Origin of the sequence: Gorillibacterium timonense, assembly GCF_001457415.1 — a bacterium.
Lineage (GTDB): Bacteria > Bacillota > Bacilli > Paenibacillales > NBRC-103111 > Gorillibacterium > Gorillibacterium timonense.
This window is the reverse complement of sequence record NZ_LN881724.1, coordinates 346,029-576,714: the sequence shown is the minus strand read 5'-3', so window position 1 is coordinate 576,714 and position 230,686 is coordinate 346,029. Positions and strand designations below refer to the sequence as shown.

The 230,686-nt window shown below is 51.0% G+C and carries 201 protein-coding genes and 2 pseudogenes (2 of these 203 only partly in view); 51 read left to right on the top strand and 152 right to left on the bottom strand.

All coding sequences use genetic code 11. The features are described from left to right. Together BN2684_RS15275 and BN2684_RS15270 are read right to left on the bottom strand one after the other, a co-directional pair. Positions 1–1,084 carry the 5' portion of a hypothetical protein gene (locus BN2684_RS15275; protein ID WP_058303027.1) on the bottom strand. Its footprint begins 1,337 nt before the window's first position, so 1,084 of the gene's 2,421 nt are visible here — the first part of the coding sequence; the start codon lies at positions 1,082–1,084; its stop codon lies off the left edge, out of view. 113 nt (positions 1,085–1,197) lie between these two features. Then, positions 1,198–3,264, bottom strand: coding sequence for a glycoside hydrolase family 31 protein (locus BN2684_RS15270; RefSeq protein ID WP_058303026.1), 2,067 nt, complete (start codon positions 3,262–3,264; stop codon positions 1,198–1,200). A gap of 147 nt (positions 3,265–3,411) precedes the next feature. Between BN2684_RS15270 and BN2684_RS15265 the strand changes: the two genes are divergently transcribed. From BN2684_RS15265 to BN2684_RS15255, 3 genes are all read left to right on the top strand, one after another. Further along, positions 3,412–4,293: an AraC family transcriptional regulator gene (locus tag BN2684_RS15265; RefSeq protein ID WP_058303025.1), complete on the top strand. Its 882-nt coding sequence runs from the start codon at positions 3,412–3,414 to the stop codon at positions 4,291–4,293. Between the two features lie 63 nt (positions 4,294–4,356). After that, complete coding sequence (locus BN2684_RS15260; protein WP_058303024.1) at positions 4,357–5,268, top strand: LysR family transcriptional regulator; 912 nt, start codon at positions 4,357–4,359, stop codon at positions 5,266–5,268. A 137-nt stretch (positions 5,269–5,405) separates the two neighbouring features. Then, entirely contained in the window at positions 5,406–6,563 is a 1,158-nt protein-coding gene (locus BN2684_RS15255; protein ID WP_058303023.1) for a 5-methyltetrahydropteroyltriglutamate--homocysteine S-methyltransferase, read from the top strand. Positions 6,564–6,610: 47 nt separating this feature from the next. On the opposite strand, the gene BN2684_RS15250 is transcribed toward BN2684_RS15255, so the two are convergent. Further along, entirely contained in the window at positions 6,611–7,306 is a 696-nt protein-coding gene (locus BN2684_RS15250; RefSeq protein WP_058303022.1) for an MBL fold metallo-hydrolase, read from the bottom strand. A 277-nt stretch (positions 7,307–7,583) separates the two neighbouring features. On the opposite strand from BN2684_RS15250, the gene BN2684_RS15245 reads away from it, so the two are divergent. Continuing rightward, positions 7,584–8,135, top strand: coding sequence for a GNAT family N-acetyltransferase (locus BN2684_RS15245; RefSeq protein WP_058303021.1), 552 nt, complete (start codon positions 7,584–7,586; stop codon positions 8,133–8,135). A gap of 146 nt (positions 8,136–8,281) precedes the next feature. On the opposite strand, the gene BN2684_RS15240 is transcribed toward BN2684_RS15245, so the two are convergent. Beyond that, positions 8,282–8,866, bottom strand: coding sequence for an LOG family protein (locus BN2684_RS15240; RefSeq protein ID WP_058303020.1), 585 nt, complete (start codon positions 8,864–8,866; stop codon positions 8,282–8,284). A gap of 92 nt (positions 8,867–8,958) precedes the next feature. Here BN2684_RS15240 and BN2684_RS15235 point away from each other — a divergent pair, with 92 nt between their 5' ends. Beyond that, positions 8,959–9,846 carry a LysR family transcriptional regulator gene (locus BN2684_RS15235; RefSeq protein ID WP_058303019.1) on the top strand — a complete coding sequence of 296 codons (888 nt, stop codon included), beginning with the start codon at positions 8,959–8,961 and terminating at the stop codon, positions 9,844–9,846. 5 nt (positions 9,847–9,851) lie between these two features. After that, positions 9,852–10,586, top strand: a complete 735-nt coding sequence (locus tag BN2684_RS15230) for an aminoglycoside 3'-phosphotransferase (RefSeq protein ID WP_058303018.1) — start codon at positions 9,852–9,854, stop codon at positions 10,584–10,586. A 99-nt stretch (positions 10,587–10,685) separates the two neighbouring features. On the opposite strand, the gene BN2684_RS15225 is transcribed toward BN2684_RS15230, so the two are convergent. The 17 genes from BN2684_RS15225 to BN2684_RS15145 form a co-directional block, all read right to left on the bottom strand. Beyond that, positions 10,686–11,513, bottom strand: a complete 828-nt coding sequence (locus BN2684_RS15225) for a hypothetical protein (protein WP_148449989.1) — start codon at positions 11,511–11,513, stop codon at positions 10,686–10,688. Positions 11,514–12,026: 513 nt separating this feature from the next. Then, entirely contained in the window at positions 12,027–12,536 is a 510-nt protein-coding gene (locus BN2684_RS15220; protein WP_058303016.1) for a hypothetical protein, read from the bottom strand. A gap of 233 nt (positions 12,537–12,769) precedes the next feature. Further along, complete coding sequence (locus BN2684_RS15215) at positions 12,770–13,546, bottom strand: DUF4367 domain-containing protein (RefSeq protein WP_148449987.1); 777 nt, start codon at positions 13,544–13,546, stop codon at positions 12,770–12,772. Further along, the gene (locus tag BN2684_RS15210; RefSeq protein ID WP_058303014.1) at positions 13,500–14,111 is read right to left on the bottom strand and encodes an RNA polymerase sigma factor; all 612 of its coding nucleotides are present in this window, start codon (positions 14,109–14,111) and stop codon (positions 13,500–13,502) included. The genes BN2684_RS15215 and BN2684_RS15210 overlap by 47 nt, the downstream gene beginning before the upstream one ends. 309 nt (positions 14,112–14,420) lie before the next feature. Next, a complete protein-coding gene (locus BN2684_RS15205) occupies positions 14,421–15,326 on the bottom strand; it encodes a GNAT family N-acetyltransferase (protein WP_058303013.1) in 906 nt (301 codons plus the stop codon). 168 nt (positions 15,327–15,494) lie between these two features. After that, positions 15,495–16,973: an Lsa family ABC-F type ribosomal protection protein gene (locus BN2684_RS15200; protein ID WP_058303012.1), complete on the bottom strand. Its 1,479-nt coding sequence runs from the start codon at positions 16,971–16,973 to the stop codon at positions 15,495–15,497. Positions 16,974–17,363: 390 nt separating this feature from the next. Beyond that, positions 17,364–19,874 (bottom strand): discoidin domain-containing protein, encoded by a 2,511-nt coding sequence (locus tag BN2684_RS15195; protein WP_058303011.1) that lies wholly within the window; start codon positions 19,872–19,874, stop codon positions 17,364–17,366. Positions 19,875–19,954: 80 nt separating this feature from the next. Beyond that, on the bottom strand, positions 19,955–26,137 hold the full coding sequence (locus BN2684_RS15190; RefSeq protein WP_058303010.1) for an S-layer homology domain-containing protein: 6,183 nt from the start codon (positions 26,135–26,137) through the stop codon (positions 19,955–19,957). 402 nt (positions 26,138–26,539) lie between these two features. Beyond that, complete coding sequence (locus BN2684_RS15185; RefSeq protein ID WP_058303009.1) at positions 26,540–27,496, bottom strand: DUF1861 family protein; 957 nt, start codon at positions 27,494–27,496, stop codon at positions 26,540–26,542. Next, positions 27,490–29,136, bottom strand: coding sequence for a hypothetical protein (locus BN2684_RS15180; protein WP_058303008.1), 1,647 nt, complete (start codon positions 29,134–29,136; stop codon positions 27,490–27,492). The genes BN2684_RS15185 and BN2684_RS15180 overlap by 7 nt, the downstream gene beginning before the upstream one ends. 60 nt (positions 29,137–29,196) lie before the next feature. Beyond that, positions 29,197–30,888 carry an extracellular solute-binding protein gene (locus BN2684_RS15175; RefSeq protein WP_058303007.1) on the bottom strand — a complete coding sequence of 564 codons (1,692 nt, stop codon included), beginning with the start codon at positions 30,886–30,888 and terminating at the stop codon, positions 29,197–29,199. Positions 30,889–30,957: 69 nt separating this feature from the next. Beyond that, positions 30,958–31,839 (bottom strand): carbohydrate ABC transporter permease, encoded by an 882-nt coding sequence (locus BN2684_RS15170; protein ID WP_058303006.1) that lies wholly within the window; start codon positions 31,837–31,839, stop codon positions 30,958–30,960. Between the two features lie 18 nt (positions 31,840–31,857). Beyond that, a complete protein-coding gene (locus BN2684_RS15165; RefSeq protein ID WP_058303005.1) occupies positions 31,858–32,796 on the bottom strand; it encodes an ABC transporter permease in 939 nt (312 codons plus the stop codon). Next, a complete protein-coding gene (locus BN2684_RS15160; protein WP_058303004.1) occupies positions 32,793–33,884 on the bottom strand; it encodes a glycoside hydrolase family 130 protein in 1,092 nt (363 codons plus the stop codon). The genes BN2684_RS15165 and BN2684_RS15160 overlap by 4 nt, the downstream gene beginning before the upstream one ends. A 207-nt stretch (positions 33,885–34,091) precedes the next feature. Continuing rightward, the gene (locus BN2684_RS15155) at positions 34,092–35,141 is read right to left on the bottom strand and encodes a response regulator transcription factor (protein ID WP_058303003.1); all 1,050 of its coding nucleotides are present in this window, start codon (positions 35,139–35,141) and stop codon (positions 34,092–34,094) included. Then, positions 35,116–36,897, bottom strand: coding sequence for a sensor histidine kinase (locus BN2684_RS15150; RefSeq protein ID WP_058303002.1), 1,782 nt, complete (start codon positions 36,895–36,897; stop codon positions 35,116–35,118). Before BN2684_RS15150 ends, BN2684_RS15155 begins: the two co-directional genes overlap by 26 nt. A gap of 192 nt (positions 36,898–37,089) precedes the next feature. After that, a complete protein-coding gene (locus BN2684_RS15145; protein WP_058303001.1) occupies positions 37,090–38,160 on the bottom strand; it encodes a glycoside hydrolase family 130 protein in 1,071 nt (356 codons plus the stop codon). 830 nt (positions 38,161–38,990) lie between these two features. On the opposite strand from BN2684_RS15145, the gene BN2684_RS15140 reads away from it, so the two are divergent. After that, complete coding sequence (locus tag BN2684_RS15140) at positions 38,991–39,644, top strand: hypothetical protein (RefSeq protein ID WP_058303000.1); 654 nt, start codon at positions 38,991–38,993, stop codon at positions 39,642–39,644. Here the strand turns inward: BN2684_RS15140 and BN2684_RS15135 are convergent. Further along, positions 39,622–41,652, bottom strand: coding sequence for a serine/threonine-protein kinase (locus BN2684_RS15135; RefSeq protein WP_058302999.1), 2,031 nt, complete (start codon positions 41,650–41,652; stop codon positions 39,622–39,624). The genes BN2684_RS15140 and BN2684_RS15135 overlap by 23 nt on opposite strands. Positions 41,653–41,932: 280 nt before the next feature. After that, positions 41,933–42,808, bottom strand: a complete 876-nt coding sequence (locus tag BN2684_RS15130; protein WP_058302998.1) for a LysR family transcriptional regulator — start codon at positions 42,806–42,808, stop codon at positions 41,933–41,935. 179 nt (positions 42,809–42,987) lie between these two features. Between BN2684_RS15130 and BN2684_RS15125 the strand changes: the two genes are divergently transcribed. After that, entirely contained in the window at positions 42,988–43,959 is a 972-nt protein-coding gene (locus BN2684_RS15125) for a DMT family transporter (protein WP_082651995.1), read from the top strand. Between the two features lie 75 nt (positions 43,960–44,034). Here the strand turns inward: BN2684_RS15125 and BN2684_RS15120 are convergent, their stop codons facing one another. Together BN2684_RS15120 and BN2684_RS15115 are read right to left on the bottom strand one after the other, a co-directional pair. Next, a complete protein-coding gene (locus BN2684_RS15120) occupies positions 44,035–44,622 on the bottom strand; it encodes an NAD(P)H-dependent oxidoreductase (RefSeq protein ID WP_058302997.1) in 588 nt (195 codons plus the stop codon). A gap of 28 nt (positions 44,623–44,650) precedes the next feature. Continuing rightward, positions 44,651–45,037 (bottom strand): VOC family protein, encoded by a 387-nt coding sequence (locus tag BN2684_RS15115; protein ID WP_058302996.1) that lies wholly within the window; start codon positions 45,035–45,037, stop codon positions 44,651–44,653. Positions 45,038–45,245: 208 nt separating this feature from the next. On the opposite strand from BN2684_RS15115, the gene BN2684_RS15110 reads away from it, so the two are divergent. Next, positions 45,246–46,355, top strand: a complete 1,110-nt coding sequence (locus BN2684_RS15110; RefSeq protein WP_058302995.1) for a DNA alkylation repair protein — start codon at positions 45,246–45,248, stop codon at positions 46,353–46,355. A gap of 59 nt (positions 46,356–46,414) precedes the next feature. On the opposite strand, the gene BN2684_RS15105 is transcribed toward BN2684_RS15110, so the two are convergent. From BN2684_RS15105 to BN2684_RS15090, 4 genes are all read right to left on the bottom strand, one after another. Next, positions 46,415–46,885, bottom strand: a complete 471-nt coding sequence (locus BN2684_RS15105; RefSeq protein ID WP_058302994.1) for a hypothetical protein — start codon at positions 46,883–46,885, stop codon at positions 46,415–46,417. 2 nt (positions 46,886–46,887) lie between these two features. Beyond that, positions 46,888–47,094, bottom strand: a complete 207-nt coding sequence (locus BN2684_RS15100) for a helix-turn-helix transcriptional regulator (RefSeq protein ID WP_058302993.1) — start codon at positions 47,092–47,094, stop codon at positions 46,888–46,890. A 300-nt stretch (positions 47,095–47,394) separates the two neighbouring features. After that, the gene (locus tag BN2684_RS15095) at positions 47,395–48,393 is read right to left on the bottom strand and encodes an effector binding domain-containing protein (RefSeq protein WP_058302992.1); all 999 of its coding nucleotides are present in this window, start codon (positions 48,391–48,393) and stop codon (positions 47,395–47,397) included. Between the two features lie 311 nt (positions 48,394–48,704). Continuing rightward, positions 48,705–49,235, bottom strand: coding sequence for a LemA family protein (locus BN2684_RS15090; RefSeq protein WP_058302991.1), 531 nt, complete (start codon positions 49,233–49,235; stop codon positions 48,705–48,707). A gap of 227 nt (positions 49,236–49,462) precedes the next feature. Between BN2684_RS15090 and BN2684_RS15085 the strand changes: the two genes are divergently transcribed. Together BN2684_RS15085 and BN2684_RS15080 are read left to right on the top strand one after the other, a co-directional pair. Continuing rightward, positions 49,463–50,188 (top strand): LytR/AlgR family response regulator transcription factor, encoded by a 726-nt coding sequence (locus BN2684_RS15085; protein WP_058302990.1) that lies wholly within the window; start codon positions 49,463–49,465, stop codon positions 50,186–50,188. 195 nt (positions 50,189–50,383) lie between these two features. Next, positions 50,384–51,484: a sensor histidine kinase gene (locus BN2684_RS15080; protein ID WP_199825323.1), complete on the top strand. Its 1,101-nt coding sequence runs from the start codon at positions 50,384–50,386 to the stop codon at positions 51,482–51,484. A 376-nt stretch (positions 51,485–51,860) separates the two neighbouring features. On the opposite strand, the gene BN2684_RS15075 is transcribed toward BN2684_RS15080, so the two are convergent. After that, entirely contained in the window at positions 51,861–53,123 is a 1,263-nt protein-coding gene (locus BN2684_RS15075) for a glycoside hydrolase family 27 protein (RefSeq protein ID WP_058302988.1), read from the bottom strand. 129 nt (positions 53,124–53,252) lie between these two features. After that, positions 53,253–54,137, bottom strand: a complete 885-nt coding sequence (locus BN2684_RS15070; RefSeq protein ID WP_058302987.1) for a helix-turn-helix domain-containing protein — start codon at positions 54,135–54,137, stop codon at positions 53,253–53,255. A 511-nt stretch (positions 54,138–54,648) separates the two neighbouring features. On the opposite strand from BN2684_RS15070, the gene BN2684_RS15065 reads away from it, so the two are divergent. Then, positions 54,649–54,966, top strand: a complete 318-nt coding sequence (locus tag BN2684_RS15065) for an LA_3659 family protein (RefSeq protein WP_058301425.1) — start codon at positions 54,649–54,651, stop codon at positions 54,964–54,966. Then, positions 54,963–55,841, top strand: coding sequence for an IS3 family transposase (locus BN2684_RS15060; protein WP_108722159.1), 879 nt, complete (start codon positions 54,963–54,965; stop codon positions 55,839–55,841). The genes BN2684_RS15065 and BN2684_RS15060 overlap by 4 nt, the downstream gene beginning before the upstream one ends. Positions 55,842–56,130: 289 nt before the next feature. Here the strand turns inward: BN2684_RS15060 and BN2684_RS15055 are convergent, their stop codons facing one another. Together BN2684_RS15055 and BN2684_RS15050 are read right to left on the bottom strand one after the other, a co-directional pair. Next, positions 56,131–56,673 carry a GNAT family N-acetyltransferase gene (locus BN2684_RS15055; protein WP_058302986.1) on the bottom strand — a complete coding sequence of 181 codons (543 nt, stop codon included), beginning with the start codon at positions 56,671–56,673 and terminating at the stop codon, positions 56,131–56,133. 23 nt (positions 56,674–56,696) lie between these two features. Then, positions 56,697–57,653: a Gfo/Idh/MocA family protein gene (locus BN2684_RS15050; RefSeq protein ID WP_058302985.1), complete on the bottom strand. Its 957-nt coding sequence runs from the start codon at positions 57,651–57,653 to the stop codon at positions 56,697–56,699. Between the two features lie 205 nt (positions 57,654–57,858). Between BN2684_RS15050 and BN2684_RS15045 the strand changes: the two genes are divergently transcribed. After that, entirely contained in the window at positions 57,859–59,274 is a 1,416-nt protein-coding gene (locus BN2684_RS15045; protein WP_058302984.1) for a PQQ-dependent sugar dehydrogenase, read from the top strand. A 196-nt stretch (positions 59,275–59,470) separates the two neighbouring features. On the opposite strand, the gene BN2684_RS15040 is transcribed toward BN2684_RS15045, so the two are convergent. Both BN2684_RS15040 and BN2684_RS15035 read right to left on the bottom strand, forming a co-directional pair. Then, positions 59,471–60,046, bottom strand: a complete 576-nt coding sequence (locus BN2684_RS15040; protein WP_058302983.1) for a GNAT family N-acetyltransferase — start codon at positions 60,044–60,046, stop codon at positions 59,471–59,473. A gap of 48 nt (positions 60,047–60,094) precedes the next feature. Further along, on the bottom strand, positions 60,095–61,015 hold the full coding sequence (locus BN2684_RS15035; protein WP_234340247.1) for a helix-turn-helix domain-containing protein: 921 nt from the start codon (positions 61,013–61,015) through the stop codon (positions 60,095–60,097). A 289-nt stretch (positions 61,016–61,304) separates the two neighbouring features. Here BN2684_RS15035 and BN2684_RS15030 point away from each other — a divergent pair, with 289 nt between their 5' ends. Further along, on the top strand, positions 61,305–62,897 hold the full coding sequence (locus BN2684_RS15030) for a bifunctional metallophosphatase/5'-nucleotidase (RefSeq protein ID WP_058302982.1): 1,593 nt from the start codon (positions 61,305–61,307) through the stop codon (positions 62,895–62,897). 95 nt (positions 62,898–62,992) lie between these two features. On the opposite strand, the gene BN2684_RS15025 is transcribed toward BN2684_RS15030, so the two are convergent. Next, positions 62,993–64,843, bottom strand: a complete 1,851-nt coding sequence (locus BN2684_RS15025; RefSeq protein WP_058302981.1) for a zinc-binding metallopeptidase family protein — start codon at positions 64,841–64,843, stop codon at positions 62,993–62,995. A gap of 137 nt (positions 64,844–64,980) precedes the next feature. On the opposite strand from BN2684_RS15025, the gene BN2684_RS15020 reads away from it, so the two are divergent. Then, complete coding sequence (locus BN2684_RS15020; RefSeq protein ID WP_058302980.1) at positions 64,981–65,565, top strand: TetR/AcrR family transcriptional regulator; 585 nt, start codon at positions 64,981–64,983, stop codon at positions 65,563–65,565. Between the two features lie 146 nt (positions 65,566–65,711). On the opposite strand, the gene BN2684_RS15015 is transcribed toward BN2684_RS15020, so the two are convergent. From BN2684_RS15015 to BN2684_RS15005, 3 genes are all read right to left on the bottom strand, one after another. Beyond that, complete coding sequence (locus BN2684_RS15015) at positions 65,712–66,665, bottom strand: hypothetical protein (RefSeq protein WP_058302979.1); 954 nt, start codon at positions 66,663–66,665, stop codon at positions 65,712–65,714. 89 nt (positions 66,666–66,754) lie between these two features. Continuing rightward, on the bottom strand, positions 66,755–67,582 hold the full coding sequence (locus tag BN2684_RS15010) for a helix-turn-helix domain-containing protein (protein ID WP_082651993.1): 828 nt from the start codon (positions 67,580–67,582) through the stop codon (positions 66,755–66,757). An 18-nt stretch (positions 67,583–67,600) separates the two neighbouring features. After that, positions 67,601–67,987, bottom strand: a complete 387-nt coding sequence (locus tag BN2684_RS15005) for a BlaI/MecI/CopY family transcriptional regulator (protein ID WP_058302977.1) — start codon at positions 67,985–67,987, stop codon at positions 67,601–67,603. A gap of 269 nt (positions 67,988–68,256) precedes the next feature. Between BN2684_RS15005 and BN2684_RS15000 the strand changes: the two genes are divergently transcribed. Next, the gene (locus BN2684_RS15000) at positions 68,257–70,431 is read left to right on the top strand and encodes a glycosyl hydrolase (protein ID WP_058304568.1); all 2,175 of its coding nucleotides are present in this window, start codon (positions 68,257–68,259) and stop codon (positions 70,429–70,431) included. Positions 70,432–70,528: 97 nt separating this feature from the next. On the opposite strand, the gene yaaA is transcribed toward BN2684_RS15000, so the two are convergent. The 7 genes from yaaA to BN2684_RS14970 form a co-directional block, all read right to left on the bottom strand. After that, complete coding sequence (gene yaaA / locus BN2684_RS14995) at positions 70,529–71,272, bottom strand: peroxide stress protein YaaA (protein WP_058302976.1); 744 nt, start codon at positions 71,270–71,272, stop codon at positions 70,529–70,531. A 40-nt stretch (positions 71,273–71,312) separates the two neighbouring features. Then, entirely contained in the window at positions 71,313–71,891 is a 579-nt protein-coding gene (locus BN2684_RS14990; protein WP_058302975.1) for a DUF4256 domain-containing protein, read from the bottom strand. A 104-nt stretch (positions 71,892–71,995) separates the two neighbouring features. After that, positions 71,996–72,910 (bottom strand): aminoglycoside phosphotransferase family protein, encoded by a 915-nt coding sequence (locus tag BN2684_RS14985; protein ID WP_058302974.1) that lies wholly within the window; start codon positions 72,908–72,910, stop codon positions 71,996–71,998. Between the two features lie 591 nt (positions 72,911–73,501). Further along, on the bottom strand, positions 73,502–74,581 hold the full coding sequence (locus BN2684_RS14980) for an NHL domain-containing protein (RefSeq protein ID WP_058302973.1): 1,080 nt from the start codon (positions 74,579–74,581) through the stop codon (positions 73,502–73,504). A 166-nt stretch (positions 74,582–74,747) separates the two neighbouring features. Continuing rightward, the gene (locus tag BN2684_RS14975; protein WP_058302972.1) at positions 74,748–75,560 is read right to left on the bottom strand and encodes an amidohydrolase family protein; all 813 of its coding nucleotides are present in this window, start codon (positions 75,558–75,560) and stop codon (positions 74,748–74,750) included. A 71-nt stretch (positions 75,561–75,631) separates the two neighbouring features. Beyond that, a complete protein-coding gene (locus tag BN2684_RS25395; protein WP_392389015.1) occupies positions 75,632–75,820 on the bottom strand; it encodes a homocysteine S-methyltransferase family protein in 189 nt (62 codons plus the stop codon). Between the two features lie 204 nt (positions 75,821–76,024). Then, the gene (locus BN2684_RS14970) at positions 76,025–76,900 is read right to left on the bottom strand and encodes an SDR family NAD(P)-dependent oxidoreductase (protein ID WP_058302971.1); all 876 of its coding nucleotides are present in this window, start codon (positions 76,898–76,900) and stop codon (positions 76,025–76,027) included. 156 nt (positions 76,901–77,056) lie between these two features. On the opposite strand from BN2684_RS14970, the gene BN2684_RS14965 reads away from it, so the two are divergent. Both BN2684_RS14965 and BN2684_RS14960 read left to right on the top strand, forming a co-directional pair. After that, on the top strand, positions 77,057–77,518 hold the full coding sequence (locus BN2684_RS14965; protein ID WP_058302970.1) for a MarR family winged helix-turn-helix transcriptional regulator: 462 nt from the start codon (positions 77,057–77,059) through the stop codon (positions 77,516–77,518). Positions 77,519–77,663: 145 nt separating this feature from the next. After that, positions 77,664–78,182, top strand: a complete 519-nt coding sequence (locus tag BN2684_RS14960; RefSeq protein ID WP_058302969.1) for an effector binding domain-containing protein — start codon at positions 77,664–77,666, stop codon at positions 78,180–78,182. A 27-nt stretch (positions 78,183–78,209) separates the two neighbouring features. Here BN2684_RS14960 and BN2684_RS14955 read toward each other — a convergent pair whose 3' ends face one another. Continuing rightward, complete coding sequence (locus tag BN2684_RS14955) at positions 78,210–79,112, bottom strand: aminoglycoside phosphotransferase family protein (protein ID WP_058302968.1); 903 nt, start codon at positions 79,110–79,112, stop codon at positions 78,210–78,212. A gap of 150 nt (positions 79,113–79,262) precedes the next feature. On the opposite strand from BN2684_RS14955, the gene BN2684_RS14950 reads away from it, so the two are divergent. After that, a complete protein-coding gene (locus tag BN2684_RS14950) occupies positions 79,263–80,186 on the top strand; it encodes a poly(ethylene terephthalate) hydrolase family protein (RefSeq protein WP_058302967.1) in 924 nt (307 codons plus the stop codon). 80 nt (positions 80,187–80,266) lie between these two features. Here the strand turns inward: BN2684_RS14950 and BN2684_RS14945 are convergent, their stop codons facing one another. From BN2684_RS14945 to BN2684_RS14935, 4 genes are all read right to left on the bottom strand, one after another. Then, positions 80,267–80,836, bottom strand: a complete 570-nt coding sequence (locus tag BN2684_RS14945; protein ID WP_058302966.1) for an SF0329 family protein — start codon at positions 80,834–80,836, stop codon at positions 80,267–80,269. A 56-nt stretch (positions 80,837–80,892) separates the two neighbouring features. Then, the gene (locus BN2684_RS23975; RefSeq protein ID WP_199825322.1) at positions 80,893–81,045 is read right to left on the bottom strand and encodes a hypothetical protein; all 153 of its coding nucleotides are present in this window, start codon (positions 81,043–81,045) and stop codon (positions 80,893–80,895) included. Positions 81,046–81,320: 275 nt separating this feature from the next. Continuing rightward, a complete protein-coding gene (locus tag BN2684_RS14940; RefSeq protein ID WP_058302965.1) occupies positions 81,321–81,947 on the bottom strand; it encodes a DUF6273 domain-containing protein in 627 nt (208 codons plus the stop codon). Between the two features lie 223 nt (positions 81,948–82,170). Next, positions 82,171–82,479: a GNAT family N-acetyltransferase gene (locus BN2684_RS14935; protein ID WP_058302964.1), complete on the bottom strand. Its 309-nt coding sequence runs from the start codon at positions 82,477–82,479 to the stop codon at positions 82,171–82,173. 162 nt (positions 82,480–82,641) lie between these two features. On the opposite strand from BN2684_RS14935, the gene BN2684_RS14930 reads away from it, so the two are divergent. Further along, positions 82,642–82,884: a hypothetical protein gene (locus tag BN2684_RS14930; RefSeq protein ID WP_058302963.1), complete on the top strand. Its 243-nt coding sequence runs from the start codon at positions 82,642–82,644 to the stop codon at positions 82,882–82,884. A gap of 84 nt (positions 82,885–82,968) precedes the next feature. Here the strand turns inward: BN2684_RS14930 and BN2684_RS14925 are convergent, their stop codons facing one another. Continuing rightward, positions 82,969–83,943 carry a helix-turn-helix transcriptional regulator gene (locus BN2684_RS14925; protein WP_058302962.1) on the bottom strand — a complete coding sequence of 325 codons (975 nt, stop codon included), beginning with the start codon at positions 83,941–83,943 and terminating at the stop codon, positions 82,969–82,971. A gap of 104 nt (positions 83,944–84,047) precedes the next feature. Between BN2684_RS14925 and BN2684_RS14920 the strand changes: the two genes are divergently transcribed. Further along, the gene (locus BN2684_RS14920) at positions 84,048–84,959 is read left to right on the top strand and encodes an SDR family oxidoreductase (protein ID WP_058302961.1); all 912 of its coding nucleotides are present in this window, start codon (positions 84,048–84,050) and stop codon (positions 84,957–84,959) included. A gap of 190 nt (positions 84,960–85,149) precedes the next feature. On the opposite strand, the gene BN2684_RS14915 is transcribed toward BN2684_RS14920, so the two are convergent. Continuing rightward, entirely contained in the window at positions 85,150–86,079 is a 930-nt protein-coding gene (locus tag BN2684_RS14915) for an RluA family pseudouridine synthase (protein ID WP_187385800.1), read from the bottom strand. A gap of 17 nt (positions 86,080–86,096) precedes the next feature. Then, positions 86,097–86,498, bottom strand: a pseudogene (locus BN2684_RS25025) (class I SAM-dependent RNA methyltransferase); the annotation flags it as partial. A 399-nt stretch (positions 86,499–86,897) separates the two neighbouring features. Between BN2684_RS25025 and BN2684_RS14905 the strand changes: the two are divergent. Both BN2684_RS14905 and BN2684_RS14900 read left to right on the top strand, forming a co-directional pair. Next, positions 86,898–87,536: an NAD(P)H-binding protein gene (locus BN2684_RS14905; protein WP_058304567.1), complete on the top strand. Its 639-nt coding sequence runs from the start codon at positions 86,898–86,900 to the stop codon at positions 87,534–87,536. A gap of 330 nt (positions 87,537–87,866) precedes the next feature. Next, positions 87,867–89,366 (top strand): methyl-accepting chemotaxis protein, encoded by a 1,500-nt coding sequence (locus BN2684_RS14900; RefSeq protein ID WP_058302958.1) that lies wholly within the window; start codon positions 87,867–87,869, stop codon positions 89,364–89,366. Positions 89,367–90,043: 677 nt separating this feature from the next. On the opposite strand, the gene BN2684_RS14895 is transcribed toward BN2684_RS14900, so the two are convergent. The 8 genes from BN2684_RS14895 to BN2684_RS14860 form a co-directional block, all read right to left on the bottom strand. Further along, positions 90,044–90,637, bottom strand: coding sequence for a GNAT family N-acetyltransferase (locus BN2684_RS14895; protein WP_058302957.1), 594 nt, complete (start codon positions 90,635–90,637; stop codon positions 90,044–90,046). Between the two features lie 355 nt (positions 90,638–90,992). Further along, entirely contained in the window at positions 90,993–92,666 is a 1,674-nt protein-coding gene (locus BN2684_RS14890; RefSeq protein WP_082651987.1) for a DEAD/DEAH box helicase, read from the bottom strand. Between the two features lie 277 nt (positions 92,667–92,943). After that, positions 92,944–93,390 carry a HEAT repeat domain-containing protein gene (locus BN2684_RS14885; RefSeq protein WP_058304566.1) on the bottom strand — a complete coding sequence of 149 codons (447 nt, stop codon included), beginning with the start codon at positions 93,388–93,390 and terminating at the stop codon, positions 92,944–92,946. 233 nt (positions 93,391–93,623) lie between these two features. Further along, positions 93,624–94,286, bottom strand: a complete 663-nt coding sequence (locus BN2684_RS14880; RefSeq protein WP_058302956.1) for a GntR family transcriptional regulator — start codon at positions 94,284–94,286, stop codon at positions 93,624–93,626. A 122-nt stretch (positions 94,287–94,408) separates the two neighbouring features. After that, on the bottom strand, positions 94,409–95,587 hold the full coding sequence (locus tag BN2684_RS14875) for a mannitol-1-phosphate 5-dehydrogenase (RefSeq protein ID WP_058302955.1): 1,179 nt from the start codon (positions 95,585–95,587) through the stop codon (positions 94,409–94,411). 45 nt (positions 95,588–95,632) lie between these two features. Further along, a complete protein-coding gene (locus tag BN2684_RS14870) occupies positions 95,633–96,310 on the bottom strand; it encodes an HAD family hydrolase (protein WP_058302954.1) in 678 nt (225 codons plus the stop codon). Positions 96,311–96,655: 345 nt separating this feature from the next. Beyond that, positions 96,656–98,431: a putative bifunctional diguanylate cyclase/phosphodiesterase gene (locus BN2684_RS14865; protein WP_058302953.1), complete on the bottom strand. Its 1,776-nt coding sequence runs from the start codon at positions 98,429–98,431 to the stop codon at positions 96,656–96,658. A 195-nt stretch (positions 98,432–98,626) separates the two neighbouring features. Continuing rightward, positions 98,627–99,355 carry a MerR family transcriptional regulator gene (locus BN2684_RS14860; RefSeq protein ID WP_058302952.1) on the bottom strand — a complete coding sequence of 243 codons (729 nt, stop codon included), beginning with the start codon at positions 99,353–99,355 and terminating at the stop codon, positions 98,627–98,629. Between the two features lie 332 nt (positions 99,356–99,687). Between BN2684_RS14860 and BN2684_RS14855 the strand changes: the two genes are divergently transcribed. Both BN2684_RS14855 and BN2684_RS14850 read left to right on the top strand, forming a co-directional pair. After that, positions 99,688–100,689, top strand: coding sequence for a ribokinase (locus tag BN2684_RS14855; protein WP_058302951.1), 1,002 nt, complete (start codon positions 99,688–99,690; stop codon positions 100,687–100,689). A gap of 40 nt (positions 100,690–100,729) precedes the next feature. Next, positions 100,730–101,257 carry a CDP-alcohol phosphatidyltransferase family protein gene (locus BN2684_RS14850; protein WP_058302950.1) on the top strand — a complete coding sequence of 176 codons (528 nt, stop codon included), beginning with the start codon at positions 100,730–100,732 and terminating at the stop codon, positions 101,255–101,257. 65 nt (positions 101,258–101,322) lie between these two features. Here the strand turns inward: BN2684_RS14850 and BN2684_RS14845 are convergent, their stop codons facing one another. Next, the gene (locus tag BN2684_RS14845) at positions 101,323–102,201 is read right to left on the bottom strand and encodes a metallophosphoesterase family protein (protein ID WP_058302949.1); all 879 of its coding nucleotides are present in this window, start codon (positions 102,199–102,201) and stop codon (positions 101,323–101,325) included. Between the two features lie 263 nt (positions 102,202–102,464). On the opposite strand from BN2684_RS14845, the gene BN2684_RS14840 reads away from it, so the two are divergent. The 3 genes from BN2684_RS14840 to BN2684_RS14830 all read left to right on the top strand — a co-directional run bounded on the left by BN2684_RS14840 (position 102,465) and on the right by BN2684_RS14830 (position 105,791). Further along, complete coding sequence (locus BN2684_RS14840) at positions 102,465–103,274, top strand: sugar phosphate isomerase/epimerase family protein (RefSeq protein ID WP_058302948.1); 810 nt, start codon at positions 102,465–102,467, stop codon at positions 103,272–103,274. Between the two features lie 93 nt (positions 103,275–103,367). Beyond that, on the top strand, positions 103,368–105,104 hold the full coding sequence (locus tag BN2684_RS14835) for a hypothetical protein (protein WP_058302947.1): 1,737 nt from the start codon (positions 103,368–103,370) through the stop codon (positions 105,102–105,104). A gap of 255 nt (positions 105,105–105,359) precedes the next feature. Then, positions 105,360–105,791: a DUF4395 domain-containing protein gene (locus tag BN2684_RS14830; RefSeq protein ID WP_058302946.1), complete on the top strand. Its 432-nt coding sequence runs from the start codon at positions 105,360–105,362 to the stop codon at positions 105,789–105,791. Positions 105,792–105,804: 13 nt separating this feature from the next. Here BN2684_RS14830 and BN2684_RS14825 read toward each other — a convergent pair whose 3' ends face one another. The 3 genes from BN2684_RS14825 to BN2684_RS14815 form a co-directional block, all read right to left on the bottom strand. Then, positions 105,805–106,125 (bottom strand): nucleoside triphosphate pyrophosphohydrolase, encoded by a 321-nt coding sequence (locus BN2684_RS14825; RefSeq protein WP_058302945.1) that lies wholly within the window; start codon positions 106,123–106,125, stop codon positions 105,805–105,807. Positions 106,126–106,130: 5 nt separating this feature from the next. After that, the gene (locus BN2684_RS14820; RefSeq protein ID WP_058302944.1) at positions 106,131–106,577 is read right to left on the bottom strand and encodes an NUDIX hydrolase; all 447 of its coding nucleotides are present in this window, start codon (positions 106,575–106,577) and stop codon (positions 106,131–106,133) included. Positions 106,578–106,685: 108 nt separating this feature from the next. Then, positions 106,686–107,915, bottom strand: a complete 1,230-nt coding sequence (locus BN2684_RS14815) for a GGDEF domain-containing protein (protein ID WP_082651986.1) — start codon at positions 107,913–107,915, stop codon at positions 106,686–106,688. Positions 107,916–108,057: 142 nt separating this feature from the next. Between BN2684_RS14815 and BN2684_RS14810 the strand changes: the two genes are divergently transcribed. The 4 genes from BN2684_RS14810 (at position 108,058) to BN2684_RS14795 (ending at position 111,894) form a co-directional block, all read left to right on the top strand. Continuing rightward, positions 108,058–108,795: a LytR/AlgR family response regulator transcription factor gene (locus BN2684_RS14810; RefSeq protein ID WP_058302943.1), complete on the top strand. Its 738-nt coding sequence runs from the start codon at positions 108,058–108,060 to the stop codon at positions 108,793–108,795. Then, positions 108,788–110,086: an ATP-binding protein gene (locus tag BN2684_RS14805; protein ID WP_058302942.1), complete on the top strand. Its 1,299-nt coding sequence runs from the start codon at positions 108,788–108,790 to the stop codon at positions 110,084–110,086. The genes BN2684_RS14810 and BN2684_RS14805 overlap by 8 nt, the downstream gene beginning before the upstream one ends. A 90-nt stretch (positions 110,087–110,176) precedes the next feature. Then, on the top strand, positions 110,177–111,097 hold the full coding sequence (locus tag BN2684_RS14800) for an ABC transporter ATP-binding protein (protein WP_058302941.1): 921 nt from the start codon (positions 110,177–110,179) through the stop codon (positions 111,095–111,097). After that, on the top strand, positions 111,094–111,894 hold the full coding sequence (locus tag BN2684_RS14795; protein WP_058302940.1) for a hypothetical protein: 801 nt from the start codon (positions 111,094–111,096) through the stop codon (positions 111,892–111,894). The genes BN2684_RS14800 and BN2684_RS14795 overlap by 4 nt, the downstream gene beginning before the upstream one ends. A gap of 115 nt (positions 111,895–112,009) precedes the next feature. Here the strand turns inward: BN2684_RS14795 and BN2684_RS14790 are convergent, their stop codons facing one another. The 3 genes from BN2684_RS14790 to BN2684_RS14780 all read right to left on the bottom strand — a co-directional run bounded on the left by BN2684_RS14790 (position 112,010) and on the right by BN2684_RS14780 (position 115,306). Then, positions 112,010–112,804: a hypothetical protein gene (locus BN2684_RS14790; RefSeq protein ID WP_058302939.1), complete on the bottom strand. Its 795-nt coding sequence runs from the start codon at positions 112,802–112,804 to the stop codon at positions 112,010–112,012. A 133-nt stretch (positions 112,805–112,937) separates the two neighbouring features. After that, positions 112,938–113,726, bottom strand: a complete 789-nt coding sequence (locus BN2684_RS14785) for a nucleotidyltransferase domain-containing protein (protein ID WP_058302938.1) — start codon at positions 113,724–113,726, stop codon at positions 112,938–112,940. Positions 113,727–113,806: 80 nt separating this feature from the next. Continuing rightward, positions 113,807–115,306: a TROVE domain-containing protein gene (locus BN2684_RS14780; RefSeq protein ID WP_058302937.1), complete on the bottom strand. Its 1,500-nt coding sequence runs from the start codon at positions 115,304–115,306 to the stop codon at positions 113,807–113,809. Positions 115,307–115,771: 465 nt separating this feature from the next. Here BN2684_RS14780 and BN2684_RS14775 point away from each other — a divergent pair, with 465 nt between their 5' ends. Then, complete coding sequence (locus BN2684_RS14775) at positions 115,772–117,082, top strand: helix-turn-helix transcriptional regulator (RefSeq protein ID WP_058304564.1); 1,311 nt, start codon at positions 115,772–115,774, stop codon at positions 117,080–117,082. Next, positions 117,069–117,899, top strand: a complete 831-nt coding sequence (locus BN2684_RS14770) for a WYL domain-containing protein (RefSeq protein WP_058302936.1) — start codon at positions 117,069–117,071, stop codon at positions 117,897–117,899. The genes BN2684_RS14775 and BN2684_RS14770 overlap by 14 nt, the downstream gene beginning before the upstream one ends. A 33-nt stretch (positions 117,900–117,932) precedes the next feature. Here BN2684_RS14770 and BN2684_RS14765 read toward each other — a convergent pair whose 3' ends face one another. The 5 genes from BN2684_RS14765 to BN2684_RS14745 form a co-directional block, all read right to left on the bottom strand. Further along, the gene (locus BN2684_RS14765; protein WP_058302935.1) at positions 117,933–118,835 is read right to left on the bottom strand and encodes an ADP-ribosylglycohydrolase family protein; all 903 of its coding nucleotides are present in this window, start codon (positions 118,833–118,835) and stop codon (positions 117,933–117,935) included. Positions 118,836–118,881: 46 nt separating this feature from the next. Beyond that, positions 118,882–119,676, bottom strand: a complete 795-nt coding sequence (locus BN2684_RS14760) for a TatD family hydrolase (RefSeq protein WP_058302934.1) — start codon at positions 119,674–119,676, stop codon at positions 118,882–118,884. After that, positions 119,660–120,235, bottom strand: a complete 576-nt coding sequence (locus tag BN2684_RS14755; protein ID WP_058304563.1) for an RNA 2'-phosphotransferase — start codon at positions 120,233–120,235, stop codon at positions 119,660–119,662. The genes BN2684_RS14760 and BN2684_RS14755 overlap by 17 nt, the downstream gene beginning before the upstream one ends. Positions 120,236–120,414: 179 nt before the next feature. Further along, complete coding sequence (locus BN2684_RS14750) at positions 120,415–123,000, bottom strand: metallophosphoesterase (protein WP_058302933.1); 2,586 nt, start codon at positions 122,998–123,000, stop codon at positions 120,415–120,417. 2 nt (positions 123,001–123,002) lie between these two features. Then, entirely contained in the window at positions 123,003–124,268 is a 1,266-nt protein-coding gene (locus BN2684_RS14745) for a class I SAM-dependent methyltransferase (RefSeq protein WP_058302932.1), read from the bottom strand. Positions 124,269–124,720: 452 nt separating this feature from the next. Between BN2684_RS14745 and BN2684_RS14740 the strand changes: the two genes are divergently transcribed. Further along, positions 124,721–125,098: a hypothetical protein gene (locus tag BN2684_RS14740; protein ID WP_058302931.1), complete on the top strand. Its 378-nt coding sequence runs from the start codon at positions 124,721–124,723 to the stop codon at positions 125,096–125,098. Positions 125,099–125,271: 173 nt separating this feature from the next. Here the strand turns inward: BN2684_RS14740 and BN2684_RS14735 are convergent, their stop codons facing one another. The 10 genes from BN2684_RS14735 to BN2684_RS14690 form a co-directional block, all read right to left on the bottom strand. Continuing rightward, on the bottom strand, positions 125,272–126,291 hold the full coding sequence (locus BN2684_RS14735; protein ID WP_058302930.1) for a ketoacyl-ACP synthase III: 1,020 nt from the start codon (positions 126,289–126,291) through the stop codon (positions 125,272–125,274). A 343-nt stretch (positions 126,292–126,634) separates the two neighbouring features. Next, positions 126,635–127,393: an ABC transporter ATP-binding protein gene (locus BN2684_RS14730; protein ID WP_058302929.1), complete on the bottom strand. Its 759-nt coding sequence runs from the start codon at positions 127,391–127,393 to the stop codon at positions 126,635–126,637. Between the two features lie 6 nt (positions 127,394–127,399). Beyond that, entirely contained in the window at positions 127,400–129,718 is a 2,319-nt protein-coding gene (locus BN2684_RS14725; protein WP_058302928.1) for an ABC transporter permease, read from the bottom strand. Positions 129,719–129,754: 36 nt separating this feature from the next. After that, complete coding sequence (locus BN2684_RS14720) at positions 129,755–130,402, bottom strand: TetR/AcrR family transcriptional regulator (RefSeq protein ID WP_058302927.1); 648 nt, start codon at positions 130,400–130,402, stop codon at positions 129,755–129,757. 186 nt (positions 130,403–130,588) lie between these two features. Beyond that, positions 130,589–132,946, bottom strand: a complete 2,358-nt coding sequence (locus tag BN2684_RS14715) for an ABC transporter permease (RefSeq protein WP_148449985.1) — start codon at positions 132,944–132,946, stop codon at positions 130,589–130,591. Positions 132,947–132,948: 2 nt separating this feature from the next. Then, positions 132,949–133,707, bottom strand: a complete 759-nt coding sequence (locus BN2684_RS14710) for an ABC transporter ATP-binding protein (protein ID WP_058302925.1) — start codon at positions 133,705–133,707, stop codon at positions 132,949–132,951. Between the two features lie 133 nt (positions 133,708–133,840). Further along, positions 133,841–135,106 carry a HAMP domain-containing sensor histidine kinase gene (locus BN2684_RS14705; protein WP_058302924.1) on the bottom strand — a complete coding sequence of 422 codons (1,266 nt, stop codon included), beginning with the start codon at positions 135,104–135,106 and terminating at the stop codon, positions 133,841–133,843. Positions 135,107–135,115: 9 nt separating this feature from the next. After that, complete coding sequence (locus BN2684_RS14700) at positions 135,116–135,793, bottom strand: response regulator transcription factor (RefSeq protein ID WP_058302923.1); 678 nt, start codon at positions 135,791–135,793, stop codon at positions 135,116–135,118. A 305-nt stretch (positions 135,794–136,098) separates the two neighbouring features. Beyond that, positions 136,099–136,806: a DNA alkylation repair protein gene (locus BN2684_RS14695; RefSeq protein ID WP_058302922.1), complete on the bottom strand. Its 708-nt coding sequence runs from the start codon at positions 136,804–136,806 to the stop codon at positions 136,099–136,101. A gap of 244 nt (positions 136,807–137,050) precedes the next feature. Continuing rightward, a complete protein-coding gene (locus tag BN2684_RS14690; protein ID WP_058302921.1) occupies positions 137,051–137,935 on the bottom strand; it encodes a copper amine oxidase N-terminal domain-containing protein in 885 nt (294 codons plus the stop codon). 305 nt (positions 137,936–138,240) lie between these two features. Here BN2684_RS14690 and BN2684_RS14685 point away from each other — a divergent pair, with 305 nt between their 5' ends. The 9 genes from BN2684_RS14685 (at position 138,241) to BN2684_RS14645 (ending at position 146,823) form a co-directional block, all read left to right on the top strand. After that, on the top strand, positions 138,241–139,857 hold the full coding sequence (locus BN2684_RS14685) for an ABC transporter substrate-binding protein (RefSeq protein ID WP_058302920.1): 1,617 nt from the start codon (positions 138,241–138,243) through the stop codon (positions 139,855–139,857). A 2-nt stretch (positions 139,858–139,859) separates the two neighbouring features. Continuing rightward, positions 139,860–140,858, top strand: coding sequence for an ABC transporter permease (locus BN2684_RS14680; RefSeq protein ID WP_234340246.1), 999 nt, complete (start codon positions 139,860–139,862; stop codon positions 140,856–140,858). Then, positions 140,858–141,679 (top strand): ABC transporter permease, encoded by an 822-nt coding sequence (locus tag BN2684_RS14675; protein WP_108722222.1) that lies wholly within the window; start codon positions 140,858–140,860, stop codon positions 141,677–141,679. Before BN2684_RS14680 ends, BN2684_RS14675 begins: the two co-directional genes overlap by 1 nt. Then, positions 141,679–142,437, top strand: coding sequence for an ATP-binding cassette domain-containing protein (locus tag BN2684_RS14670; protein WP_058302918.1), 759 nt, complete (start codon positions 141,679–141,681; stop codon positions 142,435–142,437). The genes BN2684_RS14675 and BN2684_RS14670 overlap by 1 nt, the downstream gene beginning before the upstream one ends. After that, the gene (locus BN2684_RS14665) at positions 142,434–143,195 is read left to right on the top strand and encodes an ABC transporter ATP-binding protein (protein WP_058302917.1); all 762 of its coding nucleotides are present in this window, start codon (positions 142,434–142,436) and stop codon (positions 143,193–143,195) included. The genes BN2684_RS14670 and BN2684_RS14665 overlap by 4 nt, the downstream gene beginning before the upstream one ends. 13 nt (positions 143,196–143,208) lie before the next feature. Continuing rightward, complete coding sequence (locus tag BN2684_RS14660; protein ID WP_058302916.1) at positions 143,209–144,267, top strand: pyridoxal-phosphate-dependent aminotransferase family protein; 1,059 nt, start codon at positions 143,209–143,211, stop codon at positions 144,265–144,267. Next, entirely contained in the window at positions 144,257–145,387 is a 1,131-nt protein-coding gene (locus BN2684_RS14655; RefSeq protein WP_058304561.1) for an amidohydrolase family protein, read from the top strand. The genes BN2684_RS14660 and BN2684_RS14655 overlap by 11 nt, the downstream gene beginning before the upstream one ends. Before the next feature lie 56 nt (positions 145,388–145,443). After that, positions 145,444–145,836, top strand: coding sequence for an iron chaperone (locus BN2684_RS14650; protein ID WP_058302915.1), 393 nt, complete (start codon positions 145,444–145,446; stop codon positions 145,834–145,836). A 393-nt stretch (positions 145,837–146,229) separates the two neighbouring features. Then, positions 146,230–146,823, top strand: coding sequence for a methyltransferase family protein (locus BN2684_RS14645; protein ID WP_058302914.1), 594 nt, complete (start codon positions 146,230–146,232; stop codon positions 146,821–146,823). Between the two features lie 95 nt (positions 146,824–146,918). Here BN2684_RS14645 and BN2684_RS14640 read toward each other — a convergent pair whose 3' ends face one another. The 25 genes from BN2684_RS14640 to BN2684_RS24745 all read right to left on the bottom strand — a co-directional run bounded on the left by BN2684_RS14640 (position 146,919) and on the right by BN2684_RS24745 (position 174,977). Then, positions 146,919–147,704 carry a formate/nitrite transporter family protein gene (locus tag BN2684_RS14640; RefSeq protein ID WP_262360940.1) on the bottom strand — a complete coding sequence of 262 codons (786 nt, stop codon included), beginning with the start codon at positions 147,702–147,704 and terminating at the stop codon, positions 146,919–146,921. 116 nt (positions 147,705–147,820) lie between these two features. Beyond that, a complete protein-coding gene (locus BN2684_RS14635; RefSeq protein ID WP_058302912.1) occupies positions 147,821–148,585 on the bottom strand; it encodes a FlxA-like family protein in 765 nt (254 codons plus the stop codon). 138 nt (positions 148,586–148,723) lie between these two features. Then, complete coding sequence (locus BN2684_RS14630) at positions 148,724–149,497, bottom strand: SDR family NAD(P)-dependent oxidoreductase (RefSeq protein WP_058302911.1); 774 nt, start codon at positions 149,495–149,497, stop codon at positions 148,724–148,726. A 14-nt stretch (positions 149,498–149,511) separates the two neighbouring features. Further along, positions 149,512–150,063, bottom strand: coding sequence for a TetR/AcrR family transcriptional regulator (locus BN2684_RS14625; RefSeq protein ID WP_199825321.1), 552 nt, complete (start codon positions 150,061–150,063; stop codon positions 149,512–149,514). 209 nt (positions 150,064–150,272) lie between these two features. After that, positions 150,273–151,607 carry an LLM class flavin-dependent oxidoreductase gene (locus BN2684_RS14620; protein WP_058302909.1) on the bottom strand — a complete coding sequence of 445 codons (1,335 nt, stop codon included), beginning with the start codon at positions 151,605–151,607 and terminating at the stop codon, positions 150,273–150,275. Between the two features lie 14 nt (positions 151,608–151,621). Then, on the bottom strand, positions 151,622–152,116 hold the full coding sequence (locus BN2684_RS14615; RefSeq protein ID WP_058302908.1) for a DinB family protein: 495 nt from the start codon (positions 152,114–152,116) through the stop codon (positions 151,622–151,624). Between the two features lie 154 nt (positions 152,117–152,270). Continuing rightward, the gene (locus BN2684_RS14610; protein ID WP_082651983.1) at positions 152,271–153,476 is read right to left on the bottom strand and encodes an amidohydrolase; all 1,206 of its coding nucleotides are present in this window, start codon (positions 153,474–153,476) and stop codon (positions 152,271–152,273) included. A gap of 72 nt (positions 153,477–153,548) precedes the next feature. After that, on the bottom strand, positions 153,549–154,559 hold the full coding sequence (locus tag BN2684_RS14605; protein WP_058302907.1) for an LLM class flavin-dependent oxidoreductase: 1,011 nt from the start codon (positions 154,557–154,559) through the stop codon (positions 153,549–153,551). Positions 154,560–154,571: 12 nt separating this feature from the next. Continuing rightward, a complete protein-coding gene (locus BN2684_RS14600; RefSeq protein WP_058302906.1) occupies positions 154,572–155,324 on the bottom strand; it encodes an amino acid ABC transporter ATP-binding protein in 753 nt (250 codons plus the stop codon). Further along, the gene (locus BN2684_RS14595; RefSeq protein ID WP_058302905.1) at positions 155,321–156,031 is read right to left on the bottom strand and encodes an amino acid ABC transporter permease; all 711 of its coding nucleotides are present in this window, start codon (positions 156,029–156,031) and stop codon (positions 155,321–155,323) included. Before BN2684_RS14595 ends, BN2684_RS14600 begins: the two co-directional genes overlap by 4 nt. Then, complete coding sequence (locus BN2684_RS14590; RefSeq protein WP_058302904.1) at positions 156,028–156,819, bottom strand: amino acid ABC transporter permease; 792 nt, start codon at positions 156,817–156,819, stop codon at positions 156,028–156,030. Before BN2684_RS14590 ends, BN2684_RS14595 begins: the two co-directional genes overlap by 4 nt. Before the next feature lie 45 nt (positions 156,820–156,864). Beyond that, positions 156,865–157,719 (bottom strand): transporter substrate-binding domain-containing protein, encoded by an 855-nt coding sequence (locus BN2684_RS14585; RefSeq protein ID WP_058302903.1) that lies wholly within the window; start codon positions 157,717–157,719, stop codon positions 156,865–156,867. Between the two features lie 2 nt (positions 157,720–157,721). Then, the gene (locus BN2684_RS14580) at positions 157,722–158,237 is read right to left on the bottom strand and encodes a GNAT family N-acetyltransferase (protein ID WP_058302902.1); all 516 of its coding nucleotides are present in this window, start codon (positions 158,235–158,237) and stop codon (positions 157,722–157,724) included. A gap of 158 nt (positions 158,238–158,395) precedes the next feature. Further along, positions 158,396–159,274, bottom strand: coding sequence for a LysR family transcriptional regulator (locus BN2684_RS14575; RefSeq protein ID WP_058302901.1), 879 nt, complete (start codon positions 159,272–159,274; stop codon positions 158,396–158,398). A gap of 404 nt (positions 159,275–159,678) precedes the next feature. After that, on the bottom strand, positions 159,679–162,609 hold the full coding sequence (locus BN2684_RS14570; RefSeq protein ID WP_058302900.1) for an insulinase family protein: 2,931 nt from the start codon (positions 162,607–162,609) through the stop codon (positions 159,679–159,681). A gap of 114 nt (positions 162,610–162,723) precedes the next feature. Continuing rightward, a complete protein-coding gene (vanS, locus tag BN2684_RS14565) occupies positions 162,724–163,881 on the bottom strand; it encodes a vancomycin resistance histidine kinase VanS (RefSeq protein ID WP_187385776.1) in 1,158 nt (385 codons plus the stop codon). Further along, positions 163,859–164,554 carry a VanR-ABDEGLN family response regulator transcription factor gene (gene vanR / locus BN2684_RS14560; RefSeq protein WP_058302899.1) on the bottom strand — a complete coding sequence of 232 codons (696 nt, stop codon included), beginning with the start codon at positions 164,552–164,554 and terminating at the stop codon, positions 163,859–163,861. The genes vanS and vanR overlap by 23 nt, the downstream gene beginning before the upstream one ends. Positions 164,555–164,933: 379 nt before the next feature. Next, positions 164,934–166,550, bottom strand: coding sequence for a response regulator transcription factor (locus tag BN2684_RS14555; protein ID WP_058302898.1), 1,617 nt, complete (start codon positions 166,548–166,550; stop codon positions 164,934–164,936). 2 nt (positions 166,551–166,552) lie between these two features. Then, positions 166,553–168,307, bottom strand: a complete 1,755-nt coding sequence (locus BN2684_RS14550) for a sensor histidine kinase (RefSeq protein ID WP_058302897.1) — start codon at positions 168,305–168,307, stop codon at positions 166,553–166,555. Between the two features lie 49 nt (positions 168,308–168,356). Continuing rightward, a complete protein-coding gene (locus tag BN2684_RS14545) occupies positions 168,357–169,235 on the bottom strand; it encodes a carbohydrate ABC transporter permease (protein ID WP_058302896.1) in 879 nt (292 codons plus the stop codon). A gap of 12 nt (positions 169,236–169,247) precedes the next feature. Continuing rightward, complete coding sequence (locus BN2684_RS14540; protein ID WP_058302895.1) at positions 169,248–170,144, bottom strand: ABC transporter permease; 897 nt, start codon at positions 170,142–170,144, stop codon at positions 169,248–169,250. 102 nt (positions 170,145–170,246) lie between these two features. Further along, positions 170,247–172,040: an extracellular solute-binding protein gene (locus tag BN2684_RS14535; RefSeq protein WP_082651982.1), complete on the bottom strand. Its 1,794-nt coding sequence runs from the start codon at positions 172,038–172,040 to the stop codon at positions 170,247–170,249. A gap of 264 nt (positions 172,041–172,304) precedes the next feature. Next, positions 172,305–173,465, bottom strand: coding sequence for an acyltransferase family protein (locus BN2684_RS14530; RefSeq protein ID WP_058302893.1), 1,161 nt, complete (start codon positions 173,463–173,465; stop codon positions 172,305–172,307). Between the two features lie 280 nt (positions 173,466–173,745). Continuing rightward, complete coding sequence (locus BN2684_RS14525) at positions 173,746–174,651, bottom strand: carbohydrate kinase family protein (RefSeq protein WP_058302892.1); 906 nt, start codon at positions 174,649–174,651, stop codon at positions 173,746–173,748. Positions 174,652–174,773: 122 nt separating this feature from the next. Further along, positions 174,774–174,977 (bottom strand): hypothetical protein, encoded by a 204-nt coding sequence (locus BN2684_RS24745; RefSeq protein ID WP_058302891.1) that lies wholly within the window; start codon positions 174,975–174,977, stop codon positions 174,774–174,776. Between the two features lie 628 nt (positions 174,978–175,605). On the opposite strand from BN2684_RS24745, the gene BN2684_RS14515 reads away from it, so the two are divergent. Then, complete coding sequence (locus BN2684_RS14515) at positions 175,606–176,853, top strand: helix-turn-helix transcriptional regulator (protein WP_058302890.1); 1,248 nt, start codon at positions 175,606–175,608, stop codon at positions 176,851–176,853. Positions 176,854–176,866: 13 nt separating this feature from the next. Here the strand turns inward: BN2684_RS14515 and BN2684_RS14510 are convergent, their stop codons facing one another. From BN2684_RS14510 to BN2684_RS14380, 25 genes are all read right to left on the bottom strand, one after another. After that, complete coding sequence (locus tag BN2684_RS14510) at positions 176,867–179,311, bottom strand: glycoside hydrolase family 3 C-terminal domain-containing protein (protein ID WP_058302889.1); 2,445 nt, start codon at positions 179,309–179,311, stop codon at positions 176,867–176,869. A gap of 25 nt (positions 179,312–179,336) precedes the next feature. Next, positions 179,337–180,707 (bottom strand): MFS transporter, encoded by a 1,371-nt coding sequence (locus BN2684_RS14505; protein ID WP_058302888.1) that lies wholly within the window; start codon positions 180,705–180,707, stop codon positions 179,337–179,339. Between the two features lie 255 nt (positions 180,708–180,962). Then, on the bottom strand, positions 180,963–181,838 hold the full coding sequence (locus BN2684_RS14500) for an SMI1/KNR4 family protein (RefSeq protein ID WP_058302887.1): 876 nt from the start codon (positions 181,836–181,838) through the stop codon (positions 180,963–180,965). A 26-nt stretch (positions 181,839–181,864) separates the two neighbouring features. Then, positions 181,865–184,288, bottom strand: a complete 2,424-nt coding sequence (locus BN2684_RS14495) for a restriction endonuclease-like protein (protein ID WP_058302886.1) — start codon at positions 184,286–184,288, stop codon at positions 181,865–181,867. Next, positions 184,260–186,449 carry an McrB family protein gene (locus BN2684_RS14490; protein ID WP_058302885.1) on the bottom strand — a complete coding sequence of 730 codons (2,190 nt, stop codon included), beginning with the start codon at positions 186,447–186,449 and terminating at the stop codon, positions 184,260–184,262. Before BN2684_RS14490 ends, BN2684_RS14495 begins: the two co-directional genes overlap by 29 nt. A 163-nt stretch (positions 186,450–186,612) precedes the next feature. Continuing rightward, positions 186,613–187,404, bottom strand: coding sequence for a hypothetical protein (locus BN2684_RS14485; RefSeq protein WP_058302884.1), 792 nt, complete (start codon positions 187,402–187,404; stop codon positions 186,613–186,615). 499 nt (positions 187,405–187,903) lie between these two features. Beyond that, complete coding sequence (locus BN2684_RS14480) at positions 187,904–188,212, bottom strand: hypothetical protein (RefSeq protein ID WP_058302883.1); 309 nt, start codon at positions 188,210–188,212, stop codon at positions 187,904–187,906. A 682-nt stretch (positions 188,213–188,894) separates the two neighbouring features. Beyond that, positions 188,895–189,806, bottom strand: a complete 912-nt coding sequence (locus BN2684_RS14475) for a hypothetical protein (protein ID WP_058302882.1) — start codon at positions 189,804–189,806, stop codon at positions 188,895–188,897. A gap of 79 nt (positions 189,807–189,885) precedes the next feature. Beyond that, a complete protein-coding gene (locus BN2684_RS14470) occupies positions 189,886–191,253 on the bottom strand; it encodes a hypothetical protein (protein ID WP_148449981.1) in 1,368 nt (455 codons plus the stop codon). 229 nt (positions 191,254–191,482) lie between these two features. Then, positions 191,483–192,844, bottom strand: a complete 1,362-nt coding sequence (locus tag BN2684_RS14465) for a nucleotide-binding domain-containing protein (protein ID WP_234340317.1) — start codon at positions 192,842–192,844, stop codon at positions 191,483–191,485. Positions 192,845–192,855: 11 nt separating this feature from the next. Next, positions 192,856–193,965 (bottom strand): SAVED domain-containing protein, encoded by a 1,110-nt coding sequence (locus tag BN2684_RS14460; protein WP_148449979.1) that lies wholly within the window; start codon positions 193,963–193,965, stop codon positions 192,856–192,858. A 1,740-nt stretch (positions 193,966–195,705) separates the two neighbouring features. Further along, positions 195,706–196,233, bottom strand: coding sequence for a helix-turn-helix domain-containing protein (locus BN2684_RS25020; protein ID WP_058302877.1), 528 nt, complete (start codon positions 196,231–196,233; stop codon positions 195,706–195,708). Positions 196,234–197,115: 882 nt separating this feature from the next. Next, positions 197,116–197,640 carry a helix-turn-helix domain-containing protein gene (locus BN2684_RS25015; protein WP_058302876.1) on the bottom strand — a complete coding sequence of 175 codons (525 nt, stop codon included), beginning with the start codon at positions 197,638–197,640 and terminating at the stop codon, positions 197,116–197,118. Positions 197,641–198,038: 398 nt separating this feature from the next. Then, entirely contained in the window at positions 198,039–198,326 is a 288-nt protein-coding gene (locus BN2684_RS14440) for a hypothetical protein (protein ID WP_058302875.1), read from the bottom strand. Then, a complete protein-coding gene (locus tag BN2684_RS14435; RefSeq protein WP_058302874.1) occupies positions 198,323–198,919 on the bottom strand; it encodes a hypothetical protein in 597 nt (198 codons plus the stop codon). The genes BN2684_RS14440 and BN2684_RS14435 overlap by 4 nt, the downstream gene beginning before the upstream one ends. 203 nt (positions 198,920–199,122) lie before the next feature. Beyond that, positions 199,123–199,731: a hypothetical protein gene (locus BN2684_RS14430; RefSeq protein WP_058302873.1), complete on the bottom strand. Its 609-nt coding sequence runs from the start codon at positions 199,729–199,731 to the stop codon at positions 199,123–199,125. Next, a complete protein-coding gene (locus tag BN2684_RS14425) occupies positions 199,731–200,567 on the bottom strand; it encodes a hypothetical protein (RefSeq protein WP_148449977.1) in 837 nt (278 codons plus the stop codon). The genes BN2684_RS14430 and BN2684_RS14425 overlap by 1 nt, the downstream gene beginning before the upstream one ends. 917 nt (positions 200,568–201,484) lie before the next feature. Next, entirely contained in the window at positions 201,485–201,760 is a 276-nt protein-coding gene (locus BN2684_RS14415) for a hypothetical protein (protein WP_058302870.1), read from the bottom strand. Between the two features lie 68 nt (positions 201,761–201,828). Then, positions 201,829–202,521 carry a DnaA ATPase domain-containing protein gene (locus BN2684_RS14410; protein WP_108722221.1) on the bottom strand — a complete coding sequence of 231 codons (693 nt, stop codon included), beginning with the start codon at positions 202,519–202,521 and terminating at the stop codon, positions 201,829–201,831. After that, positions 202,508–203,482, bottom strand: a complete 975-nt coding sequence (locus BN2684_RS14405) for a replication protein (protein WP_159065806.1) — start codon at positions 203,480–203,482, stop codon at positions 202,508–202,510. Before BN2684_RS14405 ends, BN2684_RS14410 begins: the two co-directional genes overlap by 14 nt. A gap of 24 nt (positions 203,483–203,506) precedes the next feature. Next, on the bottom strand, positions 203,507–204,145 hold the full coding sequence (locus BN2684_RS14400; RefSeq protein WP_058302867.1) for a helix-turn-helix domain-containing protein: 639 nt from the start codon (positions 204,143–204,145) through the stop codon (positions 203,507–203,509). Positions 204,146–204,338: 193 nt separating this feature from the next. After that, complete coding sequence (locus BN2684_RS14395) at positions 204,339–204,620, bottom strand: helix-turn-helix domain-containing protein (protein ID WP_058302866.1); 282 nt, start codon at positions 204,618–204,620, stop codon at positions 204,339–204,341. An 18-nt stretch (positions 204,621–204,638) separates the two neighbouring features. After that, positions 204,639–204,830, bottom strand: a complete 192-nt coding sequence (locus BN2684_RS14390) for a hypothetical protein (protein WP_058302865.1) — start codon at positions 204,828–204,830, stop codon at positions 204,639–204,641. A gap of 69 nt (positions 204,831–204,899) precedes the next feature. Beyond that, positions 204,900–205,223 carry a hypothetical protein gene (locus BN2684_RS24305; protein ID WP_108722220.1) on the bottom strand — a complete coding sequence of 108 codons (324 nt, stop codon included), beginning with the start codon at positions 205,221–205,223 and terminating at the stop codon, positions 204,900–204,902. Positions 205,224–205,300: 77 nt separating this feature from the next. Then, positions 205,301–205,510, bottom strand: a complete 210-nt coding sequence (locus tag BN2684_RS14380) for a helix-turn-helix transcriptional regulator (protein ID WP_234340245.1) — start codon at positions 205,508–205,510, stop codon at positions 205,301–205,303. 81 nt (positions 205,511–205,591) lie between these two features. On the opposite strand from BN2684_RS14380, the pseudogene BN2684_RS25390 reads away from it, so the two are divergent. The 4 genes and pseudogenes from BN2684_RS25390 to BN2684_RS14365 form a co-directional block, all read left to right on the top strand. Then, positions 205,592–205,771, top strand: a pseudogene (locus BN2684_RS25390) (helix-turn-helix domain-containing protein); the annotation flags it as partial. A gap of 12 nt (positions 205,772–205,783) precedes the next feature. Further along, entirely contained in the window at positions 205,784–206,125 is a 342-nt protein-coding gene (locus tag BN2684_RS25010) for a hypothetical protein (protein ID WP_058302864.1), read from the top strand. Then, complete coding sequence (locus tag BN2684_RS14370) at positions 206,122–206,382, top strand: group-specific protein (protein ID WP_058302863.1); 261 nt, start codon at positions 206,122–206,124, stop codon at positions 206,380–206,382. Before BN2684_RS25010 ends, BN2684_RS14370 begins: the two co-directional genes overlap by 4 nt. Positions 206,383–206,398: 16 nt before the next feature. After that, positions 206,399–207,640, top strand: a complete 1,242-nt coding sequence (locus BN2684_RS14365; protein ID WP_058302862.1) for a site-specific integrase — start codon at positions 206,399–206,401, stop codon at positions 207,638–207,640. A gap of 147 nt (positions 207,641–207,787) precedes the next feature. Here the strand turns inward: BN2684_RS14365 and rlmD are convergent, their stop codons facing one another. From rlmD to BN2684_RS14345, 4 genes are all read right to left on the bottom strand, one after another. Continuing rightward, complete coding sequence (gene rlmD / locus BN2684_RS14360; protein ID WP_058302861.1) at positions 207,788–209,293, bottom strand: 23S rRNA (uracil(1939)-C(5))-methyltransferase RlmD; 1,506 nt, start codon at positions 209,291–209,293, stop codon at positions 207,788–207,790. A 251-nt stretch (positions 209,294–209,544) separates the two neighbouring features. Beyond that, entirely contained in the window at positions 209,545–210,507 is a 963-nt protein-coding gene (locus tag BN2684_RS14355) for a diacylglycerol kinase (RefSeq protein WP_058302860.1), read from the bottom strand. A 380-nt stretch (positions 210,508–210,887) separates the two neighbouring features. Continuing rightward, complete coding sequence (locus tag BN2684_RS14350; protein ID WP_058302859.1) at positions 210,888–211,754, bottom strand: sirohydrochlorin chelatase; 867 nt, start codon at positions 211,752–211,754, stop codon at positions 210,888–210,890. Positions 211,755–211,765: 11 nt separating this feature from the next. Next, positions 211,766–212,056, bottom strand: coding sequence for a YerC/YecD family TrpR-related protein (locus BN2684_RS14345; protein WP_058302858.1), 291 nt, complete (start codon positions 212,054–212,056; stop codon positions 211,766–211,768). Positions 212,057–212,268: 212 nt separating this feature from the next. Between BN2684_RS14345 and BN2684_RS24740 the strand changes: the two genes are divergently transcribed. Beyond that, positions 212,269–213,057, top strand: coding sequence for a hypothetical protein (locus BN2684_RS24740; RefSeq protein WP_187385774.1), 789 nt, complete (start codon positions 212,269–212,271; stop codon positions 213,055–213,057). 219 nt (positions 213,058–213,276) lie between these two features. On the opposite strand, the gene BN2684_RS14335 is transcribed toward BN2684_RS24740, so the two are convergent. The 14 genes from BN2684_RS14335 to purK all read right to left on the bottom strand — a co-directional run. Next, the gene (locus BN2684_RS14335) at positions 213,277–215,241 is read right to left on the bottom strand and encodes a hypothetical protein (RefSeq protein WP_148449975.1); all 1,965 of its coding nucleotides are present in this window, start codon (positions 215,239–215,241) and stop codon (positions 213,277–213,279) included. A 299-nt stretch (positions 215,242–215,540) separates the two neighbouring features. After that, the gene (locus BN2684_RS14330; protein WP_058302855.1) at positions 215,541–216,341 is read right to left on the bottom strand and encodes a M15 family metallopeptidase; all 801 of its coding nucleotides are present in this window, start codon (positions 216,339–216,341) and stop codon (positions 215,541–215,543) included. Positions 216,342–216,451: 110 nt separating this feature from the next. Continuing rightward, on the bottom strand, positions 216,452–217,111 hold the full coding sequence (locus BN2684_RS14325) for a Bax inhibitor-1/YccA family protein (protein WP_234340244.1): 660 nt from the start codon (positions 217,109–217,111) through the stop codon (positions 216,452–216,454). A 247-nt stretch (positions 217,112–217,358) separates the two neighbouring features. Continuing rightward, the gene (purD, locus tag BN2684_RS14320; protein ID WP_058302854.1) at positions 217,359–218,645 is read right to left on the bottom strand and encodes a phosphoribosylamine--glycine ligase; all 1,287 of its coding nucleotides are present in this window, start codon (positions 218,643–218,645) and stop codon (positions 217,359–217,361) included. Between the two features lie 93 nt (positions 218,646–218,738). Next, the gene (gene purH / locus BN2684_RS14315) at positions 218,739–220,283 is read right to left on the bottom strand and encodes a bifunctional phosphoribosylaminoimidazolecarboxamide formyltransferase/IMP cyclohydrolase (RefSeq protein ID WP_058302853.1); all 1,545 of its coding nucleotides are present in this window, start codon (positions 220,281–220,283) and stop codon (positions 218,739–218,741) included. A 37-nt stretch (positions 220,284–220,320) separates the two neighbouring features. Further along, entirely contained in the window at positions 220,321–220,968 is a 648-nt protein-coding gene (gene purN, locus BN2684_RS14310; RefSeq protein ID WP_058302852.1) for a phosphoribosylglycinamide formyltransferase, read from the bottom strand. Further along, on the bottom strand, positions 220,965–222,053 hold the full coding sequence (gene purM / locus BN2684_RS14305; RefSeq protein ID WP_058302851.1) for a phosphoribosylformylglycinamidine cyclo-ligase: 1,089 nt from the start codon (positions 222,051–222,053) through the stop codon (positions 220,965–220,967). Before purM ends, purN begins: the two co-directional genes overlap by 4 nt. Positions 222,054–222,183: 130 nt before the next feature. After that, positions 222,184–223,596, bottom strand: a complete 1,413-nt coding sequence (gene purF, locus BN2684_RS14300) for an amidophosphoribosyltransferase (RefSeq protein ID WP_392389030.1) — start codon at positions 223,594–223,596, stop codon at positions 222,184–222,186. A 107-nt stretch (positions 223,597–223,703) separates the two neighbouring features. Then, positions 223,704–225,950 carry a phosphoribosylformylglycinamidine synthase subunit PurL gene (gene purL / locus BN2684_RS14295; RefSeq protein WP_058302849.1) on the bottom strand — a complete coding sequence of 749 codons (2,247 nt, stop codon included), beginning with the start codon at positions 225,948–225,950 and terminating at the stop codon, positions 223,704–223,706. Next, positions 225,928–226,620: a phosphoribosylformylglycinamidine synthase subunit PurQ gene (purQ, locus tag BN2684_RS14290; RefSeq protein WP_058302848.1), complete on the bottom strand. Its 693-nt coding sequence runs from the start codon at positions 226,618–226,620 to the stop codon at positions 225,928–225,930. Before purQ ends, purL begins: the two co-directional genes overlap by 23 nt. Before the next feature lie 50 nt (positions 226,621–226,670). Next, the gene (gene purS / locus BN2684_RS14285) at positions 226,671–226,910 is read right to left on the bottom strand and encodes a phosphoribosylformylglycinamidine synthase subunit PurS (protein ID WP_058302847.1); all 240 of its coding nucleotides are present in this window, start codon (positions 226,908–226,910) and stop codon (positions 226,671–226,673) included. Positions 226,911–227,103: 193 nt separating this feature from the next. Next, positions 227,104–228,006 (bottom strand): phosphoribosylaminoimidazolesuccinocarboxamide synthase, encoded by a 903-nt coding sequence (locus tag BN2684_RS14280; RefSeq protein ID WP_058302846.1) that lies wholly within the window; start codon positions 228,004–228,006, stop codon positions 227,104–227,106. A gap of 182 nt (positions 228,007–228,188) precedes the next feature. After that, a complete protein-coding gene (gene purB / locus BN2684_RS14275; protein ID WP_058302845.1) occupies positions 228,189–229,484 on the bottom strand; it encodes an adenylosuccinate lyase in 1,296 nt (431 codons plus the stop codon). A gap of 341 nt (positions 229,485–229,825) precedes the next feature. After that, positions 229,826–230,686 carry the 3' portion of a 5-(carboxyamino)imidazole ribonucleotide synthase gene (gene purK, locus BN2684_RS14270; protein ID WP_108722219.1) on the bottom strand. The gene runs 480 nt beyond the window's last position, so the window shows 861 of its 1,341 coding nt (coding positions 481–1,341); the start codon falls outside the window, past its right edge — the gene reads right to left on this strand; it ends in the stop codon at positions 229,826–229,828.

Sequence of the window (230,686 nt, the reverse complement as noted above, 5' to 3'; positions counted from 1 at the left end):
AGTCTGTAGAACGATAGATCGTATCCGGTGCGGCCGTGATCGTCGAGCAGATCAGCGTCCCCGGCGCCTGTAGGTCGATACCGATCCCACTGATGCCGTAGCCAAGCCGGCGGCCCGGCGCTTCAGCATCATGGAAGCCGGGATTGATGAAGTTGGGCGGCGTGATGTCCAGCGCTTCGACGACTCTCCCGCTCTCATCCAACTCGTAGCGGAACAAGGCTCCGTCATAGCACAAGCCGGTGTCGCAGCCGTACGTATGCCAGCCGGACCAGCCGATGTTGTACGCCGCATAGGAGACGAACAGATAGGAACCGACAAAGGCCGCCCGTTGCCCGACATAGCCGGGATAATCCTTCGAGCCTCCGATGATCGGGGCGGGTTCACCCTTGATGGGAGCAAAGGTCGCTCCGGCATCCTCGCTGATATACACACTCGGGCCGCGCACGTTGTCTCCCGGCGAGCCCTGTTGGCCGTTCGTCCCGACCACAATGCGCGTCGCAGGACGGCCCGGGCCGCCGCTCGCCGGATCGATCTCGACGAAGGAGATGTTCGTCTCCGACGGTTTACCGTGAGCCGCAACCGTAAGCGGAGTCCAGGTGAGGCAGCGATCCTCGGTCTTCCACAGCCCGTCCTCCATCGTGCCCATATACAGGACATTCGAATCGTACGGATCGACGACCAGACGCTCGCCGGTGGAGCGGCCGGGAGCATTGCCGTGCATCGTCGCCGTATTCCCCTGCTCATCAATGACGGGCGGATCGAAATAGACCCAGTGGTCGCCGTAATCTTCAGAGAACGCGATCTTATGGGTCGGATATAGTCCGACCATGGCATAAACGTAGCTTGGATTTTGCCGGTCCAGAGCCAAGGCAATGGGATAAGTCTCCCACATCCCCGGGTCGGTTACATGGTCAACCAGCGACACCCAACGTTCTGCTGCAAAATCATACCGGTAAGCGCCGCCGATATCGGTTCTGCAGTACAAGATGTCCGGGACCGTGGGATGAAACACGAAGCCCGTCACAAAGCCGCCGCCGGGAACCGAAATCGATTGATATTTGTATGGCTCGCTTTCCTTGTCCATTCCACAACCTCCTAATTCCGAGCTGCAGCCCTTGACCTGACCGCAGCCCGATTCGTTCCACCAACGCGCCCACTTCTTCCCTTTCCTTCTAAGGCGCGCTTCAATTCACTGTATTAATAGACGGGAATATCCTTATCCGCTCTGACGAACAGCGGAATCTCCGTCAGAGGAGCGTCGACGGTTACCGTTTGTCCCCCCGCAAGTACTTCGTTCGTCTTGGCATTCTTCCAGCTCAGGCCAGCCGGAAGGTACACTTCCCGGCTGCGCTCGCCGAGCTCGAAGATCGGCGCGACCAGGACATCCGAACCGAACATGTATTGCGAATCAGCCGTCCAGCACAACGCATCCTCCGGGAACTCGTAGAACATCGTCCGCATGACAGGCGTCCCCTTCTCATGAGCCTCCGCCATGCAAGCCCTCACGTAGGGGCGCAGTCTTTCGCGCATCAGAATGAATTCCTTCATCACTTCATAGTTCGCTTCACCGTAGCTCCAAATCTCATTGTCGCTTCCCGTGAACATCTGCGCAATCCCATCGATGACCGCCTGCTCCGGTTGAATATGGGGAACACGTTCGCCATGCAAGCGAAGAACCGGCGTAAATACCCCGAAAGCGAACCAACGCAGCAACAGCTCTTGGAAGTTCGGATCGTTTACATGCCCGCCCAGGAAGCCTCCGATGTCGGTCGTCCACCACGGAATGCCGGCGATGCCCATGTTCAGACCGATTTGCAGTTGCTCCTTCATCGCCCGGAAAGTGGAGGAGATGTCTCCCGACCAGATCAGCGCGCCATACCGTTGGCTGCCCGCCCATGCGGCCCGCACCAGGTTGCAGACGCCTTCCTGTCCTTCCGCCGTCATGCCGTCATAATAACCGCGCGCATATTCAAGCGGATAGATATTCGTACACTGCAAGGCCGGACCTTGGTAGTAGCGGTAATTGTCAAAATCATAGGGACCGTATTCCGGCTCGGCTTCATCGAGCCAGAAGATGCGAACGCCGAGATCATAATAGTTCTTTTTACAAACCTGCCAAACGTACTCTCGTGCGCCCGGGTGCGTGGCATCGAAAAAGACGGTCTCGCCCATCCAGTTCATGTTGATGTTCATGCCACGGTCGGCTGAGATCAAATAACCTTCGTTCGCCATCGGCTCATAATTTTCGGATCGGCTGTCGATGGTCGGCCATACGGAAACCATCAGCTCCGTGCCCAGTTCCTTCAGCTCTGCGATCATGGCCTTTGGATCGGGCCAATCCCTCGGTTCGAATTTGAAGTCGCCCTGCTTCGTCCAATGGAAGAAGTCCACGACGATCACGTCGAGCGGAATGCCGCGTCGCTTGTATTCCCTTGCGACCGTCAACAGCTCCTCCTGATTACGGTACCGGAGCTTGCACTGCCAGAAGCCCAAGCCGTATTCCGGCATCATCGGCGCTTTCCCAACCGCGTTGGCATACTGCTCCTCAATCTGCGCAGGCGTCTTGCCGGCGGTGATGAAATAATCCAGCTTCTTCGTGCTGGTCGCCATCCACTCCGTGCGGTTCGTGCCGAACGTGACCGTTCCGATGGCCGGGTTGTTCCAGAGCAAGCCGTATCCTCGGTTCGACAGCATGAACGGAACGCTCGTCTGGGAATTGCGATGCGCCAATTCCAGGGTAGCGCCTTTCTTGTCCAGAATGCCCTCCTGATATTGGCCGAGCCCAAAGATCTTCTCTCCCTCGAAGGCTTCGAAACGCAGGGTAAGCTGGTAATCGCTCGTACCCGTAAGCGGTTTCATTTCACGCCCTTCGATGCGCAGCGGAGCGCAATACCGGTCGATCCGGTTCCGGTCGCGCCAATATTCTTCCGTAAGCAGCTTTCCGTCACAGTTGGTAAACGAAAGCCATCCCTCCGCATTGAAGGTAGCGATGATTTCGCCGTTGCGAATGGACGCAACCTGACTCTTCTTCACATTCGCAGTTCTCTCGGCCTCCGCGATCCACGGTTCGACCAGCTCTACCTCTTCAATCGTAATATGAGTGGAAGAATCGGCAGGACGATCCTGCAAAGCCCAATCATGGGGATCCATTACCGCTTCCTTGGTCATCCGGACGCGCAGAGAATTTTTGCCCCAAGGCTCGATCCAAATCGTTTCGGAGCCCGATCTTCCGATCAAGCGATTGCCGTTTCTCGTGAACTTCATTTTATTTTGCTCCTCCTTTTTCTCTACCAGCTTCGCTATAATGATAGAGTACCTAATTGTATTATATTCGTTGTTTTCTCTCCATTCTTTAAGTAAATTGCTAATGACTAACACAATATTCCCATTCTGGAGATTGAGAGGCGTTTCATGAAAGCGAAGCATCTCTTGAAGGAAAAAGCGGTGCATGGGACCGCACTTCTGCCCGTTGCGATCCATCATTTAAGTTATCCCGCGAATGTGGAAACCTTTTTCTACCTACACTGGCATTATGAATTTGAATTTCTCGTGGTGTTGGAAGGCGCGATCGTGTATACCATTGAGGACACGGACTATCCCGTGAAGGCGGGTGAAGGGCTCTTCATCCCGTCCAATCGGCTTCATGCGGCCCGCTCGCTGGATGGAATGCCTTGTGAAGCCTGCGTTGTCGTGTTTCACCCCAATCTGTTCAGCGATCAAAAGCAAGGCTCCGCCTATTCCCGATTCGTCTATCCGGTCCTGAAGGGCGAGCTTGAATTCGTAAAAGAGTTGACGGGTGAAGAGGAGTGGCAGCGGACCGTGAACGAGCGATTGAAGGAAATAGACGCGATTGGGGCGTTTCCGCTGCCCGACATGGAGCTGCTGTTGAAGAGCAAGCTGTTTGAAATCTGGCATCACTGCTGCCGCCACGCTCTCCCCGCAGCCTCTCCGACGAGGGAAAACAACCTGTCCTACAAGCTCAAGCGGATGCAACCGGTTCTCGCCTTCATTCAAGCCAACTATCGGGATGAGATCACGCTTAAAGCCTTGGCCGACCTTCTGCCGATGAGCGAGGGGCAATTCTGCAGCGCCTTTAAAGAGGTGATGAACCTGACGCCCATTGCTTATGTCGTCCGCTATCGGATTCTGCAAAGCTGTTCGCTCTTGATGAGCACGGATTGGAAGATTGCCGACATCGCGAGAACCGTCGGGTTTAACAACATCAGCTACTATAATCGGGAGTTTGCGAAGGCGATCGGCTGTCCTCCCGGAAAATACCGCAGCGAAGCATAACCGAAACGGAGCTTTTTCAGAGCTCTTGCGGACCAAGAACCATCACGAAAGGAGTAGGGAGACATGAAGCTGCAGCAGTTGAAATATTTCATCGAGGTCGTGAACGCGGGGTCGATCAACGAAGCGGCCAAACGCCTCTTCATCACCCAGCCGAGCTTGTCGAGCGCGATCAAGGAGCTGGAAAAGGAGCTCGGCATCGAGCTATTCCTCCGCACACCGAAAGGGATCACCCTCTCCGTCGACGGAGCGGAATTTCTCGGCTACGCCCGCCAGGTCGTGGAGCAGACGGCTCTTCTGGAGCAGCGGTACCTGAACAAGAAGCCTTCCCGTCAGTTGTGCTCCATTTCGACCCAACACTACGCCTTCGCCGTGAACGCCTTCGTCAACCTCATCAAGCGAAGCGGCGCCGAAGAGTACGAATTCACCTTGAGGGAGACGCGCACCCATGAGATCATCGAGGACGTCCGCAACCTGCGCAGCGAAATTGGCGTGCTCTACCTGAACCCTTTTAACCGGAAAGTCATCGAAAAGCTGCTGAGAGAGCAGCACCTGGACTTTCATCCCCTCTTCACAGCGAAGCCTCATGTCTTCATCAGCACGAGCAATCCGCTCGCGACCAAGGAGTCCGTCACGCTGGAGGATCTGGAGGACTACCCTTACCTGTCGTTCGAGCAGGGGGAGCACAACTCGTTTTACTTTTCCGAGGAGATTCTGAGCACCGTCTTTCGTAAAAAAAGCATCCACGTGAGCGACCGAGCCACACTGTTCAACCTGCTCATCGGGCTGAACGGCTATACGATCTCCACCGGCATCGTGAGTGCGGATCTAAACGGGGATCAGATCATTCCGGTTCCGCTTACGGTAGACGATCACATTCAAGTCGGCTGGATCGCCAATCATCAGGTTCAGCTCAGCCAGCAGGCCGCGCTCTATATCGAGGAGTTGAAGGCAGTCATTCAGGAGTCTGGTTTGTAAGCTTTTATTGAAAGGTACACAGCTGCGCGAGTTATAGATGATAACTATATCTAACTATAAAAGATAAGTGTTACTCTATATGACAAATCTCACGGTATACTGATCCTACCTGAACGAGACAGAAGGAGGATCATCCCATGAGCAACCAACCGCAAGTGAGCAACACCTCGAAGAAATTCAAGAAAGCGCCTTTCCGCTACGATGTCGTCGGCAGCTATCTCCGGCCGCAGGCCTTGAGGGAAGCACGCGAAAAGTTCGCCGCCGGGCAAATCACGCAAGCCGAGCTGACGAAGGTGGAGGACGAAGAAATTCGCAAGCTCGTCGACAAGCAGAAGGAGTTGGGCCTCAAGGCCGTCACCGACGGCGAGTTTCGCCGCAGCTACTGGCACCTCGACTTCTTCTGGGGCTTTGACGGCATCGAGCATGTGCTGATGGATCGCGGCTACCTCTTCCACGGGGAAGAAACGCGAGCCGATTCGGCACGACTGACCGGCAAGATTCGAGATAACGGTCATCCGTTCCTCGCCCATTACCGGTTTCTCAAGGAAGCGGCCGGGACTGATGTGCTCGCGAAGCAGACGATCCCCGCTCCCGCGCAGCTGCTGGCGGAGCTGGTCCGCGATGTGAACGCGAAGGAGGTCGAGCGCGTCTATCCCGACCGCGAAGATCTGTACCGCGACATCGCAGCAGCTTATCGCAGCGTAATTCTCGCATTCTATGAAGCCGGGTGCCGGAATATCCAGCTCGACGACTGCACATGGGGCATGCTGTGCGACAAGTCGTTCTGGTCGACCATGGCCGGAGAGGGCTACGATCCCCAGCTCCTTCAAGACCTCTATCTTCGCCTGAACAACGATGCGATTGCCGATCTTCCCGCCGACCTGATCGTCACCACCCACGTTTGCCGAGGCAATTACCATTCCACCTGGGCCACGTCCGGCGGTTACGATCCGGTAGCCGAAACCCTTCTCGGCCAAGAGAACGTATCGGCTTACTTCCTCGAATACGATACCGATCGCGCCGGCGATTTCGCGCCTCTACAGCATGTGTCCGGCGACAAGCAGGTCGTGCTCGGCCTCATCTCCTCCAAGACCGGGGAGCTGGAGAACAAGGAGCAGATCATCGCACGGATCAAGGAAGCGCAGCAATACATTCCGGCAGAGCGGCTTTGCTTAAGCCCTCAATGCGGGTTTGCCTCCACCGAGGAAGGGAATATCTTGACGGAGGAAGAGCAATGGAAGAAAATCTCCCTCATCAAGGAAATTGCTGAAGAGGTTTGGGGTCAAGAAGCCTAATTGAAGATAAGCGGGGACTGATCGACAGCAGTCCCCGCTTTTGTATCTCATCGTTTCGAATAGACTCCACCATGGTAGCAAATATAGGCATCGGCATCATATGCGAGCAGCTTCGCAAGCGATTCCTTCGCACTCCCCAAGTCCAGGGTGTACTGCGGATTCGCCACGACGAGCTCTCCGCCTTCAATAACAGCCGCATCTCCCGTGATGAGGACGCTCTGCTCGGTCAAGTACAAGGATATATGTCCCGGCGTATGTCCGGGAGTTGCGATCACCTCGCAGCCCCCGCCCCAGGAAAGCCGCTCCCCGTTCTGAAGCGACTCATCGACCGGGACCGTCTCCATTCCTTTCAGCATCTCGATGAAGGCAAGCCCTCTCTCTTGCTCGGAAGCGGGCAGGCTTCTCTGCAGATCCATCGCTTGAACAAGGCGAGCCGAGGGCTGCTCCCCCGACACATAAGGAGCTTCTCCCTCACTCGTCGCCACCAGCAGGTGCGGGTACTTTCGTTTAAACGAGGCTGCAGCCCCCATGTGATCGTAATCGTGGTGAGTGATCACAAGCCGTGTCAGTTGGTCTCCCGTCAAGCCAATAGCAGCCAGCGCCGCTTCGATTCGCTTCAGGTCGCCAGGATAGCCGCAATCCACTAACACCAGATCTTGGTCATCCTGAATCAATACCGGGTGAATCGCGGTTACGGCATCCCCATAAGGAATTTCGATGGACAATACATGATAGGAAGGCATTTCAAATGTTCTCCTTTTTCAACCTTTTTCAATGGCGTTCAAAGGGAGGTTTCGGTTCAGCGATTCTTTCCCTTGTTTCCCCACCTCTCAAAGCTTATCATGCAGGCAGGATCATTTGGAAGATTGGACAGGATAAGATCTAGTACGCTGTCAGTTTAACCTGTGGTCTCCGCACAACTTCCCATATCGATTGGCGCCGATTCATATCCAATCGATTAGGGCTGACAGCGTACTCGCCCAAAAACTAGAAATCATTCCTTGAAGGTGGATCATTCATATGGAAACGATCGCAACAAATCGATTGATCATTCGAAATTTCAAGCCAACGGATTGGCAAGATTTGTTTGAGTATTTTTCAGACGAAGAAGTTCTGCGCTATGAGCCTTATGAAGTTTTCTCGGAAAAACAAGCGAAGGAAGAAGCGGAACGCCGCTCTCATCTCGACACGTTTTTGGCGGTTAGCCTGCAAACCAGCGGAAAGGTAATCGGGAACCTGTATCTCGCAAAAGGCGACTTTGATACGTGGGAATTGGGGTACGTGTTTAATCGCTTTTATCAGGGACAGGGGTATGCCACCGAGAGTGCGAAGGCCCTTCTCGACTATACTTTCACGCACTTAGGAGCAAGGCGAATCGCCGCGATGTGCAACCCGCTAAACGAACGGTCTTGGAGATTGCTTGAGCGCTTGAACATGAGAAGAGAGGGGCATCTGTTGCAAAACATCTATTTTAAAACGGATGCCGAAGGGACCCCTATCTGGCAGGACACCTACGAATACGCCATTTTGAGAACGGAATGGTCCACGAGAGCATGCCTTCAAACGTTATGAAAAAACACCGGAATATCCGGTGTTTTTTCCGTGCGCTTCACAAGCGGTTCAATCCCTTGTGTACGCTGTCAGCCCGAATCGTGTTGACGTAACGGCATCCATGGGTGTGAGAGTCTGAGAAGGATGCTGGAACCTCGGCTTATGAGCTAACAGCGTTCTAACTGCTTCCACTTAACGCCGAGCGCAGGCGGTTCGTACCGAGCCATCTGAGCGATCAGCCCCTCGGGATCATCCGATACGCACAGAAGATCGTGGTGTGCCTCCTTCATAAAGCCTTCTCGGATCGTGTGCCGGAGCATGGCGATCAGCGGATCGAAAAAGCCACCCGCATTCAGGAGACCCATGGGCTTTCCGTGAATGCCGAGCTGCGCCCAGCTCAGCATCTCGAACAGCTCCTCGTAAGTGCCCGCTCCGCCAGGGAGAGCGATGTAACCGTCCGACAGCTCGGCCATGAGCTTCTTGCGGGCATGCATATCTTCGACCTCATAGAATGCCTGAAGTCCGGGATGGGCCGCTTCCTTCGGGAACAAGCCCTTTGGCATGACCCCGATGACACTCCCCTCACCGCTCAGCACAGCATTGGCGACTTCCCCCATCAAGCCGAACTGCGATCCGCCGTAGACCAGCTCAATCCTTTGTCCGGCGAGCGTCCGGCCAAGCCGAAGGGCCGCTTCCTTGTATTCGTTCCGATTCCCGTGATTAGAACCGGAGTAAACCGCGATTCGATTCATGGTTTTCTCCTCCATTCGATTCCTATATGATAATGAATGGGGTGTTATAAGTAAAAGACGGATTCTGCATAGGGGGTATATCAGATTTTCATATGAACATCCATTTGGAGCTTTACCGCATCTTCTACCTGACTGCTAAAACCGGCAGCTTGTCTAAGGCCGCCAAAGAGCTTTATACGTCTCAGCCTTCCGTCAGCCACTCGATCAAGCTGCTGGAGGAGAAGCTTGGGGGCCAGCTGTTCTATCGATCGGCCCGAGGCGTATCGCTCACACCCGAGGGACAAGTGCTGTATGACTATATCGAGCAGGGCTATGGCCTCATGATGACCGGCGAGCTGCGGTTCGCCGAGCTGAAGCAGATGAACGCCGGGCAGCTGCGCATTTCCGTCTGCGGTGCGGTGTGCAAATATGACCTGCTCGACGCCATCAACCGCTATGCGGAGCTCTATCCTTGCGTCCGGCTGAACATCAGGGACGAGTCGAGCACCGAGATCGCCCGCCTTTTGTCCGTGGGCGAAAGCGACATCGGCGTGGTCCATCTGCATCAGCTCGACGAGCGCTCGTTCACTCTTTGGAAGCAGCTTCCGCTTCAGGACTGCTTCGTCGTCGGCGAGCGCTATCGCAGCAGCATCGGAGCCCCCCTTTCTCCGGAGGAGCTTGCCGAACGCTACCCACTGATCCTCCTGCAGAAGGGCGGGACCACCCGAGACTCGATTGACCGCTATTTTGCGTCGCATGAAGTCGAGGTCACCCCCCATCTGGAGGTGAGTCACCTTGACCTCATGGTAGAGCTGGCCGCTCAGGGACTTGGAGCTGCCTGCGTCGCGAAGAAATATGTTCAACGCGAGCTTCAGTGTGGACAGCTCTACGAACTTCCGCTTCAAGCGCTCATTCCCGAGCGGCACTTGGGCCTCGTCACCAAGAACGGCATGCCCTTGTCCACCGCCGCTCAGAAGTTTCTTGACTTATTGGAGAGGTGAACCCTATGAAACGAACGAAAATAACATTCTCCACCGAAACGCTCCCGTCGGAGCTTCGTCCCTTTTTGGAGGATGCCGATGTCTATGACAGCAGCTGCTCCGCTTCGGCCCGCACCCTCTTCATTGCGGGAAAAGAGAAAGCCTTCCTCAAGATTGCATGCAAAGGATCGTTAGAACGGGAGGGTGTCATGAGCGCCCATCTTCATGTTCATTCCCTCGCTCCCCGGATTCTGGCTTATTTATCCGAAGGAGACCACGACTATTTGCTGTCGGAGGCCATGGAGGGAGAGGACGGAACGGCTCCCCATCATTTGGCCGATCCGGACAAACTGGCGACCGTATTCGGGGAGAGCTTGCGCAGGCTGCATTCCCTCCCTACGGAAGGATGTCCTTATCTGAACCGAACCCAGGAAATGGCGCAGGACGACATGAAAAAAGGCGCTGACCTCACTCCCTTGCGGAAGCATGCCTACGCGCCCGTCGATTCCGTTATTCTGCACGGAGATTATTGCTTGCCCAATCTGCTCATGGATCGCTTTGAACTTCGGGGTTTCATCGATGTGGGAGACGGAGGTGTCGGAGATCGGCATTACGACCTGTGCTCGGGGCTTTGGACGCTCCGGTACAACCTGCATACCGATGCCTATCGGGATGGCTTCCTGGATGCCTACGGCCGGGAAGCCATCTCCGAGGAAGGGCTCGCATATTTCACCCACTGGGCTGAGCTTCTTCCGTCTTGAGCAGCCGAATAAGGCTCTGGATCGAACAATCAGGAGCCGAAAGGTGTTTTTTACGGGCTCAACCTTCGGGATTTAGGTATTTCAAACAACAAATATTGGCTATTCTTTTAGTTTTCCCAAGATTGCATGTAGGTGTTCGAACTCCGGGCTTTGCTCGTTTAGATGAACACGGTTTACATATTGTTCGAGCATCGCTGCTGTTATCCCAGCCTTTTCGTAATCTTGAACAATGTGGGTAGTGAGCCACTCAAGTGAATACGTAGCTCCGCTAACATTCAATACATCTGTTTTTGATAATGAAAATTGTGCTTCGCTTACCTTCTTGTGAATATTGTTGTATTCGTCTTGTAACACTTCCTTGTTCATTTTCTTTAAATAGGGGTACAAGATATCATCCGTTATGCCCTCCGTTTTGTAATCGTCGACAGAATGGGCTGAAAGCCAATCTGCTGTATAAATATTTCCATTGACCAAGAGGGCATTTTCATTAACAAAAGCCGCATTCATCCGTTTTTTATCACCCGAATATAAGGCATCCATTTGTTCCTCTGAGAATAAAAGTCCTTGGCTTGCTTTTATAAAGTCTTCTTTAGGTACCTGTAACTCCATAATGACATTAGCGATCGTAATCTCCTGACTGTCTCGGCCTTCTGGATTTTGATTACTTTTGAACTGTTTAAGCCATTCACTGACTTTGTCAGTCCCCACAATTTCATTAATAAAAGTGGGCACCCCATAAAACTCGAACTGGTATTCCGTTAACAGCTCCGCCTTTATATCACCGCCGCTAACTACCTCTGGAGTGTTGCTTTCATTTGTAGTGGGTAACGGAATGCTTGATGGATGATTTGAGGGGACACTTGATGGAACAGGGGGAATCGTATTCTCAATGGATGCTCTTTTTTCATTGCCTTGGCAACCGGTCAATAAGAGCATTCCTGACAAGGTGAATATAAACATCACCATTTTTTTCGTTAGGATTCATCCCTTCTTAATCTAGATTCCTGTTCCTATTTGAAAAAAATCATTTTTGCTTTTATACGGGCTCAAAACCGAAATCAGATCTTGACGCTTGGCTCAAGGCGCTAACGGCGGCCACAGCCTTTAATCCCCCATTTTTGACCGTTTAAAAATCTAACGGAACTGAGCGCCGCTATTTGGGGCTGGGAAGCCCTTTTTAGCAACGAAAAATGGTAATAGCGGTCGTGGGCGCCGTTAGAGCAGAAAAACCACCGATTTCCGTGAAATAACGGCTGTGGCCGCCGTTAAAAATCTCAACCACTGGTTTTCCCTTCAAAACGTGAATAAACGGATCATGCGCCATTGGAGAACGCTTTCGAGGAAACCAGCAACCCCCTACAGCGAAGGTTTCCTTCTGACATGCAATCATCAGCGTTCGCCGCATGATTCGTCAAGCACTGATTTTGAGGTTGAGCTTTTTTACGGCTTGAAAATTTTGATGCTGCCCAGAATCTCGCGGAACGTGTCCTGATTCTTCTCGAACAGCTCCGCATCCTCGAACCGAACCGTCGCTCCATAAAAGCCAGGAGCGATGGATTGGTCCAGGATCAACCACCATGTGTGGTTCGCTGCGTCCTTGTAGAGCGTCCCCTTGATCCCCTGGGTGGTCGTGAACGCTTCCTGCTCCAGCTTCTCCTCCGGAGGTGATAGCGTACCGTATTGATTGAATACATACACCTTGTTCTGTTCGCTGCCATTCAGTCTTAGCTCCACCCCTTCATCCGGGGTAGCTTCCCTATCAGCGGTAGCGGGCTTCCTTGGCTGCTCCACCACCTTCCAGCCTTCTGGAGCCTGAACCTCAAATTTGGTTTCCTTGGTGGCGAACTGCACGGCTTCTCCTTTATTCCTCGGATAAAAGACCACCACCAGGATGGCGATAAGCGCCACAACGACCGCCGTAAACAACACCCTTTTGCCGGTAAACGACATTCAAGTCCCCTCCTTGTTGTCCCCTATGTTTCATATCCGTTATTTCTTCGTTTATGTATCTGTCCGAACCACTGCCTTGGTGAACCCGTCCTCATCCTTCTTGTACTCGGACAAGTGTAATCAGGCATGGAGTCCTCTCCTGTTAACTCAACCCCAATCCTCCTTCCATTCGTTTTGAGCTTCCTTATGGATAGGACGTCGATTCGTTCCAATTACAACAGGCTTTGGAAAAATTATTCGATTTTCTTGACGCTCTCTGCTACCCGAACGAGTTCTTCCTCTGATAAGCCCGTCTCCTCGCCCATGAGCAAAAAGAGCTGATCCTGCCTCTGCCAGACGATGGTGAGCATCTCCCCTTTGCGCACGAACATGCCCTTCTCGCCCTGTACGAGGATAGCGGCGGCTTCATCCGCGTCTTCCGAATCGACGTGAATTCCACTGTTCCCGAGCTTCTGCTGAAACAGCAAGGAGCCTCCATTGTCGTTGGCATATTCGATTTCTCTCATCGTCTGATACTGGGTAAACCGAACCATACGATACCCGCTCGGTACCTCGGACGGGGCATAGGAATCCGTCCCCGTAAGCGATTGAAGAGGGGGAATCTGCGGCTCTGTCATCTGCGGCTCCAGCCGGAATTCGGTATAGTTCTCCTTCATTTGCACGAAAAAGGCATACATACGCACCCGGACGGCTTCCACGCTAACGGCGGATACAGTTAGAAGCACAAGGAGAAGAGACAGAGCCAGTGCAGCCTTTTTGGGCTTAATCCGCAGCATGCCCATCCCGTGCAGCAGATGATTACCCAGGATCCGACGTTGAAGGCGAAGGCGGAACCGCCTCTCCTCCTCCGCGGTCGGCTGAAAGAGTGGATTAACCCGCAGCTCCTCGTTCTCTTTAAGGAATGTACGGCCCTCCTGCTCCAGATAGGAGGACAAAGCCAGCTTCAGCAGAATCTCCTCATATTCATTCTTGAGAGACTCTGGGTCCATGGGATGAGCTTGCTTCCTCACGATGATCTCTCCTCTCCCCCGATAATAGAGCGCAGGCGCGGCGTTTGGCCCGAGTCAAATAGGACGGGACATGCCGAACGGGAATTTCGAGATATCGGGCGATCTCCGGGTCCTTCCATTCCAAATGGTACTTGCAGATGAGCAGCTGCCGGTCCCGATCCGACAGAAGGCGCAAAGCATGCCCGAGCTCCTCTCCGTTCTCCTTGTTCAAGAAGCTCGGTTCCGGCAGCGCCCATGCCACCGCGAGCTGATCGACTGCCGTCTCCTCTTGAACGGTCGGCAGCATTCGTCGGTCCCGAATGCGTTTGCGGATGAAGTCCACACAAGTGTTTTTCACCGTGTAGACCACATAGGCGATCCGTTTGCCATCCTCCAACGACCGCAGAAGAGGGATTTTCGGTATTAGCTTCATGCACGCGTCCTGAATCAGATCGTCCACGATCCGATAATCCTGTGTCACTTCATAAGCTTTCTTTTTCATTAACGGATAATAGTCTCGATACAAGTCGGTCATAAAACGCCGATCCTCCTCATCGCCGATGAGGGATAGGATGATCACGAGCATAGAGAACCTCCATTGTGCACCAGAGGAAGCGATGACCCTCTGTAAGCCGCAAACCGAATATGGATAATTATAGGGGAAATGGTAGTGACCTCGCTATGAAAAAGTTCAAGATTAGGAATCACTTGGGGTTCCAAGGATGAGAGGGTTTCGACTCTCGAGTTCATGCGGCTCTCATGCAAGAAACCCACAAGCTGGGGACGGCCCCTATGCTTGTGGGTTTCTTCTCTTTTTATTGCTTTTTATTCCTTTTTACCATTTCCCTGGAGTTGAGTCCCCGTTCGGCGGCGAGGCCTGTGTACGTTTACAGAGCTATTCGACTTCGTAGCCGATCGTCAGCCGGAAGCCATACAACTCGTATCCGATCTGGGTGTAGAGGCGAATCGCCTTTCGATTGGTTCCGTGAGTGCCCAAGGTGGCAATGGTTTTGCCCTCCTGCTTCAGATGCTCAAGCGCGGCGCAGATGATATTCCGTGCAATGCCCTGCTTACGCCATTCCGGGGTGACGAAGACGTTCTCCGTCGCGCTCCGCTCGTCCGTGATTTTCCAGGTCGAGGTGTTGCCGATCAGTCGACTGCCGCTGAATGCGCAGAAATTGACCACTTCCGGCCCGCCCTGCATCCAACGCAAATGGTTCAAGCTCCACGCCACGCCATCGAACGAAGCCAGCTCTGCAAGATGATACTGTTCCACCGCTTCTTCGTTATCCAGCGAATACGGGACAACGCGCACCCCTTCCGGCATCGGATAACGGGGAATGTCCCGGCTTAGGTCGTATTTGAATACGACAATCGTATCGTGTACCGTAAACCCGCGCTTCAGATAATAGCTCAACTCGGAGAGATTGTCCGTATCCACATATTGAGCCATCACGATCCGCTTGTCCGGATTCAAAGCTTTTATCTCTCTGGCTCGTGCGATGAGCGCTTCAGTCAGAGCGTCTTTGATCTCCTCGTCTTCCACCTCGTCCGCAAAGTTGATTTCATACGTCAGATAACGGATAAACCCCTTCTCCTCATCGTGTCCGACCGCATCGAAGGTATCATGAGGCATGAGATGCGCTACGGCCAGAAGCTCGTCTTCGCTGTTAACGGCGAAGAACATGCTCTCCCTTTCCAGATCGCCGTGATAGAGGTACAGCATCTTCAGGACAAACCCCAGCTTTTCGATCTTCTCTGCTTCGTCTTCCTTCGGATTCCGGATTACGAATTTCCCCATTCGTCAACATCGTCTCCTCTTTGGTGGGTCCGCTTCCCATCCCGGTACATGACTCGGCGCCTGGCAGGAAAACAGCCGATTGCAAGCCCTTCTACCTATTCAGGATAGAGAAGCAGACCCTGCTAAACAAGGGAGACTTTTCCTATAACCAACTTCGGGGAGATTCTTCTAGAGTTCAATCACCTTCGTCGCAATATGATGGCAGAACTCACTATCGTGCTCCACAAAAAGAATCGTCGGCGCGTACTCCAACAAGAGCTCTTCGATCTGCATGCGGGAGAGGACATCGATAAAGTTGAGCGGTTCATCCCAGACATAGAGATGGGCCTTCTCGCAGAGGCTTTTTGCGATCAGCACCTTTTTCTTTTGGCCGCCGCTAAACGTGGACATGTCCTTTTCAAATTGCAGTCTGGAAAAATCGAGCTTGCGCAAAATCGCTTTAAACAAGCTTTCATCGATCCCGCTCCGGGCTGCATAATCCGTCAGATTTCCTTGAAGGTGCGAGGTATCCTGGGAAACATAAGAGATCTTCATTTGGCTCCCTAAGCGGAAGGTACCCGTATAGGGAATCGCTTCACCGCAGATCAGCTTGAGGATGCTGGATTTCCCGGAGCCGTTCCGGCCGAGAAGCGCAACCCGATCCCCCTGCTCAATCGTAAAGCCCACATCCTGGCAAACCTCTTTCTCTCCGTAGGAGATCGAGACGTTTTCCAGCTCGACGAGTCGGCTTTTGTGATAGACAAGAGGAGAGAGCTTCAGGCTGTCGGAGCTTTCGATATTTTTCAGCAGCTTGGATTTGTCCTCGATCGCCGATTGCTGCCTATTCTCAAGCGACTTTGATCTCTTCATCATTTTGGCGGCTTTATGGCCCACATAGCCCTTATCGATCTTGTTACCGGAATCCGTCGTTCCGTTCTTCGTCTTCTCCACCTCATGTGACCACCCGCTCGTTCGCTTGGCGGATTCAGACAGGCGTTTGATGTCCTTCTTCAGCTTCTCATTCTCCGCAAGCTCGAAGCGGTCCTGTCTCGTCTTGTTGTCCCACCATTCCGAGAAATTCCCCTTCTGGATCTCGATATCCGTCTTGTTGATGGAGAGAATGTGATCGACGCAGTTGTCGAGGAAGAACCGGTCGTGAGACACGAGGATAAACCCGCTCTTAGAGCGGAGATAATCGCTGACCAGCTTGCGGGCCTTCATATCCAGGTGGTTGGTCGGCTCGTCGATCAGGAGAAAGCGGTTTTCCTTCAAGAACAGGGCAGCCAGCAGCACCTTCGTCTGCTCCCCGTTCGACAACGTGGCAAAGGGCCGATCTAGAACCTCCTCTGACACCTCCAGGTACGAAAGCTCACGCACCAATTCCCAATGCTGATAATCCGGATAAATATCGCCAACCACCGAAAGGGTATCCCGTTCCTTGTTCTCGACCGGGAAAGGAAAATAATCAAAGCCGACACTCGCCGAAATTTTGCCGCTGTATTCATAGCTGCCGAGCAGCAACTGGAGAAAGGTTGTTTTTCCTCTGCCGTTTCTCCCAGTGAACCCCAGCTTCCAATCGGTATCGATTTGAAAGCTGACATTTTCAAATATGGTATCGTAACTGCCGTCATAGCTGAAGGTCAGGTTGGTTACGTTGATCAATGACATCGTCATCGCCTCCCGGAAAATAAAAAATGAGCTGCAAGAAAGTATCTTCTCGCAGCTCAAACCTATAGCGAAGCCAACCCTCCGAGGGGGATGACAAGGTTATGCGGTCCGAGCGAAAAGAAAGGATAACTTTCTTGCATGAATAATAAAACAAACGGTAACGTTCGCTCCGTTGTCTTATCCAGATTCATTAGCAAGAAAGGTTATCCATCTTTTCAACTCCAATCGATTTCGTTGAAAGAACTATAGCATACGATGCCCTGAAACTCAACACCCGGTATGCTGTCCACTCACAAAAGTGGGTTCAACGCCCTGTTCTCATGCCAGGTAGCGCCGATTCTAATCCACATGATTAAGGTGGTTTGACCCCCGGATTTACAGGCAGTTCCATCAGTTTGCGTACAGCTCCAGGTCATACAAGGAATACGCGTACGTGGTTCCCCTCTGCGTGCAGGAGAGCCTCACATACCGGGCGGTTGTGGGTGTGAACGTGATATTCTCCACCCCTCCCGTTGCCGAGACGGTGCTGTAAGCGTTGGTCCAGGTTGTTCCGTCCGTCGATAACTGAATTTGATAGGTTTTGCCGTAAGCCGCTTCCCAGCGGAGAATCGTTCTACCGACGGTCTTCGAGCTGCCCAGATCGATTTGAAGCCACTGCGGGTCGCTGGCCGTCGACTCCCAGCGGGTTGCCGTCGTGCCATCGACTACAAATGTCGGAAGGTTCCCGTTCACCGTCGAGCTGGCGGATACGGGGCGATTCCGCGCGAGATCATCCGGCGCATACACCCCGAATTCATAGAGGGAATAAGCCCAGCTGGTTCCCCGCGCCGTCCCGTACATTCTCACATACCGAGCGTTCACGGGTGAAAAGGAGATCGGTTCGACCCCGCCGGTACCGGCCGTTGTACTGTACACGTTCGTCCAGTTGGTTCCGTCAAGAGAGGTTTGGATTTGATAGGTTTTGGCATACGCCGCTTCCCAGTTCAGGACGACCTTGCCGACGGTTTTGGAGCTGCCCAGATCGACTTGAATCCACTGCGGATCACTGGTCGCCGATTCCCAGCGGGTAGCCGTCGTGCCGTCGGTGACTCCCGCTGCCACGTTGCCGTTTACCGTCGAGCTGGCGGTCGCCGTCTTGCCGGATGCCAAATTCGTCACCGGGCGGTGGCCGACGAACTTGGAGTTGATCAAGATGGTTTGGCCGCTGTAAGTTTTCGTTCCGTTTGCAGGTGCCAGCACCAGCACGACAGCCGAATCGGGGGCAATCGTGAAGGATTGGACTCCGCTGACATTCGTCTTCAGATTGGTATCGCTCACCGCATCGTACAGATCCTTCGAAGCTGCGCCCACATCAATTTGGACGGATTGGCTGGTCTCATAAGGGTTGTAGTACAGGTAAGTTTGATACCCGTCCACCGGGAAGAAGTCCGCCTTGTTCAGATCCAGCTGCAGAATCTTATTTACGTTCGTCGTCGAGATCATGCCGCCGAACACGCCGGACAAGGCCCCCGAGTAGACGCCAAAATTGGTGCCAAAATTCCAGCCCACCGCGTCTCCGGTCGCGAATGGATACGTATTATAGTCGATCTGATACGGAGTGCTATATCCAACTCTCTTGTAATGGCGCAGCCCTTCATAAGGCACGACTCGGCCCTGATCTCCCGTCCAGGAAAGGCCATCCTGATGAGTGGAATCCAGGGCGTCGGCATAGAAGAACCGGGAATTGCTCGCCGCGTTCAGCATCCACTTGCCGATCGCTCGTGCATACTGCTGATCGTAACGCGCCACCGGCACAAGTCCCATGGCTCCGATAAACGTGTTCATCGAGAACGCATAGCCCTTGGTGTCCGTCGTGCTTCCGAGCAAGCCGTTTGCTTCCGCTACTCCCCAGTTGCCGGTGGTCATCCCCCACCCTTTACGCTGGCTCGGAGCGCTGTCCGTGAAAGTCCAATTGAGCATTTTAGCAATGTCGTTGTTCTGACCCTGCTCCGCGTTCAACCGCGCTCCCAGGAGCGGGGCAAAATACGCCAAGTCCTCGTAGAGCGGGTTAAACGAAAGATTTTGCAAAAACTGCATGCACCAGGTCGCAGCGTTCAGAAATTTGGCATCCCCGAATTTTTGATAGGCGTAATACATGAGCAGACCCGCGCCAGCGGCAGCGTCCGGTTGGGAATACGGTCCCGTCACCGGTGCGTTTGTCGTGAAATTGTACGTGTAATAGTTGAAATTCACATTGGCGCCGCCCATCTTGACGATGGCGTCATACCATTTGTCGGACACCGTCCGCATGATCGTATCCATATCGGTTACGCCGGGATAGAGAGAATCGAGAGCCGCAAACTGCAAAGTTGGTGTCAGCATGTACCAGAATTCCTGACCGCCCGAGAGAGAGGTCGGATTATTGGAGATGATCCCTTCCGAGTTTTTGAAGGTTTGAATCATGCGGACAAAGTTCACGTTGCTATAGCCGCTGCCCGTTTGATTGCTCTTATCGATCCCCACCAGTGAGCCGCCGAGGACGGCGGATAAAGCCGCGAGCGCTTCCTGCGCACCGTCTGCCGGCATCGTGTTGTGAGGAGCGCCGGTGATGTAAGTGGGCATTTTGAAGGTGGTGGAGTTCATGTTGTAGTGGGTGTCATCCCAAGCGGCTACAGGCAAGTTAGTGCCGGATTGGGTGAAGTTGAATACGAACGAATCAAAAGCACGCGCGGTGTTGTACCAGTCCTTCATGACATAATTAGCAGGGCTGTTCGGCACGTAGTATTCCAGATACGGGATCGAGCTTTGTGTCACCGGTTGGCTCGTTGAATCAGCTTTCACCGCAACGGGACCGGCGGTGACGATACCGCCGACCAAGCTTACAGCCGTTAAGAGGGTGAGTCCTCTGGTTAGTCGTTTCATGAATGGCCTCCTAGGTATTGCTTGCATGGAGAAAGAGAGCCGGTTGACGATTGAAAGGCCAACCGGCTGCCTGTTTCGCGTTAATCGATAGAGTCCCGACCATCCAGAAACGAGACCTGCTGCAGAAGACGGCTCACGACGGCTGCCGCCTGCGCCCGGGTCACAGCGGAGCCAGGCTCGAATGCGGAGGTCGATGCGCCGCACATGATCTTAGCTTCGGCCAGTGCGGCCACCGCGTCCCTTGCCCATGAGCTGATGGCAGAAGCATCAGCAAATCCGGCAAGCGCGGCGGTTGCATTGGGGGCAGAAGCCGATCTCTGCTGCGCGAAGCTTAAAGCCGCGGCCGTCATGACGGCCATTTGCTCCCGCGTGAGGGTGCTGTCGGGGTCGAATCGGTTCGGCCCCGTCCCTTGCACCAAACGCGCTTCGCTTGCGGCGCTAACCGCACCTGCATACCAAGCGTCCGGTCGTACATCCTGGAACCGAGATGCTGCGTCACTCGATGGTTCCAAAGCAAGAGCCCGAACGAGCATCGCGGTAAATTCCGCGCGCGTCACCTGCCGATCCGGCTCATATTGCGACGCTGTCGTGCCGTTCACGACCAGCTTGGACGCGAGCAATTCGATGTCGGCCTTCGCCCAATGTCCGTCCATATCCGTGAACGTCTTGTTTACCGAAGCCACGGTATAGCTGCTGTTGCTGGTACTCAGAATCGTCACATCGGTTCCGTCCTTCACAGCCTGGAACCGAGCGGGAACAGAGGAGACTTGGCCCGTAGAAGGATCAATCCTGACCGCGGTCGTACGGGCTGGGCTGACCGATGCCGGGACGTGAATCGTCCTTTCCACATAGGTGCCGCCATAGTTCGTGACGAGCGCTTGTCGGCCTCCTGCTTCAGCCGTGACGGTAAAGTCAAGGGCAGCGGCGAGAGGGGTTGCGCCAACCCGCGCCAGGCTTGCTCGAACCTGATCGCTGTCCTGCTCCGACACCTTGGCGATGCGGATGACAAGGGTGAGGCTGTCGAGATCGGTTCCGAGTGATTTTGCCAGGGAAGGCAGATCGACCGCGTCAAGAGGCAAGCGGTATCCGCCGGCCGAATCGGACACGGATAACAAGACGTTGGGCAGTGTCTTTTGGGCGTAAGCGGCTGCGCTGGCGGGAATGACGACCTTGATATCCCCGGTTGATGTACCCTCGAGATTCACTCGAATCACCTTCGGCACGCTTGAATCCGTCCCTACAGAGGCCAGTCGCAATTGATCGATGACCGCAATCAGGTCCTCTCCATGCAGGGTTGCAACGGTTTGGTCATGCCCCTCGACCTCTGACGTGTCAAGGGTGATCGCCGATTCAGCTAATGCCAAGCGTACCTCCGATTCGGTAACAACTGGAGTCGGTGTCGGTTTCGACGTTGATGTCGGCGTTGAAGTCGGCGTCGGATCTTCCGACGGCGTCGGTGTTGGTGTTGGCTTCGGGTCTTCCGATGGAGTCGGTGTCGGCGTTGGAGTCGGGTCTTCCGACGGTGCTGGTGTTGGTGTCGGCGTAGGTGTCGGGTCTTCCGACGGCACCGGTGTAGGTGTTGGTGTCGGATCTTCCGACGGTTCCGGTGTCGGCGTTGGCGTCGGCGCGTCTGCATAGGTGATCTCCAGACTACCCACTGTAACCGTTGCTCCGGTTCCGCCGGAAGCGCCCAGCCACAATTGAACATGCTGAACGCCGCTCATTCCCTCCGATGACAGGAGGTCGGCTACGTTCAAGTCAAATTTGCCCGTTTCCCGGTTATCTCCTTTCAGGTAATACCCGTAGGTATCCGCTGGATCGTCCGTGTGCAGCTTCAGAAACCAATTGGAGCTGACATCCTTGATGTCGATGGTAAGACGGGGAGAACGGTCCAAATCCAGATCGAAGTAGGAGGACCCTATCGCTCCCCACCCCCCGTTATTTTCGGTAACGACCGTGTTACCGGAGTTGTCCGAACGAGTTGTTGCGGGCATAATGCCGACCGGCTGCCAACGAAGAATGTCCGCTGCCGTTTGGCTGAACGCCGTTATGCGGTTCGAAACGTTGACGGTCAAGGAATCGGCTGCCACTGTTACGTCTCCCAAGGTCACGACAGCCGACAGCTCCGCCGTTCCCGCTTGACCCGCCCGGATGAGACCGCCTTCCGTCACTTCCACAACCTCCGGCTTGCTGCTGGAATAGGTGACGTGAGCTACAGACAGATCAGCTGTCGAACCATCGCTCATCGTACCAACTACTCGCAGCGAACCTGTCTCGCCGGCAGAGAAATTGGTTTTGTCGGCAGTTAAGCGAACGGAACTGAGTACGGGCGGATAAATGACCTGTACGCCGCTCACCGTGACCTCTGCCCCGCTTCCGCCCGAAGTACCCAGATAGAGCTGGAGCATGTGCTTGCCGCTCAGAACCGCATCAGGCTGATAAGCTTTAACTGCATCGAGAAGATCAAAGGAGATGACGCCGAGATCGGTATTGTCTCCGCGCACATAATAGCCATTCACATCAGCGGGATCGTCCGTGTGCACCTTCATAAACCATTTCCCTTCAACTCCATTCACCCGAAGCTGAATCTGGGGGTGCTTGTCCCAATCGATCGGAAAATAGGGTGATGCCAGCATAGCCCAACCGTCTTTTTGCTCCCGGATTACCGTCTGGCTCGCATCATTCGCCAGCTCAACGGTAACGGGGGTTTTCGGTTCCCAGCCGGCGATATCAACAGCTTCGGCCGAGAAGGCGTTCGTCAGGTACCCGACATGAAGCGGGAGTGAGTTAGAGAAGACGGTCTTATCCCCAACCGTGACGGCAACCGAAACCAGAGAATCACCGGCTTTTAATGCCACAGCCGTTCCGTTGTCCGAAACCGCTAGGACATCAGGCCTGCTGCTCGTATAAACCATACGAGCGTTGGTCAGATCGGCCACGGTGCCGTCGCTCATTTGTCCGGATACGTCCAAACGAACGGCTTCACCTTCCAACAGATTGCTTTTTCCGGCTGTCAGAACGACCTTGTTCAACTCGACTCCCCGCTGCTGATAGGTGATTTGAATGTCTTTGACAGTCACATTCGATCCCGTTCCTCCGGAAGCGCCCAGCCAGAGCTGAACCTGCTTTTGCCCCGATACATTCGCATGATTGGCGCTTAGCACTTCATTCAGGTCCAATGTGATCGTACCGGTTTCGCTGTTGTCTCCCTTCAAGTAGTACCCGTTCTGATCTGCGTTGTCCGCGGTTTGCAGCTTGAGAAACCAGTTATGGCTTACTGCAGACACATTCATCGTAAGAAGCGGAGCACGGCTGAAATCGATCGGTACGAACGGCGAGACGGCACTGCCATACCCCTCGTGATTCTCCGTGATCACCGCTGCGGAGGAGTCGTTGGACAAGCTGGCAGCGGCAGGCATGAGCGGATTGGGTTCCCATTGCGAGATCGCCTGCGCATCGGCCGCATAAGCGGTATCCGCCTTGCCATACCCGATCTCCACCTTGGAGAATCCCGTCTTCGAGCCTTCTCCGCCAGCCGCGAATAGAATCAGATGGACCTTGCGCACGCCCGACAGGTCGGCGGTTTGAGAATAAACCTTCAAAGCATCCGGCAGCTCATAGCGGAAGACTCCGGCGTTGCTGACATCTCCCTGCACATAGTACTGCTGCCCGGTCGATTCATCGACAAGCTTGGCGCCCCAGTTCTTCGTCGTATCCTGCACCTGAATCGTCAATAGAGGCTGACGGCTGAAATCCAACTCGAAGCTGCCGCCAGTCAACGTTCCCCAGGATTGGCCCGGCTTCACCGTTAGTTCTGCCGTGCTGCCGTCACTTGATACGGTGGTATTGTCGGTTTTCCATTCAGCCAAGTCATCGGCACCTGCATAATAAGCGATTCCTCCCGTATGGCTTCGAGCCGTGAGGACGATCGAGCTGGTTGCCTTGAGGCCGTTCTTGGAGGTGACCGTCGCAAGAAGATTTTGTTTGCCATTGCCGTTGAGAGACGGGTCCAGTCGCAGATCTTCGGGGACTTCGGTTCCCGTATAGACGGTTTTTCCACCGAACGAGATCGTAAGCTCCTGCAAGGAATCGCCTTCCGGCAAGCGAACATGAAGCTGAAGTGGAACGGCTTCGGTGATCTCGTCGCCATTCGCCAGATTCGAAACATAGACGGATGCGGACTGATAGCCCACGGTAACCCCGTCGATCATCACCCGATTGCTTGCTTGCGTCAGCGTACCATCCGCAGGCGCCAATACGAGCTGTACGGCGGAATCGCCCGCCATTTCGAAGCTTGCCGTTCCGGTTACACCGCGGGCAAGGAAGCGTCCTGTCGCGGCATCGTACAGATCCTTCGGTTCTGTGCCAACCGAGATATCGACCGTTTGCGCCGTCTCAAAAGGGTTATAGTACAGATAAGTAGGATACGCGTTCTCATGCAAGAAATCGGTCTTCAGCAAGTCAAACCTCAAGATGCCGTCCACATTCGTTTTCTCGGTTATCGCCGCCAGCATCCCGATCGGAGCTGTGCTGTAGATGCCGTAATAGCCGGGAAAATCGCCTGTGGCGTACGGCTGCGTTTTCCCCTTGTTGCGCACTCCCTCATAAGCGATGGAAGTGATCCCCGTCTTCTCGTACCATTCGGCGTTCGTCTGCATGGATGTCGGCAGACCGTCGGGGAAGAACAGATTGGAATTGTTGGCAACCTGGAGCAGGTACCGACCGATCTCCTTGCTGTATTCCGGAGAGTACCGGGCCACCGGCGCAAGCGCACCCGCCGAGACAAAGGTGTTCATCGCGAAGGCATACCCGCTCGTGTCGTTGGTGGAGCCAAGCAAGCCGTAGGCGTCGTAAGCTCCCCAGCGGCCGTTCGCCGTGCCCCATCCATTGCGTCTATCAGAGCTTTCGGAGAATACCCAATCGAGGAACTTGTTGACCGGGAAACCTCCATTGATGTCGGCATTCATGCGAGCGGCCAAATAAGGGCCGAAGGAACCGACGATCTCATAAAGCGGATTGTAGCCGAACGCGCTCGCCTGCGTCATACATTTGGCTGCGGCATCCAAATACTTCTGCTCACCGGTCTTCAGATAAGCCATGTATTCCAGATAAGCGACACCGATGGCAGCGTCCGGCTCCGTCCACCGTCCGGTTTCGGTGACCGCCATCGACTTGAAAGAGAATCCGGTGTGATCCCAATTGTGATCGAGAACCGCAAGCGCTTCCAGCCAGCTGTCGGCTACATCGAGCGCTTTGTCGTTGAGACTGTCGGCGTTGGGATACAAAGCGGCAATTTGCGTAAACAGCAAAGTCGGGTACAGATCGTACCAGAAGCTCTCCGTGGAATCCGACGCCGCAGGTCCGTTCGTGACAAAGCCTCTGCCGCCGGTCTTGCTGTAGTAGTTCTCGATCATCTTGACCCAATCTTTGCCGTTGTAGGTGGTCATGTCACGCCCCATCAAGGTCGCGCCCATGACGGCGGCCAGCGAGTTGACTCCTTCGCCGTAAGGCGAAGCCCATAGCAAGGACAGCTTGTCCAGCGGCTGGACAGAGCCCAGGTCAATCTGAAGCCATTCGTTGGCAGCAGAGTCTGATTTCCAACCGGCGGACAGATTGCCGTCGGTCGCATAAGCTGCCGGATTCTTCGAGCCTGCGGAAGAGGCCGACGCCGACTTGCCCAAAGCCAAATTCCCCGACCCGCCGCCATACGCTTGAAGCTCGATCACTTCAAACAGCTTGGCTCCAGCAGGCCCGCTCAAGGCGTTCACCTTGATATACCGGCCGTTTACTGGAGCAAATGTAAGGTCTTCCGCAATGCCCTTGCCGCTGCTGGTGGTGTAGACGGTCGTCCAATCCGTTCCGTCTGCGGATACCTGCACATTGTAAGTGGATGCGTAATTGCCTTTGTTCCAGGCTCCCAAATAGCTCGGCATGCTGAACGTTTCACCGGTAAAACCGCTGCTCGTTGGAGTATCCACCTGAAAGGTCTTTATGATCGGAAGACTCTCTCCGAGAGCGGCGGGATCGAACGCCAAATCGTAGAATTCATTCGCCGTTCCCTTCCAGTCTCTGATAAAAAACGGACTCGGCAGGTTCGGCCAATCGTTCAGATAGCGGATGGCATTCTGCCCGTCCCACGCGCCGGATGGTTGTCCACCTCCACCCGCACCCTCCGAGGCCGCAAATGTCGGCGACACCCCGCCTGTAAATACGGAGACCGCCATGAGCACGCTCAAGGCGGAGTGCGCAACTGCTTTTTTCATCACCTTTACCCCTCCTGTTTGTTGAATAAGCGGTTATGTAAACGCTTTAATCGTAGCGGTTCCAAGAGTTCATGCGTTACTCGTCCTCTTGTTGGGTTCCTCTTGTTTTTTTCCTCGGTTTCGAGCAGCGCAAAAAAAACAGCCATAATGAGAAAAACTTTCCACACCGAACGGAGGTGTGTACATCAACTACGACTCGTTTCACTCGGTCAGCTTGGTTAACTCGGCTAGCTTGGTCAGCTCGGCTTGCTTAATTAGCTTGGCTCCCGTCTGCAGGGCTGGTTTGCTGACACGGTTAACCCGGCTCACTCTTCGCAAAGCAACGAAAAAAAGACTGCGAGCGTTTGTCCTCGCAGCCTTGTTCGAAGCGCTGTGTTCTAACGAAACCTTAAAAAACCTGACTTACAAAGCCTCGTATTCCAGGAAGGGGTCCGGCAGCCGGATCACGCCCGCTTCCGCGTCGCTAATCCCCACATACAGGTCGGCCGTGCCGTCCTCATGGCGGATCAGCCCGCCGCTGAAGAGAATATCGGCGAGATCGGGACGTTTCGCCGGTCCTGCCGGCAGATCGGCGCGCTCCGCGATGATCTTCATCGGCGTCCGATTCCGCGTCGCGGGATCGAAGGCGAAGGTCATCGGGTAATAGTGGCGGTCGCCCGCCTCATCGAAGCTAGCCACATGGCCGAGTACGCCGATGAGCCCGTTCTTCAGCACATGGGCTTCGTTCGCTCCGCCCCATTCCTCGTCGGGGAACATACTCTCGAACAGAGGCGCAGCGGCGATTTCCTCCGCCGTAACGGCCGTGAGAGAAGACGCACGGGTGAAGCCGATCTTTCCCCGTCCGCCCTTCTCGCCCTGCGGGCGGCTCAGAACCCCGATTTCCCCGTCCGGCAGTTCGACCAGTCGAACGTCCTTCATGTGGTCGGGGCCGGTGAGGAAGGGAGTTAAGCCGGAGAGAGCCGCACCACGGCGAAAAGCGGTAACCCAAGAGGCGATCCGATGAGGATCATCCTTGTCCGGGATCAGGGAGACGCCGCCCAGAATCAACTCTCCGCCGATGCGAGTGTAGAACGGATCTTGAAGCGGCAGCGGCGCATAGCGAGCATCCGGCTCCCAGACTTCTCCGTTCAGGTGGAAGATCAGCACCTCCGAGAACTCCGTATCCCGGCCTTCAACCCGGCCGGCCAGCTTCCATTCTCCTTCGTCTTCGAAGGGAGCGGTGATGTTGTAGACATCCTTCCCGTCGACGCGGTCAAATTCGAGCTTGCGGGCGCTTGACGCCGTCGCCGCGCTGCGGCGCTCGCGGTACTCTTCCAGCATCTCAAGGCAGGTTTGAATGTGCACAGATGTGTTTAGCATGAGGTTCCTCCATTGTCTATCGCATAATCGATGATGATACCGTTGCAATACCGCTTGCCATCCCGGTCCGTTATTTCTCCGTCTTCCGGCAAAACGACCGTCAGCACAGCCCCATGAGCCGGAATGAGCAGCTGACCTTCCCGGATCGGCAGCAACCGATGGGTGACCGCGTCATAGCAGCGCATGCCGGGATGCGGCAAATTCGCGGCTACCGTACGGTCTTCTCCGTAAGGATTAAAGTAAAGATAGGTGGGATACGCCGGCTGGTGGAAGAAATCAGTGCGCAGGCAATCCAGCCGCAGGATGCCTTCTACCTCGGTCTGCTCAATGATTCCTCCGAAAATCCCGACATGGGACGAGCCGTAGAGGCCGATATCGATAGAGCCCCAGCTGTAGCGGATCGCGTCTCCTGTGGCGTAGGGGCTCTGCTCATCCCACCACTTGCGCAATCCCTCGTAGGCGATCACGTCGTCGGGGTCGGGCCGGTAAAAGGCACAGGACTGCTGCTCCGCAGGAAGCGCGCGCGGATAGAACAGCCGCGCCGCATTGGCCGCGTTCAGCATCCATTTGCCGATGTCGGCGGCAAAGCGGCTGTCGTAGCGGACGAGCGGCACGAGCGGAGCCGCCAAGGCGAACGTGTTGGCGGCGAAGGCGTAGCCGCTGCGGATCGGATCGCTCGCCGCCCAGCCTTCCTCCGGCGGACCCGCGTCCCATCGCTGCCCCCAATCGGTCAGGCTGCCGCACAAACCGTGGCAATCATAGCCGCCCCAGTTCTCGGCGATGACGCCCCAGCCGGGACGGCAAGCGCTGTCTCCTTCGAACACATCGTTCACCAACTTGCTCACGTCGTGCATATCTCCCAGCTCGGCGTTCATCCGCGCCGCGATGTAAGCGCCGAAGGGGAGCAGCACTTCATAGAACGAATTACCTTCGAAGCGTTTGAGAAATTCGAGGCAGGAACGAGCTGCCACAAGGCTGCGATCATCTCCCCACCGCGTATAAGCCATGTACTGAATCCAGGCCATGCCTGCGGCGGCATCCGGCTCCTTCCACCGCTCGTTGTCCACGGCATGACCGAGAGTGAAATCATAAGCCAGATGATTGAAATCGGGCACCCCGCTCCCCGCTGCGAGCGACTCGCAGGCCATCCGCCACTTGGTCGACGTCTCCCGCATGATGGCTTGCAGCCCTGTCGCTTCCGGATAGCAGGCGGCAAGTCCGTATATCAGAATGTGCGGATAGAGCTCGTACCAGAAGGTGCTTCCCGCCTTGAGGAAGGTTCGGTTGAGAAAGAGGCGCTCGCCGTTTTCCACGGTAAAATAGCCTTCCAGCATCTCCACCCAGTTGTGTCCGTTCTGATTGAACTTGTCCACACCGGCGAGAGTCGCTCCCAGAACAGCCGCCACCGTATTGATGGCCTCATGGCTCTCCGTCCCTCCGGAAGCCCCCAGATACGACGGCAGGCCGAAGGTGTCTCGATTCACGTTGCGACGGGAGCGGTCCCACCAGATGAGCGGGAAGAAGTTCCCTTGTGCCTCAAAGTCAAAGACGAGACGATCGTACTGGATGCTGACCTCCCGCCAATCTCGCATCTTGTACGGAGCGGGCATATTCGGCATTTGGTTAACCTTGCGGATCATTCACGTTCCCTCCTTCAAAAAGGGACGGCAGTCTCACCGCCGTCCCGAAGGCATTTTTTGTTAGTTCGTTGTCTGCTGGTCAAGGAAAGCTTGAATTTGCTTGATCGCTTCCTGCTTGATTTTCTCGATGTCGTTCTGCAGCTTCGTATTGGTTTCATGGCTTTGCTGCAGCTTCGTCAGTCCGTCAACCGGGTTCGCCACCATACCGAGCTTATAGGGCAGCTCCTCCGACGGAATCTTCGCAAAGTCGGGGTTGGCGAGCTCGTTCTTCACCGGATCCTGGTTGAAGGCGAAGCCGGCCAGTGCCGATTTCACATACGTTTTCTCGTCTGCCTCATAGCGGAAGGCGTCGACCAGATTGTCCGGCACATTCGAGGAGAGACGGATGTAGGTCGGGTTCCAGGTCAGCATGTAGCCCGGGAACACATAGTTCTGGCTGGCATCTACGCCGTCCGGAACCTTGTATTTGTCGTCACCGACTTTTTCCCAGTTCTTGCCTTCGATCCCGAGCTCGAACAGGTCATGGTTGTCTTGGCTCTCAAACATCCAATTGATGAAAGCCATCGCACGGTCGGCATTGACCGAAGTCTTCGGAATGGCGAGGAAGTTCCAGACGCGGAAATCGACAACTTGGTTCGGGTCTGGCTGCACGCGTTCACGCGCCGTTTGCGAGGTCAAGAAGTAGCCCAGTTCCGCATTCGGTACACCGGCGGTAAGCTGCGTTTTGACATTGTCCAGGTTGGACAAGCCTTCCATCATTGCCGCTGCGCGTCCAGCGTAGAACGTGCCGCCTGCATCCTTGCGGACGATCGGTTCTTTTTCGATATACCCCTTGTCGTGGAACTCGCGGATCGTGTTGAAGGTGCTGTAATCCGGTTGGTTGAACGGAGCCGGGAAGCTGGATTTGTTCGCCACTTTATCTCCCGAGATCGAAAGAGCGCTTACTTTTTTGTCCTCAATCAAGACCGTGCCTTCTACGTTCGGTCCGAGAGCGACGGTCCACAGCCCCTTCTCATACTTAGCCTGCTGCGCCTTGTTCAGGTCGATCAGAGCTTGCGCTCCATAGTTGCCATCGTTTTTGATGACGAAGGGAATCAACGTCGAATCGTTTTCCTTCACCTTGTCGAAGAAGGAGACCAGCTGATCATAGGTCGTGATGTCGTCCATGCCGTATTTCTTGGCTAGATCCTTGCGGTAGTAGACCGTGGACAGGTCGCCCATGTACTGACCGAGCGGAACCCCGTAGACATGAAGCTTGCCGTCTGCGCCGGTAAAGCGGTTGTTGCCCAGGTAGCTTTCGCCGAAAGCTTTTTTCAAGCCCGGGTATTGGTCGTTGTTGAAGTAGCTGTCCAGGTTGGTGTAGTTGTCTTGAGCGATAAAAGCGTTCATGTTCATCCAGGGTGCGTCGAAAGCGACGTCAACCTGTTCACCTGCGGACAGCTTCAGCTTCAGCTTGTTGACGTAATCCGCCTGAGGCGTAAACGTCACGTTCAGCTTGATGTTCAACGTGTCCTTCGTCCGGTTCTCGAATTCCTTCACCACATCGTCAAATTGCTTCGGCTTGTCGCCCCACAGCATGATGTTCAGGGTGACCGGGTCCGGCTTCGTTGCACCGGGCTCCGTGGATGTACCCGGAGCCGTGGATGCCGATGGAGATGCACTGTTCGAATCTTTGCTGCAGGCAGCAAGCAGCGTGAGCAGCATGCACAACGCGATCAAGAGCGACAGCGTGCGCACTTTCTTGTTGATCATGATAAACCCTCCCGTAGTCTGTACTTTACCTGAATGAGTCAATTATGCCAACCAGCCTTGCGGCCGAGTTTAGCCTTTGATGGCCCCTACCTTCAAGCCTCCGACAAAATAGCGCTGGAGGAATGGATAGAGGAAGATGATCGGTCCTACCGTCACAACCGCGGTAGCAAGCCGCACCGTGTAGGCCGGTGCCAGCGTAGCCGTGGATTGCGCTCCTTGTACGGCAATGCTTTGAGCCATATCGACGTTGCGAATGATCTGCATGATGATGTACTGCAGGGAGAACAGCTTCGTATCGTCGATATACAGCATGGCCGGCATCCAGGAGGACCAGTAGCCGAGGGCGTAGAACAGCCCGATTGTGGCAAGTGCCGGCAGAGACAGCGGCAGCACGATGGAGCGCAGGATGCGGAATTCCCCGGCCCCCTCGATCTTCACCGATTCGAACAGCTCCTTCGGAATGTCGTTGAAGAAATTGCGCATCAGGAACATGTTCCAGGGGGACAGTAGCGCCGGCAGGATGTACACCCAAATCGTATTCGACAGGTGCAGGTAGCGGGTGACCAGGATGTAGTTGGAGACCATCCCGCCGCTAAACAGCATCGTGAAGTAGAAGAACATCGCGATGCCTCCCGCATAATAGAGCCTTCTACCCGACAGTGCATAGGCGGCCATGCTCGTTACCAGCAGACTGAGCGCCGTTCCCACAACGGTGACGAAGATTGTGACCAAATAGGCGTCCGGAATGGTGCTGCTGCTAAAAATAGCCTTGTAAGCGGCGAAGGAAACGTGCTGCGGGAAGAGTCGGTACCCGTCTTTCATGAGCGCCACTTCGTCGGTCAGCGAGCTGGCTACCACCAGCAGGAAGGGATACAAGCAGGCAATCGCAAAGCAGGCGCAGAGAATATAGAACAGAACGGACAGAAATTTGTCAGTGCCCGTGTTTTTCATAGGTGTGTCTCCTTCCCGTTAGAATAACGCAGAGTCTTTGTCCAGCTTGCTGGCCAGCTTGTTGGCGGCCACAACCAGTACGAATCCAACCAAGGATTGATAGAGCGCGATCGCCTGGGTCATGCCCATCGAGCCGGTAGTACGCAGAGCGCGGAATACATAGGTGTCGATGGTGTCGGTGGTCGGGAAGAGGAACGAGTTGTCCCCGACGAGCGAGTAGATCATGTCCAGGTTGCCGCCAAAAATATTGCCGAGGCTGAGCAGGAACAGCACGACGATCGTGCTCTTCAGAAGCGGCAGGGTGATCCGGAAAATGCAGGAGAAGCGAGAGGCTCCGTCAATTCGCGCCGCCTCGTACAGCTCCTTGTCGATGCCAACGATGGCGGCCATGTAGACGATGGCGCCGAAACCGGCCGTCTTCCACAAATTCATGATCACCAGAATCCAAGGCCACACATGCGAATTCGTGTAGAAGGAAACCTGCGGCAGACCGAGCGAAGTGAAGAAGTGGGCCAATACCCCGGTGTCGGCGGTGAAGAAGGCGACCGTGAACAGCCCGATGATCGGCCAGGAAATGAAGTTCGGCAGAATCATCACCGACTGCATGACGCGCACGAACAGGTTGCGCCCGAGCTCGGTCAGCATGATGGCGAGAGTGAGCGACAGGATCGTGCCAGTGGCGATGAACGCCACATTGTAGAGAACGGTGTTGCGGGTGATGACTAACCAGTCGCTTCCGCGGAAGAAGAAGCGGAAGTTCTCGAGTCCGACCCAGGGACTGTGGAAAATCCCCTTCAGCGGATTAAAGTTCATGAACGCGATGGAGATGCCGATCATGGGCAAATAAGCGAAGATGATGCTGAAGATGACGGCCGGTATCGCGAGCGCGTACAGGTACCGATTGTAGACGAGATCGTGCAGGCCTTTGTGCTTGATGCGCTTCGCTTGCGTTTTCATTCCTCAGCCCCTCCGTCCGACGAGTTCTCCGTCTTCCCGGTTTTGCTGGAAGGGGACAGTGTCCCAAGCACATCCGCAAGCGGCACCTCGGCATAGGCCATGCAGGAATCCGCTGCGCCGTAGTACAGCCGAATCGTCTCCCCGTCGAGAAGAGCTCCGCAAGCGAAGATGACGTTGCCGAAGAATCCATCGGTTTCATATGGCTCCTCCGGCTCCATGAAGGGAAGCTCGCAGCGGGCGATCAGCTTCCAAGGCTCCTCGAGGTCGAAGAGCATCGCGCCCATACAATAGCGGTTGTGGCTATCTGCTCCGTGATAGAGCTCCAGCCAGCCCTGCTCGGTGCGGATCGGTACGGCGCTTGCACCGATGCGGGTATCGTCCCACTTGCCGGGGCGAATGCCGGCGACGTGGCGGTGATGACCCCAATGCTCCAGATCCGGCGATTCCGCGATCCACATATCCGGCTTGGCGTAATGCGAGATGGACGGACGGTGCAGCGCGTAGTATTTGCCGCCAATCTTCTCGGGAAACAGCACGACATCCTTGTTGTCGGGATGGAAGATCAGCCCGCGGCGTTCGAAGGAACGGAAGTCCTCCGTATAGACGAGCGGAACAACGATCCCAAGCTGCGATACTGCGCTGTATGTGATGATGAATCCGCCCTCAAGCGGCGTGATCCGCGGGTCCTCAATGCCGTAGGCTTCGTATTCCGAAGCGGGTTCAAGGGCAGGGATCGCTTCCACCTCAAAGCGGATTCCGTCGCGGCTCCGTGCGAGGCGGATATGGGAGATCGACGTCAAGTAATTTTGGTCAGGTGTCCGGACCACCCGCGGATCGCTGAAATCGGCGCCTTCACGGGGAATGCGGCACACTTCCAGCTCCTTTGTGTCCGGATTGTATAGAGGGGTGAGATAGAAATCCGCATCTCCTGGCACCGGGCGTTCGGCCACTCGAAGCAGCAGAATCACCTCATCCTTCAACCGGGCAACGCCGGCGTTGAAGACGCCGATGACCTCCCAGCCTTCCCGCGAAGGCGGAACATCCTGGCAGGTGAGAATTGGATTTGACTCGGATCGTATAAGCGCCATGTGAAACTCCTTCCCTAACACACTTCTGTTATTTCGCATCTTTATTGTAGCTCCCCTTGCCCGCAGCCCGTTACCTTCCCGTTTACGCGGTTGGGTGGAATGAATTCTTCTTCCTTCGCCTGAACATGCAAAAAAACCAGCCCTTCAGCGCAAATGATTCCTCCGCTGTTTGGACCGGTTCCTTTTCTTTTCCTGGGAAAACCCGTTTTATTTGCTGCGGCAAGCGAGCCGATACTCGCTCGGGGAATGCCCCGTCTTGATACGAAAGATTTTGCCGAAGTATTTCTCATCGGTGAAGCCGGATTTCTCCGCCACCTCATAGACGGGCAGGTTGGTCGTCTGGAGCAGCCGCTGAGCCTCCCGCAGATTGGCCTCTTGGACGTAATAGACGAAGGAGACGCCCACGATCTCCTTGAAGCATTTGCTGAAATAGCTCACGCTCAAGTTCACCGCTCGGCAAAGCTCCGCCTGACTCTGCTTCTCCTCGGAATCTCCGTGCATCAGATCGAGCGCGCGGAGAATGGAGCTGATGACCTGCTCCGAATACATCGTGCCGCATAGCAGCTGCATCGCTTCCTTCCGATAAGCATCGGTCCATCCGTTCAATTCGCCTATCGTATGCAGCAAGTCCAGCCTGGGCAGCAGCGCATCCGTCACCTGCTGCAGCGACGGGCAGCGGACCGGCCAATGCTTGGCCGCTTCCGCAAGCATCTCTTTGAACGCGGGGGTCGACAGCTCCCGCATCGTTTCTTCCAGCATCTCCTGCCAGACGGGCGTCTCGGCAATCCACGCGAGCGAACTCCATTGGGTCAACAGCCGCTTGGAATGAAGCGGATCGTAGCTGAGCTCGGCCTCCCGCGTCCGCTCGCGCTCCGCGCGCAAGGAGAGCTGCCGCGAAACCCGTTCCAGCAGATCGCGCACCGATTGATCGTCGAGCTGGGTCTTCACCATATAATCCACCGCTCCCAAGCGGAGAGCTTGCTGCACATAGGAGAAATCCTGGTGACAAGTAATGACGACGGACAAGATGGACGGATAGGTTTCCGTCAACGAGCGGATGAAGGTCAATCCGTCTTGACCAGGCATGGAGATGTCGGTCATCACCAGATCGACCGGTCTCTCATTCAGAATAGCCTTCGCCTCTTCTGCCGTGGACGCATCTCCCGCCCATTCCATGTCATAATCCACAAGAGGAAGCATGCTGCGAATGCCCCGGCGCACAAGCGGTTCGTCATCCACCAATAAGACCTTGAACATGAGTCTCCTCTCCCTTCACTTTATTGGGAACGATCAGGATCACGGTCGTTCCAAGCCCCATTCGGCTTTCGATTCGCATGGAGGCGAGCTCACCGTAATAGACGTCGAGCATTTTTTTGACATAGTTCAGCCCGATTCCGATCCCCGTGCTTCGCTCTCTCTTGCCGCTCAAGAGCTCCTCGATCTTCTCCGGCTCCATGCCCGCCCCGTTGTCCTCCACACGGATGCAGATCTGTCCGGCGCTGTAGCGGAAGATCTTGACGATGATGGTGCCTTCCTCACTGACGAGTCCGTGATACAATGCATTTTCCACGATCGGTTGAAGGACAAAACGCGGAATGGGAACATCCAGAATATCGGCCTCTCCTGCTACCTGGACGTTGAAGCGATGGTCGTAGCGGATATTTTGCAGCTCGATGTAATCTTGCAGCGCAGCGATCTCTTCCCGCATCTTCACGATCATGCTGGTCTTGCCCATGTTGTATTGCAGCACCCGGGTAAACACCTTGATGAGGTTGTAGATTTCTTTTTGTCCTTGCTCAAGAGCCAGCCACTGAATCGTATTCAGCGTATTGTGGAGAAAATGGGGGTTCATCTGGGAGATCAGCTTCTCGACCTCCAGCTCCCCGCGCCGCTTCTCTTTTTGCTCCACCTCTTTGATCAGCTCGCTGATCCGGTAGCTCATCTCCCGGAAGCTTCCATGAAGCATCTCGAACTCCTCCAGGCCAGGCTGAAGCCGGTCGAGATGATCGCCTTCCTGGCTGAACCGGTTCATCGCCTTGTTCATCCCCTGAAGCGGACGGTAGACCATCCGCCATACATAAGAGGAAGCGCTCACCGTGAGCGCAAGCGAGAGAAAGAGCACGAGGGCGAACTGAATGCGCCACTGATTGATTTCCTTCCCGTAGACGCTCTTCGGAACAAGCGAGATCAGCTGCCAGCCGTTCTTGCCGGTGGTGACGAACTGCCGGTAGTGCTGAAGCTCGCTTAGCTGCACATCAGACAACATCGTTCCTTCTTTGACGGAAAACGGCAAATCGCTGTAATGCACCGCTTGGTCGCTGCCGATCAACAGATGATAGATCGCCCTGTCTCCTTTATCGGTGGAGGCACGGGAGACGTATTGGTTAAGGTTGGTCTCCAGATAAACGTAATAGGTTCCGCTGTTCCCGTAGGGAATGCTGCGAATCAGTGAAATCGCGGTCGCCTCGCTGGAGTTGAACACCGACGGGTGCGGGCTGCTGTAATAGAGTTGACCGGCGACAAAAAGCGGTTCGAACGGGATAGGCTCCAGGGACATTCCGAAGAGCTGGGGCTTAAGCGGCGCCGATTCGAACTGAATGGGATTGGGTTGTCCCGCGAAATAGAGGAACACTCCCTGAACCCCGGGATTGGAATAAATGATGTTGGTGAGCGACTTGTCAATTGTCAGAAAGGCGTCGGTTTTCACCGCGGGATCATTGCTGTCCAAATAGGCGGTAAGGTTATCGCCAAGTCCGCCGCCGACCGCCAGCAATTGAGAGACGCTCATCAGGTTGGAAAAAGCCTTCTCCAGCGCGTCTCGCTCGCTCTCTAGCAGCATTTGGTAGTTGACGTTGACCTTCTCCATCTGCACTTTGAAGAACCAATAATAGGAAGTGAAGCCGATCAAGATGATCGGCGTGAGGGTGACAAACACCAGCAGCGTAGTCAGCCTGCCCTTCAACTTGTTCGGCCATATTCGCTTCAGGAGCTTCGATTCCATTTTTCTCTTCATGCTGCGCCTCCTTGCGCCGTCTTGCCGACATCCCGTCATCCCATCCGTCGAGTAGTTATCGATCTTTCACGGAGAGCACCTGACGGATAAGTGGAGAGGACAAGACCTACCCTCTTATCGTATCACAGGAAGCGTCAGGCGGGAGAGTCTGCCGGGCAAATCGGCGGTTCGGCGCTTAGCCTGCTTGTGGATTCAACGCGGCTTGATTGGAGCGGAGTACAGGTACATCTCGTTTGCGCCGTCCTCGGCATCCCAGCCTTGGGCGAACAGCCAGTTTCCCTCAAACTGAAGCAAGCCGCCCCAAGCCAAGGTCCCTCCCCGATTCAACGCCAATTGCCGGAACGGCTCATCCTTGCGGTACAAGGCTTGCGCCGCCTGGTTCCGGCCCTCGAAATCGCGATAGAAGAAATCAAAGACAAGCTCGTCCTGGTCAACTTCTGTCGAAATGCAAGCCAGCTCGTACAGCTTGCCGAGCGAACGGGTGTTCAGGTACTCCTGCGGATCGAAGGACCAATTCAGCATATCGTCAGAAGTTCCGACCTGCTGCTTCCCTCCACAGCCCTCGCTGAGGAACATCCGATACATTCCTCCGATGCGAACGGCTTCTCCCCGCGAATTGCGGGGAATCACGGCGCCCTTGGCCCAAAGGCGGGATACCTCGCGGGGAACGGCTAGTCCGACCTTCTCCCAATGCAGAAGATCATCGGATACCGCGACCTTGATGTCGCAGCCGACGGCGACCTCTTCCCCCATCGACTGCCGAGCGATCTCCTCCTCCCCCTCGTCCAGCGGCCAAATGCCGTTGTAGAACAGGTAATAGCGATCTCCCGCCCGGTATATCTTCGGGTCTTCACAGCTGACCAATTCATTCTCATCCGTAGGGTAGATCACGGGATTCTCTTCATAGTCCGTCCACGTCCGCGAGTCCGGATCATAGACGGCCAGCCCGATGCGCGAGCCCAGCGTTTCCTTACGCGGAGCCGCCCGGTAAAACATATACAACTTCCCGTTCCGCTCGATCAGGCTGGGATTAAACAGAAACCCGCTCCTCCAGCCGAAATTGTAAGGGTCCCGCCAGTGGCGGTCCAGCTTGAACGTCATGTCCACTTCCTGCCGAAAAGGCCCGATGGCCCAATCGGGATTGTCTGCATAGCTTCCCGCAAAATCAAGCGTGGACAACAGAGCGTGGTCGCCCACCTCCATAGCCATCGCCTTCCGGTATTGTTCTTTCATGATCTCAATGTGATCTGCGGTAAGGGTCATCTCGGTTTCTCCTGTTCCATAGAATCCAAGGTATCGGCTGGTTCATCGTCATCGTTGAACCAGCCGGAGAGATAGACTAAGCCGTGGGGCATTCTTTCCGGTTTACCGTCATTATAAAAGCGGCAGCGCCTTCGCGGGTACGCTTCCATTTGTCCAGTTGCGGGGGTTGATTTCTTGTAAGAAGCCTAAAAACAAAAAAGGCCGCCATCGAAGGCGGCTATTGGTGGTCTGTCAAAACTTTAATGTAACTCGAGAAAAACATGAAATTATCCCAGCGGACACTACATTGCTCTCCTTGATGAACTCTAATAGCTACTTCTTGATCCACATTTACTCTGATCCCCATTTAGTGTTCTGGCGTTTTCATAATACAGCTCACAGACCCGCCATGTGTGGATTTTTGTGAACGGACATCTAGAAGAAATGGCTGTATATTGGATTTGATTGTGATGTAATAAAGGAGCAAAAACGTTGCTTATGCTTATTATTTTTACGGTCATTTTCAATTATATCTTAGTGAAATATTTCCGTTCATTTAGAAACTATAACTTCACAGAGAAGATAGCTTATTTAGGACTGCCATATTGATTTTTCAATCATTTTGTTCATTACAAATGTTTATTTGGGAGAACGAGTTGATTTCTTGAGGAATATTGGCTTGTGTCTAACCACCGCTTACATATTTCTATTCAGTATCGTAGATCTGTGCAAGAAAATCCACAGTTGGTTAAAAAAATGAGCTATCAACTATCATATAGATACCCAACCGTGTAGAAGGTATAATGTTGCATAGATCATTCATGTAAAGAATATAGAAAAGGTGAATTGTTGTGTTTCAATCTGAGGAGGAGTTAGTACAACGGCTCGTTCAACATTATAATAGAAACTTCACCATTCAAGAAATCGGTGTTGGATATGGAATTTCTGATTTGCTTATCATTCGAAATCAATCAGAATTAAATAGATTTATCTGTGAAAGAAATGGTATTTATTTGAAACATTTGGATGAAGTTAAGGTCTTCGATTATATCCGAAAAAGAAAAAGCGTAGAAGTTGAAGAACTTCATAACACGCTCTTCATTTCAAAGCAACGACTCAAATACAATATTTTAAAACGTCTAGAAGAAATTGGCGCAGTATTAATGGTGGAGAATACTTACATAAGGAATCAAGATTTTACTTTATTCAATCCAAATGTCACAGCAATCGAAGCAAAATTAGAGGACTGGACGAAGGGATTGGCTCAAGCTATTCGATATCAGCGTTTTGCAAATAAATCCTATTTAGCGTTGGATGAACAATATGTTCACCGCGCCGATCAGAGTGAATGCAAACGATTTAAAGTCGGTTTAATAAGTGTAGGGTCTAGGGTAAGGGAGATAATAGAAGCTCCCCCAATCAAACCACTAGACCCTTTAATGAGATATAAAGTAGCTGAAGAAATAATTGCAAAATGTACAGCTACATATGAGAAGCATTGTTGAAATTGGACTTGGATACTTCTAAAATAACGTCCCTCCAGGCTTCTAAATGGGAATATCCGAAGTTCTTTATTCGTTTTTCTTTATTAATATCTTTGATCAGTTGAATCGCTATAGCTACACTATCCATAAAACTTTCCATCTTTTCAGCTTGGTGAAGTGAAGACAATTCTTTCATTTGTTTATTTTTTATAAAAAGGTGATGTTTGATTACATTATTAAATTCCGTTAGCTGGTTTGTATTCGACGCGCCTTGGCAAAAGTCACAATGACACACACAAGATAAACCTGCATTTGTTGACAGAATATCCTCCAACATATTTTGATTGTACAATCCCATCAGCTTCTCAACATAATATCTCCTGCTGGTTCCTCCACCTTGTTCTCTTTCTAGATACTCCTTCTTGAAGTTATCACTTTGGCCCAATCCGGCTGAAATCGTATTTGCACCTAATGCAATTAAGCCCCGCGAAAAGTCATTAATACGAGAAAGTATAATTTCCCTTTTGGAGTCGGCAAGCATTTTGACCAGGTAAGCATAGGCCAAGTAATGATTTGTGTTGGTTGAATCAAAGTTACCGGAAATTTGAAGGTAATACCCATCTGGGTTTGCCGATGTCACCAGATTTACTAGGTCTTTGATGTAATCAATATCTTCGAACTGACCAACTTCAAAAGAGATACCATAGTAAACTGGTTTATTGATTCCGGCTTGCTGAATATAAGATTTACTTTCTTTATAAGCGTTATAGTCAACGTTTAACCAATCGTCCTTATGGGACTCTATAAAATGAAAGGGTGCAAGAAAAATGCTAGCTTTATAGAATTCTTGGAGATCAATGACCTTTTTTACTCTGTTCTGTAATACAGTGATATTAAAGAAATCTTTCGGTGTTTCTTTTTTTAAGGCACTAATTAAGTAAGGGATTTTTTTATAGGTAGGCTTTGTTGTAAATGCAGAATATCCCAAAGTTTGAGTGTATGGGTCAATAATCAACCGAAGATTATGTTGTGAAAGTTCTAAATAGTTCTTATCCGAATGAAGCAATTGTGGAGCATTGAAGACGGCCCCTTTAATAAAGTGGCTGTTATGATATTCTACAACCGCCTTAGCATCATTTTGAATGACCATCGGTAAGAACTCTATTTCCGAGTTAAAATACAAAGTCATTATTTTGGGGCCTGTTCGAATACCAGTCTTTTTGTGTTTTTCAAGGACTGAAACAATGGTATCGTAGGGTATGTTTCGTTCGAAAGGTTGCTTTTTTAGCAAGTTTTCAACTAATTCCGATATCTCAATTGGAATTGATGGAACTTTAGTGGCAAGGGGTTCAGGAGTTTCAGATAATATTTTATGTATGGCTTCCAATTGATTACTCATTTTAAGTGGACGTTCTTTAGATATAAGTTCATACATAATTGCCGCGGCTGAGTAGTAGTCAGCACGATAATCGATGTCCTTAGCAGAACGCAATTGTTCAGGTGCCATATATGCAAAAGTACCCATACCTTGTCCTGTAGTTGTAAGGGTACTTGCATCAATCAACTTCGAAATACCGAAGTCAATAATTTTTATATCCATATTGTGATTTGTAACAATAATATTTGACGGTTTTAAGTCACGATGAATAATGTTGTTAGAATGAATTGCATTAATTCCAATGAAAATATTCTTAGCAATAACACAAGCCTCTTGTATAGTCAGAGACTTTTCAATCCTTGCTTCTAGCGTTTCACCTTCTACGTACTCCATAACAATATAGCGATATTTCTGAACGCCATCGCTAATGAAACCATCATCAACATATTTTACAACATTCTCATTGTCAACAGCTTTTAAAATACGGATTTCCCGTTCAATTCTTCTTGAATGGACGGCCTCTTTATCCATTATATTTTCACGTATTAATTTCAAGGCATATCTCGTCTTTTCTTTCTCAACTTCAAATGTAGTTCCAAAATTCCCTGCTCCAAGAGTTCGTATGATTTTGTACCCTTTAATATCCTGCAACAGGTACCCCCTCCATTTTATGAAAATTCAGTTTATAGTTCTATTGAACCACAAAACGACATTTTTTAGAAGTAGAACATGGGAATGTTCCCGTTTTTTGTGTAATGAAACATTTGGTTGGACATGATAGGTCGACAAGGCTTAACGATGCCAGCGAAACGAGAAATCACTCATTGGCATGGATCATACCCTTATCTCAAATTGCCTAGTCATTCATTGGCTTCACGATCACCTTAACGGTGATGTTCACCAAAAAGATGGACCCAAGGGGACCATTCAGTTAGATCAACCCCTCCCGGCCATTCTGCAGATGCCCCAAAAAACGGCTCAACGCGGGCGAAGGCAGCTTGCCCGCCTTCATCACGATCCCAAGCTTGCGGTATGCGGGAACGCTGAGCTCCTTGCGGACGACGCGGTAAGGCGTGCGATGCAGAAGCAGCTCCGGAAGGATGCTGATGCCGAGGCCGCTTTCGACCATGGAGATGATCGCGTAGTCATCCTTGGCGCTGAACCGCACCTTGGGATGAATTCGGTGCAGCTCGAACAGGTCGGTGATCTCGTTCGTCGTTCCCTCATCCAGCAGGATGAACGCCTCCTCTGCCAACCGCTCCACCGGGAAAGAGTCGCAGTCCGCAAGCGGATGCTGCTCCGGCAGGATGACAAGCAGGCGGTCCTGCTTCAAATAGCGGCTTTCCAAACCGGAGCGGGCGGGAAGCCGGAGAAAGCCGCAATCAGCCTGCCCCTCCTCGACCCAATCTTCGATCTGGTCATAATCCCCGTGCAGCAGCTTGAATTCGATGTTCGGATACTCCGCGTGAAAAGTCTTGATGAGAGAAGGGAGCCAGTGTACCGCCACGCTGGTGAACATACCGATGCGGATCAAACCGGATTGCAGCCCATGGAGCCGCCGGGTCTCCTCCTCCAGCTCGCGCTCCGCATTGCACACGGTGCGGATATGGGGCAGGAGTCTCATTCCTTCGGAGGTAAGGCGGATGCCGGAACGATCGCGGATGAGCAACTGCAGCTGCCACTCCTTCTCCAGCGCGTTCAGCATGTGGCTGATGCCCGACTGCGTATATCCGAGTGCCACCGCTGCTTTGGTCAGACTGCCCAGCTCGACTGTTTTCAGCAGCGCTTCATATTTAGGATTGGACATGCTTCTATTCCTTCCATGGATGATTCTAGATATTCCCAACGTTCCAACATGAATTTTTCTCATGTATTCTATGAAAAACATGCGCTTTTCTAATTCTGCTTTTTATTGTTTACTAAGCAGGTGTGAATTGGCAAGACCTATTTGAGCACCCGCCGCTATAGCAGAATGGAGCAGCCAGCGTGACGCAGAAAAAAGCAGACCTCCTCCTTGCCTTGATCTCCATGGCTTGGGGATCGTCCTATCTTCTCATGAAACTCGGCCTCAACCACATGGGGCCATTCAACCTCATTTCGCTTCGATTTGGAATCGCCTTCCTTCTAACGGCTCTTCTCTTCCGCAAGCGGATGGCTCGGACGGATCGGCGGACGATCGGCTACGGAGCGCTGCTCGGCCTGCTCTTGTTCGGTCTCTTCGCCTTTCTGATGTTCGGCTTGAAGACGACGTCCGCCTCCACCGCCGGCTTCCTGACCAGCGCCACCGTCGTCTTCGTCCCCCTGCTGCAAATGCTGATCACCCGCCGTAAGCCTGAGCTTCCGGTCGCCGCAGGCGCCGTCCTGGCTTTGACCGGCATCGCTCTGCTTTCGCTGAACGGACGGCTGACGCTCTCGGGCGGGGCTTTGTTGTGCCTGGCAGGCGCCTTTACCTACGCTTGGCAAATCATCGCCACCAACCGGATGACGCACAAAGCGGATGGGCTGCTACTCGGGATCTACCAGCTCGGCTTCGCCGGGCTGTACGGGTTGATCGGCAGCTTGATCTTCGAGCATCCCGCCCTACCCGCCAGCCGTGCGGAATGGACAGCCGTATTGGGGCTGGCTATCGTCTGCAGCGCGTTCGGCTTCGTGCTGCAGCCAGTCGCCCAGAAGCACACAACGCCGGAGCGTACCGGACTCTTGTTTACACTAGAGCCCGTGTTCACCGCGCTGTTTGCCTACCTGTTCCTGCACGAGGTGCTGCAGGCGAGGGGCTATCTAGGCGCCGGGCTTGTCCTCGCCGGGGTTGTCGTCTCCGGCATCAAACGGAAGCCGCGGACCGTCTCCAAGGGTTCGATGGATGAACCCCGCCAACGCTTCCTGCTTCGCTCCCTCCCATTTGCCCACCTGAGGCGCAAGCCGCTCCTTCCAGCAAACGGGCTAAGCAAAAAGCCTTGAGCGCTCCGCTCAAGGCTTTTTTAACGGCATAGCTTCGGTTATCCTTTTTCTCACAATGGACCGATTTGGCCTTGATTACAAAGAGTAGGCCGCCTGATAGGCCGTCTCCAGATGCTTGTCCCAATTGCCCTCGCGTTCTTCCGCGTATTCCTTGGACATACGCTCGAGGACAATCATCTCCTTGCTCGTCACCCGGTCGGACAACCGGTCCCCGAGCATGACCGTCTTCATGCTCTCATAATGGCCCATTTCGATCAGCTTCTCCAAGGTGTTTCCCGCGACGCAGAGCACGAGCCCTTTAGCCAACTGCTTCATGGTGCGGTTGTTGCCGTAAGCAAAGCCGTAGGTCCACACCCGGTCAAACCAGCCAACGAGCTTCGCGGGAGCCTCCGTCCAGAAGACGGGATAAACGAAGACGATGGCGTCGCAGCCGTTGATTTTTACCTGCTCCAGCTTGACATCCATCGGCACCGGCAGATCATCCCGATAATTAGACTCGCGCAGGTATTCGGCCTCGCTCATGTCGGTTTTGAAATTCATTTGATACAAATCCGAGATGAGATAAGAATGGCCCGCATCCTCCAACCCCCGGATAAAGCTCTCCTTCACATGACGGGTAAACGAATCCTCGCTCGGATGCGCGTAAACTATGAAAACATTCATAATGGTTCCCCCTCGCCTATCCTGATCTCTATTCCTCTGGAAGAGCCGCCACGATCTCGATCAGGTTACCTTCCGGGTCCGCCACCGCCGAATCTCGCAAGCCGTACGGCTGCGATACCGGTTGGTTCACAGGAGTCGCGCCCGCCTGCACCAAGCGCTCGAACTCGACGTCCACATCCTCCGGTGTAGGTACGCCGAAGGAAATTTCCATGGTCCCGTTGATACGCTCATGATAATCAAACCGGGCCTTGTCCCCTTCATTCCGCTGACACAAATTAAAGAATACGCGGTTCTCCATTCGAACCCCGGTAAAGCTGCCTCCATCCCACTCGATCTCCATCTTCATGACATCCCGATAAAAGCCGACCATCTTCTCCATATCGTTTACGAAAAACGTGACCGCGCCAATCTGCATCAAAGTCGACTCCTTTTGTCCAGCAGCTTTTGTTAAGATGTACCATAATTCCGGAGAGATTTCTATATCAATCTTTCCCGAGAAGAAAACAATGGCAAAGAGACGAACCGCTAACCGGACAGAATGCTGTCAGGTTAAATGGTTTATAGTGGACTAGAGATGGAGAATTCAATCGTACGATTTGGACACCAAACGGAGGAACGAAGCGATGAGCGATGCGTTAAAGGATATCTATACAACCGAATTTATACACGACTTTGGAGAAATGGTGCGCGCCGCTTATCCAAGCTTTCCTGCCGAGGCATTTGTAAAAGCTGTCTTGACGCCTCCCTGGGACGAAATGCCGCTGCGGACTCGCATGCACCGGATTGTCGAAAGCCTAGGCGAGCAGCTGCCCCCTCGTTATGAGGAGGCATTGGAGGTTTTATTTTCGCTCGAGGAGTCGTGCAGCGGGTTCCCGTATTTGTTCTTTCCTGATTTTGTCTCCACGTATGGGCTGAGCGAGGAGCATTGGGAGCTTTCCATGCGCGCTTTAGAAAGGTTCACCCAGCGGTCCTCTTCAGAGTTCGCCATCCGCCCTTTTATACTCAAGAATCCGGAGCGCGTCATGAATCAGATGCTGGAGTGGTCGCTTCATCCCAATGAACATGTACGGCGTTTATCGAGCGAAGGCTGTCGTCCGCGCCTGCCTTGGAGCATCTCGCTTCCGCTGTTCAAACAAGATCCTTCTCCGGTGCTCGACGTGCTGGAGCGTTTGAAAGCAGACTCTTCTCTCTACGTCCGCAAAAGCGTCGCCAATAACTTGAACGACATCGCGAAGGACCATCCCGACGTTGTCTTGACCACCGCCCAAAAGTGGATAGGCCACCATCCACATACGGACTGGATTCTGCGGCAGGGCTGCCGTACCCTTATCCGCAAAGCGATTCCAGAGGCCTTGATGCTCTTCGGCTATACGGTGACCGAACCAGGCAAATCACTGGTCCAAAGTGCCATCCTAACCGTTCAACCCGAACAGCTTCGTGTGGGCGACAGCTGCGAGCTGCAGTATTCGCTGGACATCGATCGGGAGGCACCGACCCAGATCCGCGTTGAATATGGCATCGATTTTATCAAAGGGAGCGGTAAGGCATCGCGCAAGCTCTTCCTGCTGTCGGACCGAACCGTATCGGGAAAAGCTCATCTTACCGGTACGCGCACGCACAGCTTTGCTAACCTTACCACCCGCAAGCACTATCCCGGCCTTCACCGGATCGTCCTGCTTATCAACGGCCAGGAAGCGGCTCACACGATGGTAGACTTGCAAGAGAAAACCTGAATACAAGGCCCTATCCATCTAAGCGGACGGACGGGGCCTTGCGCATTCTTGCTTTGCCATCAAGTACGCTTCGTGAAATAGCTCCAGGAAAGAAGCAGAGTTAGCCCCATCACCAACAGCACTGCGAATAGCGTAAAAGCCACAACCGCTTGGAAGAAGACCGCGATACCGCCAGCCAGGGCAACGCAGCCCATGATCAAGTAAAACGAAACGGATATCGATTGGAAATGGATCAAGCGATTGCGTTCATCATTTTCCTCTATATAGAGCTTTCTCATGCTGGTTTCATTCCGTAAGGCTTTGGCGTACTGGATGATGAAGCCCAACATAGCGACGAATACCCCAAAAAACACACCGATCTGCATTCCTTTTAGCAGACCCTTATAAAAATCCCCCATACCCTCCGTTCCGGTCACATCACCGACCGAATATTGCCATACGGCAATGGATACCGTTAAGAGCATCGATACAACCAGCAGAATCGAAAATGCCTTCACACGAAACCGAATCCGTCTTACAAAGGTCTCCATCGTTAGAACGTCTCCTCCCCATCAAAATCAAATACCTCTTCAATTGTCAGATTGAAAAATGTAGCGATGCGATAAGCGAGAACAAGCGATGCCGTATACTTGCCGGTCTCGATGGATGTGATGGTTTGCCGGGTGACCCCAACAGCCAGGGCCAACTCTTCTTGCGACAGCTTGTTGGCTTTTCGCAGCTCGGGTATGCGGGTGTTCAAATGTTCGCCCCCTTCATGAGTACAGTTTGCTTTGCAAATGTAGTATAGTATGCTTTGCATAAAATGTAAAGCGAACTTAGCGCAAAAAAGGCATCATCCTTTCCGACAGCCAAAAAACCCTCTCGCTAAAGTCGCTAACGAGAGGGTTCTCTGCCATTAAAACAAACGAATGATGATCCATTCTTCCAGGTCTTCAACCCCATAAGATCGAAGCCATAAAGCGGCAGCCAACAGCGACTTGATCCTGGAGAGGACCCCACCAGCGGCTGGAGCACGGACAGCCTCCCTTTTCCTATCTGCTTATTTTTCCCTGACCGGGAACAACAAGTCCAACTGCATGGTGTTGCTATCGAAATGGGGATTCTGGCTGTTCGTCAGAAAGTTCAGCTGTTCTTCCAACGCCCAGTCCATTCCCTCCACATGCGGGGTACACCGCAAAGAGCCCCAATCGCTTGTGTACTGATCGTGGTTCATCACCCACTCGTACAGCAAGCCCCAATGATCAAAGTTCCCAAAGGTGATGGCGTGCGCCGCATATAACCCGCCATGAAATTGGATTTTCTTCAAGGGAGCTGGTACTTCCATCGCCTCCGGGATGGATATCCACATTTCGTAACCGGCGGATGCCTCGCCGGGATCCCCCTGGTGAACGGGATTGTTGAAGCCGAAATGCCGGATGTCGGGCTTGATTGTCAGCAATCCGGTCTCTTGAACGAATTGGTCCAGAGCTTGCCCCGCGTGCCGTTCGCAATCTTCCCCGACATAATGACTGGACGCCATCGTCATGGGCGGAAGATAGATAATCCTTACATCGGTCAGTTTGGTTACCTTTTCCGTCGCTTTGTTCAAATCCTCCATGGTCTTGTCCTCCTTGAGGTGATTTTTCGAGAAGGACAAGGAGCTTGTCAGCTCAAGCACAGTCGCATCATCCAATGCCTCCAGGCGGAACGGTTGATTCGTCTTCGTCTGCAATTCTTGAACAAACCGATTCAATATCGCTCGGATCGTGGATAAAGCTGCAATTTCTTGATCGAGTTCCTCCATATTTTGCTGAAAGACCTCAATCGCAGTCGTCGCGTTCGGATTGTTCAAGACTGTGCCGATTTGCTTTACGGGAACACGCAGCTTCCGAAGGAGAATGATCTGCTGCAGCCGCTTCAAGACGTTCTCATCATACATGCGGTAGGCATAATCCTCTTTTCGAAAACTTTCAATCAGCCCGATCTGCTCGTAATAGCGCAGCATGCGCGTTGAGATCCCATAATGCTGGGAGACCGTGCTAATGGTTTGCAGTTCCATCTCTTCGCTCCTCCCTTCTCTCCCCGAGGATAATGGACGACACGGTGTCAGAGTCAATACTTCCCAAGCAATCTCTCGTTCCTATCAAAACACGAAATCTCTCATTCCTCATATTCAAATGGATCTTCAATAGTGCTGGAATCAAATGAGCATCACCGATTTTTACATCATCATTTTTTTCTATTCCGTTCCCTTCTCTCATTATATATCTGTCAGCGGCTCAATCCTTCGAAAATAACAAAGGAAGCAGGCAGCTCATTTTTTTCGCAAAGGGCACCTCATAATAAACTTGGCATATCGCCCTTGCCGGCCTACTCCACAAGATACTTTCTTTGCCGAAAGCCTAACATCCCGGCAATCATGGAGACCGGGAACAATCGGATTTCACGGTTCAATTTGGTCACGCTGTCGTTGTAAATAAGGCGGCTGGTGCGCACCATGTTTTCAAAGGTCTGCACCGCGTCCATGGCTTTGATATACGTTGGGTCGGTCTTTACATCCGGGTATTGCCCCGTCACCAGGGCAATCCTGCCCAAGGCTCCGGAAATAACCCCTTCCTGTCGCAGCACTTCATCCGGCGTGGATTTTGCCGTAATCACGCTTCGTCTGGAGTTGATCGTTTCAATCAGCGTTTCGCTTTCGTACTTAGCATAGCCCTTTGTCAGATTTAAGAGAGCAGTCAGAGCATCGAAGCGGCAGAATAGCTGCACCCCGATCTGACTCATGGCATTGTTGATATTTTCATCAAGCACGACCAGTTTGCGCTGTGTGGAGATTGCCCATAGCATAAAAACCGCAGCAATTGCGATAATTGCGATGATTGCGATGAAAGTTGGCAGCATGGTACTTCACCTCCGGTTACATGGTTTGGATTAGCTCTTCATCGATCAGAGCCTCAGGAGTTGTGACGGAAACGTTCCCTGAGTTCAATCTATCAATAATCCCCTCACAAAAACCGTCCGCTGCATGAAACATGCAATTTTCGACATGAAATATAGTTTCAGATATTTCATTATTATGTTTAACTTAGCTTGAAGAAATTGAGAAATCGAGAAAGGGAGGAATGCTTATGCTTCAGATCGCGGTCTGTGATGACAATATTGACGAGCTATCCAATATGGTACAGCTCATAAACCTATATAGAGCATCTAAAAATTTCAGCTGCGAATACGCCGTCTTTCCAAACGGATTTGAGCTGGTTTCGGCCTTAGAAAAAGGAAAGCGATTTGATATATACTGTCTTGATATTATTATGCCGGGCTTTATGGGCATTGATGTCGCAAAGGAAATCCGTGGTTTCGACAAAACCGCGCCGATTTTATTTTTTACATCATCGCCCGAATATGCTTTGGAAAGCTATTCGGTGAAAGCCATCAACTATGTACTAAAGCCCATCTCAAAAGAAAAACTGTTCTTCACCTTTGACGAAATGCTGGAGCAGATCAAAGCGGAAAAAGACAAGGAAGCGTTTATCGTAAAGAGTAATGAAGGCATTCAAAAAATATTGATCTCCAATTTGGCTTTTGCCGAGGTCATCGGCAGAAATGTGCTGTATCACCTGCGCTCCGGCAAGGTAATCGAATGCACAGAACCTTTTTCCTCTGTCTGCGATAATCTTCTGAATTATGGGTGTTTTATCAAACCCCACCGCTCTTATCTTGTGAATATGCAGTATGTGGATACCATAGAAAATCATCAGATAACCTTACAGACCCTTTCCTCCGTCCCTGTTGCACAGGGCAAAGCGCGGGAGATTAAGCAGCAGTATCTGGCTTATCAAATGGAAGGGGTATAAGCGAATGGATGGTGCTGCGTTCGAATGATACTAACAGGGATAGAACTAATACGATTCGGATTTTCTTTGCTCTTTGGTGTGGCAGTGTCAGTTCTCTTTGCAGGAATTGAACCCACACGGAAAAACAGGCTTATCCTTGTCTTCCTCTGTGCATGTTTTCTTATCATTCAAACCGCCTGCTGGTGGCTTCTTGGCTTGGACTTGACATCAAAGCTGTATCCGCTGATTACTCACCTGCCACTGATCTTGATGTTCACCCTGTACTATAAGCGTCCGTGGTTCATATCCGCCGTCAGCGTACTTTCCGGTTATCTGTGCTGCCAAGCGCCAAGCTGGGTCGGTCTCCTTGCGGGAGCCGCCTTTGGTAGTAGCCTTGCAGACCACATTTTTTATATCGCGGCTGTGTTTCTGTCCTATTATTTCCTGCAAAGATATGTAGCCGGGTCGGTCCGGCAGCTTATGGAAAGATCCAATAAATCCTGCTTATTATTAGGTGGGGTACCTCTTTTTTACTATACATTCGATTACGTTACCACCATCTACACAGATGTGCTTTACAGAGGCACCAAATGGGCGGTGCAGTTCATGCCCTCCACAATATCTATTTTCTATTTTGTGTTTGTCATCATTTACTACGCTGAAACGCAAAAACAAGCAAAAGCCCAAAGAGAGCGAGATATGCTGGACATCCAATTCCGGTACGCGCAGACGGAATTTGCCTCTCTGCGGCAAATGCAGCAGAATGCCGCTGCCTATCGCCACGATATGCGCCACCATTTTGCACTTATGCAGGGTCTGGTATCCGAGGGACGCATAGAGGCATTAACAGAATATCTACAAACTGCCCAGTCCGACATGGATGCCATTACACCCGTACGCTTTTGCGAAAACGAAACCGTCAATCTGATTTTGTCCGCATTCGCCTCCAAAGCAAAACAATCGGGAATCCTGTTGGCGGTAGATGCGAAGCTGCCTGACTCACTTCCTTTCAGCGATACCGAGCTTTGTTCGCTCTTGTCAAACGCTTTGGAAAACGCTATACAAGCTTCGAAACGTTTACCTGACCGCAGGAAACGCATCATCCGGCTGCGTGTGTATTCCAAGAACACGAAGCTGTGCATTGACATTCGCAACAGCTATCAGGCAGAACCGATATTCCATCAAGGCCTGCCTGTCTCAAAAGAACAGGGGCATGGCTTTGGCACAAAAAGCATGGCTCATATCGTGGAAAAGCATGGCGGTGTGTTCCAGTTTTCAGTTAAGGATGGCTGGTTTATCTTTCAGGCTACTGCGTAAAGGGTTGTTATTCCTGTATAATAACCCTTCTAACGATAGATTCCCTTTTCAGGAAAAATAGGACTACACCGGTGAACCCCTTTGTTTCGGGCTTCCTTGGTATAGTCCTAATAAGTCACCATCTTAATAGCAGCTTTCGATAGATGTCAAAGTCAATTCTCAAATCTCGCGTTTACCGTAAATTCTTCGAGAGCAATCACTCGTTCCTATCAAAACTACGGGATATCGTCCTCCAAGCATTTTACCCGATACGACAGCTCCTCGTCGCACTCCGGCTCTTGCCCGTTGTTTCGCATGACCTCGAATGCATCCACAATATTTTCCACTTCCCAGCATCCGGTTCAAATTCCCTCTGATTCTTATCTCTCTCTCCGACTCATTCGCAAATGAGCTGGAATAAAGCAGCTCCATGCGGAGGAATGGTGGAGGACAACGATTCCGAGAGCCATCCGATCTCCTTACCTGTCCAGAGCTCCTTGACGCGAGCTTGACCGGTGATCGCCAAGTCGGCGAGGGACACGGATACTTGCGTTTCGGTCTCACCGGTATTGAAGAATGCGGCATAGTGCTCGCCATTGTCACACTCGGCTGCCCAGACAACCCGGTCATCGGCCCGCATGACCTTCCGTGCGCCCGAGCTATCGCGGTGCATCGCGAGAACGTCCCGGTTCGTAAGCAGCGACAGCGTCCACTCGTCGTTATCGCGCAGATCCCCTCCGAACATGAGCGGGGAGCGGAAGATCGTCCACAGCGTCATTAAGGTAAGCTGCTCATCGTGTGTGAACTTGGTCATCCCGTCGACGATTCGGCCGAGCGGCAGCATATCACAATCCGGCCAACTGCCAGGTTTCGGACGGCCTTGCCAGGTTTCACAGCGATCGAACATGTCCAGGAGGAGCGGCCACTGATCCCAGAAATCATCGGTTATCCTCCACATATTGGCATTCGCATCAAAGAAATCAGCATGACCGACGGGTGCTGGTCCAGGCGACAGGCTCAGCACGATCGGTCGGCCGATGGAGTCAATCGCCTTGCGAATCAACTCGATCTCGGCAAGATGCGGTCCGCCGTGCAGCCAGGAATCCGCGATATCGTCAACCTTGATATAATCGACGCCCCATTCGGCATACAGTTCCATGAGGGAGCGATAATAGTCGAACGCGCCTTCTTTGGAAGCGTCAACCCCGTACATATCGCTATTCCATCCGCAGAAGGAGCATGTATGGGCGATGGCGCGCGCCTTTATATTCGTTCCCTTGATGGGTGTATTGTCATGAACCGCTTGACGGGGAATTCCGCGCATGATGTGGATACCAAACTTCAAGCCAAGGCTGTGCACATAGTCGGCAAGCGGCTTAAACCCTTGCCCGCCAGTGGCGGAAGGGAAACGGTTCACGGCGGGAATCAGCCTGGAATACCCGTCGGTCTCCAGCCGGACGAATGGGCGATAAACATGGGAAACAGCCCCAGGCTCGTACCATTGAATATCAACCACGACGTATTCCCATCCATAATCCTTCAGATGTTCCGCCATATAGTCCGCGTTTCCACGGACATCCTTTTCCGTAACGGCTGCTCCGTAACAATCCCAGCTGTTCCATCCCATCGGAGGGGTTGGAGCAAAGTGATGATGCTGCATGTCGAACCTCCTGTGTAGACTGAAAATGTGGAGGGATCCTCTCCTTCCTTAGCTTACTTTTGATAACACACCGATTCTATAGTAATCTTGGACCCCTGATAGCAAAATATTGCGGTCGCTCTTCGAAGCCTAATCAAAGAACAACCGGCTGTACGTCAACGTTCCTTCACCCGAGCGGAAATTACCTGGTGTCAATCCAGTCAAATTGCGAAAGACTTTGATAAAATAACTGCCACCGGAATATCCGACCTGCTCGGCAATCCTCTCTACGCTCCAGTCCGTCTCCCGGAGAAGCCGCATCGCTGCTTCGATTCGGACGCGGTTCAGATAATGGTTGGGCGAAACCCCCACCGTCTCCGTAAATACCCTCAGCAAATGGTATTTGGACAGCCCGAGTCTTTCCGACAACTGGTCCAGGCTGATCATTCGGGAGTAGTGGCTCTCGATGTATTCGACGGCCAGACGAATTTTCTCCGGCCACAGGCGGTTGTTCCCCTGCGGAGCCGACGCATATCTGCATAGCTCAGATACGAATTGATACACGTAGGAGGAAGCCGTGTACGGCTCTATGATCCGAGCTCCATGCGCTTCATCCCAAATATGCTGTAGTAAACGGATGGGACAGCTCGTATGGGGCAAGAATGGCGCTTCACCCAAGCGCCGCAGCGAGTCTTCCCAATTCGGCTGGATCAAGTCGGGCCGCATCAAGAGAAAGAGGAATGACCAGTGGGTTCCGTCCTCTGGAAAGTAGTACCGATGCGGACCCGGAATTTGCGCCATAATCGCTTGCCCCGGCCCAATCCGGTAGATCCCGCTCTCATTCTCAAACACCCCTTCACCATCCAGCGTATATTGGAACAACAGCAAAGGGCCGTCCGTTCGGGTCTCTCCATCCCATCGATAAGCCGGGTCCTGCACGCGATCCCGACCAACCGCGAATAAATTACATAACGCCAGACGGTCAGAGGACGTAAAACGAAAACCAAACGTCCCCGACGGCATATCCGTCGCCATGAAGCATTCACTCCTTCCCATCGATCAAGCACCCTAGATTCCTTTGTATCATAACAAACAAGCCATTCCATTTCCGAAAAAAAGAACGCTCCCGCGTCTTCACTCGGGCTGCGTCCACTTCATACGCTCAGGAGGATCCTGACGCGGTGAGAATCAGCTGGCTTGATCCGCTCCCTTATCGGCTTGATTGCTTCCTTCTCAAACCCCTTTTGGGTGTGCGAAACCTCCGATCAATCAGGGGAGTACCTCCCCAGACATCATCGAGCTATCAAATAACAATTCCAAGGGGTTACTCCAAAACTGCTCGGGTGCTGTTTTTCTAATGGCGGTCACGGCTGCTATTTCGCCAATAAGTAGGGTTTTGAAATTCTAATGGAACTGCACGCCGCAAATGGGGTCAATCGCCGATTATCACGCCGAAGGAAGTCAAATAGCTGCATCCATGCAACTAGAATAAAAAGTGGACACCGGCTAACAGACTGCGGATAATGAAGCCAACGGAGGTGTCCCCATGGGCGAACAACGACAACGGTACAACGAGGAATTCAAAAAGCAGACCGTGCGGTTCATTCAGGAACAAACAAAAACAGTAGCGGATCTAGCAGAGGAACTCAACATTCCAAGAGGCACCCTCCACCAATGGATGGGCCAGTACCGTGAACTGAAATATGAACCGGCAGCTAGCGGAGATCGGGTACGTGAACTGGAAGCGAAGTTGAGCGAACTAAACCGGCAACTCCATGAAAAAGAGCAAAAACTCTCCGATGTGGAAGAAGAGCTCGCCATCGTAAAAAAAGCAGTGCACATCTTCAGCAAACCAAAGAACTGAGATTCCGGTTTATTGAGGATCATCGCTCCGAGTTCCGCTTGGAGAAGATGTGCACAACCCTACGGGTTTCACGGAGCGGGTATTACAAGTGGAGAGTCGAGCGGTCGAGTAAACAGAAGCGACGCAAAGCGATTGTGCTCAAGCGCATTCAATATCACTTCGCCGACCATCAGAAGCGGTACGGAAGCCCGAAGATTACCCGACTGCTTCGTCAAGAGGGACATACGATCTCTGAGCGTACCGTGAGCGTATACATGCGAGAGATGAGCCTCCGCTCGGTTGTGTCCAGAAAATACCGGGTACAGACAACCTGCTCCAATCCCGACCATCCCGTTTCCCCCAACCACCTCAATCAACAATTCAGGGTGCCGAAGCCGAATATGGTATGGGTGACGGACATCACCTCGATTCCTTGTCGAGAAGGGCGCTTGTACTTGGCCAGCGTCATGGATCTATGTACGCGTGAGATTGTTGGATGGCGTCTGGATCACCACATGGAAACGAGCCTCGTACTCGGTGCTTTACAAGATGCATATGCAGCCAAGCGACCCGAAAAAGGCTTGATTCACCACTCCGACCGAGGTTCGCAATACACCTCTCAAGACTACCGAAATCAGTTGTGCCTCTATCACATGAAACCCAGCATGAGCCGAAAGGGCAATTGCTATGACAACGCCTGCATCGAGTCGTGGCACAGCATCTTGAAGAAAGAGCTCATTTACTGCAACCCCCGTTTCAAGAACAAGGACCAGGCTTACCATTCCCTTTTCCAATACATCGAGTTTTACTACAACCGCAAACGAATCCACAGCACCTTAGGCTATCTCTCTCCTGTTCGTTTTGCAGCTCTTTTTTCTACTCATTCCGCTTCCTGACCGTCCACTTTCTTGACAGAGGTCCACCATTTCCATTAGGCGGAGAAGAGAGCCATTTCGAGCTGATTAACGGCTGCTGTTTCCGTTACAATCAAACCCGCTGGAGAACAGCCGGGGCTTGAGCGGTTCCTGCTTCCATGCTAACCAGTCGTAAGTCTGGAGATCGGAGAGTTTCCCTGCCTACATCTGCTCATGAAGACGAGACGTCAAAAACCAAGTAGCTAAGCGGCTTGTTCTCGCTTTGCTACTTGGTTTTCTTTCGAGTTATTGAGGGAAGTCCCCTCTTTCCTCAAGACGGCTGAATTCTCCCTAACAGCAAGGCATCGTAATAGGTGCCTTCGATATAATAATGATCCTTTAATCGTCCCTCCAACTGATACCCATTCTTCTCCAGGATCCGGGCGGAGCCTCCATTGGCATCCACTACACTCGCATGAAGTTTATGAAGCTGAAGGATTTCAAAGGCGAAATCGCTCATCATGGCAACGCTCTCTGTTCCATACCCCTTGCCCCAATGGTCTCTGTGGAACACATAACCGATTTCGGCATGGTTGGCTTCTTCGTCAAAATGGAAGATCATAGCGGTGCCGATCACTTCCTGAGTGGATTGGAGAACAATGGAGGCGTAGTAATGAGTGCCCGCTCGTTCTCGCTCCATCATGACTTCAACGTATTCCTTCGTTTCATTTGCAGTCTTCATTAACCTCCAACCAATGAAACGAGATACCAACTCATCTGACGCATAGTCATGGATGGCTTGTGCATCCTCTACAGACATGGGTTTGAAACGGATCTTCTGTCCTTCCAATGAATGAAAGAGTTGCAGGCTCATGTTTATTCTCCCCCTCTTTCTTCTCAACCGAGGAGAATCGGTTTTTTGGCTTCTAAGGACTTCAACACGGCATCCCTAATCTTCATAACGTCCATTGCGGCTTCCATATCGAGATGCTCGCTTTTCTTCCCCTGTTCCAAGCAATCCTTCAGATGCAGAATGACCTGCTCATAATCATCCTGCATTTGGGGAGTTAACACTTCCTTAGTTCCATCGCTATGATAGAGGACAAACTCTTCCTTGGAGTCCATCCCATATTCGGCATCGAATTTGATGGAGCCTCTTTCACAATTCACCTCGAAGCCTACATAAAACGGAGAACCTTTAGGTAAATTTGAGTAGCTTTCAACAACTGCGAATTGATTAGGGTAATTCAATGTTGTGATGACGATGGACTCGTCCCCAAAGTCGATGCCATTGGAAGCCACCTGCTCGGGCATGCCCAAAATCTCCATCAGGAAATCAAAATTGTGGGTGTGGAAATCCGTGACGTTCTTGGGCAATCCCAGGTTGCCCCAGTTCGGAGCCGTTTTGTTATACGAATGAAAGGATCTGACCTGACCACACTCAAGGTTTTTGATTTTGTTTATCGTAAGATGGTGCGGAGTCGAAAATTTATAGAACAAATCCACAAAGACATGTCGTTGAACTTCCTTTGAAAGCTTTAACACTTCCTCCGCCTCAGCGAAGGAATAGGAAAGCGGAGTTTCGCAAAAAACATGCTTATGGTTCTTCAAAGCTTCCATCGCCCACTGGGCATGAAGTGAGGTCGGCAGGCAAATATCAACTAAGTCGATCTCCTTGTTATGGATAATCTCGTACATATCCGTGGTTGTGTGAATGTTCAGAGACTCGTTGATTTCCTGTAATTTCGCTTCGTCCCGACCATAGATGGCAACGACCTCGAAGCCTTCCAACTTCTTGAATAATGCTGCGTGCTGCCTTCCAAACCCCGTACCCAATATTCCAACTTTGATCACAGAAAACCCTCCAACCCTAAAAGTTCATTTCTCTAGCTTTACCTAATCTTTGGATGCCTCCTTCATTTTAGAACACCTGTTCTTATAGGTCAATTTCTTTCTTAGGTTACACATTCTTCCTCATGAAGGGTCCGGCTTCCCTTCGTACTAATAGAACCGTTCCACTCATATTCCTATAGAGGACCATATAACGGGAAAAAGGCAGTTGATAAACGTGAGAGTACGTTTGCGGCCTATTGTGAGCAGGATAAATATACCCACCGTTTTGAAAACGGCGATCCTTCCTGGCAATTCCATCGAAAGCTTGTTTGTCGCAACCCAGACAGGAGAGATCTATTGCATAGGCAATGGTAGAATAAGGACATTCTTAGACATTCGCTCGCGAATCATTAAGCTAGGTACAACTGGCGGCGGATATGATGAACGCGGATTGCTCGGGCTAGCCTTTCATCCCCATTTTTCTTATAACGGTCTGTTTTATCTTCATTACTCTTTAGCCGGGACCCAAGGACCCGGCGCTCTTTCGGAGCCTTTTCAGCCCGATCCGTGTAATCCCAAAACCTTAAATCTGAAGTGGATAAACCGTGAAACTCGATATGATCATATTGACACCGTGGAAGAGTGGATTTTACAGGCAGATGGTCAATCTCATAAAAGGCGAACATTACTCCATGTGAGAAGACCCTTTCTCAATCACAATGGCGTCAACAGCTTAACCTTCTCGCCTGAAACGGGAAAGCTTGTTTACACAAACGGAGATGGCGGCTCCGGCTATGATCCCTTCAATTTGAGCCAGGATGATCGAGAAATCGCTGGCAAAATCATTGAAATCGATGTGCATAAGCATCCCTTTCTCGATCATCCGCCTGTCGTTACGCAATTTCATGAGCTTCCCGCACTTCTTCAAGAGACGCTTACGGTAATCGTCAAAGGGGTTCGCAATATACCGGGGATATCTTTTCAAAGATATAATAATCAATACATCAAATATGTGGGAAATGTCGGACAGGATCTGGTCGAGTCCATTTACTCCTTCATTCCCTATAAACCCATGCCGGTTACTCAGCTTGTTCAAGCTTCATTGATGGGGCTTAAACTCGATGAAGAAGGATTTATTAACCTGGGCTGGCGAGGGTGGGAGGGTGCTTTCCCGACTTCTATCATAAGAGATTGTTCCGAAAATCCGACCATGGATGAGAAAACAATAGCTTATTACGACGAAGCTGTCATAACCTCTGTGCGTCGTCTTCCGCCTCAAATCAGCTATTTTCATAAGGATTCCCGACCCGATAAGTTCGGAGCAACTGCTCTCACAGGAGTCCAGCCCTATAGCGGAAATGAAATCCTCGGTCTAACCGGGAGCCTCGTGTTTACCGATTTGGCGCGGAACGAAGGAGCTCAACCTCCGGCTAGAGGGGTTTTAGCCTATTCCCGGGTCAGAAGCGACTGCAGACTTAATGACTTTCATGTCATCGAAACCGATTATGATTTCGGGTCCCAATCCGCTTATTATGTCAGTCTGGGAACGAATCTGACTCAAACCAAACTCTACTTAGGGGTTTATGGCTCTATGAAAGTGGCGGATTATCATCAAGGCACGGTCTTTGAAATTGTCCCTTGATTCATCCCTGGAAATTAACAAAAAAACCGTTCCTCATGGAAAAATGGTGGTGACATGCCTCCATTTTCCCTAAGGAGCGGTTTTCTTAACTTCTCAGCTATTGCTATTCATCATTTGATCTGCTCGGCAAGAAATCGCGTGATCGCTTCACTGTCGTCTTCCCGATATACATAGGGGTGAGCAAGGGCGAGTATTCTTATCGTCGTTTTACAGGCTCAAATTCCGAACGAAGCAAAGAGTACATGGTTAAATCAACAACTCCTATGCCAGTCCAATACTGGGATTGCCTCATGATCCCTTCCTTAACGAAGTTGTTCTTTTGAAGGACGTTTTGGGATCTTTCATTCGCAGGCATGACAAAGGCTTGGATCCGATTGATTTCAAGGGTGTTATAAAGATACTCCACCATGGCTCTGACGGTCTGAGTCGCGATTCCCTTGCCCCAATAGCGCTCATTAAGCCGATACCCGATCGTGATCTGATTTACCTTATCGTCATAGTCAAAGATCTCGGCTACGCCAACGATTTCATTCGGCGCTTCAGGCAAATAAATCCCCAGGAAGATAACCTTCCGCTTATGGAAGTCTCTTTCGAAATGACCAATCATATTTTGCACAGCAGCCTTGTTCTTTTTACGATCCCCCGGTATGTACATAAACACATTCTCGTTGGTATAGATTTCAAACAGCCCTTCGATATCCGTTTCTTCGATTTTACGCAAGATAATGGTATCGGTGACGATGTGCGGAAATTGTGCATAAGGATTGCCCATATCGAATTTCTCCCTGTCATTATCATCGATTGAGTGAGTGACTCACTGTTATCGTTTCCTGCACGGCATCTGCCAATCAAGACTAACTTGCTCTGCTCCGCTTTCAAGAGGTTCGCAGAATCCGCTGACTGTGTAAACCTCCAGCCAGTAAAAAGGGTCATACTTAAGCGTATAGCCATTTATCTGCACCATGCTGGAGATGAGAGGATAGGCACTGCTAATCAGATCGTCAAGATTGCTTGCAGCTATCTGTGCCTTAGCGATTGTACCGCCCGGGATCAGAATGCCCGTCATGCCCTCAGGGACCGGAGTTCCCACCTTACAAGTCTTTCCGACCATATAGGTATCCCCAAGACCGCTGTCATCCGCGAAGTCGGTCATGTAGCCGAGACCGATGCAGTCCTCCATCCCGATTTGATGCTCTTCAAGCCTTGCGAGCTTAATGTCAAAGCCCCGCTCAAAAAAGACATCCCACAGCTGGTTGGTTGTCACTCCATAATCCTTGTTCCTTATGCCAATAAGGAGCCTATCCTCGGTATGCTCATAGTCGAGCTTAACCATCTCCGCCATCATTCTTCTTCCATTCCTAACATAATACGTGTCCTTATCCGTGATAGAAAGGGGAGGGAATGCATTGTCCTGATAAATGGCATACGTAAGGAGTGCAGGTGGAACCGAAAACTGTTCCTTAAACGCTCTTGAAAAGGAGGAACTGCTCTCATAGCCGCATTCCATTGCCACTTCGGTGACTTTTTTCCTTCCCGACAGAAGCAGTTCCGCAGACAGGGTCAGCTTTCTTCTTCGTACATAACCCGCCAGAGAAATCTCGCAGATATAAGAAAAAATTCGCTGGTAAAGGCCCAGAGGAATGCCTGTCTGTTTTTCAATTTGCTCATAATCGACGTTCATCATATCCGCTTCAAGCATATCGATCACCTGCTGAGTCTGATTCAACGCTTCGATTTTCACCCCCTCCTTCCTCTTGTATTATTCTACAAAGTACGCGGTTCTGCTTTGCATTTTCTGTACAACAACCGCACGGTAATCCCATGTTTCTATTTCCGCTTTCAGCAGGGTGAGTGTTCGGTATCATTGTAGCTCCGCAACGTTACTCCGTCCACATCTCTGGACGCTGATGGCGTGCGCTCGAGCAACGCTAACATTCCGTTAACCAATCTGTCGGCTAAGTTCGCTATAATAACGGTATTCTGAGCCGACTCTATTAGATGAATCGCATCGCAAGAGGAGGAATACCCCGATGACGTCTCCACAATCTGTCGTCCTGACGATCCTGCACACCAGCGATATTCACGGCCATCTCTATCCAACGGATTATCGCGGCCCCGGCGACAAGCCACTCGGACTCGCCAAGTTAGCGACCCTCATCCGCAGGGAGAGAAGCCAAACAGCCTCATTGCTGCTCCTCGATAACGGCGATTTTCTGCAAGGAACGCCGCTCATGTACCATTACGCCAAATTCGACCGCAGCGGAGTGCATCCGGCTGCGCGAGCGCTGAATGCGCTGCGTTATGACGCGGTTGTGCTCGGCAACCACGAATTCAATTACGGACTCGACCTGCTCGACCAGGCGATCTCGGACTCCAACTGTCCTTGGTTGTCCGCTACGATCACCCGCACAACCGACGGACAGCCCGCTTACGGACAACCCTACCGCATCTTCACGCCCGTCGCAGGCATTCGAATCGCCGTACTCGGCATCACGACGCCTTACATTCCGAACTGGGAGGAGCCGGCCCATATCGAGGGTTTGTCCTTCGAAGATGCGCTGGAAGCGACGGCCCGCTGGGTCGCTCATATCCGCGCGAACGAGAACCCGGACGCAGTCGTCGTCTGCTACCACGGGGGCTTCGAGCGGGACCCGGCGACCGGAGCGCCGACCGAGCCGCTCACCGGGGAGAACCAGGGCTACGCGATCTGTGAGCGCCTTGCTGGCGACATCGACGTCTTGCTGACCGGCCATCAGCATCGGCTGCTAGCCGGAGAAGTGAACGGCGTCGTCATCGCCCAGCCAGGCAGCGCCGGACAAGCGATGGCCCGGGTCGAGCTGGAATTTGAGCCCCGGCCGGAGGGAGGCTGGACTCTTCGGCGCAAGGGTGCCCGCCTGTTGATGGCGGAGGAAGCGGACACGGCCGACGAGGAATTCTTGTCTCTGTTCGTGGATGACGAACAGAGAACACAGCATTGGCTGGATCAGCCGATCGGCCGCACCGAAGGGGATCTCTCGATTCCCGACCCGTTCATCGCCCGCCAGGCCGATCATGCCTTCACGGAATTCGTCAACCGAGTCCAGATGGCGGTGACCGGCGCGGAGCTGTCCTGCGCGGCGATCTTCACGAATGAAGCCCGCGGCTTCGGGGATCGGATCACGATGAGAGACGTCGTATCCAACTACATCTACCCCAACACGCTAAAGGTGGTCCGCCTGTCCGGCCGCGATATCCGCGAGGCGCTGGAGCAAAACGCCCGTTATTTCGAGAAGGATGAATCCAGCGGTGGTTTGCGGGTGTCCGATGCTTATCTGGAGCCTAAGCCGCAGCATTTCAATTACGACATGTGGGAAGGCATCGACTATGTGCTCGATATATCGAAGCCAGTCGGTCAACGAGTCGTCAAGCTCGAACGCGGCGGGATTCCCTTGGAGCCGGATGACCACTTCACCGTCGTCATGAACAGCTATCGTGCGGGCGGAGGAGGTAACTTTGACATGCTGAAGAACAAGCCGGTCATGCGCGAAATTCCGACGGACATGACGGAGATCCTGGCCGATTTCATTCGCGAGAGCGAAGTCGTTCAGGCCGGATGCGACCATAATTGGAAAGTCATCTATTGATTTATTGATCCTAAGCCTTGAAGGCTAACAAAAACCGCTCCTCTGGTAAAATGGAAGTTCAAGAGAGGCTTTCCACAGATAAAGGGTGCGGGAAATTAGCGGGTTCGACCATAAAAGAAGGAATAGCCGTCTGCCTTGCCGAGTTGGGCCGTCGTTGTTTCATCCACAAGCTGGATGGCTTTCAACAACGATTCAATTTGGTCATGCATGAGCTCCACATCAAACTTGTCCATTTCTCGATTGTCGCTATTCACCGTTAGATAATCAGGCATCGGAATGAATCCAATCACAGGAATGCCTGCTTCGAATAGAGGCTGACTCTCACCAAATTCAAACTTATTATGTCCTCGCAAGATTATGGCGCGTGTGTGGGGTTGATGTTCAATGGCTTTCAGCCAGATCGCTTTCATGACTTCATTGCCTGCATAGGCAAACTCCGTACTCCGTTCCCCCGTTGGCCCATAACGTCCGGAGGCATCGTCCTTCCATTCCATGCTGCCTAGATGCTCGACCGTTATTCCCGCCACCGCTTTCATGTGACCCTCCTTGCCATCCCATAGCTCGGGATGAGCCATCATCCAGGTAGATGTCGCCTGAGAAGTGCCTTTAAATTCGGGCAATCGGAAATGTCCAGTGACAAAGGCAAAGATCAAGGTTCGCTCCGGTTTCTCCTGCTGCTGCAAGTACCGAATCATGGACAGCATACCAACAGCGCCATCTTCCTCCACAACATTCACGCCATCCGTATGGGTATTCACGATGATTGATTCGCTTGGATTTATGCCATCGACTTTCACATAAAAGGATTCGGTCGGTGCATGCTGCTGCCGTTCTGCTTCCAAAATCACGGTACCCGTTTTGTGTTCCTTAGCTGCGTTGATCACCTGTCGCCCGTCTGTTTCATTTACCCAGACCGCTGGAATTCCCGCATAGTCCGTGGTAAAAGGCAAATACTGCTGTTCGACCTTGGCATCGGATACCCCTTTCCAGACCAGGATAACCGCCTTAACCCCCATCTCTTTCGCTTTGGCTAATTTGGCGTCTTTCAGAGCGGTGGTCAGGACGAGATCGCCTTCACTTGCAGGAATTCCTGCCTGTGCTGGAAAGGATTCGCGCATATTCATCACCACTCCAATAGGAAAATGGCTGTAATTTTCAATTTCAACGACGGCAATTTTGCCTATTGCTCGGTCGTAATCGCCGCGCTTCGTAATAACGAACTCGCCTGTTACTCCATGTTCATCGGTTTCCCCGGAGTAGGGAAAGGCGGAGGACACATGGATTTCCTGGTGATCGATGGTGATCGAGCTTTTCTTCTCTTCCCAGCGATCAAAGGTGTACTTGTCCCGGTATACAGTAAGCCCCATATCCGTCACCTGCTGCTCCAGCCAAGAAATGAATTTGTTATGGCCTTCAGAGCCTGTTGTGCGACTCCCAAAGGAATTCATCGTTTCAATATGGTTCAGCATTGTTGCGGTAGAATCCAATTTCGTTTGATCGATTTCAGCCGTCAGAGTAGCCGGCAGTTTAACGGATTTGGTAATCGGTTGTGCATAGAGATCCATCATCCAAAAGACACTGACCAGTAGAACCGCCAAACTGAGTATCACGCTTCGAACCACGGAATAAACCCTCGCTCTTCTGCGAACAGCGCCTGAGAAAAATTCCTTCCATACTCCAGCCACGATCAACAGCAAGATCGAAAGCGCAAGCAGCCAAAATTCCTGCGTTACCAAAAAGAAGACTTCCGCTGCTATTACACTCATATACACCCCATGTAAGGGAGTGCGTTTCTTCAAAAGAAAATAGGAGATCCCCCACTCAATGGCTAAAAAAAGGATTGCCGCGAAAGAGATTACCGTCTCTTGACCGATAAATACCGAAGCACAAAAGGCCAAAAGGAAGAGCATAATACTTGATAATTCCCGATTCAATTTCTCGACCATGTCTCCGTGCTCCTTTCCATTTCACTCAATCATCGTCCTGACATTACATTTGTAATGCCGCGTGGTAAAGTATAGAGAAACGGATAAGGAAAAACAATAAACGGAGGGTCAAGACGTACAAATCGGAGGAAAGTGTCATGTCGCCTTATGAATTATTCAGTCCAAACACCTCAAAGCATTACTCCAATCAAGAAACCAATCGTTTGACGAGAGAAGCCATCTGCACGGCGCTGATCCAACTCATCAAGGAACGGCCCTTTAGCAAAATTTCCATTACCGATATTGTTAAGCGCGCCGGAGTATCCCGAACCGCCTATTACAACAATTATTCGTCCAAACAAGAAATCTTAGTCGATCTAGTCGATTCACTCATCTTCGAAATTAATCAGAAGCTGATTCCTTATGCGGATGAAATCACCGGCAAAGCCAAGGAACCGGAGCCTTTCATTCGAGTGCTTTTTGAAGTCATTTTCCAGCAACGCGATATCTATAAAACCCTCAAAGATGCAAGGTTTGACTATGTAATCTTGGAGCGTTTAACGGATATCATGCTCGCAAACATGCCTGATCAATCCGATCAAAGCCTCTATCGAATTTACTTTACCTCAGGTGCCCTCTATCATGTTGCTGTAAAATGGATCGAATCCGACTTTTCAAAATCCATTGAGGACATGACGGAAATTTGTCTCGCCATTTACCACACCCCGCTATCCCAGAGATAACGAAAGAATTTACCAAACGGTATCGAGCAGCTCGTCCACTTCTTGAATTCGAGTCAACGACGGGGTTTGGAGCAGCCCCTTCAGCATGGAATCATACACAAGCCGGGAGTTTTCCATCGTTACCCTCTCCATTTCTTTCCGAATTGTCAAGCCGGAGCAAGGCCTGCCTCCTCTTCCAAGCGATTAAACCTGCGCAGCTGCAGCAGCTTTTCCGTGGCTTTAAGCGACTTCCACCAATTTTCGCTGATCGCAAAGGCTCGGGGATATTTATCCCCGTTGTACCATTGCCAAGGAATATCCCATACCCCGTTAGCCGGTCTTTGGTCGATCAGGACATCAAGCGCCGCTTCTACCTCCTGCTTATTTTCCTCATAAAAGAGGCTCTCCCGAGACAGCACGAACTCAAGCGGATTTGCCATAAAATTGTTGGGTTCATTCTGTATTTTGCCGCGCACTAGCTCCGGCACCTTGCTGCGAAGCAATTCATAATCGAATTGACTTTCAAGTCCGGCGGCTTCGATATCCTCGAGCAATTCACAATACCCGCCAACTCCCATATCACCATATGGGGTTGTTACTCTCAGCTTCTCCATGAGCATGTCCGCATAGGAAGCAGCTGTTTTGTACAACTTTGATTCCGGGTCTCCGTAGCGGAGCAGGAATCCGGCTAAGCTTGCCGTTGTCCCTATGCTCTCATAGGCATTCGTCTCGGGGTTATAATCCCACCAGACGCCATGGGGATAATCATCATTCGAGGGAATCGTAAAAAACCATCCAATAGCCGACTGATGCTCCGTCGTTTCAAGATAATGAAAGATCCCTTGATAGATCGGGTGCTTCACATCCGTAAATCCAATCTGCCGGAGCAGCTTAATCACAATTTGTGCGTTATAAGGCGTAGAATGAGGATTCCAGTTGTCAGGATCAATCGTCTTGCCGAATCCTCCATCTTCATTCTGATAATAAGCTAATTCGGTCAGAACGGACTGTTGATCCCCCTGTTCAAAAAAGTATCGCCACACGGCCAATTCAAGAGGCCTTGCGTTGCGGTGAACCCATTCGCGGATTTCAAGATAAGCGTTATGATCTACTGTTCTCATGACACCCTTCCTCTTCTTATGGGGAGATATGCTGCCACTTTATCGTACCGACTGCACGAGTGCCTGTATTGAAAAAAAACGACATCCGGTTATCGCTGGTGAAATGCCAACTTTTTGGCTTGATTAGGCGTCATACTATGATATTTCTTAAACTCATTGAGGAGATGAGATTGATCCGCAAATCCATAGATAGTGACTGCATCCTGAATATCAAATTCCCGAGCGTATACGACATCCTGCCAGACATTCTGGTACCGGACCAAGCTTGACAGCTTTTTGACGGACAATCCGATTTGATGCAGAAACAAACGCTCGAGCTGTCGTTGACTTACGGCCGTATAGGAGCAAACCTCTTTGATCGGGGTTGTCCCTTTGGAGTTTAAGATAAGATATGCCGCATTCAGGACATTATGGTCGCTTTTGTGTAAGTTTAGCTTGGCTAGCAAAAACTTTTCGGCTAGCGGGATTCGCTCCTTTAAGGTGCGTGTCCTGCTCATCATCTCTTCGAAAAAGCCGCTCCATCCATGAAAGTACGCCTCCGCATCGATATGAAGGTTTAAGCTGTCTCTTAAATGATTATCCGCAAACAAATGGATCGCCCAAAAATAAAAACGAATGGCGAAACAAGAATAAAACGTTGTCTCCACAACGGTGCTGGCCATAAAGGGTCTGTCGTTCATTCCGCTATAATGGGCGCTGAATCGATGGGTCCGGTAATCCATTTCGAATATAATGTCCACGCACGTATCGGGAATAACAAGAAGAGGATCCCCTTCCGCTTCTAGATCAAACATGGGGTCTTCCGTTCCCCAAAACGTTGCAATATACGGCTTTAACGGAGAGCATGGATCGTATCGATTCCCTACGAATGGATTTTGCGATGTGATGGGGTTATAGATCGCGCTTAAATCATACATAGGACAAGCCTAAGGACATCATTCATCGGGCTGACCCTCCCTCCAGAATTCTCGCAGCTCCTCAACATCCTTGTCAGAGATAAGATGGTTTTGTACCAGCATATGGACAAGTCCCTGCACATTGCCGCTGTATACTTTATCCAAAAACTGTTTGGTTTGATAGGCTTGGTAGTGGTTCCTTGTCATGAGGGCGGTATACTCATTGCGCCTTCCGAACTTACGGGTTGAGAGCATGTTCTTCTCAATCAGCCGAGATAGAAACGTTAAAACCGTACTTTTCTTCCATTCCGTTTTAAGCTGATCAAGCTCTTCCATAATCTCTGCAAAACGTGCAGAGTTCCCTTTGTCCCAAATAATCGTCATGATGATCAACTCGGACTCCGATATCTGCGGCACTTGATCCATAGCACCGGCCTCCTTTCCATCCAAATATAGCTACGCCTACAGGATGTAGACGTAGCTATATTAACACCGTGTAGACCTAAAATCAATACCTGTTCCGTAAAATTTTGCCATTACAAATTCAATTCGTGTCATTCGCAAATCTGTAAAATTTTTCATTTTGGTGGGTTTACAAAATTTGGTATGTGTGTTATGTTTGTTTTGTAAGCGTTGTCATTTTATTATCTAATTTGTTATGTTTTGCCTAACAAAATTGGAAAGGGATGATGAAAATGAAGCACTGGCTCAAAAAGGCAAGCGCAATTATGCTGGCAATTACCCTGTTACTTGGATTAATGACAGCCCCCGTTCATGCAGACACCCCGCTCTTCACGATCGAAGCCGAAAACGCTCAGCTAACCTCTGATCTTCAAGTGGCGACTCAGATTTACGGACAGCCCAAACCCGGATACTCGGGGAACGGATTTGTCTGGATGCAGAGTTCCGGTTCCATCACCCTTACTGTAACCGTCCCGGAAACCGGTATGTATGCGATCTCTACCCGATACATGCAGGAATTAAGTGCGGACGGAAGGCTTCAATATTTAACCGTTAATGGCGTATCCAAGGGCTCGTATATGCTGCCCTATACCACCACGTGGTCGAATTTCGACTTTGGCTTTCAAAAGCTGAAGCAAGGGGCCAACACCATCCAATTGAAGTCCGGTTGGGGCTACGCTTACTTTGACACGTTCACGGTGGATTATGCCGATCTTGATCCCTTGAATGTGCAGCCCGTTCTCACCGATTCTCAAGCCACATCAGAAACTCAACTTTTGATGAATTATTTAACAGAGGTTTACGGCAACCATATACTCTCCGGTCAGCAGGAGATTTACGGAGGCGGGAATGACGGCAATGCGGAGTTGGAGTTTGATTGGATCCACAATTTAACCGGTAAGTATCCGGCCATCCGCGGCTTCGATTTAATGAACTATAATCCGTTGTACGGCTGGGAAGACGGCACGACAAATCGGATGATCGATTGGGTGAATAACCGCGGCGGGATCGCGACAACTAGCTGGCACATCAATGTACCTCGCAATTTCACGACTTATCAGCTCGGACAGGCGGTAGATTGGAAGCAAGCCACCTACAAGCCAACAGAAACCAATTTCAATACCGCCAATGCGGTGGTTCCCGGTACGAAAGAATATCAATACGTGAAGTTGACCATTGCGGATTTGGCAGAACAGTTGCTGATTCTGCAAAATAACAAGGTGCCGGTAATTTTCCGTCCCTATCATGAGGCGGAGGGCAACGGCGGATTGAATGGCGAAGGTGCGTGGTTCTGGTGGGCTTCGGCCGGCGCAGAGGTGTACAAGCAATTATGGAATATGCTCTATACCGAACTTACGGAAACCTATGGCTTGCACAACTTGATCTGGACCTACAACAGCTACGTGTATAGCACTTCTCCTGCATGGTATCCCGGTGACGGCAAGGTAGATATTGTTGGCTATGATAAATACAATACGATTTACAACCGCACTGACGGTTTGTCCGGTGTGCCCAACGAGGATGCCATTAGCTCGATATTCTATCAGCTAGTTGATTTAACCGACGGTAAGAAAATGGTGGCCATGACGGAGAACGACACCGTCCCAAGCGTACAGAATCTGACCGAGGAAAAATCGGGATGGCTCTACTTCTGCCCCTGGTATGGTGAGCATCTCATGAGTTCCGCCTTTAATTATCCAGCTACTTTGAAAACGCTTTACCAAAGTAGTTATGTCATCACATTGGATGAGCTTCCTAATTTAAAGGGGAACAATCCCAGCCCGAGTACATCGCCGACACCTACACCTACTCCTACACCTACACCAACGTCGACGCCAACACCTACTCCTACACCAACGTCGACACCTACACCTACTCCTACATCAACGGCGACACCAACATCGACACCGACATCAACTCCGACGCCGACACCAACGACAACACCTACACCCGCTGGTAACTTGACGATCCAAGCCTTTAATGGAAACACAAGTTCTTCCACCAACGGAATCTCACCCAAGCTCAAAGTAGTCAACACCGGTAATTCGGTGATTCAATTAAGTGATGTAAAACTCCGATATTATTATACGATTGACGGGGAAATCGCTCAGAATTTCTGGTGCGACTGGGCCAGTGTTGGGAGCGCGAATGTAACCAGCAAGTTCGTGAAACTGGCGACTCCGGTTGCCGGAGCCGATTATTATCTGGAGATTGGCTTTACGAGTTCGGCCGGAACGCTTAATCCCGGTCAGAGCGCAGAGATTCAAGCACGGTTCTCCAAAACCGATTGGTCCGCTTACACCCAGACGAATGATTACTCATTTAAGGCATCCGGCAGCCAGTTCGCAAACCATGATAAGGTTACCGGGTATTTGAACGGTCAGCTTACATGGGGAATTGAACCATAAGGAGACAAGAAAAGAGGGTTGGATCGGGGGGACTGCCCCTGCTCCAACCCTTTTTGTTGTGATTAGTAAGGAAAAGGCGCTATCCCCTTCCCCATGATCACTCTTGAATGAAGACATACGTTAGTTCCGTGGACCGTTCTTCATCAAATCGAAATCTCAGCCGGTTAAACGCTTTGATCTCCTCCACAGAGTCGATCTGTCGCTCCGCCATGTAGCGCACCATCTCGCCCCTGGCCATCTTGGCCAGGGTTCCTTTTTCAACTACATTATCGTTCACACACTGCCCGAACACGCACGTGATGAAGCGGGTTTCCCTGCTCAGGTAAGGTGAAATACACTTACTGTATTCCTTGGAGGCCAAGTTCAGAATGCAGCTACTCTCCGACGCCAGCTCTTCCGCCAGCTTTCGGTTCCAGAACTGATAGAGAGAGTGAAAGTCTGGGCCTTCCAGTTTGGCCTGCATTTCCAGCCGGTACGGAACAACACCGTCAAAGGGCCGCAGCACCCCATAAAAACCGGACAAGATACGCAAATGCTCTTCAAGGTACTCCAGCTCCTGCTGTTCAAACACGCCAGGCGCTATGTGTTGGTATTGAAGGCCTTCATAAGCGAAGAGGGCCGGGGTCACTTGGCGGGTCAAGTCCATGATCCGAAGCCGCTCTAGGTTCAGCTCGGTGATCGCGTCGTTGCACTTCCATAGCGCTTTGGCTTCCTCGTAGTTCAGCTTCTTGACGAGGGTCAACAGCATTTTCGACTCGTCAAGGAATCGCGGCAATTGACGGCTGCCCAAAAAATCCGTGTCGGTCTTCATTTTTTTGGCAGGTGAAATAATGACTCTCATGATCTTCCTCTTTCTCTTCCTCGGGACAGCTTATCCGTATTCAGACCCTTAGAGAGCCGCGGAAGCCTCTGGCCCCATAATAAGACTCCGCTCCGTTGTGATACAGGAAGACCATATCGTAACGGCGATCGCAAAAGATGGCTCCCCCAAGCTTTCGAATCGAGTCGGGCGTCTTCACCCAGCTTGAGCTTTTCAGATCGAATTTCCCTACGGTTTGGAGGCTCCTGTATTGTTCTTCCGTTAGGAGCTCAATGCCCATCGCCTCCACCATATCGAGGACACTGTTCTGCGGTTTATGTTCTTTTCGGGACTCGAGTGCTTCCCGGTCGTAACACACGCTTCTTCGTCCTTTCGGGCTTTCCGCCGAGCAATCACAGAAGATGAACTCGCCCGTTTCAACGTCAAAACCCACGACATCCGGTTCGCCGCCTGTTCTCTCCATTTCTTGCAGCGACCACAGCTTCTCGTCATGAGCTTCGAGCCTTGCTTGTACAGCTGCCCAGTCCAACTCTGGATGGCGAGACTTATTTTTCTCGAAGCGGCTTTTTAAAGTGGTAAGAAGCTCTTCCCGTTGATCTGGCAGCAGCGCTTTTGAAGGGTCGATGTCGCGTTTTGTCATGGTCATGGCTCCCTTTTCCGTTTTGCCCCTATTGTACCATAACAACAAAAAACGAGAAGCTTGCCAGCTTCTCGCTAAAACACACTGAAACTCATTCAGTGATCTCACAGCTTCTCTACCGTTTCCTTAAAGTACGCGAGTCTGTTTTCATAGAGAGGCTGATGAGTTTCATAATTCAAATGATCCAGACCGATCCATACATGAAAGGTGTTTTCGAAAACGTTGAAATCCCGAATCGAACTGTCCGTTATGTAATGCTCTAGAAATGCATTTCTGTACATTTCATATTCATAATCCGTGTAATAAAATTTCATCCAGTAAGTCATTCTCGAGATATCCGCGATCCAGTTATAGGACATGGCATCATCCCAATCGATTAAAGTAAGTTCGCCCTGATTATCGATCATTACGTTCTTGGTTGATAAATCCCCATGGTTCAGTACGGAGGGGAGGCCTTCACATAACCGAAGCCGATCGAGAACCGATTTTTTTATTTCCAGTAAGGTCTTCTCATCGAATAACTTCTTGTTTATCAAAGCATTCGCGATTTCGTCGTATTTATCGTCCATAGACTCAAGAAACGAGTCGCAGCATGCAATGCCACTGCCAATATAGCCGTAGTTTACGATTGGAATCTGATGGATTTTCGAAACCAAACATGCGAATTGTTTATAGAACTCCTTTCCCGACTCCGAATCAAAACTCATTTGATCCGCGGTTACCCCAGGCAGGCACTCCTCAAGCAAATAACCGTTTTGAAAAAAGGGATCGCTTCTGTCGAATGCGATCAGCTTTGCACAGCCGATCTGATGTTCAATCAGTTTTTGATTGATAAAAGCGAGCTTCCCGTCTTCGGGCCAATCTCTCTGCCTGTATATCTTAAATATGTACGGTCTGTCTTTCACGAAAATCTTATAGACAGAGTTATTTGGAACATTTTCAAGTTTTTCGATGTGATCCACTTTTGCATGTAAGACTTCCTCGACTTTCTTTTCTATGCGAACAATCATATCTTCCATACTTCACCTTGCCCTCTCTAAATCGTGGCTTGTGACGTCCATAATATTCAATGTCTCGTTTAATTAGCCGATTTGTTCAACACTCACTCCAATCACATCCATTATTGGAAATGACCCTACTTCAAACATTATCTCTCTGCCATCCATTTATCAATGTATACTTTATTTACAAAGAATCATTCCGACCCCTTATCACCATGTCCATTGGACTCGATCCAGCAATGACGACCTCTGGTCCCACCTCCTTTCCAACGCGATGGCTGGGAGGGCTAACTTTCAACAAGGTGCTGGAGCTTTAGCTGCTATTGAAACAACACTAAAAGCAGGTGGATACGATATTGTTGGAAGTATTTTAATCGGTGGCGCCGCTGCGCTTGATGGAATACCGCATGATGTTAGTAAGAAAGCGAATAAAATTGCTCATGCTTTGTGTCATTAATTCAATCATCGCCTATATCCAAATTCGAATTCACGTGTCTCGTCTCGATAAATGAAAACAACGCAAAGGGTAGACACAAAAAAAACGGCATCTCTGCCGTTTATGGTGATGTTGGTGATCTGTACGAATATGGTGAAATTACAAAATGGGCACTATTTGAATGTAATTTTTCTAACAACATGATGATGATAATCAACAAAAAATAGGTTACCCTCTAGATCAACTCTTACTCCGTGTACATTTATTTTGGCTTCTAAAGCAAGTCCGTCATCACCCGAGTAGCCGCCTTCCCCTATTCCAGCAATGGTGTATACTTGATTTTCAAATGGGTCAACTAATCGAATTCTATTTACTCCGGTATCAGCAATAAATAGGTATCCATCATTACTTACATCAAGACCGTGAGGTACTCTTTCGCCTACACGATCTTTTGGATGCGCACTCCCACCGAGATAGCAACTGTCTATACTCTCAAACTCAACTATTTCACCTGGCTTCCCTTTGCCACAAACCGTATTAATGATTTCAGAGTGAATGTTGATTTTTCTTATCGCGAAATTTAGGCTATCAACAAAGTAAAGATTATCCTGCTTATCAATTGCTAATCCATAGACATCATTTATTTTAGCCTGATTAGCTGGACCACCATCTCCAGTAAATCCAGATTCTCCTGTTCCTGCAAAGGTAGATAGTATTCCATTTTTATCTATCTTTCTTATCCTGTCATTCTTGTAATCATTAAAATAGACATTTCCAATCGAATCAACGACGACACCAGAGGGACGATTTAAGCTTGCATTACAAGCATTCCCACCGTCACCGCTGAATCCAGCCTCTCCATTTCCTGCAATGGTTTTGATAATTCCGGTTTTTGGATCAATCTTTCTAATTCGTTGGTTCCCCGTGTCTGCAATGTGAATATTTCCATAGGAGTCAACGAACACACCTTCTGGCCCATTAAGCTTAGCCTTAACAGCTGGTCCACCATCACCGCTGAATCCTTTATCTCCACATCCCGCAATAGTTGTTACCGTATTGGTCCTTGTATCAATTTTTCTCACAACATGATTAAAGATTTCAGCAACATAAACATCGTTATTGCTATCAATAGCTATTCCTGCCGGTCCATTTAGGAGGGCATCCTTGGCAATGCCACCATCCCCACTGTATCCAGGCAGATCACTACCGATAAAAGGATGTACGATTCCTTTCAGCCAATCCGTCTTGTTCAATATTAAACACCTCCAACTGTTATCTCACAATAACCGTTATATCCCAACAAATATGACATCTATCTGTCATATTCTGCAGTATGATAAAAATTTTGACTACAAGACAAAAAAGCCTCTCCATAAAGAGAGGGCAATCCCGCCTTAACTTCTCATTCGTCATCTTCCGTTATTTGTCCAAAGCCAAAAGATATTTTGCATTCAGAGTATAAATATGCTCTTTTATAGAATCAGACAGATTCAACTGTTCCATTCTGTTAATCTGTTCGTCAATACTTGCATACGGCGTATCCGTACCGAAAACGATATGTTCATAGCCGAAAGCGTCGATTGCCTGCTTAACATCACTTCCTTGAATTCTTTTGGAGCTTGATGTATCAAAGTAAACGTTTTTTAGGTTTACGCCACTTTCGCTGAAAAGGTCTATACCCGTCAAATGCGCGATAATAAACACGGCGTTTTGGTTTTCCCTAATAAAGCGCAGCAGCTTCAGAACTTCCTTTTTGGAATAGAGATGAATATAAACCGGCAATTGATTTGAAGAGGCGATATCAACCAGATTCTTAAATTCTATACCGTCAATCTGAAATGAATTCCAAGCCTGATGGAGTTTAATCCCCTTGGGTTGATAGGTGTGGATAATGGTATCCAACTGATCCATGTGTCCGTTATCGAGCGGGTTTACCCAAAGAAACGGAATAACCAGCTCGGGTAACTGGTTCCTTAACTCCGAGACAAATTGATTTCCGTCACCGTTATCCTTGAAAAAATGGCGATAAGCCAGCCGATTCATCCGATTCATCATGTAAATGCTGTTGGGTTTCTGTGTGAAAGGCAGACTCGGCGGTTTCTGAAGATCTTGGAGATTCTTTGGGCTTGTGCATAAAACGACTTTCTCCAACTTGTACTTTTCGGCCATGTTTTTTATGGAATCCACTGTGCCGTATTCGCCTGCAGCATGAGCGTGAATATCAATTAACATAAGACCCCTCCGATTACACGGTATCCGTACCGAATGATTATACCATGTTTTTCCAGAGTGCGCCTGTCATCCTAAAGAGTAGATGTCATCTTTTTTCGTGTCCTCAAGGATTCGCCTCTGACAACAGAACTCATGACGTTAGCAATCTCATTTATAGGGGTGTGATCGGTGCCACAACAACCTCCCACAATTTTCAATGAAATCAATTCTTTCAACTTTTGCATGGACTGTGCTAATTCTATAGGATGAGAGCATATCAATTAATCAGAATCATCTAGTTCCTCAGGCGATAATGCTGAAGCGTTTGCCTGAAGTCCATGAAATCGCTGTCTAACAAGCACAGTTCGATTAAAGTCATGGCTCAGCGCCTTATATAGAATATCAGGGTGTAATCCATCATCTTCTTGGATTACCTCTATGAACGATTAGCCTTACTATATCACTTGGCTGGTGCGAAAAGGCCTTTAATCAAGGAATCCCTTTTGAGACAGCAGGTCTTGTGTGGCATTCCATAGCTTCTTTTGCATAGCGGGATCACCTCCAGGAGATACGGGCTTAAGCGGATTCCCGGTTCCCACGTTGAAGTACCCTCCTGTCACCTCTTGATAGCTTGAGTCTACGATTAAGCGAGTCATGATTTCAGCACCCCTTCGAGGATCTCCGATATGAAAAAGATTCAAAATACGTGCAAGGACAGATGCGAATCTGAGTTCCCGTCCAAGACCGGTGACATTGAATCCTGGATTCAAGGCGTTAACACGGATCCCTGTCCCCTCCCATTGTCGAGCCAGCTCCATCGTGAACATGATATTCAACAGCTTGGTTTTTCCATAAATAGGGGACGAGCCCCGTGCAGTAAAGGGCTCCGTATCGGTTAAATCCTCAGGTAGCTTTAATATGCCGTGGTTGCGCGAGGCTTCCGAGGCAACGTTGACCACACGGGCCTTTCCCGCGTTTTGTAAGGATGGTTTCAAGACATGCGTCAACAACCAGGGCGCTAAATAGTTGACAGCGATCATTTCCGGTAATCCTTCGGAGGTGACGTGCGGCTTAAAGGCATGAATACCCGCATTGTTCAAAAGCGCATCGATGACCGGGTACGCCGCTGCAATTTCATGGCCAACTCGATTAACATCGCTCATTAACGACAGATCTCCGAAAAAAAAGTCGACCATCGCCGAAGAAGTGGTTTCCTGGATGATCTTCTTTGTTGCTTCCGCGCGCTCTTTGCTTCTGGCTGTCAGAACCAGACGAAAACCGCGTTTCGCCAGTTCAATGGCCGCAATCTGTCCCAGGCCGCTGGTGGCTCCGGTTATGACAACAACTGGATGTTTCAGCATGATCATTCTCCTTTATGTGATACAATATTCTAAACAAGAAATTCGAAGAAACGGTGTCAGATCCTCAATTTAATTGATATATGTCCACTATAGTGATTTAATGGATATATGTCAATCATATTAAGGTGTTATTTTTGACGAACGGAAAGGTGAATCATGATGGAGCATTCTCAACCCAATAATGAGCCGAGAGAGCAATTGGAGATCGCTTTAGGCCAGCAGCTTAATGCTCTTATTAGCACTGCACATGCACTCAACGTCAAGGCTGCTGCGCGGTTCGATTCGTCTTTACAGCCTGCTGCTTTCCACATTATTCGTTGGCTTTACTCTTATGGGCCAACAAGTGCTGCAGCCTTAGCGGAATCAACGGCTATGGATCGCAGTTCCGTAAGCCGCCTTGTCAAACAATTGGAGTCGCTTGGGTATGTGAGAAAGGATGCCTCTCCTAATGATGGCCGAGCCATTCTTCTTTCGCTCACGGAACGCGGACAGCAGCAGACCATTCATGCTCTCAAAGAAAAAGAGTCCGCTTTTTTCGAACGACTCTCAAACTGGAACGATGCGCAACTTCATGAATTCATCCAAAATCTCCGACAATTTAATGGATTTTCGAGTTAGCCCAACGCAAAAAAGAATGCCCCAAACCAAATGGCGTTCTTTTTAACATGAATATTATATAGAACCAATAGTGACTTACTCAGGATTATTCTACATGATATACTAAAACTAGGACTTAGATGGAAAAAGGAGGGGACTCGCCATCATGAAAAAGATCCATGAAATAGTTGCGAATCGTGCTGAGGTAGAAATTTTCGAAATGCCCACTATGAAATTGGTCGGACGTGAAACCCGCTGCGGCGGTCCTGATTTTCTTCGCAACAAAGCAAATGAGTTATGGGAAATTATTCTTGAAGATGGGTCTTTTGAAGTGATTAAACGTCTTCCATCCATCATTCCTGGTGCAATTATGGCTTGGACAGGTAATTATACAGAAGAGGATCATACTTTCAGCTATATCATCGGAAAGTTTGTACCTTCGGATACTCCCGTTCCCAAAGGATTTACAGGGCGGATTCTACCGGAAACCTTTATTGCCAAAGGGATCTACGGTCAAGAATATTCGATGATAGACGTGTATAAAAGCTGGGGATACACACAAAATTATGATCTTTTTGGATGGAATGCCGAAGTTGCTTTCGAAGATGATCCGGATGAGCCTGATTGGCTTCACTTCTGCGAGAAAAAGCTCTGGACATCGATCTCACCGGTTAAGAAAATCTAGCGGACTTATTATCGCAAAAGTTCGTGGTTAATAGTCTTTGAGATACCATGTTGGTATAGGGCTCTGCATATTGTCGAACCATTTCAATACATCCTGTGAAAGCTTCAATGTGACAGTACGACCAAAATCAGATGTAACCGCCCAGGATGAAAGTAATGACAAAACAAGAATAACGATATAAAGGGCAAGCAGCTTAAAAAACTCCATTGGCGGTTCACCATCAAAATAGCCGTGTAGTTGCCCCGTTGCAAAATGAGGACTAGCCATCGCACTCCAAACGATACCATTAAATTCATTCCACGGGTCGCCAATGCGATAACGTTCGAAATCGATAATGACCAAACCGCCGTTTTCATACATCATGTTTAACACATGATAATCGCCGGCGAGAAAGCATTGTGGACGGTTTTTCAATAAATGGCGGCTACTCTCGACATAAGCGAGAATAGGAGCATCGCCGTCAACATGCAAGCCACATGTGTGATAGTCCCGTACTATCCTATCGATTTCACGGTTAAAGCTTACTGCCCATTCCTCATGTGGTTCCTCTAGGGGTATCGTATGTATCTTTTTAGCGATTTTTCCTGACTGTAGCCCCAACGCATATTGCTCTGTTTCAGATAGCAAGGTTTCTGACGACAAGGGCAATACGGTTTCTAAATCTACGCCGTCAATCCAGCTTTGAATGGAATAAACGCCGTCATCGCAAGTGCCGAACTCTATAGGAAGGCACATGGGAATACCCAGAGCGGCGATCTGTTCCATGATGGAAAAGAGCATTTTCTTTGCTTCATACTGGGAAGCTGGCGAAATTCGGAGCAGGTATTTTACTCCGCTTATTGTTGTGACACAATATTTTTGATCTTCCGACCAGCCTTTTGTTATCGGTTCCTTCTTTATGATCGATTCATATACTTTTCCAGTGGACATAGCCTGCTCCTTAAAAAGAATGGATTGCCACGCATATGCTGATGGTCCTCTAATGAAACTTACCTACATCCTTCACGTATATCCCCTAGTTTCCTATTCTAACAGAGAAAACGATAGAGAAACCTATAGACTATCGTAGAGGTCACGTGTATGTCGGTTTTAAGGAAACGAAAGTGGATTTTATGGTTGTCCGCTTTAGTCCTTATCATTGCAATTTCACTTACCATTTTCCTGCAAATCATCATTCATTCGAATGTACCAGAGCTTGCAGAAGGAAGCATGGAACAGCGGTATGCAGAGCAAGGAAGCTATCCTGTACAGGTAGAAGAAGTTAAGAGTACGATTGGAGAGGCTTTATATCGAATATACTACCCCGCCTTTCAAGGAGACGAATCCTACCCTGTTATTTCCTGGGGAAATGGAACAGGTGCCACGCCGGATCGTTATGATGAGCTCTTAACTCATCTTGCTAGCTGGGGATTCATTGTCATCGATTCTTATAGCACAACAACAGGAACAGGCAAAGAGATTTCAGACGCTATTGATTATTTGATAAATGAAAATCAACTAGCAAACAGCTTGTTTTATCAAAAAATACAAACGGAGCAAATCGGTGTGGCCGGACATTCTCAAGGGTCTACTGGGGTTATTAATGCTCATACCAACTTCGCAAGCGGATCGTTGATAAAGACGGTTGTATCCATCGCTCTCCCGGCTTTGAAGTATGCGGATCCAGAAGATGTATACGATACATCACGTATTACCGCTCCTTTCCTCATTATGGGCGGCACACGTGATTTTCTAATCTCACCGGTATCAACGAATAAATTAGCCTTGCACACTACTAACGCAAGTACGCCCGTTATGATGGGGATGGCCAAAGGGGCAGCTCATACAGCGATTGAAGGCAATGGTGGCAATCATAGAGGGTACTTGACGGCTTGGATGAGGTATTGGCTGCTTGATGATCAGGAAGCCATGAAGGCCTTTCATGGAGATGCTTCCGAGATGATGCAGAATCCAAATTGGGAGGACGTTCTCCAAGCCAATATGGATGTTCAGAGCATTCCGTGAGAACATCCCCAACATAATGGGTCCCCATCAAATGAAAAGCCGACAGCTTGGATTGAATTGGGTCATCGGCTTTGAGAAGATCATAATGTACTACGCCGTAGTTCATAGAAATACTGCACAATCGGGTGCTTTACCTTCATCTTGTCGGACATGTTTAAAATCCGCTTTTTTCCAACTCTTTTGTCCACTATGGCTAAGATATTCAATAAGATATCCGTACTCTCCAAGCTTTCCTCTATAGAAATCGATAAAAACTTAGTAGCGACAACGGTAAAATTGGATCTGCTTAATGATGCCTGTGCGGACAAGAGCTCCTTGGCAAGCTCTGTTAGTTTTCTGCTTCTTGCCATTACTAGTAATCGATCCTCCGGAGCTTTTCCTTTGGTTTCTTTTCGGATCGCTTCGATTTCTTCCTTGCTGATTGGGATCTGGATATCCGGGTCGTTCTTAACTTCCTGCTCTGTCTGATACCATCGGATTGAGTTCGTTCGATCACTCATATTGAGCACATTCTTTTTATCGACAACAAGATAACAAATCCCTGATTTATCAGGTACATAGCGGTAACTGGTTGCGCCGTATTCGACTCTACCCTGTAATGCAGGACTGAGAAAACTCTCCAGCTGCTGCTTCAATTTGCTCCAAGACATGGTTCCTCCTACTTCTCAAAGCCTGCTCCCGTATTTACGGCTGTCAGGCCTTCAAACTAATTATTTTTATTAAGTCTTAGTGTTTCCAGTCTTTTTGCCCGCTTAAACGCTTCTTGTAAAAACTCCTTTGCCGTTAAATCCTCGTAATCCCAATTCATTGCCTCGATTGCGATCGCTCCTGAATAATTCGTTGCCGCAATGTTCTTCATGGTGGTGGACCAATCCGTCGTTCCGGCAAAGGGTAATCCGTGTTGAGCATAATCGGGAACCGTACATGATCAAGATCAGTCTATCATGATTCACCCTCCAAGAAGAAGTAAATTCCCATAATTTACTAGAAAAAGAATTAACAGACCCAGTCTCTTTCGTTGCATGAGGCTCAGCTAATCGTAGCAGCCAATCCTCCATGGGTACGAAAAAAGATGATTCCTGTGCCATACTGGAATCACCTTCTGTCCATTCCTTTTGAAAAGTGCCCCAAGCTTTATGATTCCAAGCTCATCCACAGAGCGGGACGAACTCCGCCGCTGTTATCGCCTGTTGAAGGATGAATCGTGTTGCTGCTGTAGCGGAAGGTGCCGTTCCCCTGAATGCCTATATTGCCGTCGCCGTGGATATATACAGCTCTTCTATTGTCACGCCCGGACGACCGAAGCCACCACCACCATACATACCCATCGAATGTCGATCTTCGCTTGTTGTTGTTATTGTCTTTCCTTTGAAACCAGTACCGTTGTTTGGCGCTGCGGTTTTCAAGGTTTGTACTGCTGTCACCGAAATATTTGCACACTACTTCTTCAATGCTTAGAAGAAATATGTAATCCCGAGTATCTTCTCCGCCTCTTGAACCGTACCACTGATTGTCGTGGTTTTTATTCAATACCGGAATGATTCTTGACTGCTCGGCCGCGGTGAATTTGGTATAAAACTCACCGTTAAGATATTTTCTCAGCGAGCAGTCAGCCCATGTCACATCACCAGCATAATTATTATAGGGGTGTTGTTCGATCATGTATTCCGTTATAATCAAGGCCGCATTGCCTTGTATATCAAGAATGCGCCAATGATAACCGCCAAATGGCACGATTGAGCCGATACTTAACTCCCTCATTCTCTTTCTCCTCGTAAAAAATAAATTTCTGGTAGTTCGGTTTCAATGCACCTACGAGAAGCAACTGTTCATTATCTTCGCGACAACTTCTGATTTGTCTTTTCTTGCTAATATCTTTTCTGTTCTAGTGGCATCCTTGTAAGCATACATTGCCATGAATGTTCCTCCTTACGATAGCCGAATTTTCGACAGGAGTGAGGAGACAGAGTAGTTGTTAAAAATTCTATTTTGCATAGTCAACCAAATCCATGCCAGACTTAATATTGTGTTCAATACCCGTTAATTTGTAACCCATTTTTTCATACAAGTGACATAGTTTCGTTTCCTGTTTTATCGTATCTAAAACCCATTTTTCAGCTTCGGGATATAAAATTTCTGCATACTGTATAGCTAATTGAGCATATCCTTTATTTTGGAATTTCGGTAAAATGAACATTTGTGAAAGTCTGTATGTAATCTCATCTAAACGCTGTATGCGGATATACCCTATGTTTTCGCAATCTAAAGCAATTAGATATTGGTCACATCTCAATAACCTCCTGATAATTTTATTATTTCTTCGACATCAACACAACACTCTCAACCTGTGTTGAGCTGACAGGGAGTACAGACAATTAATTCGAACAGGAATGGCATTCGCCCTTACCTTTATTGGCGCCTATATCGGGCGTCTTTTTTGCGTGGGGAATGTGTCATGAACGCCTTAGGACGACTTCCTAATCGTTTTATAGGAACTAAAAGAGAATCTAAGAAAGATACAGATGATCATCTTCGAGCGTTTAAGCGACAAATTGATAAATTTGCAAGGCTAGACATCGAAGATGATCGGGTTATGAAACAACTGCTTCAACAACTTATTCACAAACTAGAAGTTCATATGGATGGCTCAATAAAAATCCACTATAACATTACACGCCCTCATATTATTGGGGCTTAGTAAAAGAGGGGCTTAATCGCTAGCCCCTCTCCATTTTAGTAACACTGAGCATTCCACATGACTCGTATGCGTAATATTGCGATACTACTTTAATTGATCTTTATCATACATCTCGATGACAGACTTCGCTTGCTGAACTATTTTTTCAATCAAATATTCTGGTTCTACCAACTTCATCGCCCCCCCGAAACCAAGTACGTAAGTGACGGCTTCCTGCTCAGTGTTAAAATTTAATGTCACAAGAACCGAGCGGCCCTTTAGCTGTACATCTTCAGACACTTTCTCCACAAACTTATCCGTAAATGTCAAACGGCCCATGATTGTTGGATCTGCCAATACCTTCACTTCGTAAGACGGCAAAGATTCAGTAAAATCGAGTTTACTTTGCTTCCAATAATCACTCAAGTTAAAGTGCTCAGGTCTCGTAAATCCTTCATGGGCAGCTTCAGCCTGAATGATTCTTGATAATCTAAAATTGCGGTATTCGCCATTCTCATTTAATGCAACTAAATACCAAGCACTTCCCTTCGACACCAAACCCAAGGGACAAACAACTCTATTTGAGCAGACACCATTAGCCTTTTGGTACATAATATTAAGCTTCTTTTCCTCCCATAAAGCTTGCTGAACGATAAGCAGTGTTCTATTTCTAACTTTGGAGGACTTCCACGAGCCTGTATCTAAATAGATCTTCTCTAGATACTGCCGGCCTTCTTTATTGGTTGAACTAGGCAAAGAAGCCAGCAGCTTCTGGCGAATATCTGACCCATACGACTGAACTCCCAAATCTTCCAGCATTTTTTCAGAGGGAAGTATAAATAATGCCTTCATATCCTCTAGTTTCAAACCACTCAGTTGTGATTGAAAATGATCCATTAGCCGCCATCCTCCAGTTTTTCCCCGATCAGCTACAACAGGTATCCCTGAAAGGCTCAAGGCATCCATATCACGTAAAATAGTCCGATCCGACACTTCAAGCTCGCTAGCCAGCTTTTTTGCTGTCATTTGCCCATTGTTTTGTAGCAAAATCATAATACGAATAAGCCTGTCAGCTCTCATATTGTTTCACCTCTACTTCACTTCAAGAAGCTTTTATATATGACAAGAGATGTCGTCATTATAGATTACAATGATAAGAAGCACAATAAAAGGAGGCTGATGAAATGAACTCTTTACATGGGAAAGTTGCTTTAGTTGCCGGGGGAACAAGGGGAGCCGGGCGCGGCATCGCTGTTGAGCTGGGAGTAGCCGGAGCAACGGTTTATATCACAGGACGAACCACAAGAGCTGAACGTTCCGAATACAACAGACCTGAAACGATTGAAGAAACGGAGGAGCTTATTACTAAGGCAGGTGGAAGAGGCATCGCTATAAAAACAGATCATTTGATTCCCGAACAAGTACAAGCATTGGCGGAACGCATTGAGCAAGAGCAAGGACGACTAGATATCCTTGTGAATGATATTTGGGGAGCTGAACATCTGGCTGAATGGCATGTGCCCATATGGGAGCATTCATTGGAAAAGGGACTGCGCATGCTGAGGCTTGCTATAGATTCTCATTTAATTACGAACCATTTTGTACTCCCCCTCTTAATTAAAAACAAAAATGGGCTGATCATTGAGATGACAGATGGAACATTCGAATATAACCATAAAAACTACAGAATATCGATGTTCTACGATCAAGCCAAAACATCTATTATTCGTATGGCCTGGGCGCTTGCTCGAGAAGTTCAGCCTTATCAATGCACGGCTGTTGCACTGACTCCCGGTTGGATGCGTTCAGAAATCATGCTTGAACATTTTATGACGAACGAAGAAAACTGGCAGGAAGCCGCCGCGAAAGAACCCCATTTCCTAATATCAGAATCACCGCGTTATGTAGGGCGTGCAGTCGCAGCTCTTGCCGGAGATCCCCAGGTCGTGCGCTGGAATGGACAATCCCTTTCAAGCGGCGAGCTCGCACAGATCTATGGCTTCACTGATGTTGATGGCTCACAACCCGATTGCTGGCGCTATCTTGTAGAAGTAATGGAAGCAGGAAAACCTGCGAATGTTAACGGCTACAGATAAAAGTTTGGAATCCACTGGTATTATGGTTATTAGGGGTCATACAGGGAAATGCGAGTCGGGTGAATAGTGCTGGCATCTCCCTGCTACCCATAAGCAAAACAATTGAGCGATACTGTCACATCTCATTTTCGAACCATCAATATGACCGACTCCACATGACTCGTCTGCGAGAACATATCTTCGTTTATGGTTAGTTTGATTTAGAAGAGGATTGAAGAAAAGGGGTAAGAAACGCCTTGGGAATATCGGTTTCGAAACGCAATGTCTGACCTGTTGTAGGATGGATAAAAGCTAACACTTGAGCATGAAGACCAAGTCGTTTAATTGCATTTGACTTCGAGCCATATTTTTTATCCCCTACAATGGGATGTCCTATGTCTTGCATGTGGACTCGTATTTGATTTTTTCGCCCTGTTTCAAGTCGGACCTCCGATAAGGTAAAGTTGCTATTGGATTGTATGACTTTATAATGGGTCACAGCGTGTTGACCGTCATTCGGACGATGACTGGAATACATTTTCAGTGTGCTGCTTTCTTTCAACCAAGAAGAAATGGTGCCTTCCGTTTTCTTGATCTTTCCTTCAACCAATGCAACGTAGGTACGTTCCTTTACGGTGTCGTGCCAGGAATTCTGAAGCAATTGCTGAACCCTCTCGCTCTTGGCGTACATCATCACACCGGAAGTATCTCGATCCAGACGATGTACGACAAAAACCCTGCTTCTAGGATCTTTAGCTCGAACATGAGTCATTAGCTGCCGGTAGGCTGTCATATCGTTTTCTTGAGGGGAAGCGATCGACAGCAAACCGGCATTCTTCTGAATGACGATGATATCCTCGTCCTCATGCAGGATAGATAGCCCGACGAACGGTGATTCTTCAACAGCCTTATCCTTTCGAATGGTAACCGTTTGTCCAGGAACAAGGGGACAATTGTATTCTGTCACTACCCGATCGTTGACCGTTACTTGCCCGCGGGCTAATATGGCCTTAACGGAGTTTCGACCGAGTTTGGATTGTTTCTGCAATAAAAAAAGCAGCAGTTCCGTCGGTTCTTTGACCGTATATTGACTGATATTGGGACGATTGACTTTAGAGTAGTTCGTATTTTTCTTATGCATCATCAGGACCTCCTGCTTCAGTTGGCTAGTGAACAATACTCAACCTGGTTCGTCTGCGGGAACATATCCACGGGCTGCACCGACTCGATCCGATACCCGCTGTCCAGGAGCACCTTGCAGTCCTTCGCCAGCATCGAAGGGTTGCAAGAGACATACACGAACCGCTTCGGCTTTACGCGGAGTACGGTGTCGAGGAATCGGCGGTCGAGGCCGGTTCGGGGCGGGTCCGCCACGATCACGTCCGGTCGAAGACCGGCTTTGGCCCAGCGGGGGAGGAGCTCCTCCGCTTCGCCTTCGAAGAAGGACACGTTCGAGCGGTGGTTGAGCTCTGCGTTGCGCTTGGCATCCTCGACGGATTCCGGGATCACTTCGATACCGCGCACTTCACGGGCATACGGAGCGAACCACAAGCCGAATGTGAAGCTTTCGATGGATATGCAGCCTGCGGTTTCGATGCTTTCGTGTTCGGGGTTCCCTTGCCCTGCCGCCGTTCGTTCATGCTCATGCTCCGTCCTATAGGGTGTCGAATCCACTATATCATGTGCGTTCCTGGGAAGCCAGAAAGAGAAGCTGGGCAAAGCCTCCATCCATCGGCGCTCGCCAGTTGTGTTATCCCTATGGGTGACCGCTCTTGAATTGACATTGCTTTTCATTGTAACTATAATGGTTACAACACAAGGGTGAGCTTTCACAAGCCCCCCATCAACAGACGGCAGCAATCCTACTGCTCAGATGCAGGAGTGCAATAGAGGCAGATGGGCCGAATACGCGGACGCCTCTATGCCATTTACAAAACCAATAGAAAGCAGGTAATCCAAATGAAAATTGCAATTATTGGAGCAGCAGGTATGGCCGGACGAGCGGTCTATCGGGAAGCCGCCGAACGCGGACACGATGTGGTTGGAATTGTGCGGAATGCGGATCGCGCTAAGGAAGTTCTAGGCAGCGACGCCAACTTGCTCGTGAAGGATGCCTTCGAATTGCAGCAGAGCGATCTCAGCAGCTTTGATGTGGTGGTCAATGCGTTCGCAACAGCGTCCGACAAAGCCTATCTGCACGTCGACCTGACCGCGAAGCTTGTCGCGATGTTCCGGGAAACTTCAAGCCCTCGCTTGTTCTTCATTCTCGGAGCAGGAAGCTTGCTGGATCAGAACGAACGTCCCTTCGTTGAAACCATCAAAACCTTGCCCGGCTCGGAAGCATGGGTGTCCATTCCGGTTAACCAATTCAAGCAGTTGGAGTTCCTGCGCCAGGTGGACAATGTGAATTGGGTTGGAGTTTCGCCTTCCGCCAGCTTCGTGGTGGGAGAAAAGCATACCCCCGTGATTGGCCAAGATCACCTCTTGACAGCAGCCGATGGTAAATCGCATACGACTAATGGAACCATGGCTGTCGCAGTTCTCAACGAAATCGAAAAGCCGACAGTTCTACGGGCTCGCTTTACCGTATCGGATTAATCCTCCCTGTACGAGTAGAGGATGGGATTCTGTAGCCGAAAATTTGAATCTCCTGAAGAAAAAGGTGCGTAGAAGCGACTGCGCGCCTCTTTCTTATACCTATTTGCCTCCATGACTCCTCCTCCCTTTCCTCTTTCCCCTTACCCTATTTTCCAGTGGTAACCCGTAGACGATAGCTTCCAGGTCTAAAGTCCCTTTTCCATTATCGAAAATGACTAAAAGACTTCGTCGTTCCTGCCGATAACAAAACCAGGGTCTATCTACCCATGTGAAGAACAGTAACACGATTGCTTGATTTTCGTTCCTTACCACGTCGAGAGGATGCCGCCCATGCCCCAGAAATCGCAGTTCAATTTCCATTTCGTAACCAAAATCAATTTTTACATCCTGCTCGCCTGCTGTTTGATCTTCGCCCTCGAAGCTCCGTTCATGCACGGACGTGAAATCGGCTTTCGCATCTCTGCGATTATGCTCGTGACCTGCTTAATCGGAGCGATCGTCTACTTCGCCCATCTGAAGAAGCTTCTTCCGGAGATCATCGTCGGAACTCTACTCTCACTCGCGCCAACTGCCATTGCTCTCGTCCTGCTCTCTTACGAACACGGAGCATTCCGCTTCTTCCTGGTTTTCCCGGCGACTCTCGTCTCCTCCGCCTTATACTTCCGCAAGGATATCTTGATTACTTATACCGTATGCTTGAACGTCCTCCTGATCGGATTCCTCCTCATCGATCCGGTCTCTGTAATGGGCTCCAATTGGGAAGCCAGCGATTTTATCGTGAGGCTCGTGTTGCTTGATGCGACTGGTGTCTACCTGTTTTTCCTAACCCAATGGGGCAAACGCTTGATTGACGCAAGCGCACGCAAGGAACAAGAAGCGGCCGAGCTGTATGCCTCGCTGGAAAAGACAATGGAGGAGATCCGCACCCGCACTGAGCAATTGAATACCAGTGTGAGCACCAGCAACGACAACATCACAGGAACACGCGAGGTGAGCGGAACCGTCGTTCTCGCCGTCCAAGAGATCGCACGAGGGGTCGAGCAGGAAGCAAGCAGCTTGAACAGCATCAATTCGTCCATCGGAGAGGTGGATCAGATCGTCCGGGGCATCCACGAATCCTCGCAGCTGACTCGGAACGATTCGGAGCATATGAACGTTCTTGTCGGTCAAGGCTCAACTGCCGTTACCAGTCTCTACGAGCAGATCACCGTCGTGCAGGGAGCCATTGAATCCGCTCTGAACACGGTGACCGAGATGAACAACCGCATGAGCGAAATCACTTCGATCTTGCTCTCGATCTCATCCATCTCCAGACAGACCAATCTCTTGTCTCTGAACGCCGCGATCGAATCCGCGAGAGCCGGAGAGGCCGGTAAAGGCTTTGCCGTCGTCGCTTCCGAAATCCGCAAGCTCGCCGCTATGACCAGCGAAATGACCGAACGCATTCAAGGCATTGTTCACGAGATGGTATCCGTCAGCCAGAATGCTCTCACTGATGTGCAAAAGGGCCATGCCGCCTCCGAGCAAGGAGCATCCATCACCATTAACTTCCGCAAAGGCTTCCAGGTCATCGAATCGACCTTCATCGAGATCTACCAGCGCATTCTCAAGGAATCCGAGCAGATCGACGAGATGAACCGCGAGTTTGTCGCCATCCGCGATCAGATCAGTGATATCGCCAGCATAACGGAGGAACATTCCGCCACCACGGAAGAGGTGCTCTCTTCCATCGAGGAGCAAAACAGCCGGATCGTCACCCTTGACCGGGAGATCGCGGAAATTCGTACCGTAAGCGATAAGCTGAGTGAGATGAGCCGCAGCGCGGGATAGAGAGCTGTCCGATAAGCATGGATGCTGGAACTACTCAAGCCTCGGCTGTTGCCCCGGCGGATTTGACTTTAACGGAAGCAGCAGCCGCTAATCAGCGCAAAATAGCACTCTTCTTCATCTAAAGGAAAAGGATGCAACTATTCTACTTAATTCGGCGTGATCATCGGAGATTCGCCCCCCATAGCAGCGTGCAGTTCCGTTAGAATTTCAAACCCTACTTATTGGCGATATAACGGCCGTGGCCGCCATTAGAAAAACAACACCCGAGGAGCCTTGAGGTATCTCCCTAAGAATTGACATTGATCATCTGGTACGTTGTCCACCTTAATCGTGTGGATACAAGGCGGCGTCAAACGGTATGAGAAGTGATGAGATAACCACGGTTTTGATTTGACAGCGTACTAGGGAGGTACTCCCCTTATCGATCGGTGGCTTTCGCACACCCAAAAGGGGTCCCAGAAGGACGCAATTGATCCGAAAAGGGAGCGAATCAAGCCTTTGACTGTCACCGCTTGATTCACCCCTCTACCTCGTCATTCCAACGATCAGGAAGCTGTACCCAAACCGATGGAAACGACTTTTAGGACAGCCCCTTATGGGTTACAAGAGTTTTTGCATAACATCTTGTAACTAAAATTGCTGGTAGCGCTTTCAAAACAATCATGTTCCTGTCTCTTTTACGAGTGTCGCCCGTTATATTCAACGTCTCCATAGAATCGGCATCTTGTCTTTGAGTTTGGATTGTATTTTCGGAAATAGTAGTAGTCGTCGCAGTATCTTCCGTATTTATAATCATACACCGTTCTTTTTTCAAATAGGTTAAACCCACATTTTAATGCCGTTTGATAGGATGCCGGATTATCAATATCCATAACCACAATGAGGTAATCATAGGGATGGGTAGTGAACAAATAATCGGTTACCGCGTTAGCTGCCTCTGAAGCGTAGCCTTTTCTGCCGTATTCCCCCCTCATCATCCAACCAACCTGGGGTTCATTAAGAAATTTAGCGTCTGATAACGTTATAACACCGATAATCGTAAGGCATTCTTTAAGAACAACCGCATATAAAATCTCCTCTTCGTATTTACCCGTTCCTTTTACGCTGTCGTAATACATAATCGCCTCTCTGATATCATCAATAGTAGCATCACGCTTAATGAGGCTTGGGACAAAATCCATTACCTGTTTATCGTATTTAATTTTCTCTAAAGCGTCCGCGTCCTCTAAAACAAAATCACGAATGATTAATCGTTCTGTTTCTAAGTACATTTCAATTCCCTCCCACATCAGATAGAATCCTACTTCTACTTATGAAAATATCGCTCCATTTCAACAACATCAACGTATTTTACATTTATAATGATTTTATCTGAACAACAACTACCGTCGACTTCTCGCAAAAATATGTAATTCCATGTATAGAACACAACCGTTCCGAGTTGATGGTACTGCACAAGAGCTGCTCAAGCTTACTGCAAGTTTATAGCAAGTGGACGTCAAAAAAACCAGCAAAGCACTGCCGGGAATCCGGAGGCTTGCTGGCTTTATCATTTGGCTCGAGGAAGCATTTGCACTTCCGAAATCAGGACGGCTTGGCTTGCTCAACGGCCGGACAAATGAAGAGCTACTTCTGATGGCTCGGCCGTTTCCCATTTGGCTGGCGCGAACCCGGAGCGGGCTTTGGATCGGGCCAGATCCGAGCAGCCGGAACCGGCTGGCGGTCCTGTGCGGGCGCAGAGGTACGCGCCTTTGCTGGAGCCGCGGATTGCCGCTCCGAGCTGGAGCCCGGCTTCCTTCCATTCGCCGACTGCTGAGCGTGGCTGGAGCCTGCCTTCATTGCACCTGCCGACTGCCGCGCGGAGCCGGACTTCGATCCGGCAGAGGGCTGCTGAACCGAAGCGGGACGAGCTTTTGCGGATGCCGCTTCGTTATGCGGACGCTCCTGCTTCGGTTTTGCCTTGCCGCCGCCAGGGTTGCCGGGTGATTCCTTCACCGACTTCACGGAAGCCGCCGCCGGACCGCCCACTCCCTGCTGCTTCTTCCCGGATTTCGCCGGTCGCGGCGAAGCCTGATTCCGGGAGGCATCCGAGCCGCGTCGGCCTCGAGCGTTCCGCGATCCGCCCTGCGGCGCTGCATCCGTTGTAGGCACCGGCTCCAGGTTCACCATCGGATACGGATGATCCTTCACCTCGGGAATGAGCTTGCCGGTCAGCTTCTGGATGTCCTTGAGGTAAGGAAGCTCTTCCGCTTCACAGAACGAGATCGCTACTCCGCTGAGGCCCGCCCGGCCGGTCCGTCCGATCCGGTGGACATACGTCTCCGGGATATTCGGCAGGTTGAAATTCACGACATGCGACAGCTCTTCGATGTCGATGCCTCGCGCGGCAATATCCGTCGCAACCAGAACGCGGGTAGCCCCGCTCTTGAAGTTGCCCAGCGCCGTCTGCCGGGCGTTCTGCGATTTGTTGCCGTGGATCGCCTGCGCAGATATCCCCGCTTTGGTAAGGTCGCGGACAACACGGTCCGCTCCGTGCTTGGTCCGAGTGAAGACGAGCGCCGAAGCGATGGAGCTATCCTGAAGAAGCAGCTTGAGCAGCTTCGGCTTGTTTTCCTTATCCACCTTGTAGAGTCTCTGCTCGATACGGTCCACCGTCGAGGATACCGGATGAATTTCGATCTTCACCGGATTCACGAGCAGTGACTTGACCAGGTTCGCAATCTCCGTCGGCATGGTGGCCGAGAAGAACAGGGTTTGCCGTTTAACCGGAAGCTTAGCAATGATCCGTTTCACGTCGTGGATGAAGCCCATGTCCAGCATGCGGTCCGCTTCATCGAGAACGAGGATTTGGATGTGCTGCAGATCGACATGCTTCTGATTGACCAGATCAAGCAGCCGTCCCGGCGTCGCGATCAGGATATCCGTCCCCTGCTTCAAAGCGAGCTCCTGCGGCTTTTGGGAGACCCCGCCGACCACAACGACCGATTTGATCCTTGTATACGAGGAGTAAGCCTTGAGGTTGTCCGCAATCTGGATTGCCAGCTCACGGGTCGGCGTCAGAATGAGCGAGCGAATCCGGCGCACCGGCCCTGCCGCAACCGGCTGTTGGTTCAATAGTTGAAGGATCGGCAGCGCGAAAGCGGCCGTCTTCCCCGTACCCGTCTGAGCGCAGCCGAGCAGATCTCTTCCTGCCAGAACGGCCGGAATCGATTGCTCCTGGATCGGGGTGGGCGTTGTATAGTTCTCCTTCGCCAAAGCTTTCAGAATCGGGGGAATCAGCTTTAAATCTTGAAAATTCATCGTACTCTCCTTTTATCTATCCGAATCTCTCCTAGGAGCTATCGGTATCTCTTCTTAACGATATAGGTATTGGTTCCACAATTCATTGGCACGCAACAAGTAAGGATACCACAGTTCATCGGCAATAGGAAGAAATCAGGAAAAAAAGTCAGCCATGCTTAGTACAGGAAAGGCCAACCGGAATTCAATCCGATTGGCCTGCTTAGGCAGCTCTTTCATACAACCGCCGATTCTCCATGCAAGAGTTCAACACGAGCTTAGCTTAACTTCAGCTCGATTAGTAGTTCCTCGTCCGGAGAGCCTTCCATGTAGACTCCAGCCAGTTGTCGAACTCGGCGCCCTTGTCCCCTTCATAAGCATCGTAAAGATCCAGCCGCATCTTCTTCAGCTTCTCCTTGAAATCCTCGTAGCTGTGGCCTTCCGGCAAGCTTTTCTTGATGCGCACCAAGGTCTTCATGAGCCCCTTGATCAGATCGCCTTTCTGTCTCGTGGGAGGCTCAACCTTCTCGCCCCATTCCTTCAGGCAGTTGTATGCCGCTTCTTGGACGGTGTAGACCAAATCATGGTTCATGCGATACGTCAATGCCGAAAGGCTCTGCGGGCTCTTGTGCTTGCCCAGTTCTTCCACCGCCGCGAGACGATCCCTCCAGCTGGATGTCCGGTTTGCCGCCGCTTTCAGCTTATCAAAATTCTCAGGCAATCCTGTCTTCGTTTCTTGCTCCAAGCTTTTCACTCCGTTCTGCAATAGTCCAATAAAAAGAAAGAACGCCCTCCGCGGGACGACTCTCTCTGCATTGTAAACATTTCCTGTCCTCACTATACCATGGAAGCGACCGTTTGGTAAGGGCTGCTGCTGGAAGCCATAAACTCGACCGCGTCCTCCGCTCACAAATCCCATTTTCAACAAAAAATCCGCCTCTCCCCATCGAACACCCGAAAGGAGACTGCGGACTTCCTTCACCCCTGCGATTCTTGCCCTTCTTCCCCTTCCTTCTCCGAAAGAGGCGGGGCATTGAGAAATTGCGCCGTCTTGTCATACACGTCGCCATTGCCGACAATGACGAGCCGGTCGCCGATTTGCAGCTGAACATAAGGTCCCGGCGAGATCGTCACGCCCTTGTCGCGGCGAAGAGCAATGATGGTGGCGCCGGTGCTCTGCCATAAGCGAATATCGGCAATCGTCTTGCCGATTACATGCGCACCTGGCCTAATTTCGATCTCTACCGGATTATAAGGCGTCAGGTTGCGCAACCGGTCCGAATAATTAATCACCTGGGCGATCAGCGCGTCGAACTTGGCGTCGGTCTCCTTCTTCTCGCGGAGGAGCTGTTCCAGCTCCTGTCTCAAGGAGTAGGCGGAGCCCAGATAATCGTTGTACCGGTTCAAGTATTCGGACGCCTTTTCCCGGGATTGGATTGTAATCTCCTTGCCCTGCGAGACGTTCAGAATGCCAGCGTCCCGAAGCAGAGACACGGATTTGCGAATCGTCTCCGATGAGACATGATACTGACTCGTAAGCAAGCTTCGGCCTGACAGCTTGGAATTCTCGGGAAATTCTTGATTGGCGATTCTTTGGGCCAAGTCGAGGGCGATGGATTGATAGATGGGCAGGTCGTTCATGACGAAGGTCTCCTCCAGGCGTAACCGTCTGCATATGCTCCTGCCGGGAAGCTGGGCATGCGGATCGGTTCATGGTTCCATTGTAAACCATTCGGCCGTCGGAGGAAAAGAGCGGGAGCCGCTTACAGATTCACAGCTTGTGCAGACGGGGTCTCCTGCTTCATCTGTTGGTATTCCGCTACGATCCGAGCATGAAGAGGATGCTCCGTCCCGATTCCGGTCACTTCCGAGAGCACGCGCTCCACGCCCTTCTCTGCCAGCTCAGCTTGCAGCTTGACCGCTTCCGGATCTTCCGGAGCGGCAAAGCAAAGAGCGGCAGCGATGGTGCGGACTAGTCCCGGGACCTCCATCCCAAGCTCATGCGCCTGCATGGCGGGATAGGTCAACCTCTCGCGCGGAGACAGCTTGCGGATCGGGGAGCGCCCTACACGAACGATCTCATCCGTCAGATCGGGGTTGCGGAAGCGGTCCAGCACCTTGCGAATGTAGCTCTCATGCTTCTCTTGATCCCAGCCATACTTGGCGATCAAGTAGGTTCCCGTCTCCTGCAGCGTCCGACACACCTCTAGAAAGATCGGCGGATGGGCCATCGCTTCCTGGATCGTCCGGAAGCCTTCCAGATACCCGAGATAAGTCGCACAGGCGTGTCCGGTGTTGACCGTAAACAGCTTGCGCTCCAGATAAGGCTCCAGGGAGTCGGCGTAAACGGCTCCTTCAATCTCCGGATAATCGTTCAGCAGAGCGGAGCGGTCGATGACCCATTCGTAGAAGGGCTCCACCATCACCGTCAAGGAATTGCCTGGATGGCTCTGCTTCGGCACAATGCGGTCGACTGCGGTATTGGGAAAGGCGACATACCGATTGGCCTTTGCATGAAGACCCGGACGCAGATGGTCATAGACCATCCGCTTCAATCGGGTGCTCGCTCCGGCTCCATTCTCGCAGGCCATGATATGCAGCGGTCGGGGATGGGCGGACAATCGCAGCTCGATGCCCTGAGCAATGGAGGGAGCGATCTCCTCCAGTGCGCCGATCCCGACTGCCGTTGTGACGACATCCGCCTTCGCGATCGCACCTGCCACCTTTTGCGGCTCCGTCGTGTTGACGGCGGTCACCTTACTGACCATGGACTTGTCGTGTTTGCGGTTCGCCAGGACGACCGGGTAGGCCCCTTTCTTACGCAAGAGCGACTCCTTCTTGACGTTTCGAACAACAAAGCATACCTCGTATCCCGACGCGGACAGCATCGGACCGATAAACCCACGGCCGATGTTCCCCGCTCCAAAATGAACAGCTTTCATCCGTATTCCTCCTCTCCCTCGTACCATGAACCCACATGATGAGATTTACACTTGGCGGCTGAGCGGCTCCGCCATGCTCTTCACGACATCGGTGAAGGCGAGCTGGCCGAGATCCTCTACCCGCCAGCGAGACTCTTCGAATTCCAGCAGCGCGGTAATGCGGTTCGGAGTCACCACACAAGCGATACCCGCTGCCACAGCAGCGCGCATACCATTGGGCGAATCCTCGATGGCCACCGCCTCGTCCACCGAAACGCCAAGACCTTCCAGCGTCTTCCGATACAGGGCCGGATCCGGCTTCACCTTCTCCACATCATTGGCCGTGCGGATGCAGTCAAAGAAGTCGTAGAGTCCAAGCTGCTTCAGATGCCTTTCCACCCATTCACGGTCGGAGCTTGAGGCAAGACCGATCTTGAGTCCCGCCTCCTTGGCTTGCTCCAAGTATTCCCGGACCCCCGGTCGAATCTTCTCTTCCTGCATCAATTCGGTATGCCGCGCGCGGACCACTTTACGCAATTCGTCAGAATCGACGCCCAAGTTGTGATGAGTATTCAAATATTCATATGGATTGAAAGTATGCAAGCTCGTTCCGATACATCCGGAATACAGCTCCAAGCTAAGATCGACTCCATAGGTCTTGTAAATATCGCGGAGAGCGACAAACCAGGCAGTCTCCGTATCAATGATCGTTCCGTCAAAATCAAACACAATCGCTTTAAGCATGATCATTCTCCTCTCCGATTTCGGCGGTAGGAGGTTCACCGCACGATGTCTTGAAATCCATTATATGCAATTCATTCCGAACTAACAACCCACAATTTCTAACATGTTGTTAGTTGATACGCTTTCATTTTACTATTCTTTTGCTTGCAACCGCTCGCATTCTCAGCAAAACTGGAGGATTTCCCAATATTCTGAGAAATTGAAAAAATGGGCTCATTTCGTATTCTCCATTCCCCTAAAATCGCGCTGTAGAAAGCGAATAGAGAAAAGCAGATTCGTTCGATCGCGGAAAGCCATGGAACGAATCTGCTCGGTTTTATACAACAAGAGGACAGCTGCTTGCCATCAGGAATGATGACGCTTCTGTTCGGCAAGCAGAGCCTCTACTTCTGCCGGCGGGATCGGCCTGCTGCACAGAAAGCCTTGGACCATGTCGCAGCCGAGCTCCTGCAAGCGAATCAGCTGCTCCTCCCGCTCGACGCCTTCCGCGACCGTGCACATGCCGATTCGCTTTCCGATCTGGATAATCTGGTCCACTAAAATAGCCTGATTTCGGTCCGATAACAGAGTGTCGATAAAAGACTTGTCGATCTTCAAGGTTGAGATCGGCAGATGGGTCAGATAGCTGAGGGATGAATAGCCCGTTCCGAAATCGTCGAGGGCGATCCGCACGTTCGCTTCTCGCAGCACGTTCAGCTTTGCCACAACCGCATCGTACGATTCAATGAAGAGCGATTCGGTCAGCTCTAGCTCCAGGCAATCGGGACGAAGCCCGTATTCCTGAAGAGTATCTAGCACCTGCTCGCAAAAGTCGGTCTGCATCAGCTGCAGCAAGGAAATGTTGACCGACATCGTCAACTTCGGATACCCCTGATCATGAAGCTTCTTCAACTCGCGGCAAGCGCTTTTCAACACCCAGGTGCCGAGCGGAATGATGAGATGCGTATCTTCGGCTACTTCGATGAATTTGAGCGGGGACACTTCACCGAGCGTAGGGCTCGTCCAGCGCACCAGCGCTTCGAGTCCCGCGACGGCTCCCGTCTTCACATCATATTGAGGCTGGTAAACGAGGAAGAATTCATTCAGATCCCGTGCTTGGTACATGAGCTTTTCAATCGTCATCCGCTCGGTGAAGCGGTCCGTCATGCTCTCGTCGTAGAGCACGCTGGCTCCTTTTCCCGTCTCCTTGGCCCGGTACATGGCGATATCCGCCCGTTTCACCAGCTCCATCATGTCCTGTCCATGATCCGGATAAAGGCTTATGCCGATGCTGAGTCCGATGTGAAACAAGCTCTTTCGGATATCCAGCGCCTTGCGGAACTCGGAAAGGATTCGACCCGCGATCTCCTCGGCATCCGCGACATCCTGAATGCGGGGCAGAAGCAGCAGGAACTCATCTCCCCCGAACTGGTACACGGTTCCTTGCCCGTCAAGAATGGCAACGAGCCGCTCGCAAGCTTTGACGATTAATTCATCCCCGAAGTCATGCCCCATCGTATCGTTTATGTATTTGAAATTATCGATATCCAGGAAAAGAAGAGCCGAACGCCCCCCTCCCGTTTGCAGACCCGCTGCAGCCCGCTCGAACAAGGCAAGCTTGTTGGGCATTCCGGTCAAAACATCGTGGTAGGCCAGATGCTCCAATTTTCGCTCATTTTCGAATAACCGCTCCTGCTGCTCCTCCAATTGCTCGTACTGCATGCGCAGCTCTTCTTCGGTCGCGGTAATCTCCTCGTAGGCCTGCTCCAGCTCCTCATGGGCCAGCACCCTTTCGCGATATGAGCGCTGCAGCTGGCATTCCGTCTTCTTGATCCGCGCTAATGTTCGCCGGATGAGCAGGTACAGGAGCAGTCCGGTCAGCAGGACGAAGAACCAGCCCTTGGCGACGCTGATCGTATTGAGCAGATGAACATCGCTGACCAGAAGAGCGAGGATGCGGTCGGACAACAGGATCCACACCCCTCCGATCAAGACATAGAGGCCTGCAATTCTCAGCGAGCTTCGAATGGGGCTGAACGTTTCGGGAAGATCCGATTCAAGCGGTACCAATTCCGGCATCTGCCTGTGGCCGAATGCCGCCAATTTGTTTCGAAAATCCTTATTCGCTTGCTTTTGACGCATACGCCAACTCCTTTACCGACGGCTTCGGGGTGTCTTTTCACCTATCTTAGCTTGCTTGCAAGATGCGCGACAACGAAATTGGACACACTTTAACGAACAGATTTCCAAAAAAAAGAAGACCCCGGCAGCATGCAGGGTCGTTCATTTCGAAGCCGGCGGTACAATGACGATTGCTCATCTCTTCCGGAAGCAAGCTCATGAATCGGGATAGGTCTCCGAAAACCAGCCCTTTCTCCCGCAATTCGGGCAGGCCAAGCGCTTGCCTTTCTTGCCCCCATTCAGAGTGAAGAGGTCCTTCCAAAAGCCGATCGTGAATTTGTGACGACATTTCGGGCAGACATATGCATTCACCTCGGCATGATAGTAGACGAGTCCCGCCAGCATGAAGAGAGCCGCCGCAAGCAGGAAGACCGGAGCATAGCCGCCATAGGATACCGCGAGAGGGAAGCCTCCGGCGATCAGCAGGAGATAGCCTCCGATGAACAGGTACGTGAGAAGGTCCGTCTTGCGGTGACGTTCTTTCTTGATCATCATCGCTTCCAATTCATCGAGGGTCTCCACCTCCATCCGCTGCGTTTCTTCATAGTTCTGAAGGATTGCCGCGATCCGCTGCCGCTTCTGCTGCAAGCCTGCGATATCGTCCGCCAGCTTGGCGCTTTGCTGCCGAAGAGCTCCCTGAAGCTGCCGATCCATTTCGCCCGCTGTGACGATGCCTCGGATCTCTTCTAAGGAAAAGCCGAGCGCCCGGTAGAGTCCGATCGTCCTCAACTTCCTCGCATCCTCTTCCGTGTAGAGGCGTCGACCTCCATCGCTGCGGCCTGAAGCCTGCAGAATGCGCTCTCTGTCGTAATACTGAACGGTTCGAATGCTAACATTCGCTTGTTTGGCAAGCTCGCCTGTCGAATACAGGGTTTCCATCTCCATCACCTCACCCTCATGATCCCTGATGACGCAGCGTCATGAGCAAGCTTTTTTTGCAAATCGCGATGATCCCGATCCTATGAAACAGCCGACTTGGCATGTAACGGATTTCGACCAGTATAAAAAAGGCCCTCTGCGATTGTCAATTCGTTCCATCGCTATTCGGCAAATGTGCATGTCCTTTCGCATCGCCTCGCGTTCCGGCGGGAGCAACATCTTGACACCAGCTTGTTTGGAACGTCATCATGGAAGGAGAATCCGAAGCAGTTTCAGCCTTACCAGGGCACATACTCCTTCCCATACATCATTTCTACCCAATTAATGAGGTGTTCCGAATGAACCGTCCCCGCATTGCCGTCGTCGGCAGTTTGAATATGGACCTGGTCGTCACCGCCGAACGGATGCCCCAGACAGGAGAAACCTTGACTGGCGAATCCATCCATTCTATCTCCGGAGGCAAAGGGGCCAACCAAGCCGTCGCCTGCGCCCGGCTCGGAGCGCAGGTCGATCTGATCGGAGCTGTCGGCGACGACACATTCGGAAGCTCTCTGCTGGCGGAGCTGAAGAAGAGCGGGGTCTCAACCGACACCGTCTCCCGGTTAACGGATACGGCAACCGGCATCGCCTCCATCCTGCATACGCGACAGGATAACAGCATCGTCGTCGTCCCGGGCGCGAACGGCAAAGTATCAGCGGAGCTCGTCGAGCGATCAGCCGATACGATCCGGCAGGCGGACGTTCTGCTGGTGCAGCTGGAAATTCCGCTGGATGCGGTCAAAGCCGCCCTCCGCATCGCCCAGTCCGCCGGAGTGCGGACGGTACTCAATCCAGCGCCCGCTCGCAGCCTGCCGCGGGAAATGCTGCTTTTGGCCGATTACTTCACTCCGAACGAGACGGAGTTTGCCTTCTTCAACCGGGGCTATCGGCAGCCACTTCCGTCGGAAATGCAAAACGCTCCCTCCGGCAGCCCCCTTTCGGATCACGAACAGGCGGCGACTGTCCAAGCGGATAGCGGACAGGGAGCTGACGATTGGCAAGCCGCTCTCTCCGAATGGGCCCAACACTACGGGCACACCGTGATCTTGACTCGCGGTCGAGAAGGAGCCTCCTATCTGCATAACGGTGCCCCGGTAACCGTTCCGGCCCCGATCGTTCAGGCCGTCGATACCACCGGCGCCGGAGATTGCCTGAACGGAGCCTTCGGGTTTGGCCTCGCCTCCGGATGGAGCGTGGAGCATTCCCTCCAGTTTGCAGTCAAGGCCGCTTCTCTCTCCGTCACCAAGTTCGGCGCCCAAGCGGGCATGCCGACATTCGCCGAAGTGAGTAGATGGACTTGATCCTACAGCCGAAATCTACTCGGGCAAAGGGGGAACCCTTATGAAGCATGTGCCGAATCTCTTATCGGTAAGCAGGATCGTGCTGTTGATCGGCCTGCCGTTCACCCTTCACATTCCTTGGGCCTTCACGTTGATCTACCTGATCTGTGGAATTAGCGATGGGTTGGATGGATACGTTGCCCGAAAGACTGGGACGGCAAGCGATTGGGGAGCCCGCCTGGATTCCATGGCGGATCTCCTCTTCTTCACCGTCATCGCCGTATCCGCCTTCATATGGCTGGGTGCGGAGATTCAACCCTATCTGCCCTGGATTCTGGTTGCGGCTCTCATCCGCTGCATGAATCTGATCATCGCGGCGTGGAAATACCACACCTTTGCCAGCGTCCACACCTGGGGTAACAAAGCGGCCGGACTCTTGGTGTTCATCGCTCCCTTGTTTCTCGGGTATCAACTGACCACGGGTCTTTGGCTGGTGTGCCTTGCAGCCGTGTTGTCGGCGGTGGAGGAATGCTTGATCCATCTCACCTCCCCGAAGCTCGACTTGAACCGCCGCAGCCTCTTTTTCTAGCCCAATCGGAATCGTCGCCCCAAACGAAAAAGGATGCCCCGAAGGGCATCCGATTCTCAAGTCGCTCAACCCACCTCTTGGCTCCAGCTCTCATACTCAATCACGAACTGAGCTTTCTCCACCCATTCCCCCTGGGTGAAATTTCGTCCTCTTATCAGCACACGGCCGGGATACACCTCAATATAAAAGCCCTGGCTTCCCGTTACATGCTTGCCCGAATCGCTCCACAAATAGGCGACGGAGGCGGCGTTAAACAGGCTGGGAAAGCCTTCTTTTCCTTGAAAGCAGCAGTTTCTCGATTCGAGCTCCCAGTGGGTATGCCCCGTAAATAGAATGGCCTGCGGATGACGGGCGAGCACGGCTCTCAGCTCCCGGTCTTCTCTGACGCCGGACCACCCCTGGTCCTGATATGATCCGGATACGGTATTTAGGAGCGGCTGATGAAGGAATACAAAGACCGGCCGACCGGCTACAGCTCCTTCTCCAAGCTTGGCGTCCAACCAATCGAGCTGCTGACCCGACAACGAGCAGTGAAGCTTCAAGCTCTTTTCCGAACCGAGAAAAATAAAGTGATGCCCGCGAATCCAATGATCGTGATAAGCGCCCCTCATCCCCGTACCGCGTAGGAAACCCGCCAACCGATATCGCCAGAAGCCCAATCCGATATCGTGATTGCCAGTCGCGACAAAGGGGGATGGCAGCACATCCTGGAACTGGTCCCAAATTCGGTTCCATTCCCGGTATTCCCGCTTAAAGCCGTGATGAGTCACATCTCCGACATGCATGATGCCATCCGTATTCGGCGCCTGAACCGCGATATCCTCGAGCGCCTGCTCCAGATTCTTATTATAGGAATGCTTGGGATTGGCCGTTACATGAGTGTCCGTTATCACTTGAAAGGATAGCAAGCACTCCCGCCCACGCTCCATTCGCTCATGCCCCATTTCCGTCCCCTTCTTTCCGTTGGTTGGATGATCGTCATGGCTTTCATATTCATACTCATTGGATAGCGTACCTCCTCACCATTAAGAAAAGATTATCTCCACATGAAGACCCGATTAAGGTTTTATGAAAAATGCAGCTGGCCGATAAACGAGTGCAGTTTCGGTGTCCGCTCATATCTTGTCTAGGAAACCGAGACGTTTCTGCTATAATGGTGCTGGAAAGGCAGTGAACCGGTACTGCTTGAACAAGAGGAGGACACATCATGCAGATTTCCGTCTTTTACAATCATGTTCTAGAAGCCGCACGGCAAACGGGGCTTGCTCTCGAGGATGTGTTGAGTCAGGTTAGCCGCTTTGGAATCTCCCAGGTCGAGCTGGACTCGGATCAGATCAAGGAGAATCCGGAGGGAATGGCCAAGCTTTTGAACCGCCACGGCTTAAGCGCGTCTTGTGTGTATGGCTTCTTCGATTTCGGCAATCATCGCCAAGAGGAAGAAGCCGCTCGGTTTATCGACGATGCTGCGAGTGCGGGAGCCGGGAAGGTGCTGGTCATCCCAGGCTTTCTGCAGCAGACGCTTGCCCCGCCCCAAAGGGAATCTGCCCTTAAGAACATGGCAGAAGCCGTTCGCCGCATGTGCGATTACGCTGAGCAAAAAGGGATCACGGTCACGATGGAGGATTTCGACGACATCGCCGCTCCCTTCGCTCAATCGGACGAGCTGTTATGGTTTCTGAGCCAAGCTCCCAAGCTGGGCTGCACCTTCGATACCGGCAACTTCATCTACTCGGGCGAGAACGAAGTCGAAGCGTTGGACAAGCTGATAAATCGTGTCGTTCACGTTCATTGCAAGGATCGCTCCCTCGAACCGAATGAAGGTGCATCCAAGCTCGCGCTCACGGGCACCCTGCTCTATCCTTCGCCGGTCGGCTCCGGCTGCATCCAAATTCGCGAGACTCTCAAGCGGGTGCGCGCTCATGGGTACGACGGCACGCTGGCGATCGAGCATTTTGACGCACCTGACCAACTCAGCTACATGCGGCAGTCGGCGGAGTGGCTCCTTTCCGCTTGGTGAGAAGCGCCGAAACCGCTCCCGCTAGAAGCTCCTGAAGAAGGTATCGATCATGAAGGGAGAACTCCCTACCCTAACGGAAAAGAGTGTGAGCCTATGGCAGACTCGTACCAATCATTTAAGCTGGCGATCTACTGCACCGCATCCTGCCTCGATCTGAGCTTGGAGCAGCTCGAAGAGGACATGGCGTTTTTCCGCAAGCATCTGAAGGTTTCGAAGGTGTACATCGAGAATCATCGCGGCGATGTGAACCTGAGCCGAGAACGGCTGGAAGAGTTGAAAGCGTTTTTTCTCTCGCAGGAGATTGAGGTCGCCGGAGGAATCACGCCCATCCTCGGCAAGGAGTACCGTCCCGGGTATGAACGGCTGCTGGATGGCATCTGCTACACGGACGAAGCGTCCCGAGCGAAGCTGCGGGAAGCCGCGGAGACAGCGGCCGCCGTCTTCGACGAAATCATCCTGGATGATTTCTTCTTCACGAATTGCGCATGCGACGAGTGCCAGCGCCGCAAGGGAGATCGTACTTGGGAGGAATTCCGGCTGGAGCTGATGGCGGAGGTATCCGAGAACGTCATCATCAAGCCGGCGAAAGCGGTCAATCCGCAGGTCAAGGTCATCATCAAATTCCCGAACTGGAATGAATCCTATTCCTCCGCAGGCTACAACACGGACAAGCAGCCGGCTCTCTTCGACGGAGTCTATACCGGAACGGAAACCCGCGATCCCGCTATCAGCCAGCAGCATATTCCGCGCTACGCCTCCTATTCCCTCATGCGCTGGATGGAAAACCTGGCGCCGGAACGCAACGGCGGCGGCTGGTTCGATGCCTTCGACTGCACCTACACGGATTATTACCTCGAACAAGCGTACCTGACGGTGTTCGGCAAAGCTCGAGAGCTCACCTTGTTCTGTTATCATCTGCTGAAGGACCATCTGTACGTACCGCCCCTTGGCTTCCAGTTGGACAAGCTGGATCAGCTGGCAGGACAGCTCGGCCAGCCCTTGGGCGTAAGCGTCTATGAGCCCCATCATGCTAAAGGAGAAAATCACCTGAACGACCATTTGGGTATGCTGGGGATTCCCTTGGAGCTCACGCCGTATTTCCCGGAAAACGCAGATGCCCCCTTGTTGATTACAGCCAACGCCGCCCGAGACAAAAACATCTTGGGGAAAATGAAGGCGTTCCTGCGGGGAGGAGGGCAGATCATCATGACCTCCGGCTTCCTGAGCCGCATGACTGGCAAAGGAATCGAAGAGCTGACCTCTCTTCGTCCTACCGGAAGGCCGCTGCCCGTCGAACAGTTCGCCATGGATACGGGCATCTGCTCGTTTCAGGAGTTTGTCGGATCACCCGCACCGATCACATTCCCAGTCCTGAGCTTCGGCACCAACGCCACTTGGCAATCCATCGTCGCTTGGAACGGCCCGGTCAATTATCCGGTGCTGATGTACGATAACTATGGCAAAGGCAAGCTCTTCACCTTGGTCGTCCCCGAGAATCCGGCCGATCTGATGAAGCTGCCCGCTTCTGTTGTGACGAAGATCAGAGACACCTTCACCGGGAAGCTTCTTCCCTATCGCCTGAGCGGGCCGGGTCAAGCGGGCTTCTTCCCCTATGACAATGAAAGCTTCATCCTGGAAACCTTCGTACCGCATGCCGCTACCTGGAAGGTGCAGGTGCCGCCGGGCAAGGTGCTGCGCCAGCTTACGCCGGTCAAGTCGGCGCCTCCCCTTAAGCGGACAGCCGTGCTGGAGGATGGAACGGCGGAGTACACGATCACGCTGCCGCCTTCCGCTTTCGCAGCCTATACATTAGGCGAGGAAGCGAACTGACTCGAGGGCTGACTGAGGATAAGGAGACTTAGATTTGCTCCTTCCATTACCTATACAGGCCGCACCGGATGAACCCGGTGCGGCCTGTTTTATTTAGAAAGATAGACGCAAGTACGGATGCTCCAGCCAAGTCGTCTGGATAGAATAAAACATTCGCATAATGCCAGATACGAGAATGCCGTTCTCCTGTTTACACGAAGCAAAATAAGGATTAATATTATAGTATTCCAATCGGAATTAAAGGAGGCCAAAATGATGGCTGCTAAAGAGATTCCCGTTCCCTATGTCAAAGCCAATCAGACAGGAATTGTATTGTCAGTGGTTGCGGCATTCGTCTTTCAAGAGCCTTGGGTGCTGGCTGCTCTCTGGCTGATTCAAGTTGTCGGTTTGCTCAGCGCCGGCAAGGCCAATCTGTTCGTGCGCTTGGCGAAGCCGTGGCTTAAGGTGTCGGGCTCCCAAACGGAAGCCTACGAGCTGCAGCGCTTCAACAACACGCTGGCCGTGCTGTTCCTCACGCTGTCGCTTCTCTCCTTCCTCCTCAGCTGGACCGTGGCGGGTTACGTGTTCGCCTTCATGCTGCTAGCCGCAGCCGGAACGGCGCTCGCCGGATATTGCATCGGCTGCACGATCTATTACCAATACAAGAAGTGGAAAGCGCTCCGTAAGCTGCGCCGTCCCGCCGCTTGATTCGATGTCGTTCTCATTGAACATCGATCAAGTATACCCGCTCTTCGAAGCCTCCCCGAGCCTCCGCCTTTTTCGCCCGAATGGCTTCAAGCTGCCCCCAGCTCGCTCCATGCCGGACCGCTAGCGCTCGCATCACTTCCAGCATGTCGGCCATTTCTTCCAGGGCTTCTTGCGAGGTTGCGGCGCTAAAGTACTCCTCCGTTTCTTCGCGAAGCTTGATTTGCAGGTGTTGGCCGTATTCATCATCGCTCAAGATGCGGGTGCGCGGCGAACTGCCGGATTCTTCAATGATTTGCGGAATTCGATCACGGACGAGTTTATTGTATGTAGGCATGTCGATTATTTGTCCCCCCTGGATAGGTCTCGCAGCCGAAGGAGCTCATGCCCCTTCTCCCATAAGAACGGCTGAATGCTGGGGTAGGTGAGCTCGGCGGGCATTTCTACGAAGCCGGACACGGTTCCGATCTCGCTATCCGGCATCGGCCCGAGTTCCATCACCTCAGCGAAGAATAGCGCCCCCAGCGACTCCTCTTCTCCCTCTCGCTGCACGGCATAAGCGCATAACGGGTGAAGCTCGGCGTTGACCGCCCCGGTCTCCTCAAACAGCTCCCGCTCTGCCGTGGTGCGGATCTCTTCTCCGTCATCCCGATGTCCTCCGGGAATCTCCCACGTACTCCGTTCCTTGTGCTTCACGAACAACCACTTGGTTTTATGACGCGCCATAATGACCGCAAACCGATATTCCTCCTGCTTCACGCTGTCCCATTCATAAAAGACGACCTTCACCCGTTCAACCTCCCGTATATCGTGAATAATACACCGTCACCCTTACTCGCGCGGAGAGGAGCCGGGACTAAGGCTAGTGGAAAGCAGAGCGAATTCTGCCCCCATTTCTTATTTGCTGACCCGGTTCCGCCCCTTCTTCTTCGCTCGATAGAGTGCCTTATCGGCCGCCTTCATCACGTCATCCGGCGTCTTGCTCGTTTCATTCTTCTGGGAGACCCCGATGCTCACGGTGATGAAGATTTCCTTGGCAGGCTTTGAGCTTGAGGATCGTTTTTCGGGCTTTTTCTTGGGCCGATCTTTCCCGCGCAGGATGAAGCCTCTCTTGGACACGGTCTCCCGCAGCTCCTCCAGATGAGGGATTGCCTCGCTGCAGGTCTTGTTCCGGAATAGAATCGTGAACTCCTCGCCGCCGTAGCGGTAAGCCTTTCCTCCTCCCGAAACCTCCTTGATGATCGACGCAACCAGCTTCAGGACATCGTCTCCGGTATCGTGGCCGTGCGTATCGTTGAACTTTTTGAAAAAGTCGATGTCGAGCATCGCGATGGTGTAGCTGAAGCCGAGCTTCATCATGTCCTGCTTGAGCGCTCTTCTCGACGGAAGACCGGTAAGCTCGTCCGTAAAAGCCATCGAGTAGGAATCCTGAATGATAGACGTGATCAGGATGATCCCGGATACGCCAATGCCGATTGCCGCCAGCACAGGATCACTGCCTCCTGTACGCAAAACGAAGAAGACGGCGACCAGCACGGCGAGAAAGGAAATGTCCTGCGACGATTTCACCGTTCTATGCCGGAAGACAAGCATGATCAGCGTGACAGCAAAGGCCAAGAGAGCCACTTGCGACAACGAAGTGAAGGAGTCTGGCTTCACTGGCAGCAGATCCCGGTTCCAGCGGAGAAGCCATTCCGTATGGCCGACACGACTGAGCCACAGAATCGCCAGAAATTCGGCGGCGATAAAGACGAAGCGGAGTATCCCCCAGAAGCTGCTGATCCCCCTCTCTCCCAAGAACGAGAAGATGGCGATCGTGACCGGAATGGCCAGGCTTAGCAGGAAGAGTACAGCTGTTTCTTGAACCCCGAAACGGTTCGCAACACTCGGCAGGTAAGCTATATAGATCATACTCCATCCCAACGTAAAGAGGACGAAGAATTCCCGGCTGTGATTGAATTTCCACGAGATGATGCACCCGACGAGCAGAATGGCGTAAGGAGAAGCCTTGATCAGCTCCACTTGCGGATCAGACATGCTGTTCGTCTTCAAGAACAAGAGATAAGATAGAGCGAGGAACAGAATCGGCACAAGCACCGGCAAAACCGTTTTTCGTATGATTTTCAAGTCGGCATTTCCCTTCGGAGGGTTTTCTTCGGTACTCTCCTATTATCGGCGGCAGGAGGCTCCGATCTTAATAAGGAGTGTTTACATTTTTCATGTCGACAGGTAAAAAGAAAGAGAGACTATCCCCCTCGGAGGCTTCGAAATGATTCCTATCGCGATTTGCGACGACAACCTGCCTGATACCGAACGCATCGAAGAGCTGCTGCTCCAGCTTCAACCCCGCTTTGCCGAACGGATCGAAACCAACATCTTTTATTCCGGCGAGACATTTTGCGAAGCCATTAAGGACCATTGTCCCTTTGACATCGTACTGATGGACATCGAAATGAAGGGAATGGACGGAATCATGGCCGGACAGAAGCTCCGTTCAAGCGACGACAACGATACGGTCCTGCTGCTGTACATTTCAAGTCACGATTCGTATTATCGCGAGCTCTTTGACGTTCAACCCTTCGCCTTCCTGGACAAGCCGATCCGCCGGGACGAGTTCTCCGTACAATTGGAAAAGGCGATCCTCAAGACGATACGCCGCCGCCAGGAAGGAAAGCGGAAGGTATTTTCGGTTTCCCAGAAAGGACGCGAGTTGCTGTTGCCCTTGAAGAGTCTGCTCTATTTTGAAAGCAAAATCCGAAAGATTCACCTGCATACGACAGAGGGCATCATCGACTACTACGGGGTTTTAAATGAAGAAGAGCTCAAGCTGCCCGTGCCCGATTTTGTCCGAACCCATCAATCTTATCTGGTCAACCTGCGTTATGTAAAAGAGGTAACGAGTGAATCGCTGATCCTCGTCAACAATTCCGCCATTCCGGTCAGCGGAAGTCGCAGGTCTGCCGTGAAGGACGCTTATCTGGCTTACAGGAGGAATTTTTTTGCGTGAGGTAATGATCGAGGATCTGGTTTATCTGGAGACCTTTCCGGTGATCGCCGCTGTCGTTCACCACTTTTACAATCGTTGTCTCGGTTGCCGAATGAGGAAGCCCATCTATATCCTACTGCTGTATGCGCTATACTGCGCCATAAGCGGCGGCCTGTATTTCGCCCCCCTTCCAGGCTCTGTGACACTTCTCCTGAATGTGATGCTGCTCGTCCTCTTAACTTGTTTTTACAAAAAGAGAATCCCCTGGCGCATCGGAGCCGCTGCTTTTATCGGTGCGATGATCCTGCTGAGCGATTTCCTGGCGCAAATCCTCTTAATGACCCTCTTCGATAAGAATTCGACGGCCCTCTACGTCTTGAGTCTGTTCATCTCCAAGGTCATCCTGATGACACTGGGATATGCGGCTGTGCGAATAGGCACCTCTTATGGCGAAGGAGTCATGTCAGCGGGGTATTGGGCTCTTCTGATCCTGTCTCCACTGCTGAGCTTGGTCAGCATCTACGGCTTGAGCCGTTCTGTCGAACCCGGAAGGATGGATATCTACCTTTCCCTTTCCGTCGGACTTGTGTTCCTGAACTATTTCGTTGTGATGATTTGCGATCATGTGCTGTACAAGCATTCCAAAGAAAAGCAAACGCTGCTGCTGGAGCAGCAGATCGATTATTACGCCAGGCAGTACAAGCAGGCCGAAGCCGCGCAAAGAGAAACCTTGCGCTTTCGTCATGACTTCAAAAACATTCTCACGGGACTTCAGGCAGAGCTGGAAGCCGGCAATGTGTCCGTGGGGCAGGAGACCGTTGAGACGCTGTTAAGCAGCTTCAGCTCGACGCGAAGTATCGCCCATAGCGGCCATATCGCCATCGATTCCATCCTCAATTACAAGCTGCAGCTGGCGGCGGAAGCGAATATCCCGATCGAGCTCGACCTCCGTTGTCCGGCCGATGTGATGCTGGACCCGATCACGGTGAGCGTCATTTTGGGAAACGCACTGGACAATGCCATCGAAGCCTGCAAAAGGATGGACACCGGCAGACCTTGCCTCACCATTCAAATCCACTATGACAAGGAAAGCTTGTTTCTCCGGATGGAGAATCCGTATAGCGGGACGATTCGCACCGACCTTACCGGCCGAGTGCGCTCTACGAAATCAGGTCCGAGCGCACATGGGATTGGGCTTGAGAGCATTCGGGATATGGTTGAGAAGAATCACGGCCTATTGGATATTTCTTATGAAGGCGGCGTATTCCAGCTCGAGGTCGTCTTGTTCAACGTGCAGCGCTCGGCCAAATAAAACAAGAACTGCCCCAACTTTGACAACGGCCGTTCGGACAGCGGTGCAACCCGCTATACTGAACGCATCCAATGGAAAGGGGCAGCGATCTTGACAACATGTGTACTAAAGGCCACAAACCTCACGAAACAATACGGGACTTCCTATGCTCTGGATAATGTGAGCCTGTCCATTCATGCGGGCGAAATCTATGGGTTGATCGGCGAGAATGGCGCCGGGAAAACGACCCTCATGAGGATCATCGGCAACCTCGCACGCCCGAATCGGGGAAGTCTGGCTCTCTTTGGGGAAACGGAGCCCCATCAGTTGAACGAGAGGCGAAAGCGCATCGGGTTCATGATTGAAACGCCTGCTCTCTATGCGGAGATGAGCGCAAGAAACAACCTGGAGTTCTATCGCCGTTTATATCAGCTGACAGACACAACCGCGATTGACAGAGCATTGCGGGAAGTGAACTTGGAAGAGACTGGCGGTAAAAAAGTCGGCGACTTTTCACTCGGGATGCGCCAGCGATTGGCTCTTGCGGTCGCCCTGCTCCACGATCCGGCCTTCTTGGTTCTGGATGAGCCGATCAATGGTCTTGATCCATCAGGCATTGCCGATGTGCGCGAGCTATTGACTCGCCTTGCCAAGGAGAAAAGAGTGGCGATCCTCATCTCAAGCCACTTTCTAAGCGAGCTGCAACTGCTCGCCACCCGGTTCGGCTTCATCCACAAAGGCCGCATGCTGCGAGAGATGACGTCCGATGAATTGACCCTATCGGACGAGAGATACATCTGCATTCGAACGTCACAGCCCGCCGAGGCGGCAAAGCTGCTCCAGGACAAGTTCCTCGTTTCGGTGATCGTCCGGGAGGATACCGGAGAGCTCCGCGTGCCAGCCGATCCGGTCAGCATCGAACAAGCGATGGCGACCCTCCTCCATCACGGCATTCCGATCGATCATGTTGCGGTAACATCTCCGAGTCTGGAGACTTACTATCGGAATTTGATTAAGGAGGAACGGGGATGAGAAGCTTTTTGCAGGCTGAGCGTTTCTATCTACGCAAAGATGCCACGTACAAGTCCGTTTCCTTTTTGCTGGTGGCGATAAGCGCGGCAATGGTCTTCTGGATGTGGTCCGCCGCTGGCGAAATTTCCGCCGCCTACCTTCTGGAGCCATTAGGCTCCATCATGCCGCTCTCGATCTTCCTCTATTTCATTCTCCCTCTCTATGTTTGCTTCTTCGCAACCGAAGGCTTTGAATCCGGCACCGTCAAAACCGTCATCGCCTCCGGGACGAGCCGCAGCGCCTACTTCTGGGGGAAGCTTCTCACGGTCGTGAAAGTGAATATCGTCCTGACGGTTCAATTCTATGCAGGGTTCATGTTCGTGTTCTACCTGCTCGCGCTCCTTACAGGCGGAGATATCGGAACGGCTGAGATGGGAGATAAGGCTTGGCTGATCCTCCGCGCGATGGCTTATCACGTTCTCTATTTGACGGCATTTGCTGCGTTTTCGCTTATGGTCGGGTTCCTCGTCCGCAAAACCTCGTTCTCAACGATCTTAACCTTTGTGTTCGTATTTGGAAATTTCATCATCTATGGCTACTGGAAAGATTCCGCTGTTCCGCTGCTGAAGGCGATATCCGATTATTCCTTAGTGACCCGGGTCTTTTCCTTTTCCACCATCTTCGTCAAGAATTCCCCCGGCCATCTATCTGGAATCAGCTATCACCTCCTTACGACACTGACTCCAATCGCCGTATTGGCGGTCTGTATATCCGTCACCTTATTCGTGTTCAATCGGCGTGATATACCAGCAAACTAGTAACCCACTATAGAACTTCGGAAAGGTAGATGATCGATGAGAAGAAAACACTCATCTCCTCTTGTCATTGGAGCTCTGCTTGTCGCCGCACTCTTTATCCTGCTGTTCCTTCAAGTCAAGGTTGTCCCCTCTTGATCCCACCCGACTGGATGGATAACGGCGGAAATCCCGCGCGGCTCCACAGCCATAATGGAGTGTGAACGTCAATCGGCGCCAAGCCGCTGCCGAGCAAGGCACTCTCCCATGCCTCGGAGACCGTCTTCCTGTCTTCGGCACTCCCATTCAGGACACCCGAAGGACATAGTCCCAATGTAACCGTAGCCTTCAGAATATGCGTATCCGGAGCAACCGTAATCAGCTCGCGAGACTTCCACTTAACCCCTGTGTAAGTCTCCATCGCATACAGCCAGTAATTGAAGATTTTCGGACCGGATAGATAGGGAAAATCCGCTTTGTGAGTAACCTGCATGATGATTTTTAAGCGTGCAATGTTGTACTGGGCGATTTCAAGCAATCCCCTGACGTCACCCGATTCAGAAGATTGAACGATTCCTCGTGAGACCTTTTGCCAGATCTCCGGATGTCGATTGGGCTGTAAAGCTACCCGATACGAAAGCAGCGCCGCCCGCAGCTCGTCAAGGCTGCTTTGAGCAGCCGCTACCGGCTGGAAAACCCATCTCGTCCTCTCATCCCGATAAGTCTGCGCGACGGATTGCCACAGCGAATAAGCGTTTCTCTGATAGTTTAGCGCCATTCCCAATGTCAGCACATCCGGCAGCTCGACTTCGGCTACGATTCCAAGCAAGGCATCCTCCGGCATAATCTCACCGCCGAGTAGACCTTCCTTATGCATCTGAATCAAAGTCTTCACCTTTGCCAGAAAAGATTCGTTTGTCGCGTTCTGCTCCATGAAGCCCCCTATTTATGTCCCTATGCAAGGCATGATTCTCTGTAAAATGGTCCTCAAAAAAGAGAAAGGGTATACTACTAGCCATTATACCACTTACTCTCTTCGGATTACGGATGCAGGTTGTGATGGATGCTTAGGCTGCTTGCCATACGCCCCTCAGCACCGACCGGAACAGGTCGTCAAGCTGCCGTTCCTGATCTCCGCCAGCCGTCTGCAATTCGGATGCCTTCTGTTCGTAATAGGCGAGTTTCTCTTCCAAAAATTCGTTGATCGGGCTGATCCGGGGTTCGTAATCCATCTCGTCTCCCGCTTTTTTGCGGGTCAGCAGATCAAGAACAACCTCCTGAAGCTCGCTTCCCTTCGGGATTAAAGCATCGACGAGCCGATCGAATTCGATAGGCGGCATCGTGTTATACTTGCCAATCCAATCGCAAGCCAAGATCGGGCGAAGAACATAAAAGTATTTTTTGATCTTCACCTGATCTCCCTGCAGGTATTCCCGATAGTTTCCCTTCGCCATATGCAGGTAGTGATAGGTGCATGACCTTGGAGAGAACGTACAAGCCGAGATGCGGCGGATTTGCTCCGTTATCAGACGATTCTCCCGATAGACAATTGGAGACTGGAGCCATTCGAGCAGCGGCGGGTTCGATTTGCGGAACAGATTCAGTGCCTTCTTCATATCCCATCCGTTAATGTCCAGCTTGTCGCTGATCGGCCGTTCGATCACGTCCCGCTTGTCATAGATGGATAGATACCAGTCCTCCGATCTGATGTAGAGGAATCGAACGTCGTAATCGCTATCCTTCGAGGGGAAGCCCCAGGCGCGGCTCCCCGATTCACAGGCATACACAATCCGAACGCTTTCTTCCCGCTCGATTCGTTCCAGCTCCTCCATGATCTCCTGGTTAACATTTCGCATTTGCTTCTCCTCCTTTTCCTTTGTCATCTCACCTGGCTTCTGAAATAGGCCAGGGTCAGCTATCACAGTGCTTTTGATTCCTAACTATCGCCATGAAGTTCATCTACTCGCTCTACCAGTGAAGAATAACCTTGCACGGTTTGGGCGATATAGGACAGCACGGTATCGCTCCATCCATAAATGTAATAGGTTTGAGGATCTCCATCCGGTACCATCGCATGTCGGTAAGGGGCTATGTCCACGATGAAAGCCAACACGTCCCGGTTCACCTTCGAGCGGTACAGCTTCAGCTGTTCGTAGAACTGGCTGCCACTGTTCTGCTGTTCATCGGTAATGATGATGATGTGATCGACCTTCTTCCGCTCCCGGATCAATTGGCGAACGGGTGCCCCCGTATCCGTTCCTCCGTGAGCATGGATGTGCGCAGCCTGCGTTAAGATGCTGTCCTTGCGGGAGGGCTTTGCATCCACCACTTCCGTATCGAACAGCCAGAACAGCGAGCTGCCCTTCGTCTTTCGGTACAGCGCCAGCGCGAAGACTGAGCCGATCTCCAGATACTGACCGTTCATCGAGCCCGAGATGTCTAGGAAAATCGCGGTGCGATTTCCGAGCTCCGGCAGATTGTCGAACGTGAGGTCAACCGCTTCCCGCAGAGCGTCGCGAAGCTCCGGATGCTCCACCTGATGGAACGCTGTCGCGAACCGAAACGGCAGAATCTTGGCTTTCTTCAGCGCCTGCTTATCGGTCAAACGGCTCACCACGTAATCCAGGTTGCGCTGATCCTCCAAGACGCCGGCCCGCTGCAAAGCATTTAAATGCCGCAGCAGGGCGAAGGTCGGCATTTGGTAGAGCAAGGCTTCCCAGACCGCCTTAGACGGCTTGATCGCCCCGGTAACCGTTTCATACGGGAGCTTGCCGCGTTCAATCCACGTGATTTGCTCCTCTTCGTTCGAAGCAAGTTTCAGCCTTTCCAGAGCTTCCACCTGAGGAAGCAGAGCAAGGTTGGCTTCCATCCCCCGCAAGTAACGGAACAAGGCTTGCTGCTTCAAGTCCTCCGGCTTCGGATGAGCCGTCGCAATGGCGTCCCCCAGGCTGTATCCGCGTCCACGTCCGTTGTACTTGACGGCCCAGTATTCGGTGATCCCGGATAAGAAGCGGTTCACCTGCCGCTTGACGGCGCGGCCGCCTTCTCCTCGCCCAAGCCCATTCAGGATCGTCAGGAAGTCAGACAAATCGGAAGGAATCCGCACCACCTGCGCGAAAATCCGGGTAAACAAATCCGAACGATACATCGAGAGGATGGCAAGGCCAAACAAAGGCTGGAGCCTCATCACTCCTTCGTTTCGGGCGAATACAATCGCTTTTGCCATGAACGTCGGATTGCTGCCTGCGATTTCGTGATGCAGCTGTGCCGCATCGCTGAGCAGTTCATTCTGATCCGCATAATAGGTGTTGCTCATCGTATTGGTTAAGAGCGTCTGTAGATACCGCTCTTCGAGGGAGCGCGTAAACGCTGGATAATGATCCTTGTTATCGATATCCGGTCTTACCGCACCGAACAATTTCTTGGCCATACTCATTCGGACTCATCCTCCTTCATGATTCACCGGTGAGGAAAAGGCGGGATAGGTCAACTGCAGGAGTCGAACCTGCCGTATTGCCCGGGTAATTCCATGGGTCGATTGAGTTCGAAGAAACCCATCCCTACGCCTCACCGGCTATTCATCTTGTGAAGATCATCGAGGAAGGGTATCGGAAAGGCCTATGCCGCTCTACCAACTGAGCTATTCCGCCTTGTGGCGGAAGTTGGACTCGAACCAACGACATGCCGAGTAATCGTCGAAGGATCCCTTCCATGCGCCTCGATGATCTTAGCCGGCCGATGCCTGATTGCGTCGGCCTTCTTTCTGGATCTATCATCGCTCATGATCCGGTCGACGAACATGGTAAAAGTATTACGATCGGTCGGAAAGTTTTCCATTTCCCGCCATACACGCCTTTGCTACAATGAGGAAAGCAGCTTCATGGGAACGGAGGACTCTCCTTTGGCAAAAGAAAGCTTTGATAAAGAAATCCAATTCATACGCATGCTCGTGCTGACCAGCGGCGCCTTCAGCCGACAGCAGTTCGCAGAGCGGCTTGGCATATCCGTCCATACCTTTGACAAAACCCTCCGCCGCCTCAAGGAAGTCGTAAGCTCCATGCAGCAGCAAATCCCGCAGGAACAGAGCAAGGAATTTGCCGAGGCCCTTCGGTTCCGCTATTATGACTCGACCGATCCGCTGCTCTTGTTTCTGTTTCGCGCCAAATCGGTAAAGGAATCCGAAAGCCAGAGATTGTCACTGCTGTTGAGCGCGTTGAATGAGCAGGCGTTGACGGCCATGGAGCTCTTGGATCACTGCTGCGGCTGTCTGCCCTCCGACCTCTCGCTGCCCGACGAGAAGACAATCCGCTCGGATCTCAAGTACCTGGAAGAGGTTGGCGTCATCAAGAAGGAGCCAGGAGCCCGTCCCTACCGGTATCGCATTCAGGACGATCTGGTGCGAAGCTTAACGGAGGACGAGCTTCTCGACCTGTATGATTTTGTGGATGTGATGGCAACTACGCAGGTCCCTTCCGTGCAAGGCTATCTGCTGCGCGACGGGCTTAAGAAACAGCTGATCCGCGGCCATGTGGACCCGCATGCCATCGAGACCTTCTTGTACAAGTATCATTATTACTCCCGCATCTTGGACGAAGCTCATCTATTCACTCTGCTTAATGCCATTCGCCGCCGTTGCAAAATCCGGTTTCTCTATTTTTCACCCAAGATCGAGAAAAGCTACGCCTCCAAAAACACCAATCCCTTGTTCGAACGGGAAACGGACGGGAAAATGCAGAAGACGCTCCCGCTGAAAATCGTCTACGATCACCAATACGGGAGATGGTACTTGCTGTCCTACGGGAGAGAGGGAATTCGGAAATACCGCATGGAAGGGATCACGCAGATCGATGAAGAAGAGTCCGTAGACGAGGCATTGTTTGAAGCGAGGCAGAACGCGCTTGTGGAGAAAATGAGGTACAGCTGGCTGATCGATACCGGCCGTCCCGTAACGGTACGCGCCCGGTTTTTCAATCCGGAAGGGTCCGAGCCGAACTTCGTGAGGGAGCGGGTCTTGCTGCAGGGACAGTGGGGAGAGATTGTTCAGGAGGACGAGCATTCGTTTGTCTATGTCATCACCGTAAACGGAACGACGGAGATCAAGCCGTGGCTGCGAAGCTTCGGTTCCAGCTGCGAAATCCTGGAGCCCGTTCAATTCCGTCGGGAAATGATTGCCGAATGGAAGGAGATTCAGGCTGCCTATGAATCCGTTTGAGAAAATCTTCAACTACCAGATCATCTCCCGCTTGGACGATTCCGGCACCTTCATGGTCACCTCGCATGAGCGGGCCTGGCTGAAGACGATGCTGGAGCATCCCGCCGCAGCCGAGGCCTTCACGGCGGATACGCTCATCAAGCTACGTTCGATTCTGGAGCCGGACCCGGTGATGGACACTTCTCTTCACTTAATCGAAAAAGCTCGCAGTGTGGAGAAGCAAGTCTATCACCCGCATCTGCGCACGCTGCGGCGCCTCATCATGACAAAGTCGGGGATACGAATGACTTACGCAATCAAGGATGGGCGTGTGAACGCAAATCAATCGGGTTTTCCGTACAAATTGGAATACTCTATGGTCAAGAGAGAGTGGTATCTGCTCTGGTATCACATCCGACATCACGCCTTCATGAGCACCCGGCTGAAGAACATCCATTCCTTCGAAGCCGAGCCGATCGAATCGTCCTCAGCAGAACGCATCCTCCGGAAGATCGGCAAGATACTGGACTCGCGAAAGCAGGAAGCGGTCATTGAAATCGTCCGTCTGTATAACGAGGAGTTGTCCCGCATCCTATACGCCTTCTCCAGCTTTGAAAAGGATGTGATGTATGAGGAGAGCACGGATACTTATCGGGTCCGCGTCTGTCTCCTGGGAGACGAGATGGAGTATCTGCTCTCCAAGCTCCGGTTTCTCGGAAAACGGGTCCGGGTGATAGAAGGCGACTATTTAAAGCGGAGAATGTTGGAATCGTCAACGAAAGCTCTGGAGCGATATGGGGTTGTTAAGGCTGACGAGCCAGAGGAACAATTATCGTAATTAGATTCAGCTATTGCGCTTAGCGTATATAGGCTATTTCTCAAACCCTTGCGCTGCGCTGGACCGCAAGGAATACAACCCGGATGCAGCTTCATCCAAGCGGTTGCGGATGAGGATAACGTTGGAAAAGCCTGAAGGAATGGACGAATACCCGTAGGAAATACCCGCAAGGCCTCCCGCGATCGCCCCGATGGTGTCGGAGTCTCCGCCCAGATTGGCCGCTTTCTGCACGACTTCGCTAAAGCTCGAGGAATTGAGCAACAGGTGCAGCACCCACCTGAAGGTATGGACGACATATCCGCTCGGCTCGCAATCCGGCGCATCTAAGATGTTCCCTTCATATCCCGCCCCCGCCACTTCGCTCATGATCGTTTCTCGCAAATCTTCACTGCGAAGAAGCCGATAAGCGATACGGCTATAGATGACACAGGCTTCGCTGCAGCTCTCATCGTAATGGGTCATCTGTGATTGCAGCCGCGTTACCCGTTCCATGTCGGCCTTATCCGCATAGGCCAAAGCTACGGGAAGACATCTCATTAATGAACCATTTCCGCCGCTTTGATCCAAATCACGATCTGCTTGAACAGCGGCCTCAAACCAGTTGCCGTCGTACTTCTCAAAGACATGGCGAATTGTAATGCCGATGTCCTTCGGCTTCGACTTGTACCATCTCAGAAAATTCCGTCCGATCGGCTCCAGCGGCTCAGCCGGATTCTCCAGAATCCCTTCCGCCACACAAAGCGTCATCATGGTATCGTCGGTCACTTCTCCCGGCTCCAATTGCCAGACTCCGCCCCCGACAATCTCTTTCAAATAGCCATAGCGGGCTTTGATCTCGCGAGTCGTCATAAACTCTGTCGTTCCGCCCAAAGCGTCTCCAATGGCAACTCCGTATATCCCGCCTTTGATTCGATCGTATAAGCGTTCCTCTCTCATGGCGATTCCGTCCTCCTCGTCCGTTTTACTCCGGTCCGGTTGATTATCATATCCCGAAGAACTCCGCTGCTGTCTTCGTTGTAGCCTCCGCAACTTCTTCCGCCGGTTTTCCGATGCATCGAGCGACGGTCTGCAGGATATGCGGCAGGTAAGCAGGCTCGTTCCGTCCGTCTGTCGGCTTCTTAGGCAAATCCCGCGGAGTCAGGAACGGTGCGTCCGTCTCGATCATAAGCCGGTCCAGGGGAATCAGACGGACAAGCTCCTTCAGATGCTTGCCTCTTCGCTCGTCGCAGATCCAGCCGGTAATCCCGATATGGAGGCCCATGTCCAAGTAAGTCTTCAGTTCAGCCGAAGTCCCGGTAAAGCAATGAACGACCGCTTTATGAACATCATGCTTCTTCAAGATCGAAGCAAAATCCGCAAACGCGTCCCGCTCATGCAGAAACAACGGCATGTCCAGCTCTTGTGCCAATTGGATCTGCTCGGTAAACCATGTCCGCTGGACGTCACGCGGCGAGAAATCCCGGTTATAGTCTAACCCGCATTCGCCTATGGCCACCACTTGGGGAAGTTCCGCCAGCTCCTTCAGCTTCGCGATCGTCTCTTCGTCACAGGATTTGGCATCATGGGGATGGACTCCTGCCGTGGCGTACAGCTTCCCCGAATATCGCCCGGCATAGCGGGCTGCCTCCAAGCTGTTCTTCAGACTCGTTCCGGTTATGATAAGCGGGGTAACCTCGTTCGTTAACGCTCGCTCTACTACCTGCTCCCGATCCTGGTGAAACGAGCGATGCATCAAATTGACGCCTATATCTACGGTTCGATTAGTTCCCTTGTCCATCTTTCGAATGCCCCTGTTCTTGTGATTTCCAAACCAAACAACATTCCGGTGGTACCTGGTCCGCCAACCAGACCTCATTACCTGCATAATAGAACGTTGCACCTGCTTGCTTTGCACGAAACGCATCCACCTGGAGAATAACCAGCTCTCCCCTGCGGCTTCCCGCCAGCGTCGCAAAATGGGTCCCCTCCGACAAATGAACATACTGCCGGCTCATCGGGCTTAAGCCTTCTCTCCTAATCGACGGGAGAGCTTTTTTATTCGTTCCATGATAGAGAATCGCCGGCGGCTCACCTGGGGTATACCGAACTTTGTCATGACTGTGACCGTACCGTGCTTTTATACGCCCATCCTCGATTTCAAAACGCTGTTTATCGGAATTGCGGACCACCTGCTCGATATCCTCCTGCTGAATCCCCGCCCATTTGGGCTGGGCTTGTATGGCATCCAATAAGGTCGTTAACGGACAAGATCCATCCTCCGGGTCCAAGACGACGCCAAACTCTTCAGGAGCATGCCGGAGCAGCTTGGTCATCATTTTGCTTAAGCTTGTTTCCATCGCTTGATTCAACACGTTAATCTTCACTTCCTCCTGTTTCTTCTTCTGTCCTCTTCCTATTTGCAGTATAACCATTCCGAGCTCCCGTGGGTGGGACTTTTTGGTTAGTGCTAAACATTCCAAATCTCGGCGCAAAAAGAGTGCCCGAATCCCAGGAGGATTCAGACACTCTCATTTCATTAGAGTCGCGGATCGATCTCCCGCTCCTGCGCCACTTCAAACAGCAAATTGGCCGCAATTTCTTTGTAGGCTTCATGCTCAGGCGCAATCTCGTCAAAGGGAACCCCTAGCATTCGCATCCCCCACTGATATTCGTTGAGCGAGGTTCGGAGCTTTTGTCCCACATTCTTCTGCTTGAGCAGCTTGCGGTATTTATGCGGGAACTTGTAGTCGTACCCGTAGATGATGGACAGATAATCGGGATTGCGCACCTTCATATAGGGTACCGTTTTCCCATTCCATCGCTCCGGCTTAATCACGATTCCTTCCATATGATTTACCAGCGTTAGCTTGGAAAAATAGCGTTCCGCTTTGTCTAAGCAGTCGGGTTCAGTCAGATCCAGCGTGATTGACTCGTCTTCCGACAGAAATTTATACATTTCGGAAGTCTTCCAATCCGGGAGTTGTTCTTTTCCGTCCTCGCCTACCATTTTCAACACGGCAAACGGCTTATACTCCATCTCAGCGATTTCCGCATATAACTCCAACTGCCTTTTGTACGTTTGATAGGCCTCTAGATGATCGGATATAGGAGCATAGGTTTCCCGGATATCATAGACGAACTTGTAGGTTTGGTACACACTTGGGCCATATTTATCGCTTAATGCAGACTTCTGCGTATGGTGCTGATCCCTCTCGAATCCACTCGCATCATAATCGGCAATGAGTTTGGAATAAGCGCCATCGAACCCGTTTTGCTGAAGGAACGCAAGCTCCATCCCCAACGCCTTCTCGATCGGCTTGAACTGCCGTTCGATCAGCCCTTCGCCAAGCGCCATCCACGGAAGCAGCTCTCCATCAAGAATCAGCATGGCTATTCGATGCTCATCCATGTAGCCGCCAAACTTGTTCAGAAGCTTGCTATATATCTCCGACAAGTCGACGTTGTTGATCTTGTAGCCGTTACGACTCACGGCGAAGCAATGTTCCAACTCCTTATGCAAATAAACATTGCATCTCGACCCCATGTATTTGGGCTGCAAAGCCACATGCTCGATACCGCGTTCCTTGAAGTAATCGAGACCGCGTTGTAACGACTCCAGCTCATTCGTCGCGTCATTTTTGTCTGCCGGGGACATCGTGCCCGAGATAAAATTGATTTTATTGCGCGAGCAATAATGAAGTCTGCGAATTTCGTCCTCTCCGAGATCGCGAAGAGACACCTTTCTCTCTTCCTTGAACAAAACCTGCAACTCCTCGGCAATCACCGCTCTTTGGGATTTTCGAGATTTCATAAACGGCTTATACGAGATGCTGACAGAGGTCAGCTGATTGCCGTGAACGCAGCCTGTGTCGAGGTGTATTTTGTTTCCGATCCGGAAGGATTGCTTGGCTGCAACATGTCCGAACACGTGATACGGATGATTCTTGACAGCTTCCTCTCGGAGATAGGCAAGCTGCCCTTCCAGCGGCGCCTCCCGGTCGATCCGGAAATTCCGCTGATTCCGGATGGAATTGGCATCCAGCTTACCGATGTACTTCTTTCGGCAAGGGGCATGCGTGACATAGAAAGATGATCCTTTTGCCCCCACATACCGATAGAAGGGCTGTGAAATCGAGACCAGCAGCCGAAATTGCTCCAGCAGCTTCGAATCGTTCGCCAGTACCTGCGTAGAATCGAAGTACGTATGAAGCATTTCTTGGTCCATGCTGTTGATTTCACCGTTCAGATACTTGTGAACGAAGTTTTCGTGGTTCCCCAAGACCAAGTAAAAATGCTCCCGATTCTCGTACAGAAATCGGATGATTTCCTTCGTCTGTTTGCCTTTATCGACCCAGTCTCCCACCAGAATAAGCTTTGTGTTCTTTAGCTTATCCGGCACAACCAGCATGCCTGCTTCGAGCTTATACCCGTGATCGAGCAACAGCCCCTGCAGATCTTCCACACATTCATGAACATCTCCAATGATGATGTACTGCCGGTCTTGAGGGAGGACGGTAGCCACGTACGCATCCAAATCGTCAATGACGATACGATACTCAAGGTTAACTTTGCCCTCGTGAGCGGAATAAAAATCCTTTGCGCGTATTTTATGGATTTTGCCGTATCCCTCGCGAGGTAGAGAACCGAGGACATCCTTCTTCAATCGATTAATGTGGTTCGTGATCAGCTTCCTCGAACGGTCCGACGCATAATAATCGTCCCGCTTGCGGTAATCGAAAACGATGACTTCCAGGTTGTAGTTATTCTCGAAAGCAATCTCCTTCACACTTGCTCGGAAATCTTCGGAGAGTCCGGTCGTATCGACGATCACAAATTCCGCGTTGATCGGAAAAGAAGTCGCCATCCTCAAGCGTTCGAACAACAGATGAAAGGCTTGTTCGCTCGCCTCAAGCATGATCTGATCATACTTGTCGTACTCATAGCCAAGAATCTCTTGACGGATCTGATCGGATGACAAATATTGCACGTTAGCTCTGACATTCCGATCCACATCTTCAAAGCGCAGTCCAGGAATCAACACTTCCTTGGCAAACGTGGTTTTGCCGCATTCGGTAGACCCGACTAGCATGAAGATAGTGTGAATCTTCGTTTGGATATCCATAATCAGGCCCCCTTTTTCGAAAGAATGACGCCCTGCGTTGTTTTAATTTGATTGACTCCGTCTCCAACGGCTACAAACTCAGTTTGCAGATTTCTTCCCTGGATCACTTCGCTCATCCACTGCCGGAATGATTCCTCACCCAACTCCCATTTGTGGTCGTCATGACGGAATTGGGTCAGTTCGTAATAGCGGTTAAAATCGGCGTTTGGTGTCGTAATGATAAAGCTGTCGAAATCGACATGCGTGCAGATTTGATGAATCAGCTGCTCTGCCTCATCCTGGCTCATATGCTCAATGACTTCCGTCAAAATCACATCGACCTGCTCCCCGTTGTAGCTTTCCAGGAATCGATCGATCGAGTTGAAAGGGATGATGTTTTCAATCTCTTTGGCCTCTGCTTTATGCTTCACCTTCTCCAACAGTTCTTCCTGGATGTCCACTGCATAATAGCTGCCTTCGATTTTGGCAGCAAACGGGATCGCATAAAAACCTTCTCCACAACCCACATCCAGGATCGGCTTGTCAAAGGCGAGCACTCCGCCGATATAAGATCGTCGTTGGAACGCTGTACCGCCATAAGCTAATTGAATGTCATACCGATCTGTTTTCTCCAGCTCCGCTTTGTACTTATGAAACCGATCTCTGGATGACAGGAAGTTGCGTGCAAACAGACTGCGAATATAGAAAGGCGCATCGATCACATTCAAGCTCTTGATGTATTTATCCAGAATGCTGTCCGAGATATCGATCATTTCGTTCCCGAACATGGAGAGAAACAGACACAAGACACATACCACATGCAGCAGTTGATACAGACTCTTCTTCGTCGTAACGGTTAACGAATAACTCTTATGGGCCTGATGGACGATTTCGAACGAGAACTCCTTCAGATGCTTCTCGAAGAACTCAACATACCGGACATGCTCAATATGAATCATGTTGATGAAGAAGGTATGCTCATAGCCCTCTGTATCCCGTTGGTCCTGCGATTTCAGTGGCGTGGTGAAGAATTCATTTATAGCATTCAGCGGAAATAAAGGTGTGTTATACCTCGATACATTCAAATACTCGAAAGATTCTTGCTCATTCTTCTTATACGAGATCTCGTTATCCGCATCTTTGAAATAGACATTATAGGTCTGCTCATCCGTGTACCAGCCGTAAGCCATGCCTCTGCGAATCGAACGAAGCATCATGCCGGAGCTTGGGTTCTTCTTGATCAGAAACGAAAACTGCGGATGGGTGGATCTTACTTGTACAATCGCCATTTCGAACTTCTCCTTACCTGCATATTGGGAGTCCTGTGTAGCTGTGCATTCAGCGTCGGTTTCTTAATCCGATCTTAGCTCATTCTGCCGATTGCGAACATGGCGAAAGTATTACGAGGCCGGAAATCGTATCCATTATGACAATTATATTCCCGCCGATCCTACCCTCCGTAGTGCTCGTTTAGCTTTTGCGGTACGGGCTATTTTTCTTTTTTCATGATAGCCTACAGCTCATCACAAATATCACCCAATATCTTACTTTACTATCGGTTGCTGCTGCATATGGAATTGACATATAAACAAGGGAAACACATATCAAATTACGCCATTATTCTACATTATTCGCCATATTATAACAGGGATTTTGTCATTTTGTGTTGATTAATAAGATATATTGGTATATATTGTAGAAAGTCTTACATACAAACTTATCCAGAATGGAGAGATGATTGATGTCTGCACAGCCTTACAGCGTTACGATTAATTCTACTGACAAGGTGATTATCTCTTACGCATCCGGCTTTATTAAGATGGAAGATGCCAAAGAAATCATCAGCCAGTTCAAAGCAGCAATCCAGAAGGTAAACACGAAGGAATACGCTCTTATTGTTGACGGCAAGGATGCCAAGACGGTTTCGACCGATGTGGTTCCCCTGATGCAAGAAGTACTGGAGCTTTACGCTGGCACGCCTTTTAAAGCCAAATACATGATTGAACTGAACGCCGGTATTCAAGCCAATCAAGTGAAACGTGTTGGCGGAGAGAATGCGAATGAATTGGTTCCGATCGGATCTGTGGAAGAAGCCATTGCAAGCTTCAAGCAGCTGTAATCGTTTTGTCTTTGGGTATAAGCTGGCGTCGGTTTTAACTGGCGTCAGCTTTTTTATGTTTTCAAGATCGACTGAAAATAGGAAAACACACCCCCTGGATGATCATCGGAAGTTCCCCAAGACTCCAATGACCGATTCCAAGGGGTGCATGTCAACGCGATACTACTTCCTTCTTATAGAAGAGCTTTATCGAACTTATACAGGAACGTGGAGATGATGTAGCCCGCTCCCGCTGAACAGAATATAACCGTATCCCCCTCTTTGATTTTCCCGTCTGCTAAAGCGTGATAGAGCCCAAGAAGCGGGCTGGTATGACCGGTGTATCCATATTTATTTCCGACAAAGGTGTACAGCCGAGGATCATCCTCCAGCTCCAGGTTTTTCATGACTTCCCGAATGGCATGGATCGAGAACTGCGAGAAGATAAAATGATCGACCTGGTGTTGGGTGATCCCATTGCGTTTGGTCATTTCCCGAATGAGGATATTCCACTTCTCGGGAAGAAAATCGAAATCGACCGGTTCCCAGCCACCTTTTCGCTTCGGCAAAGGAATGGATTCATCATGAATGCGGGTCATCCCACTGTCAGGCATCGTCGTCATTCGGTAATAACTGGTATCGGCGAAATATTCCGAATCCAGTACGCCTACTGGGTTTTCCGACTCGACGAGCTCCAGGACAACGGCAGCGCTGGAATCGCCCCAGGCTCCATAATACAATTCGTCGTCCTTGTTGCTCCACGGCGAAATCAGAATGCTACTGACCAGAAGGGCGTAGCGGACTTTCTTATGGATCATATAGCGATAAATCTGGTCAATCGCCGTAATGACCCCAGTGCAGTTGGCATTGAAATCGTAAATGATATGCGCGTTATCGGTCCCGACCTCCCGGCTGATCAAAAGTGCGTTGGTCGGAATCAAATACTCCGGCGTGTCCGAGGCGAACACGACCATTTCTACTTGCGAGGGAGCTAATTTCGCGTGCTCCAAGGCCCTTTTGGCGGCAATGACTCCCATGGTAATGCCCGTTTCATCCGGATCGGCGTAATAACGCTCTTCTCTGCCTAGATGGGCATACAAGTTCTCCACATTCTTGCCAAGTTTCCGGAAATGCTCGAAAATCACTTCGTTGTCCAGCTTGTTCTTGGGATGATAAGTGCCAAGTCCCGAAATCCTTACACAAGGTTGCCGCATTCGTAAATTCCCTCCATGTCGTCATGTTGATGATCATCTCGAGCAAGCGAAATGATTAGTAAGCAGAGTAGCATGAAATTCATGGAAATTGTAGAGTAACAATTTGTAATTCTAGTAATGATTGCACTATATCTCTAAAAAGGCCCGAAACCGCATCATTCTCCCCCACTTTCAGTGGAACTCCCAAAGCAGGTTTATCATTTCCAGTCGTCCGCATCGGAAAAACAAAAAGATCGCACCGTCCGATTACCTCCGGAACGCACGATCTTTTTGCTAACGGGTGAACCTGCATGTTAAAAGCTATCCGCTTCAGCTGATCAATGTGATGCTGCTCTTCGGCCGTTCAAATCTCGAATTCCCGCATCGTCGCGGTGACTTTTTCAACCCTATCGTCTATCGCTGCTCCCTTATCTTTTGGAAGCCGCATTTCGCTCACGATTTTTCCATCTCGCATAAACAGAATGCGCTCCGTCCGAGCCGCCACCTTAGCATCGTGAGTGACTAGCAGAACCGCTGTGCCCTCCGCGTTAATGTCGGCCAGCAAGTCCATCATCTCCAATGCGGATTTCGAGTTAAGCGCTCCTGTCGGCTCGTCTCCAAAAATGATTTTCGGATTGCTCATGAGTGCCCGACATAATCCCACTCGCTGAAGCTGTCCTCCCGAAACCTGAGTTACATCGCGCTTTTCCAGCCCCTCAATGCCGGTCCTCTTCATGAGCATTCTTGCTTGCTCCGTGATCTTCTGCACATGATTTCGATTGTCACGCATCGACGGAAGAATGATGTTATCAAGGATATTCAAATGCTTCAGCAAAGTAGGCTGCTGAAAGATAAATCCCATTTTCGTTCTGCGCATATCGGAAAGTTCATTTTCCTTGAGCGTTGATAGGTCTTTCCCCTCAAATAGAACCCTTCCACTGTCAACGCCATCCATTCCACTCAATGCAAACATCAGTGTGGATTTTCCGGAGCCCGAAGGCCCCATGATCGCAACGAACTCTCCTTCGCCAAGCTGAACGGATACTCCATCGAGAACATTGACCTTCTCACTGCCGCTCCCGAAGGACTTCATAATCTTTTCACCGATCACGATCTTCTCCATAGGTTTCTACTCCTTTATATGTTCGGCGATTCTCGTTCGACTCACACTTGCGGTGCCGATTCTAGTGGCGATTAGGACGGTCCCGATCATCAACAGCGGATAAAGCCCATACGCCGTGAGAGGATGAATGGCAAATGTAAACGACGCAGCACCAAACGAGGAGATCACCGCGCCTGCAAGCCTTTCTCCGAGCGTGTTTGCCAGAAGCGTGCCGAGCAGAATGCCGACAAGTAGAACGAATACGGACCGTGAAGCGTATTGCGTCCGGATATCCGAGCTATTAAAACCAAGTGCTTTCATGATGGCAATGGAAGGACGGTTCTTGGCGACCAGCATGTTCATAAACAACAGCGTGATCAACGCCATGACAAGCAGCGCAGCCGCAATGGCGACATAGGAAGCCTTCCCAACGGAGTCGATGGTTGAGCCGAATGTCTGAGTCTTGTACTCTTCAATACTTGAGACCTTCGCAAACTCATAGGTTTTCGCATAGTCCGAAACCTTGCTGCTCACAAGAGAGAGGTCCGAAAGCTCAGCGTAGACAACACTCCACATCGGGTCAGTCGAATGATCGGTAAACGCAGCCTTTGCCGTTTTGCCGCCGTTGGTGATGTCGGAGTAAACTCCGCATATCGTGAGCGTTCTTTCCTTGCCTGGGGTCACCAGGGTAAGGGTGTCTCCCACCTTCTTATCAAACTCCTGAGCGTTCATCACCGAAAGTGCGATTTCATGATCCGCAACAGGCGCTCTCCCATCAGAATAGGCCACGGGGAATACCGAATGATCGCCAAGCTCGATTCTGATGCGTTCCTCCGAGCCGTCCGCCTTCTTAACTTGAAAGGGTTTCGTCGTAAGCACGGTAGATCGGGCTACGGAGCGATCTTTCTCCAGCGCCGTTGCTATAGCCGCCGCCTTGTCCGGAATGTGGTCCGTCTGTTGAATGTCGAAGCGGATATCGCTTTTTCCTATTCCCATGTAGGTGACGAATCCTTTTGAGGAAATCGTGTTGTAGAGGTTATGCGGAACAAGCATGATGAACGTTGAGAGGACAAGCACCACGAGCAGGGTCCCGTAAAGTCTCTTTCTTGCAAGAACCTCTTTGATGCCGAGAAAAACATTCGTACTTACCCATCGGTTTCGGCTCAGGCAAATCGGCTTGGCTCCTGCCGCTTTATCCTGCGAGGTGCCAAAACGGATGGCTCCCGCTGCGGAAATCTTCCGAAAATGTCTCAGCACTCGACGCACATAAGCCATCATCGCAAGAAAAACAAGCAGGACACCGATGATTCCGAATAGCAAGGCAAACGAAGAATTTTCGCTTTCCCCCATCGACAGCCGAATATTTTCGAGAAGCATCCCTTTGAAGACAAACGAGAGGGCAAATCCAACGATACTGCCTGCACCCGCAATCACCGCGTATTTGGCAAGATACCGTGCTTTGATGTCGGATATCCGCAGCCCAATTGCTTTCATAACGCCGATCTCCCGGTAGTCGTCCTCGATTTTGGCAAGAAGCGTAAAGCGTACGCACAGAAATGCGATGGCGACAACAAGCACGCTAACAAGAAGGATCACCGCAATCATAAGTCCATCGGAAAGGGCGTTAAGCATTCGGAAGAGGGGATAGGTGACGGTCGGTCCACCCGCTTCAAGTCCTGCAGCGGTGTATGCGGTTTGAAAGTCGCCAAGCTTGGACAAGTCCTTTAAACGGAATTCGATCAGATATTCTATGCTCCCGAACTCCTTAACCTCCGCGTAGTCATGCTCGCTCATGAGAAACCTTTTGGACGAGGCGAGTAACGAATTCATCTGTGAATCGCGGAGGAATCCCGCAACATGAAATTCTTTTCCGGCGATCACGGCCTTGTCTCCGACCTTTACCAGTCCCTCTTTCCTGTAGCCGATTGGAACATAAAGCTCTCCGTCTTTTGCCGAAATAACCTGGCCGTTAAGATCAAGAAGAAAGTCAAATCGCTGGCTCTGCGTGCTCAACCCGTTGTCCTGAACATTGTCCGCAAACGACTTTCCGTTGATGACAATCTGCGAGCCGTCCATGTTTAGAAAGGAAAGGCTCTGATAATCTTCAACATTGCTCTGCTGCTCAGCAAATGCCTCAAGTCTCTCCGTATCGAGGACTCCTGAATGCATCTGCATAAAATGCGGGGTTTTCGCCTTCGTCATCAACGTATCAATCGAACCCGATACATTCACGATAAGCACGGCCGCTAGTGAAACAAGCATCGCAGCAGCAGCGACAAATAGCAGGGTAGTTAACGTTACTGCCTTGCTCTTCCAAATGTCATTGCGGATGATTCGATAAAACATGCACGCTCCCCCTGTTTTCAAGCTGATCGACCGATTTTAAACCTGGCTGTCTCCTTCTCCGCTGCCAAACATCTGCATCATCTCCATAAGACTTCCGTTTTCGACCCCGAGCAGCCTTTCGATGTTGAAGGCGAACGCCTGCAAGCGTGAAAGGCGTCCTTCGTCCGTCATGTCAACCATGTCCTGATCAAATATCGTATTTAAATAGATCACAACCATTTCCATGCACTCAAACGGAAACGGAGTATGGAACAAGCCCTGCTCAATCCCCTCTCGAATGAGGTCTGCCAATATCGGGGGAACACCGCCAATGATGACCTTTTGAATCTTCTGGTGCATGAGCGCATTTTGCGGCTTGTGAATGTGCTCCATGATTTCGTGGGAGCTATTGCCGCTTATGTTCAAAGCCATGACCACGCGCATGATGCGCTCGTATACGGATATGCTCTTGTCTGCGGCGGCTTCCTGCGCTGCTCCTATAAGAAGGACGTTATATCGCTCAATCAGCGCGTCCATGATATCTTCCTTCGACTTGAAGTGATAATACAAGGTTCCCCGCGCAATCCCGACCTTTTCGAGAATATCGTTTGTGCTTGTACCGTCAAAGCCCTTCTGACCGAAAAGCTGGTCTGCTGCATCCAGGATCTCGTTTCGACGCTCCTCCGCTTCTTTTACGATTCTCATGAATGGTGCATCTCCTTGTTATAGACCGACTGCCTGTCGGTAAAATCTTAGCATACGGCTTCCTTGTTAGCAAGGGAACAGGTTCCTTTCGTTCCCCCTTCCTTTTCCACAAAGAAACCCCCAGACCTGAGTCTGAGGGAACGCCGTATCTTATTCGATGAACCTTGTTTTCAGATTTCACCTAAGTCATTCACTTACGAGCGCATATGCCGATATTTTCCGAATGCGATATGTGATCAGCATCGAGGTTAGGTAGGAAACGAGGATAAGAGCCACTCCAAACAAAGCAATCCAGGAAGTCGTGATGACGTAATTCGCCTTCATGATCCCCATCGTCCGCTGTGCGGCGGACATGATCGCGTTGGTTTGGGTAATTCCAACTGCGCTGCCGATCACTACCCCGATCAGGATTGGCGGCAAAAACCCAATCGAAAGCTGATTCATCAGTTGAAGGGTGGTAAACCCTATTGCTTTTTGGATACCCAGTTCACGTTTCTTCCGAATGACCGATGAATTGATCACAAAATACAGAACCAGAATCACAACAACGACGGTGATCACCATCATGGCTGTACCAAGCTTTGAGACAATGGATGTATACATGCCCAAGCCCTGCTCCAGCGTTTTATCCATATCAATGGCTGAGATAAGCGAATCCCCGTAGTCGCGCTCAAGCTTATTCACAAATTCATCCGCTTTGCTGCCCGAATTCAAATAGATTTGCAGGCTTTGCTGCTTAAAGGTCGGGTTGATCTGAAGCATACCATCCCGTCTGATTGAGACATTCATTCCGCCCATATTCGAGCCTTGTGACAACCCGGTGATACGGTACTCCGCCTGTTTCCCTCCCAAGCTTATCGTCACACGGTCTCCAATCGTTTTGTCCACTTGATCTGCGAGCACACCGGCAAGAACAACCTCATTGCTATGAAGCGGATATCTGCCTTTGTAGACCGTATTCGTTTCTTTGGTAGAAAAGTCGTCCATAACATATGCCGTAACATCCTTGTTCTCCATTTTGAGCGAAGCTTGATCAACAAACTGGACTTTTCTGACCTCACTTCTGTTTTTCAAGCTTTCGATAAGCTCGGTATGATCCGCTTCCGGATTCAAAATCGCAATCGCATTTGAAAGCTCAACTCCGGGAGTCTCCGCGAACGCCTTGGTATCGACCGTCGTATTGTAAAACATCACAAAGCCAAAGGTACTGGCGAACGAAACGGCGGCAAGGATAACCCCGATCATGAGGGTTTGCTTCCTGTTTTGCAGCATGGATTTCAACCCAAGAACGACTGGCAAGCGCCCTCTGGCTCTGTGCAGCGGCATATGATTTTTTCTGAAGCTATGGGTTACGATTCCACCTCTTAAGGCGACAATGGGGTTCAGCTTGCGAAGCTGCCCTGAAGTAAGGAAGGAAACGAGGATCACCACAGCCAGCAGAGCGCACAAAACGATACTACTGACCCTCCCATCAAAACCTTGCACCCACTTCAATCCCGATTGATGGGCAAATACATTCGATAACAGGGGCGTTGTGAGATAGGATAACGATATCCCTACCAGACTGCCGACAAAAGCAATGAGCGAATACTGCAAGACAATCGATCCTATAATTTGTCTGCTGGTATAGCCGATCGCCTTTAAAGACCCAATCTTGATCATGTCTTCTTCGATGCTATTCCCAATTCGGAATCGGACAACGATCAGGCACACGATTGCGATAATCGCGGCAAAAGCCATCGTCATGACCGAAACCATACTGGACATAAGAACACGGGACATTTTCACCAATTCAAAATCCATGCTGAACAAAGTGCTGGAATCATTCCCTAGAGTAGAAGCTGTGCTAACGTCGTTAGGAATGAATTCCCTTATCCCTGCTTCCACTTCATTATTCACCTTGTCGAGATCAGCAAAGAGAAGGGTTGCACGATAAGAGTCACCCAGCTGCTGCCCCAAATTTTCATAGGTTTCATGTGGCAGATAGACTCCTAAGCTCCCAGTATCCAGAGAACTGAAAAAGGTGTCTTCCGTAAACCCTTTTATCGTAAAGGAGAAGGTTTTATCTTTAACGGTCAGTTCAAATTTGTCATTCAGCTTATACCCGCCGTCAATATTCATTACATACGGCAAATAGATCGACATGGAATCAGGCGGCAAGTGCTCCCCGACAAACTTCCATTTTGATAACTCTCGTTGTTTATCCGCATCATTAATGAGTAAGCTGACTTCACGTATATCCCCGTTATAGGACATGGAGACCGGTACCCATAGCGCCTCTTCCTTTTGCACGTTCAAAACATTCTTATTCGTTCTGACGTATTGATCTACCTCTTCGCTATATAAGGCATTTGGGATGATATAGTAGACATCTGACGCGTGGAGCTCCTTGGTGCTTTTCTCAAAAAAGCTTCCGAAGTTTGAAAATACCAGCGATCCCGCATTTAGCAGCAACGCAGCAATGAGGAACATCATGAACAGAGAAACCGTGTGTCCTTTCGTTTTTCGTAAATTGGCAAAGCTGAGCATAGCTAATTTCCGCACCGTTACCACCCCATTTCCATGAGGAACGCCTGCAGCTTGCCGTGCCGTTCCCGGTCGCCGCTTACGTATGGGCCTAACTCACAAACCCCGCGAATGGCACCGTCCCGCATATACAAAATCCGATTACCTCTTCTGGCCGACTTCAAATCATGGGTGACCATGATGATGCTTTGGCCCTTGTTGTTAAGCTCGGTCAGGACATCAAGGACCGCTCTCCCCGCCGCGGAGTTAAGGGCGCCTGTGGGCTCATCAGCAAATACAACCTTCGGTTGGTTGATTAAGGCACGCACGATCGCAGCGCGCTGCGCTTCCCCACCGGACAGCTGGGTAGGGAATTTTGACCAGATGGCTTCCGTTAATCCAACCTGCGTAAGCAGCTCTTTTGCTCTTGCTGCGATCGCTTTACGGTCCTTGCTGACGAGGAGTCCTGCGGCAAGAATGTTGTCCAGGATGCTCATATTATCGAGCAGAAACATCTGCTGAAACACAAATCCGCAATTCAATCGACGAAAAACCGCCAGCTTATCATTGGACAGCTTTGCGATTTCCTGATCGAAAAAGGTAATGGAGCCCAGAGTTGGTTTATCCATACCGGACAAGGCATACAAGAGAGTGGATTTTCCCGCACCGGATGAACCCATAATAATCGTGAAGTCGCCATCTACAATTTCCATATCGAGATTTTTGAGAACATGCTGCTGCATGCCTCCGCTCGAGAACGATTTGCTCAGTTTGTTGGTTTTGATCATGACTTGGCTCATTCCTCGGCCCCCTAATCAAAAATAAGACTGTTCAACCTTTCTGCACGTGACGAGGAAAGGTTCTGACAGTCTTATCGTACCTTATCAATTCTTAACGAGTCCTTAATCGGTTCTTAGCCAATTCTAAAATCTTTCACGCGAGGAGTAATCGGACGGTCACCATAAAGCCTCCCTCTACGTTTCTGCAGTCCATCTCTCCAGACATTTGGCTCATCAGGTAATGGGATATGTACAAGCCGAGCCCAGTTCCACTTTTGCCTGTTGAATTTTTGGCGCGATAGAATTTATTAAATAGAAGGGGAAGTTCATCCGGGGAGACACCTTGTCCAGCGTCCTTGAACCCCATCTCCAAATATTGTCCTTTGATGCTTGCGGATACAACGATGGGGGTACCTGCATATTTGTAGGAATTGCTGATCACATTGTCAACGACCTGCAGAAATCTCAACCGGTCTACCCGTATGATGCATTCTGGAATAGAGGGTATCGTAGCTTTATTAAGATAATCAACTTGTTTAATAACATCCCCCACTACGGCGCTCGACTCCTCCGTTACCGCAACGGTTAGCTGCTGCAGCTCCTCCAATGTGGCGTTAAACAGATTGGTGATGAGGGTGTTGATCTGATCCGCTTTGGAATTGATCACGTCCAGTTGGTTTCGGTCTTCCTCATCCCGAGCATTCATCATCATTACCTCAGAGACGGCTTTGATGGAGGCGATTGGTGTTTTTATGTCATGGCTAAGCGATGCGACCAGCTCCTTCTTGCTTTGATTGGCCATTCTCTCGCTCTCACGCGCTTTCGCAAGCTCCTCTCTCATGATGTCAAAGCTTTCCGCGAAAGCGCCAAATCCATTGCCTTTTTCCATTTCGAGCGGCATGTCCAGCTTGCCCTCTGCCACATGGCGGGCGAAGGCTTGCAGCTTACGAAAGGGACGAAAAATAGACCGGTCGATGTATTCGGCATAAATCAGACAAAACAGAGTGATAAAAACGAGACTAACGCCTAATAGAAGGAGGAGGTCATCCCGGTATTGTCCCCAGATCTCACGGGTATGATTGTACAGAATCAATTTCCCCAGAACCGTTCCTTCTTGCGTGATATCGACAATCGTATCCCGGTTCCGGATAGCCTCGTCCACGGTCTCATTTAATCCACTCCTTGTTGCTCCAAGGAAATCGCCACGGTTATCCAATACCGCATAATCCAATCCGTACTGCCGGCCAGGCCATTCAACCGAATCAAAACGACCCCACTGCTCGACAAGCGACTGGGTAATATCATTCACAGCAACCAGATCGATTCCTTCTTCATCCGAGCCGCGAAACGCAAAAAGAATAACACCAATCCCCATGATAAGAATGGCTACCGCCCAGATCGATCCTTTCCTGATTCTCATCTGCCACCTCTAGTCGGCTTCGAATACATAGCCGGTTCCCCAAATGGTCTTGATGTAACGCGGTTCATTGGGATTTCCTTCAATTTTTTCACGCAGCTTGCGGATGTGGACATTCAAGGTTCCATCCGTCGTAATGGCATCCTTCCAAACGTTAGCGAACAATTCCTCTTTGGATAGAGGGCGATTTTTGTTTTGGATCAAATAGACAAGCAGCTTATATTCCATCGCCTTCAGCTTAATTTCGGTGCCATCGTTCATCAATTTTTCGGTGATCCGATCCAGTTTAAAGCTTCCAAAATGCAAGGCATCCTCGTCGCCCTTATACCTTTTTAATACCGCTTTTACTTTAGCCAAAAGAATGCTGAGTGCGTACGGCTTTTGGATATAGTCATCCCCACCGATATTGAGTGCGAGCAGCACATCATCGTCGCTGGTCCGCGCGCTTATAAACAAAATGGGGATGTTGGTCGTCCTTCTCAGCTCTTTGCATATTTCAAATCCAGACGACTGCTGCCCCAAGTTGATATCAAGCAGAATCAAATCGGTTTTGTTGTGCGCAAGAAAGTCAAAGCAAGCCTGTTCATCGGCAGCCCAGAAGGTTTTTAGTCCAAACATAGTAAAATATTTGCAGGTGCTTTGGGATAACGCTTCTTCATCATCCACGAGTAAGCAGTCATAATGGGCCATCACTTTTCCTCCACAACGAAACATCCCTATTTGAAACCTATCTATATAGCCTGAACCTAATAATGTTACTCATGAGGTAAGGTCGTACCTGCAGGAGATTTGGAGCTCCGGCCGCTTGTTGTTTTCGGATTCCTTAAATGAATCTATCGCGGATGAAATCCGAAAACAAAGGCGAACGCTAGCGCTCCTCCACTTCCAAATTCCCTCCGGTACTTCCCCCTTGTGTTCCTTTCTTTTGCTCAGCTAACATTGACCCCGTTCGTTCCATCAAAAACTAGATTCCGGCTAAACGGGATGGCAACCCGTCAGCACCTGACATACTTGCGTTTGAAGCCAAGCTGTCCTCTATCCATTGCCTTCTGGATCGTTTCGGAGGCAATCAGGAGCTTGGTCTTGGACTTGCCCGGATTGACTTCAACCGGCCCTACCGCCTTAGCGGTCTCAGTCGCTTGATCATGCAGCGGCACATAGGACACGGCGACGGTGTATAGGAACTGATTCATCGCGTACTTGGTCCGTACGGGAGATTGATGGATCGTCTTTTTCACAAGCTCAAGCATACCGGCAAGTTTGGCTGCGGAAAATTCACCGTCCGGACGATTCCCCAAAAGCCAGCAGTAACAGCTCCAGCCCGCTGACATTCTCAGTTCTTCTCCGCTTGCAATCCATTTGTCGGCCACCACTTGGGCGATATCCGTTTCGGCCAGCGTTACGGCAACCACAAAGTCGGACAGCATGTAGAAGTATGCGGCATCGATCCAGCGCTCAAAATCCGCTTCCGTCATCGCCTTGGGGTCAGCAATCACACCGGCAAAGTACATGGCGTCGTAGTTCCCTGTAGCGTAAAGCTGCTCCGCCAAAGGTTGATTCCTTTTTATCTTCTTGGCGATGGGCTTCATGGCACCGGTTGCTACGCCAAAAAGCGGTTCGTGCGCGCCGTTGGATAGGTAGATTTTTTTCGTTCGCTCCTTGCCGAGCGCTTCAAGCTCCTGCATAACCTCTTCGAAGTTCATTCGGAAACACTTCCTTCTATTAAAGAATTATATCTGATTGCGCCAATTGGCAGCTAAGTCCTGACCCTGATGATCCTATTCCCAGTGTACTTCATCTAGGGTAAGGTAGCCAAGGAGTCCGCTTTCTACTCGGCGGCGGAGCCACGAAGTCCAATTGGAGTCCTACTAGATCGATCCGATTCCTCCATATTAACGCGAATAGACCCGAGGCATGGAGCCACGGGTCTCATTGTTCTTACAGGAACTATTCGTTGATGATCACGCTTTGGCTTTCGCCTTCCCAGTTCACGTTCGCCTTTAGCGATTCGCTGATGAAACGTACGGGCACTAGAGTGGTGCCTGCTTTGACCTCCGCTGCAACCGCCAGATTCACCTTTTTGCCATTGACATACGCGGTGGTCTTACCAATAACCAGCTTCACCGTGATTCCATCGCGAGATACCGTCACGGACTGATCGGCAGCGTTCCAGGTAACCTGAGCGTTCAACGCTTCCGCAATGACACGGAAAGGAACCAACGTGCTGCCGCCACGAACGTACGGAGCTACCTTGAAGGCGAGCTCATCGCCGTTGACGTATAGCTTGATGCCTTTTTTACCGAGCTTCTCATACAGCTTGCCGAGCTTCTTATAAGAATTGATGTTGGTAACGTTGACCTTGATCGCTTCTTTCTGGACATAGACCGCTTCCGTCACGCTGCCGAGCTTAGCCAGCAGATCCGCAGCTGCGGTCAACGCTTCGTCCTTGGCCACAATGGCTTCAAGCTTTGCCTTTTGTTCAGCAGTCAGCTTGTCTCCGTACTGGGACAACAAGATTTCCGCAATGACCGCACCCGCAGGCTTGTCCTTCACATTCTCAATGGCGTTCAAAAGGCCTTTGTAGCCTTGCGGCCCCTTGCCGTTTCCGTTGCTTTTGCCATTGCCATATGTCGTGTAGGTAACGGAGGTAACCGTACTCTCTTGATCATTCGGAAGCTTTACCTCCACCTTGCCGGGAGCCTGATTTTTCCCAGGAGCGGACGTCTCCTTCTTGCCTTTGGCGGGATCTTCCTGTTTCGCGTACACCGCACCAGCAGATCCGCTAAATGCGAGTAAAGCCGCCATGAGGGTCAAGATTTTCTTCTTAAGCATCAACTAATTCCTCCTAGGTGTAGAGTAGAAACTCTCACTAGTATCATTCGGCGGCCTCCTATGCTTTCGAGGGGGTATCTTACAATCTAGTTCTCCTAGACCATGAGGTCGACGAGCATGAAGCAGACCACAGACCTAGGCAGTGTGTTCCCTAGAATCATTTTCAGTTGTGTATAATAAACTGCGCTCCTGGGGGAGATTATGAGTTGCAAGATTAGAATGAATCCAGTATTATTACATAAAGCCGACTGGTTTAATCGGTTTTACGAACGAAATAGATGAATGCATGGGGGGAAACATGGAACATGGCAAAAAGAAATAGACAGCAAAGGAAAACGGTTCTGGTCATCTCTCTGTTCTTAGTTGCGTTACTCGCATTGGCAGGCTGCTCCACATCCAAACCGAACGCATCGGAAAGTCAAAGCCCGAATCAAAGCGAACCTGCCGGTACCGAAGCCGCATCCGCTGCGCCGGCAAAAGGCGGAACATTCACCTACGCTCGCGCCGCATCGGTTACCTCGTTTGATCTGCACAATCAGATTACGGCAAACAATGCTTTTGCCATCGATAAAGTGTTCGAACCGCTGGTGGCGTTCGACAGCGATGGGAAATTGGTCGACTGGCTCGCCAAATCGCACGAAATCAGCTCGGACGGATTGACATACACGTTCGTCCTCCGCGACGGCCTGAAGTTCTCCAATGGAACCGAAGTAACCGCCGGAGACGCCGTGTTCTCCCTGCAGCGCCATCTGGATGTAGGCGGCCCTCTGGCGATCTCGGCCAAGGTCGATTCGCTTACGGCTCAAGACAACAAGACGCTCGTCATTAAGCTGCAGACGCCCTATACGCCGTTTATCACTGAGCTCTCCAACTTCTCCAATGGGATCCTTCCGAAGGACTTCGGCGGCAAAACCGAAGAAGAATTCTTCAAAAACCCCATCGGGACCGGCCCTTTCGTCGTCAAGAATTGGGACCCGGCCGGTGACCTGACGTTCGCCAAAAACCCCAACTACTGGCAGGAAGGCAAGCCCTATCTCGACGAGTTGGTCTATAAGCTGGTTAACGACGATAGCCAAGCGATCAACCAGCTGAAGGCTGGTGAAGTCGATGCCATCGAGACGGTTGCTCTGCAAAATGCGAATGAGCTGAAGCAAGGATCGGATACGACCGTAGCGACGAACGGCAGTTGGGTAACAGAGCAACTGTTCTTCAATACGCTGGATGAGCACTTCTCTGACGTCCATGTTCGCCGCGCACTGGCCCTGGCACTTGACCGCGAAGGCTTGACCAATGCCGTGACCTTCGGCTTCGCCAAAGCCGCAACATCGCTGTTGCCCCCGGCGATTCCTTACAACGCCAACGACAAGGTGAAGGCTCTCACCTTCAACGTGGACGAAGCGAAGGCAGAGCTGGCTAAATCGAAATTCCCGACTGGCTTCTCGACTTCCCTGCTGATTGCTTCCGGCAACAGCTCGAGAGCGCAGGAAGCCCAGATCATCCAGGCAGCCGGGAAGTCGATCGGCATCGACATCAAGATTGAATCGGTTGAACTCGCCGCTTTCCGTGAACGGTTCTTTAAATACAACTTCTCCGCCATGATCAACAGCGGACAGGCCGATTCGCCGGAAGCCAACTCGATCCTTGCCTTCCAAACGGACCCGGATGGCTTCAGCAAATCGTATTGGACCCATTACACCAAAGACGAAGTAACCAAGCTTCTGCGTGAGGGTCAACAAACGCCTGATGGAGATCAGCGCGCCGAGATCTACACCAAGCTGCAGCAGATCCTGGCCGATGATGTTCCGTACATTCCGCTGTACTACCCGGAGATCCTGATCGGTGTTCGCTCGACTGTTCAAGGCCTCGTCGTCCTTCCCAACAACAGCGTGCGTTTCCAAGACGTTCAGTTGAAGGGTGAATGACCTTGACTCGGAATCCGTTTTTCAAAAACTTAGCTCGATCCACCGCGACGATCGCCTCGCCGCGCAGATGGCTGATGCGCGCCCTTCTTAGGGCCGCATCAGTTATTGTCTGCGTGGTGACGGCTGTCTTTTTTCTAATCCGGCTTGTGCCGGGAGACCCCGTGAAGATGATTCTCGGCGAGTATGCCACCGCTGAAGCGATTGAAAAGATGCAGCATAAGCTGGGCTTGGATCTATCTCCCTGGGAGCAGTTCCTCCGTTTTCTGCACAATCTGCTCGCGCATGGCGATACCGGTTCATCCATCGTGTACGAAACTTCCTCCCGACAGCTCATTTTCGACCGAATTCCGTTAACGCTGCTGCTTATTGCGATGGCTTGTCTCCTCTCCATCATCATTTCGCTGGTGTTGGCCATTCTTGCAGCGACGCATAAGAACGGATTTCTGGATCACATCATTCGCATCTTGCCTGCCGTGACGCTGGGCATGCCGGTCTTCTGGGTCGGGCTGCTTCTGATTCTGATCTTCAGCGTGAACCTTCATTGGTTCCCCGTTGGGGGAGTAGGCAAGGGCTTCGGTAAGACCTTGTATGACCTTACGCTGCCCGCGATCACCGTTGCCTTTTCGCAAATTCCATCGCTGGTTCGCTCACTTCGAGCCCAGATGCTGGAGGTGCTGGAATCGGATTTCGTCGTCACCCTGAAGGCGGCAGGCATTCCCAACCGGGTGATTCTGGTGAAGCATGTCCTGCGGAATTCCGCTCTTCCCGCTCTGATGCTTCTTGGCGTCAATATCGCCTACATGATGGGCGGAACCTTGGTCGTCGAGAAAGCCTTTGGACTGAGAGGCATCGGCAGCCTGCTGTTCCAATCGATCTCCAGCCGGGATTTCCCGGTCATTCAGGGCATCACCCTTTACTCGGCGCTCTTCGTCGTCATCATCGGGCTCTTGGTCGAGGTTGTCGCTGGGTATCTGGATCCCCGAACGAAAGGAGAATCCTGATGCGCCGTGCCCTAACAACCTTGCGTAATACCCCTTCCCTTCTGGCGGGCTGCATCATGCTCGTGATCCTGATCAGCATCGCTTTGCTAGCGCCGTTTATCAGCCCCCATTCACCAACGGATCCGAACATGGCCGCGATCTTGCGTCCGCCGTCTGCCGAGCACTGGCTCGGAACCGATCAACTGGGACGCGATCTGTTCACCCGGCTGATCTATGCGGCCCGGACCGATCTGAAGATCATGGTGCTGGCTGAGATCATTCCGTTCTGTATCGGTGTCCTTCTCGGCATGATCGCCGGCTACTACGGCAAATGGGTGAACACGTTAATCACGCTTCTAACCGACACGTTCATCGCCTTCCCTTTTTACTTGATCGTCATTGTCGTCGCATTCATAAGCGGCGCTGGCGAAAAGGGAATCTACATCACGTTTATGCTGGTCGGCTGGATCGTTTATGCGCGAGTCGTCAAAGGACTCAGTGCCTCCTATCGCAACCAGGAATGGGTCGCATCTGCGCAAACCCTGGGACTTCCAAATCGGACGATCCTCCTGCGCCATCTGCTGCCGAATGTACTGCCGCAGGCGATCATCGTGCTTATGACCGACATGGCGGTCCTGCTTGTGGCGATCGTCACGCTCGGCTATCTCGGCATCGGCATCGCGCCGCCAACCCCGGATTGGGGTACAATGATCTCTGAGGGGCAGCCGTTCCTTGCGACAAAATGGTGGCTATCGGCTATGCCGGGATTCGCGGTGGTCTACACCGGGATCGCCCTGTCCCTGGTCGGCGACGGATTAGCGGATCTATGGAGACGAAAATAATGGCTAACAAACCTTTACTTCATTTGGACAACGTCACTTTGGCGACACGCACCAACCCGTCGTTGGTAAGCGGAGTCAGCTTTCAAGTCGAAGCCGGAGAAAGCATCGGCCTCATTGGAGAATCCGGTTCCGGCAAATCGTTAACGCTGCGCTCCATCATCGGCTTGCTTCCATCCGGCATCGAACAAGCCGGCGGGAAGATCGAGTTGAATGGCCGCTGCGCCATGATTTTTCAAGACCCGATCCGAGCGCTTGACCCGCTCTATCCGGTCGTCAAACAGCTGGCGGAGGTCGTTCATTTCCGGCAGCAGGTGAGCCGCAAGGCTTCGCGCACCATCGCTTTGGAGCTGCTGGAGCTGCTCGGTCTTCCCGATTCCTTGAAGGGGAAGGATCGGTACCCCCACCAGCTCTCAGGCGGACAATGCCAGCGCATCGTCATTGCGATGGCTCTCGCCTGCAAGCCCGATCTTCTGCTCTGCGATGAACCGACGACCGCTCTGGACGTAACCGTTCAGCGGCAAATTCTCGATCTCATCATTCGGCTTCAGAAGGAGCTGGGGTATGCGACCGTGTTCGTGACGCACAACCTGGCTGTCGCCTCTTCCCTGTGTTCCCGGCTGTATGTCATGAAAGAGGGAAAGATTGTCGAGCACGGGGACACTTTACCGCTTCTGCAAAACCCGCAGCACTCCTATACGAGGATGCTGATCAACTCCGTGCTTCCTCTTCCGGAGCTGGAAAGGAGTGCCGAATCATGACAGCCGCTCTCAAGGTGGATAACCTTACGGTGCAATATGGTGGTTTCACTGCGCTCGATCAGATCAGCCTGGAGCTTGCGCCGAATACAACGCTTGGCCTCGTGGGAGAATCCGGGTCCGGTAAATCCACGCTGGCCCGCGTCATTATGGGGTTGATTACCCCCACCCAGGGGCAAATCCTGCTAGGGTCTCACGTGTTAGGCAAGCGTCGCACCAAGGAGCAGCGGAAGAGCATCCAGATGGTCGCTCAAAATCCGGACGCTTCCCTGAATCCCAAACATACCATTCAGCAAATCCTAACCGAAGCGCTGCTCTTCCATAAGGTCGTGGACCGATCGAAGGTGAAGGAAAGATGCAAGGAGCTTCTCGCACGTGTTCGGATTGACGAGACCGCCCTCGGCAAATACCCACATCAATTCTCCGGAGGGCAACGCCAGCGGATCGCAATCGCTCGAGCCATCAGCGTAGAACCCCATATCCTCATCGCAGACGAACCGACGAGCGCCCTCGACGTTTCGGTCCAGCTCAGCGTGATTGAGCTGCTAAACCAGCTCAAGTCCGAGCTTCAGCTTACGGTGCTGTTCATTTCCCATGATCTCGGTGTCATCAACGCGCTGAGCGATACGGTCGCCGTGATGAAAAAAGGCCAGCTTGTCGAAGTAAACGCGCGGGAACCCTTTTTCGCTCACCCGCAAACGTCCTATGGCTATGAACTCTTATCTGCGGTGCCCAAGATGCCGCCACTTCCAACACGATAGAAGGTGTATAGCGATGTCCCAATACAAACCCCTTACCACCCAAGAGTATGATACGCTTCACCAATCGCTGGCTCGACTCTTGTCTACCCGCACGGTGCCCGTCGTTATCCCCGGTGAGGCCATCCTCGGGATCGAAGCCATCGCGGCAGGGATTGCCGCTCCTGGCCGTACCATCCTGAATGTCGTCACAGGTCCATATGGAACGCTCTTCGGCAAGTGGCTGGCACGCGGAGGAGCGGTGGTTGTAGAAGTAGAATCCTCCTTCGACGATGTCATTACAGTCGAAGCGGTTGCCGAAGCGATTGAGAAAGTGAAGCCTAGCGCGCTTTCCTTTGTGCATGCGGAGTCCGTCACAGGCGGCACCAACCCCGCCCGTCGTATTCTGGAGTTGGCCCGAAAATCGAATCTCATCACGATCATCGATTCGGTCTCGGCCATCGGTGCCGAACCGGTGCTTATGGACGAGTGGGGAATCGACTTCGTCACCATTGGCGCGCAAAAGGGGTTAGCCGGTCCGAACGGCATCAGCGCTGTCGGGATTTCCGATCGCGGCTGGGACTTCCTCGAACAGAACCCCAACGCGCCGAGGAACTCGATTCTTTCCCTGTTGGACCTAAAGAGCCCGGAAGAGGGCTCGAATCCCCCGCGGATTCCGGCGAACATTCCCGCTCTCGAAGCGAGGGCTCTGCTTGAAGCCTTGGAGCAAATTGAGCAAGAGGGTTTGCCGAACGTTAACAAACGCCACAGTCTGGCATCGTCCGCAACGATTGCGGGATTGAAAGCGTTAGGGCTGGAACCATGGCAGAGCCACGAAGCCAGCTACTCGCCTCTGGTTACGACAGTTCGGCTTCCCGAAGACGGTCGCCTCCAGGTGGAGCGGCCGATCGGCAGTGTCGCTCCGGGGGACGGAGCGATGGAAGGAAAGCTGCTGCGCATCAATCACTTTGGCGCGAATGCCAAGCGAGGCAGTGTCGAGCAGGCCATCAAGACGCTTGCAGAGCTGCTCGGGCAAGAGCCGGCGCAGGCCCTTGCAGCCGTCGGGGAAGCATGGGGGCATGACCATGACCACTAATCATCCGAAAGACACAACGTATCGGTCTGTTTATCTGGCAGGCATCCAGGGAGAACGCTTCGATGTTCGGATCGCCGATGGGCGCTTTGTCTCCATCGAGAAGGCCTCCTCTCTGCCGGAACGCCCGGGTGAAGACTTATGGCTGAGTCCAGGCGCCATCGACCTTCATACGCACCTGGCCTGGACAGACTTCCATCACGATGACCAGTTAAAGCGGACCTCTGATGAAGTCGAAGCGATGCAGGTGCAGGCCTTCGAAGCGACTCTCCGCGCCGGAGTGACGAGCGCACGAGATGCCGGCGGCCTGCTGCCGAGTATTGCTCGACGCATCGGCGAGCAATACGGGCAGCCCTTGCGGATTTTTACGAGTGGAGAAGCGCTTGGAGGACAAGATGCAGCCAAGGGCCACGAGTATTTAATGAAGCGGGTTACGGACAACGTGAAGGACGGGGCAAGCTGGATCAAAATCTTCGCAACGGGGGGACTCGGTTCCCCGCCGGACAAAGTGCTGAACCCCTTGCTTTCGAAGGAGGAATTCCTCACCATCGTCCGAACCGCCCATGCTGAACATACGAAGGTGATGGTTCATGTGTGGGGCGGACAAGCGCTGGACTGGTCAATCGATGCTGGTGTCGATTCCATCGAGCACGGTATCTACATGACCGAGGAGCAAGCCGGCAGGCTCGCCCAAGCGGGGATATCCTATATCCCCACTGCTGCCATCTATCGCATTGCCGCAGACCCGACAGGCACGCTCGCACTGAAGCAGCCCTTCCTGGATCACGCCGCTCGGGCTGCTGAATCGCATCCGAAGGCCGTTCTCTATGCCCGAAGAGAAGGTGTGCGCATCGGCTTCGGAACCGATTTCGCCACCCCGGGGCTGAATGGGCGAAATTTCGAGGAGCTCTACACGCTCATCGACTTCGGACTAACACGTGAAGAAGCGTGGAGCTCAGCCACCGATACCGCTGCCGATATCCTCGGGCTCGGAGACAAGCTCGGACGGATCAGGGCTGGCTATACGGCCGATGCCATCCTCTTCAACGCTGATCCTTATCGGGCGAAGAATGCCGATGACCTGCACCAAAGCATCGTTTCGGTCATCACGGGTGACCTCTAAATCAGATAAGTATCGACGGGGATAGACGCAAAACGGTATCTGGAAAGGGGAAGCCTATGGAAGCCAACAAAGCCGCGTTTACTTCCACGGACGAATACATCGCGCTGTTTCCACCGGCGGTTCAGGAGCTTCTGCAAACCTTGCGCAGCGTCATCAAGCAAGCAGCCCCAGAAGCCAAGGAGAAGATCAGCTATCAGATGCCGACCTTTGACCTTCACGGCAATCTGGTGCATTTTGCCGCCTATGAGCACCATATCGGCTTCTATCCAGCGCCGAGCGGGATCGCGGCTTATCAGGACGAATTATCCGCCTACAAAGGAGCCAAGGGCTCGGTTCAGTTCCCCCTCGACCAGCCGCTTCCCTACGAGCTGATCGCCAGGATTGTCCAGTTCCGGGTTCAGGAGAATACGGAAAAAGCCGCCGCAGCCAAGGTGAAAAAGAAGAAGTAGACAAGCTCCTCTCACCTGCTATTCAACCCTTTCGTGGGTTTGCATTCACGCCCTGGTACGTACACAACCCTCGCTTCACGAGAAATCAAAATAAGAGGATGGAGGCTCTCTCAACAGTTAGCTGAGAGAGCCTCCATCCTTGCACCATGCGCCTCCTCTTGCCAAAACCCTTCGAGAGGAGGCTTTTCTCTATTCCTTACTCTCCTGCCGAAGGTCGTATAAATCCGGTATTCTCAAGGCCCTAAATCCGTCGATATCGTTTTCCTCTACCCCATACTTCATCGCGTCCTGTCGATTATAGAAAGTGGACACTTCCCAATAAGGAAAGAATCGCATATACTATATATGAACACATGCTCATATATTAATATGTAATGAAAGGGAGGCCTCTTCATGGATCGTTATCAAATCATCGGTCTCATTGCCTTTCTGCTTTTTTACGGAAGCTACTTGGTCAAACAGCTCCTTCAGCGCCGACAAGGAATTGCCACTGACCGACTGGGCAGAGGAACGAAGCCCAAGCGGACCTCCATCACCGAAGTCGTCCTGAAAGCGACTACCTTCACCACAACAGTCGTACAGCTCGTCAGCCTGTTCGCCGCTCGTCCAGAGAGCCTGCTGCTTCCCTCGCAACCGATCCGTTCCATCGGCCTCGGTCTCGCGTTTGTCGGAGTCGCGGTGTTTGTCACCGCCATGGCCACGATGAAAACGAGCTGGCGCGCCGGCATTGATGCGTCCCAGCAAACCCGGCTCATTCGCCGCGGTATCTACCGGTTCACCCGCAATCCGGCCTTTGTCGGCTTCGATCTGTTCTATCTTGGCTTCGCTCTCGCTTTCTGCAACTCGTTCACGCTGATTTTCCTGGCCCTGTGCATCACCATGCTGCACCTTCAGATATTGGAGGAAGAGAAGTTCCTCCCTACTGTATTCGGCCAAGAGTATACGGATTATCGACAATCCACCGCACGGTATTTCTGGTTTCTGTGACGTTGATCCTCGTGAAGGCCAGCGGAGTGATTCTGGATCGGTTGCTGGAGCCCGTCAGCCTGTTCAATCGAACAGGGCCCAAAATCGCCCAATCCTCAAGCAGCTCGAATCTTAGCCCGGCTCACATACCAATAGGGAACCGCCAGAAAAACAGAGCCCCCGATCATGTTACCCAGCGTCACCCAAGCCATGTTTTGCACGACCGCTGACAAGGTAATCGTCTCCGAATGAGGCAGCAGGAGAGCGATCGCATAGAGCCCCATGTTCGCGATGGAGTGCTCCAGCCCTGGAGTCGCGAAAGCAAACACACAATAGATGAGCATGAGCAGTTGAGCCGTTTCCTCCTTCATTCTATAAAAGAGCCAAACCGCCAGACAGACGACGAAATTACATAGGATTCCCTTAAGCAGCAGATCATTCGCAGAGGAGGTTAGCTTGCTCTCCACCGTCTCCAGGAGGAAATAACCGGTGCGACCGACCGGTGCGTGGCTTTCCACATAGAGGAAGGCCAGGAGTACCGAGCCCGCCAAATTGCCCATGTAGCAGACCAGAAGCAGATACAAGGTTCTCCTCCATTTCATTGCTTTCGTGAGAAGCCCGACGGTCATAATAAAGCAATTGCCCGTGAACAACTCTCCCCCCGCAAAATGCATGAGTCCAAGGGAGATGGGAAAGGTCAGCCCGACCGCGATTTTGCCGTATAATTTGCCTTCCACGTCGATGATGCCAGCCGTAGAGCAGGAGAGGGCAAGACCGACGATTACGAAAAATCCAGACATCATGGACAGCACAAAAAACTTCCCCGGATTGTTGCAAAAAAACTCGCCTTTCTCCTTCGCCGAAAGGGCAACCCGCTTGACTTCATCGTTGTACTTGGTCAGTGGTCACACTTCCCCGTCCTTAAGATAAGCCTTAGTGTGTACGAAGCAGGAGCAGGGAATACCGAAAGTTTCCAAATGAAAAACCGCCTCCAAAAAGAGGCGGTTTGTAAGAGGAATTACACCAAAAGATCCACGTATTGACCCTTTTCCTTACTCTTTGACGATGGAGGAGCATCCGAGTTCTGCAATGCCTCCTCCTGCAAAGCTTCGGGAGCTTCTCCGCTCGCCAGCTTAACGCTTTCGGAAGGGATCGCCTCTTCCTCCCCCTTCTCCACGCGCCCGCCGTCTTTCGGGTCCGATTCACGGGTCTCTTTTACTTTCTTGTTGATCTTGGAGATGCTTCCGGACAGGTCCATCATCACATCATCGATTCGGCTGTTCAGCTCCCCGAGCTTATCCACCTTTTTCGAAGACAAGACTCCTCTTCCCTGATCCGCTTTGATCTCGGTACTGAGAACACGCGCCTGGCCTTCCATGTTCGTCTTCACGGCGTTCGTGGATTTCATCTGCTGCATCGTCGTGCTGATACTGACAGCACTGTGCATGGAAGCGAGAGACTCCTCGCGAGCTTGCTCTTCTTCGGTCTTCGTCTGGATCGGCTCCCGACTTTTAGAAGCTTCCGCCACCTTCTGCCGCTGCTCCTCAAGAATCTCCGCTTTTCTCTGCATGAGCTGTTTGTTCAAGCTTTGAAGCTGCTCTTGCAGCTCCTTCTTGCGAGCGTCCTTCGCTTCCTTGGACATCTCTTTGTTCGCCGACAGGCTTTGAAGCTTCTGCTGTGTATCCGTGATCTGGCTCTGGATAGCCTTCAGCTGGTTGTCCTGATTCGCGCTCCCTGCATGGACGCTCTGCGCAGAAAAGGATGCTCCTGCTTGTATTCTCACGATCCATCTCTCCTCTAGCCTTGCATTCTTTCACATCTTCCTATCTTTTATATCGGACAAAATATGGAAAACTTAACCTTAATTTCGGAAGGAGATGGAGGACCATCTTGGAGATTCCTAAACTGAAACTAAGCAAATTTACGCGTTCGGTATGTATTTCTTTATTTTACGAACCCACATCTTCATCATCATTTTTTGCGGCAGTACTTTTGCCATCACATGTGTGCCTTTCACGTACAGGGTGCAGACCGACATGTCTTTTCCTCTCTTGGCATCTCTCAGCGCTGTGATTGCGACCCTATCCGGTGTTACGAGGCCGGGGAATTTGATTCTTTTGCCGTCATATTCTTTCAGTAGCATATCGGTATCTACCCAACTTGGGCAGACAGCGGTCGAGGTTATTCCGGTTCCCTTCAATTCAACGTTTAATGATCGGGAGTAGCTTCTTTCGAAAGCTTTTGTAGCCGCATACAAATTCAGATAGGGCAAGGGCTGAAAGGAAGACGCTGACGATAGGTTGAGAATTCGGCTTCCCCTTCTCATATAGGGAATACACAACGAACAGAGAACAGCAAGCGCACTGCAGTTGATCCTGATGGTATTCTCTACTTCTTCAATTGAAAAATCTTGATACGAAGCCATCCTTGCGATCCCCGCATTGTTAATTAAATAAGCGATGACGGGTTTGTGCTTTTCCAGCATTTCTCCCAAGGAATGCAGTTCGGTTGAATTCATCAAGTCTTTCGAAATCGTGACGATTTTATCTCCGAATTCATTCTTCAGAGCGGTTAGCTTTTCTTGGTTTCTAGCAATTGCCCAAATTTCATCTACCTCTTCTTGAAGCATGAGCTTCGTGAATTCTTTTCCGATGCCGCCACTGGCTCCTGTTACGATTGCAATCCTCTTATCCATACTCGATCCCCCTGTCATTTCAATACCGTTCGTTCCAAATCTTCCGCACTGATCATTTCATACTTTATCGTAAACAGCTTCTTAAGAGCGTAAAGATACACAACTCCCCAATAATAGTCTGCAAGCTTCAACGGATTGCCCGAGACTACACTGCCTTCCTTCTGTCCCTGCTCGATGATCTTAGCCATGTAGGTATAGAGCTCCGATTGATAGGTGGTTCCAGCCGAATAGTCTTCATCCTGTTCTAAAAGCATCTGGGTATTTAAAGCGATCGTTCCGGCAAAACGATCATCCTTCTCCAACTGAAGCAATACGTCTTTCGTCAGCTTATGTATTTTCCGTTTGGCTGGGATCGGAAGGCTCGCGAGAACCTTTACTTGCTTGATATCCTTTTCTCGGTTGATCATCTTATGGATTTCTTGGAACAGCTCTTCCTTCGATTGAAAATAGACATAGATCGTCCCTTGACCAATACCAATATGCTTGGCCAAGTCGCTCATCTTCGTTCCGGAGAAGCCATTTTTCGAAAAATAGAGCATCGATTCGTGCAGGATTTTGTTGCGCATGCTTGCTCTGATTTCCTCACATCTTTCTGGCGATTTCGGCATAACGCACTCCTTATGAATGAATATTTGTTCATTGAAAACAGTAAGGAAGTTGTTGGAAAATGTCAAGAAAATCTTGTTCGCTCGATAATCTATCGGAAAAAGCGAAGAAGCCCACAGCCCGCCTTATCCCTATGGGAATAAGTAGGCAGTGAGCTTTCCCGAGTATTCTATGCCTGCCCGACTTGTGAGAGCTGCGTGTACCGGTTTGCCGGAATCGGCACTCCGAGATTACCGCGCAGTGTGTCGCTCTCGTACTCCGTACGGAACAGGCCTCGTTCCTGCAGGATTGGCACCACCTGCTCGATGAAATCCTCCAGCCCGTTCGGTACGGACGAGCCGATCATGAAGCCGTCGGCCGCTCCGCGCTCGAACCATTCCTGCACGCGGTCCGCCACCTGCTCCGGCGTGCCGATGAATGTCGGCCTCGGCGTCGCCACGGAGAGGGCGACCTGTCGAAGAGTCAAGCCTAGTGCTTTGGCGTCGGCTTTGATTTTGTCCGTCCCGCTCTGGAAGCTGTTCCGACCGAGATCGCCCAATTCCGGGAACGGCGCGTCCAGTTCATATTTGGAGAAATCATGATGCTCGAAGAAGCGACCCAGATAGAGCAGCGCGTCTTCTGCGGACACCAGCTCAAGTACTTCTTGATACTTGCGTTCGGCCTCCTCCGGTGTGCGGCCGATGACAGGCCCGATGCCCGGGAAGATTAAGACATGGTCCGGGTTTCGCCCGAATGCTGCTGCTCGGCGCTTCACGTCCTGGTAATACTGGATCGCATCCTCGATCGTATCCTGACCGGTGAAGACCGCATCGGCTTCTTTCGCGGCATAGTCCTTGCCGACCTCCGAGGCTCCCGCCTGGAAGATAACCGGATGGCCCTGCTTCGATCTCGCGACGTTGAGCGGTCCCTTCACGGAGAAGAATTCGCCCACGTGATCGAGTGAATGCAGCTTGGACCGGTCGAAGAAGACCCCGGACGCTTTGTCGCGCACAAACGCGTCATCCTCCCAGGAATCCCACAATCCGCGCACCACCTCCAGAAATTCCTTGGCAATCCGGTAACGCTTGCTGTGGTCGGGATGATCCTTTTTGCCGAAGTTAAGCGCCGTGCCCTCAAGCGGAGAGGTGACGATGTTCCAGCCCGCGCGGCCGCCGCTGATGGTATCGAGCGAGCCGAATTGCCGCGCGACGGTAAATGGCTCACTGTAGGAAGTGGACAAGGTACCCACCAGACCGATCCGCTCGCTCGCAGCGGCAAGCGCGCTCAGGATGGTGATCGGCTCGAACCGATTCAGAAAATGCGGGATCGATTTCTCATTGATATAGAGTCCGTCCGCAACAAAGGCCAGATCAAACTTCGCCGTTTCCGCCTTCTCGACCCAGCGTTTATAGACACCGAGGTTCACGCTGGCGTCCGACGGAATATCCGGGTGTCTCCAGAGAGAGGTGCTGCTGCCGACGCCGTGCAGCATCGCGCCCAGCTTTAGTTGTCTGCGTCCTGCCATAAGTGATTCCCCCTTTACGCCGGCTCGGTGCCGGCTGCTGTCAAGCGATTACGGTACGACTGTTTGATACGATTTATTTGAGCCAAGTGGATGTGGACATGCTTCGTAAATCCAGCAATGATGTCGCGGACTCGCACAGTCTCGCCTTTGAAATTGATGCCGCTCTTGTTCAGTTCGGCTTCGCTCAGTCGGCCAAAGAGCAGGCTGTTATAGACAAGAAGCGCCTGGAATACGTGCAGAGCATCCGTGACGCTGCTCTCATTCGCTCGCTGTCCGGCTACCCACTTGTCTTGGTTGAACGCAGGAAGCTGAGCCGTCGTATCCGCCAAAATGTCGCGAATCCGAAACGAGACGGCGATGCTGTGATCGGCCAGATGGGCGAGCACCTCGGTGACGCTCCATTTAACGGGGCTCTCCTTCCACGTCAGCTCTTCCTCGCTCAACCCAGCAACCGCCTCCACCAGCAAGTGATGCGTGTCCCGATAGGCTTGAATGTCGATGTCGCTCATCTCGTCTTCCTCCTGACTGTTATAGATGCTAAGGCCTTTACTTATTGTTCTTCTGCAGGTTATTTCGCTCCGAAATCAAGCTATCCGCCATTTTGTATCTACTTCTTGTTAAATCCCCATCTCATAAAATGGGGCTCTGGGTCACAAACATGCTTTACCCTTCCGCCACAGCCTCCAGCGCGCGCTCCGCAAGGGCAGCGAAGTAATCCGCCGCTAGCGGTAGCGCACGCTCATCCACATCGAATGCCGGATGGTGCCACTCCTCGGGTCCCGAGGTGCCGAAGAAGACGAACAAACCCGGTATCTGCTTCTGGTAAACGGCAAAATCCTCGCCAGCAAGCGATGGAACCGGAACCACCGGGGCAATCCCAAGCTGATCCGCCACTTCCCAAGCCAGCTCTGCCAGCGCATCATCATTGACGACCGAAGGCGGTCCCTGAATCCAGCGAACGCTCGCGCTTGTCCCGAATGCGGCGGCTACGCTGACGCACACCTGCTCGAAGCGCTCCAGCACGCGCGCGCGAACTACTTCATCAAACGTGCGAATCGTCCCCTCCAGCACCGCAGATTCCGGGATGACGTTCCACACGGTTCCGCTGTTCAGCTTGGTGACACTGACGACGGCTCCGTCGAGCGCGCTGACATTGCGGCTGACAATGGACTGTACCGCCGTGACGATGTGGGCGGCGGCTACAATCGGGTCTAGCGAGGACTCCGGAACCGCGGCATGCGAGCCTTTTCCCTTTACCTCAACCTTGAACCCATCGGCCGCCGCCATGAGCGGCCCGCCTTTGATGCCGATAGTGCCGACCGGCAGATCCGGCTTGTTGTGCAGGCCGAACACGGCGCTGACCCCTTCCAGTGCGCCGCTGTCTATGACCTGACGTGCGCCGAACGCCTTCTCCTCCGCTGGTTGAAACAAGAAGCGAACCGTTCCTTGCAGCTCGTCCTCGCGCTCCTTCAACAGGAAGGCCGCTCCGAGCATCGCGGCGGTGTGAAAGTCATGACCGCAGGCATGCATCTTGCCGGGAACGGACGAGGCAAACGGCAGGCCCGTCTCCTCCTGCACGGGAAGGGCGTCGATATCTGCCCGCAGCGCGATGACTGGCCCGGGCCGCTTGCCTCCAAGCTCCGCGACGACTCCCGTTCGCAGCGGGTAGGAAGCGATGGCGATGCCCGATTCCTCCAGCCAGCGCTTGATTCGCTTCGTCGTCTCGTATTCTTCATTGGACAGCTCCGGATAGCGATGCAGCTCCCGCCGAATCCGGGTCAGACGGTCCGCCAGCCCGTCAGCCGTCCTATCGCTGCTCCCCTTTCTCGCTTCGTTCCCAATCCGAACGTTATCTTTTTCCTTGCTCATTTCCCCATCTCCCTGGAATCACCTTTTGGCCTCTATAAAGCCTTCGTTACTCAGGCTTCCAGACCTTCTCTCTCAAGCCTTCACTTCCGCAAAAGCTTCGCTTAACAGCTCGTAGGAGAGAATCCGCTTCTCGAACGGAGTGATATTCGTGGTGATGATGAATTCGCTGACTCCCGTTGCCTCCTGCAAAGCGAGCAGCTTGCGACGTACCGTCTCTTTGGAGCCAGCGGTGACCAGCGGAGCCTTCTCTTCGATCGTGTACGGCTCACCCGCTTGCTTAGCAAACTCCTCCGCCTGCTCCACACTGGCCAGAGTGAGTGTCTTGCCGCTCTCCAGGCGAACCTTTACCAGCCTGTAGGGCGGAATCAAGCTCTCCGCTTCTTCATCCGTATCCGCCACGATCGCCGACAGCGCGAGAATGACCTCCGGTCTCGCACCCTCCGCTCCCTGGAATGTCTCGCGGTATTGGCGGACCGCTGCGATCGCCTCCTCCTCGTCTCCACCGATAAACAGGGAGAACACATAGGGGAGACCGAGGCTGGCCGCCAGCTCGCTGCTCGAAGCGCTTGCGCCGAGCAGGTACAGCTCGGGGGAGATCGGCGGGATCGGCGTCGCTTTGAGCCCTGCCAGTGGTCCCTCCGCGTCGGACTTCTGATTCACATAGCGGCGCAGCTCCACGAGCTTCTCCGTTAGTGATTGCGCCGAAGCGATCTCTTTTTGCAGCGCCTGCGTGCTGCGGGGCAGCCCGCCGGGAGCGCGGCCGACGCCGAGGTCGACTCTGCCCGGCGCCAGAGAGGAGAGCACGTGGAAGGTCTCCGCCACCTTATACGGGCTGTAGTGCTGCAGCATGACTCCGCCGGAGCCGACGCGGATGCGCGAGGTTTTGGCTAGTAGGTGCGAGATGAGAACCTCCGGCGCCGAACCAGCGAGAAGCTCGGAATCGTGATGCTCCGCCACCCAATAGCGGTGATACCCGAGCTCTTCCGCTCTTTTGGCGAGGGCGACGGTATGGGCCAGTGCCTCCACGGCCGTTTCCCCCGGATAGAGCGGGCTTTGATCCAATATGCTGAACGTGATGGACATCGCGGTCGCCTCCTAGATGGAATAGCTCAATTCGGGTGTAATGCGCTTCAAAAACTGCTTCGTCCGTTCTTCCTTCGGGTGGGTGAACAGCTCGGAGGGCTTCCCCTCCTCGACGACGACTCCGCCGTCCATAAAGACGACATGGCTGGCGACATCCTGCGCGAAGCCAATCTCATGGGTGACAATGATCATCGTGATGCCTTCTCTTGCAATCTTGCGGATGACCGCCAGCACCTCGCCAACCAACTCGGGGTCGAGGGCAGAGGTCGGCTCATCCAGCAAAAGGACCTCCGGCTCCATGGCAAGCGCCCGTGCGATGCCGACACGCTGCTGCTGCCCGCCCGAGAGCTGGCTCGGATAAGCGTCCAGCTTGAAGCCGAGGCCGACCTTTTCCAACAGCTCGACTCCACGCTTGAGCGCTTCCTCCTTGCTGATCCTCCTGACCACAACCAGACCCTCGATCACATTTTCCAGCGCCGTCTTGTGGGCAAACAGGTTGTACTGCTGGAAGACCATAGCCGAGCGCTGCCTCAGCTCGTGAATCTCCTTCTTGCCAGGCCGTTTGGCATCGAAGGCGAAGTCCCCGATACGAATCTCTCCTTCTCCAGGCTTCTCCAGGTAGTTGATGCAGCGAAGCAGCGTCGTCTTGCCCGAGCCGCTCGGTCCAAGAATTGCGACCACCTCGCCCTTCGCTACCTCCAGATCGATCCCCTTCAATACCTCGTGCTTGCCGAAGGTTTTGTGAATGCCGGTCAGCTTGATCATGCGACGCCCCCCTTGCTGTAGACGTGAATTTTGCGTTCGATGAGTCCGGTGATGCGCTCGATCAGGATCGTCAATCCCCAGAAGATGAGCGCAGCCGCCAAGTAAGCCTCGAAGAACTTCCAGTTGGTGGCGGCCACGATCTGGGCCTTCGCGTTCAGATCGACCACGGAGACGGTAAACGCAAGCGTCGAGCCATGCAAAAGCCCAATGACCGAGTTAGACAGATTGGGAAGGCTCGCAGCCAACGCCTGTGGGAACACAATCCGCCTCAGCGCCTGCGGAGTGGTCATGCCGATCGACCAAGCCGCCTCGATCTGCCCCCGATCAACGGCCTGCAGACCCGAGCGGACAACCTCGGACAGGTAGGCTCCCGCCGTGATCGAGAATGAGAGATACGCGAAGGCAATCATCGGGATTTTCGCGGAATTCCAACCGAGTCCGAGCTCCACAGATAGCCCGTCTACGAGCATCGGCAAGCCGAAATAGATGAGCAGCAGGTGGGTCAGCATCGGCGTTCCCCGAATGAACGTCACGTAGCCGGTCGAGATCTGAGACAGAACAGGAACACGGTACAGGCGAAACAGGGCCGTTGCCGTTCCGATGAGAAAGCCGCATAGAACCGATACCCCGGTAATGGCGAGCGTTGTCGGAACAGCGGACAAAAGCTGCACGAACGCCGTCCAGATAAAAGTCGGGTCCAGCTTCATACCCAAGCGCCTCCTTTGGAGCCTGCTGCCGCTTCACGGGTCAAGCGACCGAGCGAAGCGTGCTTGCTTCTGAGGAGCCCACCCCGGCGGTTCGCCGTCTCCCGCTGCTTGTGCCGTTGAAGCCTCCGCTCCACGAGGAGCAGAATCCGCTCCAGCATCGCACAGATGACGAGATAGATGAGAGCCAGCGCGAGATAGGTTTCGAGGAAATGCTGCGTCAACGTGCCGAGAGTTTGCGCCTTGCCCGTCATCTCCATAACACCGAGGGTGAACGCGAGCGATGTGTCTTTTAGCATCGCGAGCACCAGATTGGAGAAGACCGGAACGGCAATCGCGAGCGCTTGCGGCAGCACGATTCGAACGAAGGCTTGGTAACCGGTCATCCCGAGCGAGTAAGCCGCCTCGACTTGACCGCGGTCGACCGCCATAACCGCCGCCCGGATATTTTCCGAGAGGTAAGCACCGGCGTTCAGACCAAAGGTCAGCATGACAAAATACAGGGCTGGGAGTCTGGACACATCAATCGAGATCAGCTTCAGAATCTCCGGCAATCCGTAATAGAACAGGAACAGTTGAATCAGCACCGGCGTGCCCCGGAAGAAGGAGACAAAGACCATCGATAACTGTCCCAGCACCGGAATTTTGTACAGACGGGGTAAAGCCACCAGGAACCCGACTACAAGCCCCAGGACGAGAGCCCCTGCCACGATCAGCAGCGTGAGATTCAAGGTTTGCAGCAGCTTGGGGATAAACTCGAACACATACGAGATATCGAAGCCGTACTCCATCTTGCGGTCACCCCTTCCTTGCGAAAATCCATCTCGATAAGCGCTCTAGTTGGTGCTGTCCTGCGTAAAGTCATCGCCCAGCCATTCCTTGCTCAGCTTGCTGAGCGTGCCGTCCGCCTTAATGGCCTTGATCGCGCCATCGATGGCGTCCGCCAGCTTCTGCGAATCCGCATCGTCCTTGCGGAAGACGAATAGAATATCTGCCTCGGACAGGCTGTCGCCCGCCGTCTTCAGCTTGCCCTGCGGGTCGATCAGGGAAAGTGTGAAATCCGCCGCCAAGGTAGCATCGACACGTCCGCTCGTAATCTGGCTGACCACATCGTTCGCCGTCCCGCTCTGGTAGACGACCTCGATCTTCTTGTCATGGTCCTTGTTGTAATTCTCCAGAATTTGCGCCTGGGCGCTCGTTGCGCTGGTCAGAACCTTCTTGCCGGCCAGATCGTCCAGCGACTGGATCGCGTTGTTGTCCTTCGCGACGACGATCTTGTTTCTCCAGTGCGCATACGGCTCCTTGTTGAACAGGTACTTCTGTTCACGCTCCGGATTCTTCTCCATCTCGTGAGCGACAAAATCGATCTTCTTCGTCTCCAGGCTGAGCAGCAGGTTGGAGAAATCCATCGTCTGGAGCTCGAATTCGTATTCGGGGAGGCGCTTGTCGATCTCCCGAACGAGCTCCACGTCGTAGCCGGTCAGCTTCCCGCTCTCATCGAGAAATGCGACCTTCGGGAATCCGGTCCCGGTTCCGACGATAATCTTCTTGACCTCGCCAGAGCCGTCGGCTGCAGAAGCCGCCGGACTATTCGTATCTCCCCCAGTGCTGCTGCCGGAAGTCGAGCTGCAGCCCGCCGTCACCAGAGCCAAAACCAGCAGTGTCGAAGAAATCCAGGTTTTCTTGTTCATTGTCAGTTCCTCCATATCTCGATCAAATCGGGGTTCACCACTTTGCGAAGCAGGTGCATCGGCCCTTCCCCGGTGCCGGCATCGAAGGAATAGATGCTCTCATAGCCCCTTCGTTCGTACATGGGGAGCAGCCAGGGGTGGTTTTCCGCTGTTCCGAGCGTAACTGCTGGAGCCCCGACCTGGTCGCGAATGATCGCGGTCTCGACCCAGGCCAGCAGCTTGTCGCCATAGCCCTTGCCTTGCTCCGTCGGGTCTACGGCAAACCATTTGATGAACGGCAGATCGGTGACGGCCTTCACTTCCTCTTCCTTGGATAGAGTGATCGTTGCCACAATCCGTCCGTCTGCTTCCAGCACATAGCATTCGTTCTTCTCCACGTTCTCCCGGACTTGGGTCACGTCGGCATTCGCCGCTGGCCAATTGAGCTTCAATTCGCGAATCAGCACGTATGCTTCGTGAATAACAGCCTGCAGGTGTTCGGCGTCTTCCCTTTTTGCTCGGCGGAATTGTTCACTCATCGATCTGCACCCCTTTTCTCTAATAATACAATTCATATCTGTTAACTCAGATTTTATTCGTTATTACTGTAACATTTATCACATTATTTCTCTAATAGACTTTCTCTATCGATCCATCGAATCTCTCTACCATACACGTCAGGGAGCGCGGATTCCCGTCAATCCCGCAGGCTGTCCTTCCACTGAAGCAGCGCCTCGATATATTCGGTGTTCTCCCCCGTCAGCGCGATCACGCAGGTCTGCAAGGTAATGCCTGCGGTTTCTTCGATCTCGATCGGCACCAGCTCCCCCCGCTCAACCTCCTCCCGTGCGCACAGACCAGGCAGAAAGGAGATGCCCGCCTGGCGCAGCACGAGCTTCTTCGCCGTCTCGCTGTTGTCCGCGTGAAACTTGATCTGAGGCGGGTACTCCAAATTCTCAAATACCCGATGCAGACGCATCCAATCGAGCGAACCGCATTCGAAGAAAACCAGCGTCTCATGCCGAAGGTCTCGGATCGACGCCTTGCCTACTGTCGCAAAGGGGTGATCCCGGTACACATACAGCCGGATGGGGTCCTCATAAAAAGGATAAGCCTGCACGGATGGATGAGTGAGCCGCCGGACGAACGCGATGTCGATCTCCCGCTCTAGGAGCCGCTTGACCAACTCATCGGAGGCAGCCGTCGTCTGCTTGAAGGTCAGCTCCGGGTAGTGCTGCACGAGCTGCGGCAGCAAATCGGCAAGCAGATAGTTCGAAACCGACAGCGTACTCCCAATGCGCAGTTCGTCAGACCGCGCCCTTTGATCCTGCAAGCGGAGCTTGCCTTTCTGCATCGTCTGCAAAATCTGCTGTGCAAAGGGAAGAAACCGCTTCCCCTTATCCGTCAGCTCGATTTGTTTGCCCAGTCGGTCGAACAACCGGCAATCCAGCTCCCGCTCCAGCGTCTGGATGCGCGCCGTCACCGACGGCTGCGAGAGGAACAGCACCTCCGCCGCTTTGTTGAAGCTGCCGTAGTGATGGATGTAGACGAACGCTTCCAGATTCTCAATGTTCATGCCGCTTCCGACCTCCTTGCGGATTGAGGATGGACTTCCTCCGCCCCCTATAGAAAAACCGCCCTGAAGCTTCCTGCTTCGGACGTTTCGTTTCTCCCCGACCATCGGGGCTTATTCGTTTTAATTCCTTGTAATCTTATTAATTTAATAAGGATTCCATTTATCATAGTGTGCCTTCCATACCGTGTCAAGGCAATAGCAGTCGCTCATAAGCTCTTTTCACGAATAAATCGAGGACATCCAGGAAAAGAATCTATCGAATGTGTGCCTTATGCCCAAATCGGAAGCTGCAGTCCCGTTAAAAAAGCGCCTCCTTAAGAGGCGCTTGCGTGGATCAGGTCGTAAGAAACACCGATCTCAATGAAAGCAGGGATCGGGTTTTCCTCCCGCATTCCGCGCCACATTTATCGGGTTGTCTTCTTTTCAAGAGGCGTTACCGTAAAGCTCGTTGAATTAACGGCACATTCAAATGGGAACGTTGTCTTTGCCACCGTTTCATCGTTGGCGACAGCGAACACACTTTTCTGAGCAATCATGGCGTCAAGGAAGCCTGCGTAATTCTTTATATCATCAACGGTTGTGCTCAACATCTCCTGACGAATTCTTTTTAAGTCATCCATCCTGCAGCCAATAAGCGGCTCCTGCTCAAAACGGTAACTATCCGCATGATAGTACTGGTCAAACTCGTTAACTGTTGAAATAATTATGCTGTCAAGCTCCCTTTGCGTCATGGATAGATCGCGAAGATAGGTACCTGCTCCTGCGAAAACGTCCAGAGCCTCATCGATCTCGCTTATCCCCGCGACAGCAAAGGAAATTGTCCCGTTTGTCAAAGACGTACTAGCACCGTAAGCACCCAACTTTCCGCGCAAAACCGGAGTCAAGTATTTCGATGTAAGCAGCTTTCCGAGCACCTCCATTTTTCCGGAATATCGATAGCTGCTTTTGTAGATATTCCCCACTTGCATGACATGGCTAACATTTTGTTGATCGGACAGTACAACGGCCGAGTTGTAGCCCGATTGCAATGGATCTGAGTAATCCGCGCGTACTTTCCCGCTCATCTTGGCAACGAAAGGGTCAATAATGGATTTAAAAATGGTGTACCCAGCACTGTCTCCATAGTAGCTGACCATCAGGTCATTTCGGTTTATCGTATCCTCAAAAAGGGTATTCAGTTGGCTTGCATACGTCTTGAGCTCACCGGGTTTTTGCAGCATCTGTCTGATAAAGGTGAAGTAAAAGATTGAACCGGTTTCGGTAGTCCCGAGTGTGGCTGCGCGGAATTGATCGGCCTGATTTTGGGAAGCGGTCAACATATCATTCGAAATTAAGTATGGAGTTGAGGATAACGTCTTCCTATTGTTATCTTCCTGCGCCAAAAATGCTGCCAGTTCTTTTGCCGAAAACAAATCCTTTCGCTTCAAAAATCTGACGACTTGCCGAGTCGTCTCGGCAATATCCGTCTTGTCGCTTGAAATCGAAAGGGTAAAGCGCGGGTTTATCTGGTTTTCATCAAAAAAGTTCTCAGAAGGGGATAGTGACCAATAGACCTGATCAAGACCGAGAGAAGAAAGCTTGTCGTTTAGATATTTCGTCATCAGGGCTGCGTTTTTTAAATCTCCTCCCGAAGCTGGCAATTCAAAATACAGATTAGCGTTGATTGTCTCAGCAGAATGATCAAGCGTGGCATAATGGCTTACGCCGTTTACTACCTCAAGCTTTTCGGTTTGTCCTGACTTATGCCCCAATTTGTCTTGTTTGAACTCATCAAGAGAAAGCAGAGGAAGCTTTGCCAGCGTTTCCGGACTGTCCGGAGCTTCGGCCCAAGCGTTGAAAGCTTCGGTTTCATCCTTTAGTTTGGCAAGCTCGCTGGCCGACATCTTTCCTTCATTTGAATCGTCTGCTTTTGCGCCTTGCCCCGACACAACAATGCTTTTATAGGAATTGGTTAGAAAATACCGGTCGAGTATTTCATAAAAATACGACGGATGGTCTCGTAAATCCCGAAAGACTGCCGATTGATTCAGGAACAAGAACGGGTCATCCCCATAAATAAAACCATTTAATGCGAGATCAGAGGATTCAGTAACTGGGTCATTCTTTTTGTTGCTTTCAACTTGTTCAATTGCGGCGTTAAGCTCCTCAGCCCCCATGCCGTCCCGCTTTAAAGAGGACAATACGGAGCCAAAGCGGGAGATAGCCTCATCCTTTTGGCTGACCGGAACATCAGCAAGAATAAGACCCAGATTGAATATTCCGCCTGTGTTCCCGCCCACGCTATAAAGGGTAGGGTAGGTGGCGTCTAGTCTTTTTTGAACAACAGTCAACAAAATTTCACGCGCATAAGATGCCTTTGCTTCTGTCACAGGCGAACCAGAGTATAGAATCCCGATGTCAACCGTCGTTGTTTTATTGGTAACATTATAGCTTTGTATGGGGTTTTTCGGTTTTTGGGCTGAATAATTCCACGTAATAGCCGGAGCCTTATCGCTATAATCCTTCATATAGGAATTCAATAAAGACAATGTCCGGCTTAGATCCTGATCACCCGAAATGCTAATAAAGCTGTTGGCCGGTGTGTAATACTTGTTGTAGACGCGTATCACATCCGAATACGTCAGATCCGTAATGGCGTCGACGGTACCACCGCTAGTAAAAGCCGGGACCGTATTGCCATATAAATTTGTGTACATTTTACTAGCAACAAAGTTAATCGTGCTCTCCGTTCCTTGCAGGTCGTTTAAGCGCAGTTCATTGTATACGACCCCATTGTAACCCGCTTTTCCATTCGCATACTCTCTGCGTATCCCTTGCTGTTTAAAAATATTCTCATCGGTCAAGACGCTGGGGCTTAAGACTGCATGGATGTATACGTCCGCTAGATTATAAAAGTCTGTTTTATTCGATGTTTTGAAAACATAGGAAGTACTGTCGTCCGCCGTACGAGCATTTAACATCGTCGCAACAGATGTGCTGCGTAAATAAGGCGCCAGATTTTTTGAGGGGTATTTTTCACTGCCGCACATCAAGCTGTGTTCTAGTACGTGATTAGCCCCCTTGTTGTCTTCCGGCGGTGTCTTGAAGCCTATAGAAAACGTCATTTCCTCCTTGCCGTCGTCCAAGTAAAAAACGCTTGCGCCAGATTTTGTGTGTTTTAAGTAGAAGGCGGTTGTTTTTTGATCGGTAAGGTACTGCTTTGTAACCAACGTAAAACCTAATTTGTGCAAATCGAGTCCATCAATAGGACTTCGCTCCGCAAAGCTGCTCAATGGAAGACACGGAGTTACCAGTAGAATAACCAGAGGAATTGCGATTACTTTTGTTCTTGCCATTATCTCACCCTCTTATCAAATGATTTGCACATAAATAGAAAAACCCCTTATTCTATACGGGTTTATTCAACCACAGAATAAGGAGCGATTTAGGAATTCTTCTTTATGAATTTCTTAAGGTTTTCTTATTTCATCATTTGACATTGGAAGGATTACAGTAAACACGGTATGTTCCTGATTACTTTCCACGGTTAATGTACCGCCGTGAGCAGCAACAATTTCTTTCGCAATGGCCAAGCCTAATCCTGCGCCACCCGTGTGAGAGGAACGCGAAGAATCCAAGCGGTAGAACTTTTCAAAGATCGTATCAAGCTTTTCCAAGGGAATCGGATTGCCTTGGTTGGTGAAGGTTATTCCTATAGTTCTCTCCTGCTGCCTGGCACCAATGTCAATGACACTGTTTTCATAGCTATATGCTATCGCATTTTTCAGGATGTTATTGAATACACGAGCCAATTTATCTCCATCTCCATACAAGATAATGCCATCAGGCACATGAACAGAAGCCCGCTTATGCTGTAGGGTCAGTATTGGATAGAACTCATCTGCCATTTGCTGAAGCATGAAGGATAAAGCAATTTTTTCTTTATTCAAGACAATGGTCTGAAGATTAAATCTTGTGATTTCAAAAAATTCATGAATAAGCTGCTCCAGTCGATAAGCCTTTTCAAGCGTGATTCCAACATATTTGGCTTTCTGTTCTTGCGGCATATCCGGTGCTTCATCCAAAAGACTCAAATAGCCGATAATGGAGGTCAGTGGTGTTTTGATATCATGCGCCAAATAAACAACCAAATCGTTTTTTCGTTGTTCTGCTTCCTTGGCGTCCCGATCACGCTTCTCAAGCATACTCTTGATCTTATTCAGCTTGGCCGCCATATAACCCATTTCCGGTGACAATGTGATTTCACGGTCCGATACTTCTACAAGCTGATCCATTCCTGTACTGACTTGGTTGAAGTATTTTGTCATCTGCGAAAGTGCGTAATAAAAGACCAGCAATAACAAGAGAAACATCCCGCTGGCCATCAGCAAAGTCTTATTGTTGCGAAACAGCTGCTGATACATATTCAAACTTTCGTCATACGATATATGAAATAGGTTTTGACACAGATGGATGAAGCTTTCTGCAAAGAAAGGCTCAAAAAGACCGTCAATCAAAAAATGTTGAGTGAGAATACCAATCAAAAGTGCCGCGATCGCAATGAAAACAACCCGCAAGAAAATCTTTCTTTTTAATTTTCCAAAATCATCTTTCGATTTTATAGCCAACCCCCCAGACCGTTTTGATATAGTTGGGATGCTCTGCGCTATCGTGCATTTTTTCTCTTAGATGTCGGACATGGACCATCACCGTATTGTTGTTAGTGAAATACTTATCTCCCCAAACTTCACGGAACAAGTCCTCCGAGCTAACGACCTGTCCACGATTTGAACAGAGAACCCAAAGAATCGAAAATTCCGTAGGTGTGAGAGATAGCTTTTTCTCATTTAACGTGCATTCATGGGTATCCAAGTCTATCACTAAGCCAGAAACGGTAATCAAGTGGTCTTCCCGATTCGTTATTGCCGAATTGTATTTGGTAAACCTCCGAAGTTGCGCTTTAACACGGGCAATCAGCTCTAATGGACGGAAGGGTTTCGTGATGTAGTCATCTGCACCTAATGTTAGTCCGGTGATTTTATCCATTCCTTCCTCTTTGGCAGTTAACATGATAACTGGAAAATGATGCTCTTCCCGAATTCGTTGACAGATTGAAAAGCCGTCGATATCAGGCAACATGACATCCAAAATCGCAAGGTCAATTTTTTCGCTCATCATGCAAGCGAGAGCATCCTTACCCCTATAAAATTTTAGGACATTATAATTTTCACCTTTCAGATAAACTTCTACTAAGTCGGCAATCGCCTGTTCGTCATCCACTACTAAAATAGTGATAGCCAAAAGCATCCTCTTCCTTTTTAAGCCTATTTTCCCATCCTTATTGTAATACGTGAACGAATCAATTTCGTAGGTTTTCCCTTAGCAAAACCTTAAGATTTCATTAAGGTTCTGCACATCGCTTCACAAGTGAGGGTCATAACGAAAAAATAAGCTCAAGCACCAGTTAGGGAAACCCGGCGCTTGAGCTTTTTCTATTGGATTCTTACTAATTGAACAGCCGCATGACGAACCAGTACGACCGGATCAGACCGATGACCGCCGACAGTCCGTAGCTTTCTGAGAATTAGGCTTTTGTATGGGTGGATAGTGATGGTTTCGGCGTCCCATTGTTATCCCACTGCACACCCCACATGAACCCTGCTATGAGGTAGCCCCCCATTCAAGACAGCTCTGTACGATCGCGAAACTCTTGAGGGGTCATATTCGAAAAAGCTTTAAACCGCTTAATAAAATGCGGGACGGCCTGATACCCGACAATTTGACTGATCTCGTATATTTTTTTGTCGCCGTTGCGCAGCAAATACGAAGCCAGTTCCATCCGATACCGATGGATGTACTCGCTCAGATTGTTTCCCGTTTCGGCCCGGTACACCCTCGACAAATAGGCGGGATGAAGGCCGATGTGAGCCGCGATCGACTGCAGCGAGAGCCCGTCGTTCATGTTCTCCTCGATGAATTTTTGAACCTTGTCGACTAAGCCGCTTTGCTTCTCGGAAGAATCCTCCATTTGCTCTCGAAGGCTGCGGAGCATATCGAATGCCCACTTCTCCAATTGCTTCAGACTGGGAGCGGCGGGCATGAGACCGAAGGAGGATGCACCAAACTCGCTAAGCAGCTTTCCTTTCTTGTGCGCCACATACTGATAGGCACTGGCAATGGCGAAATACGCTTCATTGGCATGCTCGGGAGGATAATTTACACTCTTTAGTTCTGAGAAGATTTGGATAAGCTTCTCTTCCGCCTGAGTCCAGTTGCCCGTATCGAGCAAATGAATCAAGAGAGGCGGTCGATACAGCGACGTTAAGGTTCCAATCGAAACCTGACCGAGATTGCCTGCTATCCGCACAAACACCCCTTGCTGCGTCTCTTCGATCCCCCTCATTCCATCAATAACCGATCGATACAAGCCAGGAACGCCCTCCGGAAAATACGCCCAGTTTTCCGCGAGTACAATGGAAATCTTGCCGTTCAAGAGAGACTCCGCCTTTTTCTTAAGCGCTGCCGCCCGGACGTCCATCGCATTTCGAACGGTCAGCTCGCGACCGTCGGTCTGCTCTTTGGCTGCTACGAGAAAAACCAGATATTCATTATGATCGCGGCCGTACCACAAGTGAAAGGCATCCCGAAACAGCTCCTCCGCCATATTCGTAACCGCGTATTCAATAAGCTCTTTATCCTTTTTTTCGTATTCTTGAAGCTTTCCTTCCAGCCTTACGATGAATAAACCCGCCTTCTGCTGCGGGGAGAAAGGCAGGTTGAGCAGGTAAAGCTTCCGTTCAAGCTCCGCGTTTGAGATCCCTTTCCCGTACAGCAGACGATTCAGCAGCCCGCCTTGCAGTGCGGGCAAATTTTCCCGAAAAGCGTATACATCCCGCTGCTGCTCTTGCTGCTGCTTTTTTTCAAATGCGATTTCTTCCACTAATTTGCCTAATGTCTCTCGCATCTGATCCGGATTAACGGGCTTCATCAAATAGCCGGACGTATTATAAGGGACTACGCTTTGGGCATATTCGAAATCCGCGTATCCCGAAATCACGACAATTTTGACCCCGCGCCCCATTTCTCGGATGGCCCGAATCAATTCGATTCCGCTCATCTCGGGCATCCGGATATCCGTAATGACGATGTGAATCGTATGTTCCTGATAGAGCTTTAATGCCTCTTTACCGGAGTAGGCTTTGTGGATGCGGCCAATTCCAAGTTCGTCCTTCGGAATCGTAGCGGCGAAGCTGTCAACCTGAGACGGGATATCGTCTACGATCAGAACCTCCAACATCGTCAATCGCCTCCATCCTTAATCGTCAACCCCACGCGAAGTCCGCCAAGAGAAGAATGTTCAATCAGAAGCTCTGAGGAGGGTCCAAAGTAATGCTTGAGACGCTCATGAACGTTACGCATTCCAAGACTTCGGTCCACGCTCGCCTGCATGAGCAAGGAATGTCTCAACGCTTCCAAATCCTCCTCTTGCATTCCGACGCCATTGTCTTCAACGAAGAGCTCCCAGCCGTTCTCCGTCCGGTTGCCGGTGATAACGATTTCGAATCTGCCGATCTTGCTCTCCATCCCATGAACGATGGCATTCTCGACAAGGGGTTGAATCAACAGCCTCGGCATAACGATCGACATCATGTCTTCCTCGATCTGTTCGTGAACATACAGGCGTTCGGACTGCATCCGATGGATCTCCAAGTAATTGCGAATCAAATCCATCTCTTCGGAGAGGGAGGTTAATTGCTGCTCCGTCCGGGTCGTGTACCGATAGTAACGACTCAGATGCTGCGTAAAAGCGACGATCAATTTCGTCCGCTCCAGCTGTGCCATGCTTTGAATAAAGGCAAAGTTATTATACAGAAAATGCGGATTGATCTGCGCTTGCAGGTGCTTGAGTGAAGACTCTTTGGCGTGCAGCTGCTCGGCGTACACTTTATTGATCAAGGTCTGAATATCCTCGGACATCAGGTTAAATTGCTCGATCAAATAATGGAACTCGTTGTTCGATCCGCGCTTGATTCGATGATCGTACACGCCCCGCCGGAGCAATCTCACCGCTCGGATCAGATCGTTGATCGGGATCTGCACGTTGCGGTACAGCAGGCCCGCGGAGGCGATTCCCATCACCAATAATAGCAAGCTGGCCGCATAAAACATCCGCTTGCTCTGCTCGATTGGGGCGAGCACCTTTTTCATCGGTTGGACATCGATCAAATACCAGCCGAGAGAGTTGGATATGACGTAATTGACCAGATACGGTTCATTCAGGAGGGAGATCTTAACCGCTCCTTCGGATGGGTTATGCGCTTTGATGCTGTCAAATTGATCCGCCATATCTTGAATCAACTCCGAATCAAGTCCTCTCGGCAAGATCGGTTCATATCCCGAATGGTAGAAGAACGGCTGTCCAACGCTGCCTTGCATGAGTCGTTCGAGCATCTTCACAAGATTGCCCGATGGAAACGAGACTTCCACAAATAAATTCGGATCCACTCGTTTGGGATACGTTTCGAAAGGCATAATCAAATCTCGTACGAATGTCTCTTCCGATCCCCGGTCCGTTGAAATGACACGATAATCCCATTGTTGCTGACTCACATTCGTAAAATAGTCGGCATCGTAAACCTGCTTCAAATTTGTTGAGACCGCAACATCCGAATGCGGAGAATAGACGGTGAAATCGTTCACCCATTCGAAGGAGTTCGACTGCATGCTTAGCTTCTGCAGCAGAAGTCTCTTTGAAGATAGCAGGGTATAATCGGGCTCGGAGGGAGGTCGGAGCTGGAGCTGCAGGGCATCCGGGTCGGTTGCAATGACGAAGGCGGCTCTCCATAACCGATCCGCCTCAACGTCGATCTGCTCCACAAAAAACCGGATCCGATTCAAGTTGATCTGTAGCAGCTCCTGCTCAACCACATCCGTACTGGTCTTATTCGAATAATTATAGATCACAATTATCGGGATGAGCATCAGGACGATCACGATCATGACTTTGGTGAAAATGTTCATTTTGCCAGCCGTTCCGCCTCTGAATTTCAACATTCATGCTCACCCGATTCAATCCGATTTTGGGATGCAGCCGATCCCCTCCTTAAGATTTCACCGAGCCAAGGACAATTCCTTTCACGAAATACTTTTGCAGGAAGGGGTAGACAAGCAGAATCGGCAGCGCCCCGATAAAAATCTGAGCGGCTTTCACGGTGCGATTCGAAAAATTCGTTATACTTTCCACCGTTACACCCACACGCGATAAATTGTCGCTCACGATCATGGAGTGCAAATAGGTTGCAAGAGGATACTTATCCGGATTAGACATATAGATCATCCCGTCAAACCATGAATTCCAATGGGACACCATCGTGAACAGCGACAGCGTCGCAATGGACGGCATGGATACGGGCAGATAGACGCTCCATAGCACTCTCAGATGACCGGCCCCGTCGATAAAAGCGGCCTCCTCCAAATCCTGCGGAACCGTTCGGAAGAAATTGAGCATCAGAATCATATTCCATACGCTGACGGCCGAAGGCAGAATCAACGACCAAAGGGAATCGATCAAGTGCAGCTTGCTAATCAGGATATAAGAGGGAATCAATCCGCCCGAGAACAGCATCGTAAAGACGAAGACCCAAATATAGATTTGCCGACCCGGGAATCGGTGACTGGTCTTCGATAAACTATAGGAAGCCATCGTTATGACGCCCATCGAGACAATGGTTCCTAACACGGTCCGCTCTAAGCCGATCCCGAGTGACTTAATGAACGCCGCATTGCTGATCGTCTTCGCATAAGCATCGGTGGTAAAGCCGACCGGCCAGAAATTGACGATGTTCGCCGTTGCCGCAGCCCGGGAGCTGAACGACAGCGCAAGCACGTGAAAAAGAGGAAGAACGCAAATGAGCGACAGCAAACTAAGAAAAATCGTGTTCCCAATCGTAAAAATGGTGTACCCCTTAGTGCGATAGCGCATGGTCGTCCCTCCTTAAAAAATCCGGTAATTCGCTAGTTTGTAAGCCATTCGGTAGCTGATCACGATCAAGATGAAGCCGATGGCCGACTTGAACAGTCCGACCGCCGTTCCGAAGCTGAACTGACCGTTGTTCAAGCCTACCCGATAGACGAATGTATCAATGATATCTCCGTGGGAATACACGAGAGGATTATACAAATTCAAGATCTGATCGAATCCCGCATCCAAGACCCGACCGAGCGACAACGTGGCAACGACGATGACGATCGGCATCATAAGCGGAACCGAGATCGAAATGACCTGCTGCCAGCGGGAAGCTCCGTCGATTTCGGCCGCTTCGTACAGGGCTGGATTGATTCCCACCAGCGTAGCCAGAAAAATTATCGCGGAGAAACCGAATTCCTTCCATACATCGGTCAGAACGACGGTAAACCGGAACCATTGTCCGTCACCTAGGAAAAAGATGCTCGGGATGCCGAACGAATTTAATAGCCGATTAACGATGCCGCCCTCCGTCGACAGAATATCGATCAGAATACCGCCCAGAACAACCCATGACAAGAAGTGAGGCATATAAACAAGCGTCTGCACCGCTCTCTTAAAAACCGTCTTCCCAACTTCATTGAGCAAGAGAGCGAATATGATCGGGACAATCAAGTTTACAGTCAATTTGAAGCCAGCAATGATCAGCGTGTTCCATATGACCTGCTTGGAATCCGGATACGTGAACAGATACTTGAAATGGTCTAAACCAACCCAAGGCGAGCCTTTGATCCCGAGCCATGGCTCATAGTCTTGGAAAGCGATGACGACCCCAAACATGGGGATATATTGAAACAGGATGATCAAAGCTAGTGCCGGCAGCAACAACACATGAAACGGCCAAGTCTTCTTCCAATATGATGCCATTACTCCACTCTTCCTTTCCTCGGAAAAATGGAGGAGGAGCAAGCCAAGGCTGCCCTCTCCTCCGTTTGCAATTCCTTCTCTATCAAATCCAATCAGCGATTCTTACTGATTCTTCGCATACCATTCGTTGACTTCATCGGTAATTTTCTGTCCGCCGTTATCGAGCCACTGTTTGACGAATTCGTCGAAGTACTCAATCGGTTTCTCGCCATAGATGATTTTGAGATAGCTTTCGGTAGCGAGCTTCTTCAGCAATTCGCCCTTCGATTTCATCGTCGGCGTCATCGGACCGGTGTAATAGTTTTTGCCTTCGTTGACGGTCTGATTAATCCGAATGCCCGCGGCATCCAGTTGCCGCTTCTTCAATTGCTTGGTATCCATTTCAATGGACGTTGCGGGCTCAGCGTTCGGATCGGCCAAGAATTTCTTAACCGCTTCCGTGTTGGAGTGCGGAATGCTCGTAAAGTTGCCGAGAATATTCGTCATCATGTATCGAATATCAATCGTGGCGCCGTCCTTCAATGGCCATTGGTCAGCCGGGACGCCTGCCGCTTCGTAGTTGCTCTTGATGATCTTCCCGTTGTATTTCACGTAATCGTAGCCCTCGAGATAACCGTCCTTCCAACGCGGATCGAAGTACGGATCGCCGGCCTGCTCCAACTTCTTGGCGAATACCTTGTTAAAGTACGCGAACCAGGCTTCGATATCTTTGAAATCTTTGTTGAATACCGTGAAGCCCTGAACGATCGGCTTCTCCGCGCGTCCCACCAATCCGGTCGGACCGGTCGGAAGTGCATACGGCTCGAAATCGGCGGCCGGATTATTCTTGGTGGCGTCTCCAAGCGGCCAATCTCCCATCCAGAACGGCCCAAACATGATGCCGGCTTTGCCACTGGCTGTCAATTCGGCGGCCTTCGAAGGATCCTTAATTCCAGCTTCTTTATCGATGTAGCCTTTGCTCATCCAATCCCGCATCTTCTCCAAATACAGCTTGGCGTCCGGGTGGATCGCTCCATAGCTTAACTTGCCGTCTGCTCCCTTGTTCCAGAACAAGCTCACGTCGTACGTATTGATCATTTGATCGGTGAGGGCGGAGAAGATCGCGTCCGTCTGTCCCATCCACGTCCACGGGCCTTCCTTCAGCGGCACCGCTAACCCGATCGTATCCTTCTGTCCGTTCTTATCGGGGTCGTTTTCCGTGAATTGCTTGAGAACGTTTTCAAATTCATCCAAGGTTTTCGGCGCTTGAAGGCCCAGATTGTCGAGCCAGTCTTTGCGAATCCACATCACGGTGCCTTCATCACCCATGAAGAAAGCAGGCACCCCGTAAATCTTTCCATCCTTCTTGACTTCGCCTAACGCATAGCCGAACTTCTCCAACAGCTTCTTGTATTCCGGATGCGCATACTTCTCGATAGCATCGTCCAGAGGCATCAGTTTATTGGCCGCGAGCAAGCTTTGCAGCGGATCTCCGGCAGCTGCGAACGCATCGGGCAGCTTAGCCCCGCTGGACAGCAGAAGACGCAGCTTCGTGTTGTAATCCTCCGGCTTCGTTACAATGAAATCGAATTTCACATTGATTCCGAGATTTTCTTTCATCCAGGTGAGGTTCGCGTTGTCCTGCATCGACTCTCCGGGCTTAAACGCATTCCCCCGCGAAGTGCCATCATCGATAATGGCCGTCGTGATCGTAACGGGAGGATCAAACTTCTGATTCCATAATTCTGTCTTCTCTACCGGTTTGTCGGTTTGCGTTGCTACGGTTGAACTGCTGGGTGAAGCGGTCGGACTCGCAGAGCTCTTACTGTTGTCCTTTGTGCAAGCAGATAATGTCGGCAACATTCCAATTACAACAGCAAGTGTCAATAAGCTTGCAGCCTTCGCATATCTCCTCATAAAATACCCCTTTCCATGACATTGACGGAACACTTCAAATTATATGGACTCGGGGAGAGTGAGTATATATTCTATTTTTAACTTGATATCGTAAAACGAACATTTATTGGGATTGTTGAAGAACAGTTCTCGGAGATCGTGGATGAAAACAAGCTATCTGAGATGTTCTACTGTCAAACTGTATAAAAATGTCCCGTCTGCGGTTATTGGGAGAGTGAAGGTGATTTCACATTTTGATGAAGAGTTAAATTTATCTTTCTGTAATCAAAACTCCGCTTGCAGGTGGGGTTGTTTCGCTTCATTCTTTTTGGTCAAACGTTTTCCTAGCTTTATCGCAGGTAATTCAACAAGATAATACATAAGCGTAGCAACCACAAATGTCACTACGAATGAGATCGTTAAGCTTATCTCAATCGGAACCACGTGATTTAAAGCATAGGTTAGAGTAAGAATGACAATCATGTGATACAGATAAATACTGTAGGATATTTTCCCTACAAAATGAATCGGTTTAAAAAGTAAAATTCTGCTCATCACTCTAGAATTGAGCCCAAAGACAATAAAGACTACACAACCCAGTGCAATCATCCAATCGTTCATTATAAAAATGTGCAGCATATTATTATTCGGTAAGATGAGCCAAACATACAGGTAAGATACGAAACCAAATACGAATAGGATGGAACGAAGCAATAGATTGAGTTTGTTGTAGATTATACGGATGTGGTCTTTGTATCTAGCTAGCAACGCCCCGAGAAGGAAGAAGGCCATATAGTGGGGGGTTAGGCTGTAAGAAGAGTACCCTCCCCGGAAAATCGTTAGGTCATACGAAAAAACCTTAAGGCAAACATAATAGGATAGGAAATATAGAAGAGGTATGGAGAGAACGAGTGCAAGGTTTTTCTTCCACCCTGTCTTCAATACCAGAAGCATGAGGAATGGAAAGAGGATCGAAATCCTTAATTCATGTATTAATGACCAGATAACAGGGTTTAACCTCATCGTATTGAATTCGCCAAGTACAAAGAAGTGATTAACAATGGATTGCATAAATAAGGGTTCTGTCCATATATCATTAAACCAACGGCTAAGTCCGGGAATACCTGCAGGTGATATGATTTTCATTAAGGATAGCGCAAGGATTACTGACACAACGCTAGGGATGAGGATTCGACAAATACGCCTTATTAAATAGTCTTTGTAGCCTAACTGACTCTTTTTGAAAAATGGCAGCGATAATACAAAGCCGCTGAGAACAAAAAATAAGATTACCGATTCATGCCCTAGCCAAAAAATGTGTAGCGGTGTGTAATTGATTTTCTCAAAAATGTTGGATGCCGGAAGAATGATCGAAATATGCGCCAAGATAACTGAAATTGCAGCAATGCCACGCAACGAATCTAATTCCTCTAATCGAGTTTTCAAAGATCTCACCTCTGTTCTTTATAGAGAACGACACTCTATAAAGAATACTCGATAGCGAAGAATCGATCAAGTAGCGAGAATGGACTTCCCTTCATCCTGATAAAGAACGCCGGTGTGGATGACGGAATTCCCCGTTTGATCTCCTTCCTCCGAGTGGATTTCTTTATCTTAAACCTTCTCTTGGGCACCTTATTGTCTGCAAATAGATATCCGCACAAAGAAACCCCGCTTCTTCGCAAAGCGAGGCTGTTATTTGGGATAAATAATTGGTAGCCGTTCGTTAAACATGGTTTATGAGCTCGGTAATGCTTTCAAGCGTTGGAGGATTCAACGCAAGCGGAAAGCGGCTGCACACCGTCGCTGCCGTCGCTGCCGCGAATTTCACGATATCTTCATCCGACATTTTCTTGAAAACACCGTAAATGGCACCGGCCTTGAAGCTGTCTCCTGCTCCCAGCGTGCTTTCCACCTCTACCTTGTAGGGCGTGATGCGGCGAATGGGTTCGTTTTTTCTACCATACATGATTTCTCTTGATCCGAAGGTGAAGATAACAAGCCCCTCTGTGCTGTCCGTATAAGTTTTGAACACATCATCCGCGTTCTGATCGGGGTATGTACTTCTCAGAAACTCGCTAGACACGACATTTACCTCGCAGTACCGATGCATAACGGTTTCGGGGCGGCAATCGATGGTAACATATTTTTTGTTAAGCTCATGACAGATTCGTGCGGTAAGTTCGGATTGCTCCATAAAAAAGGGGTCAAGCCCCACGACTTCCGCATTCGCGATATCTTCTCTAACCGGTGTACTCCACCTTCTCACGGGGGCGGAAAAATAGGCATTAAAGGTACCAAAGCAGTTTCTTGTATGCCCGCCGATGATCACCATATCCTCTACGCCATCGAACGTCAGATCCTCAAAAACCCGCGTCATATCCACCTCGAATCGTCCAACGAGATGCTTTTGCAGCAACTCCATCGTTTTCCTCCCCTGGTAGTTACCGTCCACCTTGACCGAACACCCCAGTGATGCCAATACGATCGAACAACTCCCGGTTTCACCTCCGGGCAAAACGTGACTCTCCCTGATCTCGCAGTAATCATCCGCTTCCGGAAAATCACCTTTTAGCAAGTACATGGTCGTGACCAGCGTCATTCCATACAGATACACTTCATACTTCTGCATCCTTATCCACCTCAATCGGATTTTTTAGTTTTCGGCGAATGCCGCTACAACATGGATCTCTTTTCAATTTATCCCAAGAGAGCAACTTGCACAAGATTTGAGTTCGGGCTCCAAACCTAATCCTAAAAGCCTGCTTCAAAAGCAATATTCGTGGAGCAAAACATGTTGCTGATATCAAATGTACCGGGTCTGATCCTCAGATAACCGACTGCCTTCGATCCGGTTGGAATTAAAGGCAAGCTTAATATGGTCTGATGGTACAGCCCTTCTTTATGCCCCATCTTCATTTCTTCCTGTAAATGCTCTACTAATGCTTTATGTGTCATCGGCGTTTCTCCCAAGTATAGTCAAAATGATTCCAAGCATCTTACCAGTCAGGATAGTCGTACTTCTTGTTATCATTAATAGTATTCTCTATTGTAAATTATGCAGCAGTTTCTGTCGGTGGGAAAAAGCTGGTGTTTTTGACCGCATGTTGGACGTACTATCTAAGTTGAATCAAAGCTCTTAGCAATCATTGGTAGGGGAAAACGAACCGTTTGTCGAATAAGAAACAGATCAATAGAAACGAACAAGTATTTAGAAATTAAGCATGAGCCATTATATGATGTGACGATGACACCGTTCTGAGTCGAGTCCATTTTTGATATCGATAGTTTTTAACTATCAGTAACTGAATTCAATCAATCCGTCATGGCTGAAAGTGGATTTGCAGATCCGTATTGGGAGTTCCTTTACAAGTTTTCTACGCACAGGAAGTATGACTAATCTAATGTAGACAATCCAATGGTGAACAGGAAAATCAGCTTCACGAAAGGAGGAAAGTGAGAATTGCCTATAGTATACTCCGAGAAATTTTTCATAAAAAATTTATTCCGGAGGCAGATGATTATGCAATCAAAACCCATGAATTCGATCGAATGATTTATTTTCTAGAGAAGACACTCCACGATCATGGAAAAGAAGGCGATTCATCTGTTACCTGCACAGGAAGAAGCGATTATTCAAGCTTTCTTTGACTACCATCGAACCCCTATATGGATCTTTCATCACACGCTAGAGTTGCAGCATTCCTTTTTTTATGACATTCCTGAGCACTTGAAAGGGTCGTTGGCAGCCCATATCCAGAGTTTGATATCCATGAGCCCCGATCCCTCCTTCGATATCCTGTGTTATGAAAAAGAGCTGTACTACCTCTTCACCTTTGAGCGAATGAATGAACCTTACTATCTGGTTGGCGGCCCTATGCTTTTATCTAGTATTTATCAGGCTGCTGAAATGAAAACACTGTCCTTTTCTTCCGCTATGAAGGGCAAAGACTTGAACCTGCTCGTTGACAATCTACCGGTCGTCTCTCTGAACTCCTTTAGCTCCTGCTTGCGAATCATGCTACTGCTCATGAAGAACTCCACCCTTAGCTATGAAGAAATCTGCAGCTACAAGCTATCAAACCTGACCGATTCATTCCGCAATGCCCTGATCATTGACCTTTTTGATCACCAGGAAGAGTACAGGGCCCACACTCCCTACAGTCATGAAATCGCTTTGTTGACTTGCATCAAAGAGGGCGACCTGACGATGCTGGAATCCCTCTACCGAACCCTTCCTGACATCAAGTACGGCAACATGTCCAACCATTCGAATCCTGTACGTCAACTGTTCTATGGGTGCATCTCGAATACAACGCTGGCAACGAGATATGCCATAGAAGGCGGTTTGGATGAAGAGACCGCTTTTACGTTAAGCGACCTGTATATAAAAAGAATGGAAGCTTGCCGTACGCTCTATGAATTACATGCCGTCAATGAAAAAATGGCAATGGACTTTACCCGACATGTCTCCGAGGCAAAGGCTTTAATCCATCCGAAATATTCCGCAGCCATAAGGAAATGTATCGAGTCCATCACCGGGAACCGTCAAGAAAAAGTCAGCCTGGTTGCTCTTGCCAAGGAAGTGAACCTGACGCCTCATTACCTTTCTTTCCTCTTTCAAAAAGAAACCGGGCAGACGATCCGCTCCTTTGTGGAGGAAACGAGAGTCAACAAGGCAAAGGAGCTGCTAATCTACTCCCAAATGTCCTACAGCGATATCAGCCAATCTTTGTTCTTCTCCTCGCAAAGCTACTTTATCTCCGTCTTCAAGAGGCGGGTGGGGCTAACCCCAAAAAAATTCCGGGACCTTCATTCCAAATCAAACCGATAGGGCTCCAGGAAACTTATTTTCCGAGTAATCTCCGGATTCCTCTTCCATACTGGCCGTTCAGCAGATCGATAACTCCGTGCATCATACGCTCCGATATCATTCCTTCCCCCGAGGATACCATAGCAAAAAACGGCATCTCCATGAACATGGCTAACATCATGCCCTTTTGTTCAGGGGAGTCCTTCGTCACCTCGGCCGCCATTCGGTTTGCATAGGCGATCACCAGCTTGCCAATGAACGTGTGCTGGATATCTTCCAAGGTATTGTTCTCCGTAAAGGGTCTCCTGGCCCGGCTATCGCTAACCGGCAGCTTCTTTGCATACAAAGCTTCAAACTCCTCATGACTTACTTCAAACGGCTTGTTCTCCAGAGCAAAGTAAGAAGGAGCCGTACTCTTTAGATCTGGCTGTGGTTTCATCGGACTTGTCAGATGCAGAGAAGCCTGTAACACCGTCTTATCCAAGGCTCCTCCGACCAGAAGAAGATAGTCACCGCTTTCCGCATACCAATCGTTTATCTTCGTATTGTAGTATCCGAAGGAATGGGTATCCACCGTTACCGAAAGCTCTTTGGTTTCCCAAGGCTGAAGCTCGACCTTACCAAATTCAATAAGCTCCTTCTTCGGTAAAAAGACGTTGTCGTTCTCGTGGGCCACGAAGAGAAAGGCTGTTTCCTTCGCCGCAACCCCTCCGACATTGGTAACCTGAAAGGTCAGCATCAGCTTCTCTCCATAGTGGCATTCGGAGCGGTCTATTCGAAGATTCGAATAGCGGAATTCGGTATAGGATAGACCATGTCCAAACGGAAACTGTACCGGCTTTCCCGCCTTCTCATAATAGCGATATCCCACATAAATGCTCTCTCTGTGTTCAACAGTAAGCCTTCCGCCGGGAAAATAACGATCGCATGGAACATCCTCTTGCTTCATCGGCCAGGTCTCGGCCAGCTTTCCGCAAGGGACGGAAATACCGAGCAGGAGGTGAGCAATGGCTTTCCCCCCGCCTTCTCCATTTAGATAACCCAGTAAGACCGCTCTAACCTTGCTCAGCCAGGGAAGCTCCATAGGGGCGCCTCCTGATAGAATCACCACTACATTGGGATTGCAGGCGCACACCGCCTCGACCAGTCGATTATGCTCCTCGGGCATGGACATCGTCGTTCGGTCAAAGCCTTCTGATTCGTAGCCTTCGGTAAGCCCGACAAACAGATAGACAATGTCCTTATCCCTAGCCGTCTCGCAGGCCTCCCTGATCCATTGGTCCTGTTCAAGCGTTGCCTTGCCATTCCTGCCGATTGCCTCCACACTGTATCCCTGTGCATAGTCGGCCTCCAGCCCCAATGCCGTCAGCTCATCCCATGCCGTATCCACCTGGATCGGATGCAGCCTGGAGCTGCCGGCTCCCTGGTATCTTGGCTTCTTAGCGAAGAGCCCGATAACGGCGGCCTTCTGCTTTGGATTTCCGGGCAGCAGGTTCCCTTTATTTTTCAGCAAGACCGCGGACTCCGCCGCCGCCTTCACGGCCAGCTCATGATGCTTGTCGACATCATACCGGTATCCTTCCTTACGATTTTCCATCCCCTTTAAAATCAGTTCCGTAACCCGGCAAGCCGTCTGATCGAGAGCTTCTATGGCAAGCGTCCCATTCCTTACGGCTTCCACTACCTTCGCATCGTTGTATCCGTCATTCCCCGGCATCTCAAGGTCAAGCCCGGCCTGAACACCCAAGGCTCTGTTATGGACTGCTCCCCAGTCCGAGATCACCGCCCCTTCAAATCCCCATTCCTCTCTGAGAATATCCGTTAACAGGTACTTATTTTCGCTGCAGTACTCGCCATTCAGCTTGTTGTAGGAACACATGACCGTATCCGGCTTTCCTTTTTTTACGGCAATCTCAAAGGCCTTGAGATAGGTTTCCCGTAAGGTTCGTTCATCGACGACGGCACTAACCGACATTCTCCGTTTCTCCTGATTGTTGACGGCAAAATGCTTCAAGGAGGCCCCTGTTCCCGTGCTCTGGATGCCCTGAATCATACTGGCCGCAAGCTCCCCGGAAACTAGCGAATCTTCGCTGAAATATTCGAAGTTGCGCCCGCACAGGGGGCTTCTCTTTTGATTGACTCCCGGTCCCAAGAGAATAGAAACCCCTTCCTGTACGCATTCCTCTCCCATGGCTTTTCCGAGCTCATGCAACAACTCTCGGTCAAAGCTGCAGGCTGTCGCACTAGCGGTTGGGAAGCAAACGGAAGGAACGCTATCCCCGATGCCAAGGTTATCTCCCTCGCCAATCTGCTTTCTCAAGCCATGAGGACCATCCATCATCACAATGGATTCAAGGCCCAACCGTTCTATTGGCTTGAGTGTCCAGCAATCCCGTCCCGAGCATAAGCTCGCTTTTTCCTCCAGGGTCATTCTCTCGACCAGCTCTTTCGCCCTTTGCTTCAAGTGATGCTGATTCATCCCTCTCACCTCTCCTAGATGACTCCTAGCTTTTGCATTCCTTCTTATCGGCAACGGATTGCTTGATTTGATCAAAGGCGGCTTTTCCAGAGGGAAGCTTCCTCACAAAGAGTGCGGACAACACAAAGCACAATGCCGGTACGCAGCTAATCAACAGGCGGATTCCCCAAACAGCACTGGAGGGTTGCGCTTCGATAGCGTCTCCGGCACTTTCCACATAGCCGAACAACCCCATGGCATACATGACGACGGCGACCATGACGGCCGAGCTGATTTTGTAGAAAAACATGGTGGAACCATAAATCATTCCTTCTCGCCTTACTCCGTTCTTGAGTTCATCCACTTCGACCACATCAGGCAGGATGGAGAAGGTCAATACCTGGGAAGCGGATAAGCCCACCCCGATGAACACGATCACCACGACGATGAGGACCATATTTCCTTCCGGCAGGAACAAGCAGCTGATGAGGGGGATTAAGAAATAGAGTGCGGAGAGAATGTAGGTTTTCTGTTTTCCCATCTTGTTGCTCAAATGAACCCACAGGGGCGTTACAGCAACCGCTACGACAAGCGGGATCGCCATAAAGATGTAGCTGATGTCACTCGATACCTTCAGTGCATATTTCATAAAGTAGATGTAGAGTGCCATAATGACATCGAAGCCTAGCATATTGCCGATAAACACGCCCAGCACCAGCCTGTATTCCCTCAACTTAAACAGCGAGAGAATCGTCTTCCAGAATCCGTTATCGGCAACAGGCGCTTTTGGTTCTACGCGCTCCTTAGTCCCTGCAAAAGCCAACAAAACACATACGGCGATTACCGCTCCCAGCACCAGCCCCATAACGGGATAGCTGACCGCATACATGGTTTTGCCGGGATAGATCGTATCCACAATCAGCGTTACGCCCATGGCAGATACTAACGAACCGATAAAGGAAAGGGCCATCTTATAGCCGGAAATGCTGGTTCGTTCGTCATAGTCCTGAGACATCTCCGGTAACAGCGAATTATAAGGGATGGATACCAGGGAGTACGTGATGCTGAACAAGATCCCGGTTAGGGTATAGTAAAGAATCATGTGATCCGTCTCTTGAAAAAAGAGCTGCCAGAGAAGGGCAAAGCTCAGGCTTAACGGGATGGCTCCATAAAGCAAATAGGGCCTTCTTCTTCCAAACCGCGTTCGAGTACGGTCAGATACGGCTCCACTGATTAAATCAAAAACCGCGTTCCACATTCGAACGATCATGAAGATCGCTCCTGCCCATAAAGGGGAGAGTCCGGCAACATCCGTGAGAAAGAAGACCAAATAAAACCCCATGGCGCCATAGGCCACATTGTTACCCAGGTCACCTAAGCCGTACGCTAGCTTTTCCCGTTTCTTAACCTTCTCCATAGCCCCATCCCTCTGCACTCATATTTCCTTCCTATGCGTTCACCATAGCATAGAGAGCGGTTGCAAAATATCAGGTTTTCCCTATTTGTATCAGGATTGCCCTTTCTTCTGCAAAAGAAAAAGAGATGATGATTGAAGCCATCATCTCTTCGTGAGAGGAACATGCAAGGATAGATAGGTTATGACCGAGCCGATGCCACATGGACGGAATGAACGGGGGTGTTCATATCGGTACCATACTTCCTGTGAGGGTGCTTATCCCTTCCCCGCCATCTGTTTCTCGAAATGCTCCAGCAAATTTTTCCGCCGCTCCTCATGCCGCTCGTCCTCGATCCCTTTCAGAAATTGGAGGGTCTCCGTCCGAACCGTATTGAACCGGAAGAAGCTGCGGAGGATCGAATCTTGCTCCTCTTGCGCTACTTCTCGGTACGCTGTGATCAGCTCTTCGTCTGACCCCAGTCGGACGTACCCATACGAACTCAATCGATGGCCCGCTATCAATTCCTGAAAGAAGCTCTCATACCAGTCCAGGAAGCTCATTCCGGTGAAAAAGGGACCGTACTCGGGCTCCAGGTTCCAATCGATGTACACCATCATTCCCTTCCAGGAGCCGGTGTTCATCAGCAGGTTGTCATAGGTGCAGCCCTGAGTGCCAATGAGATTGAAGCCGCCAAAAATCTCATCATGCAAACGATCATAGGTATCGTCATCTGCATCTTCCATGAGATTCATTTTCTCGGCCCAGCTATCCTTGGTCATCGCCTCGTTGATCCAGGCCGGCTGCCCGCACAACCTCGTGTATTCCTCATTGCTCCCCGTCCTCTCCAGCGAATAGATCCCATAATAAGGACCCGCTCCGCCATTGCCCACCTGGGTCAGGAAGAAGACATACTCCTCCGGCAGTTGGACTTGATGGCGCTCTTCATATTTCCTCACCTCATCCAACGGGAGGACCGGATTCAACTGGTACTGATGCTTGGCGGAACCGAACACCTCCCGGGTCGGGTCAACCTCTCCGGCTCGTTGCACCAGATTGCGAAGGTAGGCTGCATGTTCCGGGGACAAGGGAGCGAAGCTCGGGCGCGTGGATGGGTGTTCTTTTTTCTTTCTCCATCGGGTGAAAAAGGACATGGGATGGGCCTCCAGTAGCATTTGACTTATTCTCTTGAATAGGGTTGAACACCCGTGACGTTACTTAAATCTACATATTCATGATCCAATTTCACTTTAACCGGTCCTCGTCTGCGCTTCTCCCGCCACTCTCGCAGATCTTCATCTGTCTCCAGGCGAAGCTCCGCGAGCTCCAACGCTCGATCAAAGATGTATTTGGTCGTGAACAGAACCTTATAAATCCAATTGTCACCAAGAGCAATAGGTGGTTTTCGTTGCTGCCAAGAAGCAATGGAGAACTTCACGTACAAGATATCTTCTTTGCCACGACGACAGGGTACTTCGGTGATTTCTCTGCGCCGAACCACCTTCCAGTCTGCGATCTTCCCAAACCAATGAATGCCTGACTTGTCTGAGCTTCCAAACTTGGAGCGGGACTGACACATCGCCACATATTCAAGTTGAGTAAGCAGCTTCGTATCTGACAAATTTTTCAACGGCATGTGGTAAAAAGAGTGCTCGAGTGCCGTCTTCACCTGCTCAGGGCCTCGAACCGAGCCAACCAGCATATTCTTCCCAGAGAACTTGTCCACAAAGTACTCTTTCGTTCCCGTTGGACGAGTGGAGCGCTCATAAGCTTTCTCTGGACTGTCCTGAATGATCTCATCCAAGAAGGCCTCCACAAGCTTCGTCGAGTTGGGCAGGAACGGGAATGCCCCAATATTAATCAACTCGATACTCTTGTAGAAACGATGGCTCTTGTAACGCTCCTCATCATGATAAGGGAACAATACATAAGCCCCGAACATGCTTCGCTCGAAGTCGCCTGACTCTTTCGCTTGATAGACGATTGCATCCCGGTATCGGTGCATCGTGTTAATGTCTTCCTCTGTAGGTCCTGGCTGATGAAAATTTCCCGCATAGGGGCTACCTTCATAGGCGGGGTTTATCCGATACTTCGCGTCAAACACATAGTTGTATTCCTTAATCTTGCCTGCATCCTTTTTACGGAGGGTGAGAACATTGTCTGGCTTCTGGCCCAAAGTAGGCAATCGCCCTGGGTCCGGTAGAGTATTGTAATGAAGGAAAAAGGTTTCTCCACTTGTAGGATGCTCATATTCCATTTTCACGGATCTATGAGTATCCAGAGTGACAAAGATCCCCTGCCGATTCACCTTGATGATATCCTGCTTCACCAGCTTGTATTTCTGGCTCATCAGTTGATTGAGCTTTAGGAAGCACCAGTACTCATACAATGTAGCGACATCTTTCATGGAGAGCCTGAGCAAATCGCTCTGGATGGAAAGTCCCTTCGTGAGCATAAGATAGCTGCGGTAAATCTCCCGGTACCCTGGTGCCATCTGTAGAACCAGACTCACCGACATATGCTTCATGGGACCAACTTCCCGTAGGAAGTCTTCCTTTAGGACTCTCCCCACCTGATGGATCATCCAATCTATTCTCTTATCGAGCAAAGGATCTGGGGTACGTTTCTTTTGCCCTTTCCTATTGGCCTGTAGCTTCCTAAGCTTCTCCACGATCCTTTCTAGCATCCAGCGGACAAACCGGTTCTCTGCTGTATCGAACGAAATTCGCTTACGATTCTCAATCAGCTGAGTGGCGGAATAGCGCTTATCCCCCAGGGTTAAGAAGCCATTCCTCGGATCTTCATACAACCGCTCCGGATGTTTAGCTAGCTCTCGAATGTTGGCTCTTCCTGCCTTTTTGACTCGGCTAGCATCCAGAAGTCGCTGTTCATGGAGAAGCTTATGATGAGGAGCTCCCTTGATGCGTTCAACAGCCTCCATTAGTTGACGAAAGACGTGTTGTAGGATGGAGTAAAACTCCGTCAAGCTTTGATGAGTGGTTTCTCGCAACCCCGTCATTTGATAGGTACGACGAAGGAAATCGAACGCCAAGTTATAGATTTGCTCATTAACCTCCGCCAAGATCAGCTGATAATCCTTCTTGTAGTCCATCTTGGATGGGAAAATCTCCATCTCCACCCGAAGCAACGTCCGCCCCTCGCGACGAATCTCCCATTCGGTAAGACCCACTTCATTGCCAAAGGACAAAACGCCGGAGAGAACCGAATCCCCTAGTGGCTTCACAGCCTGCCTTAACAAGACACTTTCATGGTAAAAAGATAAGGGCTTATCATCCTTTTTGAGAATGACAAACTCGTAGGATTGGGTTTCATAAAAGCAAGGGAACACAGGCTCTCCGAGCTTCCATTCCACCACATTATCCTCTAGTGGAGAAAACACTTTAATTCGTGCTGCTCCCACCTCTTCTGCTGAATAGATTTGAAGCTGTGAGGGAACCCATGAATGATCCTCTGTCCGGTGAAGCTGGAAGGTCTCCGTTGTGGGATGGTAGGGAGGGCCTTTGATATAGAGAGTAAAAAGCTCCGTTTCAACACGAAGCAATTCGGCGGTGACATTAGGAAAGCCAGAACGAAGTGAATCCATCTTCCTCAAGCCTCCTGAGCATAAAGGCCAATTTGCGTGCACTGTTGGGATACTTCGCAGTAAGAGTCGTCCCTTGAGCATTCCACTTCCGATAAAGCTCAGAAGAGTCCTCCATCAAAGAAGGCATTTTTATAGAATAACCGCTGTTTTTCCCGAGAGCCACCTCCATTAAGCGCAGCAGAACTCGACGAACAGAAGAGTGACTCCCTTGGACACGAGGCAAAATCTTTTGAAGGAGCTGCCAATCAAAAGCCGCATCCCGCTCCATTAGGTCAAATCGTTTGTTATAGATCATATAGAAGCAGACAGCATCCCGCACTCGGAAGCCGACATGGGCATGAATCTCCTCCAAGATCTCATTGATCTTCACCAATTCATCGGTGGTTTGCTTGATCAGTTCCTGATGGGACGCGTAGGCATCGATGAGCTGCAAGTAATCCGCCCGAAGGAACCGTTGGGACAATCCCTCAAGGGCAGCCACTTGATCCATTCCTATCGCTTCGAGATCAGGGAATTGGAGCAAGTCGATGGTGTTGAACTCCAGCGTGTTAGCCCGGTCCAGCACTTTCTTGCTAAACGGATGGGTAGTCTCGTCCATGTTGACCGTACCGATGAGAAAGACATTTTCCGGGAGGCATAAGGACTCGTAACGTTCGAGGTCTTCCGGTTTATCGAGAGAAGCTCCCGTCAGTAGGCGCTGGGTCCGAATCGTCTCCTCACACCACGACTGGGTCTCCAGAATACTGAGCAGGTCACTGAAATAATGCTCCACACGAGCCAGGTTCATTTCATCCAGGCAGATAAAATAAGGCTTATGCCAATTCTCTTCCTTGCTTGCCTCGACCAGTACTCTCGTAAGGGGACCCGGCTTGAAAAAGCCCGACAGGTCTTTATAGCCAAGCAGGTCAGACGGATCACTCCAATCCGGTCGGACCGGAATTTGGGAGTACTGCCCGTTCTCTTCCGCTGCCCCTACTGCCTCCGCAAACAGCTTCACCAACCGCGTCTTCCCCGTCCCCGAAATTCCCGCCAGAATGACAAATGGCTTGGTCTTCAAAGACAAGTAGAAATTCTCGATAAGCTGCTCGGGGAAGGAAAAACCACGCTGAACAATGTAGGTTTTGATATGTTGAAGGTGTGCGGAGACTTGGTTGTCGGTGGGAAGCAGAATGGGGATCACCTCCGTTTCTTGATCAGTGGAAGATATTGCAACATCGTATTCGGCATCGAGAATTGCGAAGTCTGGCCAATTCACAGATGGAGTGAGGGCTTGAATATTCTGTATCGCTTCTCTTGTAAAACGGAACAAGTAGCCCTGTTTTACTCCACCTACGGAATGAATCGGTCCTTGATTAATGTTGAGCTGCAATATCTGTTGATTGAATTGCTCTAGCCGTATTGAAGGGACAAGCTCCACATATTCGGTCCGAACCAATCTCCCCTGTTCTTCCCAGTTTGATGATGCCAGTGAAGCAGGTTTAGTTGCCATTATCGCAGGCTCGATTACATAGCTGACATATCGGAGAGCCTTATTAGCGTAGTGGAGAACGATATCTCCCTTCTTTACCTCTGCCATCGTATCCCAGTGGTACATGCCCCGTCCATTCGAAGATGCTAGGGGTGCCCATAGGATGCCTTCAGCATGCTCTACTTCCATAGTAGAACCTTGGTTTACCCACCAGACATTTGGGATTGAGTGATATGGCAGAAGCTTCATCTTGTATACATAAGGTGTTTCGGTTTTGTAGAACTCGATGTACTCCGATTCCTCGTCGGGAACGAGTATTTGTTGTTTGGTTCCTCCAGATGTATCGGACAATCTCTGATTCATTATGTATTGGTAAGAGTGAGAAAAAGTATGGGCTAGATAGTCCTTGAAAGAATTATTTGAGTTGTAGCGTAACTGCAAGGCTTCTCTCCCCGCCGCCACCTGGTTGATATTAATCAGATTGGCCTCAAACACCTCATTATCACAATACAGAGTGACTTTGTGTGTCTTACCTACTGTAGGTAATTTACCCTGATTGGCTTCAAGGAATTCTGAATGAAACTCAATCGGGACATGCGTCCCATCTCGAAATATCGAGAAGTCAACTTTTTTGCGGCCGATAAGATCGGGGATCTCCGTATCCTTCCACCAGCTTCTAACTTGTTTGATCATGAAGGAGCTCCTTTTGAAAGCATGATTATACAAATGATGCGATCTGTTGTTAAGTCCTTCGACAGATTATTCCATTATCCTTTAATAATGAGCAACCGGTGGGGATAACCAAAAAAGCTATCCATGAGGTGGATAGCTACTAGGCTCTGAATCGATCACTTAACTACGGTTGTATGACTCGGGGCGGTCGCTTGCCCACTTTTAAAAACCACATTGCAACTAGTTGAAGAACTAAGATAACGGAAAATAATTCTAATTGTTTGAAAACAAATGGGATAGTTGGGGAAAGAATAAAGAAAATCATCGCACCCCATCTTTTCGCTCCCTGCTTACCCACTTCCCGCCTGTAAAACGTTTGAATTAATACGCAAAAGCATAATACAGATAATAGACTTGAGAAAATGAAAAATACGATTACTATATAGTCCCAGATGGATAAACACTTTTGGAAGAGGTTAATACAAAACATAGTGATTAAAATCATAAATAGCAATAAAAGAATAGGCCAAAATGGAGCAGTCAGACGTTGAAGATAAACGAGCCATGCACTGTCTTCTTTCTCCTCTGCCTCTTTTTCTGATTGCTTATGGAGTTTCTCCAAGTCCGTGATAATTAATGTTTGCAACGATGTTAGAATCATCGGATTTTGGGTTTTGTAATAGTCTCGAATTATCTGCCGATGCATCTTATTCAGGTATGGGCTGAATTCACCAAAAAGAGCGAACAATAGCTGTTTACTTGGTTCGTCGTTTACGTGAAGAACAGAAGCAATGCTTAGCTCGATCTTAAACAGCAGTTTTTGCCGTATTTGGAGACTGGCTTGAAGTTCTTGCCTTTCTCGTTCAATCATCCCATTGAAGAGCTTGTACATCCATACAAATACGGTACCAATAATCGTGATTAAGAGCGTTTCGGTTGAATTTGCCTTAACGAACTGTGCCAATTCCGTCCACATGCGATTCCCTCACTTCGATCGTTCTTCGGACTAATTCGACACTATGACAAGATCCCCTTTTTTTGTTGATTATTGTATAAATCAATTTTAGAATTTACCCATTATTAGCTTTGCATGATAATTCCACTTCAAAAAAATCGTACCTCAATCAATATTGAGCGTTAGGTAGAAATCCAGGCTAACTTCCTGAGTGATTTTGGTATCATCAGTCCATTTGCTGCTCACGTTTATGGCATTACACGGTTAAAAGATAATCCCCAAAGTAACCTTGTCTTTTCCCTTGGTCCCCTAATCAAACCGGAGTCCTCCCATACAAGGGGTAAGGGAGATGATTCTACTATCACTTGAGATCATTCGTTTCACTTTTTAACGGTGATTTAGTCAAAATCGATGTCTGCTCTTTCTAAAAATCTCTATCATAATAATCACTCTCATCATACGTAGATAGACTGTGCCCACGATTGTTCTCCCACTGTTCTAAAGCATCGTCTAATGATGTTTATTCCATTTCCCAGTTCAATTCATTTTCGAGCTCTCGGGAATATTTTTCACCTTCAAAATTTACTTCGTAATCATTTTTGAATTTCCATAGCTCGTGCATATGCGATGGATACAATTTCTCCCCGATTCTTTTTACCCGGCATAGTTCATCAATTACTGACTCGAGTAGAGACACGATTTCATCGTACACCAAATGGTGACTATTACCCTCATCTGCAACATTTTGTCTACTTATTACTTGGGCACGACCAAGTTCAATTAACTTAACTAATTCACCTTTAACAGAAGCTGGGAATAAAAATTGCATAAATGTTAATTTCCCAATGTACATTAACATTTTAGAAAATTTATATACTAAAAATAAGCGCCTTAGATTTCATGATCCCTGGAGTTCGTTGCCTCGTCTCTTCAATCACATTTCTAATGTCCTTACTTACATATTCTCTCAACTCTCATAGAACAACTTCCTTTTAGGAATGCCCTCACCCTTTATTTTATGACAAAAAGGGTGCTTAAACCAAGTAATGAGTAAGATTCAGCAAGTAATGGGTGCCCCCATGCCTACAAGGATATCTTGAAAAGCGTGGTCGTTCATAAACAACTCAAATCCTTCTCGGTTATCCTCAAACGACGCTAGCTTGCCAAGCTCAACCCGATGGAGGCTTGAGTGCAACCCATTACTCTCTCAAATTTAGTTCATATGATTGCAACAATGGACTTAAGGAAAATCGTTGGGGAAGTGCTGAACTTAGGAGAAGACTAATTGAGTAAAAGATCGAGAAAAAACCTGATAGATCAAGGGGTTTGGGGCGTTAGGGTGAGGGATGCCTGGGAAAAAGAGCAACAAAAAAGCCGAGCGAAAATCAGGGGGAATCCCTGAAATTCGCCGACTCATTGGCAAACTTTATGTCATCAGTGGCAGACTTTAAGTGCGGAGTGCAGACTTTAATGCAAGTCTACATTGTAGGGTTAAGTTTATGGGGATTGGGTCAAATAGGTAGACTATGATCGCCCTGTTGTAGAGTATATTTTACTCCATTGCTCCAAATAATAATGGAGTTGTTATTCCCCTTTTTCATCCAATACTTTTTCAAGTTATCTTGCAATTCCTGTTTTACCCAATCCCCCCAACTATCTACTGGTGGAAGAAAGAAATAGCCTGTATCATCATCTCCGATTGCTACATAAAGTCCGTTATAAACGAGAATGCCAATCAAGGAACATATGAGTGCGGCCCTTTTTTCATGATCCCGTTCTGTACTCAAACTCTCCCATATTAGATGTTGTGGGAATGTACTGGATTTTTGGAGTTTTTGAAATACATTTTTCTGACAGAAATCATATAGGCGATCGAAAGTATCCCTACTTTTTTTTACCTTTTGAGGCATTATACGATAATCATCGTCATTAAGAAGAATCCCAAGTATGACATTGGGGCAAGTCTCTATAAAGTTAGTACTATGTTCGACCTTGGGGAACAAGGTGTTTATATTTAAAGCATTATTATTCCCCAGATATTCAATAAATTGAACGACTGCCTCCCCACCCGCTCGACGTAATCCGTAACCCATATTACCTTTCATTTCTGAGCATCCATCATAAAGTTTCGTGGAATTCGTATGACCAGGTTTGCACCGTGAAGGAAATACACTCCCTGAAGTAAAGAGCTTTTCTACTACCCGTATAACATTTCCATCAACTTTCTTATTTTGATAGGTATTCGGCAATAGAGGAGCGTCGACACAAATAAGATCAACTTTTTCATCTAAGTTCAGCACTTCTAATTTACTGAGTTTATCTGAAAAGGTACGGAATACTTTCGTTTGTTGATCTATGATCTGGCATAAGCCAGATGAATTAGTTGTATAGGATAAACCACAATCAATCCCCAAAATATGCATATCGCCATATCTCCTTTAGTTCATAACACTAAAGTCCGAAAGTGAACTACTCCAATTGAGCCGCTCTCACATTACTGACTTACGATTCACTCCCCGTAACTAAAGCTTTAAATTCGTCTTCTAAATCAAGCTCTTCTATTACAACGGAATCGATTCGCTCCCTATATTTATCAATTAGTTGGCAATAGATTTTCTTTCTGTCATATTCCCAAGAACCATACAAAGATTTTCTCATTGATTCGATGTTTCTGTTTAGATTCCTAAAAGCTCTATTCATATCCAATATTAATTCTTTGTCCCATTCTACGTATTCAAACCATGGTATAACTTCTCTTTCTCTTCTTCCATTATTTCTTCGTATACTTTCAAAATCTACGTCAAAAAAATATGATCCACTACTGAGAATGAACTTATTAAAGACTCCGTTCTTCTTTAAGATTCTAAGCATCTCATCATTTAGTTCAACATTTTCTATAATACTCAGATCCAACCTTGCTATTACATTCAAATCAATATCAGATGGGTAGTTCTTCAATAACACACAAAGGATATTCCAGAAGTTAGTATTGCTACCTGTAAACTCACGCCATGCCCCCATCCATCTCGAAAGACTATCTTTAATAAATTTCCTTTCTAATGAAACTGCTATATTTAAAACCTTAGGGAAGTGCTCATAGAAGCTTATGAAGTAATTCGATTCTAGCATAATGCTTCTCACAAAACCCTCTTGTATATCATTGTATTGAGAATCAACAATATCCCTCCAGAATGCAACGTTACCAGAAGTTATTAAATATCGATTAATTCCATAAAACCTCTCCAAAAATGTCGAAAAAAAGTCTTGGGCACTATTTGTGAAAACAATATTAATATCATTAATAAGTCGTAGTTTTGTTTGATACTCCTCAATATCTCGATACTTGTAGTATTCCAATAATCTCTCTACAAGATGTTCTCTTCCCCCAAGTACGTAGAACTTGCTCAAATTGTCCTGGATATAATTCCAAAAACATTCTACTGTTGAGCTTTCAATAGTTCCTTTTTTTGCATGGGCACATTTATTTCTAACATTCTTCCAATAGGTATATTCATTTTTAGCTTCTTCACGATTACTGAAAAATATAACAGCTCTGGTGGTAGAGGTGGATTGTGGATCAGGGTCCCCATCAATGATCTTATTAAGGTGATTCTCCCACTTATCATCATTGCTTAATAATGCTAAAACGTTATTTTGCCATTCCTCTTCTTTGCCTTGATACGAGTCTGGTCTATATTGGCAACTAATGATTCGATTCTTTATAGTAGTTTTAAAAGACAAATATGACATGAGGAACGCCGACTTATAAGCCCCCACCTTATAACATATAACAGATTCTTGAAATAACTCTTCAGCGTTATCATCAAATGGTCTTACTCTCTCAACCCATTTTTCAATTTGTAATTTCAACTTTTTATCCCCTCTGATTTTATTTATTCTGAAAAGACACGTTTTCAGAATATATTGAAGCATAACCGTATTACCCCTTCACTGCTCTTAGCTTCTTGCTTAAATATTTGCTCGTATGAGACTAACTCGGTTCATGTCGTGCTTTGGGATAAAGTTCAAAAAAATGATGCCATGTAAATATATTTACCCTGTCATGAAGTGGAGTTTTTAAGTAAATATTATTTTTTCTCTAAACTCTAATTGGAACATCTATCCTTGCTTTCGCTACACACTCTGCGCCTTTTATAATGTAACACTCCACATAATGATCACCTCTAAATGAAGTGGGTTCAACCTGAGTTAGCTTGTCTGTTCGTTCAATTTGTCCTCGGATACAATCTTGTTCTAGTGCCATCGGTCCACGATTTTTCACTTTCCAATATACCTGAAACGGTCGTGGAGCATCCGTGCTCGCCTCAAAATACAGATTGTAACCAGGAAGGAGAAGTTTGTGTTGTTTCCTCATTTCACTGAGCCAACCAACCACTCTCTCATCCTTTTTAACTTTACAATCAAGGTTAACTACATATCTCAAATTCACAGGAAATAGAGTGTCAATATACTCTTCCGTCTCCCTGTAATCGTAATATACTTCCGATTCGGACAATTGCGAATAGGATTTAGTCATCAGTGCTCGTTCTACTTGTTTTAGATCAGTCCAATAGGAATGATTGAAAAATTCTTCCCAGGCTTCAATTGCTTGATTGTAAGTACAATCTGAATCAAACAAAATATCCAGCTTTCCCAACTTATCTTTAAGCCTATTATAGAGATTCTCCATCTTTACACTGTCACTACTTACAAGTTTAAGACTTTTTGTAGGATCCGCAGGATTATATACTTCCTTATGGTCAGCCAGTCTATCTCGAATGGCTACCATCGTATGATAGAATCTCTCATCAGCTCGATCACAAGATTGAAATTTCTCATCAACCAGTACGCTCTGAATAAGTCCTCCAGGCATGTTAGCCCAAGCACTCCTGGATTTTGAAAACATCTTTATTAATCGAACAACTTCTCTTAGTTTGTATTCTCTCCCTTTGTTCTGATCAAGGAACCACTTTGTAATTTTACGTGGATCCCTCTCTCTCCATTCACTCCCGCAATGCTCATATTTATAGTTCCCATCTTCATCTACATATCGACGATAAATCGCAAAATCGATGTGATAGTTTTCTGCATAAACAATCCGAACACAATTTGTTTTTGCTTCGGGTTCTACATTAAATTGACTACATTTCTTTTTAAGTGCATTCACAATGATGTTTTTCGTTGCCGTCGTTCCGTCAGGAAGATTGCTTTTATCAAATACAATAGCTACATCAATGTCATAGTCGTTGTCCTCATTTTGTACAACCGTAGACATAGCGACACTTCCCTGTACAATGGGGGTTTCTGCTAATTTATAGTCTGTTCCTTTTTCCTCGTTATATTCTTTCAAACCATCCTTCAACCGCTGAACGTTAATATTCTTTTTGTTGAAAAGTGATTGCTTCTCTTTATTTGAAAGCACAACATTCCTTTGATAGAACGCTTTGAATTTACTATGCATATTATACAATATTAATCCCTCGCCTCATTTATTGTTAATTCAGTAGCTCGGTTTCTTTGCGGTAATTTAACTCCCCATTTATATTTCGGGTTCTCGCTCCGCACATGATTGTATATCCAGATCTCAACGTCCATTCTGGAGTTAATTGCACTTCCAAGGTTATACGCCAACGAGGGTTGACCCGCATAAAACAGATGAATTGTTTGCAAATGGGGATATTGCTGATTGACTCGATCCAGGAGATCTCGAAATTTTTTTTTATATGCTTTAAGCTGTTCTGAACTTAGAATTGCGTTTCTATGAGGTGGGTTTAAATGTAGATAGTAGGCGTTTAGGTTATGCAACTGAAGTTCTTGAATATCTTCATCAGAAATGGGATAAGTTATTCCTACTTTAATTACAATTTCTTTTGTCGTTTGAATATCCTGTGTCGTATCATTTTCATCTAAAAATAATGGTGGATACTGCACACTTGACTTAGACTCAATAGCCTCCCATATTAAATCATTTTGATTCCATTCAAAAAAGGAAACATTCAACTTGTCAGACAACCTATATCCCAATAACACGGTCATCGGAATATGAGCGAGTCCCAAGTAAGCCACATCTATATCGGAGCTACCATCTATTCGTGAGCTGACTCGTTCTACTGCTTTTTCTTGCTCTCTCAAAGCATGATGAATATTCCCACTATCGATAGTTTTCAGCTCATCTAATTGATTGATCGGATAACTTTCCAAATTAAAATCAGAAAAATCCTTGTCGATATTCGCATAACTCACCGTTTGAATGGATGAATGCTGAATGAGTATCATTGGTTTTAATTTTTTATGTTGCTTGGTACTGAAATGAAATTTCAGACCCAACCCAATTAGTGGTCCACCTACGATCACAGAAAGAATTATGTACCAATACTTAATAGAATCTTCTGGGTTAGGCATGTTTCTGTTGAACTGATCATTATAAATTTCAATAAAAAAACTCATCCATACGTTTTGAGAAAAAGCCGAGACGATAATAAGAATACCGGCCCCAATTAATGAACGTGTGATCCACTTCTCATGCCTTCCTTTTAAAAGTTTCTTGGTATATTGGATGACTTGTTTGAAGCGATTTTTCAATTCCCCACCCCTTTTTTTCTGGCATAGGTCTAAGGACACCAAAAATATGTACTTCCCTATTATACCATAAACTTACATAAGGAGTCGGATTATGTAGACAAATCATCTTCGACACTATCAGTTGGGTATGATGATATATTAAGTCAGAAAACTTCCAAAAAGGCATGTTTTCACCATATTTCTGATTATGTAATCAAGAAGAACGTTATATTAATCCAACGCTCTCCTTAGGCTTTATAATTTCTATAAGTCTACCTTTGTCCTACATGATAATCTTTGTGGCACTAGGGTGAGGGCTCCTTGGGAAAAAGAGCGACAAAAAAGCCGAGCGAAAATCAGGGGAATGCCTGAATTTCGCCGGCTCAGTGATAAACATTATGTCATCAGTGGCAGACTTTATGTGCGGAGTGCAGACTTTAATGCAAATCTACAAACCATCCCTCACCAACACCGCCACCGACTCCACATGCACCGTATGTGGGCAATTACTGCCTTTTGGCGGCTTCTGTTATAGTGTGGGAAAGTGCTGTAGAGTCTAGGTTTTTCGGGTTGGCGTGTGCTGACTTGGGGATGCATGAGGGCATTTCACATCAAGATTCACATCAGATTCACATCATCAGGAACGACAAAGGAGGACTACAAGAAGAACAAGCTGGCACGTTGTTCTCCCGAGCCCTCCTCTTTCCCGCTGGAGGTGTTTATTAAGAGTCTAAGTACTTGTTATGTGGATGCCCCTTCAATTGATTTTGAAAGATTGACCTGAATCGAGGACCCCCTATAAAGGAGGCCCTTTACCATAATATTTGCTCGTGAAGGCGCCTATTACAGCTGCGGAAATAGTATCCACAATCCAATCCAGTGCCTTCCATGCGGTTTCTGCTGTTATAGTGATATTGATAATACCGCTATGCCAGAATAGCAGAAGTACACACAGAATAAAAACCCCATAACTAAGTACTTTCAAACTCCTCTCCATAAACACACCCCTTGTCATTATTGACGGCGGTAGCCGTGCTAACGAGGGTGCGCTTTAACGCGATCTTTAAATGGTGGCTGCCTCTAAGCCCACATTCCCTGTTTCCTAGCCTATGAAATTATACTATATTTACCCATTGTTGAAAATACAAAGTATCATATTAATGCAGTAATCGCTCAATGACTCCCAACTTCATGTACATCCGTCAAATCCCCTTATCGATCAATAGCTAGGCAGCTCAGTCTTTACCGTTACGAAAAATTAAATTCTGCTACCCTTCTGGTACATCGCTAGATGGGTAACGCCCATTATCGATCAAAACGCAAATCTGCGTTCTGACCAGTTCTTCCCCGTAGACAGCTATGATTGGCAGCTAAGCGATCGTACAAGCTATTCCTGCTGAACTAGGGGGGTGAATGCGTTATGGTCCTGGGCAATATATCGACGCATGAGGAACACATTAACCGCAGTCTACAACACCCGCCTCGAGGAGATGGAAAATGGTGCGACGGCTCTGGGTGATCGAGTTTTGAAAACGCCAAATTGCGTTCTCAGAATGCGCCACGTCTAGCACGTACGCCACACGATGTTGACCAAGACGCACATGCCCGTACCTACTCCAAACGAGGAATACTTAAACATCCGGGTAGTGAGTTTCTACACCCAAATTATTAACCCGAGAAAACGCTTACTTTCCTGTGCCATGCCGGAGATACGTGCCTCCTGACGCTCGCACAATCCCGCCGCTTCGAGTATTGATAGCATTAGCTATTCCCGCTTTCTTCTTCGAGCTTGCCTAGCCATTGCAAATATGATGACTTCCGAATGCGCCTGCTATTTCCTACTTTAATGCTTAGAATCTCTCCGCTTTGGCACTTCTGGTATACAGTATTCGGATGCCATCCCATTAGCTCGGCAACATTCTTAACGGAGAGTATCTCGGGAAGTTCGTGTTCGAATGTCTTACCTTTCTTTTCGCTATGCAGTATATATTGGTTTAGTGGCTCCTCCATTGCCCCATGCATAGGTGTGTCGATCACCGAAGCGGATGTATTTTGTTTTTCCTGCTCTGTCAACCAGGCGTCGATTGAGGCCAATCGGAATACAAACCTCCCCAACAACTGCGCATGGGGAAACTGCTTCTTACGGCAAAGCTCGTACAACGTATCCACGCTAACACCAACATACTCAGCCGCCTCCTCAGCGCTTACCGTTGCTCGTTTAATGCTGGCCATCTCTGCAATGGCTGCTTTAAATTCCTCGCGTACTGCTTTTCGGAGTTCATTATCCAATCTAATCACGCACTCCATTCAATGGACTTTGCTTGGCTTTTGACTGAGCGCAATTTAGCTTGCGGTGATTATTACCGATCTTCTTATGTTCTAGCCTGAACTCAATCCAGATTTGGATTCAGTACTATACCCAACAGCTTAGACGATCTCGTTTGAAATGATCCCATCTCGACGGCGGCGTATGTTGAACATGCGTCATCTGTAAGATGCCTGAAGAGGAGTAAGTTCAGCTTACCCCTTTTTCAATCAGCGCAATTTTGCGCCGGTTAACCGAAGGCAATTAACGAATCCAAGATTGAATGATTCAGACCGGCGGGACTCGGCGATTTTGCCGACTCGCGAGTGACACGAGTTATCAGGTCTGATCCAATAGACGGTGTGATTGAAACCACATCGCCCAATCACATTGTCATTCCGGATCCCTGCGATTAACTGTCCAGCAATTTAGCTCTCGAACGCTGGCTGTTGACTGAGCAAGGAGGTGATTTGAAGTCACCTCCTTTGATAGTTACTCTTGAATACAGCCGCCAGTGCTCAAGTGTCATATGCACGATTTCGTGCAGATCGATGCATTCGTGGCAGAATCTCCCCCTACCAGCCAAGCGGAATGTATGGTTCTTTCCCAACTTGTTGGGAAGCGAGATCTAAATATTCTTTTACCAAGCAAGGGGGCGGTATGAAACCGTTCCCTATTATAGCTACCCTTGCTATGATTTATCCTCCGTAGGGATGGGGTGATTTGAAATCACATCACATGGCTTTGAACGTTGATGAAGGCGGCTTCTTACTGCCAGTTGGATAGCATCTATGATGGTGTAAGTTGAACTTACGTCATTACAAGCACCTACTGAGCCTCGCTTGCATTGCGCCCCCGCCGATTACTCAAGGCTCGGTTAGAGATCGTTCAAATTCGAGCAAGTCCTCTCTCTTTATTCGACGCAGCCCCCCATTCTTGTATGACCGGATTTCTCCAGACTTAATGAGTAAATGCATTTTGGTTTGTCCGATATTGAGGTATTCACAAGCTTCTGCAACAGTAAGGGTGGGTCGTAGCCCCTCTTTCAGTCCCGCTCCCCTCCCCTTTACAGCAACTTGGTTGTCATCAGAAGCAATCGATGGCCCTGGATCAGATTTATGTTCACCCGCTGCTACCATTCTTCGCTTAGATTCAATGCTTCTTAACAAATATGAGCAGTCACGTCCTGCGGCGAGGCAAACCAGTTCATAGCCATCTTCAGATAGGAAGTTTAAGACCTCTATCAATTCGGTGTCATAATAGGTTTCATTTCGATCGGCGCTTTTAAAATGCCATCCTTCCCTTGTCTGGCGCGTCCTGTTACTCTGAACCTTCGTAAGAATTCCGTGTTCATGATATCTGACAGTAATCGAGCGCTCATTTGTTCTCACGGTCCCTAGCCCCCTTACAAGTGCTTCACATCTACCGTTTCAGATGAAGCAAATTCCCGGCTTCCGCCATCCGTCACTGCTCAAATGTTAGGATACTTTGATGATCACGAATCCCTAAATAAATGTCAATAAGTAGAGTTTCCCTCCGCCATTTCTTTGAGAGTAAGCTTTAGCCATATTTCTCACTCTTAATTTCCAATTTTTGTTTGTTTTTTCGACTTCGCCCATTTTCACCTATATCACCTCAATTCCTGGGGGAGGGGGGTCATGTACGCGCAACCCTCGCGTAAATTCGAAGCTCCCCTGCCCGGTCCCCAAGCGGCCTTTGAGATTTTTGCCCCCGGGGGGGGATAAGAAAGAGGCCGAGTAGGTATACCCGGCCTAAGGTCTGCTCTTATTTAGCTGCACTCTTCTTTTTGATACTCGTCCCACCAATACTTGACTGTCATCACGTCGGGATAGGAAATAAACCCCCCCTGGATGCAAGTCTTGATCTTGTTTTCAGCGATCAACCTTTTCCATTCGTTTAACGGAATGCCCGTGAATGCTTCTGCTTCTTCTGCGGTCAATACAATTTGCCCTTTTGCCACAGGATTCAAAGCTTCGACGAGTTGAACATCACCGTTAAAATCAAAGTAAAATTCCTTATATCCAATCGTGTCCGTATTGATCCGGCTTAGTCTCATTTCCTCTCTCCTTCACCCTGTAGAATCCCGAAGAACGGGTTCTTTCTTTTGATAGGAGACTTGAGTTCATTGATCTTATGATTTACCGTCCCTTTTTCCAGTCCCGCCGCGCTCTCCAGATCGGACAAAATATACACGCATCTCCGGAAAGGATGGGGTTCGGCCGCAACCAATTGCCTTTGCCTCTTGAGTTCGGCAATCTGCTCATCAATCTGACTCAAATGTTCACCCCGAGTTCTCTCAAATGATCGAGATTCACTCTCTGCATCAGGAATATCCGGTATAAGGGAAAGCAACTTCTTTTCAATCACCGAACTGATTTCTTGAGTGGCACTTTCTTGTTTCTGACGAAAAAGACTTTTCTTGGTAAGTAACTCAGTTTCACGCTTTTGCAATTGTTTTCTTGCTGTCTCTTGACCTAAAGCTTCAGCTTCGATTAACAGGGTTTCAAGATCAACGAGTTCGATGTCGATTTCTGTCAGTTCCTTGTTAATGTCCATCAGCCGACTGGCGGCAACTTCTTTATACCTCCAGTACAGTTTTAACAAATCATTAAGTCTATTCATGAGAGCTTCAGTTTTTATTGCGTTCATCCGGAAGTTCCTCCTTTAAATTTTCCGCATTTGTTTTGCTGACTCTTGCACATCGGATATCCTTTTTGCCTTAAGTTTTTCCTTGAGTAGTTCGCGATTTCTTTCCGTTTCAGCAGAAGTGCCCCGCCCGTTTACACATACCGCCCGACATGGGTATTTTCTCTTTGGACGGTTATCCATATCTTCCTTCACCTCCTTCCCTGTTATATAGAATCCAATATCAGCATGTCGTATGTCCCGCTGACATAGCCATCCAATTCGGCAGTTCTTTCTATTAGCTTGACCGCTAATGCTTGAATAGTTTCGACGCTGACCTCTGATAAGGATGCGATCTCCGCCTGGAGCCATTGAGAAGGATCGTAATCTGCCCTAGACAGACTCCAGATAAGTCCTCGATCATTTGAAGGTGTAACGACCATCTGGAATCCTTCAAAATGACTTACCCTCGCTATGGCATATTTTCCACTTTGATCTCTCCCAGAAAGGTGAAACGTAACAGCTAGATCATCCATATCTTCACCTGCAGCAAGACGCTTCTTGAGCGACTGGCTGTACATCTCGGCTACTTCTTCAACTGATGATTCATCCCCTGTCCGAAACAGATTCTCATTGATAATCTGCTCAGCAAGACCACGATATTGCCCGTTTCCAATGGAATGATAAATCCCTGCCCACGAGACCATCACGCGAGCATTAACCTGATGTATTTTCTTCACATCATCCACATACACGCCCGAGGAGAGTAAGGTCCGTCGACGATCAGCAACGGCGATAGCGAAGTTCTTTGCGGCAAATACGGCAGCTAAAGTCATCAGTAATCTCCTCCACCACGACTCTGAACAAAGATTTGTTCAGTTATTGTCGCTACCACACGACTAAGTGAATTTGGTGTAATCTTGATGTTCACCCATCTGCCCCGCTGAACCTTACCTGAACTATCCTTAGCAAGATACGGGATCAGATCAATATCATCTTCATTGGGGCCAAGTCCTAGAATTACATTTCCGTCCACCTCAACTGTAACTGCTGTTGCTGTCGGGCCCTCGAATATCCCAAGTTCAAGTTCATGTGTATGGGCTGGGATTTGGTGAGTATGGTCCATGCCATGTGTATGGGCTGGGACCACATGCGTGTGATCCATACCATGCTCATGAGAAGGAACAATGTGAGTGTGATCCATGCCATGGTCGTGTGGCGGGATAATGTGAGTATGGTGATTGCTATGGCTATGATCCTTTGTAATCACGAATGGATGGACATGGTCACCTTCTGCTGTAATTGCGGGCGCAGTATTTGTAGCGCCGACAATCCCGTGATTATGTGCCGCTGCCGACCCGCCGTGGTTATGCCCGCCGGCCGGAATGGTTTCGCCAGAATAGAACGCTCCGGACCCAGGGTTTTCAAACCATTCGAAGACTCCACCTGTCCTTTGACTGTCTTCTGTGTAAATCACTTCTTCTGGGTTCGATTCTGTCGTATATCTGGTGCTCGGCAAGCTAGACACCGCTGGAGCCGATGCCGTCGTGCTCGTACTACTCGGTCCGGACGATACCGCAGGTGCTGAAGCTGTTGTGTTAATGCTGCTTGGCCCGCTTGATGTATCTGGCGAAGCAGCAATACCGCGGCTGTAACAAAACCATTTCCCCATGGATAACTCCTTTCAATTTACAGGTTGTTTTTTTAGCAAGAAGAATCTAAATAATGCTTTTTAGATCTCACATTATTGGAAGGTGCTCCCTTGCCTGGTCTACAGGACATACCTCCAAAGGTCGAGTGATTGTGGGTCCTGTTTTGTACCGCTGCAGCAACCGGTAAAACTACCTCATAGCCTTTCCCATTTGATACCTGAACTGATCCAGCGGGAGACCGAAGGCTGCAGCGGCTTCACTCATGCTGTAATCGAGCGAATGAAAAGACCGTCGAAGAATCTCCCTATCTGTATCAGACAAGGCGGCTAACGCCCATTCTATGGGTTCAAGGCGCTCCTTAACCTCATCTAGTTTAAGGGTAAGCTTACCCCCTACTTCCTCCCGCCTGATTGTTGTCGCCTCTACAGGAGCGCTATGGAGCCCGGTAACTGCTCGAGGCATTCCGTCCAAGCGCGATTGTCCTGGACGAATACTCTTGTCCAACTCGTCGAGCCGCTGCTGAAGCTCCTCTCGATCTACACGCAATGCATTGTAAGCCATCAGTTCTCGGCGGGCTTCTCGCTTCCAATCCAATAGGTCATCCCCTTTGTACCGGTAGGTATTTGTTCCGCTTTTTAGCGGTGTAGGAATTGTAACCCTACATAGCTCGGCTTCAATCTTTGAGAGTCAGGTTTTGGCGGATTGTTCGCACACGCAGAACTTTAACAATTCTTAACAGCCCGACCTTACCCGTCCTTACTGACTCCCCCCTGTTACTGCTGTCCAAGGACGTATGTTGTACATACCCCCTTGCTCACCAAAATGTTCTTATTCTCCTATAAATTTAACGACCTTCATAGATTTCTCCTATGATGAGTCAAACCTATCTCCACTTGTGGAGAATACCTCCATTTATCCGATCGTTGATTTACCCGCTCTACCCTCGACGCTCCATGAGGTTCCGCCAGAATTCGAAATCATCCAGCGGTTCCTCATCAGCTTCTTTTGGAGCATTTTTATTCAAGCGGGTGCTTAGGAGAGCCGTTACTTTCTTGGCATACTTCTCGAATGCTTCAGGATCAAACTTATAGAATTCCTTGAAGATCAGATTCAAGATGGTCTCGAGCGTGTTCCTCTTCGTCTGATCCGTGCTGATTGTCATCACATTGCCTTGAAGCTTAATCCGGAACTCTCTGATCTTCTTCTCTTTCATGACCCGCCTCCTGCTGAGAGATTCTGCCCTAGAAGCTTGATATCGGCGTCGGTCCAAATTTGGACCTATCATTTCAGCCGGTAATTAAGCTCGATCCCGCCTGAGAGGGTGACACGATAATCTCTGCACATCTCGTTGATGCGGCTGCCGATCCCCTCATCGATTTCACAGATTTGAGCAATCGTCTTCTCCGAGCTGATCAGGAGCGGCTTCTTCTCCAGGTACCGATGATTCACAATGCCGAATAGCTGCTCAAGCTGGAAGTCAGTCGGTTTCCCCCTGCCCTTGAACATATCGTCGATGTAAAGAACCTCGCATTCCCGCAACCGATGAACCTTCTCTTCCATCTTCGACAAATCGTCCTTGATCCCGTTGAAGCCTTCCACCCAAGGGAAGTAGAGAACCTCGATACCTCTCGAAAGCAGATTGTTCGACACGGCCATGAGGAGGTGCGTCTTACCGCATCCAGGACGGCCCAGAAGCGCTATGCTGTTCTGCGGGGTGCATCTGGCTTTCTGGAAGTCCAAGACGTAGGAGCGAGCAACCTCGAAGGCCTGAGCAACAAGCGGCGGCCTTCCCTCCAGGTTGAAGTTCCCGAACATCTTCTTCTGGAACTCCTCCGTTATCTGGCTGAATTGCATGAGCCGCTTGATCCGTTTCCGCTCCGCGCACTCGCAACTCCTCCAGTATTCCGTTCCGTCTTCACCGAGAGCGACCATTCCACCCTCGTCCTGGCATATGTTGCATTCAAAAGACTCCATCGCCTGAGCGGGTGATTCGGCTGCACGGATCCGTGCGGTCGAGGAATGCGTACTCGCTCTCTCCTTCGCTTCCAGCAGCCATGCTCCGAAATCCTTTACCTTTTTCACTGGTTATCCCTCCTTCGAGGTAGTCTTTATAGCGTTCGCCATTCAGGAACGTCTTGGCGTGCTTGACGTACTGAGGCTCTGTCCTGAGTCTTTCACACTCTTCTCGATAGTGCTTGGCACACTGGATGATCGCCTGCGGATCTTCTCCCTCTTTGACTCGCTTTTGAAAGGTTTTGAGAGCATCTTGTTTGCCTATTTTTCGGGGGTAGATATTCCAGAATTCTGCGAATGCAGATGAGCATATATTTATGTCTTTAATCTTTACTGTCTTTAATATGTCTTTAAGAGGCTCGGAAGCCGCGTCCTGACTGGGGAAACCGGTTGTCTCGGTTCTTGTTTCAATAACCATCGGTTCTTGTTTTAATAACCGTTTTTCGGTTTCGGTTATTGTTTTAATAACTTCGCCTTCCTGCTTTGGTTCTTGTTTTGATAACTCAGGGTTGTGGTGATCGGTTATCAATTCAATAACTTTAGCCGGCGTCTGTTTGGAGTTCTTCAAGTTCAGATGAATTAATTCACTAAACCGGTCATCATCCCATTTCCTTACCTGAATTAGTTCCCATATTTCAAAGTTGCTTTCGAATCGAAATTGATTATTCTCTCGATCCCATTGGATAACCTTGCACTGCTCTAAGTAAGCGAGCTCACTGGTGATATTCGTCTTACCTACGCCACAAAATGAAAAATCCTTGAGCAAGGGCACGATTGCCACTTCTTGATTGCAGCCGTATGAAAGGCGCCAAAGGAACATAAGAATATCCTTTTGCCGCTTACTAAAGTCCCGACGGAGAACCTCGTCCCAAACCTGGTTGGCAATGCCAATGAAACCGCCTCTATGCCGAGAGCTCGCCACCCTCCTCACCCGCCTTCATTCTTCCTATGCGGTTACGGCAATGCCGTCTTTCCCCACAAGTGGGGAAAACCCAGTTCCTCGCTTCTCCTTATGCAACCAGCAGAAGCGTATGCCTGCAAAAGGTCTCCCATAAAGCTTCCGGAATCGAAGCGCCGTTGAATACCTCATTTTATCGGGATGTCGTTCCCATTTTCTAAGTTGCTTGATCGTCACTCTAAGAGCCTTCGCTGCTTCTGACTCACTCAGCCCTGCCAATTGTCTAGCCGATCTAAGGGTAACTTCCTTCATTCTCATTTCATGCCGTTCACATTTTTCCATAGAGCCCGTTTCACTCAGTCGAACATAATTTCCGCAGTTATTGCACCTTACCAACAGACTATAAATACCGGTATTCTTGTTGTGGATACCACGAGCTTCAACATGAGCCCCACAGCAAGTGAAAGTGGTTTTGTATGCGATGGAAAGACCCTGCATCAACCTACCCACCGTGACATTCATTACATGCTCTCGCTCGGCTTCAGTGAGGTCATCGTATTTCCCAACGGCAGAACGTGCATCCTCCATTACCTTTGAAAACACCTTACCAGCCTTACCGTTCATCACGAACGGGATAAACATAAAAGCGATCGACTGGGCGGGGTATTCGAAATGATTCGTAGTCATGGTATTGCTCCTCTCTAAGATGGATGGTATGATTGCCGTAACGAAATTACGTAAGCGGGTCTTGATCGGGTGGTGCCGATTAAGACCTTTTTCCTTTCCTGCAGACTGTCGAGAGCCTATGTAAGCGCTGAGCCAAACTGAGCGAGAACCATTCCCTACCGGTTGTGACCAAGCCGTTCACTCTCCTTATCGTTTAAATTGTGCCAGCAGTGCCGCCGGCCCGGAGCCAAGCGTCCAGCTTGTCCGGGTGAAAGAAAATCCGGCTGCGGATCTTCGTTGCGGGGATCTGCTTCTCCCTGACCATCTGATAGACCGTAGAGCGGTCGCAACCGATCATCTCCGCAGCTTGCTTTACATCAATCAGCCGCCGAGGTGCAGATGCTTCGCCAGCTTCTTGGCCGGGCACCACTCCCTGCCCTCTGAACGGGAGCACTTTCCCCGCATTGCTAATAACGGATTGCTCGATAGGTGTCATACTAATCCACTTCCCCTCTCACATTTTCAAGTTTGCTGAAACGGTTTGGTCGATGAAGAATATTGCTTCCAGAATCCCCGCCACCGCTTCCTGAGTCGTATACTCAGGATCAAGCGACATTCCACTCACAACTTTCACCAGCCGAAGCTTTGCCTCGGACAATTCTTCGATAGTGAGCCAATCGACTTGATTCGGCTGCTTTTCTTTCATGTCGCCGCCCCCCTTTTTTTTCTGCATGCCCACATCTGGGCACAATCCAAATCTGGATTCAGTTGATACTTAATAAGGTGACCGCCGATAGTGCGCTGCAGCCTCTTCCAGCGAAACGCGATCAAAGATAGTATGCAGGGCTTTCACCAATTGCTGAATCTGTGCCGGGGCTTGTCCGGTCCGCTCAGCAGCCAGAATCGCATAGCCAAATGCGGATTGATTGCTCCAGGTCTGCACTTCAACAGCTTGACTCTCGCCGGCTTGATAGGCGCGGATCAGAAGCTGCTCTACTTCATCCAGCAGTTTGATTTGATCCGGCATCAGTCCTGCAGGGAAAAACTTGACTGCCAGCTCATGCCGCCGCTGGGCGGCCGTATACTCCAAATCGGTCATTGCTCTTTCCTCCTTTTGCTTGTTGCCACTAGTGACCACGGTGTGATGGTTTCAAACTAAGTCATCATATCTAGTTGCTAACCATGGTTTGCATTAGAATCAAAAAAAATTTCCTTGGGCTGTTTTTTCAATACATCGCAGATGGCGATCATTAATAATCCATTTGGAACCTGACCACGCAATTCAATGTTGGTAATGGTTTGTCTACTTGAATTCGCTCGACGAGCAAGCTCTGATATGGACATGCCGATTTCTTTTCTTACCAATCTTAAATTGTTGCTAACCACGAGTAGCACCTCCTTGCTAATCATAATATAGCATGTTATCATAAATGTCAACCATGATTGCCAATTAATTCATAGGGGGTAATTATCATTACCGATATTGGTCAATATATCCGAGAAATTAGAGGAAAACGTAGTCTGCGGGAAATTGAACGCCTTTCAGGTGTTAGCAATACTTATTTAAGCAGCATCGAGAAGGGCAAAGATCCACGTTCTGGAAACGAAATAATCCCTTCCCCCGATATTCTAAAAAAACTCGCTCCGGCGCTAGGCGTCATGTATTCCGATTTAATGGTCAAGGCCGGATATTGGAGCAATACAACCCAAGAAGATGTAGATGCATTCTTTGGCCGTCCCAATCGAAGTAACAGCCCTGTAGTAAAAAATGTGTTTGAAGAGCTTGCACACGAACAAATAACCGACAAAAACGGAGCAAAGGTAACAATTGCATTAACTCCAGATGAACTCGCCAGACGTTTTTTCGACTTGCAATTTCTTCTACAACGAAGGGAAAAGGTTTATTTCTCCAGTCATGAGCTTTCTTATGAGGAACGCCAGATAGCACTGAATGTCCTTACTGCTCTATTTCCTGATCATGATAAGGAAACCGACAAATGATTGAAATTCATATAGACCAACATCAAGTAAATGAGTTTGTTAAAGAGAAAATCTCCGACATATTAAAGCAGCTAGACTCAGACTATGTATTTTGGGATTCTAAGCAATTATCGAAACTGACCTGCATGAGTTGGGGCACTATTCAAAGCACATTTTTCTTTCACCCTGATTTTCAAAAACATAAGATCGGGGGGAAGTGGTACTTTCCCGCCCGAGAAGCCCGCGAATTCTTGGAAAGATGGTTAAAGGAACACTAATCGAGAGGGTGATAAAATGGCAAATATCCAGCAACGCAGTCCGAATAGCTGGTTCTTCACTGTTTACACCGGCGTTCAGGCGAACGGCAAATACGGTCGGCGAACAAAGACGATCACCATAACTGACGAGGCGCTACTCAAGACGAAGAAGCGGCTGCAGGATCACCTGGACATGGAATATGCCAAGTTTCGGGAGGAAGTGCTGGCCGGAGAGTTCATTGCGCCGCAGAAGATGACATTCGCAGCCTTCGTGGAGGAATGGCGAAGCAAATACTCTGTGAAGCAACTGGAGCATAAAACGCGGATCGCCTATGAGTCTCATCTGAAGAAACGGATCTTGCCCACCTTCGGCCACATGAAACTGGAGGACATCAAGCCGCTACACATCGTGGACTTCCTGGAGAAGCTTGGGCAGGACGGCGGCCGCGGTGATCGGAAGAGCGGCGGGCTGGCTTCGGGGACAATCCAGATGAATCACCGCATCCTCAAGAATATCTTCTCCCGGGCGGTCGAGTGGCGCGTCATCAAGACGAATCCTGCGGGATCCGTCCAGAAGCCCAAGGTGACCAGCAAGGATATCCTGCCCTATGACGAGCAAGAGGTTCGGCAGCTCCTCACAGCCCTGCAGCGGGAGCTCTACCACTGGCGGATGATGATCACGTTGGCGCTTACAACGGGCCTGCGCCGAGGCGAACTGCTTGGGCTGGAATGGAAGCATGTGGACTGGAAAGCCGGAACAATCGACGTCTGCCAGTCACTTGTACAAGCTCTCAAGGGCGAGATCATCGTCAAAGAACCCAAGACCAAGAATTCCCGGCGGAAGGTTGCCTTGCCCGCTTCCGTGCTGGAGGAGCTCCGCGAGTACTATGCTTACCGAGTAAAAGAGCGTGATACCATTGGAGCCGGTTGGAATGGGCGGGATCGAGAAGGACGCGAATGGAACTTCGTCTTCTCTCACCCTGACGGCACTCCCTTCCATCAAGAGCGACCTTATCTCTGGTTCCGGCACTTCATCCAGAAGAACGGCTTCCGGTACATCCGCTTCCACGATCTGCGTCATACCTCCGCAACGCTACTCATCAACCAGGGCGTTCATGCTAAGATCATCTCCGAACGGCTTGGCCACGGCAACATCACCACGACCATGAACATCTACGGCCATGCTCTCCGCTCTGCAGACCAGGCAGCGGCGGACAAATTTGAATCCCTGTTTGCTCCGAAGAAAGAACGGAACGATAAAAGACGCTCGGCTGAATAACTCCGGGCGTCTTCCTTTATGTCGAATATTCTTTATTTGCGGCTCATTATTTGGGATTTTCACATCAAATTCACATCAACAGGCCCGAATAGGCCCTGTATTACACACTTCGCCAACCCTGTGATACTCCGAAAAACACCTTACACATCAAGCATTTCCGCGACCTGTTTCATTTTTAACTAGCTGAGTGACCGACTCCACATGTACCGTATGTGGAAACATATCTACTGGCGTGACTTCTTCTACTCTGTAGCCCCCATCCACTAGCACTCGCAAATCCCGTGCCAAGGTCGCGGGATTGCAGGACACGTACACGATGCGCTCCGGCCGCATGGCGAGCATCGTGTCGAGCAGCTCCGGCTCGCAGCCCTTGCGGGGTGGGTCGACGACGATGACGTCCGGCGTGATGCCGTCGGCACGCCACGTCGGGATGATCTCTTCGGCCTTGCCGACGGCGAAGTCGACGTTAGCAAGGCCGTTTAGCGCCGCGTTGCGGCGGGCGTCGGCGATGGCTTCGGCGACGATCTCGACGCCGTAGACGCGGCCCGCATGCTGTGCGAGGAAGAGTGAGATCGTCCCGATGCCGCAGTAGGCATCGATGACGGTCTCGCCGCCGGTCAGCGCGGCATAATCGAGGGCGGTGCGATAGAGCACCTCCGTCTGCACGGGGTTGACCTGATAGAACGATCGAGCCGATATCGCGAACTTGATGTCGCCGATATAGTCGTAGATCGTCTCACTGCCCCAGAGCACATCCGTCCGATCGCCAAAGATAACGTTAGTCTGACGGGTGTTGCGGTTCATGCAAATGCTCTTCACGCCGGGAATGGCCTCACGAATCGAATCGACAAAGGCTTCCTGCTGAGGAAGCTTGTCTCCGTTCACGACCAGGACAACCATGATCTCACCTGTACGGAACCCGATCTTCGCCACCACATGGCGAAGCAGTCCTTCCCCGGTTTCCTCCTTGTACGCGCTGATCCCCAGACTGCTGGCGATCTCCTTGACCTTGCTAATGACATCGTCGTTCGCCTCATGCTGGATCATGCAGGCATCCATGTCAATGATCCTGTGGCTGCCTTGGGCGTAGAAGCCGCCGACCAGGCCGCCTTCCACTTCCCCCAATGGAACCTGAGCTTTGTTGCGATAGTTCCACGGATTCGGCATGCCGATCACCGGATGAACGGGGATGGCGCCAGCAGCGGACGTATCATCCGCTCCCACTCCCGCCACCGGGAGCTTGCCGATTCTCTCCAGCGCATCCACGACGATCTGCCGCTTATGGCGCAGCTGTGCTTCATAGCTGAGATGCTGAAGCTGGCAGCCGCCGCATTGGTCGAAGATCGGGCAAGGCGCTGCAATCCGGTCGGGGCTCGCTTCCAGCACGTTCAGCAATTTGGCGTAGCCATATTGCTTTTTCACCTTCAAGACCTTTACCCTAGCCCGTTCACCCGGCAGCGCGCCTGCCACAAAGAGAGTGAACCCATTGACCCGCCCCACACCTTCGCCATCATGCGTCAAGCCGATGATCTCCGCTTCATACTCTTCATTCTTCGCAACCGGATATTCCCGCTCATCTCGTACGGATGAGGGTTGCTCTCTATGTTTCCTCGCGGAATCCTTCCCTTTGGTGGGCCTTGATTTTTTGCTCATGCCGTTCCACACTCCTCGTTAAAAAGAGAAAACGGGAGCGGCCAACCGCCCCCGGATCATTTATCGAATTCCGATTACTTATCAAATAAGAGACGTCCTTAGGACGAATACCCGATCATTCCATAAGAATTAGGAGATACCGAACTGCGCAGATACCTTCAAAGAATTTCAGATAGCGATAATACTATATTGAATCAGATCGATTTCCATAATCTAAATCCAATCGCATCCGATGAACATCCGCTTCTGCCCTACTCCTCCAGCTCCTCCAGCAGACGGGGTGGGATGGCATGATGACGGCTGCCCGTTTTGTAGGTGAACTGGCCGGATTCATCCGCGAAGATCTCCAGATGGGATGGCAGTACCGATATCTCGCATGGCAGCGTGCCCCCGTATTCGCCGTCCAGGTTGAGTTGGACGTAATCGGAGGATGTGACGTTAATCTTGGACGTCCGAATGTACCGGATGTTCGGGTCGTTCATGTGATCGCCGCGCATGGCGGCGGTGACGATGCGGATGAACTCCGCCAGGTTGCATTTGCGCAGCAGGATCAGGTCGAGCTTGCCGTCGTTCAGGCTTGCATCGGGGGCCAGCTTCTCGAAGCCGCCTACCGAGTTGCTGTTGGCCGCGAGGAACAGCATGATCTCTTCCTGCAGCACTCCGTCATCAGTCTCGAGATTAACCTTGATCGGCTTCAGCGAGGGGAGCTTTTCCAGCCCCTTCACATAATACGCAAGCTGCCCGAGCAGGGTCTTCAGTCGGCTCGGAACCTCGTAGGTGAGCTCCGTGAGCGAACCGCCGCCCGCAATGTTGATAAAATACTTCTGGTTCACCTTCCCGATATCGATCGGAATCGTATTCTTCCGGAGGATGAGGTCGCATGCGGCTTCGTAGTTGCGGGGAATACCCATCGCTCTGGCAAAATCGTTGGTCGTCCCAAGCGGCAGGATTCCGAGCTGAGGACGGTGCGGCTGCTCTGCAAGCCCGTTGATGACTTCGTTCAACGTTCCGTCGCCACCGGCGGCGATTACGACATCGAATCCGCGGCGAACCGCTTCTTGAGCCGCCAGCACCGCATCACCCTCCCCCTTCGTAGCGTGGGTGGAGGTCTCCAGCCCGCCCTGCTCCAGCCGGTGAAGAATGTCCGGCAGCCTGCGCCTCATCTCCTCCCTGCCTGACGTGGGATTGTAAATTAACCTTGCCCGTTTTCCCATTCCAACCACCCTATACCCAGTTTGTCCCGTTTTCGCCCGCTTGATTGATCGCGTTTACACTGATCGTAAAAATCCATGTCATATACAGCGCAACAGACGGTGGTCAAGCCCATGCGATCCATCCGTTGCGAGCTCGCGCCACCCATTATGGTTGCTACAATGCGGACCATCCGTAGGGAGCATGCTTCAACCCTTGTAGTTGCTTCAATGCTGCCCATTCGTCAGGAGCATGCTTCAACCCTCACTGCGGCTCCTATGCAGCCCATCCGTCTGGAGCATGCCTCAACCCTTGTGTTTGCTTCAATGTTCATGCAGCTTCTCTATGTTAGTATGGTTGTTCTATGCTGGCGCAGATGCTTCAATGCTTGTGGGGTTGCTTCTTATGATTCCATTCTTTGCCGCGAGTCCGCAGCCCTTGCTTGCTCCAAAAGCTCCGTATACTGCTCGAACAGCCAGGTCGAGATCAGCGGGTTCGGCAGCAACGCGCATTGAGCATAAGCGTATAGGCCGTAGCTCTCGGAGAGCCGTGCGGGAATCACCGTCCGGGTGAAGACCCCTTCGCTCAAAAAAACCGGAACTACGCGGACCGTCCGGCTCGGATTCTTGGAGAAGAGGCGATCCAGCTTGCTGCGCACCTCGTTCTGATCCGGCAGGAGGAGAGCCGTCTTCGCTTCCCCGTAACCGGCCATGGCCTGCACCTTGGCGGCGAGCAGCCGGATGGTTCGGCGATAGCGGCGTTCCAGTCGGGGCACCGAGCTGCCGTGACTGACGAGAAGCAGTGCCTCGTTCTCGGGGTCTGTCTTTTGCTCCTCTATTTTAGCATAGATGATTTGGGCAACGGTAGCTTCGTCTTCCATCGGTTTGCCAAAATGAATACGCGCCCGGTGGGGAATCGGCGGAAGCTTTTGTTTGTCTGAGCGAAGCCGGGATGAAACAGGCGCTGGTTCCTCCTCATCCTCCTCCAAGTAAGGGGGGAGAAAGCTCGCCCCGAGCGACTCCGCGATCTCTTCCACATGGCTGCTGCCCGACGAGAGAAACAGCGGAATGACCAGAATGTCCGTCACTCCCGCATCCTCCAGCTCGCGAATGCCATTCGGAATCAAGCGGCCTTCCACCTGTTCAAGAAAACAGCAAGAAACCGGCGTTCCTTTGGGAAAAGGAACCCCGGCTGCTGCAACATCGACGAGCCGGACCCACTCGGGATCGCTGGACCCGTGGCTGATAATGAGTACACCGAAGGTTTGCATAACGTCTCCGCTTAGCGGTCGAGCCGTTCCAGGGCCATTTTGTACCCGTCGTTGCCATAGTTCAGGCAGCGTTTCACTCGGGAGATGGTTGCAGTGCTGGCGCCGGTTTCGGCTTCGATCTGATTATAGGTATTGCCCTTGCGGAGCATCCGGGCGACTTCCAGACGCTGGGCGAGGGATTGAATTTCATTGACCGTGCATAGATCATCGAAGAACGTGTAGCATTCTTCTATGTCTTTTAGGGTAAGAACGGCCTCGAATAGCTGATCAATGGATTTGTCGTTGAGTTTTTTGAGCTGCATAGTGCGGTCTCCTTCATCGTGCGATAACGTTAACATTCGATAGTAAAAAGGAAAATTCCTGCTTGTTCTTGTTTTGGCCTGTAAAATTTTTAAGCGTTACTGCGTTAAACTCCACAAAAGCGGATAAAACGGGGCATTCGTCCATACGAAACAAATGCCTACCTCATAGATTATATACAAAACACCCATAAAAGGAAAAGGGTTGTGACTTCATGATGACTATACAACATCCGGGTTATTCCCGGCAACACCCGGGAGTGCGCGCTGCGGGCTCCCGGCCTGTTCCGTCCTCTTACCCCACAGCACCTACGGCCGGTCCGGTCAGAGCTGGAGTCAATGTCCCCGCAACGACCGGCTTCTGGCAAGGCCCTGCCGCAGGCGGCGGCTTCCCTGTCGGTGGCTTCCCCGGCGGAGGCATGGGCGGCTTAGGCTTTCCGTCGATGGCCCCTGGTATCGGTGCAGGCGGTGCTCCCGCTTCCGGCGCCGGCTTCGGCGCTAGCGGGCTGCCTGCCCTACCGGGCGGAGGATTCGGCGTAAGCGGGCCGCCTGCGCTGCCGGGCGGGGGAGGCTTTGGCTTCGGCGGCGCGCCTGCCGCTGCACCTGCTGCCGGAGGAGGTGGCGGTGGCTTCCTCGCCAACCTGTTCGGCGGTGGAAGCGGCGGTGCCGCCGCTGGCGCAGGTGGAGCGGGTGCCGGCGGACTATCGGCAGGCGGAATCGGTGGCTTCATCCAGCAGATGGGCGGCATCGACGGAATCATCGGTACCATAACCAAGATGCAGAAGATCGCCGGAACCATGCAGCAGATTGCGCCGATGTTCAAGCTGTTCTCCAGCCTCGGCGGGAAGGCTTCCGTCAAAGACAGCGACGGAGACGGCCTAGCGCCGGTGAAGCGCAGGAGGAAGAAGCGCCGCAAAGGCGGCACCGTACGCAAGCGGACGGGTGGAGGCAGTCGCACCGGCGGAAGAAAGCGGAGCGGGACCAAACGCAAAACCAAACGATAACGGAACGAAACCGCGCGTACCCGAAGCCTTCAGGATACGCGCGGTTTGCTTAACGGAATGGTTGTGGCTAGGTCGGAAGCAGCGTGTGTTTGGTAATGGAATGCTTGTGGAAAAGCCGACAGGGGCGTGCAGTTTACTTAACGGAGTGTTTTTGCTGCCGACAGAGTTCGCACAGTTTACTCTACAGAATTCCTGCTTTGCTGCATAGCCGCTATCGAATCAAGATGTCCGCACCGGAGCCCGGTAGTACCTGGTCTCGTATTGGACCGGAACGAAGCTGTTCTTCATGCTTTCCGGGAGCGGGACCCACTTCCAGGATGCTTTGTCGAAGAGCACATAGGGCGGCTTGCCTTCCGTCCAGGTGCGTGCAATCAGCTTGCTCCCGAAGGGCCGAGGATAATACCCAGTTGGCGGCGCAGGCAAGTTTCGAATTTTTCCAAGGGGGCTCCCATTCGCATCCGTTTGCTTGCTCCCTTTCCCGTTTGGCTCCCAATACTGATAAACACCCGTCCCCGTATTGCCCAACTCGCTCACTTCAATCTTTTCCAAGTATACGCCCTGCTCGTCACCGGTGATCCACCGGCTCAACGGAACTTCACTTCGGCTCCCGCCCGACTGCTCCAGCCAAGTCACCGCATTTCCCTTCACCGTCCCGCGCCAATAGGTGGCATTCCTTCGGAACAGAGGAAGAGCGGTCATCGGATGATATTTGTGCAGGTCATACGTGACGAGATATTCCTTCTTATCCGCGATCTGCTTCGTCCCTCTCTCGGAGAATACTTGCATATCGACCGGATAGAGATACTCCCCATAGGTCTTCGAATCGTAGCGGGTCTCCGTGACATAGAGCCGATCCTTTGCCCGGTCATAAGCGGAGCCGCTGATCCATCCGTCCGTTGGCTTGGAAAACACGACCTGGGACCGCGGTTCGCCACCCGATGATATCCCGGTATCCAGCCGTTCAACAGCATCGTTGTAGGTGAGGAAAAAATGGCTGTTATCGATCCAGGCTACCGGAGAATAATCCATCAGATCGAGAAAGAGGAGGTCTTTCAGGACGCGCGGAGCACGGCCTTTTTGCTCCAGAACCAAGCTGTAGCCGGTATAGTGGGCATCGCCATCCGGATCATAAAACTTCAGAAGGCCAACATAAGAGGAGCCGTCCGGAGATGGGGAAATATAGTCATAATACCCGTCCAGCGCACTCCACGAGATCACCGGGCCGGAGCCTTCCTCATACCATTTGGATACCGCCGCCCGCAAGACATCGATTTCCTGGTATTCCATTCCGCTCAACGCTTTACCGGATTCACTATAGACGTATCTCAGGTTTACTGTCGTCTTCGTCTCCGTCGGGTCTGTCGTGATCTTCAGCCGCTGCCGATCCAGCCAGTCCGCAGGACCTTCCAGCTTCACCTCTTCCGTTCGAATCGGCTCGGAAAAGGTGACCACCGCCTCCGTCTGACCCTCCGCGAGCGGAATCACAGACAGAATGAATCGGCTGCGCAGCAGCGCGAGACCGTCCGCCTTCATCTCCAAAGGCTCGCTTTTGACAAGTGTGATCGGGGGAAGATCGGCAAACATCAGCTTCACCGGAAAGCTCGCGTCCGTAAGCCTCCATTCGTATCGAAGCATACTCAATTCGGGATTTTCCACTTTGACCGAGAGGGTTGCTCCTTCTGCCTTTAGGGATGCGACAAGCCGATTGCGATCTTCCTCCGGAATCGACTTGAAGGTGATAAAGCCGTAAGCCTGATCCTTCTGAAGGGAATAGGTTCGAGCAGCCGAGGGCAGGTCGCCTTCCGCATAGCTGATCAATTCCTGGGAACCGCTATCGTCCAGTTGACCCATGTAGAACTCCGTTACTGCGTCCCTGAGGCTCAGGGCAGATTTGTCTGCGGTTGCTGGTGGGGTGGAATTACCATCCGAAGGTGCCGGACTTGCTGATGTATTCGCTCCAGCGGGCTGCGCACCTTCCGTCTGTAGTGAGCCTGTGTGGGTCGGTGTGCCAGATGTGGGAATCCCGCTATGGGGTTGGTCGGATTCGGCGGGGGTTAGCCATTCGCTCTCCCCTGCCGCGCCCCCCGGCCATTCACAGCCACCCAGAGTGCCGAGCAGAAGTGCCGCCAATCCAATCCCGAGCAGCAGGGAATGAAGCTTCCTTGTTCGTTTGCCTTTTCGCATCGTTCAACCGTCCTTTTCCACGGATCGCCTCGCTAATTACCTCTCTTGTAGGTAATGACGATCTTTGGAAACTTTTGGTTGCACAATCAGTCGAGATGTTTATGCAAAAACAGCCGCTTACGCGGCTGCTTAAGGAAGAACGAGAGAAGGCTAGCTCCAAAACCCTCTGATTCTGAAAGACAGAAAAAAGGGAACCGTACGGCGAATGTCTTCTGGTTATTCACGTGACAATACTGAATCGATAAGCGGAGGCTGCATCGTGGAGCAGGCACCGCTCCTATCAAGAGGCTTTGAGCTGCTTACTGCTGAGAGGATGCCGGAACTGCACCGTAGTACTCTTCCAGCGTACTGCCCTTAGACGCGATATCCTTGGCAATGGCTTCTCCGACATAGCGGATGTGCCAAGGCTCATACGTGTAGCCCGTGATGGCATCCTTGCCCTCAGGATAGCGGATGATGTACCCATAGTCCGCGGCATGGGCTGCCAGCCATTCTGCCTCTGGCGTACCGGCAAAGGAAGGTTCAGCCGCAAACTTCCCATCGCTGCCCGAGACATCGATCGCGAGTCCCGTCTCATGCTCGCTGTGGCCCGGCACCGCGCTGTAGGTTTTGGCTTTTTCCTCACCATCCTTCGCGACATACCGATTGAACAGAGCCGTCTGGGTGGCATGCGAACGGTAAGCCGACACTCCCGCGAGGTAGATTCCATCCTCCTTGGCGGCGGCGAACAGCTTCTCCAGAGCGGCGGCAGCTTCCTTGCGCATCATCCGCTTTTCAATCTTCTCCTTAAAGAGGAAAGGAACATCCGGGTAGACGAGATCCTCCGGGTTATAGTTGTCCGGCAGAGCGTACTGCTTGTTGACAAGTACCGTCACGCTGGTGGGATCCGTGTCCACTTCATGCGCTTCGGGCGAAGGGCTTTGCGCATCCGGGGACGGTGAGCTCGCTCCATCCGTGCCAGAAACGGCGGAAGAGGCAGTTGGTTCGCCGCTTGTAGAAGGAGCCGACTCCTTGCGGCAGCCGGAGAGCAGGACGACCAGCGAGAGCGAGAGAAGCAGGGCGGCGATAAGCCGCTTTTTCCAGGTGGTACTGGGTTTCATGAGCAGTGATCTCCTTTGATCAGGCGTGTTGAAAGACGAAAGACCGCCCGGAGACCGGACGGTCGGTAAAGAACCATTTCGAATCCGATTTTGTGGTGGCGCCGTTAGGCTTAATCTCGGGAGAGACCGAGCAGACGGAGCACATAGAGAAACAGGTTGATGAAGTCAAGGTACAGGTTCAGCACGGCGAAGGGAATCATTTCGTTCTCCAATCCGTGCTTGTAATGCGAGATGTCATACAGGATGTAGCCGGAGAAAATCAGCGTACCGCCGATAGCGATCCCAAGGCCCAAGGTGCCGCCGAAGCCGCCCGTGAAGAGGCCGATGACGCTGAAGCCGATCAGGGTGATGAGGCCCATGACCAGAAAGCCGCCGAGGAAGCTGAAGTCCCGTTTGGAATAGTAGGCGTATGCCGTCAGTCCAGCAAACATAGCTGCCGTGATCAGGAACGCCGTGTTGACGAGCGAGAAACCGCCCTGATTGGAATAATACGCGACCGTCGGGTACAGCGTAATGCCGCTGATAAACGCGAAGGAGAACACGAAAGGATACCCGATGGCTTTCTTGCTGCGCCGAATGAAAAAGGCGGAGATGATCATCACGAATTCCACGACGACGAGCGGAAGGAACATAGCCGGAGGAATGAACATCCCTGCCAGCGTGCCGACGAAGGACACCAGAATCGTGAGGGTAAACATCTTAAGGAGCTTGTGGAAGGAAGAATTATAGTCCCTCTCCAGGCCGATTGTTTGCTGTTGTTCGAAATCCAATCAAATTCCCACCTTTTCCGCTTGATTTGGAAATACAAGGCTCGTGCAACTTTAGAGTTAGTATAACATTCCTCTACGGCAAAAGCACGACCCGGTTTCACTTAATCGGGAGATGCGATCATGTTCCCCATTTTCCAGGAAAAAGAAAAAGGAAGCAGGACGCGCCCGCTTCCCCTATTCGCTCGCATGAGCAAGGTTCTCGAAACTATGGGGTGGCCTGAAAAGCGTACGAAGCAGTTCGCTTCCTCTACTCCACTCGCCCACTCTTCGTAAGAGCTTTCGCAGCGATGTCGCTGCGATAGTGAACACCCTGGAAGCGAATGCGTCCCGCAGCGGCATAGGCGCGGTCTCTCGCTTCCTCAATGTCCGCTCCCCGTCCGACGACGCCGAGAACACGGCCTCCTGCGGTTACGATTCCTTCTCCATCCGGAGTCAGAGCCGTTCCCGCGTGGAAGACGAGCGCGTCCCATTCTGCATCCTCGATGCCTTCAATCGGCAAGCCCTTCGGGTAGTTTCCGGGGTAGCCCTCGGAGGCGAGGATCACGCAGACGGCCGCCGAATCGCTCCAGCGAATATCGGCTTCTTCCAAGCGGCCCTCGGTAATCGCCAACAGGATCTCAAGCAGATCCGATTCCAGCCGGGGCAGGATGACCTGCGTCTCCGGGTCGCCGAAGCGAGCGTTGAATTCGATCGTTTTCGGCCCCTCGGCGGTCAGCATCAACCCGGCGAAGAGGATGCCGCGGAAGGGTCGCCCTTCGGCAACCAATGCGTCGGCGGTCGGCTGGACGATGGTGCGGATCGCTTCCTCCACGATGGAGGAGTGGACATGAGGCAGCGGTGAATAAGTGCCCATGCCGCCGGTGTTCGGTCCTTTGTCGTGATCGAATACAGGCTTGTGATCCTGGGAGGGCTCCATCGGTTTCACCGTGCTCCCGTCAACAAACGCGAGTAGCGACATCTCCTGGCCTTCGAGGAATTCTTCGATGACGACCTTCTCACCAGAAGCACCAAACGTCTTGTCCACCATGATGCCAGCCAGCGCTTGCTCCGCTTCTTCCCTCGTGTAGGCCACAATGACGCCTTTACCCGCGGCGAGCCCGTCCGCCTTGATCACGATCGGCAGAGGCCGGGTACGCAGGTACGCGAGCGCCAAGTCATAAGAATCGAAGGTCTCATAAGCGGCGGTCGGTATGTTGTATTTGCGGAGCAGTTCTTTCATGAAGGCTTTGCTGCCTTCGATTTCGGCGGCATTCTTGCGCGGCCCGAATACCTTCAGGCCCTCCGCCTCCAGATAATCGACGATGCCCGCGGCAAGCGGATCGTCCGGACCGATCACGACAAAATCGATCTGCTTCTCCTTGGCAAAAGCCGCAATCCCGGCAAAATCCAACTCCGTCACAGGGACGCACTCCGCCAAAGCGGCGATTCCTCCATTGCCCGGGGCGCAGTAAAGCTTATCTACGCGTGGATTTTGCGCAATCGCCCAAACGATCGCATGCTCCCGGCCTCCGCGGCCGACGACCAACACCTTCATGGGTAACCTCCAGTCACCGCTTGCCGCCTTCGCTGGGAAGGAAAGCAAGCAGGCTCCATGTTTGAAATATCCGATCCTGTGTAGCGGGTAAGATTAATGCTTGAAGTGACGGATGCCAGTGGTCACCATGGCAATGCCATGCTCGTTCGCGACCTGGATCGAATCCGCATCCCGAATCGACCCTCCCGGATGAATAACGGCTGTGATTCCCATCTTCGCCGCGAGCTCCAGCGTATCGCTCATGGGGAAGTAGGCATCCGATGCCATGACCGAGCCGACCGTTTTCTCTCCGGCCTGTTCGACGGCGATCTTGGCCGAACCGATGCGGTTCATTTGCCCCGCCCCGACACCTACGGTCATATCTCCGTTAGCCAGCACGATGGCGTTGGACTTCACATGCTTCACGACCTTCCAGGCAAAAAGCAGCTGCTTCAGCTCTTCTTCGGTAGGCTTGCGGTCGGTGACTACCTTCAAATCCTCCGCTGCAATGCGGTGCTTGTCCGTCTCCTGGACGAGAGCTCCGCCTTGAATCGAGGTGATGGCCAGCTCCGATTCGGCCGCGGCCTGAGCTACATCCAGCTTGAGAAGGCGAATGTTCTTCTTGGCTTTCAGGATGGCGAGAGCCTCGTCCGTATAATCCGGCGCGATGACGATCTCGAGGAAAAAGCTGTGCATCCGCTCCGCCGTCACCTTCTCGACCGTGCGGTTAACCGCGATAATTCCGCCGAAGATGGAGATCGGATCGGCATCATAGGCTTTGCAGTAGGCTTCGTCGATATCGCTGCCGATGCCGACGCCGCAGGGGTTCATATGCTTGACGCCGACAGCGGCGGGCTCGGTGAATTCAGCAAGCACTTGCACAGCAGCGTTAGCGTCGTTGATGTTGTTGTATGACAGCTCCTTGCCGTGCAGTTGCTCGGCTGCAGCAATCGTGCCTGCGCTTCCCAACGACTTGCGGTAAAAGGCAGCCTGTTGATGCGGGTTCTCCCCGTAACGGAGCTCCTGCGCCTTCTCGTACGTGACGGTGAAGGTTTCCGGGAAGGCTTCTCCCGACGTCTTGCGGGTCAAGTAATCCGCGATCAGCGAGTCATAGTGAGCGGTATGACGGAACACCTTGGCGGCGAGGCGCTTGCGCGTTGCCAGCTCCGTGTCGCCAGCGGCGTGAATCTCCTCCAGCACCTGCGGATAGTCGGCGGCGTCCACAAGGACGGTCACATCCGCATGGTTCTTGGCTGCGGAGCGGAGCATCGTAGGGCCGCCGATGTCGATGTTCTCGACGGCGTCCTCATACGTCGCATCCGGCTTCGCGATGGTCGCCGCGAACGGGTACAGGTTGACGGCGACCAGGTCGATGTAGCGGATTCCGTTCTCTTCCATCTGCGCCCGGTGCTTCTCGCTCGAACGAACGGCAAGCAATCCTCCGTGAACGGCGGGATGCAGCGTTTTGACGCGGCCGTCCATAATCTCCGGGAAGCCGGTGACGTCGGAAATGCCGGTAACGGGAATGCCGTTGTCTTTCAGCAGCTGATAGGTGCCCCCGGTGGAAATGATCTCGACTCCAAGTCCGGCGAGCTCTTGCGCAAAGGGAATGATCCCGGTTTTGTCGGACACGCTGATCAGCGCGCGTTTGATAGCCACACTCGCAACCTCCTAGATGATCGTTATTGGATAATCGTTACTCCTGCGGAAATTCCGGCTCTGACGGAGACAGCAGGCTGACCCTGCGGCCCTCCATTCTTACCCGACCCTCGCTCAGAAGGCGCACGGCCTCCGGATACAGCTCATGCTCGACCGCATGAATGCGAGCGGCGAGCGTCTCCTCCGTATCGTCTTCAGCGACCACGACCGCTCGCTGGAGAAGAACCGGCCCGGTATCGAGCCCGTCGTCAACGAAGTGAACGGTGACCCCCGTCACCTTCACGCCGTATTCAAGGGCTTGGCGAACGCCATCCACTCCGGGAAAAGCAGGCAGAAGCGCCGGATGAAGATTGATGATCCGTCCGGCAAAAGGGGTAAGCAGCGTCTGAGTGACGAGCCGCATATACCCGGCGAGCACGACGAGATCGACGCGAAGCTCGTTCAGCCGGGCGACGATCTCGGCCTCGTAGGCTTCGCGCGAGGCATAGTCCCGCGGGCGAAATGCGAACACAGGCACATTCGCTCGCTCCGCACGTCCGACCACAGCCGCCTGCGGCTTGTCGGTGACGAGCAGGACGAGCTCTGCTCCCGGAATCCACCCTTCGCGGATTGCATCGGCGAGCGCTTGAAAGTTGCTGCCGCTTCCGGATGCGAAGACGGCAATGCGATACGAATCCCGGGTCATAGGGTGACTCCCTTGTAGGTGACCACTTGTTCCCCGGAGACGGCTTGGCCGATGCGGAACGGCTGCTCGCCGTTCTCACGAGCGAGGCGTTCCACGAGGTCCGCATCTTCAGGAGCAACGGCCAACACCATGCCGATCCCCATGTTGAAGGTGCGGAATAAGTCGTCATAGGAGAGGCTTCCCTTGGCCTGCATCAGCGCAAACAGAGGATGGATCGGCCAACTGCCGAATTCGATCTCCACGCCGACTCCTTCCGGCAGCATGCGCGGGATGTTTTCCGTGAAGCCGCCCCCGGTGATATGGGCCATGCCCTTGATGGCAACCTGCTCAAGGATCGAGAGGATCGGCTTCACGTAGAGGCGAGTCGGCTCCAGGAGCGCGTCGCCGAGGGTGCGCTCGGGCTGGCCGGCTTCCTTCGCGGAGGCGGCCAGTTCCTCCAGCCCTGCGACTGCGGAGAGCGGCTGGTCGAGGGCAAGCCCCGCTTCCTCCAGCAAAAGCCGCCGCACGAGCGAAAAGCCGTTGCTGTGCACGCCGCTCGAAGCGAGGCCGATCAGAACGTCGCCCGGCTTGATGGCAGAGCCGTCGACGATCTTCTTGCGGTCGACGATGCCGACGGCGAATCCGGCGATATCATAGTCGTCCGAGCCGTACATGCCGGGCATCTCCGCCGTCTCGCCGCCGATCAGCGAACAGCCGGAGCGCACACAGCCTTCGGCGATGCCAGCGACGATGGCCTCGATCTTCTCCGGCACGACCTTGCCGCAGGCGAGATAATCGAGGAAAAACAGCGGCTCCGCGCCCTGCACGACAATGTCGTTCACGCACATGGCGACGGCGTCGATGCCGATGGTGTCATGCTTGTCCATGGCGAATGCCAGCATCAGCTTTGTTCCGACTCCGTCCGTCCCGGACACGAGCACGGGCTCCTCGTACTTGTCCTTGTTCAGCCCGAACAAAGCTCCGAAGCCGCCGAGACCGGCGAGCACTTCGGGGCGCAGCGAGCGCTTCACGTGCTTTTTCATGCGTTCCACTGCGGCATTGCCTGCGGCGATATCGACTCCCGCTTTTTTGTATGCGTCAGACACGGGTTTCACTCCTTCGATTAGTTGCATGACTTGGAAAAAGACTTAGAAAAACGTACCCTTATTTGCTCGCGATTCATTCGCGCGAAATGCATTTCGCGCGATCTCCAAGATACCGATAATCAGTGCATTTTCAGCAGCCGCAGCTGTCGGCGTCAGCAGGAACCCGCGTCGGATAGTCGTTGTCGAAGCAGCCGGTACACATGCCGCGGTTGTATTCACCCGGCACGCGGCCGATGGCGGAGAGCAGCCCGTCTTTGGAGAGAAAATGCAGCGAGTCCGCGTCGATGGCGCGACGGATCTCCTCAACCGTATGGCTGGACGCGATCAAGTCGCCCCGGCTCGGCGTGTCGATGCCGTAGAAGCACGGGTTCGCATAAGGCGGCGAGCTGATGCGCACATGCACTTCCTTCGCTCCGGCGTCACGCAGCATCTTGACAATACGGAGACTGGTCGTGCCGCGAACGATGGAATCGTCGATCATGACGACGCGTTTGCCTTCCACCACCTTGCGTACTGCGCTCAGCTTCATCTTCACACCGCGTTCGCGGAGCTCCTGGCTCGGCTGGATGAAGGTTCGGCCGGTATAGCGGTTTTTGATCATCCCGAGCTCGTACGGGATGCCCGTCTGCTCGGCGAAGCCGATCGCCGCCGAGATGCTCGAGTCCGGCACGCCGGTAACGACATCGGCATCGACGAACGACTCCTTGGCAAGCTGAACCCCCATGCGCTTGCGAGCGGCATGCAGGTTGATGCCGTCGAGATCACTGTCCGGACGGGAAAAATAGATGTATTCCATCGCGCAGATCGCGCGCCGTTCAATCGGAGCGATACGATCCGTCTGCATGCCTCCATCCTTATCGAACACGAGCATTTCGCCCGGCTCGATGTCGCGGAGGTATTCCGCCCCGATGGTCTCGAAAGCGCAGGTCTCGGAAGCAAACACATAGGCTCCGTCGATCGTCCCCATCGCGAGGGGGCGCAGCCCGTGCGGATCGCGCGCCACCACCAGCTTGTCGTTGACCATGATGAGGAAGGCGTAGCCTCCGCTCACCTTTTGCAGAGCCGGCTTGACGGCGTCCTCCATCGGAATTCCCCGTGCACGGGCGATGAGGTGCACAAGGACCTCGGTGTCGCTCGTCGTCTGGAAGATCGAACCGGCTTCCTCCAGCTCCTCGCGAATCTCTTCGGCATTGACGATGTTACCGTTCGTTGCGATCGCGATGTGACCGTGCCGGAATTGGAAATGAAGGGGCTGGGCGTTCGCGATCAGGCTTGCGCCCGAAGTCGAGTAACGAACATGCCCGATGGCGGTCGATCCCTTCAAGGAAGCGATGCGGTCGTTATCGAACACTTCCTTGACGAGTCCCATTCCTTTGTGGATGAAGAAATCGCTCCCGTCTACGGTGGTGCAGATTCCCGCGCTTTCCTCGCCCCGGTGCTGCAGCGCATGCAGGCCGTAGAAGGACAGCGCCGCCGCCTCCTCGTGACCGAACACGCCGAACACGCCGCATTCTTCCTTCAGCTTGTCGAACGAGCCATCCATGCCTTCGTTGTAGTACTCACCGGTCCAAAAATGCGAATCGTCACGCTCCTGTTCCGCAAGCGCAAGCGTCGCAAGCTTCTGTTCCGCCGCCGCAATCCGCTGCCCCGTCATGCGTTCATCCGGCATGGGATCGCGTCCTTCCAGATGGTTTTCAGCGCGCCGACCGGGCGGCTGATCTTCTCGGCTCCGTTCACGGCAACCACAAGCTCCGTTCCGCCGATCGTCCCGATCGCTTGCACCGGAACATCCCGTTCCGTGATGAAGCGCAGCAGCGCATCCGCTTGCTCCGGCTTGACGCTGAGCAGCACGCGCGACTGCGTTTCGCTGAACAGGGCATGATCGGCGCGCAGGTCCGTGGTCAGCGATACGTTCGCGCCTACGCCGCCGCCGATGCAGCTTTCACTGAGGGCGACCGCGAGTCCGCCTTCGGACAGGTCATGCGCCGACTCCACGAGCCCGGCGCGGATGGCGGTGAGCACCGTTTCCTGGAGGCGCTTCTCCGTGACCAGATCGAGCACAGGCGGGCGGCCTTCTGTTGTCCCCAGGAAGACGGACTGCAATTCACTGCCGCCGAACTCGGCGCGCGTATCGCCGAGCAGCAGGATCACGTCGCCTTCGGCCCGGAACGACTGGGTCGTAATGTGATCGAGGTCCGACACGAGACCCACCATACCGACGACCGGCGTCGGGTAAATGGCTCCCTTGGCGTTCTCGTTGTAGAGGCTGACGTTACCGCCGATGACCGGCGTGTTCAGGAAGCGGCACGCTTCGGCCATGCCGTCGACGGCTTTTTCCAATTGCCAGAAAATCTCCGGCTTCTCCGGGCTTCCGAAGTTCAGGTTATCCGTCACCGCAAGCGGCTCCGCCCCGGAGCAGACGAGATTCCGCGCCGCTTCCGCGACCGCGATCCGTCCGCCGACCTCAGGGTCCAGGTACACGTACTTGCTGTTGCAATCCGTGGTCATGGCAAGCGCCTTGCGCGTTCCCGGAACGCCGACGATCGCCGCATCCGAGCCCGGACGGACGTAGGTCGAAGTCCGAACCATGTAATCGTATTGGGAGTACACCCATTCCTTGCTGGCGATGGAGGGCGATGCAAGCAGCCCTTCCAGGACCGTGTTCAGCTCTTCGTATTCGGGATAATCGGCCGAATCGAGCTCTCCGCCGAGCTCGTAATAAGCCGGTACCTTGGAAGGCTTGTGGTACACGGGGCATTCGTCAACCAGAGCGCGTACGGGCATGTCGCCGACGACTTCGCCGTGGTGGATGAGCCGCAAGCGGCCATCATCGGTGACGCGGCCGGCCTTGTGGCAGTCGAGTCCCCAACGGGCGAAGATCGCACGAGCTTGCTCCTCATGCTCGGGACGGACGACGAACAACATCCGCTCCTGCGATTCGGACAGCATCATCTCGTATGCGGTCATGCCGACTTCACGCTGCGGCACTTGGTCCAGGTTCAGCTCCATGCCGTTACCCGCCTTGCTCGCCATCTCCGAGCTGGAACAGGTGAGGCCGGCGGCGCCCATGTCCTGGATGCCGACGACGATGCCGGAAGCGATCAGCTCGAGACAGGCTTCCATGACGAGCTTCTCCATGAACGGGTCGCCGACCTGAACGGCGGAGCGCTTCGCTTCCGTCTCAGCCGTGATCTCCTCGGACGCGAAGGTCGCTCCGTGGATGCCGTCGCGGCCCGTTGCAGGACCGACATAGAAGACCGGATTGCCGATGCCGCTTGCGACGCCGCGCTGGATCTGATCGTGATCGATCAGCCCGACGCACATGGCGTTGACGAGCGGATTGCCTTCGTAGCTCTCATCGAACGTGACTTCGCCGCCGACGGTTGGAATCCCGATGCAGTTGCCATAACCGGCGATCCCGGATACGACATGCTCGAACAAGTATTTGACCCGGCTCGATTCCAGCTTGCCGAAGCGCAAGGAGTTGAGCAGAGCAACGGGGCGCGCCCCCATCGAGAAAATGTCGCGGATGATCCCGCCCACACCCGTTGCTGCTCCTTGATACGGTTCTACTGCAGAGGGGTGGTTGTGGCTTTCGATCTTGAAAACGACGGCCTGATTGTCGCCGATATCGACGATGCCCGCGCCTTCGCCCGGTCCCATCAGAACCTTGTCGCCCGTCGTAGGGAAACGCCGGAGGAGCGGCTTCGAGTTCTTGTACGCACAGTGCTCAGACCACATGACGCTGAACACGCCGATCTCCACATAGTTCGGCTTGCGGCCCATAAATCCACAGATCTTCTCATATTCCTCATCCGTTACGCCGAATTGGCGGTATACCTTTTGCTCGGCGATCTGGTCTGCCGTCGGTTCCTTAGCGGTTAACTGCTGCGCCATGTGTTTCCCTCCATGCATTCAAAATCGCGGCGAACATCCGGCTGCCGTCGTCCGATCCGAGACGCAGATGAACGGCTCGCTCCGGGTGAGGCATCATGCCGAGGACATTGCCTGCCCGATTGATGATACCGGCGATCCCGTCGATAGACCCGTTCGGATTCTCCCCGGCATAGCGGAAGACGATACGGTTTTCGCGTCTGAGCTCGGCCAACGTTTCTTCATCGCAGTAATAGTTGCCTTCGCCGTGCGCGATCGGAATATCGATCTCCTCGCCCGGTTCGTACAGGCTGGTGAAGGCGGTCTGTGTATTTTCAACCCGCAGCAGGGTGGAATGACAGCGGAATTTAAGCGATTGGTTCCGGAGCAGAGCTCCCGGCAAAAGCCCCGCCTCCGTGAGAATCTGGAAGCCGTTGCAGATGCCGAGGACATAGCCGCCCCTCGCGGCGAATTCCTGCAAAGCCCCCATCACCGGAGCAAAACGGGCGATCGCCCCGCAGCGAAGATAATCCCCATACGAAAAGCCCCCGGGAACGAGGACCGCATCAAAGCGCGACAAGTCTGTCTCGGTGTGCCAGACGTACTCCACCGTCTGTTGAATCGTGTCTTCCACTGCCTTGTAGCAGTCGATGTCACAATTGGACCCCGGGAAGACGAGAACTCCGAAATGCATGTTCCTACCCCTCTCTTGAAGCGTGATCTCACAAATCCGTGAAAAGTAACTCAGGCAATTTCGTAACGGAAATCTTCAACAACGGTGTTCGCGAGCAGCTTCTCGCACATGGCGCGCAGGCGTTCTTCCGCTTCGGCGCGATTATCGGTATCGAGCTCCAGCTCCATGTACTTGCCGATGCGTACCTTGCCGACTTCGTCGAAGCCCATGGAATGCAAGGCTCCCTGAACGGCATTGCCCTGCGGGTCGAGGACGCTTTCTTTGATCGTCACATAGACGGTCGCTTTCATAACGGTTGGCCTCCTTATCATGTGAACCCTATCGGTTGAAAAAGATAAAAATGCGGGATGATGATCATCTGCTTGGACCTGATGAAGGTTGGCTTGATTCCGCCTTCCCCACTTCGAAGATGGCTTGATTCCACATCCCCACAGCTATGAGGGGATAACGGAACGGGGCATTGAAGGTATTAAAGGCATGCGGTTAACGAACTTCCGCGGATGGAGCCGTCAAGCGTCGAAGGATATCCTGGTAGCGAGCCGCAGTTCCTTCCACTACATCATCTGGCAGCGGGTCTGGCTCGCTGTTCTTGTCCCAGCCGCTCTCCGCGAGATACGTGCGAACCGGCTCCTTGTCCATGCTGTCGATCTCGATGTCGAGCGCGTACTTGCTCTCGTCCCAGAAGCGGGATGAATCCGGCGTGAGCAGCTCGTCGATCAGGATGACTTCTCCGTTCAAGATGCCGAACTCGAATTTCGTGTCGGCGAGGATGATGCCTCGGCCGGCGCAGTAGTCGTGCGCGTATTGATAGAGGCGCACGCTCTTCTCTTCCAGCTCGGCCGCGAGCTCCGCCCCGACCAGCTCGGTGAGCCGGTCGATGGTGATATCCTCGTCGTGGCCGATGTCGTTCTTGGCGGCGGGGGTGAAGAGCGGATTGTCCAGGCGGGCGTTCTTGCGCTTGCCTGCGGCGAGCTCATGCCCGTTGACCATACCCGTGTCGCGGTATTGCCGCCAGCCGCCGCCAGTGAGGTAGCCGCGCACGACGCATTCGATGTCGATGCGCTCGGCTTTCTTCGCGACCATGATCCGGCCGCGAAGCAGCTCCGGCTCCGTGATGATGTCGGACAGCCGGTCGACATCGGTATGCACCACATGGTTATTTTGGAACACGGTCGTCTGATCGAACCAGAAGGCCGACAGCTCATTCAGGACACGCCCTTTGTCCGGAACTCCCGGACTGAGTACGTAATCGAAAGCGGAGATCCGATCCGTGACGACAATCAGGTAATGCTCCCCGAGGTCATACAGCTCGCGGACCTTGCCCTTGTGAACGAGCGGGGCTTTGACGAGCCCTTCGGCGGTGTACAGCGGGCTGGCAGTTGACATGATATGCTCTCTCCTCCTAAACCCCGGCCTCGGCGGGAGATTCGCATCGCGTTAGTGGATGCGATCCGTCTCCACTTCGTTTGCTCCGATAGGAAGCGACAGAAGCGCGGGTATGAATCCTGTACATGATTGCTATTCAGGCAAAGCGACTTTCTGGACGAGGTGTCCCGGGCAAATCGCCTTTAATCCAACCCGAGCCGCGTGAAGATCGTATCTACATGCTTCAGATGCCAGGAAGGATCGAAGCAATCTGCGAGCTCCTCCGGCGTCAGATGCGCCGTAATCTCCGGCGATTCCTCCAGAATCTGACGGAACGAACGCTGCTCCTCCCACGCCCGCATAGCACGGGGTTGAACGGTATCGTAGGCTTGCTCGCGGCTCAGCCCCTTGTCGATCAGCTTGGTCAGCACCCGACCGGAGAAGGGCAGCCCGAAGGTCCGGTCCATGTTGCGCTTCATGTTGTCCGGGTAGACATTCAGGTTCTTGATGATCGTTCCGAGGCGGGAGAGCATGTAATCGAGCAGGATGGTCGAATCCGGCAAAATGATCCGTTCCACAGAGGAATGGGAAATGTCGCGCTCATGCCATAGCGTCACATTCTCATAGGCGGACAGCATATGGCCGCGGATGACGCGGGCAAGACCGGAGATGCTTTCGCAGCCGATCGGATTGCGTTTGTGGGGCATGGCGGAGGAGCCTTTTTGCCCTTTGGAGAACGGTTCCTCCACCTCGCGGAACTCGCTCTTTTGCAGGCCGCGGATTTCGGTTGCGAACTTGTCCAAGGAGGTGGCGATGAGGGCAAGCGTGCTCAAGTAGTCAGCATGACGGTCGCGCTGGAGCGTCTGGGTCGAGATTGGCGCCGGAGTCGTGCCGAGCTTTCGGCAGACATACTGTTCAATGGAAGGATCGATGTTGGCGTAGGTGCCGACGGCACCGGACATTTTGCCGAATTGCACGCCGTCCGCCGCATGGCGAAACCGCTCCAGGTTGCGCTTCATCTCTTGATGCCAGAGCGCCAGCTTCAGCCCGAACGTCGTCGGCTCGGCGTGAACGCCGTGGGTGCGTCCCATCATTGGAGTGTTCTTGTATTTGATCGCTTGCTCCCGGAGGATGCCGATGAACACCTGCAGGTCTTGGTCGAGAATGTCGTTGGCTTGCTTCAATAGATACCCGAGCGCCGTATCCACAACGTCCGTGGAAGTGAGTCCGTAATGCACCCATTTCCGTTCCGGGCCCACCTTCTCCGATACCGCGCGGGTAAACGCGATCACATCGTGCTTCGTCTCCTGCTCGATCTCATAGATGCGGTCGATGTCGAAGCGAGCGTTCTCGCGAAGCGCTTGAACATCCTCTTTCGGAATGACTCCAAGCTCCGACCACGCCTCGCAGGCGAGCAGCTCCACTTCGAGCCAAGCCTTGAATTTGTTTTCTTCCGTCCAAACTGCGCCCATCGCGGGTCTTGTGTAGCGTTCAATCATTCGGTTGGACTCCCCTTGTTTAGTTGATGAAAAGAGTGCTGATCAAACCAGGTTATTGGCAATCCGCTGTCTTTCAAACTTGATCGTGGATGCGACAGGTACTTAACATGTCAGGATCGGGAGGCTGATCCCCTCAGAAATATTGCTCAACATGCAACATTTTCGGACTTGTAGGTTCATCTCCCCCTAAATGTTGCACAAAATGCATCATTTTCGGATTTCAGAGCAAATTTCTCGCTAATTGATGCATAAAATGCAACATTTTCGAACCTCAGAGCAAATTTCTCGCTAATTGATGCATAAAATGCAACATTTATTGAATTTCTCTTCGACCGAACCTGCTACCTGGCCCAAATACCGGAGCGCTCGACCCACGCAAGGGCACGTTCCGTATCTTCGCCAAGCAATGTGATGTGTCCCATCTTGCGTTTCGGTTTGGCTTCGGCCTTGCCATAGAGATGAAGCTTGACGGCGAGGCCGTCCTCTTCCCGGTCCTGCTCGTTCAGCCAAGCTAAAGCCGGCTCGACATGCTCCCCGAGCAGATTGACCATCACCGCAGGTGTGATCAGCTCGGTGCTTCCCAGCGGAAGGCCGCAGATGGCGCGGACATGCTGCTCGAACTGCGAGGTACGGCAGGCTTCAATGGTATGATGCCCGGAATTGTGCGGGCGCGGGGCGAGCTCGTTCACGAAGAGCTCGCCCTCCGGCGTGAGGAACATCTCCACAGCCAGAAGACCGACCGCCTGCAAGCCATCCGCCAGCCTGATGGCCAGCTCTTCCGCTCTGCGGCTGATGGCTGCCGGAATCCGCGCCGGAGCGATGGACACGTGCAGGATGTTGTCCTTGTGGATGTTTTCGGCAGGCGGGAAAGCCTTCACTTCCCCGCGGGTGCTGCGTGCGGCAATCACGGACAGCTCCCGCTCGAAGCGAATGAACTTCTCCAGAACCAGCTCCGTTCCCGCAGCCTCCAGCTCGTGGAATGCGGCTCCCGCCTCTGCCTCGCTGCGGATGACCCGCTGTCCTTTGCCATCATAGCCGCCGGTAGCCGTCTTCAACACGACGGGCAGGCCAAACCGGCGGATCGCCTCAAGGACGTCCGCTTCACTCTGCACCTCTGCATAGGGGGCTACCGGCACTCCCGCCGCTTCAATGGCCCGCTTCTCGCGCAGCCGATGCTGGGTCGTATGCAGGAGCGCATGCCC

Coding starts and splice junctions, on each gene's coding strand:
- BN2684_RS23975 (WP_199825322.1), bottom strand. CDS start 81,045: ATGAAGAACATTGCGGCAACGAATTATTCAGGAGCGATCGCAATCGAG.
- purF (WP_392389030.1), bottom strand. CDS start 223,596: ATGGATGGCTCGTTCGACAAGCTGAAGGAAGAATGCGGCGTGTTCGGC.
- BN2684_RS15180 (WP_058303008.1), bottom strand. CDS start 29,136: ATGATCCGCAAGGTTAACCAAATGCCGAATATGCCCGCTCCGTACAAG.
- BN2684_RS14670 (WP_058302918.1), top strand. CDS start 141,679: ATGGCTAACAAACCTTTACTTCATTTGGACAACGTCACTTTGGCGACA.
- BN2684_RS15245 (WP_058303021.1), top strand. CDS start 7,584: ATGGAAACGATCGCAACAAATCGATTGATCATTCGAAATTTCAAGCCA.
- BN2684_RS15145 (WP_058303001.1), bottom strand. CDS start 38,160: ATGACCCTTACCGCAGATCACATTGAGATCATGAAAGAACAATACCGG.
- BN2684_RS14780 (WP_058302937.1), bottom strand. CDS start 115,306: ATGAGTATGGCCAAGAAATTGTTCGGTGCGGTAAGACCGGATATCGAT.
- BN2684_RS14745 (WP_058302932.1), bottom strand. CDS start 124,268: ATGGCGATTGTACAAGTAAGATCCACCCATCCGCAGTTTTCGTTTCTG.
- BN2684_RS14940 (WP_058302965.1), bottom strand. CDS start 81,947: ATGAGGGAGTTAAGTATCGGCTCAATCGTGCCATTTGGCGGTTATCAT.
- BN2684_RS14660 (WP_058302916.1), top strand. CDS start 143,209: ATGTCCCAATACAAACCCCTTACCACCCAAGAGTATGATACGCTTCAC.
- BN2684_RS14785 (WP_058302938.1), bottom strand. CDS start 113,726: ATGCGAAATGTTAACCAGGAGATCATGGAGGAGCTGGAACGAATCGAG.
- BN2684_RS15015 (WP_058302979.1), bottom strand. CDS start 66,665: ATGAGAACAGTAGATCATAACGCTTATCTTGAAATCCGCGAATGGGTT.
- BN2684_RS14665 (WP_058302917.1), top strand. CDS start 142,434: ATGACAGCCGCTCTCAAGGTGGATAACCTTACGGTGCAATATGGTGGT.
- BN2684_RS14590 (WP_058302904.1), bottom strand. CDS start 156,819: ATGGAGTACGGCTTCGATATCTCGTATGTGTTCGAGTTTATCCCCAAG.
- BN2684_RS24305 (WP_108722220.1), bottom strand. CDS start 205,223: ATGACCGATTTGGAGTATACGGCCGCCCAGCGGCGGCATGAGCTGGCA.
- BN2684_RS14585 (WP_058302903.1), bottom strand. CDS start 157,719: ATGAACAAGAAAACCTGGATTTCTTCGACACTGCTGGTTTTGGCTCTG.
- BN2684_RS14600 (WP_058302906.1), bottom strand. CDS start 155,324: ATGATCAAGCTGACCGGCATTCACAAAACCTTCGGCAAGCACGAGGTA.
- BN2684_RS14975 (WP_058302972.1), bottom strand. CDS start 75,560: ATGTTAATTGATATTCACGCTCATGCTGCAGGCGAATACGGCACAGTG.
- BN2684_RS14840 (WP_058302948.1), top strand. CDS start 102,465: ATGCAGATTTCCGTCTTTTACAATCATGTTCTAGAAGCCGCACGGCAA.
- BN2684_RS15250 (WP_058303022.1), bottom strand. CDS start 7,306: ATGCCTTCCTATCATGTATTGTCCATCGAAATTCCTTATGGGGATGCC.
- BN2684_RS14440 (WP_058302875.1), bottom strand. CDS start 198,326: ATGAGACTAAGCCGGATCAATACGGACACGATTGGATATAAGGAATTT.
- BN2684_RS14865 (WP_058302953.1), bottom strand. CDS start 98,431: ATGCGTCAAAAGCAAGCGAATAAGGATTTTCGAAACAAATTGGCGGCA.
- BN2684_RS15130 (WP_058302998.1), bottom strand. CDS start 42,808: ATGTCCAATCCTAAATATGAAGCGCTGCTGAAAACAGTCGAGCTGGGC.
- BN2684_RS14755 (WP_058304563.1), bottom strand. CDS start 120,235: ATGGAAACAAGCTTAAGCAAAATGATGACCAAGCTGCTCCGGCATGCT.
- BN2684_RS14735 (WP_058302930.1), bottom strand. CDS start 126,291: ATGCGGCAACCTTGTGTAAGGATTTCGGGACTTGGCACTTATCATCCC.
- BN2684_RS15075 (WP_058302988.1), bottom strand. CDS start 53,123: ATGCAGCATCATCACTTTGCTCCAACCCCTCCGATGGGATGGAACAGC.
- BN2684_RS15240 (WP_058303020.1), bottom strand. CDS start 8,866: ATGAATCGAATCGCGGTTTACTCCGGTTCTAATCACGGGAATCGGAAC.
- BN2684_RS14855 (WP_058302951.1), top strand. CDS start 99,688: ATGAACCGTCCCCGCATTGCCGTCGTCGGCAGTTTGAATATGGACCTG.
- BN2684_RS14870 (WP_058302954.1), bottom strand. CDS start 96,310: ATGCTTAAAGCGATTGTGTTTGATTTTGACGGAACGATCATTGATACG.
- BN2684_RS15235 (WP_058303019.1), top strand. CDS start 8,959: ATGAACATCCATTTGGAGCTTTACCGCATCTTCTACCTGACTGCTAAA.
- BN2684_RS14750 (WP_058302933.1), bottom strand. CDS start 123,000: ATGGATATCCAAACGAAGATTCACACTATCTTCATGCTAGTCGGGTCT.
- BN2684_RS15005 (WP_058302977.1), bottom strand. CDS start 67,987: ATGGATCAAGTGCCGCAGATATCGGAGTCCGAGTTGATCATCATGACG.
- BN2684_RS15000 (WP_058304568.1), top strand. CDS start 68,257: ATGAAGCACTGGCTCAAAAAGGCAAGCGCAATTATGCTGGCAATTACC.
- BN2684_RS15265 (WP_058303025.1), top strand. CDS start 3,412: ATGAAAGCGAAGCATCTCTTGAAGGAAAAAGCGGTGCATGGGACCGCA.
- BN2684_RS14580 (WP_058302902.1), bottom strand. CDS start 158,237: ATGAGTGAACAATTCCGCCGAGCAAAAAGGGAAGACGCCGAACACCTG.
- BN2684_RS14545 (WP_058302896.1), bottom strand. CDS start 169,235: ATGCGCTATCGCACTAAGGGGTACACCATTTTTACGATTGGGAACACG.
- BN2684_RS14860 (WP_058302952.1), bottom strand. CDS start 99,355: ATGGAGATGGAAACCCTGTATTCGACAGGCGAGCTTGCCAAACAAGCG.
- BN2684_RS14700 (WP_058302923.1), bottom strand. CDS start 135,793: ATGGCCCATTATGACTGCTTACTCGTGGATGATGAAGAAGCGTTATCC.
- BN2684_RS15110 (WP_058302995.1), top strand. CDS start 45,246: ATGAGCGATGCGTTAAAGGATATCTATACAACCGAATTTATACACGAC.
- BN2684_RS14895 (WP_058302957.1), bottom strand. CDS start 90,637: ATGTACTTAGAAACAGAACGATTAATCATTCGTGATTTTGTTTTAGAG.
- BN2684_RS14790 (WP_058302939.1), bottom strand. CDS start 112,804: ATGGAGCAGAACGCGACAAACGAATCTTTTCTGGCAAAGGTGAAGACT.
- BN2684_RS14850 (WP_058302950.1), top strand. CDS start 100,730: ATGAAGCATGTGCCGAATCTCTTATCGGTAAGCAGGATCGTGCTGTTG.
- BN2684_RS14490 (WP_058302885.1), bottom strand. CDS start 186,449: ATGATCAAACAAGTTAGAAGCTGGTGGAAGGATACGGAGATCCCCGAT.
- BN2684_RS14335 (WP_148449975.1), bottom strand. CDS start 215,241: ATGCGAAAAGGCAAACGAACAAGGAAGCTTCATTCCCTGCTGCTCGGG.
- BN2684_RS14930 (WP_058302963.1), top strand. CDS start 82,642: ATGAACGCCTTAGGACGACTTCCTAATCGTTTTATAGGAACTAAAAGA.
- BN2684_RS14475 (WP_058302882.1), bottom strand. CDS start 189,806: ATGCATATTTTGGGGATTGATTGTGGTTTATCCTATACAACTAATTCA.
- BN2684_RS14395 (WP_058302866.1), bottom strand. CDS start 204,620: ATGACACCTATCGAGCAATCCGTTATTAGCAATGCGGGGAAAGTGCTC.
- BN2684_RS15065 (WP_058301425.1), top strand. CDS start 54,649: ATGGGCGAACAACGACAACGGTACAACGAGGAATTCAAAAAGCAGACC.
- BN2684_RS14425 (WP_148449977.1), bottom strand. CDS start 200,567: ATGGGGAAATGGTTTTGTTACAGCCGCGGTATTGCTGCTTCGCCAGAT.
- BN2684_RS15185 (WP_058303009.1), bottom strand. CDS start 27,496: ATGCTAAACACATCTGTGCACATTCAAACCTGCCTTGAGATGCTGGAA.
- purB (WP_058302845.1), bottom strand. CDS start 229,484: ATGATTGAACGCTACACAAGACCCGCGATGGGCGCAGTTTGGACGGAA.
- BN2684_RS14795 (WP_058302940.1), top strand. CDS start 111,094: ATGAGAAGCTTTTTGCAGGCTGAGCGTTTCTATCTACGCAAAGATGCC.
- BN2684_RS14770 (WP_058302936.1), top strand. CDS start 117,069: ATGAATCCGTTTGAGAAAATCTTCAACTACCAGATCATCTCCCGCTTG.
- BN2684_RS14690 (WP_058302921.1), bottom strand. CDS start 137,935: ATGCTTAAGAAGAAAATCTTGACCCTCATGGCGGCTTTACTCGCATTT.
- BN2684_RS14330 (WP_058302855.1), bottom strand. CDS start 216,341: ATGAAACCCAGTACCACCTGGAAAAAGCGGCTTATCGCCGCCCTGCTT.
- BN2684_RS14705 (WP_058302924.1), bottom strand. CDS start 135,106: ATGAGAATCAGGAAAGGATCGATCTGGGCGGTAGCCATTCTTATCATG.
- BN2684_RS15115 (WP_058302996.1), bottom strand. CDS start 45,037: ATGCAGATTGGCGCGGTCACGTTTTTCGTAAACGATATGGAGAAGATG.
- purN (WP_058302852.1), bottom strand. CDS start 220,968: ATGACCCGGGATTCGTATCGCATTGCCGTCTTCGCATCCGGAAGCGGC.
- BN2684_RS14610 (WP_082651983.1), bottom strand. CDS start 153,476: ATGAGCAAGGAAAAAGATAACGTTCGGATTGGGAACGAAGCGAGAAAG.
- BN2684_RS14605 (WP_058302907.1), bottom strand. CDS start 154,559: ATGTCCATCACGTTCAGCATATTGGATCAAAGCCCGCTCTATCCGGGG.
- BN2684_RS14730 (WP_058302929.1), bottom strand. CDS start 127,393: ATGGAGAAGATCGTGATCGGTGAAAAGATTATGAAGTCCTTCGGGAGC.
- BN2684_RS14365 (WP_058302862.1), top strand. CDS start 206,399: ATGGCAAATATCCAGCAACGCAGTCCGAATAGCTGGTTCTTCACTGTT.
- BN2684_RS14925 (WP_058302962.1), bottom strand. CDS start 83,943: ATGAGAGCTGACAGGCTTATTCGTATTATGATTTTGCTACAAAACAAT.
- BN2684_RS14720 (WP_058302927.1), bottom strand. CDS start 130,402: ATGAGAATCGTAAAAGAAGCGGAGGAGCGTCGAAACGAGATCCTGGAT.
- BN2684_RS15105 (WP_058302994.1), bottom strand. CDS start 46,885: ATGGAGACCTTTGTAAGACGGATTCGGTTTCGTGTGAAGGCATTTTCG.
- BN2684_RS14875 (WP_058302955.1), bottom strand. CDS start 95,587: ATGAAAGCTGTTCATTTTGGAGCGGGGAACATCGGCCGTGGGTTTATC.
- BN2684_RS14510 (WP_058302889.1), bottom strand. CDS start 179,311: ATGAATCAGCATCACTTGAAGCAAAGGGCGAAAGAGCTGGTCGAGAGA.
- BN2684_RS14845 (WP_058302949.1), bottom strand. CDS start 102,201: ATGGGGCATGAGCGAATGGAGCGTGGGCGGGAGTGCTTGCTATCCTTT.
- purL (WP_058302849.1), bottom strand. CDS start 225,950: ATGGCGCAGCAGTTAACCGCTAAGGAACCGACGGCAGACCAGATCGCC.
- BN2684_RS14695 (WP_058302922.1), bottom strand. CDS start 136,806: ATGAACTTCGAAGAGGTTATGCAGGAGCTTGAAGCGCTCGGCAAGGAG.
- BN2684_RS14400 (WP_058302867.1), bottom strand. CDS start 204,145: ATGACTACGAATCATTTCGAATACCCCGCCCAGTCGATCGCTTTTATG.
- BN2684_RS14540 (WP_058302895.1), bottom strand. CDS start 170,144: ATGGCATCATATTGGAAGAAGACTTGGCCGTTTCATGTGTTGTTGCTG.
- BN2684_RS14525 (WP_058302892.1), bottom strand. CDS start 174,651: ATGCAGAAGTATGAAGTGTATCTGTATGGAATGACGCTGGTCACGACC.
- BN2684_RS24740 (WP_187385774.1), top strand. CDS start 212,269: ATGATGACTATACAACATCCGGGTTATTCCCGGCAACACCCGGGAGTG.
- BN2684_RS14725 (WP_058302928.1), bottom strand. CDS start 129,718: ATGTTTTATCGAATCATCCGCAATGACATTTGGAAGAGCAAGGCAGTA.
- BN2684_RS14620 (WP_058302909.1), bottom strand. CDS start 151,607: ATGGCAGGACGCAGACAACTAAAGCTGGGCGCGATGCTGCACGGCGTC.
- BN2684_RS14900 (WP_058302958.1), top strand. CDS start 87,867: ATGCCCCAGAAATCGCAGTTCAATTTCCATTTCGTAACCAAAATCAAT.
- BN2684_RS14535 (WP_082651982.1), bottom strand. CDS start 172,040: ATGAGGAGATATGCGAAGGCTGCAAGCTTATTGACACTTGCTGTTGTA.
- BN2684_RS14830 (WP_058302946.1), top strand. CDS start 105,360: ATGGCTGCTAAAGAGATTCCCGTTCCCTATGTCAAAGCCAATCAGACA.
- BN2684_RS15175 (WP_058303007.1), bottom strand. CDS start 30,888: ATGATCAACAAGAAAGTGCGCACGCTGTCGCTCTTGATCGCGTTGTGC.
- BN2684_RS15095 (WP_058302992.1), bottom strand. CDS start 48,393: ATGGAACTGCAAACCATTAGCACGGTCTCCCAGCATTATGGGATCTCA.
- BN2684_RS14760 (WP_058302934.1), bottom strand. CDS start 119,676: ATGGACAAGGGAACTAATCGAACCGTAGATATAGGCGTCAATTTGATG.
- BN2684_RS15205 (WP_058303013.1), bottom strand. CDS start 15,326: ATGGGGAAATTCGTAATCCGGAATCCGAAGGAAGACGAAGCAGAGAAG.
- BN2684_RS15190 (WP_058303010.1), bottom strand. CDS start 26,137: ATGAAAAAAGCAGTTGCGCACTCCGCCTTGAGCGTGCTCATGGCGGTC.
- BN2684_RS14965 (WP_058302970.1), top strand. CDS start 77,057: ATGATGGAGCATTCTCAACCCAATAATGAGCCGAGAGAGCAATTGGAG.
- BN2684_RS14615 (WP_058302908.1), bottom strand. CDS start 152,116: ATGAGCGACATCGACATTCAAGCCTATCGGGACACGCATCACTTGCTG.
- BN2684_RS14415 (WP_058302870.1), bottom strand. CDS start 201,760: ATGAAAGAGAAGAAGATCAGAGAGTTCCGGATTAAGCTTCAAGGCAAT.
- BN2684_RS14390 (WP_058302865.1), bottom strand. CDS start 204,830: ATGAAAGAAAAGCAGCCGAATCAAGTCGATTGGCTCACTATCGAAGAA.
- BN2684_RS14495 (WP_058302886.1), bottom strand. CDS start 184,288: ATGGATTCACTTCGTTCTGGCTTTCCTAATGTCACCGCCGAATTGCTT.
- BN2684_RS15010 (WP_082651993.1), bottom strand. CDS start 67,582: ATGTATGATTTAAGCGCGATCTATAACCCCATCACATCGCAAAATCCA.
- BN2684_RS14810 (WP_058302943.1), top strand. CDS start 108,058: ATGATTCCTATCGCGATTTGCGACGACAACCTGCCTGATACCGAACGC.
- BN2684_RS14655 (WP_058304561.1), top strand. CDS start 144,257: ATGACCACTAATCATCCGAAAGACACAACGTATCGGTCTGTTTATCTG.
- BN2684_RS14880 (WP_058302956.1), bottom strand. CDS start 94,286: ATGAACGACCTGCCCATCTATCAATCCATCGCCCTCGACTTGGCCCAA.
- BN2684_RS14675 (WP_108722222.1), top strand. CDS start 140,858: ATGCGCCGTGCCCTAACAACCTTGCGTAATACCCCTTCCCTTCTGGCG.
- BN2684_RS15270 (WP_058303026.1), bottom strand. CDS start 3,264: ATGAAGTTCACGAGAAACGGCAATCGCTTGATCGGAAGATCGGGCTCC.
- BN2684_RS25010 (WP_058302864.1), top strand. CDS start 205,784: ATGTATTCCGATTTAATGGTCAAGGCCGGATATTGGAGCAATACAACC.
- BN2684_RS14915 (WP_187385800.1), bottom strand. CDS start 86,079: ATGCATAAGAAAAATACGAACTACTCTAAAGTCAATCGTCCCAATATC.
- BN2684_RS14835 (WP_058302947.1), top strand. CDS start 103,368: ATGGCAGACTCGTACCAATCATTTAAGCTGGCGATCTACTGCACCGCA.
- BN2684_RS14650 (WP_058302915.1), top strand. CDS start 145,444: ATGGAAGCCAACAAAGCCGCGTTTACTTCCACGGACGAATACATCGCG.
- BN2684_RS14625 (WP_199825321.1), bottom strand. CDS start 150,063: ATGCGCAACAAAATCCTGCACGAATCGATGCTCTATTTTTCGAAAAAT.
- BN2684_RS15210 (WP_058303014.1), bottom strand. CDS start 14,111: ATGCTCGTGATCATCCTATCCCTCATCGGCGATGAGGAGGATCGGCGT.
- BN2684_RS14645 (WP_058302914.1), top strand. CDS start 146,230: ATGGATCGTTATCAAATCATCGGTCTCATTGCCTTTCTGCTTTTTTAC.
- BN2684_RS14430 (WP_058302873.1), bottom strand. CDS start 199,731: ATGACTTTAGCTGCCGTATTTGCCGCAAAGAACTTCGCTATCGCCGTT.
- BN2684_RS15120 (WP_058302997.1), bottom strand. CDS start 44,622: ATGAATGTTTTCATAGTTTACGCGCATCCGAGCGAGGATTCGTTTACC.
- BN2684_RS14710 (WP_058302925.1), bottom strand. CDS start 133,707: ATGAGCCAAGTCATGATCAAAACCAACAAACTGAGCAAATCGTTCTCG.
- BN2684_RS14960 (WP_058302969.1), top strand. CDS start 77,664: ATGAAAAAGATCCATGAAATAGTTGCGAATCGTGCTGAGGTAGAAATT.
- BN2684_RS14280 (WP_058302846.1), bottom strand. CDS start 228,006: ATGTCAACTGCCAGCCCGCTGTACACCGCCGAAGGGCTCGTCAAAGCC.
- purQ (WP_058302848.1), bottom strand. CDS start 226,620: ATGCATTTCGGAGTTCTCGTCTTCCCGGGGTCCAATTGTGACATCGAC.
- BN2684_RS14550 (WP_058302897.1), bottom strand. CDS start 168,307: ATGTTGAAATTCAGAGGCGGAACGGCTGGCAAAATGAACATTTTCACC.
- BN2684_RS14970 (WP_058302971.1), bottom strand. CDS start 76,900: ATGCTGAAACATCCAGTTGTTGTCATAACCGGAGCCACCAGCGGCCTG.
- BN2684_RS14630 (WP_058302911.1), bottom strand. CDS start 149,497: ATGGATAAGAGGATTGCAATCGTAACAGGAGCCAGTGGCGGCATCGGA.
- BN2684_RS15230 (WP_058303018.1), top strand. CDS start 9,852: ATGAAACGAACGAAAATAACATTCTCCACCGAAACGCTCCCGTCGGAG.
- BN2684_RS14575 (WP_058302901.1), bottom strand. CDS start 159,274: ATGAACATTGAGAATCTGGAAGCGTTCGTCTACATCCATCACTACGGC.
- BN2684_RS14765 (WP_058302935.1), bottom strand. CDS start 118,835: ATGAGAGAGGAACGCTTATACGATCGAATCAAAGGCGGGATATACGGA.
- BN2684_RS14410 (WP_108722221.1), bottom strand. CDS start 202,521: ATGGAGTCTTTTGAATGCAACATATGCCAGGACGAGGGTGGAATGGTC.
- BN2684_RS14435 (WP_058302874.1), bottom strand. CDS start 198,919: ATGAACGCAATAAAAACTGAAGCTCTCATGAATAGACTTAATGATTTG.
- purD (WP_058302854.1), bottom strand. CDS start 218,645: ATGAAGGTGTTGGTCGTCGGCCGCGGAGGCCGGGAGCATGCGATCGTT.
- BN2684_RS15165 (WP_058303005.1), bottom strand. CDS start 32,796: ATGAAAACGCAAGCGAAGCGCATCAAGCACAAAGGCCTGCACGATCTC.
- BN2684_RS14345 (WP_058302858.1), bottom strand. CDS start 212,056: ATGCAGCTCAAAAAACTCAACGACAAATCCATTGATCAGCTATTCGAG.
- BN2684_RS15030 (WP_058302982.1), top strand. CDS start 61,305: ATGACGTCTCCACAATCTGTCGTCCTGACGATCCTGCACACCAGCGAT.
- BN2684_RS14740 (WP_058302931.1), top strand. CDS start 124,721: ATGTCTGCACAGCCTTACAGCGTTACGATTAATTCTACTGACAAGGTG.
- BN2684_RS14465 (WP_234340317.1), bottom strand. CDS start 192,844: ATGCATAGTAAATTCAAAGCGTTCTATCAAAGGAATGTTGTGCTTTCA.
- BN2684_RS14355 (WP_058302860.1), bottom strand. CDS start 210,507: ATGGGAAAACGGGCAAGGTTAATTTACAATCCCACGTCAGGCAGGGAG.
- BN2684_RS15025 (WP_058302981.1), bottom strand. CDS start 64,843: ATGGTCGAGAAATTGAATCGGGAATTATCAAGTATTATGCTCTTCCTT.
- BN2684_RS14890 (WP_082651987.1), bottom strand. CDS start 92,666: ATGAATTTTCAAGATTTAAAGCTGATTCCCCCGATTCTGAAAGCTTTG.
- BN2684_RS14370 (WP_058302863.1), top strand. CDS start 206,122: ATGATTGAAATTCATATAGACCAACATCAAGTAAATGAGTTTGTTAAA.
- BN2684_RS14685 (WP_058302920.1), top strand. CDS start 138,241: ATGGCAAAAAGAAATAGACAGCAAAGGAAAACGGTTCTGGTCATCTCT.
- BN2684_RS15085 (WP_058302990.1), top strand. CDS start 49,463: ATGCTTCAGATCGCGGTCTGTGATGACAATATTGACGAGCTATCCAAT.
- BN2684_RS15155 (WP_058303003.1), bottom strand. CDS start 35,141: ATGTTCAAGGTCTTATTGGTGGATGACGAACCGCTTGTGCGCCGGGGC.
- BN2684_RS15220 (WP_058303016.1), bottom strand. CDS start 12,536: ATGTCGTTTACCGGCAAAAGGGTGTTGTTTACGGCGGTCGTTGTGGCG.
- BN2684_RS14480 (WP_058302883.1), bottom strand. CDS start 188,212: ATGCAATTTTTATTCCCAGCTTCTGTTAAAGGTGAATTAGTTAAGTTA.
- BN2684_RS14950 (WP_058302967.1), top strand. CDS start 79,263: ATGTCGGTTTTAAGGAAACGAAAGTGGATTTTATGGTTGTCCGCTTTA.
- BN2684_RS14595 (WP_058302905.1), bottom strand. CDS start 156,031: ATGAAGCTGGACCCGACTTTTATCTGGACGGCGTTCGTGCAGCTTTTG.
- BN2684_RS14515 (WP_058302890.1), top strand. CDS start 175,606: ATGGAAAAGAAGGCGATTCATCTGTTACCTGCACAGGAAGAAGCGATT.
- yaaA (WP_058302976.1), bottom strand. CDS start 71,272: ATGAGAGTCATTATTTCACCTGCCAAAAAAATGAAGACCGACACGGAT.
- BN2684_RS15020 (WP_058302980.1), top strand. CDS start 64,981: ATGTCGCCTTATGAATTATTCAGTCCAAACACCTCAAAGCATTACTCC.
- BN2684_RS14990 (WP_058302975.1), bottom strand. CDS start 71,891: ATGACAAAACGCGACATCGACCCTTCAAAAGCGCTGCTGCCAGATCAA.
- BN2684_RS14825 (WP_058302945.1), bottom strand. CDS start 106,125: ATGCCTACATACAATAAACTCGTCCGTGATCGAATTCCGCAAATCATT.
- BN2684_RS15260 (WP_058303024.1), top strand. CDS start 4,357: ATGAAGCTGCAGCAGTTGAAATATTTCATCGAGGTCGTGAACGCGGGG.
- BN2684_RS14350 (WP_058302859.1), bottom strand. CDS start 211,754: ATGCAAACCTTCGGTGTACTCATTATCAGCCACGGGTCCAGCGATCCC.
- BN2684_RS14570 (WP_058302900.1), bottom strand. CDS start 162,609: ATGGCAAGAACAAAAGTAATCGCAATTCCTCTGGTTATTCTACTGGTA.
- BN2684_RS15255 (WP_058303023.1), top strand. CDS start 5,406: ATGAGCAACCAACCGCAAGTGAGCAACACCTCGAAGAAATTCAAGAAA.
- BN2684_RS15070 (WP_058302987.1), bottom strand. CDS start 54,137: ATGGCGACGGATATGCCGTCGGGGACGTTTGGTTTTCGTTTTACGTCC.
- purS (WP_058302847.1), bottom strand. CDS start 226,910: ATGAAAGCGACCGTCTATGTGACGATCAAAGAAAGCGTCCTCGACCCG.
- BN2684_RS14555 (WP_058302898.1), bottom strand. CDS start 166,550: ATGTTGGAGGTTCTGATCGTAGACGATATCCCGTCTCAGGTTGACAGC.
- BN2684_RS14985 (WP_058302974.1), bottom strand. CDS start 72,910: ATGGAAGATATGATTGTTCGCATAGAAAAGAAAGTCGAGGAAGTCTTA.
- BN2684_RS15160 (WP_058303004.1), bottom strand. CDS start 33,884: ATGGCGCTTATACGATCCGAGTCAAATCCAATTCTCACCTGCCAGGAT.
- BN2684_RS24745 (WP_058302891.1), bottom strand. CDS start 174,977: ATGACACATAAAGCATTAGTAGAGCATTTACAGGAAGAAATGAAGATG.
- BN2684_RS15170 (WP_058303006.1), bottom strand. CDS start 31,839: ATGAAAAACACGGGCACTGACAAATTTCTGTCCGTTCTGTTCTATATT.
- BN2684_RS15150 (WP_058303002.1), bottom strand. CDS start 36,897: ATGAAGAGAAAAATGGAATCGAAGCTCCTGAAGCGAATATGGCCGAAC.
- BN2684_RS14920 (WP_058302961.1), top strand. CDS start 84,048: ATGAACTCTTTACATGGGAAAGTTGCTTTAGTTGCCGGGGGAACAAGG.
- BN2684_RS15200 (WP_058303012.1), bottom strand. CDS start 16,973: ATGTCATTGATCAACGTAACCAACCTGACCTTCAGCTATGACGGCAGT.
- BN2684_RS15040 (WP_058302983.1), bottom strand. CDS start 60,046: ATGGGCAATCCTTATGCACAATTTCCGCACATCGTCACCGATACCATT.
- BN2684_RS15195 (WP_058303011.1), bottom strand. CDS start 19,874: ATGAAACGACTAACCAGAGGACTCACCCTCTTAACGGCTGTAAGCTTG.
- BN2684_RS14485 (WP_058302884.1), bottom strand. CDS start 187,404: ATGTGGACGGAATTGGCACAGTTCGTTAAGGCAAATTCAACCGAAACG.
- rlmD (WP_058302861.1), bottom strand. CDS start 209,293: ATGAGCAAAAAATCAAGGCCCACCAAAGGGAAGGATTCCGCGAGGAAA.
- BN2684_RS15090 (WP_058302991.1), bottom strand. CDS start 49,235: ATGCTGCCAACTTTCATCGCAATCATCGCAATTATCGCAATTGCTGCG.
- BN2684_RS14500 (WP_058302887.1), bottom strand. CDS start 181,838: ATGTCCTTTTTCACCCGATGGAGAAAGAAAAAAGAACACCCATCCACG.
- BN2684_RS14955 (WP_058302968.1), bottom strand. CDS start 79,112: ATGTCCACTGGAAAAGTATATGAATCGATCATAAAGAAGGAACCGATA.
- BN2684_RS15055 (WP_058302986.1), bottom strand. CDS start 56,673: ATGAGCCTGCAACTCTTTCATTCATTGGAAGGACAGAAGATCCGTTTC.
- BN2684_RS14905 (WP_058304567.1), top strand. CDS start 86,898: ATGAAAATTGCAATTATTGGAGCAGCAGGTATGGCCGGACGAGCGGTC.
- BN2684_RS14945 (WP_058302966.1), bottom strand. CDS start 80,836: ATGTCTTGGAGCAAATTGAAGCAGCAGCTGGAGAGTTTTCTCAGTCCT.
- BN2684_RS14505 (WP_058302888.1), bottom strand. CDS start 180,707: ATGGAGAAGGTTAAGAAACGGGAAAAGCTAGCGTACGGCTTAGGTGAC.